The sequence below is a fragment of the Streptomyces sp. Ag109_O5-1 genome, from assembly GCF_003814875.1.
Lineage (GTDB): Bacteria > Actinomycetota > Actinomycetes > Streptomycetales > Streptomycetaceae > Streptomyces > Streptomyces sasae.
Map to the genome: position 1 here is coordinate 3998112 of NZ_RKQF01000001.1, position 227750 is coordinate 4225861.

The window sequence follows — 227750 nt, forward strand, 5'->3', positions numbered from 1 at the left end:
GCCAGGCGTCGGCGACGACGTCGTCCCAGCGGGGCGGGGCCTGGAAGGTGTGCCGTACGGTCTCCACGGCCTGGGCGGGCAGGGTGCGCAGGACGAGCCTGCGGTCCTCCCCCACATTGATGACGATCTTGTCGCCGTCGAAGACGTCGCCGCCGATGCGTCCCCAGGCCGAGCGCAGCAGCCCGGCCCGCAGGCTGCCGGCGCCGGCCCGGCCGGTGGCCTCACTGGCGCTGCCGCCGGCACCGACGCTGTTGTCGGGAGGCGCGGCGGCCCCCGGCTGGCCGGCACCCGGCGCCGCGTGCCCCGCCCCGCCGTCGCCGCCACCGGCCGGGGCCGAGGAGCCGGCCGGACCGGAACCGGCGGCACCGGCGGAGGCGGCGGACCCGGCAGGTGCGGGCCCGCCGCCCGCGGGAGCGCCTCCCCCTGCGCCCCCGGCGCCCGCGGGAGCCCCCGCGCCGCCCCCTCCTCCGGCCCCCGCCGCCGGAGGGGTGCTCATGCGCCGTCCTCGGGAGTGCCGTCGGCGCCGTACTCGACCTTACGACCGTTGACGTAGTCGCCCTTGATCTCGATGAAGTCCCCGCGTACGGCCATCGCACCGTCACCGACGGCTATCTGACTGTCCGTTATCTGGTACGGCACAGGCGACGGAACCGGGCTCCCCAGTTCGGTCCCGCCGCCTGCCGCCCCCGCGGACCCGCCCGTGCCGGGAGCGTCCCCCGGTCTCGCTCTCTCACGTGGCGGTTCCCCCGAGTCCGCGGGGAGTCCGGGCGGTGCCGGATAGCCGGGCACGGTGACCCAGCCCCGGCACGGTTCGCCGTGCTTGGTGACGAAGTCGGCCGGCAGGTAGGCCGCCGGGTCGATCCCCGGGTAGCGGCCCAGTACCACCCTGCGGTGGAGCTCGTCGGAGACGACCAGCACCATCCGGGCCCGCCCGGCGCGGGCGAGCACCTGCTTGACCGGTCCCGCGTCCACCAGCCGGGCCAGGTCGTTGATGCCGGCGCCGGTCCAGCGCTGGCCCCGGCGGATCACCAGCCCCTGGTTCAGGCCGACGCGCAGCCGCATCCGGTGTTCGTGGTTGAAGGTGTCGCGGTGCCGGAGCAGCGCGTCCTCCATGCCGCGCACCAGCTCGCGCAGCAGCCTGGTCGGCCGGGTGTCCGGCGGCAGTAACAGCAGCATGCCGTCCCCGCGGTCCTGCGTCAGCTCCTCGTCGAGCGGGAGCCCGGCGCCGGCCAGCGCGAACTCGACCACGTGGTACAGCTCTTCGTGCAGCGTGGCCTGGGTGGTCTCCGGGCGCAGGCTGAAGTCCTCGATGTCGAGGAGCACGATCCAATAGCTGAGCGGATCGTCCGGAACCACCATGAGCGACCTCCCGTGCCGACGCGGGACCCGTGGTGCGCCCCGCGCATATCTGGATAGAACCTGCTCCCGGCAGTGTCTACGCCATCTGGCGCACAGTGCCCTGATCTCAACGGCTTCGCCAAGGTTTCCGACATAACGTCACACAGACGCGTACGATGCCCCGTCCGTGTTCACGGAAACACCCGGGACGGAAAATGTCGTTCCGTCATATTCTGTGAGTGAGAGGGAATTTGACTGTCGAGCGCCGGAAGTGGTTCGAAGGGGGAGCCGGTTGCGACGGTTTCGCGTCCCACCGCAGTTGCTGGTGGGCTTCGTGCTCGGGCTGGTGGTCGTGCTGCTCACCCGCTCCTGCGGGGGCGGCGGCCCCGCCTCGTCGGAATCGGCGCCGGCACCGACTTTGACTCCGCCCTCGGCATCCGCCTCCGTGAAGAGCGACACCGGTGTGCCCGCCCTGTGGCCCGCGCCGAGGAGTGTGCGCCGGGAGAACGGCTCGGTGCCGATCGGGCGGAGCGTGGCGGTACGGGCCGACGCGGGTACGGACGCGTCGACGCTGGACGCGGTGACCCGGGCGTTGCGGGCGGGCGGCGCACGGGAGGTCCGGGTCGGGGACGCGCCGCGGCGGGGCGAACTGCTGGTGACGGTGGTCACCACCGCGGCCGGCCTGCCGCCGGAGGGCTACACGCTCACGGCGGCCACGACCTCGGCGGGCCCCCGCGTGACGCTGTCCTCCTCCGGCGCGGACGGCGCCTTCCACGCGGCCCAGACCCTGGCCCAGCTGATCCGCCCGGTCGGCTCGCCGTCCCCCCGCTCCGCCCTGCCCGCCGTCCGCATCCGCGACTGGCCGGCCACCGCGACCCGCGGCATCATCGAGGGCTTCTACGGCACACCGTGGACGCAACGCGAACGCCTCGGCCAGCTCGACTTCGCGGCCCGCTGGAAGCTCAACACGTACGTCTACACGCCCAAGGACGACCCCTACCTCCGCGACCGCTGGCGCGACGAGTACCCCACGGACACGCTCACCGGCATCCGCACCCTGGCCGCCCGGGCCGCGGCGGACCACGTGACCTTCGTCTACGCCCTCTCCCCCGGCAAGTCGGTCTGCTACTCCTCGGCGGGCGACCGGGCGGCCCTCGTCACCAAGCTCCGCCAGCTCTGGGACGAGGCCGGGGTACGGGCCTTCGCCATCCCCCTCGACGACATCGGGATCGACCGCTGGAACTGCGCGCGGGACGCGACGGTCTACGGCACGGGCCGCGCGGCGGTGGCCAGGGCGCAGGCGGCGCTGCTGAACGGGGTCCGCCGGGACTTCCTGTCCGCCCACCCGGACGCGGCTCCCCTGATCACCGTCCCCACGGAGTACGACGGCTCCCGCGCGAGCGCGTACAAGACCACCCTCGCGGCCGAGTTGGACAAGGACGTCACGGTGATGTGGACGGGCCCCCTGGTGGTCTCCCCCGCCCTCAGCACGGCCCAGGCCCAGGAGGCGGCCCGCCTCTACAACCACCGCATCCTGGTCTGGGACAACTACCCGGTGAACGACTACACGGCGCCGAACCTGCTGCTGGGCCCCTACACCGGCCGTGACACCACCCTCCCCGGCGCGGTGGCGGGCCTCCTGGCCAACCCGATGAACCAGGCGGCGGCCTCCGACCCGTCGCTCTTCTCGACGGCGGCGTACACCTGGAACCCCACGGCGTACCGCCCGGCGGAGGCCCTGGACGCGGGTCTGTCGGCACTGGCCGACGGCGACGGGACGGCCCTCGCCGCCCTGCGGGCCTTCGCCGACGTGAACCGGGCGTCGAGGCTGGACACGACCCAGGCCCCGGAACTGGCGGCGCTGATCACGGCGTACTGGAAGGGCGGGCCGAAGGCCGAGGACGCGTTGCGCACCCGCCTGACGATCCTCGCGAACGCCCGGACGACGGTCCCGTCCGCGCTCCGCACCTCAGCCTCCCCGTGGTTGTCGGCCACCCACGACTGGGCGGAGGCGGCTCTCTCCGCCCTCGACCTCCGCGCCGGCAGATCCACCCGCGCCGAGGTCGAATCCCACCGCACGGCAGCCCGCTCCCACACGGTCCTGGACTGGCAGGACCGAACACGGACGGTCGAGGTGGGAACGGGGGTACTGGACACGTTCGTGGCAAGGGTGCTGGGCGGGTAGACCCGTACCGCCGCGCACCCCCGTCCCGCCGCCACGGCGCTCAGCCACAGCGGCGGTTCCCGGCGGTGCCGGACCGGCCGGGCCATGCCCTCGGAACGAACCGTCGGCGCCCCGCTGTCGGTCGTTATCCCCGGAAGTTCTCCGGCCGTTCCGCGGACGCCTCCGCCAGGGCCTTGCGCACCTCCTCGACGTCACCCCGCAGGCCGTACACCGGCGTCCCCGGCTGCTGGCGCCAGGAGTCGTCGATGCCGCCGTTGTCGACCGTGTCGAAGCCGAGTTCGTCGATCAGGGCGCGGACGACTCGCTTGGCCGCCTCGTCGTCGCCGGAGACCGGGACGGCCTGGCGGTCGGGGTCGCCGGCGGGGTGGTGGCGGTCGAGGATGTCCTGGGCGTAGGTGCCGTTGAAGGCCTTGATCACGGCGTGGCCGATCTGGCGCTCGGTCCAGCGGCTCTCCGTGATGCCCTCGTCCTCGATCCCGGCGATCCGGCCGTCCCGCTCCCGCGGGTAGTAGTTGCCGGTGTCGATCACCGCGACGTCCGGCGCCGCGCCGTCCAGCAGGCCTGCCGGCAGGTTCGGGACCGCCTTCAGCGGGACGGTGACGACCACGACCTCCGCACCCCGCGCCGCCTCCTCGGCCCGTACCGCCGTCGCGCCCGTCTCCTCGGCCAGTGCGGCGAGCGTCTCGGGGCCCCGCGAGTTCGCCACGGACACGTCGTGGCCGAGGGCGGTGAGCCGCCGGGTGAGGTTGCCGCCGATGTTGCCCGCGCCGATGATGCCGATCTTCATGACACGCCTCTCGAAAGTCGTTGCACATGCATGCGCTGCTGTGCGGCAACAACCCCGGGTGCACGTGCCCTATTCCACATCCGCGGCAATCGGCTGACGTACCGGTTCGGGACCTCAGATCCGTACGACGATCTTGCCCGTGTGGGCGTTGGACTCCATCAGACGGTGCGCGTCCCGGATGCGGTCCAGGCCCTCCAGCACCTCGCCGACGACCGGACGGAAGCCGCCGTCGGACAGACCCGCGTTGAGGAAGGCGGTGGAGCGACGGCGACCCCCGGGCGTCGAGGTGAGGGTCCCGTTGGCGTATGTGTGGATCGTGAAGGGCCAGTTCCAGGGGATCTCGGCGGGCCGGCTGTCCAGCCAGCCGTAGACCACCACGGACCCGCCGGGAGCGAGCCCCTCCGCGAGCGGACGGAAGCCGGGGCCGCCGATCGCGTCGAACATCACCTCGGCGCCCGTGCCGCCGGTGAGCCGCCTGACCTCCTTTGCCACGGCCTCCGCCGTCGAGTCCCCGGTGACGATCACCTCCGCCGCGCCCAGCTCCAGCAGCTGCCGCCGCTTGGCCTCGGTACGGGTGGTGGCGAGCGGAATCGCGCCGATGCGGCGGGCCACCTGGATCGCGGCGGTGCCGACACCGCTGGACGCCCCGGTGATCAGGACATGGTCGCCGGGCCGCAGCCCCGCGGTCTCCAGCAGCCCGCCGTACGCCGTCGTGTACGTCAGCCAGGCCGCGGCGCCGGTGACCGCGTCCACTGAGGCGGGGCGGCGGACGACCGAGGTCTCGGGCAGCACCACCCGCTCCGCGTAGACGCCCCGCGCGCTCATCTCGATGCCGGGACCGGTCATCACGGGATCGCCGACAGCGACCTCGGTGACGCCCTCGCCGACCGCCTCGACGACCCCGGCGGCCTCGTAGCCGAGCCGGGAGCCGGGCAGGGACGGCTGGTAGTAGTAGGTGCCCGCGCGGAACAGGGCCTCCGCGCGGTTCAGACCCAGCGCCTCGACGCGTACGGCGACCTGACCGGGGCCGGGCTCCGGGACGGGCACGTCCTCGACGGTCAGGACGTCGGGTCCACCGATTTCATGAAAGAGCACAGTACGTGCGGTGTTCGGCATGCCATCGACGGTAGGCGGCGGCCACGAGACGATCCATGTCCTCCTGTCTCGCTTTCCTGTCCGTCCGTCTCGCCCGGTACACGTACCGCTACCGTACGAGCATGGACGTACTGAGCGACGCGGTCGCCGCGATGCGCACCGGGCGGCCGCACTCCTCCCGCCGGGACAAGCACGCGCCGTGGGGGATGCGGTTCGCGGCCTCGGAGGGCGCAGGCTTCCATGTGGTGCTGCGCGGGTCGGCCTGGCTGCTCCCGGCGACGGGCGAGCCGATCGCGCTGAGCCCTGGGGACGTGGTGTTCCTGGCCCACGGGCACGGCCACGCACTGGCCAGCGGACCGGACGTACCGCTGCAGGACGTACGCCCGGGACCGGACGGCCGCTGGCCCGAACCACCGCGCCCGCAGCGGGAGTCGGAGCCGGACACGGTACTGCTGTGCGGCGCGTACCAATTGGACCGCTCCCGCGCCCACCGGCTGCTGTCGGAGCTGCCGGAGGTCGTCCATCTGCCCGCCCGGGTGGGCGCCCACCGCTCGCTGCGGGCCGCGGTGGAGCTGCTCGGGATGGAGCTGGAGGACCGGCAGCCGGGCGCGGACGCGATCGTCACCTCGCTGCTCGACACCCTGCTGCTCTATCTCCTGCGGGCCTGGTGGCAGCGGGAGCGGGTCGCCGACGGCGCCCACGGCAGCGGCTGGGCGGCCGCGCTCGCCGACCCCGCGGTCTCGGCGGCGCTGCGCGCCATCCACGGCGACCCGGCACAGCCCTGGACGGTGGCGGAACTGGGCGCGCGGGGCGGCCTGTCCCGGGCGGCCTTCGCGCGCCGCTTCACCACGCTCGTGGGCGAGCCGCCGCTCGCGTATCTGACCTGGTGGCGGATGACCACGGCGGGGCGGCTGCTGCGCGAGGACACCCTCCCGCTCCGGCAGGTGGCCGAACGCACCGGCTACACCTCTGAGTTCGCCTTCGCCAAGGCCTTCAAGCGGGAGTACGGCGTGGCACCCGGCCAGTACCGCAGAGCTGTCGGCTAGCCCGCGAACGGATCCGTCAGCTCCGCCCGCAGTATGTCCGCCGCGGCCTCCGCGTCCCCGGCCGCCACCGCCCGTACGAGCGCTTCGTGGGCCCGGTCCCCGGTGTCGGGGTCGGTCGTGCGCAGGCCGGTCAGGGTCAGCAGTTCGATGAGGCCCTCGCGGAGCACCGGGGTGAACTCGGTGAACAGGTCGGCGAGGACGGGGTTGTGCGCCGCCGCGACCACCGCCGCGTGGAAGGCGATGTCGGCGTCGACGAAGGCGGGGTCGTCCGCGTCGCCCGCCGCGCGGCGGCCCGCCAGCGCCTCCTCGATCGCCGTCATGTCCTCCGCGGTACGACGCTCCGCGGCGAGCCGGGCCGCGTGCACCTCCACCGCCATCCGGACCTCGTAGACATCGGTGACCGCGGCCCGGCGCAGCCGCGTCGGCCAGTCCTGGGCGGCCTCGGTGGCGATGACGAAGACACCCGAGCCCTGCCGGGGCCGCACCAGCCCGGCGCCGGCGAGCGCGCGCAGTGCCTCGCGGACCGTGGAGCGGCCCACGCCGAGCTCCTTCGCCAGGGTCGTCTCGCCGGGCAGCCGGGTGCCGACGGTCCAGGCGCCGCCGGTGATCTGCGCGCGCAGCCGGGCGGCGGCCTGTTCGACCAGGGGGCTCGGGCGGACGGGACCGAGGGCCATGCGGTGTCACCAACTCCTCTGCGGACCGACGCGGTTCACAGCAATTGTCACTTGTCTGAGGACCTGAGGAGTGACTACCGTACCGGCCATGACGTTCCGCGGTCTTCTTCTCGGCTGCCGCGGCGGGGCCTGACGCGACCGGCACCCCCGCCGCGGGTCGCCGTGCTGCCGGTCACCGTCCGACCGACGAGCCGAGAGGCAGCAGCACCGATGACCTTCCTGTGGAACCCGCAGCGCCCCAGTCCGATGCCGTACCACCGTTACCGTCCCTTCCAGGACCGTGTGGACGTGACCGTGACGGACCGGGCCTGGCCAGCCGCCCGGATCGAGCGCGCCCCGCTGTGGGTGCCGGTCGACCTGCGCGACGGCAACCAGGCGCTAGCCGAGCCGATGGACACCCCGCGCAAGCGCCGCTTCTTCGATCTGCTGGTCCGGACGGGCTTCAAGGAGATCGAGGTCGGCTATCCGTCCGCCTCCCGGACGGACTTCGACTTCGTACGGCACCTGGTGACGGGCGGAGCCGTCCCGGACGACGTGACCCCGGTGGTCTTCACCCCGGCCCGCCCGGACCTGATCGACCGGACCTTCGATGCGATCGAGGGGCTGCCCCGGGCCGTCGTCCATCTCTACATCGCCACCTCGCCCGTGTGGCGGGACGTGGTGCTGCGCCGGGACCGGGCCGAGGTGTGGCGGACCGTGCGCGAGGCGGCCGAGCAGTTGGCGCGCCGGGCCGGGGACGCGCCCGGTGTCCGCTTCCAGTTCTCCCCGGAGACCTACAACCTCACCGAACCCGACTTCGTCCTCGAACTCTGCGACGGGCTGACCGAGTTGTGGGACGCGAGCCCGGACCGCCCGGTCACCCACAACCTCCCGGCGACCGTGGAGATCGCCACCCCGAACGTCTACGCCGACCAGATCGAGTACGCCCACCGCAATCTCGCCCGCCGCGACTCGGTGATCCTCTCCGTCCATCCGCACAACGACCGCGGCACCGGTGTCGCCTGCGCCGAACTCGCCGTCCTGGCCGGCGCACAGCGGGTGGAGGGCTGTCTCTTCGGCAACGGCGAGCGCACCGGCAACGTCGACCTGGTCACCCTTGCGCTCAACCTGTTCGCCCAAGGGGTGGACCCGATGGTCGACTTCGGCGATATCGACGCGGTCCGGGAGACGGTCGAGGTGTGCAACCGGCTGCCGGTGCACCCCCGCCACCCGTACGCCGGTGACCTCGTCCACACCGCGTTCTCCGGCACCCACCAGGACGCGATCAGCAAAGGTTTCGAAGAACACGCCCGCAACGCGGAGGAGTTGGGGGTTCCCGAGTCCCGGGCGCCCTGGTCCGTCCCCTACCTGCCGGTCGACCCGGCCGACCTGGGACGGACCTACGAAGCCGTGATCCGCGTCAACTCCCAGTCCGGCAAGGGCGGTTCGGCGTACCTCCTGCGCACCCACCATGGCATCGACCTGCCGGAGCGGATGCGTCCCGGATTCGCGCGCCTCGTCCAGGAGGTGACGGACGGGAGCGGCCGGGAGGCCACGCCGAAGGAGCTGTACGACCTCTTCCGCGCCGCCTACCTGGCCGACGGCGAGGTCCGGCTGGACTCCTGGGCGGTCCACGAGGAGGCGCCGGGCCGGCACCGCTTCGTCGGCACCCTGCGCACGGACGACCGTACTGGCGACCACGAGGGCACGGGCCCCGGCCCGCTGACCGCGTTCGCGGACGCACTGACCGGCGCCGGGTACGTCACGGAGATCCTGGAGGTCACCGCGAGCGGGGCGTATGCCTTCGCCGAGTGCCGGGTGGCGGGGACGACGGCGGTCTGGGGCGCAGCCGAGGGCTCCTCGTCGCTGGCCGCCTCGGTGGGCGCGGTGCTGTCCGCGGTGAACCGGGCGGCGGTGCGATGAGCGTCGTACTGTGCGTGGACGATGTGCACGTGGTGCGCGACGGACGGCCGATCCTCCAGGAAGTGTCGCTGACCGTCCGGGCCGGCGAGCACTGGGCGCTGCTCGGGGCCAACGGCGCCGGCAAGTCCACCCTGCTCGGTCTGCTCGGGGCCCTGTCCCATCCGACGCGGGGGACCGTGGAGGTCCTCGGCAGCCGGCTGGGCCGCGTCGACCTGCGCGAACTGCGGACCCGGGTGGGTCATGTCGACCCCCGCCACCCGCTGACCGAACCGCTGCGGGTCCGGGACGTCGTCCTGACCGGGGCATGGGAATCCGGGGCATGAGAGAGGGGGCGCCCGCGGCTCGACGGCCGGGCGCCCCCTCCCTCTCGGCTCACTTGGTCAGGTGGGCCCAGAACTCGTCGAACGACAGAACCTTGTCGCCGTTCAGGTCGCGGCTGTTGATGATCGCCTGGGCGACCGTCTCGGTGACGTTCCAGTCGCCCCCCTGCGCGAGAGCGGACTTGAACTCGGCGGCGGTGATGAAACCGTCACCGTCCGCGTCGATCCGCTGGAAATGCTCGCGTGCCTCGTCGATGTCCGCCACCGATCCGCCCCTTTTATCCGTGCTTCTACTGTCATGCAGACGTACTGTCGCAGGTCAGGTTAACGGTCCACGCGAAGCTCCAGTGCGGCGACCACCCAGGCGAACTCCTGCTCGTAGGTCGCCTGCGGGCCGAGGCCGCTCACCGCGGCCGACAGCTCGCGGTAACGGGCGACCCGCGCATTCGTCGCCGCGGTCAACCGCTCCAGTACGGCGGCCCGGTCGGCGTCGCCCAGCAGCTCGCGCAGAATCCGCTCGGCCTCGGGGTCCTCGGGAGCCAGCCCCCGGCGCAGGGCCTCGCCCCCGGTCTGCACCAGGCGGCTCATGAACCAGAGAGAAGTGCCCGCGGGGACATCGGGTCCCCGGTCCGCCGCGTTGAACTCGACCATCTTCCGCATCAGCGCCCGGAACTCCGGGTCCTGGATCATCTCGGCGAGCTCCACCCAGGCGTCCACCTGCTCGGGTGTGGGGTCGTCGGGCAACTCCGCGACCGCGAAGCGGAGGCGGGTGCGGATGTCGGGGTCGGCCGTGTCCAGCCCTTCGAAGATCTCCGTTGTGAAGTCCTCGACGATCCGCCTCCGCTCGGCCGCCGACAGCCGTGCCAGTCTGTTCATCAGGGTCGTCTCCTCCGCACTCGAACCGCGTCGTGCCACGGTCGACAGCACCGCCCGGGTCACCTTCAGGGAGCGGATCTGCGCGTCCAGCGCCGCCACATGCGCCGCCGCGACCTCCGCCACGGTCCGCTCGCCGGCCAGCACCTCGCGCACATGCCCCAGGCCGAGCCCCAGCTCGCGCAGGGTGCGGATCAGCTCAAGGCGCGCGAAGGACTCGGCGTCGTAGAGCCGGTAGCCGCCGGCGGAGCGGGTCACCGGGGTGAGCACGCCCTCGTCGGACCAGTAGCGGATGGTGCGCACGGTCAGCCCGGTGGCCTTCGCCAGCTCTCCGATGGTGAAAAGTCCGGTGCCGTCGTCGATCATGTCTGCGAGTGTGGGCCTTCCAGTGGGTGGAGACTCAAGGAGCACGGTGGCAGAGACACTGCGGGACATTCTCGACGCGGCGGCCCGTGGCGTCTTCCCGCCGCCCGACGGCCGTACGACCGTCGTACCGCAGCCGTCCCCCCGGGACGCCGGGGTCCTCTCCTTCACCGCGCACTCGGTGGTCTTCGTCGACGAGGACCCGGAGTGGGTGTACGACACCCTGCGCGCGACCCCGAGCGACCCGCTGGCCGCGTCGATGAACTCGCGCTTCCTCACCGCCCTGATGGACCGCACGGGCCGGGAGCAGGAGACGATCGACATGCTGCTGGTCGCCGGCCCGCTGCCCGGCCGCCCGGACCTGCCGCTGACGGAACTCACCGGCCCCGACCACTCCCGGGTCGCCTACGCCCGAAACCGCCGCGACGAGGTGCGCGCCTGGGCGGCGGACGGCGGGGTGGTGGTGCTCGGCCGGGGCGTCGCGGGACGTCTGGAGGTCTCGGTGGAGGTGGACGAGGGGGTACGGCAGCGGGGGCTGGGCCGGGCGCTGGTGACCGCCGCCCGGCACCTCGCCGGGGAACCCCTGTGGGCGCAGGTCGCCCCGGGGAACGCCCGCAGCGTACGGGCGTTCCAGGCGGCCGGCTATGTGGCGGTCGGCGCCGAGGCGCTGCTGCTGAAGTCTGAGACTCAGCGGAAGACGCCCGTGTGCCCCAGCGAATAGCGGCCCGGCTGCGGGTAGACGGCGAGTCCGTGCGGGCCGCTGCCGACGTGGATGCGGGCCAGTTCCCTGCCGGTGCCGGTGTCGATGGCGTACACCTCGGAGTTGTAGCGGCCGGACAGCCACAGCACCTTGCCGTCCGCCGAGACCCCGCCCATGTCCGGGCTGCCGCCGCCGGGCAGCCGCCACTTGTCCGTCAGCCGGTGCTGGGCGAAGTCGAAGACGGAGATCGTGCCCTCGCCGCGGTTGGAGATGTACATCACGCGTGAGTCCCGGCTGACGTAGAGCCCGTGGGCGCCCTTGCCGGTGTGCAGGAGGGTCGGCTTGGTGAAGCGGTCGCCGTCCAGGATCCACAGCCCGTCGGCCATCATGTCGGCGATGTAGAACAGCTTGCCGTCGGGCGACATCTTCACGTCCTGCGGCATCGCGCCGTGGAACGGCAGTTTCTCCTGCCGGAGCACCTCCATCTTCTCGGTGTCCACCTTGAGCACCTCACCGCTGAACTCGCAGGACACGATGAAGTACCGGCCGTCGAGCGAGAAGTCGGCGTGGTTGACGCCGTAGCAGGTGACCGGGAGGGACTTGACCGTCTTCATGGTGTGCGCGTCCCGGAACACCAGCGCGCGGTCCTGGGAGGCCATCACGATCGCGTACTTGCCGTCGGGGGTGAAGTACAGGTTGTACGGGTCGTGCACGGCGACCGGCTTGCCGACCCGGCCGGTCTTCGGGTCGATGGGGGTGAGGCTGTTGCCCAGGTCGTTGTTGACCCAGAGGGTCTTCATGTCCCAGGACGGCACCACGTGCTGCGGCTGCCGGCCGACCCGGACGGTCCTGATCACCCGGTAGGTCTTGGGGTCGATGACCGAGACGGTGTCGGAGTTGGTGTTGGGGACGTAGACCAGGGACGGGAAGCCCTTGACGACCGGTGACAGGTTGTTGGGCCGGTCAGCGGCGTACACGTCGTGCGGGTCGAGGACGGGGGGCATGCCCGGCAGCCCGTCGACGACCTGGTTCGCCTGCGCCTGCGCCTGCGGAGGAGCGCTGCTGTGCGCGGCCTGTTCGTCGGGCTGCCCGGATCCGCCGCTGCACGCGGAGAGCAGTGCCAGGGCGGCGAGGGCGGCAGCGGCGGCCGGCAGCCGGACGGCTTTCGTGGTTCGCATCAGCTCAGCAGCTCCGTGGTGGTGACCGCACGCAGTCCGCGGCGGTCGAGTTCTTGGAGTACGGCGGGGAGGGCGGCGACCGTGTCCGGGTATCCGAAGTGCATGCTCACCACCGAGCCGCCGGTGGCCTCCGCGAGCACCTTGCGGGTGATGGCCGTGGCGCCGGGCCGGGTGTAGTCGAGCGAGTCGACGTCGTACGACAGCACGTGCGGGTAGCCGACGTCGGCGGCGAGCCGGACGACGAGCGGCGTCGCGGTCGGGGCCCTGGACGGGCGGAACCACCGGCCGATCGAGCCGGTGAGGCGTCTGAGGCTCTTCGCGCAGTCGGCGATCTCCCTGCGGGCGTCGGTCTCCGACATGGCGTTGATGGAGATGTGCCGCTGGGTGTGGTTGCCGAGGTCGTGACCGCCGTCGAGGACACGGCGGGCCATGGCCGGGTACGTGTCGAGCCAGGTGCCCACGGCCAGGACGGTGAGACGGGCGCCGTGTTTCTCGGCCGTGGTGAGGAGTTGGGTGGCCAGGGCGGGGTCGCCCTGGCCGTGGAAGGTGAGGGCCACCTGGGGGCGGGTGCGGGGACCGTGTGTGATCTGTGCGGGGAGCGGCTTGGGGGCAGCTGAAGCCGACGCCGATGCGGGGGTTGTGGCGGGCGGTGCCGCAGTGGCCGTACCGGTGTTGCCGCAACCGGTGGTGAGTGCGCCTCCGGCAGCAAGGGCGGCGCCTGCGCGGAGGACGTCGCGTCGGTTGGTGGGGGTCACCTGCACCATTTAAAAGGGGGCAGGTAAGAAAATGGGCGATTGACCTGATAAGGGTTATTTTTGCACGGTGCGGGCCGACGAGGACCGGTCGCACGGTTCCTACCGGTCGGCGACCCGCATCTCGAACCATGTCGTCTTGCCTCGCGGGAGGAGGTCGACCCCCCACCGGTCCGACAGCTTGTCCACCAGGAACAGCCCCCGACCACTGATGTCCGTGTCCTGAACCGGCATCAGACAGGGCAGCCCCCGGGACGGGTCCCGGACCTCGATCCTGATCCAGCCGGGCCGGCGGCGCATCCGCAGACCGAACACCCGGGCCCCCGTGTGCCGCACCGCGTTCCCCACCAGTTCCGAGACGAGTAAGACCGCGTCCTCGGTCATCTTGGGGCCCAGTCTCCACTGGCGGAGGACGACAACCTGGGCGAGCCGGCGGGCCGTCGCCGCGGACTCGGGGCGGGACGGCAGCGGAACCTCCGCCTCCGTCGGGTTGCCGAACAGTTCGATCGCCTTGAGTGCCCGCTCGTCCTCGACCGCAGGCGACCAGCGCGCCGCGGCCGCACGGCTGTGTCCCCGCGGCTGTTCGATGCCCTCCAGCCCCGCCATGCCCCCATCATGGCCGCCCCGAGCGCCCTCCGGGGCCGTTCCGGAGGAATACTCCCCTCGAAAGCCTCCACCCGGCGACAGTCGGTCGGCATATGCCGAAGGCATTTCGGAGGCGCTCAAAGCCTGCCCGACCTGCGACGACACCCCGTCCCCGGGCAATCGCCAGACCCCCTCGACAAGGCGTACTTAAGGTTGCCTTAAGGCTCCCATAAACCGCCCCATCGAGGGACCCGGAATCAGACATCACGTCAACTGCAAGTGGTTCGGGGCATTCACAACAGGGGGAAGATCACAGGAACTTGGCCTTGCCCGGCCCTTCCTCGACGAAGCTGCGCATACCACGCTCACGGTCCTCGGTCGCGAACAGCCCGGCGAACCAGTTCCGTTCGACGGCGAGCCCGGTCTCCAGGTCGGTCTCGACGCCGGTGTCGATCGCCTCCTTGGCGGCCCGCAGCGCGATCGCGGGCCCCTGGGCGAGCCTGGCGGCCCAGGCGTGCGCCTCGGTGTGGACGTCGGCGGCGGGCACGACACGATCGACGAGGCCGATGGCGAGCGCCTCGTCCGCCTTGACCATACGCCCGGTGAAGATCAGGTCCTTGGCCTTGGAAGGGCCGACCAGGCGGGGCAACCGCTGGGTGCCGCCCGCCCCCGGGATGAGCCCGAGCAGGATCTCGGGCTGCCCGAGCTTGGCGTTGTCGGCGGCGATGCGGTAGTCGGCGCAGAGGGCCAGCTCGCAACCACCGCCAAGCGCATACCCGGTGATGGCGGCGACGACCGGCTTGGGGATCCGGGCGACGGCGGTGAAGGAGTCCTGGAGCGCGCGGGCCCGCAGAATCATGGCCGTGTGGTCCATGTTCTGCATTTCCTTGATGTCGGCCCCCGCCGCGAAGACCTTCTCACCGCCATAGATGACGACGGCTCGGACATCCTCACGGCGGCCGGCCTCTTCCGCCAGCTCCTTGATCCGATCCTGGGTGGCTACGTCGAGCGCGTTCATGGGCGGCCGGTCCAGCCTCAGCGTGCCCACGCCTTCGGCGACTTCGAGGGTTACAGTCATGCCCAGCAGGTTAACGCCGGTTCAGCAGCGCCCCGTAAGGGGCGCGGGGCGGTAGCGATGTGCGGCTACCGCCGCGTGGGCGCGAGCAGCCCCCACGCACCCGCAGCCGAGGAACTACGCAGTCCATTCCTTCCAGGACATGTTCCACCCGTTGAGCCCATTGTCAGGCGAAACGGTCCGGTCGTTCGAGTTCTTCACGACCACCACGTCCCCGATGATCGAGTGGTCGAAGACCCAGGCCGCCGGCAGACTCCGGTCGCCCCCGCCCCGGATGTCCCGCAGCCCCACGCAACCGTGGCTCGCGTTGTAGTTGCCGAACGCGTCCCCGCCCCAGTAGTTGCCGTGCAGGAACGTCCCGGACGTCGTCAGACGCATCGCGTCCGGCACGTCCTTGATGTCGTACTCGCCGCCGTAGCCGACCGTCTCGCCGTTCATCCGGGTCACCCGCAGCTTCTCGCTGATGACCATCTGGCCGTTCCACGTGTCATAGCCCGGCTTGCCGGTCGTGACCTTGAGGGTCTTCACGACCTTGCCGTCCTGCATGACCTTCATCGTGTGCTTCTTGGCGTCGACGATCGACACCTGGTTGCGGCCGATCGTGAACTTCACGGTCTTGGACTGCTTGCCGTACACCCCGCTGCGGCCCTCGACGCCGTCGAGGTTGAGGGTGACGGAGACCTTCGTACCGGACTTCCAGTAGTTCTCCGGGCGGAAGTCGAGCCGGTCGTTGCCGAACCAGTGGCCCTGGACGTCGACCGCCGGCTCGGTCTTGATGGTGATCGCCTTCTCGACGGCGGCCGGGTCGGTGATGCCCCGGCTGAAGTTGACGGAGAACGGCATGCCGACCCCGACCGTGGAACCGTCCTCCGGCGTGAAGTAGCCGAGGAACGTGTTCTTCGGGGTGAGGGTGGTGAACGTCGAGTCCTCGGCCGCCTCGCGGCCCGCCGCGTCCTTGGCCACCGCGTGGACCGTGTACTTCGTGGAGTTGGCCAGGTGCGTCGACGGCGTCCAGCCGGCGCCGTCCGCCGCGATCGCCCCGTCGACCTTGTTGCCCTTGGCGTCCTTGACCTCGACATCGGTCAGCTTGCCCTTGGCCGCGGTGACCTTGAGGGTCCCGCTGGTGTCCACCCCGGTCGCGCCCGACTTGGGGCTGATGCTGACCGTGGCGACGGACTGCTTGCTCGCCTGCGTCGTGGAGTCCTTCTCCTTGCCGTCCCCGGCCCCCTTGTCGGAGGAGCCGCCCCCGCACGCGGTGGCGGCCATGAGAAGGACGCCGGCTATGAGCGCCAGGCCGCCCTTCCCCCGAGTCCGAACCGACGCCCCCGATATCGGCCGCACGTTCAAGTCGTTCTCCCCTCCCAGGGCCTGGTCAGGCCCACCCCGGCGCGCCCCACCGCGCGCATTGGCGCATAGTAACCGCAGGGTTTTGAGCTTGGCGTTTGGCGAATGTCACCGTTGGGTCGCAACTTCCGCCCCGCCAAGCCGGTCCCCTACCTGACTACTTGACCGCGCTGCCCGCCTTCCACTCCTTCCACCCCATGTTCCACCCTCCGAGGCCATTGTCGGGAGCGACCATTTTGTCGTTGCTGTTGACGACCTCGACGACGTCGCCGACCAGGCTGCGGTCGTAGAACCAGCCCGCGGGCGTGTCCGAGCTGCCGCCCTTCACATCGCGCAGGCCCACGCAGCCGTGGCTGACGTTCTCGCGTCCGGGCGCGTCCGGCGCCCAGTAGTTGCCGTGCAGGAAGGTGCCGGAGTCGGTGAGTTTGAGGGCGTGCGGGACGTCGGGGATGTCGTACTCGCCTCCGAAGCCGACCGTCTGGCTGTTCATACGGGTGACCTCGTGCATCTCCATCACCACCATCTTGCCGTTGTAGGTGGTGTGCGCGGGCGCGCCCGCGGTGATCGGCACGGTGGCGAGCAGCGCGCCGTCGCGGCGGACCTCCATCGTGTGCTTGGCCGCGTCGACGAGCGAGACCTGGCTGCGGCCGATGGTGAAGGTGAACGTCTTGTACTGGAGGCCGTAGGCGCCGCGGGCGCCCTCGACGTCGCGGAGTCCGAGGTCGACGGTGACGACCGTGCCGGGCTGCCAGTAGTGCTCGGGGCGGAAGTCGAGGCGGTTCTTGCCGAACCAGTGCGGGCGGATGTCGACCGCGGGCTTGGCGGTGACGTGGACGGCGCTTTCGACGGCCGCGCGGTTCTCGATCTCGCGGCTGAAGGCGAGGGAGACGATCATCCCGGTGCCGACGGTGGCGCGGTTCTCCGGGGTGACGTACCCGATGAAGCGCTCCCCGGGGATGAGCGTGGTGAAGGTGGTGTGGCGGGCCGAGCGGCGGCCGTGGGCGTCGAGCGCGACCACGTCGACCGTGTACTTGGCGGCCAGCGCGAGTTTCGGGTCGTCGGGCCGCCAGGTCGTGCCGCCCGGGGCGATGTGCCCGGGCACCGCGGTGTCCTGGGCGTCCTGGGACCGGACGACGGTGACGGACTCCAGACGGCCGCTGGGCACCCGTACCGTCAGCGGTTGGTCCTGCCGTACGGCCTCGGCGCCGTCGTCCGGGGAGATGCGGATGACGTCCTCGGGGGCCGCACGGGGCGGGCCCCCGAGGACGTGGTCGATGCCGAACCCGTCCGTGCCGCCCGAGGAGCAGCCGGCGGCTCCCGCGAGCAGCGCCGCCCATGTCAGTACCGCCGCCAGTGCGGCCCCCGCGCGCCGTGCGCGCCCTTGTACATGCCTCACGTGCGGCTCAACGATCGTGCATGCCCCGGGGAAACGTGAGTGCGACGCCGACGCTGGGCAGAACAGAGGGAAGGACGACGAGCTGGGGAGCCGCCGCGCCCGTGGGAGAGCCGCCGCGGGCGTGTCCGTAGCGAGCCGCCGACCGTGCCCGGGACCGGGAGTCCGGGCTCGGTCGGCTGCTCGGACGCGGGTCGGGTGCGCCCCGGGGGCCGGCGAGCCGCGGAGCGAAAAAAGGGGCCGACAGGTGACGAGCGCAGCCGAGCAGCAGGGGGCACGGGCGCGGGCCCCGAGGGCGGGCGCCCCCGCGGTCAACGGGACGCCCCTTCCCGTCCCGTCGGCCTGGCCGGGGGCGTCGACCCCGCTCGGCGCCCGGTTCCGGGTGGGCCCGGACGGAGTGGCGGGGACGAACTTCGCGCTGTGGGCGGCCGGGGCGGAGGCGGTCCGGCTCTGCCTCTTCGACGAACAGGGCCGGGAGACCCGCATCCCGCTGACCGAACTCACGCACGAGATCTGGCACGGTTTCGTGCCGGGTGTGCTGCCCGGGCAGCGGTACGGCTACCGGGTCGACGGCCGCTGGGACCCGTGGACCGGCGCCCGCTGGAACCCGGCGAAGCTGCTCCTCGACCCCTACGCGCGTGCGGTGGACGGCGAGTTCGGCCTGCCGCCCGAGGTGTACGGGCACGTCCGGGACTGGCCGGACCAGCAGGTCGCCGACACCGTCCGGGACGACCGCGACTCGGCGCCGTACGTCCCGAAGGGCGTGGTCGTCCACGATGACGACGACTGGGCCGACGACCACCGCCCCAAGACGCCGTGGGCGGACTCCGTCATCTACGAGCTGCATGTACGCGGCTTCACCAGACTGCATCCGGGGATACCGGAGGAGCTCCGCGGCACCTACGCCGGACTGGCGCACCCGGCCGCGATCGAGCACCTCGTGAACCTGGGCGTGACGGCCGTGGAGCTCCTCCCCGTCCACCAGTTCGCCCACGAGGACCACCTGCTCAAGCGCGGTCTCAGGAACTACTGGGGCTACAACTCCATCGGCTACTTCGCCCCGCACGCCGCCTATGCCGCCTCCGGTACGACGGGACAGCAGGTCGGCGAGTTCAAGCGGATGGTGCGCGCGCTGCACGCGGCCGGCATCGAGGTCATCCTGGACGTGGTCTACAACCACACTGCGGAAGCGGGCGAGTTGGGCCCGACGCTCTCCCTCAAGGGCATCGACAACCGCGGCTACTACCGCCTCCAGGACGACGCCCGCCACTTCGCCGACTACACCGGCTGCGGCAACACCCTGCATGTGGTCCGCCCGCACGTCCTGCGCCTGATCACCGACTCGCTGCGCTACTGGGTGACCGAGATGGGCGTGGACGGCTTCCGCTTCGACCTCGCGGCCGCGCTGGCCCGCTCGATGCACGACGTCGACATGCTCTCCCCCTTCCTCGCCGTCATCGCCCAGGACCCAGTGCTGCGCCGGGTGAAGCTCATCGCCGAGCCGTGGGACGTGGGCTCCGGCGGCTACCAGGTCGGCGCCTTCCCGCCGCTGTGGACCGAGTGGAACGACCGCTACCGCGACGCCGTCCGCGACTTCTGGCGCGGCGCCCTCCCCGACGTCCACGACCTCGGCTACCGCCTCTCCGGCTCCAGCGACCTCTACGCCTGGGGCGGCCGCCGCCCCTACGCCTCCGTCAACTTCATCACCGCGCACGACGGTTACACGCTCCGCGACCTGGTGTCGTACGAGACGAAGCACAACGAGGCGAACGGGGAGAACAACCGGGACGGCTCGAACGACAACCGCTCCTGGAACTGCGGCGCCGAGGGCGAGACGGACGACGAGGGCGTACAGGCGCTGCGCAGGCGGCAGCTACGGAATCTCCTGACCACCCTGCTGCTGTCGACCGGTGTCCCGATGCTGGTCGCGGGCGACGAACTGGGCCGCACCCAGCGCGGCAACAACAACGCGTACTGCCAGGACAACGAAATCAGCTGGCTGGACTGGGAGTTGCTGGACGACCCGGCCTGGCGGCCGCTCCTCGGCCTCACCTCCCGCCTCATCGAACTGCGCCACCGCCACCCGGTCCTGCGCCGCCGCGCCTTCTTCTCGGGCCGCGCGCACTCGGCGGACGGACTGCGCGACCTGGCCTGGTTCACGGCACACGGCGCGGAGATGACCGCCGGCGACTGGTACGCGCCCGCCGCCACCCTCGGCATGTACCTCTCCGGGCGGGACATCCCCGGCCGCGACGAGCGCGGTGCCCCGATCCTGGACGACAGCTTCCTGACCGTCCTGCACGCGGGCGACCGCCCGACGGAGTTCCTGCTGCCCGGCCCGCCGTGGGCCGGGCGCTACGAGGTGCTCGTGGACACCTCACGGGAGGAGCAGGACGAGGCGCCGGGGGTGGTGCACGAAGCGGGGACGGCGATCACGGTGCCGGCGCGGGCGGTGCTGCTGCTCAAGGTGGCGGGCTGAGAGTCCTGGCTAGCCGAGGATCCCCCGCTGGTATGCCGTAGCGACCGCCGCCGCGCGGTCGTTGACGCCCAGCTTGGCGTACAGATGGGTGAGATGGGTCTTCACCGTGGCCTCGCTGATGAAGAGCTCGCGGGCTATCTCGCGGTTCGAGGTGCCCCTGGCGACCAAGGTCAGGACCTCGCGTTCGCGGGCGGAGAGCGGTTCGTTGCCGGGGGCTCCGGGCGCGCGGACGGCGGAGACCAGACGGGAGGCGACGGCCGGGGAGAGGACGGTACGGCCCTGGGCGGCGGCGCGGACGGCGGTGAAGAGTTCCTCGCGCGGCGCGTCCTTCAGCAGATACCCCGTGGCACCCGCCTCGATCGCGGGGAGGGTGTCGGAGTCGGTGTCGTACGTGGTGAGGACCAAGACCTTGGCGCGGGCGCCGCGGCCGGTCAGTTCCCGGATGGCGTCGACTCCGCCGCCGCCCGGCATGCGCAGGTCCATCAGGATCACGTCCGGGTCGAGGGAGGCGGTGAGGGCCACGGCCTCGACACCGCTCGACGCCTCGCCGAGGACCGTGAACCCGGGGGCGGATTCGAACATGCCGCGCAGGCCGTCGCGTACCACCGGGTGGTCGTCGACGATCAGCAGGGAGATCGGGGCGTCAGCTGTCATGACGGACCAACGGTACGCGTGCCGACAGGGCGGTGCCGAGCCCCGGTTCCGACTCCACCGTGAGCGAGCCCGCGATGCGTTCGGCGCGGGCCCGCATCCCGTCGAGGCCGAAGCCGCCGGCGCGGCTGCGGGCGGGCACGGCGAGCAGGTCGAAGCCGGTGCCGTCGTCGCGGATGTCGAGGATGACCTCCTCGCCGAGGTAGGAGAGGGTGACCCCGACCCGGGAGGCCTGCGCGTGCCGGGCCGCGTTGGACAGGGCCTCCTGGACGATGCGGAGGAGGGTGGCCGCGACCTCCTCGTGCAGCTGCTCCGCCGTCCCGGTGACGGTGAACTGGGCGCGTATGCCCGTCCGTTCGCCCCATTCTTCGACCGTCTTCGTCAGCGCCTCGGGCAGGCCGTCGTGCTCCAGGGCGATTGGGGCCAGGTTGTGCACGGAGCGGCGGGCCTCGCCCAGACTGTGCCGGGCCAGCGCCAGGGCGCGGCCCACATGGTCCTCGGCCAGCTCGGGATCGGGGGTGTTGAGGACGACCTGGAGCTGGGCGATGATCCCGGCCAGCCCCTGGGCGATGGTGTCGTGGATCTCGGCGGCGAGCCGCCGGCGCTCGTCGGCGACCCCGGCCTCCCGTGCCTGGACGAGGAGTTGGGCGTGAAGGGCCGCGTTCTCGTCGAGGGCCTGGCGCAGGGCGGCGATGGTTTCGGTGCGCTCGGCGGACCGCTGTTTCTCCTGCTCGGTGAGATGGGCGATCCCCATCTGGAGGGCGGAGTTGGCGACCAACAGTACGACGAAGACGAGCCACTGGAGCACGCTCCTCAACGGCATTCCGCCGGTCTGCGCGCCGGCCACGGTGACCGCGCTCGCGAGCAGTCCGAGCCGCCGCCACCGGCGCGGAAGCAACTCGTCGGCGTCCATGTAGCCGCTGGCGGCGTAGAACGCGAAGAACGGGCTGAGCCAGGTGAGGACGAAGCCGAGAGCCCAACGGACGACGTAGTACGCCGTCCCGGCCGGGGTCGGCGTACGGCCGCGGTCGGGACGGCGGAACCGGATCGCGTGCCACCACAGTTGGAGCGCGACCGCGGCCCCGATCAGGGCCCAGGCGGTGTACCACTTCGCCGGGCCGGTGTGCGGATCGGCAGTGGCGATCCCGAGGACGATGCTGATGCCGAGAAACCCGTACGGCACCCAGGTGTGCAGTTGCTCCCAGCGCCGGTCGATCTCGCTGTCCGCCTCGGTCCCGGTCATGTCCCCAGTCTGCACGGCCGGCCGCCTACTCCCAGCGGAACCAACGAGCCGCCCCGACCGTGAGCAGCACCGCCCAGGCCGTGAGCACGCCCAGGTGGTCCCAGCCGGGCCAGTGTCCGGCGGCTGCCTGGTCCAGGGCGCGGGCCGCCGCGCCGAACGGGGTCAGCTGGACCACGCGGGACATCGCGTGCGGCATCGACCGCACCGGGATCCACACGCCCGCGCAGAACATCATCGGGAAGAACACCGCGGAGCCGATCGCGCTCGCGATCTTCGTGGTGCGGGACAGCGCCGAGACGACGGAGCCGAGGGCAAGGGCGGCGGCGGCCGCGAGCAGCAGCGCCAGCAGGTACCCGCCCGGCTGCTTCGGCAGTCGTACGTCGAAGGCGAGCCGGCCCACCACGAGCGCGAGCAGCGCCGAGCCCAGCGCGACCGTGCCCTGCACGGCCATCTGCGCGGACAGCAGGGCGGAGGGCTGTACGGGGGTGAGCCGCATCCGGCGCAGGATGCCCCGCTCCCGGTAACCGGTCAGCGCCTGGGGCAGCGTCTGCACCCCGGACATGATCAGGGCGATCAGCACGGCGATGGGCACATAGGCGTCGACCGGCCGCAGCCCGCCCAGCGACTTGTCGGCGTCCCGGAACGACGGGATGGACCCGAGGATCACCAGGAGCAGGGTCGGGAACAGGAAGACCCAGAAGACGGCGCCGGGTTCGCGGCGGAACAGGCGGAACTCGGTACGCAGGACGGCGGTGTTCATACCGCTTCCCCCTTCGTGAGGTCCAGGAACGCGTCGTCGAGGGTCGCGTCCACGACCCGGAGCTGATGGGCGGTGATGCGGTGCCGGGCGAGCAGGGTGATGACGGCGTTCACGGTCTCGTCGGTGCCGGAGAGCGTGATCCGGCCGTCCTTGCTCTCGACCGAGGCGAGGGCCGGGAGGGCGGCGAGGGCCTGGTCGTCCAGCGGGGCCGACGGGGTGAAACTGATGACGGTGGCGCCGGCGCTGCGGCGGATCAGCCCGGCCGGGGTGTCCAGGGCGGCCACCCGCCCCTTGTCGATCACCGCGATCCGGTCGCAGAGCCGCTGCGCCTCCTCCATGAAGTGCGTGACGAGGAGGACGGTGACCCCGCGGTCCCGGACGTCCTCGATCAGTTCCCAGGTGTCCCGCCGCGCCCGTGGATCGAGCCCGGTGGTGAGCTCGTCGAGCACGACGACGCGCGGGTTCCCGATCAACGCGAGCGCGATGAACAGGCGTTGCTGCTGCCCACCCGACAGCTTGCCGAACCGGGTGGCGAGCTTGTCGGCGAGCCCGAGGCGCTCGGCGAGCGGTGCCCAGTCGAGCGGGCTGTCGTAGAAGGAGGCGTACAGCTCAAGCGCCTCGCGGACGGTGAGCTTGGGCTGCAGCTCGCTCTGCTGGAGCTGGGCGCCGAGGACCCGGGCGGTCTTCTCGTGCTCGGCGACGGGGTCGAGCCCGGTGACCCGGACCCGTCCCCCATCGGGCACCCGCAGCCCTTCCACACATTCGACGGTGGTGGTCTTGCCGGCGCCGTTCGGACCGAGGATCCCGAAGATCTCCCCCTCCTCGACGGCGAAACTCACCCCGTCCACGACGGCCCGGCCGCCGTACGACTTCCGCAGGTCTGTCACTTCGATGACGGATGGCATACGCCGAGGGTCCCGTCCGGGCCCGGTCCGCCACATCGCCCGGCCCGCTCGAAGCGGCATCAGCCGATCGGTTGATACGGCGGATCCGGTTGGCGGATCCAGTGGGTGGATCCGGTGGTACGACGGCTCGAACGGGCTGGTCGTAGCTCCGCAGGCCGATTCCGGTCCGGCCAAAACTCGGTGGGCGATGTCAGTGCCGATCCGTAGGCTCGGCCCTAATGCCTCCGACACGTGCAACCACCAAGGAACGGTCCGCCGTCCGTACCCTGCTGCGCCTGTGGCCGTATGTACGGCCGGTGCGGGTGCGGCTGTTCGCCGCCGCGTCCGTGGCGATAGTCGCCTCCTGCACGGGGCTCGTGATCCCGCTCGTCCTGAAGTGGATGGTGGACGGCCCGGTGGCCGACCGCGACCCCGGCGGGGTCTGGCTCGGCGCGCTGTATCTGCTGCTGCTCGGATTCGCGGAAGCGCTGCTCTTCGGGTTGCGGCGCTGGCTGGTGGCCAGACCCCTGTCCCATGTCGAGGCGTCGATGCGGGCGGGCCTCTACGCCCATCTGCAGCGCCTGCCGGTCGCCTTCCACGACCGCTGGGCCTCCGGCCAGCTGCTCTCCCGGGCCACCACCGACCTGATGCTGCTCCGTATGTTCCTCGCCTTTCCGCTGACCTTCCTGCTGGTCAACGGGGTGACGATCCTCGTCGGTGTGGTGATCATGCTGGCCCAGGACTGGACGCTGGGCCTGGTCATCCTCGGCCCCACGGTCCCCGTCATGTGGACGTGTGTGATCTTCGAGAAGCGGTACGCGAAGGTGGCCCGGCTCGCCCAGGACCAGGTCGGCGACCTGACGACGGTGGTCGAGGAGAGCGTGCTCGGCATCCGCATCATCAAGGGCTTCGGCAGGCACCGCAGCCAGGCACGCGCCTTCCGTGAACTGGTCCGCACCCTGCGGGGCACGGAGCTGCGCAAGGCGCGGATGCTGGCGACGATCTGGGGCGTCATCGTGACCCTCCCGGAAGTGGCCATCGGCGCGGCTCTGTTCTGGGGTTCGGTACAGGTCGCGGAGGGCGACCTGAGCGCGGGCACGCTGGTGGCGTTCCTGTCCACGGCACTGGCCCTGAGGTGGCCGGTGGAGTCGATCGGCTTCCTGCTGGCGATGAGCCAGGAGGCCGCCACTGCCACCGAGCGGTACTTCGAGGTACGGGACGCGTTGCAGGAGGACGCGGATTCGGCCGCGGCTGAGCGGGGGCCGAGCGCGCAGTTCCCCGCGCCCCTTCGGGGCACTGTTCATCCACCGGTCGGGGAGCGCCCCGATAGGGGCGCGGGGAACTGCGCGACCAGCCCCAACGCACCCGCACCCGCACCCGACAACGACGGCATCCGCTTCGACTCCGTCTCCTTCCGCTACCCCGACGCCGCCCCCGATTCCACCCCCACCCTCGCCCACGTCGACCTCCACATCCGCCCCGGCGAATCCATGGCCCTCGTCGGCGCCACCGGCAGCGGCAAGACCACCCTCACCGCCCTCATCCCCCGCCTGCACGAGACGACCTCCGGCCGGATCACCCTCGACGGCGCGGACATCACCGCCATGCCCCGCGAGGAACTCCGCGCCCTGGTCGCCATGGCCTTCGAGGAGCCCACCCTCTTCTCCGCGTCCGTGGGCGAGAACGTGCTCATGGGAGCCGACGACAACGCCGGCGAGCCCGAGCTGGCACGCGCCCTCGCCGTCGCGCAGGCCGACTTCGCCCACACCCTCCCGCAGGGCACCGGCACCCAGGTCGGCGAGCAGGGCCTCAGCCTCTCCGGCGGCCAGCGCCAGCGCCTCGCGCTGGCGCGGGCGGTCGTCGGCCGGCCCCGCTTCCTCGTCCTTGACGACCCCCTGTCCGCCCTGGACGTGCACACGGAGGCCGCCGTGGAGGCGGCCCTGCGCGACGTCCTCACCGACACCACCGCCCTGATCGTCGCCCACCGCCCCTCCACCGTGCTGCTCGCCGACCGGGTCGCCCTGCTCTCCGGCGGCCGTATCACCGCCGTCGGCACCCACCACGAACTGCTCCGCACCAACGCCGAGTACGCCCATCTGATGTCCGGGGAGGATCACCGCCGATGACCGCCGCCACCTCCCTGCCCGCCCCCGACGAGGACGACGAACTCCCCAGGCCGAAGTCCGCCGCCGCGACCGGCGACCCCTTCGACCAGGACGTCCTGCCGACCCCGCCCGGCGCCACGGCCGCCCTCCTGCGTTCGCTCCTCGCGCCCCTGACGGCGCGGGTCGCCGTCACCACGCTCCTCCTCCTGCTCCAGCAGGCGGCGGTGCAGGCGGGCCCGCTGCTGGTGGCGTACGCCATCGACCGGGCCGTACCGGCGTTCCGCCACCACGACCACGGTCCGCTGATCGCCGTGGCGGTCGGCTACGGCGGGTGCGCCCTGCTCTCCGGCGGCCTCCAGTACGCCTTCATCGAGGCCTCCGCCCGCGTCAACCAGGACGTGCTCCTCGATCTGCGCGGCCGCATCTTCCGCCATGCGCAGGCACTGAGCGTCGACTTCCACGAGCGCTACACGTCCGGCCGCCTGATCTCCCGGTCCACCACGGACGTCGAGTCGCTCCGCGAGCTCCTGAGCGAAGGCCTGCAGGAACTCGTCACCGTCATCCTCTCCTTCCTCTACATCTCGGCGATGCTGCTCTGGCTGGACCTCGGGCTCGGTGCGGTGGCGGTGGCCTCGTTCGTGCCGCTGTACCTGCTGGTGCGGCAGTACCAGCGGCGTGCGGTACGGGTGTACAAGGCGCGGTCCACGGCGATCGCGGCGGTGATCGTGAAGTTCGTGGAGACGATGAACGGCATCCGTCCGGTGCGCGCGTTCCGCCGGGAGGCCGCGAACGACGCCGAGTTCGCCGTGCTGAACCGCCGCCACGAGCTCACGAACGGCGACGCGCTCCTGGAGATGGCGCGGTATGTCGTCGGCTCCCGGCTGGTCGCCAACACATCGGTGGCGGTGATCGTGCTGTGGGGCGCCTACCGGGTGGCGTCCGGCTCCCTCGAACTCGGCGTCCTCGCGGCGGCCGTCCTCTATCTGCGACGGCTCTACGACCCGATCGACCGCCTCGGCATGTTCCTCAACTCCTACCAGTCGGCGGCCGCGTCACTGGAGAAGATCGCAGGCCTGCTGGCCCAGACCCCGTCCGTGCCGGAGCCCTCGGTCCCCAAGGAGCTGCCCCCGCTCGCGACCGAACTCCCCGGCCGCGAGGTCGTCTTCGAAGGCGTCCGCTTCGCCTATCGCACCGGCGGCGAGGTCCTCCCCCGCTTCGACCTCGCCCTCCCGGCCGGCCAGACGGTCGCGGTCGTCGGCTCCACGGGCGCCGGCAAGTCGACCCTCGCCAAACTCCTCGCCCGCTTCTACGACCCGTCCGACGGCCGGGTCCTCCTCGACGGCGTGGACCTGCGCGAGCTGACCGTGCCCGAGCTGCGGCGCGGGGTGGTCATGGTCACCCAGGAGGCGTTCCTGTTCTCCGGCACGGTCGCCGAGAACATCGCCATCGGCCGCCCGGACGCGACCCGTGCGGAGATCGAGCAGGCGGCGAAGGCGATCGGCGCGCACGAGTTCATCGCCGCGCTGCCCGACGGGTACGACACGGACGTCCGCAAGCGCGGTGGGCGCATTTCGGCGGGTCAGCGCCAACTGGTCGCGTTCGCACGTGCCTTGCTCGCCGACCCGGCGGTGCTGATCCTCGACGAGGCCACCAGCTCCCTGGACATCCCCGGCGAGCGGGCCGTGCAGCGGGCCATGACAACGGTGCTGAAGGGCCGTACGGCGGTGGTGATCGCACACCGTCTGTCGACCGTGGAGATCGCCGACCGGGTGCTGGTGATGGAACACGGCCGGATCGTCGAGGACGGCCGCCCGGCCGAACTCATCGCGGGCACCGGCCGGTTCGCGGACCTGCACCGGGCGTGGCGGGACAGTCTGGCCTAGCGGAGGGAACGAGGGTCGCAGGGTGATCGACGCGTACGAGGATCCGGGCACGCCCGACACACGCGGCGGCTGGTCCTATCTGTGGTGGCTGGTGCGCCGCCAGCCGGGCCGGTCGCTCGCCGGGGCGCTCCTGGGCAGCTCCTGGCTGACACTGATGGCCGGGACGCCGTACATGATGGCGCGGGCCGTGGACGACGGCCTGGTGCCGGGCCATATGGCGGTGCTGGCCGGATGGACGGCGGCGATCTTCGTCCTGGGGGCGTTCAACGCATGGCTCAGCATCATGCGTCACCGCACCATGACCCGGGTGCGGATGGACGCCTACTTCCGCACCATCAAGGCGGTCGTGGGGCACTCGGTACGCCTCGGCGCCGGACTGCCGCGCCGGGCCGGGGCCGGAGAGGTCGTCACGATCGGCGTCAGTGACGTGCACACCATCGCCCAGGCGCTGACCGTCGTCGGCCCCGGGGTGGGCGCGGTGGTCGTGTACGCGGTGGTGGCCGGACTCCTCCTGACCGTCTCGCCGCTGCTGACCGCCGTGGTGCTGCTCGGCGTCCCGGTGGTGGCCCTGGTGGCGGGCCCGCTGGCCCGGCGGCTGCAGGGCAGGGAGACCGAGTACCGGGAGGGCCAGGGCGTGCTCACGGCCCGCATCGGCGACCTCGCGGGCGGCCTCCGTGTCCTGAACGGCCTCGGCGGCAAAGGCCTGTTCGCGGACTCCTTCCGCGAGGACTCCCAGCACCTGCGCGCCCAGGGCTACCGGGTGGGCGCGGTCGCCAGCTGGGTCCAGGCCCTGGGCGTGGGCCTGCCCACGGTGTTCCTGGCGGTGGTGACCTGGATCGCGGCCCGGATGGCGGCCCGCGGGGACATCACGGTGGGCCAGCTGGTCTCGGTGTACGGCTATGTCGCGGTCCTGGTCAGCCCGGTGGCGTTCCTGCTGGACATGGGCTACCAGCTCAGCCGGGGCGTGGTGGCCGCCCGCAGGGTGGTACGCCTGCTGCGCCTGGAGCCGGAGCCGGACACCGGCACCGAACAGGCGCCGAACGAGCCCTCGGTGCTGCACGATCCGGAGTCCGGCGTGCGGGTGCGCCCGGGCCGGCTGGCGGCGCTGGTGGGCGCCGGCCCGGCGGAGACGACGGCGGTGATCGACCGCCTGGGCCGCTACACACGCTCGGACGCCACATGGGGAGGCGTACGACTGGACGCGGTACCGCTCCCCGAAGTACGCACCCGCATCCTCGTCGCCGACAACGATGCGGACCTCTTCGCAGGCTCCCTGACCGATGTCATCACCGGAGGCGCCGACGCGCCCGGAAGGGGCGCGGGGAACTGCGCGACAAGCCCCCACTCACCCGCACCAGCCGCTCAGCCATCCGCCGCACCCCCTGACGCGCGCATCACCGCAGCCCTCCACGCAGCCGCGGCAACGGACATCGTCCAGGCCCTCCCCGCCGGCCTCGACTCCCCCGTCGACGCCCAGGCCCGCAACCTCTCCGGAGGCCAACGCCAACGCATCCGGCTCGTAAGGGCATTACTCGCCGACCCCGAGATCCTCCTCGCCGTGGAACCCACCTCCGCCCTCGACGCCCACACCGAGTCCCTCGTCGCGGAGCGCCTCCGCGACGCCCGCGACGGCCGCACCACCCTCGTCACCACCACCTCTCCCCTGCTGCTGGCCCGCGTGGACGAGGTGATCTACCTGGTCGACGGCAAGGTCGCGGCGACGGGTACGCACGAGGAACTGCTGGAGTACGCACCCGGCTACCGCGCTCTCGTGGCCCGGGACACCGAGGAGGAGGTCGTAAGGTGACGACGAGTCAACTCCCGGTCGCCGGGCGGGCCGACGTACGGCGGGCCACCCTCCGCCTGGTGAAGGCCGACCGCAGGGCCTTCACCGCCGCCCTGCTCCTGAACGCGCTCGCCGCCGCGACCGGTCTTGTCGGCCCCTGGCTGGTCGGCCGGATCGTGGACGCGGTACGGGCCGGCCGCGGGGTCGGGTCGGTGGACCGTCTCGCCCTGTGGATCCTGCTCTGCTCACTCGCCCAGTTGCTGTTCGCGCGGGCCGCCCGCTACGTCGGCCACCGCTTCGGCGAGCGGACGCTGGCCCGGGTCCGCGAGGAGTTCGTGGAGCGGGCGCTGGCGCTGCCCGCGTCGGTGGTGGAGCGGGCCGGCACCGGCGACCTGACCGCGCGCGGCACCGCCGATGTGAGCACCGTCGGCACCACGCTCCGGGACGCCGGGCCCGAGATGCTGGTCTGCGCGGTGCAGGCGCTGTTCGTGATGGGCGCGGTGTTCGCGCTGAATCCGCTGCTCGGTGTGTTCGGGGTGCTGGGGCTGACCCCGATCTGGTGCGCGCTGCGCTGGTATCTGCGCCGGGCGAGGGACGGCTACCTCACGGAGGGCGCGACCACCTCCGGGGTCGCGGAGATCGTCACGGCGACGGTGACCGGGGCCCGTACCGTGGAGGCGTTGCGGCTGCAGGAGCAGCGGATCGCGGCGAGCCGGGACGCGCTGGAGGCCAACCGGAAGGCCCGGTTCTACACGCTGTATCTGCGGACCGTGTTCTTCCCGGCGGTCGAGGTGTCGTATTCCATTCCGGTCGCGGGGGTGCTGCTGCTCGGCGGGATGCTGCATGTGGGCATCGGGGTGGTGGTGTCGGCGGCGCTGTATCTGAGGCAGTTCTCGGAGCCGCTGGACCAGATCCTGATGCGGGTGGAGCAGCTCCAGTCCAGCAGTGCCTCGTTCGCCCGGGTGGAGGGGCTGGCACAGGCACCGCGGGCGGCTGCCGACCGGGCGGCACCGGCTCCGGCGGACGACCGGATCGATGTGCGCGGGGTGCGGTACGCGTACGAGCGCGGTGGCGAGGTGCTGCGCGGGGTGGACCTGACGGTGCGGCCCGGGGAGCGGCTCGCGGTGGTAGGGCCGTCCGGCGCCGGGAAGACGACGCTGAGCCGGCTGCTCGCGGGCGTCGAGGCGCCCGGGGCCGGCACGGTGACCGTGGGCGGGGTGCCGATCGCCGGCCTGGAGCCGGAGCGGCTGCGCCGTCAGGTCGTCCTCGTCACCCAGGAGCACCATGTCTTCCTGGGTACAGTCCGGGACAACCTCCTGATCGCCGAACCGGCCGCGCCGGACGAGGACCTGTGGGCGGCGCTGACGGCCGTCGGCGCCGACGCATGGGTGCGCGGCCTCCCCGAGGGCCTCGACACCCGCCTCGGCAGCGGCGGTTGCGCCACGGACGGCTCCCAGGCCCAGCAACTCGCCCTGGCGCGGGTGGTGCTGGCGGATCCGCACACCCTGATCCTGGACGAGGCGACCGCGCTGCTGGACCCGACGACCGCCCGGCACACCGAGCGCGCCCTGGCCGCCGTACTGGAGGGCCGTACGGTCATCGCCATCGCCCACCGTCTGCACACCGCGCACGACGCCGACCGGGTGGCCGTGATGGAGAACGGCCTCCTCACCGAACTCGGCACGCACGAGGACCTGGTGGCGGCGGGCGGGGCGTACGCGGCGCTGTGGTCGACCTGGCACGGCGACAAGGCCCCCTGAACCCCGGCCTCTCCGCGATGCGGCCCCAGCCCCTCCCCAACGCTCCGCATATCGAACATGAACATCCGGACAACGAACGATTTCCGGCCAAGTTCCTGACGCGGTCCTGACAGACGACGTTTTCTGCTGCCACTCTTCCCACGGTCGACTCACAGCAACCCCACAGAATCACCCCACCGCTGCCGAGTCCGGCACTGCACGCGCACGTGGTTCCGCGTTCCGCCTGTTCTGCCCGGACCGCCCACCCGCGGCCCGGATCTCCCCTGGCCGTGTGACCCGCGGCCATGCAGAAGGAGTCAGTGTTGAGTAGCACTTCCTCTCGCAGACGCACCCCCCACCGCACCGCAGTAGTGGCCCTCGCGGGCGTCACCGCCCTGATCGCCGCCGCCGTCCAGTCCGGCGCCGCCAGCGCCACCCCCGCCAAGCCGCAGACCGGCAAGGTGAACAGCGCCCACCGGGCCGTCAGCCTCTCGGCCTCGCAGCGCGCCGAACTGCTCCGCGACGCGAGCACCGAACGGGCCGCCACCGCCAGGGCGATAGGCCTCGGCGCCCAGGAGAAGCTGGTCGTCAAGGACATCGTCAAGGACGCCGACGGCACGCTGCACACCCGCTACGAGCGCACCTACGCGGGCCTGCCCGTCCTCGGCGGCGACCTGATCGTCGACACCGCCAAGTCGGGCGCCACCGAGCGTGTCATCAAGGCGAACAACGCCACGCTGAAGGTCCCCTCGCTCACGCCCCGGGTCACCGCGGGCAAGGCCGAGAAGACGGCGCTGTCGGCCGCCAGGGCGCTGGGTTCCACCAAGTCGGCCGCCGACGGCGCCCGCAAGGTGATCTGGGCCGGCTCCGGCACCCCCGTCCTCGCCTACGAGACGATCGTCGGCGGTTTCCAGGACGACGGCACGCCCAACCAGCTGCACGTCGTCACCGACGCGGCCACCGGCAAGAGGCTCTTCGAGTACCAGGGCATCGACACCGCGACCGGTACCGGCAACACCCAGTACAGCGGCTCGGTCTCGCTGACCACGACCCAGTCGGGCTCGACGTACAACCTGACCGACGGCGACCGCGGCGGCCACAAGACGTACAACCTGAACCACGGCACCTCGGGCACCGGCACGCTGTTCTCGCAGTCGAGCAACACCTGGGGCAACAGCACCACGTCGAACGCCGCCACCGCGGGCGCCGACGCGCACTACGGGGCCGCCGAGACCTGGGACTTCTACAAGAACACCTTCGGCCGCAGCGGCATCAAGAACAACGGTGTCGGCGCCTACTCCCGCGTCCACTACGGCAACTCGTACGTGAACGCGTTCTGGGACGACAGCTGCTTCTGCATGACCTACGGCGACGGTTCCGGCAACGCGGACCCGCTGACCGCGCTCGACGTGGCGGGCCACGAGATGAGCCACGGCGTCACCTCGAACACGGCCGGCCTCAACTACAGCGGTGAGTCCGGCGGGTTGAACGAGGCGACCTCCGACATCATGGGCACCGGCGTGGAGTTCTACGCCAACAACTCCACCGACGTCGGCGACTACCTCATCGGCGAGAAGATCAACATCAACGGCGACGGCACGCCGCTGCGCTACATGGACAAGCCCAGCAAGGACGGCAGCTCCGCCGACTACTGGTCCTCGTCCGTCGGCGGCCTCGACGTGCACTACTCGTCCGGCGTGGCGAACCACTTCTTCTACCTGCTGAGCGAGGGCAGCGGCGCCAAGGTCATCAACGGCGTCAGCTACAACTCGCCCACGAAGGACGGCCTTCCGGTCACCGGCATCGGCCGGGACAAGGCGCTGCAGATCTGGTACCGCGCCCTCACCACCAAGTTCACCTCGACCACCAACTACGCGAGTGCCCGCACCGGCACCCTCGCGGCGGCGGGCGAGCTGTACGGCACCACGAGCACCGAGTACAAGACCGTGCAGGACGCCTGGGCGGCCGTCGCGGTCGGCTCGCGTTCAGGCGGTGGTGGCGGCGGTACGGGCACGTCGTTCGAGAACACCACTCCGGTGTCGATTCCGGACAACGGGCCGGCCGTCACCTCGTCGATCACGGTCTCCGGCCGCACCGGCAACGCGCCGAGCAACTTGCAGGTAACGCCGAATATCAGCCACACCTGGCGTGGCGACCTGGTGATCGATCTCGTCGGTCCGTCCGGGACGTCGTACCGGCTGAAGAACTTCAGCTCGTCCGACTCGGCGGACGACGTGACGGACACCTACACGGTGAACGCCTCGTCGGAATCGGCCAATGGGACCTGGACATTGAAGGTTCAGGACCAGGCCGCACAGGACGTCGGCACGATCAACAGCTGGAAGCTGACGTTCCCGTAAACCGCAGGGCAGCGGCATGAACGGCGGGCGCCGTCCGGGGGTCCGACTCCCCCGGACGGCGCCCGTTTTACATGGCCGCAACGTTCACCCAACACCTGCTTTTCGGCCAACATCACTTCAGGGTCCTGACATGTACGCGACCTTGATGTCACTCTTCCTTCACCCGCCGCACAGCACAGCAACTTCACATCACCACAGCCGGGCAGGTAACCCCACTCCGCCCGGACTCCCCACACCATGAAGGAGCTTGAGTGAGCCCCCTCTACGCGCGTCACAAGCGCACCACTCTCGCCATTGCCACCGCTGTCGCCGCCGGCGCCCTGCTCACCACGGGTCTGACCTCCAACGCCTCCGCTGCCGACAAGCAGCCGCTGGCCGCAGCCCCCGCCGCGCTCTCCAACTCCGCCCACATCGCCCTGATCCACAAGGCACAGGCGGACGTAGCCGAGACCGCGCAGCAGATAGGCCTCGGCGCCAAGGAGAAGCTGATCGTCAAGGACGTCGTCAAGGACGCCGACGGCACGGTCCACACGCGCTACGAGCGCACCTACGCGGGCCTGCCGGTGCTCGGCGGCGACATCGTTGTGCACACCTCCAAGGCCGGCAAGACCGAGGGCATCACCAAGGCGACCAAGGCGACCATCAAGGTGGCCTCGCTCAAGCCGCAGCTCACCGCCGCCAAGGCTGAGAAGACGGCGCTCACCGCCGCCCGGACCCTGGGCTCCACCAAGTCGGCCGCCGACGGCGCCCGCAAGGTGATCTGGGCCGGCTCCGGCAAGCCCGTCCTCGCCTACGAGACCATCGTCGGCGGCTTCCAGGACGACGGCACCCCGAACCAGCTGCACGTCATCACCGACGCGGCCACCGGCAAGAAGCTCTTCGAGTACCAGGGCATCGAGAACGCGACCGGCACCGGCAAGACGCTGTACTCCGGCACGGTCAGCCTCACCACCTCGCTGTCGGGTTCGACGTACTCCCTGACCGACGCCTCCCGCGGCGGCCACAAGACGTACAACCTGAAGCACGGCACCAGCTCCGGCACCGGCACCCTGTTCACCAACACCACCAACACGTGGGGCACCGGTACCGCTTCCAGCTCCTCCACCGACGTGACCGCGGCGGCCGACGCCGCCTACGGCGCGCAGGAGACCTGGGACTTCTACAAGAACACCTTCGGCCGCAGCGGCATCAAGAACGACGGTGTCGGCGCCTACTCCCGCGTCCACTACGGCAGCTCGTACGTGAACGCGTTCTGGGACGACAGCTGCTTCTGCATGACCTACGGCGACGGTGACAGCAACACCCACCCGCTCACCTCGCTGGACGTGGCCGGCCACGAGATGAGCCACGGCGTCACCGCCAACACCGCGGGCCTCGACTACAGCGGCGAGTCCGGCGGCCTGAACGAGGCGACCTCCGACATCTTCGGCACGGGCGTCGAGTTCTACGCCAACAACTCCTCCGACCCGGGTGACTACCTGATCGGCGAGAAGATCAACATCAACGGCGACGGCACCCCGCTGCGCTACATGGACAAGCCCAGCAAGGACGGCGGCTCCGCCGACTACTGGTCCTCGTCCGTCGGCAACCTCGACGTGCACTACTCCTCGGGCGTGGCCAACCACTTCTTCTACCTGCTGTCCGAGGGCAGCGGCGCGAAGACGATCAACGGGGTCAGCTACAACTCCCCGACGAAGAACGGCTCGACCGTCACCGGCATCGGCCGGGACAAGGCGCTGCAGATCTGGTACAAGGCGCTGACCGAGTACTTCACCTCCAGCACCAACTACTCGGGCGCCCGCGCCGGCACCCTCTCGGCGGCTGCCGCGCTGTACGGCTCCAGCAGCACCGAGTACGCGACGGTGAAGGCGGCCTGGACCGCGGTCAACGTCACCTCGTGACGCGCTAGCACAGTGTGCGGGCGGGCCCCCGGGAGCGCGACCTCCCGGGGGCCCGCCCTACCCTTGTCTCCCATGTCCTTCACGTACGACGCGGTGGGCGCGACCCGCGAGAACCTCGCCGCCTGCCCGCCGGGCTTCCACCCCCTGCATGTGCGCACGCGCATAGGCGAGGGCCGGGAGGTCTTCCGCCGGGCCGCCGAGGCGGTCCTCACCTGGGAACTGCACCGCGCCCTGGGCGTGGGCATCGACGCCGGCGCCGACCGCGCGGCCCCCGACGTCGATGTCACGGTCACCCTGGCCGGCCTCGTCAAGGCCCCCTGCCGCATCGTCTGGGCCGTCGAGGAACCCCGCCGCGCGGGCTGGGCCTACGGCACTCTCACCGGCCACCCCGAATCCGGCGAGGAGGCCTTCGTGGTCGACCGCACGGGCGACGGCACGGTATGGCTGACGGTCGCGGCGTTCAGCAGGCCCGCCAAGTGGTACGCCCGAGCGGCCGGCCCGGCCACCCGCGGCCTCCAGCACGCGTACGCCCGCCGCTGCGGAGCGGTACTGCGACGCCTGTGCGCGGACGCGGACCCGGAGTTCTGACGGTCCGCGCTCACTCCGGCTCCATGCTGTGGGTTTCCCGCCGGCAGGGCGACGTCACCATGGCCAGCCGCCGAGGCCGCCAGAGGTCGTCCCGTTCGTTCAGGCTGAGCTCACCGTTCCTGCGCAGCAGCCAGATGTCCTCGTACTGGAAGTGGAGGACGGCGTCGCCGTCGACCTTCTCCAGCAGGGGAGCGACCAGACGGATCATGTCGTCCTGTTGGTCCGAGACATCGACGCCCTTGGCCATACGGAAGCCGACGCCGACCGTAGGCGTGAAGCCGAGGCCCTCGACGACGGGGTGCCACGGGTGCGGTGTCGACTGCGGGAGGACCGTGACGCTGGTTCCCAGCCTGCTGAACGCGAACACCCCCCGCTCCGTCAACCGTTCGACAGTGACCGACGCGTCGAACACGCCGTTCCCCCTGCCGGTCTCAGCGAGCCGGGCGGCCACCTCGACCGCGGATGCCGACGTCGCGATGTCGAGGTCGTAGTCGATTGCCATGTGGTCCGACGCCTATCACGAAGTCAGGGGTGAGCAGGCCGCGTGCCGGGGACAGGCAAAGGAACCTGCCCTCGGCACGTCGGATCGTATGCGGTCAGCGCATCAGTACCCCGGCCCCCTCCGCCGCTCCCGCCGAAGGGGCTGTCACCAGGCCCAGCTCGGCGCCTGAGGCGAGGAGTCGGTGGGAGGGGAGGATGCGGACCGTGTAGCCGTAGGGGCCGGTACGGTCCAGGGAGAGGGGGCCCTCGTAGGTCCAGTGGCCCTCCAGGTCGGGGCCTCCGGTCGGCTTCAGCGGGACCGTCGCCGCGTCCGTGATGCGGTCCTCCGGGTCGACGCGGCCGGAGACGGCCTGGACCTCCACGTCGTCGGGGCCGAGGTCGCCCAGGCGGACGCGGACGCGCAGGGCGAGGGTGCTGCCCAGTTCGGCGGTGGCCGTCGCGGCCGTGGTCGCCACGTGGTCGACGGTCACGCCGTGCCAGGCCGCCCGCACCCTGCTCTTCCAGGCGGACAGTTCACGGGCCGCGTCGGAGGTCATCACCCGGTGGGCGTGGGCCGCGGGGGTGTAGAGGCGCTCCACGTACTCCCGGACCATACGGCCCGCCAGCACCTTGGGACCGAGGAGGGTGAGGGTCTGGCGGACCATCTCGATCCAGCGGTCGGGCAGGCCGGTCCGGCCGCGCTCGTAGAAGCGGGGGGTGACGCGTTGTTCGAGGAGGTCGTAGAGGGCGGCCGCCTCGATGTCGTCGCGGCGGTCGGGGTCGGTGCCGGCGCCGTCCGCCGTGGGGATCGCCCAGCCGAAGTCCGGCTGGAACCATTCGTCCCACCAGCCGTCCAGGACCGAGAGGTTGAGGCCGCCGTTCAGCGCCGCCTTCATCCCGCTCGTCCCGCACGCCTCCAGCGGGCGAAGGGGGTTGTTCAGCCAGATGTCGCAACCCGGCAGCAGCTTCTGGGCCATCGCCATGCCGTAGTCGGGCAGGAAGACGATGCGCCGGCGTACCCGCGGGTCGTCGGTGAACCGGACCAGTTCCTGCACCAGCCGCTTGCCGCCGTCGTCCGCCGGATGCGCCTTTCCGGCCACCACGATCTGGATCGGGCGCTCGGGGTGGAGGAGCAGGTCCATCAGCCGGTCGCGGTCGCGCAGCATCAGCGTGAGGCGCTTGTACGAGGGGACCCGGCGGGCGAACCCGATGGTGAGGACGTCCGGGTCGAGGGCCTGGTCGATCCAGCCCAACTCGGCCGTCCCCGCGCCCCGTTGCCGCCAGGATGCGCGCAGCCGCTCCCGCACCTCCAGCACCAGCTGCTCGCGCAGATCGCGGCGCAGATCCCAGATCTCCTGGTCGGCGACGTCGGCGACCGCGTCCCAGCGCTCGGCCCCGCCGACGGTCAGCGCGTCCTCGGTACGGCGGTCGCCCAGCTGCCGGGCGCCCAGCCGCACCACCTCCGGGGCCACCCAGGTCGGGGCGTGCACCCCGTTCGTCACGGAGGTGATCGGCACCTCGTCGGGGTCGAATCCCGGCCACAGCCCGGCGAACATCTCCCGGCTGACGTTGCCGTGCAGCAGCGAGACCCCGTTGGCGCGCTGGGCGAGCCGCAGCCCCATCACGGCCATGTTGAAGAGGTTGGGCTCGCCGCCGGGGTAGGTCTCCATGCCGAGCCGCAGGATGTGTTCGACGTCGATGCCGGGGAGTTCGGCGTCGGCACCGAAGTGGCGGGCGACCAGCTCGCGGTCGAAGCGGTCGATGCCGGCCGGGACGGGGGTGTGGGTGGTGAAGACGGTGCCCGCCCGGACCGCTTCCAGGGCCGCGTCGAAGTCCAGCCCGGTGGCGGCGAGTTCGGCGATCCGCTCCAGGCCGAGGAAGCCGGCGTGCCCCTCGTTGGTGTGGAAGACCTCCGGCTCGGGGTGGCCGGTGAGACGGCAGTACGTCCGTACGGCGCGCACCCCTCCTATCCCCAGCAGCATCTCCTGGAGCAGCCGGTGTTCGCTGCCGCCGCCGTAGAGCCGGTCGGTGACCCCGCGTTCGCCGAGGTCGTTCTCCTCCACGTCGGAGTCCAGCATCAGCAGGGGCACCCGGCCCACCTGGGCCAGCCAGATCCGGGCGCGCAGCAGCCGGCCGCCGGGCAGCGCGAGGGAGACGTGCGCCGGGGTGCCGTCGGCCTCCTTCAGCAGCGCCACGGGGAGTTCGTTGGGGTCGAGGACGGGATAGTGCTCCTGCTGCCAGCCGTCCCGGGACAGGGTCTGCCGGAAGTAGCCGTGCCGGTACAGCAGGCCGACCCCGATCAGCGGGACGCCGAGGTCGCTGGCCGACTTGAGATGGTCGCCGGCCAGGATGCCGAGACCGCCGGAGTACTGGGGCAGGGCGGCCGTGATGCCGAACTCGGGCGAGAAGTAGGCGACGGCGGCCGGGAGTCCGGCGGACTCGGGCCGCAACTGGTACCAGCGGTCGCCGGTCACATAGTCGCCGAGGTCGTCGGCGACCGCGGTCAGACGGCGCAGGAAACGACGGTCGCCGGCCAGTTCGGCGAGCCGTGCCGGGGGCACGCTGCCGAGCAGCCGCACCGGGTCGCCCTCGCAGGCGGCCCAGCGCTCGGGGTCGACGGCCTGGAAGAGGTCACGTGTCTCGGTGTGCCAGGACCAGCGCAGGTTGCGGGCCAGGTCGCTGAGCGGGCGCAGGGGTTCGGGGAGAACGGGACGGACGGTGAACCGACGGATCGCCTTCACATTCCACCTCGGGCGTTTCGCGTTCGCGTGGGAGCCGTACGGCGGTGTGCGGCTCACGTCTGTCACGACGGTACCGGTGTCGGGGGTGCCTACGGGGGCTGCCGCCCCGGACGGACCGGTTGACGTCACGCCTCCTTGTGGGACCCGGCCGCGCACGAGACGCTGCCCTTCTGAGCTGAGGAGGGGGACTCACAGCCATGTCACGGACGCGTACCCGGCGTCTGCGTCTGGCAGGGGGCTTGACCGCGGTCGTCACGGCCGCGGTGCTGTCGTCGGCCACCCTGCCCGCGCACGCCGTACCAGAGGGGCCCGTACTCGGTGCCGGCCGGCCCGGCTCGGTCGGCGGAAGTTATCTGGTGACGCTCAAGGAAGGCATCAAGGGGCCGTCGGCGGCCGGGAAGGGGATCATCACCCGCTATGGGGCGAAAATCAGCCATACTTACGACAGTGTGCTTAACGGCTACGCCGTCAGAGCAAGCGCTGCACAGGCCAGACGCCTTGCCGCCGACTCCCGGGTCGACTCCGTCGTCCAAGACAGCCGCGTCCGCCTGGAACGCACCCAGAAGAACCCGCCGTCCTGGGGCCTGGACCGCGTCGACCAGGCGGCTCTGCCGCTCGACAAGGCCTACACCTGGCCGCAGTCGGCGGGCGCGGGCGTCACCGTCTACGTGATCGACACCGGCGTCCGCATCAGCCACCGCGACTTCGGCGGCCGGGCGAGCTACGGCTGGAACTTCGTCGACGGCGACCGGAACGCGGACGACGGCAACGGCCACGGCACCCATGTCGCCGGCATCATCGCGGGCACGAAGTACGGCGTCGCCAAACGGGCCAGGATCGTCTCCGTACGGGTCCTGGACAACTCCGGGGCGGGGACCACCACCCAGGTCATCGCCGGTATCGACTGGGTCACCGCGCACGCGCGCGGACCGGCGGTCGCCAACCTCAGCCTGGGCGGCTACCACAGCGTCCAACTCGACACCGCCGTACGGAACTCGATCAGGTCCGGGGTGACCTACACGGTCGCGGCCGGCAACGACGACCGACCCGCCGCCGGCTACTCACCGGCGGACGTACCGCAGGCCCTCACCGTCGGCGCCACGGACCGCACCGACACCCGCGCGGCCTTCTCCGACTTCGGTTCCGCGGTCGACCTGTTCGCCCCGGGCGTGGCGATCACCTCGGACTGGAACGCGAGCGACACCGCCAAGGCGACCTGTTCGGGTACATCGATGGCGGCACCGCACGTGGCGGGCGCCGCCGCGCTCTATCTCGCCGGCCACCCGAAGGCCGGCCCGGCCCAGGTCGCCAAGGCGCTGATTGCGGGCGCGGCGAGCGGGAAGGTGTCCGATGCGGGGCCCGGCTCGCCCGACAGACTCCTGCGGGTGCCAGAGTCGTAAAGCGGTTTCTGGTATGCGATCACGCCACCGGCCCCGTTCGCGCGGAACGGGGCCGGTCTTGTGCGTAGACATACGGCTGAGTAGTTAACAAAGTGCCGGATTGCCCACCCGAATAGGGTGGGAAGGCTCCTCCGGTACACCCCACGGACACACCACAGATGCATCCTTGGACCCATCCGCAGGATCACCCGCAGGAATCCCCCGCAGGACACCTCCCCACCACCCATCCGCCCACACCCTCGTTGCCGCGGACAGGAGCGGTCATGCCCGCCACGCACCACACGTCAGCACCCACGACACGGCGCAGCACGTCGCCCGGCGCCACACCCCCCGCGGACGAGGCCACCGCCGTCGGCCGCATACCAGTCCTCGATGTCCGCCCTCTGATCCAGCAGGGGCGCCGGCCCGCCAAAGCGGTGACCGGGGAGTCGTTCGAGGTCACCGCCACCGTCTTCCGCGAGGGCCATGACGCCGTCGCCGCCAACGTCGTACTGAAGGACCCGAAGGGCCGCCCTGGCCCCTGGACCCCGATGCGGGAGCTCGCCCCGGGCACCGACCGCTGGGGCGCCACCGTCACCGTCGACGGGAAACCGGGCCGTTGGACCTACCAGGTCGAGGCCTGGGGGGATCCGGTCGCCACCTGGCGCCATCACGCACAGATCAAGATCCCGGCGGGCATCGACACGGATCTGGTCCTGGAGGAGGGCGCACGGCTCTACGAGCGGGCAGCCGCCGCCATACCCAAGCGCGGGAAGCGGGAGGTCCTCCTGGCCGCCGTGGAAGCCCTCCGTGACGAGGACCGGCCCGCCCCCTGGCGCCTCGCCGCCGCCCTCACCCCCGCGGTCGACAAGGTCCTGGCCCGCTACCCGCTGCGGGAACTGGTCACCGCCTCCGAGCCGCTGCCGCTCCTCGTCGAGCGCGAACGGGCCCTGTACGGCTCCTGGTACGAGTTCTTCCCGCGCTCCGAGGGCACGCCCGAGCGGCCGCACGGCACTTTCCGGACAGCCGCCCGGCGGCTGAAGCCGATCGCCGACATGGGCTTCGACGTCGTCTACCTCCCGCCGATCCATCCGATCGGGACCACGTTCCGCAAGGGCCGCAACAACACCCTGACCCCGGGGCCGGACGACGTGGGCGTGCCCTGGGCGATCGGCTCCCCCGAGGGCGGGCACGACGCGGTCCATCCGGACCTGGGCACCGTCGAGGACTTCCAGTGGTTCGTGGAGCAGGCGAAGGGGCACGGCCTCGAAGTCGCCCTGGACTTCGCGTTGCAGTGCTCGCCGGACCATCCGTGGGTGGAGAAGTACCCCGAGTGGTTCCACCACCGGTCCGACGGGACCATCGCCTACGCCGAGAACCCGCCGAAGAAGTACCAGGACATCTACCCGATCGCCTTCGACGCCGACATGGACGGCCTGGTCGCCGAGACCGTCCGCGTGCTGCGGCACTGGATGTCCTGCGGGGTGCGGATCTTCCGCGTCGACAACCCGCACACCAAACCGGTCGTCTTCTGGGAGCGGGTGATCGGGGAGATCAACGCGGCCGACCCGGACGTCATCTTCCTCGCCGAGGCCTTCACCCGCCCCGCGATGATGCGCACCCTCGCCCAGATCGGCTTCCAGCAGTCGTACACGTACTTCACCTGGCGCAACACCAAGCAGGAACTCACCGAGTACCTCACGGAGCTGTCGGGCGAGTCCGCCGCCTGGATGCGGCCGAACTTCTTCGCCAACACCCCCGACATCCTGCACGAGTACCTGCAGCACGGCGGCCGCCCCGCCTTCGAGACCCGCGCCGTGCTCGCCGCCACCCTCTCCCCCACCTGGGGCATCTACAGCGGCTACGAACTCTGCGAGAACACCCCGCTCAGGGAAGGCAGCGAGGAGTACCTCGACTCCGAGAAGTACCAGCTCAAGCCCCGCGACTGGGCACGCGCCGAAACGGACGGCATCGCACCGCTCATCACCCGCCTCAACACCGTCCGCCGCAACAGCCCGGCCCTGCGGCAACTGCGCGATATCCACTTCCACCACGCCGACAAGGAAGAGGTGATCGTCTACAGCAAGCGGAGCGGATCGAACACGGTTCTGGTTGTCGTCAACCTCGACCCCCACCACACCCAGGAGGCGACGGTCTCGTTGGACATGCCGCAACTCGGCCTGAACTGGCATGAGTCGGTGCCGGTGCGCGACGAGCTCACCGGCGAAACCTACAACTGGGGCAGGGCCAACTACGTGCGCCTGGCACCGGGTCACCGGGCCGCGCACATCCTCACCGTCCTGCGACCGTCCCCGCAGATCGGAGGGTCACCCACAATATGATCGTCAACGAACCCGTCCCGGACACCTTCGAGGACACACCCGCGAAGGACCGGGACCCGGACTGGTTCAAACGGGCCGTCTTCTACGAGGTCCTGGTCCGCTCCTTCCAGGACAGCAACGGCGACGGCATCGGCGACCTCAAGGGCCTGACCGCGAAACTCGACTATCTGCAGTGGCTCGGCGTCGACTGCCTCTGGCTGCCGCCTTTCTTCAAGTCCCCACTACGGGACGGCGGTTACGACGTATCCGACTACACCGCCGTCCTCCCCGAGTTCGGCGACCTCGCCGACTTCGTGGAGTTCGTGGACGCCGCCCACCAGCGCGGCATGCGCGTCATCATCGACTTCGTCATGAACCACACCAGCGACCAGCACCCGTGGTTCCAGGAGTCGAGGAAGGACCCCGACGGGCCGTACGGCGACTACTACGTCTGGGCCGACGACGACAAGCAGTACCAGGACGCGCGGATCATCTTCGTCGACACCGAGGTCTCCAACTGGACCTACGACCCGGTCCGCAAGCAGTACTACTGGCACCGCTTCTTCTCCCACCAGCCGGATCTCAACTACGAGAACCCGGCCGTCCAGGAGGAGATCCTCTCCGCGCTCCGCTTCTGGCTGGACCTGGGCATCGACGGCTTCCGGCTGGACGCGGTGCCGTACCTCTACCAGAGCGAGGGCACCAACTGCGAGAACCTGCCCGCCACCCACGACTTCCTGAAGCGGGTGCGGAAGGAGATCGACGCCCAGTACCCCGACGTGGTGCTGCTGGCCGAGGCGAACCAGTGGCCCGAGGACGTCGTCGACTACTTCGGCGACTACCGCAGCGGTGGCGACGAGTGCCATATGGCGTTCCATTTCCCGGTCATGCCGCGGATCTTCATGGCGGTGCGGCGGGAGTCCCGCTATCCCGTGTCGGAGATCCTCGCCAAGACCCCGGCCATCCCGTCCGGCTGCCAGTGGGGCATCTTCCTGCGCAACCACGACGAGCTGACCCTGGAGATGGTCACCGACGAGGAACGCGACTACATGTGGGCCGAGTACGCGAAGGACCCGCGGATGCGCGCCAACATCGGGATCAGGCGACGGCTGGCCACGCTGCTGGACAACGACCGCAACCAGATCGAGCTGTTCACCGCGCTCCTGCTGTCCCTCCCCGGCTCGCCGATCCTCTACTACGGCGACGAGATCGGCATGGGCGACAACATCTGGCTCGGTGACCGGGACGCCGTCCGCACGCCGATGCAGTGGACGCCGGACCGCAACGCGGGATTCTCGTCCTGCGACCCGGGACGCCTCTACCTGCCGACCATCATGGACCCGGTCTACGGCTACCAGGTCACCAACGTCGAGGCGTCCATGTCCTCCCCGTCCTCCCTGCTCCACTGGACCCGGCGGATGATCGAGATCCGCAAGCAGAATCCCGCCTTCGGACTGGGGTCCTACACCGAACTGCAGTCCTCCAACCCGGCGGTGATCGCGTTCCTGCGGGAGTACGAGGACGACCTCGTCCTCTGCGTGCACAACTTCTCCCGCTTCGCCCAGCCCACCGAGCTGGACCTGCGGCGCTTCACCGGCCGGCATCCGGTGGAGCTGTTCGGCGGGGTCCGGTTCCCGGCGGTCGGCGAACTGCCGTATCTGCTGACCCTGGCTGGGCACGGCTTCTACTGGTTCCGGCTGCGCGCGGACGCGGCTCAATAGACGAGAGCCCGGGCGGGTGCGGTTTCCCCCGGCCCGCCCGGGGAACGCATCACCAACACCCCCGACGACCCGGGGAAAGGACGTACCGCCATGGCGGAAACGGTCACTCCCTCAACGCCCGCCCTCCTCGCCTCGCTCGATCCCCTGCTGCGCGACTGGCTGCCCCGGCAGCGCTGGTTCGCGGGCAAGGGCAGCCCGGTCACCGGCTTCTCCCCGGTGGCCGAGACCGAACTCCTCCCGTCGGACGGCAGGCTGGGCCTGCACCATCTGCTGGTCCGCGCCGAGCAGCCACCCGCCCCCGCCGAGGCCGGCGACTGCTACCAGCTGCTCATAGGGGTGCGCGAGACGCTGCCACCCCGGCTGGCGCCCGCACTGATCGGACACGTGACCGACGGCCCGCTGGCCGGACGCACGGTGTACGACGCCCTGTACGACCCCCGGCCCGCCGAGGTGCTCCTGGAGGCGCTGCGCACCCGGGCCCGCATCGGCGGGCTGCGCTTCGAGCGCGCCCCGGGCCAGGAGATACGCGACGGGCTGGTGGCCCGCCTGCTGACCGGCGAGCAGTCCAATTCGTCGGTGGTCTACGGAGATACGTTCATTCTGAAGCTGCTGCGCCGGGTCGTGCCCGGCGTCAACCCCGATCTGGAGATACCGCTCGCGCTGGCCCGCGAGGGCTGCGCCCGGGTGCCCGCACCGACCGCCTGGCTGCGGGCCGAGCTGGACGGGGACGCGTACGTCCTGGCCGTCCTCCAGCCCTTCGTACGCGGTGCGACCGACGGCTGGGAACTGGCCCTGCGCGAACTGGCCAAGGGCGAGGACTTCACGGCCGAGGCGCGGGCGCTGGGGCGGGCCACCGCCGAGGTGCACACGGCACTGGCCCGCGCCCTGCCCACCGCCACCCTCGGGCACAGCCGGCTGGAGGCAGAGGTCGCGGGCATGACCGAGCGGCTGGCGGCGGCCGCACAGGCGGTACCGGCGCTGCGGCCGTACGAGGACGGACTGCGGTCCGCCTACCAGGCGCTGGCCCAGCTCGCCGCCGAGGGCCGCACCTGGACCGCCCAGCGGGTTCACGGCGACCTGCACCTGGGCCAGTGTCTGCGCTCGCCGTCCGGTGACTGGTCGCTGATCGACTTCGAGGGCGAGCCGGCCCGTCCGCTGGCCGAGCGCCGGATGCCACAGCCGCCGGTGCGGGACATCGCCGGCATGCTGCGCTCCTTCGACTACGCGGCCCACTCGGTGACCCCGCCCGCCCCCGGCTGGGCGAGCCGGTGCCGGGCCGCCTACTGCTCCGGATACGCCGAGATCACCGGCGCCGACCCGCGCACCGATCCCGTCCTGCTGCGGGCCTACGAGACCGACAAGGCCGTCTACGAGGTCGTCTACGAGGCCCGGCACCGCCCCGACTGGCTCCCCGTACCCCTGTCGGCCGTACACCGCCTCGCCACCACCGACCTGATCTGACCCCGGGAGACACGTCCGTGACCTCGAAGAAGCCCGAGTCCACAGCCGCCGGCGACCGCGAGCGGCTGCTGCACGGCACCCATCACGACCCGCACTCCGTCCTGGGCGCGCATCCGGTCCCGGGCGGGATCGCCGTCCGCGCGTTCCGCCCGTACGCCCGCGCGGTGACGGTCGTCGCCGGCAAGGACCTGCGGGCCGAACTGCACGACGACGGCGACGGCTTCTTCTCCGCCCTGCTCCCCCTCTCCGAGGTGCCGGTCTACCGGCTGCTGGTGGCGTACGACGGGACGGTCCAGGAGGCCGAGGACCCGTACCGTTTCCTGCCCACCCTGGGCGATCTGGACCTGCACCTGATCGGCGAGGGGCGGCACGAGCGGCTGTGGGAGGTGCTCGGCGCGCACCCGACGGCCCACCAGGGCGTGGCCGGCACCCGTTTCTCGGTGTGGGCGCCGAACGCGCGGGGCGTACGGCTGGCCGGCGGCTTCAACTTCTGGGACGGCACCGGGTATCCGATGCGCTCGCTGGGCTCCTCCGGGGTCTGGGAGCTGTTCGTGCCGGGAATCGGCGAGGGCGAGCTGTACAAGTTCGACATCACCCGCCCCGACGGCTCCCGCACCCTGCGCGCGGACCCACTGGCCCGCCGGACCCAGGCCCCGCCGGAGACGTCGTCGATCGTGCACGCGTCCCGCCACGAGTGGGCCGACGAGGAGTGGATGGCGCACCGGGCCGACATCCCCGTCCACGAGGCGCCGTTCTCGGTCTACGAGGTGCATCTGCCGTCCTGGCGCCCCGGCCTGACCTACCGCGAACTGGCCGAGCAACTGCCTTCGTACGTGTCCGATCTGGGCTTCACGCATGTCGAGCTGATGCCGATCGCCGAGCATCCCTTCGGCGGCTCCTGGGGCTACCAGGTCACCGGCTTCTACGCGCCGACGGCCCGCCTCGGCACCCCCGACGACTTCAAGTACCTGGTCGACGCCCTGCACCGGGCCGGGATCGGTGTGCTGATGGACTGGGTGCCGGCGCACTTTCCGCGCGACGACTGGGCGCTGGCCGAGTTCGACGGGCGTCCGCTGTACGAGCACGAGGACCCGCAGCGGGCCGCGCACCCGGACTGGGGCACCCTGGAGTTCGACTTCGGCCGCCGCGAGGTCCGCAACTTCCTCGTCGCCAACGCCGTGTACTGGTGCGAGGAGTTCCACATCGACGGACTGCGGGTGGACGCGGTCGCCTCGATGCTCTACCTGGACTACTCGCGCGAACCGGGCCAGTGGACGCCGAACGAGCACGGCGGCCGGGAGAACCTGGACGCGGTGGCGTTCCTCCAGGAGATGAACGCGACGGTCTACCGCCGGGTCCCGGGCGTGGTGACCATCGCCGAGGAGTCGACGGCCTGGGAGGGCGTCACCCGCCCCACCGACAGCGGCGGCCTCGGCTTCGGCCTGAAATGGAACATGGGCTGGATGCACGACTCCCTCGCATACATGGCCCATGAGCCGGTCCACCGCCGCTACCACCACCATGAGATGACCTTCTCGATGGTGTACGCGTACAGCGAGAACTACGTGCTGCCCATCTCCCACGACGAGGTCGTCCACGGCAAGCGCTCGCTCGTCTCGAAGATGCCGGGCGACTGGTGGCAGCAGCGCGCCAACCTCCGCGGCTACCTGGGCTTCATGTGGGCCCATCCCGGCAAGCAACTCCTCTTCATGGGCCAGGAGTTCGCACAGGGCGCGGAGTGGTCGGAGGTGCACGGCCCGGACTGGTGGCTCCTCGACCCGGAGTACGGCGCCGAGGCCGACCACCGGGGCGTACGCGACCTGGTGCGCGACCTCAACACCACCTACCGCGCCACCCCGGCTCTGTGGCAGCGGGACACCGATCCGAGCGGCTTCCAGTGGGTGGCCGGCGACGCGGCCGAGGACAATGTCTTCGCCTTCCTGAGGCTCGACGCCGACGACTCCCCGCTCCTCGTGGTCGCCAACCTCTCCCCCGCGGTCCGCCAGGACTACCGCCTGGGCGTCCCGGAGGAGATCCCCGCCTGGCACGAGAGCCTCAACACGGACGCGGCCGGGTACGGCGGCAGCGGTGTCACCAACCCCGACCCGGTGAAACCGGAACACCACCCGTCCCACGGCCGCCCCACCAGCATCCGCCTGACCCTGCCCCCACTGGCCACGGTGTGGCTGCGGCCTGCCTAGCTCGTACAGTGATCGGGTCAACAGTCGTGCGACACGGGGAGATTGAGGCACGTGAGACCTGGCAGACCATGGGCCGCCCTGCTGTGTGCCGTCGCCGTCCTGTTACTGGGCGGCTGCGGCACAGTGGTGGCGGGACAGGGCGGAGGAGCCACACCCACGGAGACCGGACCGGTACCGTGGACCGACGTGGCGCCCTCGGCGGTCACCGGCGCCCGGCTCGCCGCCGACCACCGCACGCTGAGCCTCGACGCCAAGGTGCCCATCGGCCCACGCCCGTGTTATCGGGACCTCAAGGCGGTGGACACCGATGCCAAGTACGGTGCCGTGCCGGGCGCCGTGCATGTGCAGATCACCTACAGCACCGCCTATGGTGACCCGAGTTCCGGGTGCACCAAGGAGAAGACGGCCACCACACGGGTACGGCTGCCCGAGCCGCTGGGCGGGCGGAAGCTGGTGATCGACAACTCCACGGTCTTCACCGCCGAGGGCGCGAAGCCGCCCGCGCTGCGGCTGTGCGGGGAGCTCGGCTGCAACCCGCCGGCCACCGGCTGCACCACCGCCTCCTACGACCAGGCGATGATCGCCGTCGGCGCGCCCATGCACTCCTACCCCGACGCCGAGCACTGCGACGGCAAGTGGCTGGTGCTGGACTTCTCCTGGCGCACCGGACCGGCGTGCGGCGACGACACCAAGGACTCCGCCTGCACGTCCCGCCTCGGCGACCGCTTCTTCCTGCGCGCCGAGCGCTCCGGCTGGCAGCCGTTCTTCGAGAGCGCAACCGGGGGCTGCACGGCGGTGCAGCACAGGCAACCGGACTTCCCGACCGCGCTGTGCGCGTCGCTGGCGCCCCTGTCCGCCGCGCTGCACCCCAGCTATCCGCCGCCGTCGCCCAGCGGGAGTCCCGCTACGGCCCGGTGACACGGGTGGCCAGCGCCTTTGGCAGCTCGTCCGTGTACAGCACGCCGAGCCGCTGGGTGGCCCGGGTCAGCGCCACGTACAGATCGCTGGTGCCGTACCGCCCCGGTTCCACCACCAGGACCGAGTCGAACTCCAGCCCCTTGGCCTGGCGCGGGTCGAGCAGGACGACCGTGTGCGTCAGGTCGGGCTCGGCGCCGGCCGTGATGCCGTCCAGGCGGGTGGCCAGGGCGCGGTGCAGATCGCGCGGGGCGATCACCGCGAGGCGGCCCTCGGTGGGGGTGAGTTCGGCCACCGCCTTCTCGACGGCGCCGGGGAGGTCGTCGTGGGCGTGCCGGATCCATGGCGGTACGCCCGTCGAGCGGACCGAGCTCGGCGGCTCGAAGTCCGGGTTCTCGGCGCGGACCACGGCCGCGGCGAGGTCCATGATCTCGGACGGGGTGCGGTAGTTGACGCCGAGGCGGGTGTGGTCCCAGCGGTCCTCGACGTACGGTTCGAGGATCTCCGACCAGGAACCCACGCCCGCCGCCTCCGCCGTCTGGGCCGGGTCGCCGACCAGGGTCATCGAGCGGGTCGGGCTGCGGCGCATCAGCAACCGCCAGGCCATCGGGGAGAGTTCCTGCGCCTCGTCGACGATGATGTGCCCGAACGCCCAGGTGCGGTCGGCCGCCGCCCGCTCGGCCGCGCTGCGGTGGTCGTCCTCCTCCTGGCGCTCGGCGAACCGCTCGGCGTCGATGATGTCGTGCGCGGAGAGGACCTCGGAGTCCTCGTCCTCCTTGTCGTCGAACTCGTAGGTACGGGAGGCGTAGGAGACGTCCAGCACGCCCTGGGCGTACGCGATCTGCGTCTCGCGCTCGCGTTCCGCCCGGGCCCGGGCGACGCGCTCGTCGACGCCCAGCAGCTCGGCCGCCTCGTCGAGGAGCGGGACGTCCGAGACCGTCCAGGCCCGCGTCACCGGGCGGCGGATCGCGGCCGCGTCCTCGGCGTCGACGTATCCCTCGGGTGCGGCGAGGAAGTCGGCGACCAGGCGCTGCGGGGTGAGCAGCGGCCACAGCTGGTCGACGGCGGTCCAGACCTCGGGATTCTCGGCGAGTTCGTCGCGGATCTGGGTGATGTCGGAGGCGTCGAGAAGGCTGCTGCCGTCGAAGGGGTCGGTGCCGACCCGCTCGGCGTACAGCTCGGTGAGCGTGTTGAGGATATGGCCCTCGAAGTACTCGCGGGCCGCGTTGTGCGGGAGCCGCGCGGCGCGGGTGCGTTCCCGGGCCATGTTCACCAGGCCGTCGTCGAGCATCAGCACCTCGCGGTCGTGCTCGATGGCAAGGACGGGGTCGGGCAGCGTCTGCCGGTCCCGTACGACGGCGGCGAGGACGTCGGCCATGTCCGCGCGGCCCTTCACGGCGGCCGCCTCGGGGGTGTCGGCGGCCCTCGCCTTCACCCCGGGGAACAGCTCGCCGACGGTCGCCAGCAGCACGCCCGTCTCGCCGAGCGAAGGCAGCACCTCGCCGATGTAGCCGAGGAAGGCGGGGTTGGGACCGACGATCAGGACCGCCCGCTTCGCGAGCAACTCCCGGTATTCGTAGAGGAGATAGGCGGCCCGGTGCAGCGCGACCGCGGTCTTGCCCGTCCCCGGTCCGCCCTCGACCACCAGAACCCCCCGGTGGGGTGCGCGGATGATCTCGTCCTGCTCGGCCTGGATGGTCTGCACGATGTCGTTCATCCGGCCGGTGCGGGCCGAGTTGAGCGCGGCGAGCAGCACCGCGTCACCGGTGGGGTCCTCGTGCCCGGTGCGCTCCTGGTCGCCGAGGTCGAGGATCTCGTCGTGCAGGGAGCTGACCCGGCGGCCGTCGGTGGCGATGTGCCGGCGGCGGCGCAGGCCCATCGGGGTGTGGCCGGTGGCCAGGTAGAAGGGGCGGGCGACCTCGGCGCGCCAGTCGACGAGGACCGGGGTGCGCTCGGCGTCGTCCAGGCGCAGCCCGATCCGGCCGATGTGGTGCCTGGTCCCCGAGGTCAGGTCGATGCGCCCGAAGCAGAGCGAGCCGTCCACGGCGTTCAGTGCGGCGAGCAGCCCGGAGCGCTCGGCGACCAGGATGTCCCGCTCCAGGCGGGCCTGCATCGGCTTGTCGCCGAGGGCGAGGGCGTCCGCGACCGAGCCCTCGGTGTCGCCGCGCAGCGCGTCCACCCGTGCGTACAGTCCGTCGATGAATTCCTGCTCGTGACGCAATTCATCGTCTGGAAATTCGGTGTTTGACAATTCCGCTCCCGCCCGGATATACTGTGCCCACTGAACTTCTTCGCGACTCGTCCGACTTTGCCATCGACTTGAAGTCGCGAACTCTTGAATATACGCAAAGAAATCCCCCGAGCGCAATTGCCCGGGGGATTCTTCATATAAGCGACCGGTTCAGCTCAGCACGTCGGACAGCTCCTCCAGCAGCCGCCGCTTGGGCCTGGCACCCACCATCGACCTCACCGGCTCACCGCCCTGGAAGACCAGCAGGGTCGGCGTCGACAGCACGCCGTACGCCACGGTCGTCTCCGGGTTGCGGTCCACGTCCAGCTGGACGATCTTCAGCCGGTCGCCCTCCTCGAAGGCGATGTCCTTCAGCACCGGCGCCAGCTGCCGGCACGGCCCGCACCAGTCGGCCGTGAACTGCACCAGCACCGGCAGCTCGGCGCCGATCACCTCCGCCGCGAAAGTCTCGTCCGTCACCTCGGTCAGCGCGTCCACCATGGTCATCGCTCGTGCCCTCCCAGTTCGCACGTCGGTTCCGGACCCCCCGGAACCAGCGCCTCGGCGGCCAGCTCGTCCCGCGCCCGCTCGGCCCGCTCCAGCTGGGCCCCGACCGTCTCCCGCACGGCCTGCAGCTCGCCGATCAGCGAGTCCAGCTCCGCCAGCTTGCGCCGGTAGACCGCGAGCGAGGCCGGGCAGGTGTCGCCCTCCGGATGCCCGGCCCGCAGACACTCCACGAACGGCCGGGTCTCCTCCAGCTCGAACCCGAAGTCCTGCAGCGTCCGGATCTGTGTGAGCAGCTTCAGATCGCTCTCGTCGTACGTCCGGTAACCGTTCCCGGAGCGCCGCGCGGGCAGCAGCCCGCGCGCCTCGTAGTACCGCAGGGTGCGCGTGGTGGTCCCGGCCCGTGCGGCCAGCTCGCCGATTCGCATGGATACGACCGTAGGCGTTGACGTCGGCGTCAACGCTAGGCCGACCGGACCCCGGCCGACTCCTCGACCTCCATCAGGGAGGCGCTGTGCCGCTCCTCGTCGAAGGCCCTGCGCCCGCCGCGCAGCCCGAACAGCCGCTTGGCGAGGGCGATATAGAGGACGGCGAGGATGTTCAGCACAAGAGTCGCGATCTTGAGATAGCTGACTTTCTCGGTGAGTTCGTAGATCTCCAGCGGCAGGAAGGCGGCGGTGGCCACCACCGTCAGATATTCCGCCCAGCGCTTGGCGTACCAGAGACCGACCGCCTCGACGAGTTCGATCAGCGCGTACGCCAGCAGCAGTCCGGCCACCAGCAGCAGTGTGGAGTGCTTGTAGCCGAAGGCCTTCTGGATGGAACCGACGACCGGTGAATGGTCGAGGTCGTAGTGGAAGTGCTTGAAGACCGGCCGGAAGACATCCAGGTTCTCGTTGAAGAGCCTGCGCACCGCGTCCTGGCTGTTGCTGAACCTCCACACCGCGACCGCGACCAGCACGATGAACACCCCGCGCACGGCGCGCTCGATCGCCAGGAAGCGCAGGATGAACAGGTCCCGCAGCACCTTCCCGCGCGGCACCAGCGGGGCGTCCGCGGCCGGCCCGGAGCCGTGCGGCTCGCCGAGCACGAAGTCACCGCAGCGCAGACAGCGCCAGGCCTCCCCGACCGCGGTCTGGGCGTGCAGCCGCACCCGCAGCCGCGGGTCGTCCGGGGCATAGGTCACATGCCCCTTGCGCGCGCAGTGCCGACGATCCCAGTCGATCTTCATCCCCCGTGCCTTCCATGCAGACATGCCGACGTGCCGTTCCGGTTGAACAGAAACGGCACGTTAGTGGATGTGGGTGACAAGCGGGGGTGAGGGGTCACTGCACCGCGGCGTCCACCGGCTCCCGCTCCTCGGCCTCGGCCTCCGCTGCTGCCTCCGCCTCCGCCTTCTCACGGCCCGGCAGCAACACCGCGACCAGCACGGTCCCCACGCCCAGGATCACCGCGCCGACCAGGCTGGTGTGCGCCACGGCATGGGCGAAGGAGGAGCCGACGGCGTCGGCCATCTGCCGTGCGCCCTGCGCCAGTTGCTGGGCCTGCACCTTCAACTGGGCAGCCTGCTGTGGGTCGGTGGCCTGCGCCGCCTGGGCCGCGACCTGCTTCGCCTTCTCGCCGATGCCCTGGGCGACCGCGTAACCGGCGCCGACCGAGTCCTGGGCGGTGGCGAGCGTGCCCGCGGGCAGCTTGCTGCCGCCGGTGGCGTCGGCGAGGTGGTCGCCGTACGACGTCGACAGGAGCGAACCGAGGATGGCGATGCCGAGGGAGCCGCCGAGCTCCAGCGAGGTGTCGTTCACGGCGCCGCCGACGCCCAGTTCGGACTCCGGGAAGGCGCCCATGATCGCGTCGGTGCAGGGCGAGAGCGCCAGCCCGATGGCGAGGCCCAGGACGATCAGCGGGGCGACGAAGTCGCCGTAGGCCGAGGATCCGTCCACACGGGTCAGCAGCGCGAGCGCGGTCGTGCCGCCGACCATGCCCGCCGTGACCGTCCACTTCATGCCGACGCGCGGGGTGAGCCAGCCGGTGAGGGCCGAGCCCACGAAGACCGCGCCGGCCAACGGCAGCATCCGCACACCGGTGCCCAGGGCGTCGTAGCCGAGGACGAACTGGAGGTGCTGGGTGAGGTAGTAGAAGGCACCGAAGACGGCGAGGAAGAAGAGGGCGACGGCGAGGTTGGAACCGGCGAAGCGGCGGTGGGCGAAGCGGCGGACGTCCAGGACCGGGCGCGGGTGGCGCAGCTCCCACAGGACGAAGGCGACGAGACCGACGCCCGCGACGACCGCCGCCGTGACGGCCCTGACGCCCCAGCCGAAGTGCGGCCCCTCGATGATCATGTAGACCAGCGAGCCGATCCAGAGCACGGAGAGCAGCCCGCCGACGTAGTCGATCCGGTCGTGGTGACCGGCCTTGGACGGCGGTACGAGGACGAGCGCGCCGACGATGGCGACGGCCGCGATCGGCACGTTGATGAGGAAGGTCGAGGACCAGCCGTGGTCGCGCAGCAGGGCGCCGGCGACCACCGGTCCGGCGGCGATGGCGAGCCCGGCGGTGGCGGTCCAGAGCGTGATCGCCTTGGCCCGCTCGGCACGCGGGAAGGTCGCGGCCAGCAGGGAGAGGGTGGCGGGCATGATCAGGGCGGCACCGGTGCCCATCACGGCACGGGCCGCGATCACGGTCGTGGCGCTGTCGGCGAGGTACCCGAAGACGGCCCCACCGCCGAACACGACCAGGCCCAGGATGAGCGCTCCCCGGCGGCTGTACTTGTCGCCGATCGCGCCGAGCAGCAGCATCAGGGCCGCGTACGGGACGGTGTAGCCGTCGATGACCCACTGCAGGTCGGAACTGCTGAGCCCCAGGTCGGTGGTCATGTCGGGCGCGGCGACCGTGAGGGCGGTGTTGGCCATCACGATGATCAGCAGGCTCAGACAGAGGACGAGCAGCGCCCACCAGCGGCGCGGGTACGGCCGCTGCGTCCTCTCGACCGGTTCGTTGACGACGAGTCGCATGGCAGGGATCGCCTTCCTCACGCACGACAGAACTTGCACAGTGGCGTGCAATTGCACAACCATGTGCAATGTAAGCCAACTGCACAGGAGTGTGCAAATGAAGGAGGTGAAGCACTTGCGGAGGGAACGTGAGCGCGCTCGCCGGGCAGGCACAATGGCAGCCATGACCACGGGTAACACCGGCGCAGGCTCCCGCGCCGACGCGAACCGGCGCCGCATCCTCGACGTCGCCCTCGCCGAGCTGCTGCGCGACCCCGACGCCTCGATGGACCAGATCGCGCGTGCGGCAGGAGTCGTACGGCGGACCGTGTACGGCCACTTCCCCAGCCGCGAGGCGCTGATCGGCACGCTCGTCGACGAGGCGGTGGAAGCGCTGGCGGCCGCGGACGCGGGGGCTCGCAGGGAGACGGCGGGCCCGGCGGAGGCGGTGGCCCGGTCGGTGCTCGCGGTCTGGGAGATCGCCGACCGCTACCGGCTGCTGGTGGGCCTCGCCCAGCGCACGGTCACCGTGCAGGGCATCCGCGACCGGCTGGCGCCACTGCGCGAGAACAAGACGGCGGCCCTGCGACGCGGCCTCGACGAGGGCGTGTTCAGCTCACCGCTGCCGGCGCCGGCACTGGCGTATGTGCACGAACAGCTGCTGTTCGCGGTGATGGAGGCGGTGAACGACGGCCTGCTGGACGCGAAGGAGGCGGGCCGCTCCGCCGCGGTCAGCGCACTGACGGCGGCGGGCGTGCCCGCCTCCAAGGCCACCGAGCTGGTGGCCGAGTTGAGCGAGTAGCGGTTTTCTGCCGGCGGACATGCATCCGGGCGGCTGAGCAACGGGGGGAGTTCTCAGCCGCCCGGAGAGCGGTGACCGGACGGCCGGCCCGGGTTCAGGCCGGGCCGGACGTCCGGTGTCTTTCGGGAGGCGGCGGCTAGGCCTTGGCCAACTCCTCGCGCTGCTCGGGCAGTTCGGGCTTCACGTCCGCGCCCTCGTCCAGCAGTGTCGTCTCGTCGAACGGCAGCTCACCGGCGAGCACCTGCTGCATCCGGGCCTTGTCGATGTCCTTGGTCCAGGTGCCGATCAGGACGGTGGCGACGGAGTTGCCCGCGAAGTTCGTCAGGGCGCGGGCCTCGCTCATGAAGCGGTCGATACCGACGATCAGGCCGACACCGTCGACCAGCGCGGGCTTGTGCGACTGCAGACCACCGGCCAGCGTGGCCAGACCGGCGCCGCTGACGCCCGCCGCACCCTTGGAGGCCAGCAGCAGGAAGAGCAGCAGCGGGATCTGCTCACCGACCGACATCGGCGTACCGAGGGCGTCGGCGATGTAGAGGGACGCCATGGTCATGTAGATCATGGTGCCGTCGAGGTTGAAGGAGTAGCCGGTCGGGACGGTGATACCGACCACGGCCTTGCTGACACCCAGGTGCTCCATCTTCGCGATGAGCCGCGGCAGCGCGGACTCGGAGGAGGAGGTGGACAGGATCAGCAGGAACTCACGGGCGAGGTACTTGAACAGCGTGAAGATGTTCAGTCCGGCGACGATCCGCAGTATCGCGCCGAGCACCACGAAGACGAAGAGCACACAGGTCACGTAGAAGCCGAGCATCAGCACGGCGAGGCTCTTGAGCGCGTCGATCCCGGCGGACCCGACGACGGCCGCGATGGCGCCGAACGCACCGATCGGCGCGGCCCACATGATCATGCCCAGAATGCGGAAGACGAGCCGCTGGATGTGCTCGACACCGCGCAGCACCGGCTGCCCGACCGACCCCATGGCCTGCAGCGCGAACCCGGCGAGCAGCGCGATGAGCAGCGTCTGCAGCACCTGCCCCTCCGTGAAGGCGGAGACGAAGGTGGTCGGAATGATCGACAGCACGAAGTCGACCGGGCCGAGCGCCTCGGAGTCCACCTGGCTGTGCCCGGAGGCCTTGATGGCGTTGGTGAGGTGCAGCCCGTCACCGGGGTGCAGGATGTTGCCGACGACGAGCCCGATGCTCAGCGCGACCAGCGACATCACCAGGAAGTAGCCGAGCGCGATACCGCCGACGGCACCGACCTTGGCGGCCTTCCGTACGGAGCCGATACCGAGCACGATCGTGCAGAAGATGATCGGCGAGATCATCATCTTGATGAGGTTGACGAAGCCGGTGCCGAGGGGCTTGAGCTGGACACCGGCGTCGGGCCAGACGAGGCCCACGACGATACCCAGCGCCACCGCGGCGATCACCGCGATGTAGAGGTAATGGGTGCGGTCTCTCTTAACGGCGGGTGCGGCTGGTGCCGTAGGCGTCGTCGTCACGGCTCGCCTCCTTGACGTCTTCGTCGGTACGACCGGCGTGCGGCTCACGTCCGGGGGATGGGGCTGGGGATGCGGCTTTCGAGGGGCGGGAAGCGATGGCCGGAACCGAGTGTCCGACTTCCGTTCATTCCTCGTTGCGGTGACTATCTCCTGCTCTGTGAGGCCGGTCACCCTTGTGTTCATTGAGTACATCGGCGCGTACATCGGTGAGTACCGGGTCTCTGAACGGAAGCGGCGTCAGCCCGGCGAGGCACACTGACTCCATGCACTTCCCCCGTGTCCCGAGACCTCGCAGCCTGGCCGGGCAGCTCTTCGCCATGCAGGCCGTGCTCATAGCGGTGGTCGTGGCCGGGTACGCGCTGTTCACCTACGTCAGCGACCGCCACCAGGCCGAGGACGCGGCGACCCGCCAGGCGACGGCGGTGGCCCGCTCGGTCGCCGACGCGCCTTCCGTCCGTACGGCGATCCACACGAAGAACCCCTCGGCTCTGCTCCAGCCGTACGCCCTCCAGGTCATGCGGGACACCGGGGTCGACTTCATCACGATCATGACCCCGGACGGCATCCGCTGGACGCACCCCGACCCGACCCAGATCGGCAGGCGGTACCTCGGCCACATCGACGCGGCCCAGCACGGCCACACCTTCAGCGAGACCTACAAGGGCACCCTGGGCGCGTCGGTGCGCACGGTGACCCCCGTGGAGGAGAACGGCCGGGTGATCGGCCTGGTGAGCGCCGGCATCAAGGTGGAGGCGATCAGCCAGCGGGTCCAGGAGCAGGTCACGGCGCTGCTCGGGGTGGCGGCGGGCGCCCTGCTGCTGGGCGCACTGGGCACGTACGTCGTCAACGCCCGCCTGCGCCGCCACACCCACGGCATGAACGCGGCGGAACTGAGCCGGATGCACGACTACCACGAGGCGGCGCTGCACGCGGTGCGCGAGGGATTGCTGATGCTGGACGGGCAGTTCCGGGTGGCGCTGATCAACGACGGGGGTCGGGAGCTGCTGGGAGTGGGCTCGGAAGGGGACGTGATCGGACACTCGGTCGCCGAACTGGGCCTGCCGGCCCCGCTGACCGGAGCGCTGCTGGCCTCCGAGCCGCGGGTGGACGAGGTGCATCTGACGGCGGACCGGGTCCTGGTGGTGAACACCTCGCCGGTGTCGGGCGGCGAGCGCCGCGGAACGGTGGTCACCCTCCGCGACGTAACCGAACTCCAGTCCCTGATGGGCGAGTTGGACTCGGAGCGGGGCTTCACGCAGGCGCTGCGCTCGCAGGCCCACGAGGCGGCGAACCGGCTGCACACGGTCGTCTCGCTGATCGAGCTGGGGAGGGCTTCGGAGGCGGTCGACTTCGCGACGGCGGAGCTGGAACTGGCCCAGGCGCTGACCGACCAGGTGGTGGCGGCGGTCAGCGAACCGGTCCTGGCCGCCCTCCTCCTGGGCAAGACGGCCCAGGCGAACGAGCGGGGCGTCGAGCTGGTGGTCTCGGACGAGAGCCGGCTGGATGACGGTTTGCTACCGGAGAGCCTGTCGGCGCGCGATCTGGTGACGATTCTCGGCAACCTGATCGACAACGCGGTGGACGCGGCTCAGGGGTCGGTGGGGGCGCGTGTGACAGTGACCGCTTACGCGGAGGATGCCGAACTGGTGATGAGGGTGACGGACACGGGGACGGGCGTGGACCCCGCCCATGCGGAGCTGGTCTTCCAACGCGGCTTCTCGACAAAGCCGGCGGGGCCGGGCGGCCGGGGGCTGGGCCTGGCACTCGTACGCCAGGCGGTGACCCGCCTGGAGGGCACGCTGACCGTGACGGAGGCACCCGGGGGCGGGGCGGTGTTCGAAGTACGGCTGCCGTTGCGGGCGTCGGTGGCGGGGGGTGAGGAGTGATGACCGGTGAACCGATCCGGGTGCTGGTGGTGGAGGACGATCCGGTCGCCGCGGACGCGCACGTGATGTACGTGGACCGGGTGCCGGGGTTCGTGGCGGTGGGCAAGGCGCACACAGGAGCGGAGGCCCGGCGGATCCTCGACCGCACCCCGGTGGACCTGCTGCTCCTGGACCTGCACCTGCCGGACGTGCACGGCCTGCAGTTCGCCCGGTCGCTACGCGCGGCGGGCCATCAGGCGGACGTCATAGCGGTGACATCGGCGCGGGACCTGGCGGTGGTACGGGAGGGCGTCTCGCTGGGCGTAGTCCAGTACGTCCTGAAGCCGTTCACCTTCGCGACCCTCCGCGACCGCCTGACCCGGTACTCGGAATTCCGCGCGGCGGTGGGCGAGGCAAGCGGCCAGGACGAGGTGGACCGGGCGCTGGCTGCACTGCGGGCACCTTCGCCGGCGGCGCTTCCGAAGGGGTTGAGTGCGCCGACTTTGGAGCGGGTCACTGTGGCCTTGCGGGAGGCGGAGGAGGGGCTGACCGCGGCGGCGCTGGCGGAGAGCGTGGGGATCTCTCGGATCACGGCCCGGCGCTATCTGGAGCATTTGGTTGAGGCGGGGCGGGCTGGGCGGAGTCCGTTGTACGGGCAGGTGGGGAGGCCGGAGTTGGTTTACCGGTGGGGGCGGGGGCGGTAGGGACGGAGGTGTCGAGCTCGGCGGCGTAAGCACGGACTTCGGCTGCTTCGACGGGGGCGTTTGCGCGGGCATAGGCTTCGGCGGCCTGGAGAAAGGCGGTGCGGGCCGCAGCGAGACGATGTGCGCTCTTCTGAGTGAAGGCCAGGTTGTACAAGGCCACTCCCTCGCCGTACCAGTCCTCGAACTCCCTGCGGATCTCAATCGACTTGGTAAACGCCTCGATCGCCTCGTCGGTCCGTCCTAGCACCTGTAGGGCATTGCCAAGGTTGTTCACCGCGATGGCCACGCGGTGACGGTCTCCAGCGGCCGCGTGCAGATCGCGGGCCCGGATGAGGGCCTCGATCGCCCCTTCTGTTCGGCCCGCCTCGTACAACGCCCAACCGAGGCTGTTCCAGGCCATGGCCTCACGGTGTCGGTTCCCAGCGGCCGCATGCAGGTCGCGAGATCGACTCAGGGTCTCGATCGCTTCTTCGACCCGACCTGCCTCTCTCAAAGCGCTGCCGAGGTTGTTCCACGCGTTGGCCTCGCCTTCGCGGTATTCACCGGCCTTGAACAACTCACGGGCCCGGGCGTGTGCCTCGATGGCCTCGTCTGCCCGGCCCACTTCTCTCATGGCACTGCCAAGGTTGTTCCACGCAATGCCCTCACGAACGTGGTCCCCGGTCTGGTTGCAGGCATCGCGCGCAAGCCGCGCTGTAGCGATCATGTCGTCGAAATACCGTCGCCAGTGCAGGTACTCCGCCAGGCTCAGGGCGAGGCGCACCGCATTGCCGGAGAACCTCGCCTCCCGCGCCCACCCCACCGCCGCCACCAGACCCACACGCTCAGCGTCCAGCCACGCCAAGGCCTCCTCCCGCAGCACGAACCACTCCGGCATTGGCATCCCAGGCAGCCACCGCAATCGGATGTCAGCGGCGTTGGTCCGCCGTAGGTAGAGCCCCAGGACCCGATCCCGGGCCGCCTCCCCCTCCTCCCGCAACCCCACATCCCCCGCCGCCACACCCACCCCATAGACCCGCACCAAGTCATGCAACCGCCACCATGCCCGGCCGCTCCCCCGCTCGACGAGGTGCGCACGAGCCAGTGCCCTCAGGTTCCGCAGCGGAGGAGCATCAGTCCCCATCAGCACGGCGGCAACCTCGTCACTCACCTCGGGCCCAGGCGCAAGGGCGAGCAGGCGCAGCAGCCGGGCCTGCTCGGGCGACAGCCGGCGGTACGACAGCTCGAAGGCGGCGCGGACACTGCGCTCGCCGTCATCGAGATGGACGAGCCGGTCGTGCGAAGCCTCCAGCTCGCCGACGAGTTCCGCGACCGGCATACCCGGGTCCTCGGCCAACAGCGCGACCGCGATCTGAAGAGCCAGGGGCAGATGTCCGCACAGGTCGGCGAGTTGTCCGGCGGCCTCGGTGTCATCCGCCACGCGCCTGTCCTCCGGATCGGCGATCCTCAGGGCCAGGTCGAGAAGTCGCCGTGCCTCCTCGGGTGTGAGCTGATCCAACGGCACAAGCCGCGCTCCGAGTTGGGGAAGCCGGTCGCGTGACGTCACCAGCACCCGATGCCTCCCCTCCCCCGGCAGCAATGGCCGCACCTGATCCGGCGACGAAGCATTGTCGGCCAGCACCAGCACCGCACCCCGTTCTCGCGCCCGCTCGGCGAGCACCGACCGATAGAGAACCGCCCGGTCATCGGCCGTAGCCGGGATGTGCTGCGGCAGAACTCCGAGCGCCCTCAGCAGCGACTGGAGAGCCTGGTCGGCGCTGACCGGCTGCTCGTCGTACCCGTGCAGGTCGACGAAGAGCACCCCGCCCGGGAACCACCCTTTCCCACACGCCAGATGCGCGGTCTCGACAGCGAGCGCCGTCTTGCCGATGCCGCCGAGCCCCGACAAGGCAGTGACGAGGACCGCGGCGGAATCGTCGAGCGCACGCAGCAGCTCGGACGTCTCGTCCTTCCGCCCGGTGAACCCACCGGGCCGCGGCGGCAGCGAGGCCAACGCCTCCGGCGCAGCGGGGCCCCCGCTCTGCTGGATCACGACCTGAACCCCGACCACCTCACGCAGAAAGACCCCACCACGGAAGTCGGAGTGATCACCGCCGTACCAGGTAGCAGCACTACCCGGCACATACCGCTCCATGGCAGCCGCAACGGCACCCGCAACCCTCGGATCCCCGCCGAGCAACTCCGCAACCCGGTCACCCCAGGCCTGTAACGCCTCCGGCCTGCGCGAATCGTTCGCCGCTTCGGCCAGCACCCGTCCGGCATCGCCACCCGCGCCCTCGGCCAGGGCCGCCAGCAAAGCCGACAAAGCCGCTCTCATGCGCCGTTCCGTTCCCCGATGCCCTCTGATGCGTGAGCATCAACGGTACGGCGTCAGGCCGGGGTCCGTGCCGGTCTCGCTGGCCTCATGTACAACAGGACCTGCGCCCCGAGCCCCACCACCGCGAGCGCCTCCAGCACCGACAGCCCGACCAGCAACCCACCACCGTCCCCGCCCGCCCAGAACACCACCAGCGCCGCCAGCGGCACTGCACAGAACGCCGTCAGATCGATCACGGCCTGGATCGTCTTGCGGGTCCGCCGCCGGACGTCGGTCCGGTGATAGGCCTCCCAGCCGAAGGTGCTGAAATCCCCTTCCTCGGAAGCCAGTTGGGCGAGCCGGGGCCCCAACTCATCCCGCACGTAGTGCCCGATCGCCGAGATCTTCTCGTCGTTGACCAGGTACGTCCACCCGAGCACGACACACACCGGCGGCAGCGCAAGCAGCATCGACGCCTGCTTCGCCTGGCCCGCCGCGGCGATGACGGCGGCCACGATCGCGAGCGCCACGTACAGCAGGTTGTCCCGGAACCCGATGCGCGCCTTCTGCTCGTCCTTGATCGTCTGGTACTCGGCGAGCAGCAACTGCCCGACGGTGACTGCTTGCTCCGGCATACGGCTCTCCCCCGCCCGACGGGCCGACTCCCGCCGGGCGACCCTACCCTTGCCGATCTGGTCTTATTACGGCAGTCGCCAACAGGCCTGTGGGCCGGGCAGCTTGGCGCTACCGTTGACAAATGCCCCCGAAGCGACCGCGTCCCACCGCCGCAGCCGTCATCCTCACCGCTCTGCCGGAGGAGTACGACGCCGTGCGCGCCCATCTCGTCGACGCCGAGGAGATCGTCCACCCCAAGAACGGCACCCGGGCCGAACTCGGCCGGCTCGCGGACACCGCCTGGACCGTGGCGCTCGCCGAGCTGGGCGTGGGTGCCCTGACCGCCGCCTCGCTCACCACACAGATCGTCGACTGGCTCGACCCCGAGGCGGTGCTCTTCGTCGGCGTCGCGGGCGGACTGAAGGACGACATCGAGATCGGTGACGTCGTGGTCGGGACGAAGGTGTACGCGATCCACGGCGGCAAGCAGACCCCGGAGGGCTTCCAGGCGCGCCCCGAGATGTGGGTCGGCTCGCACCGGCTGGTGCAGGCGGCGCGCTCCGCGCTGCGGGACATGCCGGACGTACGAGGGCACCGCAAGCCGATCGCCGTCGGCGATGTCGTCCTGGCCGACGACAGATCGGCCTTCGCCGCCCACATCCGCCACCACTACAACGACGCCTGCGCGATCGAGATGGAGGGCTCCGGTGCCGCGCACGCAGCCCACCTGAACGGCCAGTTGGACACCCTGGTGATCCGGGGCATCAGCGACCTCGCCAACGCCGACAAGCACACGGCCGACGCCTCCGGCTCGCAGATCCTCGCCGCCGAACGGGCCGCGTCGGTGGCGGTGGGGGTCCTGCGCAAGCACCAGCCCCGGGAGTCCTCCGACTCCGAGGAGGATCCCCAAGAACGGTACGGGGGCGACCACATGGACTTCAGGGGCGGCACCTTCCACGGCCCCGTCATCGGCAAGCGGACCGGACGGTAGCGGCAAGGGCACGACCCACGGCCCAGTCCCCCACGCGACGGCCACCCTGCCGCCACGCCCGCTGGGCTTCACCGGCCGGACGACGGAACTGGAGCGCCTGCTCCCGCACCTCGCCCCGGACAAGGCCGACGGGGACGCCCTCCCCCTTCTCATCTTCGCCGTCACCGGCATGGGAGGCATCGGCAAGACCGCGCTGGCGGTGGAGGCGGCGCATCGGTCGCGGGCGGAGGGGTGGTTCCCGGGCGGCACGCTCTTCGTGGACCTGCGCGGCTACGACGCCGACCCGGTCACCGCGGACCAGGCGGTCCTGGCCCTCCTCGACGCCCTCGGCGTCCGAGCGCAGGATCTGCCGCCGACCACGGAACGCCAGTACGACGCCTACGGCGCACTCCTCGCCGAACAGCAGAAGCGGATGCTGCTGATCCTGGACAACGCATCGGATCCGTCCCAGTACCTCCCGCTACTGCCGGGCACGGACCACCACCGCGTGCTGATCACTTCCCGGGACCGCCCCGACGCCCTGCCGGTACGCCTCATCGACCTTGAGACCCTCGCCCCGGACGACTCTGTCGCCCTGGTCAGCCGCGCCCTGCACGACACCGACGAGCGCGACGACCGCCCCGCCCGCGAACCGGACGCCCTACGCGAGTTGACGCACCTCTGCGGCCACTTGCCTCTGGCCCTCCAGATCGGGGCCGCGATGCTGCGCCGACGCCGACACCGGAGCATCGCCTCGCTGGTCGCCGAGATCAAGGAGACCGGGGACCCGGCCACCGTCCTCGACAACGGCAGTCGCGGTACGGATCAGTACGGCCGTTCGCTCGTCCTCCGGCCTGTGCTGGAGACCTCGTATCGTCGGCTGCCCCCTGATCAGGCGCGGTTGTTGCGGCTGCTTGCCCTCGCACCGGGTACGGAGACCAGCACGGACGCCGTGGCCGCACTTGCCGACCTCGGCGAGGAGACCGCGCTGTCCCTGCTGGAGGACTTGGCCGCCACACATCTCGTCACACCGGTCCGGGAAAGCGAAGGGGCGGCTTCGGTGGAGGTGCGGTGGCGGTTGCATGACCTGGTGCGAGCCTATGGGGTGGGTGTGGTGGCGGGGGATGTGGGGTTGCGGGAGGAGGGTGAGGCAGCCCGGGAACGGGTGTTGGAGTTCTACTGCCGATGGGCCATTGCGGCTGACGACCGGTTGCAGTGGCTGCCGGGGAGGGTGGAGCCGGAGCGATTCGGGGACCGAGCAGAGGCGTTGGCGTGGCTGGACGAGGAGCGGGCGGGTCTGGTGGCGGCGGTGGGGTGGGCGCGCGAGGAGCGGTACGCGGACACTGCAGTGCGGCTGGCCGGGAACCTGGCGGTGTACCTGGGCTGGCGACGGTATTTCGACGACTGGATCGCCGTTGCGGGGACCGCCGGAGAGGCCGCCCACCAAGCCGGGCATAGTCACCGCGAGGCTATGGCGAGGAACGACCTCGCCATAGCCCTACGGCAGACGGGCCGGACAGGGGAGGCGATCGACGCCCACACCCGCGCCCGTGACCTGTGCCAGCACGTCGGAGACCGCCACAGCGAGGCCATCGTGTGGGACTGCCTTGGCAACGCCCTGCGGGAGGCGGGCCGGGCAGGGGAGGCGATCGACGCACACCGCCGCGCCGGCGACCTGTTCCAGGCCACGGGAGACCGCCATAGCGAGGCCAGGGTGTGGAACAACCTCGGCGGCGCCCTGATGGCGGCGGGCAGAGCGGAGGAGGCGATCGACGCTCACACCCGCGCCCGCGACCTGTTTCAGACCATGGGAGACCGCCATCGCGAAGCCAGGACATGGAACAACCTCGGCAGCGCCCTACTGGCCGCAGGCCGTGCGGAGGAGGCGATCACGGCATACGGCAAGTCCCTTGAGGACCGCCGGGACTTCGAGGACTGGTACGGCGAGGGACACACCCTCGACAACCTGGCTCGCGCTCACGTGGCCGCCCGCAGCCCCGCCGAAGCCCGCACCTCCTACCTCCAGGCCGCCGCCGCCTACACCCGAGCAAACGCTCTCACCGAAGCAGCCCGAGCCCGCACCCGGGCCGCCGAACTCGACTAGTCTCCCTCACCACCCCCGAGCCCCCCACCCCGGCAACACCGCCCACATCCGCGTCCCACCCCCAGGCTCCCGCCCCTCCCCGAACCCCCACTCCCCCTCACACGCCCGCACCACGCACCCCAGCACCCGCAGCGCGGCCCGCCTCCGTACCTCGCAAGCCGCAGCGACCCGAGGGTGACGGTGCCGAGGATGCCCGTCGTAGAGGATCACCCTCAGCGCGTCCTCCCGGTACCGCAGCGACAGATAGACCTCCTCCGTCGGCGTGAACCGACAGGCACACGCGGCCAGTTCGCGTCACGCAACGCATACTCGCGCTGGCTGCCGCCATCTGGCACAACGACCACACCGGACAATCCACCCTCCGCTCGCTCACCTCCTACGATCACTAACCCCTTGGAATTGATCATCTAGCGGCCCCAGCCTCTCACTCGCCCATCTCCCCCTCCAGCACCCCCGGCCGGAACGGCTCCACCCCGACCACCCGTCGCACCTTCACCGGCTCGATCAGCAGCATCACCCGCCGTTCCCCCGGCAGCAGCCACGGATACCGGTCCTCCCCGATGTACTTCCGGGTCAAGCGGTCCATGGACCGCTCCGCCGCCTCCCCCTCCACGAACCGCACCACCCGCCCCCGGATCTCCACCCGGTCGTAGGGATTGTCCGGGTCGTGGTGCGAGAGCGAGACGCCGGGGTTGCGGCGCAGGTTCTCCTCCTTCACGCGGCCGATCGCCGTGTTGACCATGACGTGGTCGCCTTCGAGGTCCACCCACATGGGCGACACCTGCGGCGCCCCGTCCGGCCCGACGGTCGCAAGGTGCCAGAAGTTCGGCGCCAGCAGCCGCTCGCGAACGTGCTCGTCCAACTTGCCTGTGCGGTCGACGGAATACATGGGGGCATCCTCACCCGTCCCTCACACAGCAAACCCCCGCAGACGCATTGACCTGACTAGACCACTCCACTTACCTTCACACGGCAAGCAGAGACGAACCCCCAGGCCACAGCGCAGTGCGCCCCGAGGAGGTCGTGCCCGTGCGCCCCACCGCCGTCAGCATCCTTGCCCTCGCCCTCGTCACCTCAGCCGCCTCCCTGACCGCTTGCAGCAGCGGATCCGGGAGCAGTCCCGACACCGTCAAGGTCTCCTTCAAGGAGTCCATGGACAACACCGTCAAGGTGACGGACAACTACCTCGCGGACATCAAGAAGCAGTTCGAGAAGGAGTACCCGGGGAAGAAGGTCGAGCTCGTCCCCATCAAGGCCTCGGACGCCGACTACTACACCAAGCTGGAGCAGATGCTCCGGTCGCCGAGAACCGCACCCGACCTCGTCTACGAGGACACCTTCCTCATCAACTCCGACATCACCAGCGGGTACTTGAAGCCCCTCGACTCCTACCTCGCCAAGTGGCAGGACTGGGGACAGTTCATCGACACCGCCAAGTCCGCGGCGAGAGGGGAGGACGGGAAGACGTACGGGGTGCCGGACGGGACCGACACCCGCGGGCTCTGGTTCGACAAGCGCGTGTTCGAGAAGGCCGGGCTGCCGGCCGACTGGCAGCCCAAGAGCTGGGACGACGTGCTCGCCGCCGCCCGGACCATCAAGCAGAAGGTCCCCGGCGTCACGCCCCTCAACGTCTACACCGGCAAACCCGCCGGCGAGACCGCCACCATGCAGGGCTTCGAGATGCTGCTGTACGGCACCAACGACGGGGCCGGCGACCCGCTGTACGACAAGAGCAGCAAGAAGTGGATCGCCGGGAGTCAGGGGTTCAAGGACGCGCTGTCGTTCGTCGAGACCGTGTACAAGGACAAGCTGGGGCCGGACGTCTCCGACGCGCTCGATCCCAACTACCGGAACACCGTCTGGGGTGAGCTCATGCCCCAGGGCAAGCTGGGCATCAACCTCGACGGGTCCTGGCTGCCGCAGTCGTGGGGCAAGAACAGCGGGCACGAGTGGCCCGACTGGTCCAAGGATCTCGGGCTGGCGTACATGCCGACCCAGCACGGCCAGGCCCCCGGCAAGGTGAGCATGTCCGGCGGCTGGACCTGGTCCGTCCCGGCCAAGGCCGGCAACCCCGATCTCGCCTTCGACTTCATCAAGACCATGCAGACCAAGGCGAACGCAGAGAAGTGGTACATCGCCAACTCGGGGATCGCGGTGCGCAAGGACGTCGCGGGCGATCCGTCGTACGCGTCCGCCCAGCCCGGCATCAAGTTCTTCACCGATCTCGTCGCGAGCACCCACTACCGGCCCGCCTACCCGGCGTATCCGAAGGTCTCCACCGCCATCCAGGAGGCCATGGAAGGGGTGACCACCGGGGACGCGTCCGTGGAGAAGGCCGCGAGCACCTACGATTCGACGCTCAAGGACGTCACCGACGACCAAGTGGTCACCCAGTGATCGCCAGGCGAATCGGCCGCGCCCTCCCCCTCACTCCCGCACTCGTCCTGCTGCTCCTCTTCCTCGCCGGGCCCATCGTCTACTGCGCCTACATCGCCTTCACCGACCTCCAGCTCACCGGCCAGGCGCACGCCTCCTTCGTCGGGTTCGCCAACTTCCGTAGGGCGTTCCACGACGACGCCTTCCTGAACGCCGTCTGGCTGACCCTCGTCTTCACCGTGCTGTCCTCGCTGCTCGGGCAGAACACGCTGGGGCTGGCGCTCGCCGCGCTGATGCGGCGGGCGTCGAAGCCGGTGCGGACGCTCACCGGCGGGATCGTGATCACGGCGTGGGTGCTGCCGGAGGTCGTCGCCGGGTTCCTGCTGTACGCGTTCTTCCGGAGGGAGGGGACCCTCAACGCCATCCTCGGCTTCCTCCATCTGCCGTCCCAGAACTGGCTGTTCACCCTGCCCATCCTGGCCGTGTCGTTCGCCAACGTGTGGCGGGGCGCCGCCTTCTCGATGCTCGTCTACTCCGCCGCCCTCGACGAGATACCGGACGAGATCGAGGAGTCGGCGGAGGTCGACGGCGCCGGCGGCTGGCGGCGGATGTGGCACATCACGCTGCCGATGATCCGGCGGTCCATCGGAACGAACCTGATGCTCAACACGCTGCAGACGCTGTCCGTGTTCGGGCTGATCTGGGTGATGACCCGGGGCGGGCCGGGCGACAGGAGCCAGACACTGCCCCTCTTCATGTACGAACAGGCCTTCCAGAACAGCATGATCGGGTACGGCACTGCCGTCGCACTGCTGCTGCTTCTCGTCGGCTCGCTCTTCTCCGTCGTCTACATGCGGCTGCTGCGTACGGAGGTGTGAGACAAACAGATGCCCCGCTCCAGACGCGGTTCCGGACACCGCTCCAGACGCCGGTCCCGGCGCCTCGCCGCCGACCTGGGCCTGCTCGTCGTGGCCGCCGCCTTCGTGCTCCCGCTCGCCTGGGTGGTGCTCTCCGCCGTCGACCCGCACGCCGGTCTCCGGGTGAAGATCCCGGACGGGTTCACCTTCGGCAACTTCGACGCGATCCTCACCCCCGACATCACCTACACCCCGCTCCTCAACAGCCTGATCCTGTGCGGGGGCGCCACCGCGCTGACGGTCGTCTGCGCCGCCCTCGCCGCCTATCCGCTCTCCCGCTACCGGTCCCGGCTCAACCGGCCGTTCCTGCTCTCCATCCTGTTCGCGACGAGCCTGCCGATCACCGCGATCATGGTGCCGGTGTACGCGCTGTTCGTACGGATCAATCTCATCGACACCATGCAGGGCACGATCCTGTTCTTCGCCGCCTCCCAACTCCCGTTCGCCATCTGGCTGATGAAGAACTTCATGGACGGCGTGCCGAAGGAGCTGGAGGAGGCCGCCTGGACGGACGGGGCCAACTCCGCCCAGTCGCTGGTGCGGATCGTGCTTCCGCTCATGGGACCCGGTCTCGCCGTCGTCACCGTCTTCGCCTTCGTGATGATGTGGGGCAACTTCTTCGTCCCGTTCATGCTGCTGCTCTCGCCGGACCAGATGCCCGCCTCGGTCAGCATCAACGACTTCTTCGGCAACCGTGGCATGGTCGCCTACGGCCAGCTCGCCGCGTTCTCCGTCATCTACTCGACGCCCGTGATCCTGCTGTACGTGCTGGTCGCACGCCGGCTGGGCGGTGGGTTCGCACTGGGGGGCGCCGTCAAGGGATGAACAGGTAAGCACCACCCGTGAATCCGTACGTTCCCACCATCCGTGTTCCTGGCCGAACGGACCGTAGTCAGCGCCCTCGCGCACCCTTACCTTGTCGGCTGTGCGCCGACCCCCAGCTCTGCCGAACCAGCCAGGTCCCCCCTTCAACGCCCCCGCCGCCCGCAGGCTCCGCGCCGCTCTCGGCATGGGGCCCGAGCATGTGGCCCACGATCTACGGGCGTCGTACGGACTGCCGTACGCCAGCCCCGATCTCGTGCGCGCCTGGGAGCAGGGGGCAGCGACCCCGACCAGCCCCGAACTCACCGCGCTGGCGGGGGTGTTGTGGTGTCTTCCGGGTGACCTGATCGGCCGGCCGCGGACCCTGCGCGAACACCGGATCGCGCAGGGCATCGCCCCGGAGGAGGTGGCGTCGGCCGTCGGCCTCGATCTCCTCGGCTACCTGGAGATGGAGGAGGACGAGAACTGGCGGGGCACGGAACGCCAGTCCGCCGCCCTGGCCGAGCTGCTCCGGCTCTCCCTGGCGGACTTCATCACCGTCACGGGAAGGGAGGAGAAGCTGGCCGAGCTGCTCCGCAGCGCGGTCACCACCCGCTGGCAGGGCCAGGTCCGGCCGGTGGGCAAACTGCTCCCGCTGGACAAGCGCCTGATCGAGGACAGCCTGCGCGACCTGCACGAGGCCTACCAGGGCCAGATGACGGCAACGCTGTCATGGGGCGACTCGCCCGCATCGGCGGAGGCCGAAAGAAGGGGCCAGGAGTTCCTGGCCCAGGTGGTGGCCCACTTCTGGAGGCGGGTCGAGTACCCGGCCCCCTGATGTGGGGCGCCCCTTAGAAAACGGACTCGGCCTCGTCCATCCGGTCCTTCGGCACCGTCTTCAGTTCGGTCACCGCCTCGGCGAGCGGCACCATCACGACGTCCGTCCCCCGCAGCGCCGTCATCTTGCCGAACTCCCCCCGGTGCGCCGCCTCCACCGCGTGCCAACCGAACCGCGTCGCGAGGACGCGGTCGTACGCGGTGGGCGTGCCGCCCCGCTGGACGTGCCCGAGGATGACCGGCTTGGCCTCCTTGCCGAGCCGCCGCTCCAGCTCGTACGCGAGTGCCGTGCCGATGCCCTGGAAGCGCTCGTGGCCGTACTGGTCGATCTCGCCCTTGCCGTAGTCCATCGTGCCCTCGGCGGGGTGGGCGCCCTCCGCCACGCACACGACGGCGAACTTCTTGCCGCGGGAGAAGCGCTCCTCGACCATCTTGACCAGGTCGGCGGGGTCGAAGGGGCGTTCGGGGAGGCAGATGCCGTGCGCGCCCGCGGCCATCCCGGACTCCAGCGCGATCCAGCCCGCGTGCCGGCCCATGACCTCGACGACCATCACCCGCTGGTGGGACTCGGCAGTGGTCTTGAGCCGGTCCATCGCCTCCGTGGCGACGCCCACCGCGGTGTCGAAGCCGAAGGTGCGGTCCGTGGAGGAGATGTCGTTGTCGATGGTCTTCGGGACGCCGACGACCGGGAGGCCGGCGTCGGACAGCATCCGCGCCGCCGTCAGCGTGCCCTCGCCGCCGATCGGGATCAGCGCGTCGATGCCGAACTGTTCCACCATGTCGGTGGCCAGCTCGCAGGCTTCGCGCAGGCGGTCCCGCTCCAGCCGCGAGGAGCCCAGGATCGTGCCGCCGCGGGCCAGGATGCCGCCGACGTCGTCCAGGTCGAGGGTGCGGTAGTGGCCGTCGAGCAGGCCCCGGAAGCCGTCCTCGAAACCGATGACCTCGTCGTCGTACTGGGCGACAGCCCGGTGCACCACCGATCGGATGACGGCGTTCAGGCCGGGGCAGTCGCCGCCTGCGGTGAGAACTCCGATGCGCATGGGGGTGTGTCTCCTGCTCGCTTTTGTGACCGGTGAGCCGATCCGATTGTTTCATGCCGCGCGGGGGCACTGAAATCCTGACGGGCGCCTTATCCGGCGTCGGGGGTATTGTCAAGAGGGTTCCGCTCACCCCGGTGGGCGGTTTTTATGCGGCCGCACCAGTACGACACAGGGATGGAGTGCACACGTGACGCGCAGCGTGTACGTGACCGGGATCGACCGCGGCGACGGCCGCCAGGTGGTCGAGCTGGGCGTGATGGAGCTGCTGACCCGGCAGGTGGACCGGGTCGGTGTGTTCCGCCCCCTTGTCCATGACCGTCCCGACCGTCTGTTCGAGTTGCTCCGTGCGCGGTACCGCCTCTCCCAGGATCCGGCGACGGTCTACGGCATGGACTACCACGAGGCGTCCGCCCTCCAGGCCGAGCGGGGCGCCGACGAACTGGTCTCCACCCTCGTCGACCGCTTCCACCTGGTAGCGCGTGACTACGAGGTCGTCCTCGTGCTCGGCACCGACTTCGCCGACACCCTGGTCCCGGACGAGCTGTCCCTGAACGCCCGGCTCGCCAACGAGTTCGGCGCCTCGGTGATCCCGGTGGTGGGCGGCCGTGACCAGAGCGCGGAGTCGGTGCTCGCGGAGACCCGGAACGCCTTCCGGGCGTACGACGGTCTGGGCTGCGACGTGCTGGCGATGGTCGCGAACCGGGTGGCCCGCGAGGACCGCGACGAGATCGCCGAGCGGATCGACGGGCGGCTGCCGGTGCCGGTGTACGTGCTGCCGGACGAGCCCGCGCTGTCCGCGCCGACGGTCGCCCAGATCACCCACGCGCTCGGTGCGAAGGTGCTGCTCGGCGACGACTCGGGGCTGGCGCGGGACGCACTGGACTTCGTGTTCGGCGGAGCGATGCTGCCGAACTTCCTGGGCGCCCTGACCCCGGGCTGTCTGGTCGTCACCCCGGGCGACCGCGCCGACCTGGTCATCGGCTCGCTGGCCGCGCACAGCGCCGGCACCCCGCCCATAGCCGGCGTGCTGCTCACCCTGAACGAGCGGCCCACCGACGAGATCCTCACCCTGGCCGCCCGGCTCGCCCCGGGCACCCCGGTGATATCCGTGCCCGGCAACAGCTTCCCGACCGCCGCCCAGCTGTTCTCGATGGAGGGCAAGCTGAACGCGGCCACCCCGCGCAAGGCGGAGACCGCGCTCGGTCTGTTCGAGCGGTACGTCGACACCGCCGGCCTCAACAAGCGGGTCTCGGCGCCGAGCACCGGCCGGCTCACCCCGATGATGTTCGAGCACAAGCTGCTCGAACAGGCCCGTTCCGACAAGCGAAGGGTCGTGCTGCCGGAGGGCACCGAGACGCGGGTGCTGCACGCGGCGGAGGTGCTGCTGCGCCGGGGGGTATGTGACATCACACTGCTCGGACCGGTGGACCAGATCCGCAAGAAGGCCGCCGACCTGGGCATCGACCTCGCCGACGCCCAGCTGATCGACCCGGCCACCTCCGAACTGCGCGACGGCTTCGCCGAGCAGTACGCCTTGTTCCGCGCGCACAAGGGCGTGACGGTGGAGCTGGCGTACGACGTGGTCTCCGACGTCAACTACTTCGGCACGCTGATGGTGCAGGAGGGGCTGGCGGACGGGATGGTGTCGGGGTCCGTGCATTCCACGGCCGCGACCATCCGGCCCGCCTTCGAGATCATCAAGACCACGCCGGGGTCGTCGATCGTGTCGTCCGTGTTCTTCATGTGCCTGGCCGACAAGGTGCTGGTCTACGGCGACTGTGCGGTCAACCCGGACCCGAACGCCGAGCAGCTCGCCGACATCGCCATCCAGTCCGCCGCGACCGCCGCCCAGTTCGGTGTGGAGCCGCGGATCGCGATGCTGTCGTACTCGACGGGTACGTCGGGTTCGGGGGCGGACGTGGACAAGGTGCGGGAGGCGACCGAGCTGGCGCGCTCGCGCCGGCCCGATCTGATGATCGAGGGGCCGATCCAGTACGACGCGGCCGTGGAGCCGTCCGTCGCTGCGACCAAGCTGCCGGGCTCCGCGGTCGCCGGACAGGCCAGCGTGCTGATCTTCCCGGACCTGAACACCGGCAACAACACCTACAAGGCCGTGCAGCGGTCGGCCGGCGCGATCGCGGTGGGGCCGGTGCTGCAGGGGCTGCGCAAGCCCGTCAACGACCTGTCCCGGGGCGCCCTCGTCCAGGACATCGTCAACACCGTCGCCATCACGGCGATCCAGGCCCAGAACGCGGCCGGGTCCCCGGCCGCGTCCCCGAGCGAGAAGGCAACCGTCCAGTGAGCCCCAGTCCGACCCGTGTCCTCGTCCTCAACTCCGGCTCCTCGTCGGTGAAGTACCAGCTGCTGGACATGCGGGACAGCAGCCGGCTGGCGGTGGGCCTCGTCGAGCGGATCGGCGAGCAGACCTCGCGGTTCAAGCACACCTGTCTCGGCAGCGGAGACACCCGTGAGCAGAACGGGCCGATCGCCGATCACGAGGCCGCCCTGAAGGCGGTGGCGGAGGAGCTCACGAGGGACGGGCTGGGGCTCGACTCGCCGGAGCTGGCCGCGATCGGGCACCGGGTGGTGCACGGCGGGATGTTCTTCACCGAGCCGACCGTGATCGACGATGCGGTGCTCGCCGAGATCGAGCGGCTGATCCCGGTCGCCCCGCTGCACAACCCGGCGAACCTGACCGGCATCCGCACGGCGCAGGCGCTGCGCCCGGACCTGCCGCAGGTCGCCGTCTTCGACACGGCGTTCCACACCACGATGCCGGAGTCCGCGGCCCGCTACGCGCTCGATCCGAAGATCGCCGACCGGCACCGGATCCGCCGCTACGGCTTCCACGGCACCTCGCACGCGTATGTCTCCCGGGAGACGGCCCGGCTGCTGGGCAGGGCGCCGGAGGACGTCAACGTCATCGTGCTGCACCTCGGCAACGGGGCGTCCGCCTCCGCCGTCCGGGGCGGCCGGTGCGTGGACACCTCCATGGGGCTGACGCCTTTGGAGGGGCTCGTGATGGGAACCCGTTCCGGCGATCTGGACCCGGCCGTCATTTTTCATTTGGCCCGAGTTGGCGGAATGTCCATGGATGAGATCGACACTCTTCTCAACAAGAGGAGTGGTTTGCTCGGGCTGTGCGGTGACAACGACATGCGGGAGATCCGGCGCCGGATCGACGAGGGCGACGAGGACGCGAAGCTCGCCTTCGACATCTACATTCACCGTCTGAAGAAGTACATAGGCGCCTACTACGCCGTGCTCGGCCGGGTGGACGCGGTGGCGTTCACGGCGGGGGTCGGGGAGAACGCGGCGCCCGTGCGGGAGGCGGCCGTCGCCGGGCTGGAGGGGCTGGGGCTGGCCGTGGACCCGGAGCTGAACGCCGTACGGGCGGACGGGCCGCGGCTGATATCGCCGGCGGCCGCGCGGGTCGCGGTCGCCGTGGTGCCGACCGACGAGGAACTCGAGATCGCGACGCAGACGTACGCACTGGTCGACGCCGGTCGGAATTAACAGCTGAGCACATTAGCGCCCATTTGTATCTTCCACCAGACGGTATATTCCGCATCGAAACAAACCGATAGGATCGCCCCATGCGCCGTTCGAAAATCGTCTGTACTCTCGGCCCCGCGGTCGACACCCACGAGATGCTGGTCTCCATGATCGAGGCCGGCATGAACGTGGCCCGGTTCAATTTCAGCCACGGCTCGCACGCCGAGCACCAGGGACGCTACGACCGCGTCCGGGCCGCCTCCAAGGAGACCGGCCGGCCCATCGGCGTCCTCGCCGACCTGCAGGGCCCGAAGATCCGTCTGGAGACCTTCGCCGAGGGACCGGTGGAGCTGGAGCGCGGTGACGAGTTCGTCATCACGACCGAGGACGTCCCGGGCGACAAGCACATCTGCGGTACGACCTACAAGGGCCTGCCGGGCGATGTCTCGCGCGGCGACCAGATCCTGATCAACGACGGCAACGTCGAGCTGAAGGTCCTGGACGTCGAGGGCCCGCGGGTGAAGTCGATCGTCATCGAGGGCGGTGTCGTCTCCGACCACAAGGGCATCAACCTGCCCGGTGCGGCCGTCAACGTGCCCGCGCTGAGCGACAAGGACATCGAGGACCTGCGGTTCGCTCTGCGCATGGGCTGCGACATGGTCGCGCTGTCCTTCGTGCGGGACGCCAAGGACGTCAACGACGTCCACCGGGTGATGGACGAGGAGGGCCGCCGGGTCCCCGTCATCGCCAAGGTGGAGAAGCCGCAGGCGGTCGAGAACATGGAGGGCGTCGTGCTGGCGTTCGACGCCGTGATGGTCGCCCGTGGCGACCTCGCCGTCGAGTACCCGCTCGAGAAGGTCCCCATGGTGCAGAAGCGGCTCATCGAGCTGTGCCGCCGCAACGCCAAGCCGGTGATCGTGGCGACCCAGATGATGGAGTCGATGATCACCAACTCCCGCCCGACCCGCGCCGAGGCCTCCGACGTGGCCAACGCGATCCTGGACGGCGCCGACGCGGTCATGCTGTCCGCCGAGTCCAGCGTGGGCGCGTACCCGGTCGAGACCGTCAAGACGATGTCGAAGATCGTCTCCGCGGCCGAGCAGGAGCTGCTGAGCAAGGGCCTGCAGCCGCTCGTCCCCGGCAAGAAGCCGCGTACGCAGGGCGGTTCGGTGGCCCGTGCCGCCTGCGAGATCGCCGACTTCCTCGGCGGCCGCGGCCTGGTCGCCTTCACGCAGTCCGGTGACACGGCCCGCCGCCTCTCCCGCTACCGCGCCCAGCAGCCGATCATCGCCTTCACCACCGACGAGAACACCCGCAACCAGCTCACCCTCAGCTGGGGCGTGGAGTCGCACGTGGTGCCGTTCGTGAACACCACGGACGAGATGGTCGACATGGTCGACATGGAGATCGCCAAGATCAACCGCTTCAACCCGGGCGACACCGTCATCATCACGGCCGGTTCGCCCCCCGGCGTCTCCGGCACCACCAACATGCTCCGCGTCCACCACATCGGCGGCAGCAAGTGACACACCCGTAAAGGGTCTTGCACGACCGAGGGCGCTCCCTGCGACAGGGGGCGCCCTCGGTTCTTCGCCGTGGGATCACGCGGTCGGCGGTGCTCCGACCGTTTCCCGCAGCCACGCGTTGTCGCGCAGCTCCGGATGGGCGGTGGTGATCAGCCGGAACGCTTCGGCCTTCGCCCGGTCGGTGAGCTGCCACAGCTCGGCCCAGGTCAGCTCGGCCGCACCCGGCGCGTAGTTCGTCGTCAGGGTGACGGCGTCCGATCCACGGCTGAGCGAGAACACATGCTGGGTCACGCTTGTCTCCACCGCGATGTCACTCCGGGTCTCCAGCTCTGTTCTCGCGTACTCCAGCATCAGAGCGAAGTCGGCCACGGGCAGTCCCGGCGTGCGCAGGCTGAGATCCACGCCGTGGACGCCGAGCCGGACGTCTGCCAGGAAGCAGCTCATGGAGAAGTCCGCGCCGGTCAGCTCCGGGTGCTCCGGGCGGTCCGGGTTGACCGGTCGCCACTCCGGGGACCAGAAGACGTCCTCGGCGCGGGGCTCGAAGGCGAAAGTGATCATCTTTGCTCTCCGCTCCGCCGGAGAGTGCCGGTCAGAGCTGTGCCCCGCCGAGTCGGTACTCGGCGGGGCACAGCCTTCTCGCGGCTCCCGAACGGGTCTGTGGACGGAGCTCAGCTGGTTCCGTCGGTCGTGTAGACGTGCATCCCGGGTACGTGCAGGGTGCCGCCGAACTGCGCTGCCTGGACGACCTTCACGTTGGTGAAGTAGATCAGGGGGATGTTCAGCGGCGGCGGGTTGTCCGGGCTGAACGTGATCGGGATCAGGCCGAAGAGGTTCCCGGAGATGGACTCCGTGTACATCGTCGTGGCGCCACCGGTGATCGTCGACGTCGAACCGTTGGCCGCCTGCACGTGGTAGGTCTTGCCGATGGTCGTGTCCTTGACCGTCTGGTGCAGGTTGCCGATGTCGGTGCCACCCGAGATGACGTACTTCAGCACCTTCTTCTTCGCACCGCTGGCCGTCTTCACCTCGACCACACCCTGGTAGTCGGCACTCTTCAGCGTGAGTGAGCTGGCGCTGAGGTACCAGGGGTTGTCCGCCACCGCCTCCTTGTTGTCGACGCCGCTCACGTCGTCGGTGGCGGCCTCACAGCCGTCGGCCGAGGTGGTGGAACTAGCGGACGGGCTCGGCGAGGCGCTGGAGGTGGCGTCGGCAGCCGCCTTGGTCGCCGTGCCGGTGGTGTCCTTCACGGTGTCCGTGACCGCCTTGGTGGCCTTGGAGACCGTGTCCTTGACGGTGTCGGAGGCGGTGCTGCCGTCATCCTTGCTCGACGACTTGTCCGAAGTGGACGAAGTGGACGAAGAGGAAGAAGAGGACGACGACGAGTCCGACGACGCGGAGGCCGACGGCGACGGCGTCGCGCTCGCCGTGGAGTCCGACGAGCCGCTCGTCGTACCGCCGCTGAGGATGCCGGTGATCGCGTCCCCGATCGTCTCCAGCAGGTTGCCGCCGCTGCTCGCGGAGGCGGACGGCGACGGGGTCGCCGTGCTGCCGGAGCCGGACGAGCCCGACGAACCGGATGAACCCGACGAGTCCGAGGACGACGACTTGGACGCGGACGGCGTCGGCGTGGCCGTGTCGCCGGAACCTGAATCCGACGAGGACGACTTGCCCGACGACGTCGAGTGCTTCGTCGCGTCGGCCGACGCCGTGGCGGACGGCGTGGCCGAGGACGTGGAGTCGTCGCTCGCGCTCGCGGAGGGCGAGGCGGAGTCCAGGGCGGAGACGCAGTTCTTGTACTCGTCGGCCTTCTGGCTGTTCGACGTCGACGACGTGTTGTTGGTGTCGGCGATCGCGAGCGTCGAAGTGAACCCGAAGCCCACGAGCACGGCCGTCGGCATCGCCACGGAGGCGATCGCCTTGCCCGCCGGCATGTGGAACCTGGTGAACAGCGGCCTCTTGGGTGCCGCATGGCGCGGCCCGGTTCTCACACGGGACTCGTCCACATCAGTCCCGTGGGTCACCTCGTCAGCCGGCACTGTGCCTCCCGTTCGCCCCGTTCACCGGGCTTGTTCCTGACAGGTCGTTCGAGTCGGCCACGCCGTCCGAACCCGCGAAGTACGTGTCCTCGTCCGGGGTGTCGTCCCCCGCGGGCGGCACATCGCCCTCCGGCTGCGGCTGCTTGGGCGCACCCGGCCCCCAGGCCACGGCCATCGCTCCGCCGATCAGGGCGAGCAGGAAGCCCAGGACGAAGCCCCCGAAGTTGGACACGGGCAGGGACACCAGCGCGAGCAGGATCGCGGCGACACCCGCGAAGGTGCGGATGTGCTTCTGGAACCAGAGGCTGATGCCCAGGACGACGAGCAGCACGCCGATGATCAGGGACCCGGCACCGGCGGTGGTGGCCATGGCCACCGTGAGGTTGCCGATCTGGAGGTGCGCGTACGGGAAGTACATGATCGGAAAACCGGCGAGCAGGATGTACAGACCGGCCCAGAACGGCCGCGTGCCCCGCCAGGAGCGGAACTGCAGCCTCCGGCGGGTGAACTGACCGGGTGCGGCAGGAGTCTCGGCGCTCATGGAAAACAGCTCCCTGGTGCGGCGTTGCTGTGGTGGTGATGCTGTGTGGTGCGGTGATGGTGCGTTGTACCGCGTGTGAAGACCGTGGGAAGAAGGTGGACGGGCGGGGGTGCCGTCGGCTCCCCCGCCCCGCCCGTCACGGAGTGCTTAGTAGCACTCCGCACCCTTCGTCGAGATCGACATGTGCAGACCGCTCAGCTTGAAGGTTCCGGCGGTGGTCGCCCACGCCGTCTGCTTCACGCCGGACAGGGAGGCGTGGTCGGCCTCCTGCGCGAACCCGTTCGGGTTCGTCTGCTTGTTGGCGACCTCGTCCGACTTGATGCCCGGACCCTTGGTCGAGCTGCCGGCCGCGACACCGATGTTGATGTTGGTGAACGTCGCGTCGGCGCTCAGGTCGTCGAGGTCGATGTACAGCTTGCTGGCCTCGACCGGCTTGCTGCTGTCGGTGCCCGCGTGCAGGATCAGGCTGACGTTGCCGAAGATCGGAACGTTCGGGGTGACCACGGACTGGCACAGGTTGGTGATCTTCGCCGTGTTGAACGCCGAGACCGCCACCGGGTGGATCGTCTTGTCACCGGCGAGGGTGACGCCCGAGTCGACGGCACCGTACTGGACGAAGCCGTCACCCTCGAGCTGGTCGGCCGTGACCTTGAACTGCTGGCCCGACACGCTGAACGACGCGGCGAGAGCGCCCTGCGCGAGGGCGACACCTATCGCGGCCGTAGCGGCGACGCTGGGCACCATGACCACAGCGAAGCGCTTCCATCTGGTCCCGCCACGCACCTGGGACTCCATATTTCCTCCTTCTCGGACGTACATCTCCTGGCCCGGTATCGCCACCGGCGGCGGCTCGGCCGGGCAGGGATGGGAGAAGTGCTACGTCCTCGGAAGGGGAGCGCCGAGCTCGGAGGCACGAACGGCACCTCGATCACCGGCGATCACCCCCGAGCGACAACCACTGGTCGCGCCTGACACGCATCACGCACAACCTTGCTGGACAGGCTTCGCCACAGGGCGAAGACCCCCCTGCCCAAGAGTCGGCGCCACTGCCGCCGACTCTGCTCGGTGGGGACCCAGATGAACCCACCGCACCCGATTGGCTGTCGGGGTAGGGGAATGGACCGAGCGTCGCCGATCGTGGTGCATTCTCGCCGCCCGCACAAGGGGCTTCGTTACTGGGTAGTAACGGGCGGATAACCGAAGGACGACCCGCTGGTCTCGGAGAGCGACTCTGGGTGGCATCCAGGGGCAGAGCAAAACCGTTTATCCCTGGACGGAATCAGACAGATCAACGCCCCTGATTTACTCCGAGTAACAGCGGCCGCGATTACCAAGATTTGGTAAAGAGCGACCGCTGTGACATCACCTCGGCCAATCTTTCACTCGGGCATCACAGGACGTGACGTTTAGCGACTGGTCAGAACAACGCCCGCGCCAGCGCCCTGCGCGCGCCCACGACCCGCGGATCGTCGGTGCCGACGACCTCGAAGAGCTCAAGAAGCCGCCGCCGTACGGCGTCCCGGTCGTCCCCCGCCGTCCGCTGCACGGTCTCGATCAGCCGCCCGAAGGCGTCCTCGACATGCCCGCCCACCAGATCCAGGTCGGCGGCGGCGATCTGCGCCTCGGCGTCGGCCGGCTTCTCGGCCGCCTCCTTGCGCACCTGCTGCGGATCCGAGCCCTGTACGCGCTGGAGCAACTCGGCCTGCGCGAGTCCCAGTTTGGCCTCGCTGTTGGCCGGGTCGTCGCTCAGCACGTTCCGGTAGGCCTGGATCGCACCGCCCAGGTCTCCCGCGTCCAGCGCCTGGACCGCGGCTTCGAGGAGGGCGTCGTAAGGGCCGGCCGGCACCGCTGGCCCGGCCGGGACGGCACCCGGCTGCGCGTCGGGGTCGACGACCAGTCCGGTCAGCCCGAAGCGCTCCTCGGCGACCTGCACCAACTGGTCCAGCGTCCCCCGGATCTGCTCCTCGCTCGCCGTGCCCTGGAAGAGCGGCAGCGCCTGCCCGGCGACGACGGCGAACACCGCCGGGATGCCCTGGATCCCGAACTGCTGCATCAGCATCTGGTTGGCGTCGACATCGATCTTGGCCAGCAGGATGCGGCCGTCGTACTCGACGGCGAGGCGCTCCAGGACCGGGCTCAGCTGCTTGCAGGGCTGACACCACTCGGCCCAGAAGTCGATGACGACGGGGACTTCGGCGGACCGCTGCAGGACATCGCGCTCGAAGCCGGCTTCGTCGACGTCGATGACCAGGTCAGCGGGGGATACGGCGCCGGCCCCACCCTGCCGGACCGCTTCGGCGCGCGCCTGCTCGGCCTTGGCCTTGGCCTCCTGGGCCGCCTTCACCGCGGCGAGGTCGACGACGCCGCTCATGGACATGTTCCGTGGCTGCATGCGTCTATCCTCCCCCGTTCCCGCGTGTGTGTGAAAAACGTTGTGAAAGCCGGGTCCGGCGAACCGCCCCAGCTTTCGCTACGACCCGTAGCGTAATACCCCCGGGAACCCCCGCGACACCACATTCCGGTGATCTCCCTCACGGCATCACATGAACCGCCGGTTATGGTCGTGGCATGCAGAGCCCTACCCCCGCCGGCCGTACCGGACGCCCGCGCAGCGCCGCCGCCGACGCGGCGATCCTGGCGGCGACGCGCGAGGCGCTGGTCGAACTGGGCTGGTCCAAGCTCACCTTGGGAGACGTGGCGACAAGGGCCGGGGTTGCAAAAACGACGCTCTACCGCCGCTGGGCCGGCAAGAACGAACTCGTCGTCGACGCGGTGGCGGAACTCTTCGACGAACTCGAACTCCCCGACCGCGGCAGCCTGGCCAACGACATCGAGGGCGTGGTGCTCCAGTTCGCGGCGATCCTGGACCGCCCGGAGGCCAAGAGCGGGCTGATGGCGGCGGTGGCCGAGTCGACCCGGGACGAAGCGCTGCGGGAACGTATCCGTGCCTCCATCGTGGACCGCCAGAAGCGGCTGGTCGTGGCGGGCCGGTCCCGGGCCCAGTGCCGCGGCGAACTCCCCGCGGAGCCGGATCCGGAGGAGGCCGCCCGCACGGTGGACCTGATCTTCGACATGGTGGCGGGCGCGGTGGTCCACCGCACCCTGATGAGCGGCAAACCGGCGAACGAGGAGTGGGTACGCGATTTCACCCGCGTACTACTACAGGGCCTCGGCTCAGAGCCCCCCGAACCAACCACCCCATAACCAACCGCCCAAGCGACCGACGGCCACTCCTCCACCGGCCGAACCGACCGCGACAGCCACTCTCCCCACCCACCGAACCAGGCGCGACCGCCACTCCCCAACCGGCCGAGCCAGACACGACGACCGCTACCCAACCGGCCGAACCGACCGAGACCGCCACTCCCCCACCCACCGAGCCGGCCACGACGGCCACTTCTCGTTTCGACCGAGTCGGCCGCGGCGGCCACTTCTCGATCGACCGAGTCGGGTGGTGGGTGGGCAAAGGGACGGGGGTCCAGGGGGCGGAGCCCCCTGGGACGTCGGTCAGAAGCCCGCCGGCTCCGTGTACACCCCCCACTCGTCCCGCAGCACCCCGCAGATCTCGCCCAGGGTCGCCTCGGCCCGTACCGCGTCCAGCATCGGCCCGATCATGTTGGCGCCGGACCGGGCGGCGGCCAGCATGGCCTCCAGGGCGGCGCGCACCGCGGCGTCGTCCCGTTCGGCCTTCCGCTCGCCGAGCGTCCGCACCTGCTCCCGCTCCACCTCGTGCGAGACCCGCAGGATCTCCAGGTCGCCGGTGACGGACCCGGTGTGGACGTTGACGCCCACCACCCGCTTGTCGCCCTTCTCCAGCGCCCGCTGGTACTGGAACGCGGACTCGGCGATCTCGCCGGTGAACCAGCCGTCCTCGATGCCCCGCAGGATCCCGGAGGTGACCGGCCCGATCGGGTGCCGCCCGTCCGGATGGGCGCGCAGCCCCCGCTCCTTGATCTGGTCGAAGATCTTCTCCGCGTCGGCCTCGATCCGGTCGGTGAGCTGCTCGACGTACCAGGAACCGCCCAGCGGATCCGCCACGTTGGCGACCCCGGTCTCCTCCATGAGCACCTGCTGGGTGCGCAGCGCGATCTCGGCGGCCTGCTCGCTCGGCAGGGCGAGGGTCTCGTCGAGGGCGTTGGTGTGCAGCGAGTTGGTCCCGCCGAGCACCGCCGCGAGCGCCTCCACGGCCGTACGCACCACGTTGTTGTACGGCTGCTGGGCGGTCAGCGAGACACCCGCGGTCTGGGTGTGGAAGCGCAGCCACTGGGACTTGTCGGACCGGGAGCCGTAGACGTCCCGCATCCACCGGGCCCAGATCCGGCGCGCGGCACGGAACTTGGCGATCTCCTCGAAGAAATCGACGTGCGCGTCGAAGAAGAAGGAGAGGCCGGGTGCGAAGACGTCGACGTCGAGGCCGCGGCTGAGGCCCAGTTCGACGTATCCGAAGCCGTCCGCGAGGGTGTACGCCAGCTCCTGCGCGGCCGTGGCCCCCGCCTCGCGGATGTGGTAGCCGGACACGGACAGCGGCTTGTACGCGGGGATGCCGGCCGCGCAGTACTCCATGAGGTCGCCGATGAGCCGCAGGTGCGGCTCGGGCTGGAAGAGCCACTCCTTCTGGGCGATGTACTCCTTGAAGATGTCGGTCTGGAGCGTGCCGTTGAGGACCGCCGGGTCGACGCCCTGCCGTTCGGCGGCGACCAGGTACATGCAGAAGACCGGGACGGCCGGACCGCTGATCGTCATCGACGTAGTGACGTCGCCCAGCGGGATGTCCTTGAAGAGGACCTCCATGTCGGCGGCGGAGTCGATGGCGACCCCGCAGTGCCCGACCTCGCCGAGCGAGCGCGGGTCGTCGGAGTCGCGCCCCATGAGCGTCGGCATGTCGAAGGCGACGGACAGACCGCCGCCGCCGTTGCCGAGGATCATCTTGTAGCGCTCGTTGGTCTGCTCGGCGTTGCCGAACCCGGCGAACTGGCGGATGGTCCAGGTCCGCCCGCGGTAGCCGGTCGGATACAGCCCGCGGGTGAAGGGGTACTCACCCGGCCAGCCGATCCGCTCGAATCCCTCGTACGTGTCACCCGGCCGGGGCCCGTACACCGGCTCCACGGGGTCGCCGGAGAGCGTGGTGAAGTCGGCGTCCCGCTTGCGGGCCGCGTCGTAGCGGGCCTGCCAGCGTCGGCGGCCCTCCTCGATGGCGTCAGCGTCCATACCCTCGAATTTACTAGGACGTCCAAGTAAATGTCGATGGAGAACCGCCGCACGGGTGTCCGTACGGCGGTGAAGCCCGGTGTTTGGGCCGGTCAGGCCTTGGCGGGCACCGGAGTGCCGTCCGTCACCTTGGCGTCGAGCTCACGGGTGACCTTGCGCTCCACGAAGAAGGCGGCCGTCGGGACCGTGCCCGCCAGCAGCACCCACAGCTGCTTACCGACCGGCCACTTCGCCTTGGAGCCCAGGTCGAAGGCGAAGACCAGGTAGACGACGTAGAGCCAGCCGTGCGCGATGGCGACGACCCGGGTGACGTCGGCCGCACCGGAGATGTCCAGCCCGTACTTGGCGATCATGCTCAGGCACAGCAGCACCAGCAGCACACCGGTGACATAGGCCAGGACGCGGTAGCGGGTCAGCACGCTCTTTTTCATGGGGACGAGCGTAACCACCCGTTCCGGGAGATCTTGTCCCGGGTCACCGCTTGCCGGCGACCTTTTCCACTCCTCTTCTACTCCTCGGCTGCTCCTCGGCTACTCCTCGTCGAAGTCGTGCGCCGAGACCCGCAGCGGCCGCAGCATCGCGAAGATCTCCGCGCACTCCTCGGCGTCGTACGCCCCGAGCCCGAAGTCCATCGCCATCAGGTCGCGGGTGGCCGCCTCGACGACCTCGCGGCCCTTCTCGGTGATGGTGGCGAGCGTGCCGCGCCCGTCGTTGGGGTTGGGCCGCTTGTCGACCAGACCGGACTTCACCAGCCGGTCCACGGTGTTCGTCACCGAGGTCGGGTGCACCATCAGCCGCTCACCGATCTTCGACATCGGCAGCTCGCCGGCCTTGGAGAAGGTGAGCAGCACCAGCGCCTCGTAGCGCGCGAACGTCAGCCCGTACGGCTTGACCACCGCGTCGACCTCGGACAGCAGGATCTGCTGGGCCCGCATGATCGAGGTGATCGCGGCCATCGACGGTACGTTTCCCCAGCGCTGCTTCCAGAGGTCGTCGGCACGTGCGATGGGGTCGAAGGGAAGACTGAGAGGCTTGGGCACGGCACCGACCCTACCGGCCGGTCATATAACGGTCAGCTGTGTCTCGGCTTTCGGTCGGGTCCGCTACACCGCCGGGCGCGCCGCGCGCCGGGCCGTGACCGCGAGCGCACAGCAGCACACCACCCCGACGGCCCCCGCCCCGGCGACGGCGGCCCGCACCCCCACCAGCTCCGCCGCCATCCCGGCCAGCGTCATGCCGACCCCCTGGATGGTCATCAGCCCCGCGCTGAGCACCGTCATCGCCCGTCCGCGCAGCTCCTCGGGCACGGCCCGCACGAACCACTGGTCCAGTCCCAGCGTGTACGCCGACCCCGCCCCCGCCACCAGCAGGAGCAGCAGCGAGACCGCGAGGGACGGGTGCAGGGCGTAGCCCAGGTACGGCACCAGGGTGAGGCAGACCAGCGGGAGGGCGATCCGCTCCCGGGCGGCCGGGCCGAGCCGGGCCCCCGCGAACAGTTCCCCGGCGACCGTGCCGACCGGCAGCGCGCACATCAGCAGGCCGAGCCCGGGGGAACCGGCGCCGAGCGCGTCGGCGTAGGGGGCCGCGAGGGCCTCGGGGACGACGGCGAACATCGCCGGGATCCAGAAGAGGAGGAGCAGACGGCGGACGCGGGGGTCGGAGAGGAGGTGGCGGGTGCTGGTGCGCTCCCGGTCCGGGCCGCCGCGCGCGGGGCGGTGCCGGGTGCCCAGACGCAGCAGCGCGGCCGAGGCGAGGAAGGTGACGACGGTGATCAGCAGGGCGTGGCGCGGGCTGAGGACGGCGAGGAGGAGTCCGCCGAGGCCGTAGCCGACGAGCAGCGCGCTCTGTGCGACGATCCGCAGCAGGGAGCGGCCAAGGACGAACAGGTCGCCGCCGCCGAGGATGTCGGAGAGGGTCGCCATCCGGGTGCCGGCGAACACCGGCGACACGACGGCGAGCGCACAGCGCAGCGCGAGCAGCACACCGATCCCGGTCCCCGGCACCGCCATCACGGCCACGCACCCCGCGCACACCAGGTCGCAGACCACCAGCACCCGCCGGGCCGGGTGGCGGTCGCCGACCCCGGCCAGCAGCGTCCCGCCGACCAGGTACGGCAGAAAGCCCAGCGCGAAGGTCAGCGCGCTGAGCAGCGGCGACCCGGTGAGGTCGTACACCAGCACGGACAGCGCGATCTCGCTGACGATCACACCGAGCATGGACAGGACGTGGGCGGCGAAGACGGCACGGAACTCGGGAATGGCGAGGACACGGCCGTAGCCGGCGGGCTGCTGCAGAGCGGGGGCAGACATGAACGGCAGCGTGCCCGCACCGCGCCGCACGGCTTAGAGTTTCGGCACCAGCCGAATCTTCCGTCCAGGATCCGTGATGCCCTCCCACCTCCACTTCGACGAGGACGACTTCCTCCGGTGCCGGTTCGCCGTGTCGCCGCTGTGGGAGACACAGGAGGCGGTGCGCACGCTGCGGCGGCCGGACCGGCACGGGTATCACGCGCCCTGGCTGCGGCGGATCCGGGCGGTGGCCGCCGGTCTCGACCTGACCCCGCTGTGGCTGCTGATGCCCCGGCGCGGCCACACCCCCGACTGGCTGATGCCGCCGCCGACCGGCCCGGCGGCCTCCGTCGAGGAGGAACTGGCGGCGCTGCGGGCGGTGGACCCGGGGACGGCCCGCGCCGACACCGCCCGCTCGCTCGCGGACACCCCGGGCGCGCGGGAGTCGGCGACGGCCCGCGCCTGGCTGGTCGATCCGCCGCGCATGGTGCGGGAGTTGACGGACGCGCTGGAGGAGGCCTGGGAGGTTCTGATGGCCCCGGACTGGCCCCGGCTGCGCGGCCTGCTGGAGGCGGACATCGCCTTCCACTCCCGGCGGCTCGCGGAGGTCGGCCTGGGCGGGCTGCTGCCCGAGCTGCACCCGCGGCTCGGCTGGCGGGCCGGGACGCTGACCGTGGAGTCGGCCGGTGTGTACGAGCGGCGGCTCGGCGGGCAGGGCCTGGTGCTGATGCCGAGCGTGTTCACCTGGCCGGACGTGATCAGCACCTTCGACCCGCCCGCGCGGCCGACGCTGGTCTACCCCGCCCGGGGCATCGGCGGCCTGTGGACCGACCCGGCCGAGGACACACCCGGCTCCCTGGTACGGCTGCTGGGCCGCGGCCGGGCCACCGTCCTCACGGCACTCTCCGAACCCGCCACCACCACCGCCCTGGCCCACCGGCTGGGGCTGGCCCCCTCCTCGGTGTCGGCGCATCTCACTGTGCTGCGCGACACCGGCCTGCTCACCTCGCGCCGCTACGGCCACCAGGTGCTCTACGAACGCACCCCGCTCGGCATCGCACTGGCATCGGGGACACCGGCCGGCTGACCCGCGCCACGACAAGACCATGCCCGAAGCCCCCGCCCCGGCCACCGCCACCGCCTGACAGCGACCGGTCGAACGACACCCACGGGAATGCGTGCCGGGCCCCGCGTCGCCGAGTCGATCCGCCGGCTTCCTACCCGCGGCCGGCGCGGCGCAGATGGTGTCGGACCGCGCGTTGGGCGACCGGGCCCAGTTCGTCCAACGCGGCCACCAGCGCGCCCAGTTGTTCCAGGGCGTCCAGGGCCGCCTGGGCGCCGGACGCGTCGACGCCCTCGTACAGCTCGATGCCGACGAACGACGCGGCCACCGCACGGGCGAGCCCGGCCGGGTCGGTGAACTCGCCGAACGGGGTGGCCGCGAGGACCCGGACGAGCACCGTCTCGACCTCGGCGATCCACAGGTCGAGCCCGGCCGCCGTGGCGGGACGGAGCACCTCGTGGGTCTGGGCGCCGGCGAGCAGCTGGCCGAGCAGGGCGACATGGCCGCCCGCGCGCGCCTCCTGGTGGACCTGCCGCCCCACGGTGAGGAGTTCGGAGAGCGAGCCGACCGCGGCGAGGCGGGGACGGAACCGGGCGACGGCCTGTTCGGCGCCGTACCGGCAGGCGGCGGCGAGGAGTTCGTCCATGGATCCGAAGTGGTAGAAGACGAGCGCCTGGTTGACTCCGGCGGCCGCCGCCACCGTACGGGCCGACGTCTTGGCGATCCCCTGCTCGGTGAGCGTCCGCAGCGCGCCCTCCAGCAGTTTGTGCTTGGTCTCCTGGGACTTGGCGGTCTCCGGACTCACGCGCGCGACTCCTCCCGGACGGGCCGCAGCCCGGCCCGCACTCCTCGACCGCGGATGTCGGTGTACGACGCCTCGAAGGAACCCTGGTAGCCGAAGAGCGGCCCGAAGTGCCGGTTCACGACCCGCACCTGGATGCGGAAGCGGCCGGTGCGGTCGTCGTATGACTCGCGAACCTCCGCGGTGGCGCCGATGAGTTCGGGGACCCGGACGTCCACCGGGCCCTCCCTGAACCGGTGTTCGCCGGAGCGGATCAGCAGGGAGCCGTCCGGCTCCGTGTGGAAGTGCAGTTCGCTGGCGAGGTGCTGATGGGTGCCGAGGTAGTCGAGGATGCGGTCGCCCTTGGGACTGAGCACCATCTGGGCGTCGAAGCGGCGGGCACGGCCGGGCAGGTCGAAGGTGCGCACGAAGGTCACCGTCTCACGGCCGAAGGTGTCCAGGTAGGGGACATTCTCGATCTTGAAGGGGATGTTCCTGCCCTCGCGCGGGACCAGGATGTTGCGGGTGGTGCCGAGCGACAGGAACGGCTTCACGAAGGCCCCGCCGTGCCAGATCCGGTCCATCACCCCCCGGCCGGTACAGGCCTCGCCGCTCGCCAGACCGACCGAGAAGCGCCGCTGCAGCTGCGGGTGCAGACGCTCGAAGTCGGCGCCCAGCACGGCCCGGAACATCGAGGTCACGCCTGCTCCTCCAGGGTGCGCAGGATCCGGGGCGCGGTCACCCGGACGGGCGGGGTGCGCAGACAGCGGCGGGCCGCGGGGGTGGTGGCGAGGGGCGACTTGAACAGGGCCAGGAAGAGGGTGACGACGAGGAGGAGCGGGAGCGGGAAGGCGACGGTCGGGGAGAGCGCGCCGAGCACCGGGCCCTGGCCCAGGCCGACTCCGCAGCCGACGATCACCAGCGCCCGTACCGCCAGCTCGGCCAGCCAGTTCCGGCGCGCCCGTTCCGGGGTGATCCCGTGCTCCAGCCAGAGCCGCAGCCGGTCGAAGGACCAGGCGGTCGCCCAGCCCATCAGAGGGCGGAAGAGCAGCCGGTCGGCGAGCGCCCCGAAGGCGCCCCAGCGGGGCCGGTAGTCGTAGCCGGTGAGGAAGCGGACGCCGTCGGCGACGGGGACGTAACGCCAGTAGCCGCTGCCCTCGGCGAGCAGCGAGAGCGGGTGCGGGGAGGCGAAGCGCAGGGCGGAGGTGCGGGTGCCGTCCGGGCGCTCCTTGTCCCCCGCCGAGACACCGGTGCCCGTGATGGTCAGGAACGGCAGCACACGCGTGGCGTAACGGAAGCGCTGTGGTTCGCCCTCCGCGCGCGGGAGGCACTCGATCTCGGTGAACCTCAGGTCCCAGCGCTGGTGCCGGGCCGGGTCCTGGCTGCGGTTCCACAGTTCGTCGAGGTCGGCGCGGATGTGCGCCTCTATGTAGAGCCCCATTGGTGTCGTAACCCCCGTCACCTGGTCTTCTGAGTGTCCGTCAAGCGCTTTTTGAGCGAGTGCTCAAACCCTCTGGTGATGACGGTAGCTCTTTTTGAGCGATCGCTCAATCGGGCGGCAGAAGAAAACCCCGGCCCTGAAGGGCCGGGGTTCCGGGGGGAGTTGGCTAGCCGGCGAGGTACCGCTCGACCGTCTCCACCTTGCTGGTGAGCCCGTCGGTGACACTGGGCCGGATGTCCGCCTTGAGGACCAGGGAGACCCGCGGGGCACGATCCTCGACGGCGGCGACGGCACGCTTGACGACGTCCATGACCTCGTCCCACTCGCCCTCGATCGAGGTGAACATCGCGTCGGTGCGGTTGGGCAGCCCGGACTCGCGGACCACCCGGACGGCGTCGGCGACGTACTCCCCCACGTCCTCGCCCACGCCCAGCGGCGTCACGGAGAAGGCGACGATCATGCGTTCACGACCCCTTCATTGCGGGCGCGGGCCGCGATGAGCGCGTCCTCGGCCTCCCGGCGCAGCTTGCGCTCGGCGAAGAAGCCGCCGGTCGGCAGGACGGAGAGGACGAAGTAGAGGAGGCCGGTCTTCAGAGGCCACTTGGTGCGGTTCCAGGCGTCGACCCAGAAGATCACGTAGAGGATGAACAGGACACCGTGGATCGCGCCCATCACGGGCACCGCGTTGAAGTCCGTGGTCCGCTTGAGCACCGAGCAGACGAGGAGGATCAGGAAGGACACGGCCTCCGGGGCGGAGACCAGGCGGAGGCGGCGGATGGCGGTGGCGGTCTTGATGTCCACGGGTCACCTTCGGTGGGAGAGACGTCCACTCTTTGTGAACGCGAGCACAAACGTTCCACCATTGTGGCAAAGGAGCCTCGCGGGTCCGGCGCGGGGGTGGCAGGCTGGGGCCCCGAGACGGAGGGGACGCCCAGGGATGCAGTTCGTCTTCTTCATGACCCTGCCGGGACTGGTGGTGCTGCTCACCGTCCTGGCCTTCGTGGACCAGCTGCTGATGCGGGCCGGGCGGGCCGGGGCGCTGCCCTGGCGCAATGCCGGGCGCCGGGGCCAGATCTCCGCGACCGGCTTCGAGCAGCTGCACGCGGCGCTCTCCGCGGGCAAGCAGAACGAGCTCAAGCAACGGCAGAGCGCGCTGGTGCTGCGCGACGACGAGGAGGACGGGGCGCCGCCGAGGTCGACCGTCGACCTCACGGCCGGGACGGCCGTCATACGGATCCCGGGCGACCGGAAGACGCACCGCAGGACGCACCCCTAAGGGGTGGATCCGGGTCCGGGTCCACCCACGGGACCTGTCGCCGCCATCGGCCTGCGGCTACCTTCGCTGCGTGGCGATGTTCCGACTTCAAGGAAGCAAGGTGCTCGCCGTCGAGATGACCGGGGACGCCGTGAAGGCGAAGAACGGCTCGATGGTCGCGTACGACGGGCAGATGGCGTTCAAGAAGCTGACCGGCGGGGGCGAGGGGCTGCGGGGAATGGTGACCCGGCGGCTCACCGGTGAGCAGATGACCGTGATGGAGGTGAAGGGGCACGGGACCTGCTGGTTCGCGGACCGGGCGTCCGAGATCAACCTGGTCGGCCTGCAGGGCGACAAGCTGTACGTCGAGTCGAGCAACCTGCTCGCGACCGACGCGGGGCTGCGCACCGGCACGACCTTCACCGGCCTGCGCGGCGCCTCCCAGGGCAACGGCCTGTTCACCACCACGGTCGAGGGCCACGGCCAGGCGGCGATCATGTCCGACGGCCCCGCGGTGGTGCTCCGGGTCAGCCCGCAGTACCCGCTCACCGTCGACCCGGGCGCCTACATCGCCCACCAGGGCAACCTCCGCCAGTCCTTCCAGTCAGGTGTGACATTCCGCACCTTCCTGGGCGAGGGCGGCGGCGAGGCCTTCCAGATCCGGTTCGAGGGGGACGGGCTGGTGTACGTACAGCCGAGCGAGCGGAACACGATCGCGGGGGATGTGTGAGATGGCCCTGCGCGAGGTGAACTCCAAGATGGTCGAGGCGACCGTCGTCCCGGGGCAGCGGCTGTACAGCCAGCGCGGGGCGATGCTCGCATACAAGGGCGAGGTGTCCTTCACGCCCAACATCCAGGGCGGCCAGGGCGGGGTGATGTCGATGCTCGGCCGCCGGGTCGCCGGCGAGGCGACCCCCCTGATGACGGTCGAGGGCAGCGGCACGGTCTTCTTCGGGCACGGCGGCCACCACGTCCACGTGATCAACCTCTCCGGCGACACCCTCTACGTCGAGGCGGACCGGCTGCTCGCCTTCGAGGGCACCCTCCAGCAGGGCACGATGTTCATGGGCTCCCAGGGCGGGGTGATGGGCATGGTGCGCGGCCAGGTCACCGGCCAGGGCCTGTTCACGACCACCCTCAAGGGCCGGGGCGCGGTCGCCGTGATGGCGCACGGCGGGGTCTTCGAGATCCCGATCACCCCGCAGCGCCCGGTCCATGTCGACCCGCAGGCCTACGTCGCCCACCACGGCGACGTCCGCAACAAGCTGTCGGCCGCGCTCGGCTGGCGGGACATGGTGGGCCGCGGCTCCGGCGAGGCGTTCCAGCTGGAGCTCAGCGGCAACGGCACGGTGTACGTCCAGGCCTCGGAGGAGAAGCTTTGAACGGATACGGCGCCGCCGGCCCGGTCGTGTACGACCCCATGACCCTCCCGGCCGACGACAACGTCAACAAGTACACCTTCTGCGTGGAGCTCAAGAGCGGCCAGTGGTTCCTGCAGAAGGGGAAGATGATCGCCTACTACGGCTCGATCGACTTCAACGGCGTCGGGCACGGCCGCCTCGACCGTCTGGTCCGCACTTCCTTCCATTCGCCTCTGCACGCGAGCGACTGGGTGGTGGCGGAGGGCTCGGGCAAGATGCTCCTCGCCGACCGGGCCTTCGACGTGAATTCGTACGACCTGGAGGACGGCAACCTGACCATTCGCTCCGGCAACCTGCTCGCTTTTCAGCCAAGTCTCGCTCTGAAGCAATCAATCGTTCCGGGTTTTCTGACCCTTATCGGAACCGGAAAGTTTGTGGCGGCGTCTAACGGTGCGGTGGTGTTCATGGAACCCCCGATCCGGGTGGACCCGCAGGCGCTGGTGGGATGGGCCGACTGCCCCTCCCCGTGCCACCACTACGACCACGGTTACCTGACCGGCGTATGGGGCGGTCTACGTGCGATGACGGGCCTCGGCGGGGCCTCCGGGGAGGAGCACCAGTTCGAGTTCGTGGGGGCGGGCACGGTCCTGCTCCAGTCCACCGAGACCCTGATGGCCGAGCAGGCCACGGGAGCGGTTCCGCACGAGCCCGGAGTGCCCGGCGGAGGGGGGCCTTTCACAGGCCATCCACAGCAATCGGGCGCACCGCGCCTTCCCGGACAGCTGGGGGACCTCCAGCGTCGCTTCGGGCTGTGAGCGGTAGTCTGCGGAGTGTGACATCGAACGCGTGCGCACAGTCACACCACCCTCACTAGTTCGCCTTTCAACATTTTAGGTAGACTTCATACATGGAGACCGAGACGGCCACGCGCTGGCTGACCGATGCGGAGCAGTGCGCCTGGCGCACCCACCTGGAGGTCAACAGGCTGTTGACGTACCAGCTCGAAAAGGATCTGCAGCCGTTCGGCCTGACAATGAACGACTACGAGATCCTGGTGAACCTGTCCGAGTCGGAGGACTATCGGATGCGGATGAGCGACCTCGCGTCCGCGACCCTCCAGTCCAAGAGCCGGCTCTCGCACCAGATCACCCGTATGGAGAACGCGAACCTGGTCCGCCGCGAGAACTGCGAGTCCGACCGCCGGGGGCTGTTCGCCGTCCTCACCGAGCACGGCATGGAGACGATGAAGAAGGTGGCGCCACATCATGTCGCCTCCGTGCGACGGCATTTCATCGATCTGCTGTCGCCGGAGGCACTCATAGAGCTGGACAAGGGCCTGAAGCCGATCGCCGAGCACCTGCGGGGGCAGCGCGGGCGCCCGTGACGACAGACGGCATCTGAAGGCGGCGGACAAGGGTTCAGGTCTTGTCCGCCGCTTGCCGTGGTGCCCCTCAGAGGCGCGGGGCCGTATCCGATGTGCGGCTACCGCCGCGTGGGCGCGACCAGCCCCCACCCAGCCGCAGCCGGGAGACGGTCCGCACCCCTACGGCGGCCACGACCGCGACGCCACCCGACAGCGCGAAGCACACCCACAGCGGTACCGACCCCACCAGCACCCCCGCCACCACCGACCCACCCGAAGTCCCGGCGTTCACCGCCGCGTTCACCCACGCCCCGGCCCGTGTCCGCTCCTCCTCCGCCGCCGTCTCGTCGGCCAGCAGATACGCCGTGGTCAGGGTCGGTGCCACGAACGCCCCCGCCAGCGCCATGGCACCGGCGAGCGTCCACAGCCCGGGTGCGAACCCGGCGGCCACCAGGACCGCCCCCAGCCCCACCGACAGCCACGCCAGCCGCTCCCCCGCCGGACGGCGCCACTCCACCGCCCCGTTCAGCAGCCCTCCCACCGCGCTGCCCGCGGAGAGCGCGGCCAGCACCCAGGGGACGACCCCGTCGCCGTACGACCGCTGCTCCGCGAACGCCATCACCAGCAGGTCCGCCGCGCTCAGCGCCAGGCCGAGACCGGCGGCCGCGACCACCGGGGCCGCCGGGAAGCGACCGGACGCGCGGCCCTTCTCCCGCTTCGGCGGCACCACCCCCCGCACCGCCGGCGACATCACGAACACACACGTGCCGGCCAGCATCAGCACCGCGCTCAGCAGCAGCCCCGCCGGGGGCGGGCCGAACCGCAGCAGCAGGCCCACCAGGGCCGGGCCCGACACGAACAGCAGTTCCTCGGCGACGCCGTCCAGGCTGTACGCCCGTCGCAGCAGCGCGGGGTCGTCGACCAGCCGGCCCCACACGGCCCGCATCGTGGGGCCGAGCGGCGGCGCGACGCAGCCGGTGAGCGCGGCGGCCGCGGCGAGGACCGCCGGTGGTGCGCCGGGTCGCCAGGTCAGGGCGGCCAGGAGGCAGAGCAGCACGCTGTAGACCGCCGCCAGCGGCGGCAGTGCGCGCCGTGGGCCGTAGCGGTCCACCAGGGTCGCCCGGACGGGCAGCAGGACGACCATCGTGCCGCCGAAGAGGGCCATCACCAGACCGGAGACGGCGTAGGAGCCGGTCGCCCTGGTGACGGACAGCAGCACGGCCAGCGAGACCGTGCCGTAGGAGAGCCGGGCCGCGAGGGCGGCCAGGAAGGTGCGGCGCGCGTGCGGGACGCGCAGGACGGCGGCGTAGGAGGGCCGCTGGGCAGGCGAAGGGCGCGATGAGGTCAGCGCGGACATGAGGGTTCCTCGGGCAGAGGCGGAAGAGGGGACACCTGAGCGCGCCACGGCACGGGGTCTTCACGTGCCGGTGGCGGCGCCGGGTGCGCTCTTACGCCAAGGAGAGGAACATGCCGGTCAAGTTAGCAGCGGCAAGGGAGGGTTGGCCATCGTCAGGGCCTGCGACGGGGCCGCCGTCAGGCCTCCGTCAGGCTCGCCACCAGTTCGTCCGCCGCGCGGTAGGGGTCGAGCTCGCCGGCCACGATGCGTTCCGCGAGGGCGCCCAGGTGGCGGTCCCCGTGCAGGTCGCCGATGCGTTCGCGCAGGGCCGTGACCGCGATCGTCTCGACCTCGCGGGAGGCGCGGGACAGGCGGCGTTCCGCCAGGACGCCGTGCTCCTCCATCCACGCGCGGTGTTTCTCCAGGGCCTCCACGAGCTCGTCGATGCCCTCGGCGCGGGCCGCGACCGTCTTGACGATCGGGGGACGCCAGTCGCCGGGGCCCCGGGACTCGCCCAGGCCCAGCATGTGGTTCAGTTCGCGGGCCGTGGCGTCCGCGCCGTCCCGGTCCGCCTTGTTGACGACGTAGACGTCGCCGATCTCCAGGATTCCGGCCTTGGCCGCCTGGATGCCGTCGCCCATTCCGGGGGCGAGCAGGACGACCGAGGTGTCCGCCTGGGAGGCGATCTCGACCTCCGACTGGCCCACGCCGACCGTTTCCACGAGGATCACGTCGCAGCCCGCCGCGTCCAGGACGCGGATGGCCTGGGGGGCCGACCAGGCGAGGCCGCCCAGGTGGCCCCGGGTCGCCATCGAGCGGATGTAGACGCCGGGGTCCGAGGCGTGGTCGGACATACGGACCCGGTCGCCGAGGAGGGCGCCTCCGGAGAAGGGCGAGGACGGGTCGACGGCCAGGACGCCGACCCGTTTGCCTTGTTTGCGATACGCCGTCACGAGGGCGGAGGTGGAGGTCGACTTGCCGACACCCGGCGAGCCTGTCAGGCCCACCACATACGCGTTGCCGGTCAGCGGCGCCAGTGCCGCCATGACCTCCCTGAGCTGCGGGGACGCCCCCTCCACCAGTGAGATCAGCCGGGCCACCGCGCGCGGTCGGCCCTCCCTGGCCTGGGCCACCAGCGTGGCGACGTCCTGCATCACAGCTCCGTTCGCTCAGGAAAACGTGTTCAGGCCTTCGGTACCCGCACGATCAGCGCGTCACCCTGGCCGCCGCCACCGCACAGCGCGGCCGCGCCGACCCCGCCGCCCCGGCGCTTGAGCTCCAGGGCCAGGTGCAGGACGACACGCGCGCCGGACATGCCGATGGGGTGGCCGAGGGCGATGGCGCCGCCGTTGACGTTCACCCTTTCCGTGGACACGCCGAGGTCCTTCATTGACTGCACGGCGACCGCGGCGAAGGCCTCGTTGATCTCGATGAGGTCGAGGTCGGAGACCTCCAGGCCGTCCTTCTTCAGGGCGTGCTGGATGGCGTTGGACGGCTGGGACTGGAGCGAGTTGTCCGGGCCGGCCACGTTGCCGTGCGCGCCGATCTCGGCGAGCCACTGAAGGCCCAGCTCCTCGGCCTTGGCCTTGCTCATCACGACCACGGCCGCCGCACCGTCCGAGATCTGCGAGGAGGTGCCGGCGGTGATCGTGCCGTCGCGGGTGAACGCGGGCCGCAGCTTGCCGAGCGACTCCACCGTGGTGTCGCCGCGGATGCCCTCGTCCTTGCTGAAGACGACCGGCTCGCCCTTGCGCTGCGGGATCTCGACCGGGGTGATCTCGGCCTCGAAGATCCCGTTCTTCTGCGCGGCCGCGGCCCGCTGGTGGGACAGGGCGGCGATCTCGTCCTGCTCGGGGCGCTTGATACCGAGGCGGGTGTTGTGCTTCTCCGTGGACTCGCCCATGGCGATGCCCTCGAAGGAGTCGGTGAGGCCGTCGTACGCCATCGCGTCGAGCATCTCGATGGCGCCGTACTTGAAGCCCTCGCGGGACTTCGGGAGCAGGTGCGGGGCGTTGGTCATGGACTCCTGGCCGCCCGCGACCACGATGTCGAACTCGCCCGCGCGGATCAGCTGGTCGGCGAGCGCGATGGCGTCGAGGCCGGACAGGCACACCTTGTTGATCGTGAGCGCCGGGACGTTCATCGGGATGCCGGCCTTGACGGCGGCCTGGCGGGCCGGGATCTGGCCGGCGCCGGCCTGGAGCACCTGGCCCATGATCACGTACTGCACCTGGTCGCCCCCGATCCCCGCACGGTCGAGGGCGGCCTTGATCGCGAAGCCGCCGAGGTCGGCTCCGGAGAAGGACTTCAGCGAGCCCAGCAGCCGTCCCATGGGCGTCCGCGCGCCCGCGACGATCACTGAGGTTGTTCCAGCGGTTCCAGAAGTCATGAGCTGCGAATCCCCTTACCGGCTGCACTGCCGAGGAGTGAACGAGGGTTTACTTCGAATGTATTGCGTGGCACTCCGTGCCGTCATCGGGCCGTCAGTGTGATCGCTGGCACGTTGCGTAACCATCTCGGTGGCGCTGCACTGAATCCATGCTGACGCGAATCGACCACATCGGGATCGCCTGTCACGACCTCGACGCGACCGTCGAGTTCTACCGGGCCACGTACGGCTTCGAGGTGTTCCACACCGAGGTCAACGAGGAACAGGGCGTGCGCGAGGCCATGCTCAAGATCAACGAGACATCCGACGGAGGCGCCTCCTACCTGCAGCTTCTGGAGCCGACCCGGGAGGACTCGGCGGTCGGGAAGTGGCTCGCGAAGAACGGGGAAGGTGTGCATCACATCGCCTTCGGTACGGCGGATGTGGACGGCGACGCGGCGGACATCCGCTCCAAGGGCGTACGCGTTCTGTACGACGAGCCACGGATCGGCTCCATGGGGTCGCGGATCACCTTCCTGCACCCGAAGGATTGCCACGGTGTACTGACAGAACTGGTCACTTCGGCGGCTGTTGAGTCACCTGAGCACTGACCCTCGTACATATGGGCCGGTAGGGTTGGGGGCGGTCGTCCCTTCGCGTGTTCGCAGGACCGGGGCGGCCGCATGCCGGGGTCCGGGTTTCGGGGGACGAGCGTCGGGGCAGCAGCCCATGCTCCGCCGTTGATCTGACACCATTCCCCGGGGGCCCCGTTCGGCGGATGGACGGTGCTCGTACGGAGAAGGTTGCGACCAGGGGACGGATGGGACCGCGCAGTGCGGGGCTACGAGAGCCAGGAGCGAGAGCCGGCGGCTGACGTCGACCACCTCACTCGGTTCGAAGCCGAGATGAAACGGCTGAAGACCGAGCGGGAAAAGGCGATCCAGCATGCCGAGGACCTCGGCTACCAGGTCGAGGTGCTGCGCGCCAAGCTGCATGAGGCGCGGCGCACCATCATGTCCCGGCCCGCGTTCGACGGCGGTGACATCGGCTACCAGGCCGAGCAGTTGCTCCGTAACGCCCAGATGCAGGCCGACCAGATCCGCCAGGAGGCGGAGCGGGTGGCCGCGGAGGCCCGGGCGCAGACCCAGCGGATCCTTCAGGAGCACGCCGAGCAGGCGGCGCGGCTCCAGTCCGAGCTGCACCAGGAGGCGGTGACCCGCCGCCAGCAGCTGGACCAGGAGCTGGCCGAGCGCCGGCAGACCGTCGAGTCGCACGTCAACGAGAACGTGGCCTGGGCCGAGCAGCTGCGGGCCCGCACGGAGTCGCAGGCACGGCGGCTGCTCGACGAGTCGCGGGCCGAGGCCGAGCAGGCCATGACGGCCGCCCGTGCCGAGGCCGAGCGGCTGACCGGCGAGGCCCGGCAGCGGCTGACCAACGACGCCGAGGCGGCCCGTGCGGAGGCCGAGCAGATCCTGCTGCGTGCCCGCCGGGATGCCGAGCGGCTGCTGAACGCCGCCTCCACCCAGGCCCAGGAGGCCACCGACCACGCGGAGCAGCTCCGCAATTCCACCGCGACGGAGTCGGACTCGGCCCGCCGGCAGGCCGGAGAGCTGAGCCGGGCCGCCGAGCAGCGGATGGCGGAGGCCGAGGAGGCGCTGCGCAAGGCGCAGTCCGAGGCCGAGAAGCTGGTCACCGAGGCCGAGGCGAACGCCTCCAAGGCGCTGTCCAGTGCCGAGGCCACCAACGAGCAGCGCACCCGTACCGCCAAGGAGCAGGTCGCCCGGCTGGTCAGCGAGGCCACCAAGGAGGCCGAGGCCACCAAGGCGGACGCCGAGCAGGTCGTCGCGGATGCCAAGGCCGAGGCCGAGAAGATCATCGCGGAGGCCTCCGAGAAGGCCCGCACCCTCACCGCCGAGGAGAGCGCCTCCCAGCTGTCCAAGGCCGCGAAGACCGCCGAGGACGTCCTGAACAAGGCGTCCGACGAGGCCAAGCAGACCACGCGGGCCGCCGCCGAGGAGGCCGAGCGGATCCGCACCGAGGCGGAGACCGAGGCCGACCGGCTGCGCGCCGAGGCGCACGACATCGCCGAGCAGCTCAAGGGCACGGCGAAGGACGACACCAAGGAGTACCGCGCCAAGACGGTCGAGCTGCAGGAGGAGGCCCGCCGGCTGCGCGGCGAGGCCGAGCAGCTGCGGTCCGACGCGGTCGCCGAGGGCGAGTCGATCCGTGCCGAGGCCCGGCGCGAGGCCGTGCAGCAGATCGAGGAGGCGGCCAGGTCCGCCGAGGAGCTGCTCGCCAAGGCCAAGGCCGACGCCGACGAGCTGCGGCAGACCGCCACCACGGACAGCGAGAAGGTCCGCACCGAGGCCATCGAGCGCGCGACCGCGCTGCGCCGGCAGGCCGAGGAGACCCTGGAGCGCACCCGCCAGGAGGCCGACCGGCTCCGCGCGGAGTCGGAGGAGCAGTCCGAGGGTCTCAAGGCGGACGCCGAGCGGGCCGCGGCCGAGCTGCGCGAGGAGACCGAGCGGGGCGTCGAGGCCCGGCGCGCGGAGGCCGCCGCGGAGCTGACCCGGCTGCACGCCGAGGCCGAGGACCGGCTGACGGGTGCCGAGCAGGCGCTGACCGAGGCCCGCGAGGAGGCCGGCCGGATCCGCCGGGAGGCCGGCGAGGAGACCGACCGGCTGCGCGCCGAGGCCGCCGAGCGCATCCGTACGCTCCAGCAGCAGGCCGAGACCGAGGCCGAGCGGCTGCGCGACGAGGCCGCCGGTGACGCGTCCGCGTCCCGTGCGGAGGGCGAGGCCATCGCCGTACGGCTGCGGTCCGAGGCCGCGGCCGAGGCGGAGCGGCTCAAGCAGGAGGCCCAGGACACCGCCGACCGGGTGCGTGCCGAGGCGCAGGCGGCCGCCGAGCGGCTGTCCACGGAGGCGTCCGAGACGCTGGCTGCCGCCCAGGAGGAGGCCGCCCGCCGGCGCCGCGAGGCCGAGGAACTCCTCGGTTCCGCCCGTCAGGAGGCCGACCAGGAGCGCGAGCGGGCCCGCGAGCAGAGCGAGGAGCTCCTCGCGTCCGCACGCAACCGTGTCGAGGAGGCGCAGGCCGAGGCGCTGCGGCTGGTCGAGGAGGCGGACCGGCGGGCCACCGAGATGGTGTCGGCCGCCGAGCAGCATGCCCAGCAGGTACGGGACTCGGTCTCCGGGCTGCACGAGCAGGCACAGGACGAGATCACGGGGCTGCGTTCGGCCGCCGAGCACGCGGCGGACCGGACCCGCCGGGAGGCGGAGGAGGAGTCGGACCGGGTCCGCGCCGACGCCTACGCGGAGCGGGAGCGGGCCAGCGAGGACGCCACCCGCATCCGGCGCGAGGCGAACGAGGCGTCCGAGGCCGCGAAGGCGCTGGCCGAGCGGACGGTCGCCGACGCCATGGCGGAGTCGGAGCGGCTGCGTTCGGAGGCGTCCGCGCACGCCCAGCGGGTGCGGACGGAGGCCTCCGACACCATCGCCCAGGCCGAGCAGGACGCCTCGCGTGCGCGCGGCGAGGCCCGGGAGGACGCCAACCGGATCCGTTCGGACGCGGCGACCCAGGCCGACACCCTCATCACGGAAGCCCGCAACGAGGCCGAGCTCCTCCAGAACGAGACCATCGCCGAGGCCGACCGGGTTCGCGCCGACGCCATCGCCAAGGCGGAGAAGCTGATCGCGGACGCCACCGGGGACGCGGAGCGGCTGCGTGCCGAGGCCGCGGAGACGGTCGGTTCCGCCCAGCTGCACGCCGACCGGACCCGTGCCGACGCCGAGCGGCTCAAGGGGGACGCGGAGGCGACGGTGGAGCGCTTGCTGAACTCCGCGCGCCAGGAGGCCGAGCGGACCCTCGACGAGGCCCGCAAGGACGCCAACAAGCGGCGCCAGGACGTGGCCGAGCAGGTCGACACGCTGATCACGGAGACCACCGCCGAGGCCGACAAGCTGCTCACCGAGGCCCAGCAGCAGGCCCACAAGACCACCGCCGACGCCGAGTCGCAGGCCGACACCATGGTGGGCGCGGCCCGCAACGAGGCCGAGCGGCTGGTGTCCGAGGCCACGGTCGAGGGCAACTCGCTGGTGGAGAAGTCCCGTACCGACGCGGACGAGCTGCTCGTCGGCGCCCGCCGGGACGCCACGGCCATAAGGGAGCGCGCGGAGGAGCTGCGCGACCGCATCACCAGCGAGATCGAGGAGCTCCACGAGCGGGCCCGCCGCGAGGCCGCCGAGACCATGAAGTCCACCGGCGACCGCTGCGACGCGCTGATCAAGGCGGCCGAGGAGCAGCTCGCCAAGGCCCAGGCCAAGGCCAAGGACCTGGTCTCGGAGGCCAGCTCCGAGGCGGGCAAGGTCCGGATCGCCGCCGTGAAGAAGGCGGAGGGGCTGCTCAAGGAGGCCGAGCAGAAGAAGGCCACGCTTGTGCGGGAGGCCGAGGAGCTCAAGGCCGAGGCCATCCGCGAGGCCCGGCGCACGGTCGAGGAGGGCAAGCGCGAGCTGGAGATCCTGGAGCGCCGGCGGGAGAACATCAACGGCGAGATCTCCCGTGTCCAGGACGTCCTGGAGGCGTTGGAGTCCTTCGAGGCCCCGTCGTCCGGCAAGGACGGCGGAGTCAAGGCGGGCAGCACGGTGGGGGCCCCTCGATCGGGTGGCAAACCCTCAGAAGGCTAGAGACCGGAGAGGGTTCTGTAGTCTTCTGGGGTATTTGACCGAATCTGGGGCAGAGGCTTTGGCAAGCGTTCTCACAGCGAGCCACCCAAAAGGGGTGTCATTCTCCAGATCAAACACGCATCCGCTCGATGACACACCGCTTTCGCCCCTAGGATTCCACCTATCACCTCACCGGTCTCACTCGACAGGAAACCCATGAGCGACACTTCCCCCTACGGCTTCGAGCTTGTGCGGCGTGGGTACGACCGCGCGCAGGTGGACGAACGCATCTCCAAGCTCGTCTCCGACCGTGACAGTGCTCTCGCCCGCATCACCGCTCTGGAAAAGCGCATCGAGGAGCTCCACCTCGAGACGCAGAACGCCCAGGCCGCCGTCACCGACGCGGAGCCGTCGTACGCCGGTCTCGGCGCGCGTGTCGAGAAGATCCTCCGCCTCGCCGAGGAGGAGGCGAAGGACCTGCGCGAGGAGGCCCGTCGCGCGGCCGAGCAGCACCGCGAGCTCGCCGAGTCGGCGGCCCAGCAGGTGCGCAACGACGCAGAATCGTTCGCTGCGGAGCGCAAGGCCAAGGCCGAGGACGAGGGCGTCCGGATCGTCGAGAAGGCCAAGAGCGACGCGTCGCAGCTGCGCTCCGAGGCCCAGAAGGACGCGCAGTCGAAGCGCGAGGAGGCCGACGCTCTCTTCGAGGAGACCCGTGCGAAGGCCGCGCAGGCCGCCGCCGACTTCGAGACGAACCTCGCGAAGCGCCGCGAGCAGTCCGAGCGTGACCTGGCCTCCCGCCAGCAGAAGGCCGAGAAGCGCCTCGCGGAGATCGAGCACCGCGCGGAGCAGCTTCGCCTGGAGGCGGAGAAGCTGCGCACCGACGCGGAGCGCCGCGCCCGCCAGACCGTCGAGACGGCTCAGCGCCAGGCCGAGGACATCGTCGCCGACGCGAACGCCAAGGCCGACCGGATCCGCTCGGAATCCGAGCGGGAGCTGGCCGCGCTGACCAACCGCCGCGACAGCATCAACGCCCAGCTGACCAACGTCCGCGAGATGCTGGCCACGCTGACCGGTGCCGCGGTGGCTGCCGCCAGCTCGCCGGCGGAGGACGAGCCGATCTCCCGCGGGGTTCCGGCTCAGCAGTCCCGGTAAGCAGTAGCGACGACGAAGGCCCGCATTCCCTCCGGGAGTGCGGGCCTTCGTCGTGGGATACGGGTGCGACGGAGGGGATGCGGGCCTCCGTCATCGGGTGCGGGTTAGTTGGTTTTCGGCGTGGTGGGGCTTCGGTGTCGGGTGCGGGCCGGTGGGGGCTGTCGCGCAGTTCCCCGCGCCCCTGAAGGCAGGGCGCTGCAGCCCGCGCCCCATAGGGGCGCGGGGAACTGCGCGAGCAACCACGACGGAGCCGCACCCGGCTACGGTGCTCACCCCCCTCGGCGCTCCCCCACCCCCACCCACCCGGCAGCACGAACCGGCGCTCGCCCGAGTGGCAGCCCTCCAAACCCGGTCATAGCGTGGCCGCATGATCGAGCTGGAGGGACTGACCAAGCGGTACGGCGACAAGACGGCGGTCGACGATCTCACCTTCACCGTGCGGCCCGGCATCGTGACCGGGTTCCTCGGGCCCAACGGGGCCGGGAAGTCCACGACCATGCGGATGATCCTCGGGCTCGACCACCCCACGGCCGGCCAGGTGCGGATCGACGGCAAGCGGTACCAGCAGCTGAAGGACCCCCTGACGTACATCGGGGCGCTGCTCGACGCGAAGGCCATGCACGGTGGGCGGAGTGCCTTCAACCATCTGCTGTGTCTCGCGCAGAGCAACGGGATTCCGCGGCGGCGCGTGGGCGAGGTGCTGGACACCGTGGGGCTCTCGGCCGTGGCGCGGAAGAAGGCCAAGGGGTTCTCGCTGGGGATGGGGCAGCGGCTCGGGATCGCCGGGGCGCTGCTGGGTGATCCGCGGATCCTGATGTTCGACGAGCCGGTGAACGGGCTCGACCCGGAAGGGATCCACTGGATCCGGACCCTGATGAAATCGCTTGCCGCGCAGGGGCGGACCGTGTTCGTCTCGTCCCACCTGATGAGCGAGATGGCGCTGACCGCCGAGCACCTCGTCGTCATCGGACAGGGGCGGCTGCTCGCCGACACCTCCATGGCGGACTTCATCCGGGCGAACTCACGGTCGTACGTCCGGGTCCGCTCCCCCCAGCGCGAGCGGCTGCTCGACGTGCTGCACGGGGCCGGGATCACCGTCGTCGAGACGGGGACCGGGGCGCTGGAGGTGGAGGGCGGGAAGGCCGAACCGATCGGGGAGCTGGCCGCGCAGAACGGGGTCGTGCTGCACGAGCTGAGCATCCAGCAGGCCTCGCTGGAGGAGGCGTTCATGCAACTGACGGCGGAGTCCGTGGAGTACCACGCGCATTCCGACTCGCCCCCGGTGCCGCAGGAGTGGGGCGCCGGCTGGGACAAGGGGGCTTGAGATGGCGGTCGTCGCGCAGGCCGTGCGATCCGAGTGGACCAAGATCCGGTCCGTCGCGTCCACGGTGTGGACGCTGTCCCTGTCCGTGGTGCTCACCGTGGCTCTCGGGACGCTGCTCTCCTGGCTGGCGAACCACCAGTTCGCGAACATGCCCGCGCGGGAGAGGCTCTCCTTCGACCCGACCAACATCAGCTTCGCCGGGATGACCCTCGGCCAGCTGGCGATGATCGTGTTCGGGGTGCTGGTCGTGTCGAACGAGTACAGCACCGGGATGATCAGGACCTCGCTGGCCGCGGTGCCGCAGCGGGCCACCTTCCTGTTCAGCAAGATCGGGGTAGCGACGGGGCTCGCACTGGCCGTCGGCATGGTGACCAGCTTCACCGCCTTCTTCCTCGGGCAGGCGATGCTCGGCTCCCACCGGGCCCACCTGGGCGACACCGGGGTGCTGCGCGCGGTCATCGGCGGCGGGCTGTACATGACGCTCATCGCGATGTTCTCCATGGGCGTGGCCGCGATGCTGCGCTCGCCGATGCTGTCGATGGGCATCCTGATGCCGTTCTTCTTCCTGATCTCCAACATCCTCGGCAACGTCGACGCGACGAAGAAGATCGGCCGGTTCCTGCCCGACCAGGCGGGCGGCCACATCATGCAGGTGGTGCCGAGAGCCGGCGACGACGTCCCCTACGGGCCCTGGGGCGGGCTCGGGATCATGGGGCTGTGGGTGGTCGCCGCACTGGCCGGCGGGTACGTCCTGCTGAAGAAAAGGGACGCCCAATGACTTGATCGGTACCGACCGTCTTTGCCAGCTCTTGATGGGAACCGTCAGCGCCCGGATATCCTCCTAACCCTTACGGGGGCGTCTGCCCTGCTGTCCTGATCCTTTCGATGGGTGCGGAGCATGATCGAGGCTGTCGGCCTGACCAAGCGCTACGGCGACAAGACCGCCGTGTACAACCTTTCCTTCCAGGTGCGTCCCGGGGCCGTCACCGGCTTCCTCGGGCCCAACGGCTCGGGCAAGTCGACGACCATGCGGATGATCCTGGGTCTGGACAACCCCACCGCCGGCTCGGTCACCATCGGCGGCTATCCGTACCGCAAGCTGCCCAACGCCGCCCGCCAAGTCGGCGCGCTGCTCGACGCCAAGGCGGTGCACGGCGGCCGCAGCGCCCGCAACCACCTGCTCAGCCTGGCCCAGCTGTCCGCCATCCCGGCCCGACGGGTGGACGAGGTGCTCGGGGTCGTGGGGCTGCAGGACGTGGCCGGCAAGCGCTCCAAGGGCTTCTCGCTCGGCATGGGCCAGCGCCTCGGCATCGCCGCCGCGCTCCTCGGCGACCCCCAGGTGCTGCTCTTCGACGAGCCGGTCAACGGCCTCGACCCCGAGGGCATCCTCTGGGTGCGCAACCTGATGAAGTCGCTCGCGGCCGAGGGCCGTACCGTCTTCGTCTCCTCCCATCTGATGAGCGAGATGGCGTTGACCGCCGACCACCTCATCGTCATCGGGCGGGGCCAGCTGCTCTCCGACATGAGTGTGACGGACTTCATCTCGGCCAACTCCGCCGACTTCGCGAGAGTCCGCACCCCGGACACCGAGCCCCAGCAGCGCGAGAAGCTCAGCTCGGCGCTGACCGAGGCGGGCGGCCATGTGCTGCCCGAGCAGGACGGCGCGCTGCGGGTGACCGGCCTGCCGCTGCCGCGGATCAGCGACCTCGCGCACGAGGCGGACGTACGGCTGTGGGAGCTGTCGCCGCACCAGGCCTCCCTCGAAGAGGCGTACATGCGGATGACGCAGGGCGCCGTGGACTACCGGTCCACCACCGACCAGAAGGCCGGGCTCCAGCAGCCGCTGCCGCCCGGGGCGCAGCCGCCGATGCCGGTGCCCGGACAGGGCCAGCCGGGCTGGTACGCCCCGCCGCCACCCCAGCAGGGCGGCGCCCCGTTCGCGAACCCGTACGGGGCACAGGGGGCGCCCGCGAGGCCGTACGGCGCTCCGCAGGGGCCGTACAACCCCTACGCGGCCCCGGCGCCCGCGCCCGCCCCGGCGCCCGCTGCCGAATCGTCACAGCCGGCCTCCGCGCCCGCCGCCGCCCCTGCCGCGCCCGCCTCCGCCCCCGCCGACCTGACCAAGCCCGAGGACGCCCGATGAGCACCCACCAGCCCCCGATGCCGCAGGCACCCCAGGCCGCGCCCGACTGGCAGGCGGCGCCCGGCGGTCCGTACCCCGGTTACACCTCGCCGATCCCGGTGGTGCGCACGAACCTCAGGCACGCGATCACCTCCGAGTGGACGAAGATCCGGTCAGTGCGCTCGACGATGTGGACGCTCGGCGTGTTCGTGCTGCTCGTCGTCGGCATCGGCCTGCTCGCCGCCGCGGTGGTCAGCGGCTCCTCCTCCGAGGACCTCGGCGGCCAGAACGCCCTGTCCCTGGGCTTCTTCGGACTGCTGCTCGGCTGCATCTGCATCATCACGCTGGGCGTGCTGACCACGGCCTCCGAGTACGGCACCGGCATGATCCGTACCACGATGGTGGCCTGCCCGTCCCGGGTGCGGGTGCTCGCCGCGAAGTCGATCGTCTTCTTCGCGGTCGCCTTCGTGATCACGCTCGCGACCAGCTCGTTCGTCGCCATGACCCAGGTGTCGATGCTGGGCCACAGCGCCCGGACGCCCACCGGCGGGGAATGGCTGAAGGCGACCGTCGGCGTCAGCCTCTACATCGCGCTGCTCGGGCTGCTCTCCCTGCTCGTCGGTTCCGTCATCCGGCACTCGGCGGGCGCCATCACCATCATGATCGGCGCGGTGCTCGCCCCGCTGGTGATCGCGCTGTTCATGTTCTCCTCGCAGCTGGAGAAGGTGCGCACGGCCCTGTTCGAGTACTCGATCCCGAACCAGATGAGCATCTTCTACTCCAACTCGCTCGGCGACGGCGGCCCTTCGGGCTGGGACCCGCTGTGGATCGTCCTGGGTGTGACGGCCGTCGCGTTCGCGGGCGCCTGCGCGCTGCTGGAGAAGCGGGACGTGTAGCCGTACGGCTCGTACGGCTCCCGGACAGCCGTACTGCTCTCAGAACTTCGGCGCGTTACGGGACCGCTGCACCCGCGTGGTGCGGCGGTCCTTCGCGTTCCAGCAGGCCTTGTGCCAGTGCCGGCGCTCGTCGACGCCCGAGTGCTCGGGCCAGGCCACCACATGCGGGACACCGGAGGCGATCACCTGGTCGCAGCCCGGGCAGCGGTACGTCTTGCCGACCGCGCTGGCGCCGGCCACATGCCGTACGCTCCACTCCTCGCCCTGCCAGCTCTCCGTGGACTGCCAGCCGCCGTAGCGATCCGCGCGGTCGTCCTCGGCGCTCCGGCCGGAGGAGGCCGCCGGGTTCGGGCCCTTGGGTCGGTTGCGACGCGGGGACACGGGACACCTCTCGGGGCTATACAGGAAGCACGGGCTGTGACCAGCCTACGACGCGCGTACGGGGGTACGCGTAGGGCACCAACCCGCACAAGTCCCCCTGCAGGGCGACCCATTCTCCAGACAATCCGCAAATCTCTTCGCCAGGCCGTGTCCTCGGCACGTGTCAGACGGTTATGCCGCGTGGGGGAGCTCCGGGTAGGAGCCAGGAAAGCAGGAAATGCGATGCACGTTGGAAGTTTTGTGCTGGCCGCCCAGTTCCCGGGCCAGGGCCAGGGGGAGGCCCTGCACCGGGCGGTGCGCACAGCGGAAGTGGCCGAGGAGGCCGGTCTGGACGCGGTCTGGCTGGCCGAGCACCACTTCGTGCCGTACGGCACGTGCCCGTCCGCGGTCACCCTGGCGGCGCTGCTGCTGGGCCGCACCAGCCGCCTCAGGGTCGGTACGGCGGTGAGCGTACTGCCCACGGTCCACCCGGTGGCGCTCGGCGAACAGGCCGCGCTGCTGCATGTGACCAGCGGCGGCCGCTTCACGCTCGGCGTGGGGCGGGGCGGGCCGTGGGTGGATCTGGAGGTGTTCGGGGCCGGACTGGAGGCATACGAACGGGGCTTCCCGGAATCACTCGATCTGCTGGTCCGCTGGCTGCGCGAACCGCGCGTGTCGGCCAGGGGTCCGCGCTTCTCGTTCCGTGAAGTGCCGGTCGTACCGCGCCCGTCGGAGGCGCTGACCGAGGTGCCGGGACCGGAGGTCGTGGTCGCGTGCACCTCACCGGCGAGCGTCCGGCTGGCCGCCGAGCGAGGGCTGCCGATGCTGCTCGGCATGCATGTCGGGGACGAGGAGAAGGCCGAGATGGTCGCCCTGTGGCGACAGCACGCGCGGGCGGCCGGGCGGCCCACGGAGGAGATCACGGGCGCCGCCCATGTCTCGGCCGGGGTCTGCCAGATCGCCGACCGGCGCACCGACGCCGTGGAGACCCTGACGAAGGCGATGCCCGGCTGGCTGAAGCAGGGGCTGGAGGCCCATGTGACGGTGGACGGCCGGATCCGCTCGATGCGCGACCCGCTCGCGTACACGGAACTGCTCTGCGGACTGCACCCGGTGGGTACCCCGCGGCTGTGTGTCGACCGGCTCGCCGCGACCTCCGAGCGGACCGGTATCTCCCGTTTCGCCCTGTTGACCGAGGGATCCGGAGACCTTGCGGCCACGGAGGAGAACGTACGACGGCTGGGTGCCGAGGTACTGCCGCACCTCCGGTGACCTCACACCTCCGCGGGGAGCTTGCCGCCCCAGTGACTGTGCACCTCCCGCGTGTGGAGCGGCAAGCAAGCGGCTCACTGCGTCAGCAGTACCGGAGCTCCGCGTCAGCAGTCCCGGAGCTCCGGGGACTGGTTCAGCAGCTGACTGCGCACCGAGGTGAAGCGGGCCAGCGTCTCGTCGACCGAGACGTCCAGCGGGAACACCGCAACCCGGTGGCAGTTCTGGAAGGCAAGCCGCACACCGAAGTGCCGCTGCAGGGCGCCGCGTATGGCGTCACTCGCGAGCGCACGCAGCAGCTGACCGCGTGCCTGCTCGTCCGGCGGGGGCGTCTGGTTGTCGGCGAAGTCTCCGCCGTCCACCTTCAGCTGGGCCACCAGGGAGCTGATCATCTCCCATGCGTAGGGCAGGGAGGTCCGGACGCAGTCGACGAATTCTGCTTCGTCGACCTCGCCTCGCTCGGCCTGTTCGAGTAGGGCCGGTGAGACGTCGAGCGACATGGGTACTCCTCTCGCACCCCCGAACAGCAGGGGTTGGCGGACAGATAAGGGAGTTCGCGATACCGAACACTCTGAGTACACACTTCGCGACCTCCCGTTTACTACGGTAGGCAACGGACGGTGACCCCACCAGGAGATTGCGTATATGCGCCGGTCCCTTTAGGCACACAATCGGCCAGTGTTGAACAGGGGTGTCCGGGAGACCCGCCAGAACCGGTCGCGGGGGCCGGGTAGCCGCGGGGTGATCAAGAAGTGTGGCCCGCAGGGCCTCGTTCGCGGGTGGTGGCGGGAGACAGGTGGGCGAATCGCGTGCAGGGCGGGGCGTCGAGTAGCGTTGCCGACCATGCGTCTCGTCATCGCCCGGTGCTCCGTCGACTACGCCGGCCGGCTCACCGCCCACCTTCCCTCCGCTCCCCGTCTGATCCTGGTCAAGGCGGACGGCAGCGTCTCCATCCACGCGGACGACCGGGCCTACAAGCCCCTCAACTGGATGTCGCCGCCGTGCACCCTCAAGGAGGGGGCCGGTGACGAGGAAGGCGTCTGGACCGTCATCAACAAGGCGGGCGAGAAGCTCATCATCACGATGGAGGAGATCCTCCACGACTCCTCGCACGAGCTGGGCGTCGACCCCGGCCTGATCAAGGACGGCGTGGAAGCGCATCTGCAGGAGCTGCTGGCCGACCGCATCGAGACCCTCGGCGACGGCTACACCCTCATCCGCCGCGAGTACATGACGGCGATCGGCCCGGTGGACATCCTCTGCCGCGACGCGGACGGCCAGACCGTCGCGGTCGAGATCAAGCGCCGGGGCGAGATCGACGGCGTGGAACAGCTCACCCGCTACCTGGAGTTGCTGAACCGCGACCCCCATCTGGCGCCGGTCCGCGGCATCTTCGCGGCCCAGGAGATCAAGCCGCAGGCTCGCGTCCTCGCCACGGACCGGGGCATCGGCTGCACGGTGCTGGACTACGACGCGCTGCGGGGCGTCGAGGACGACAAACTGCGGTTGTTCTGACCGCCGGTGGCCGGCGCGGCCACCGGCAGCCGGGGAAGCCGGTTGAGCGGTGCCGAGCAGGTGCCGGTGACCACGACGCCTCCCACCGGGCGGGAGGCGGACAAAACGGTCACGCCTTCCGGTCGGCCGGCAGACCGAGGGTGATCAACGCCGCGACCGCGGCGCCCGCCGCCATGGCCGGCGAGGTCGTCATGGCGGCACCGGAAGGACCGTCGCCGCCGGAGGCCAGGGCCAGGTAGCCGCTGCCGTAGGCGGCGACACCGATCACCTGGCCGAGCCGGTTGACGGTGGTCCAGCACACCGCTGGCGCCCACGGCGTGGGCGGCCGGCGCATGAGCCACGGCGAAGGCGAACAGCGTGCTGAACGCCAGGCCCACCCCGGCGCCGAACGGCCCGATCGACACCTCCATGCCGACGTTGATGCCACCGGAGCGGGTGCTGAGCGCGAGCCGCCCCGCCCCGCCCCTGCCGGGCTCCGACGGGCGCTGGGGCGGCTGACACCGGGCATGAGGTGAGGGCCGGTCTCCGCGGTGGGAGACCGGCCCTCGGCCGTGGCTCAGATGATCGTGCCCGAGCCGGCCGACGCGCTCTCGCTGCTGCCCTCCGAGGCCGCTGCCGAGCTGCTCGACGCAGCCGGGGCGCTGGATGCGGGGCCGCTGGCCGAGTTGGTCGTGCTGGGGGTGTCGGTCGGGGCCGATGACGAGGGCGACACGGAGTCGCTCGGCGACGGTGAGGACGACTTCGAAGGGCTCGCCGATGCCGACTTCGAATGCGACGGTGTCGGTGTCGGCGACTTCGACGGCGAGTGTGTCGTGCCGCCGCTCGACGACCCCTTCGTCCCGGTCGGCGTGTCCGAAGGCGTCGCGCCGCCCGTCGGAGATGTCGGGTCGTCCGAGGTGCCGAGCGTGCCGTCGGCGCCCGGGTCCGTCGGCCTGCTCGTCGCCGTGCCCGTGTCCGACGTGCCCGAGGACTGCTTGGGGTCCGCGCCCAGGCTGCCGTCGCCCGTGCCCTCGCTCGCCGAAGGGTTGACGCTCACGTTGTTGGACGGGTCGTCGGCGTTGTCGTGGGACGTCATGCCCAGCCCGACCACGGTGCCCAGGACGGCGGTGAGGAGGACGCCCGCGCCCACCGCCACCAGGTTGCGGCGGGCCATGCGGACCAGGCCGCCGCCGCTCTCGACCGGCGCCGGCTCCTCCGGGACCCGGCGGGTGACCACCGTGTCCGAGAACGGGGAGTGCACGGCCGGGAAGGGTGTCGTGACCCCTCCCGCCGGGGATACGGACTCCTCGTGGCGGGCGTCGGGTATCTCGTCGCCCGCCGTCGCGGCGATGGCGGGGAGCGCCTCGCCCGAGAGGTCGGCGACCAGCGCCAGCGCACGCCGGCCGGCCGTCGTACCCCGCTTGTCGGAGAGCGCCCCGCGCAGGCCGATCGAGGCCTCCAGCTCGGCCCGGGCCCGGTCCAGCTGGCCGCCGCAGAGCGCGAGTATCCCCAACTCGTGGTGGAAGTAGGCCTGTTCGCGGACCTCGGCGGCGAGCCGGGAGGCTTCGGCGCCGGCTCGCAGCGCGGCTTCCCAGGCGCCCCAGTGCAGCCCGGCCGCGAACGCGGGCGCGGCCGTACGGGCCAGTCGTACCGGTGTGGACTCCTCGTCCTCGGCCGGTGCCACGGTGGCGGGGACGAGGACGGCCAGCGCGGCGAGGAGCGCGTCGGCCTCGGCACAGACCCGCTCCGGGGTGACGGAGGGGTGGCCGGCCCACCAGGCGTAGTGCTGGGCGGCGGTGAGCGCCTGGGCCGCGGTGTCGTCGGCGTAGCCGGCGGCCTCCAGCTGCTGCAGGACGCCCGCGGCGAGCCGGTAGCGGGAGCCCACCGGGGAGACCAGTCCGCAGGCCGCCAGTTCGCCGAGGGCCGCGTCCGCGTGGGTGTCGCCGACGAGGGCGGGCAGATGGGCCTGGTGCGGGACCTCGCCGGCGAGGGCGACCGCGAAGCGCAGGGTGGCCCGGGCGGAGGCGCTGAGCCGGGCGGCGAGCAGCGGGGCGGGCGCGGCCGCCTCACCGAGGGACGGGAGCGGGACCTCGTCGGTGGCCTCGGCGTCGAAGGGCACGTCGAGCGGTGCATCGACCGGCAGCTCGGAGGCGAAGACGCCGAACTCGTCGACCGCGTCCGTGCTGGCGCGCAACTGGTCGCGCTGGCGGAGCAGTGCGCCCGCCTGCACGAACCGCAGCGGCAGGCCTTCGGACTCGAACCAGAGGTCGCCGGCCCAGTTGGCCTCCTCCTCGGTGAGCACCCGGCCGACCGCGCGCTCCAGGATGTCCACTCCCCCGGCCCGCTCCAGTCCGCTGAGGGGGACCTCCTCGACGGCGGAGTCGGCGGAGGGGGCCGGCACGTCCGGGGTGGCGCCGATGAGGAAGGCGCACTCGGGGGTGGCGTCGATCAGCTCGTCGAGCCCGGCGCCGCCGAACTCGATGTCGTCGAGGACGACGACCGCGCCGATGTCACGGATCAGTTCGAGGAGTTCGTCGTGTCCGGGCCGGTGGGCGGGCGCCTTGTAGACGGCGTGGAAGAGGTCGTGGAGCAGGTCTTCGGGGGTGCGGTGGAAGCCGTTGAGGCGGACCACACCGTCGGGGGCGAGGTCGGAGCAGTCGTCGGCGACCAGGTCGAGGAGTGCGGTGCGGCCGGAGCCCGAGGGGCCGGTGAGACGTACGGAGCGGCCGCGGGCGAGGAGTCGTACGAGATGCTCGCGGTCGTCCTGGCGCTCCAGGAGGTGCAGTTCGGGCTGGGCGGGGCCGGGCGGTACCGGCGGCCGGGCGGCGCGCTCGTGGTCGGTGCGCTCGGCGGCGGTGCGCTTCTCGGGTCTGGCGGGGCGTTCGGCCGGCGGGCAGGGTTCTATCTCGCTGCCGTCGACGGGGTTGACGGTCAGCAGGAAGTCACCGGTGACCAGCCGTGCCGTGCGAGCCGGTGCGCTCTGGCCGAAGTCGTTGGTGAGGGATTCCCTGGGCGGGCGCTGGCGCGGCGTGCTGCCGTCGCCGTCCTGGCCGTACCCCTCGGGTCCCGGGTTGATCGGGTCCATAGGTTCCTAGCCCCCCAAAAGCGTGGTGTGCCGTGAATTCGGGCCCCTCCCGGCCTGTTGCACACTGCGCTGTCGCTTCTGGTCCGGGCCCGCGCTCGAAGGGTGGTAAGGGCGGCGGGCGACCGAACCTTAAACCTTGGCACAGTATCTACGACAGTCCGGGGTGCCGCGCCGTCCGAGACATCACAGTCTCGTGAGGATTGCGCCTGACATGCGCATGTGCGCCGTCCGCCCGGGGCACCCCCTGCGTCACACCCTGGGCAGCGACTCCACCCCGATGCCCCCCTCGATCGCCAGGATCCGGTGCAGCCGGGTGGCCACCAGCAGGCGCTGCATCTGCGGCGGTACGTCGCGCAGCACCAGGCGGCGGCCGCAGCGGCCGGCCCGCCGGTGGGCCCCCATGATCACCCCGAGTCCGGTGGCATCCCAGGAGTCCAGCTCGGACAGGTCCAGCACCAGATCGCCGACTCCGTCGTCGACGGCCGTGTGCAGGACCGTACGGGCGTCCGCCGCGCTGCGGACGTCGAGGCGGCCCCCGACGACCAGCTCGGCGTGGTCGCCCCTGATGTACATATGCGCTCCCCGAGAGTGCGTGTCCTACTCCATGAAAGTGATGTCCGGTGATGCAACTTCTGACTGCATTCGACGGTCCGAGGTTGCCATCTGTAAGCGAACCGATACCGAATTCACCCCCAGGAGGGACACTCCTGGGGTTTGTACGTTTTCAGAGGTGGTTCAGTTCTGGTTCCGATGTGATTCGGAAGCGGTCAGAGGTGGTACGCACTGGTGTTTCAGTACGTGTAGAACCCCTGCCCGCTCTTGCGTCCGATGTCACCGGCGTCAACCATCCGGCGCATCAGCTCCGGTGGTGCGAACTTCTCGTCCTGCGACTCGGTGTAGATGTTGCTGGTGGCGTGCAGCAGGATGTCGACGCCGGTGAGGTCGGCCGTGGCCAGCGGGCCCATGGCGTGACCGAAGCCCAGCTTGCAGGCCAGGTCGATGTCCTCGGCGGTGGCGACGCCCGACTCGTACAGCTTGGTGGCCTCGACGACGAGCGCCGAGATCAGCCGGGTCGTCACGAAGCCGGCGACGTCCCGGTTGACGACGATGCAGGTCTTGCCGGTGGACTCGGCGAACTCCCGCGCGGTGGCGAGGGCTTCGTCGCTGGTCTTGTAGCCGCGGACGAGCTCGACGAGCTGCATCATCGGCACCGGCGAGAAGAAGTGGACGCCGACGACCCGCTCGGGGTGCTCGGTGGCCGCCGCGATCTTGGTGATCGGGATGGCGGAGGTGTTGGAGGCGAGCACGGCGTCCGGGCGCACGATCTTGTCGAGCGCGCGGAAGATCTCGTGCTTGACCTCCAGCTTCTCGAAGACCGCCTCGACCACGATGTCCGCGTCGGCGACGGCGTCCAGGTCGGTGGTCGTGGTGATGCGGGCCAGGGCGGTGTCGGCGTCGTGCGCCTCCAGCTTCCCCTTGCTCACGAACTTGTCGTACGAGGCATGGATACCGCCGATCGCACGGTCCAGTGCCTCGTCGGTGACGTCACGCAGGACCACGTCCCAGCCGGCCTGTGCGGCGACCTGGGCGATGCCGGAACCCATCAGGCCGGCACCGATGACGGCAAGCTTCCGTGCCACTCCGCTCCCCTTACACGCTGTTTAGGTATGGCTCTTGGGCGGACCCTAGCGCTCGTGAGGGGCCGGGAAACCCGGTAAGTAATGCGTGTCACGGTCTCAGGGGGTGAGACAACCGTCACGTCCCGTCAGACGGTCGCGGCGGCACCGGCCATTCCGCGTCTCGCACCGCGTAGTTGAGGACCTTCTCGCTCAACAGGTCCTCGATGTCGTCGAGAAGCACCAGTACCTCACGTGATACTTCGCGAGGATCGCCCCCCTTGACCATTTCGCGACCGATGACCGACATGACCGTACTGTGCACCCAGCCGAGCTGACCGGCGATCAGGTGCGGCATGGGGTCGTCGGCCGGGGCGCCGGTGTCCTCGCGCAGCGCGTCCTCCAGCTTGGCCTGAACCTCCTGCCCGATCGCCCACAGCCGGGAGCGCAGCGCGGGCGCGTTCTCGATGACGCGCATGAAGGCGGCGTATCCGGACATCAGGCCGACCCGGGGCGACACCGCCTCGACCTCCTCGCGCAGCTCCCGCAGGACGGCGGCGGCGGCCGACTCCCCCGCGTTCCGCCCGCGCACCCAGCGGGCCATCCGGTCGACCAGCCCGGCGGAACGGTCGAAGAAGAGGTCCTCCTTCGCCGGGAAGTAGTTGTAGACGGTGTTGACGGAGACGTCGGCGGCGTCGGCGATCTCCGCGACCGTCACGGCGTCGAAGCCACGCTCGACGAACAGGCCCGTGGCGACATCGGAGATGTACTGCCGGGTCTGCCGCTTCTTCCGCTCCCTGAGCCCTTCCGCCATGTGCGCATCCTAGCCTTCGCTGGGGTCGGATAAATTTTGGAGGCATTGCAAAATTTCAGGGACTCTGTTTTTCTGAGGGGCATGGCAGCAGCAGTCATCAGCGCGGCCGGACTGGCCCGTACCTTCCAGACCAAGCGCGGCCCGGTGGAGGCCGTGCGCGGGATCGACCTCACCGTCCGCGAGCGCGAGATCCTCGGCTTCCTCGGCCCGAACGGCGCCGGCAAGACGACCACCCTGCGGATGCTCACCACCCTGCTCGCGCCGACCGGGGGCACGGCCTCGGTCGCCGGCCACGACCTGGCGGCCGATCAGGTCGGGGTACGGCGCGCGTGCGGCTACGTGGCCCAGTCGGGCGGGGTCGACCCGAGCATCGGTGTGCGCGAGGAACTCGTCACCCAGGGCCGCCTCTACCGCCTGACCAGGGACCAGGCGGCCGCCCGGGCCCGGGAGCTGGCGCACGACCTGGGCTTCGCCGGGCTCCTCGACCGCAAGTGCGGCACGCTCTCCGGCGGCCAGCGCCGGCGCCTCGACATCGCGATGGCCCTCACCCACCGCCCGAAGGTGCTGTTCCTCGACGAGCCGACGACCGGCCTGGACCCCGGCAGCCGGGCCGACCTGTGGGATCTGGTCCGCCGGCTGCGCGACGAGCACGGCACGACCGTCTTCCTGACCACCCACTACCTGGACGAGGCCGACGCCCTCGCCGAGCGCCTGGTCGTCGTCGACCAGGGTGTGGTCGCGGCCGAGGGCACACCGAGCGCCCTGAAGCTCCGATACGGCGGCTCGATCGACGCGAGCCTCCAGGACACCTTCCTCGCCATCACCGGCCGCGGTCCCTCCCCGGCCGACGTGACACCCGTAGCCGTATAGGAATCCGGAAGAGATGCTGCTCCACGACACCGGCCTGATCTACGGCCGCTACCTCCGCCAGTCCCTGCGCTCCCGCTTCGCCCTGCTCTTCGGTGTGCTGATGCCGTTGCTGTACCTGCTGTTCTTCGGGCCACTGCTGACGCGCCTGCCGCTGGGCCCCCGCGGCTCCAGCTGGCAGGTCCTCGTCCCCGGGCTGCTGCTCCAGCTGTCCCTGTTCGGCGCCTCGTTCGCCGGATTCGCCATCATCCTCGAGAACGGCCAGGGCGTGGTGGAGCGGATGCGCGTGACGCCCGTCAGCCGTCTCGCACTGCTGCTGGGCCGGGTCCTGCGGGACGCCACCGTCTTCGTCTTCCAGGCCGTGCTGCTGGTGCTGGCCGCGGTGGCGATGGGGCTGCGCGCCCCGGCGCCCGGCATCCTGATCGGCTTCGCCTTCGTGGCCCTGCTGACCGTCGCGCTGGGTTCGCTGTCGTACGCGCTGGCCTTCAAGGTCCGCACGCCGCAGGAGTTCGGCCCGCTGATCAATGCCCTGACCATGCCGTCCATGCTCCTGTCCGGCCTGATGCTCCCGATGACCCTGGCCCCCGCCTGGCTGGACGTCCTCTCCCACCTCGTCCCGTTCCGCTACCTGGTGGACGCCGTCCGGGACGCCTACGCAGGCTCGTACACGAGCACGCACATGCTGTACGGCGTCCTCGTCGCCGTCGGCTTCGCGACACTCGCCGTGACAGTGGGCACACGCGTCTTCCGTACCGCCGGAGCGTAACTACGCTGGCCACATGGTCAATCTGACACGCATCTACACCAGGACCGGCGACCAGGGCAGCACCGCCCTCGGGGACATGAGCCGGGTCGCCAAGACCGATCTGCGGATCTCGGCGTACGCGGACGCCAACGAGGCGAACGCCGTGATCGGGACCGCGATCGCACTGGGCGGGCTGGACGAGGAGATCGTCAAGGTCCTCACCCGGGTGCAGAACGACCTCTTCGACGTCGGCGCGGACCTGTCCACACCCGTGGTGGAGAACCCGGAGTTCCCGCCCCTGCGTGTCGAGCAGTTCTACGTCGACAAGCTGGAGGCGGACTGCGACCGCTTCAACGAGCGGCTGGAGAAACTGCGTTCCTTCATCCTGCCGGGCGGTACCCCGGGCGCGGCCCTGCTCCACCAGGCCTGCACGGTCGTACGGCGGGCCGAGCGGTCGACCTGGGCCGCGCTGGAGGTGCACGGCGAGGTGATGAACCCGCTGACGGCGACCTATCTGAACCGGCTGTCGGATCTGCTCTTCATCCTCGCCCGCACCGCCAACAAGGACATCGGGGACGTGCTCTGGGTGCCGGGCGGGGAGCGCTGAGGCGCGGCGCTCCCCGCCCCGCCCCCTGCTCAGCGGTCCGTGTCGTCCTTGGCCGTGTCCTTGTCCGCCTGCGCGAGCGCGGATTCGGCGGCGGCCACTTTCTGCTGCATCTGCGAGTAGCCGGAGGGGGTGGCCGCGGCCTTGTCCGGCGACCCGGCGGTGTGGGCGCAGCCCGCGGTGAGTCCCGCGAGGACGGCGAGCGCGGCGGCCGCGAGCTTCGGGCGCATCAGCTCGCGCCCCCGTGGTTGCTCCGGCACCAGGTCTGCACATCGGCCAGATCCTGCTTCCGCTGCTCCAGCATCGGCACCAGGGACTTGCGGAAGGTGAGCCGGTCCTGGAGGTAGGTGGCGACCTCGGCATGGCCCGCCGCCTTCGCGTTGTCCAGCCGCTTCTGCAGCCGGGCGATCGAACCCCGGCGGTCCGCCCCGGCGTTCAGCCGCTGCAGCGCGCGGTCGATGCGCTGGTCGATCCTGGGCGCCCGCTTGCACAGGGCCTGCGCCCCGTCCCCGGTCGGGGGCGCCGTCGGCCCGGGCGTGCCGCCGGCCTCGGCCGCGCCGGTACCCGCGGCCAGCAGGGCCGCGGTGGCGAGCCCCACGAGCAGGGCGCGCCGCTGGTGTCGTGCGTACATCGCGTTCTCCGTTCCGCGGACGGCCCCGTCGTCCGTCCGACGCGACGGAGGCTAGGAACTGTCTTTGGGGAAACTCTGTGACCGGTTTGTCCGGGCTGTGGCGATCAACCAGTCCCGGTGCTCGGGCAGTTCGCCGCCGGCCCGGGGCAGCCGTACCTCGAAGCGGGCTCCGCCGCCGTCCGGACCGTCCGTGACCGTGACCCGTCCCTGGTGCAGCGCGGTCTGCTGGGCGACCAGCGTCAGACCGAGCCCCGAGCCCGAGCTGCCGGGTCCACGCCGGAACCGCTCGAAGATGCGGTCCCGTTCGGCGGCCGGCACTCCTGCTCCGCGGTCGTCGACGGTGATCACGGCCTGTCCGTCCGCGCTCCGCAGCCCGACCGTCACATCGGCCCGGCCGTCCGGGTCCCGGCCGTGGGCCAGCGCGTTGGCGAGCAGGTTGTCCAGGAGCAGCCGCAGTCCTGGTTCCCAGCCGTGGACCGTGAGCCCGGGCGCCGCGTCCACGGTGATCCGGTCGTCCGGGGCGCGCCGCCGGGCCTCGGCCGCCGCCGCGTCGGCGACGTCCGCCAGGTCCACGGTGCCCAGGGCTTCCACCTCGACCAGGTCGCCCCGTCCCAGCTCGCGCAGCATCACCAACAGGCCGAGCAGCCGGGCGTGTTCGTGGCGCAGGTCGGTGAGGACCTCCGTGCGGTCGGGCTCCGGGAGGTGGGGGTGTGCGGCGAGGATGTCGACGTTGGTGCCCATGCTCATCAGCGGGGTGCGCAGCTCGTGGGCGGCCGCCACCGAGAAGGAACGGGCGGTGTCCAGCGCCTCGGCGGTGCGGGCGGCCTGTTCGTCGTAGCGGGCGAGGGCCTTCTGGAGTGTGGCCGCCAGGTCGTCGACCTCGGTCACCCCGGTCGGCTCGTGGTGCAGTCGGGCGGTGCTGGTGCGCGGGTCGAGCCCCGCGGTGCGGCTGCGGAGCCGGCGCAGCGGACCGGTGGCGCCGGTGGCGATGCCCCAGGCGAGCAGGCCGGACAGGGGAGCGGCGAGCAGGGCGGTCACCAGGACCCGGCGTCGGACGAGCCGCAGCTGTGCCTGGTCCGCGGCGTTCGGTGCGAAGACCCACAGGGTGCCGGAGCCGCGGACGGTTGTGAGGGGCTCGGCCAGCGCGCGCCAGCTGGTCCCGCCGTCCCGGACCGTGACCGGGACGGCCGCCCGCCGGGCGGGCAGCGGGACCGAGACGTCCGGCTGGGGGCCGCCGCTGAAGGTGGCGTCCGGTCCGACGACCCGTACACCGACGTCCAGGGCCGCGCTGAACAGCTGACGCTCGCGAGTGTCGGCCGCCTTGGCCCGGCCGCCCGCGCTGGCCCGCAGCAGGGCGCGGGCGGCCGGGGCCACGGCCGTGGCGCGGGCGCGGAGATGGTCGTCCTCGGCCCGGTGCAGATCGTTGCCGACGAGGCGGAGCAGCAGCCAGCCGGAGGCGAGCACGAGCAGCGGCACGGTCACCCCGACCGCGAGCCCGATGCGGGTGGAGAGCCTCACGACGACGAGTCCCTCAGCACGAAGCCGACCCCGCGCACCGTGTGCACGAGCCGGGACCGCCCGTCCGCCTCCAGTTTGCGGCGCAGATAGCTGACGAACGTGTCGACGGCGTCGCTGCGGACGTCGAAGTCGTAGCCCCACACCCGGTCCAGCAGCTGGTCCCGGGTGAGGACGATCCCGGTGTTACGGGCGAGCACCGCCAGGAGTTCGAACTCACGCCGGGTCAGGTCGAGCGGCCGGCCGTCCCGTTCCGCGGTGCGGGCCGCCGGGTCGATCACCAGGCCGGCCACCCGCAGCACCTCCCGGCCGGTGGGCGGCCTACGGCGCAGCAGCGCCCGTAGCCGCAGCACCAGCTCCTGGAGGGCGAAGGGTTTGACGAGGTAGTCGTCGCCGCCCGCCTGGAGCCCGGCGATCCGGTCCGCGGTCTCGTCCAGCGCGGAGAGCATCAGCACGGGCAGGTCGAGGCCGTCGTCGCGGAGCCGGGTGCACACCTCGATGCCGCTCATGCCGGGCATCGACACATCGAGCACCAGCACGTCGGGCGGGGTGTCCCGGATCTCGGCGAGGGCCGCGGCCCCGCTGTCGGCCACCCGGACGGCGAAGCCGCTCAGCCTCAGTCCACGCTCCAGCGAGCGCCGGATGGCCGCGTCGTCGTCCACCACCAGCACGCCTCCGGGGCGTTCCCCCTCGCTCATGCCCGCCTCCCTCTCTCAGTGCCTGGTCAGCGTACGGCCCTCCGCCGGGCGGAGGGCAGCGGTCGTGGTCGGCCGCTCGGGCCGCCGTCGGCCCGCGCGGCGCGGCTGAGCACAAGCGGGCGGACCGGCAAGGGAGTTGGGGATCCGACACCACGTATACAGAGTGGTCCAGACCTATTGACCGGTGGTCCAGACCTTTCTATCCTCACGGCACTGTGGGTATGAGGCTCAGTCATGCCCACGTCACCCCCGATCGAGAGGGAGGCGCAGCATGCGCTTCAGACACAGAGCCGCGGCGGGGTTCGCGACCCTGTTGCTCCCCCTGGCCGGTCTGGTCGGCCTCGCGAGCCCGGCCCAGGCCGCGACGTCCGCCACCGCCACCTACACCAAGTCCTCGGACTGGGGTACCGGCTTCGGCGGCCAGTGGACCGTCAAGAACACCGGTACCACGTCGATCAGTTCATGGACCGTCGAGTGGGACTTCCCCTCCGGGACGTCGGTCACCTCCGCGTGGGACGCGGACGTCACCTCCTTGGGCACCCACTGGACCGCCAAGAACAAGTCCTACAACGGCACCATCGCCCCCGGCGCCTCCGTCTCCTTCGGCTTCAACGGCGCCGGCTCCGGATCACCGAGCAACTGCCTGATCAACGGCGCCAGTTGTGACGGCGGTACCACCGTCCCCGGCGACTCGGCCCCCTCCGCGCCCGGCACCCCGACCGCGTCCGGCATCACCGACACCTCGGTGAAGCTGAGCTGGGCCGCCGCCACCGACGACAACGGCGTCAAGAACTACGACGTCCTGCGCGACGGCAAGGTGGTCTCCACGGTGACCACCACCTCGTACACCGACACGGGTCTCACCGCCGGCACCGACTACTCGTACACCGTCCAGGCCCGCGACACCGCCAACCAGACGGGCCCGGTCAGCGGCGCGGTCGCGGTGCACACCACCGGCGGTACGACCACTCCCCCGACCACCGGCTCCAAGGTCAAGCTCGGCTACTTCACCGAGTGGGGCATCTACGGCCGTAACTACCAGGTCAAGAACCTGGTGACATCCGGCTCCGCGGCCAAGATCACGCACATCAACTACGCCTTCGGCAACGTGACCAACGGCCAGTGCGCGATCGGCGACGCCTACGCCGACTACCAGAAGACGTTCACCGCCGACCAGTCGGTCAGCGGGGTCGCGGACACCTGGGACCAGCCGCTGGCCGGCAACTTCAACCAGCTGCGCGAGCTGAAGGCCAAGTACCCGAACATCAAGATCCTGTGGTCCTTCGGCGGCTGGACCTGGTCCGGCGGCTTCGCCCAGGCGGCGGCCAACCCGACCGCGTTCGCCGACTCCTGCTACAACCTCGTCAAGGACTCCCGCTGGGCCGATGTCTTCGACGGCATCGACATCGACTGGGAGTACCCGAACGCCTGCGGGCTGAGCTGTGACACCAGCGGCTCGGCAGCCTTCAAGAACGTGATGGCCGCACTGCGCGCCAAGTTCGGCTCCTCCGCCCTGGTCACCGCCGCCACCACGGCGGACGGCTCCGCGGGCGGCAAGATCGACGCCACCGACTACGCGGGCGCCTCCCAGTACGTCAACTGGTACAACGTGATGTCGTACGACTTCTTCGGCGCCTGGGCCGGCACCGGGCCGACGGCACCGCACTCCCCGCTCACCTCGTACACGGGCATCCCGACCGCGGGCTTCGACACCGCCGACGCGATGGCCAAGTTCAAGGCGCAGGGCGTACCGGCGAGCAAGCTGCTGATCGGGATCGGGTTCTACGGCCGCGGCTGGACCGGGGTCACCCAGGACGCGCCCGGCGGGACGGCCACCGGACCGGCGGCGGGCACCTACGAGCAGGGCATCGAGGACTACAAGGTCCTCAAGACGTCCTGCCCGGCCACCGGCACGATCGCGGGCACGGCGTACGCACACTGCGGCAGCAACTGGTGGTCCTACGACACCCCGTCGACCATCGCCGGGAAGATGAGCTGGGCCAAGGCCCAGGGGCTCGGCGGTGCTTTCTTCTGGGAGTTCAGCGGCGACACGAGTGACGGCGAACTGGTGAGCGCCATCAACTCCGGGATGTCGTAAGCCCGACGGAAAAAAGCGTCCTAAGCGACGTTGACGCTCCCCCGGACTTCGTCCGGGGGGACCCCCACCCAGCGAGTGAATGCGGCTACGCCACATTCACTCGCTGTCCGGGCGGGGCTGCTTCCAGCCACGCGAGGAATCCGGTCAGCGCGTCTTCGCTCATCGCGAGTTCGAGGCGGGTGCCCCGATGGGTACAGGCGAGGATCACGGCGTCGGAGAGCAGCGCCAGTTCCTCCTCGCCGTCGGGCAGCCGGCGGCCGGCCACCTCGATCTGGGCCCGCTCCAGGACCCGGCGGGGACGGTAGGCATAGGAGAAGACGCGGTACCACTCGACGCTGTCGCCGTTGTAGCGGGCGACGCCGTAGCTCCAGCCTTTTCCGCTGGCGTCCGGTTTCTCGGGGACGTCCCAGCGCAGCGAACAGTCGAAGGTGCCGCCGGAGCGCTGGATCAGTCTGCGGCGCAGGCCGAACAGGAACAGCCCCACCACCACGAGCGCGACCACGATTCCACACACAGTCAGAGCGAGGACCATCGGCACCGACCTCCTCGTCTCCTAGGTAATGGAACGTAAAAAAGACCCGGATCTACTTCAGCCGCGGCTGGGACCCAAGGTCCCAGCCGCGGCTGAATGACGTCATCGCACAGCGTGCAGTGTCAGCGTGCTGTCGCCGCCCGCAGGCGGACGTCGGCGCGCCGCTCGGCGGTGGCGTCGCCCTCCGCCTTCGCACGCTCCAGCTCCCGCTCCACGCGCTGGACGTCGATCTCGTCCGACAGCTCGGCGATCTCGGCCAGCAGCGACAGCTTGTTGTCCGCGAACGAGATGAAACCGCCGTGCACCGCGGCGACGACCGTTCCACCTTCACTCGTACGGATGGTCACCGGGCCCGACTCCAGCACACCGAGCAGCGGCTGGTGACCGGGCATGACGCCGATGTCGCCGGACGTGGTGCGCGCGACGACCAGGGTGGCCTCGCCGGACCAGACCTCTCGGTCGGCCGCGACCAGCGCGACGTGCAGCTCAGCAGCCAAGGTGGCTCCTCGGGTCACCACCCGGCAGTGGCGCCGGGTGTTGGGGTCAATTCTAGTAGGCGTGAGTGAGGGGGCGGGACGCGCCCGCCCCCTCACCCGAACTCGTACCGGGTCATGAAGTCATGACCGGGTTCAGGAGACGCCCAGCTCCTTGGCGTTGGCCTTCAGGTCCTCGATGCCACCGCACAGGAAGAACGCCTGCTCCGGGAAGTGGTCGTACTCGCCGTCGATGATCGCGTTGAAGGCCGCGATCGACTCGTCCAGCGGGACGTCCGAACCGTCGACGCCGGTGAACTGCTTGGCGACGTGGGTGTTCTGGGACAGGAAGCGCTCCACGCGACGGGCACGGTGGACGGTGAGCTTGTCCTCCTCGCCCAGCTCGTCGATACCGAGGATCGCGATGATGTCCTGGAGGTCCTTGTACTTCTGGAGGACCGTCTTCACGCGCATAGCGGTGTTGTAGTGGTCCGCCGCGATGTAGCGCGGGTCCAGGATCCGGGACGTGGAGTCCAGCGGGTCCACGGCCGGGTAGATGCCCTTCTCGGAGATCGGACGGGACAGCACCGTCGTCGCGTCGAGGTGGGCGAAGGTGGTGGCCGGGGCCGGGTCGGTCAGGTCGTCCGCGGGGACGTAGATCGCCTGCATCGAGGTGATCGAGTGACCACGGGTCGAGGTGATGCGCTCCTGGAGGAGACCCATCTCGTCGGCCAGGTTCGGCTGGTAGCCCACCGCGGAGGGCATGCGGCCGAGCAGGGTCGAGACCTCGGAACCGGCCTGCGTGAAGCGGAAGATGTTGTCGATGAAGAACAGCACGTCCTGCTTCTGGACGTCACGGAAGTACTCGGCCATGGTGAGGCCGGCCAGCGCGACGCGCAGACGGGTGCCCGGGGGCTCGTCCATCTGGCCGAAGACCAGGGCGGTCTTGTCGATGACGCCCGAGTCGGCCATTTCCTCGATGAGGTCGTTGCCCTCACGGGTGCGCTCACCGACACCGGCGAACACGGAGACACCGTCGTGGTTGTTGGCGACGCGGTAGATCATCTCCTGGATGAGCACCGTCTTGCCGACGCCGGCACCGCCGAACAGACCGATCTTTCCACCCTTGACGTACGGGGTGAGAAGGTCGATGACCTTGACGCCGGTCTCGAACATCTCGGTCTTCGACTCGAGCTCGTCGAAGTTCGGGGCCTTGCGGTGGATGGACCAGCGCTCGCCCTCGTACTGCTCGTCGACGTTCAGCACGTCACCGAGGGTGTTGAACACCTTGCCCTTGGTGAAGTCGCCGACCGGGACGGTGATGCCGTCGCCGGTGTCGGTGACCGGGGCCTGGCGGACCAGACCGTCGGTGGGCTGCATGGAGATGGTGCGGACCAGGCCGTCACCCAGATGCTGGGCGACCTCCAGGGTCAGCGTCTTCTTCTCGCCGGCGTTGGCCGGGTCGGCCACCTCGACGTGAAGGGCGTTGTAGATCTCCGGCATCGCGTCGACGGGGAACTCCACGTCGACGACCGGGCCGATGACCCGGGCGACGCGGCCCGTGGCCGTCGCGGTCTCAACAGTGGTCATTTATCGGTCACTCCCCGCGGTCGCGTCGGCCAGGGCGCTGGCGCCACCGACGATCTCGCTGATTTCCTGGGTGATTTCGGCCTGGCGGGCCGCGTTGGCAAGACGGGAGAGCGTGTTGATCAGCTCGCCCGCGTTGTCGGTGGCCGACTTCATCGCGCGCCGCGTGGCGGCGTGCTTCGAAGCCGCCGACTGGAGCAGCGCGTTGTAGATGCGGCTCTCCACGTAGCGCGGCAGCAGGGCGTCGAGGACGTCCTCCGCCGAGGGCTCGAAGTCGTACAGCGGGAGGATCTCGCCCTTGGGGGCGCTCTCCTCCGCGACCTCTTCGAGGCGCAGCGGCAGCAGCCGGGCGTCGAGCGCCGTCTGCGTCATCATCGACACGAACTCGGTGTAGACGATGTGGAGTTCATCCACGCCGCCGTTCGCCGTCTCCGTCTCGATGGCCTCGATCAGCGGCGCCGCGACCTTCTTGGCGTCCGCGTACGAGGGCTCGTCGGTGAAGCCCGACCACGACTCCACGACCTTGCGCTCGCGGAAGTTGTAGTGGGCCAGACCGCGGCGGCCGACGATGTAGGTGTCGACCTCCTTGCCCTCCGCCTCGAGGCGCGCCGTCAGCTGCTCGGCGGCCTTGATCGCGTTGGAGTTGAAGGCGCCGGCCAGACCGCGGTCGCTCGTGAGGAGCAGCACCGCGGAACGGGTCGGCGTCTCCGCCTCGGTGGTCAGCGGGTGCTTGGTGTTCGAGCCGGTACCGACCGCCGTGACCGCGCGGGTGAGCTCGGTCGCGTACGGCGCGGAGGCCCGCACCTTGCGGTGCGCCTTGACGACACGCGAGGCGGCGATCATCTCCATCGCCTTGGTGATCTTCTTGGTCGCGGTGACGGATCGGATGCGACGCTTGTAGACCCGGAGCTGGGCTCCCATGAGTCAGGTCCCTTCCTTACGTCACTTGGCCGCGGCCGGAACGTCCTCGCCGAGAAGCTTGCCGTCCGAGGTCTCGAACTGCTTCTTGAAGTCGGCGATCGCGTCGGCAACAGCGGTGAGGGTGTCGTCCGACATCTTGCCGCCCTCCTTGATGGAGGTCATGAGGCCCTGCTCCTTGCGGTGCAGGTACTCAAGCAGCTCCTTCTCGAAGCGGCGGATGTCGACGACCGGGACGTCGTCCATCTTGCCGGTGGTGCCGGCCCACACGGAGACGACCTGGTCCTCGGTGGACATCGGCTGGTACTGAGCCTGCTTGAGCAGCTCGACCAGGCGCTGACCACGCTCCAGCTGCGACTTCGACGCGGCGTCCAGGTCGGAACCGAAGGCGGCGAACGCCTCCAGCTCGCGGTACTGGGCGAGGTCCAGACGCAGACGGCCGGAGACCTGCTTCATCGCCTTGTGCTGCGCGGAACCACCGACTCGGGAGACGGAGATACCGACGTTCAGCGCGGGGCGCTGACCAGCGTTGAACAGGTCCGACTCCAGGAAGCACTGGCCGTCGGTGATGGAGATGACGTTGGTCGGGATGAACGCCGAGACGTCGTTGGCCTTGGTCTCGACGATCGGCAGACCGGTCATCGAACCGGCACCCATGTCGTCGGAGAGCTTGGCGCAGCGCTCCAGCAGACGGGAGTGCAGGTAGAAGACGTCACCCGGGTAGGCCTCACGGCCCGGCGGGCGGCGCAGCAGCAGGGAGACGGCGCGGTAGGCGTCGGCCTGCTTCGAGAGGTCGTCGAAGATGATGAGGACGTGCTTGCCCTCGTACATCCAGTGCTGGCCGATGGCCGAGCCGGTGTACGGCGCCAGGTACTTGAAGCCGGCCGGGTCGGACGCCGGGGCGGCGACGATGGTCGTGTACTCCAGCGCGCCGGCCTCTTCCAGGGCGCCACGCACGGAGGCGATGGTCGAGCCCTTCTGGCCGATGGCGACGTAGACGCAGCGGACCTGCTTCTTCGGGTCGCCCGAGCGCCAGTTGTCGCGCTGGTTGATGATCGTGTCGACGGCCAGGGCGGTCTTGCCGGTCTGGCGGTCACCGATGATCAGCTGACGCTGGCCGCGGCCGACCGGGGTCATCGCGTCGACGGCCTTGTAGCCGGTCTCCATCGGCTCGTGCACCGACTTGCGCTGCATGACGCCGGGAGCCTGCAGCTCCAGGGCGCGGCGGCCGGACGTCTCGATCTCGCCGAGGCCGTCGATCGGGTTGCCGAGCGGGTCGACGACGCGGCCGAGGTAGCCCTCGCCGACCGCGACGGAGAGGACCTCACCGGTGCGCTGCACCGGCTGACCCTCCTCGATGCCGCTGAACTCACCGAGGACGATGGCGCCGATCTCGCGCTCTTCCAGGTTCAGCGCGAGGCCGAGGGTGCCGTCCTCGAACTTCAGCAGTTCGTTGGCCATGGCCGAGGGAAGACCCTCGACCTTCGCGATGCCGTCGCCGGCAAGGGTGACCGTACCGACCTCCTCGCGCGAGGCCGCGTCCGGCTTGTACGACTGGACGAAGTTCTCCAGCGCGTCCCGGATCTCCTCCGGCCGGATCGTGAGCTCCGCCATCTGGGTTCCCTGCTCTCCTTGTTGGGCCCGAAGTTTCACTTGGGGGGTCTGGGGGCGACCCCCAGGATTCTTCTTGCACGGCCCAACCCGGGCCGTCGTAAGTACGTACTGCTCTTGAGTTGGGTCAGCTCGCCATGCGGCGGGCCGCGTCCTCGAGCCGGTCCGCGATGGAACCGTTGATGACCTCGTCACCGACCTGCACCCGGATCCCGCCGACGACCGCGGGGTCGACGTCGAGGTTGAGGTGCATCGTGCGGCCGTAGAGCTTCGCGAGGGCGGCGCCCAGGCGCTGCTTCTGCGGCTCGCTCAGCGGCACCGCCGAGGTGACGACGGCGACGACACGGCTGCGGCGCTCCGCGGCGAGCTTGGACAGGGCCTCCAGGCCCGCTTCCAGGCTACGTCCCCGCGGCACGGTCACAAGGCGCGTGACCAGACGCTCGGTGACCGGCTTGGCGCGGCCGCCGAGCAGCCGGTGCAGCAGCTCGGTCTTCGCGGCGACGGTGGCCTTGCGGTCGGTCAGCGCGGCGCGCAGCTCGGTGCTGGAGGAGACGATCCGGCCGAACCGGAACAGCTCGTCCTCGGCGTCGTCCAGCGCGCCGGACTTCTCCGCGGCCGTGAGGTCGGCGGTGTTCGCCAGCTCCTCCAGCGCGTCCACCAGGTCGCGGGGCTGCGACCAGCGGGAGCGGACCAGGCCGGACACCAGGTCGGCGGTGGTCTCGGAGACCTGGCCGCCGATCAGGCGCCGGACCAGCTCGGCCTTCGCCTCGCCGGCCTGTGCCGGGTCGGTGAGGACCCGGCGCAGGCCTCCCTCGCGGTCGAGCAGCGCGGTGACGGCCGCCAGCTCGTCGGCGAGCCGCGTCGCGTCCACGGACGTCGAGTCCGTCAGCGCGTCGAGACGCTCACGTGCGGCTGCCAGGGCCTCGCGGCTCGCTCCGTTCATCGCGCGGCCTCGGCCTTCTCCTCGAGCTCGTCGAGGAAGCGGTCGATCACGCGGCTCTGACGGGCGTGGTCCTCAAGGGACTCACCGACGAGCTTGCCGGCCAGGTCGGTGGCCAGCTGGCCCACGTCCTGACGCAGCGCCTGCGCGGCGGACTTGCGGTCGGCCTCGATCTGCGCGTGACCGGCGGCGACGATCTCCTCACGCTGCCGCTGGCCCTCGGCGCGCATCTCGGCGATGAGCGTGGCGCCCTGCTCCTGAGCCTCCTGGCGCAGGCGCGCGGCCTCGTGCCGGGCCTCGGCCAGCTGCGCCTTGTACTGCTCGAGGACGCTCTGGGCCTCGGTCTGGGCGGCCTCGGCCTTCTCGATACCGCCCTCGATCGCCTCGCGGCGCTGCTCCAGAACCTTGTTGATGTTCGGAAGGAGCTTCTTGGCGAGGAAGCCGAAGACGATGACGAAGGCGATCAGGCCGATGACGAGCTCTGGGACCGGCGGGATGAGAGGGTTTTCGGGCTTCTCCGCCGCCAGCTGAACCAAGAGGCTCATATCAGTGCCTTTCGTCTAATGGTGCGCGACGGTCGGGTCAGGAGGTCGGGTAGACGAACGGCATGACCAGACCGATCAGGGCGAGCGCCTCACAGAAGGCGAAGCCGAGGATCTGGTTGGCGCGGATCAGGCCGGCCGCCTCGGGCTGGCGGGCGAGGGCCTGGGTGCCGTTACCGAAGATGATGCCGACGCCGACGCCCGGGCCGATCGCCGCGAGGCCGTAACCGATGGAACCGAGGTTGCCGATGACCGTGGCGCCGGCGGCAAGGGTCTGGAGAGCGGACATGCCGGTTCTTCCTTCTCTTTCAATGACCGGTGGGGGTTGGCCACCGGATGTCATGGGTGGTGGGACGGGTTGGCGCTCAGTGGGACTCGGCGAGCGCGCCCTGAATGAAGCTGCAGGTCAGCAGTACGAAGACATAGGCCTGGACAGCCTGGATGAAGAGCTCGAAGGCCGTCATCACGAGAACCATCACGAACGACACGGCGGAGTAGGCGATACCGATGCCGTTCAGCATGTACCAGCTGGCGATCGTGAAGAGCAGCAGCAGGGTGTGGCCGGCGAACATGTTCGCGAAGAGTCGGACGGCGTGGGTGAAGGGCCGCACGAGCAGGTTCGAGAAGAGCTCGATCGTCATCGACAGCGGGAGGACCGCGCCGAGCGACTTGTCATAGCCGGTGAAGTTCTTGAAGGCGCCGACGAAGCCGTGGCGCTTGAAGGTCAGCGAGACCCACAGGATGTAGACGATGGCGGCCAGGGCGACGGGGTACGAGATGATCGCGGTGACCGGGAACTGAGCGACCGGGATGATCGACCAGAGGTTCATCATCCAGACGAAGAAGAACAGCGAGACGACGAGCGGGACGTACTTCTCGCCTTCCTTCTTGCCGATGGTCTCGTAGACGACACCGCGCCGGACGAAGTCGTAGCCGGCCTCGGCGACCATCTGGAGCTTGCCCGGGACGACCTTCGGACGGGCGAAGGCGGCCCAGAAGACGGCCACGATGATGATCGACCCGAGCAGCGCCAGCAGCATCGTCTTGTTGAAGTACACGTTGCTGTTCGCGTCGCCGAAGATCGGCTCGAACAGGAACGAGTGCAGGCCCGGAGCCGGGAAGCCGCACCCGCTGAACAGGTGACAGCTCGTGTCGAAAGCGAGCGTCTGCGTCGGGTCAGCACTCACCGCGGGCTCCTTCATCGTGGCGCATGGATACGGCAACCTCGTTGTGTCGGCGCGGCGCATGGCCGCGGTTCGGCACGGGACTGGTGTTACGGATGTGGGGGCGGCTGAGGGGCATCTCGCCTCGCGATTGAACAGGCGTCAGCTCAGATGCCCGCGCCCGCGATGCCGCAGTTGGCACCGGACGATAGCAGGATCTCTCGTACGCCTTTATCCCGCCCCTACCCCTCACGACGAATGCCCGGACTTCTCGGCCTTGTCGGTCTTGTCGGGTTCGACATAGAGGATCTTGGCCTTCATGTGGGCACGGGTCTGCGCGGCGATCCACGTGAGCGTGGCGACCACGAGCGCGATGGCGAAGGCCCGGGGGTTGAACAGCGTCGTGTTCTTGAACAGGGCCATGAAGATGAACAGCAGCAGAAGCTGGGCCGCGTAGAGCATCAGGCCCATCATCTGGAAGAGCTGCGGCATGGATTTGGCCGTGCGCTGCAGAACGTAGAGACCGATCCCCATGAAGAGGATCACGATCACCGTCCCGACGACCGCCCCGATCGCCCCCTTGCCGCCCGCGACCACCCCGCTGATGACAGCGGCGAGTACGCCGACGGCGGCCGTGGGTACGGCGGCCTGGGCCAGGATCCGGGCGTCATTGGACGGCATGGCGGCAACTCCGCTTTCGCAGGGGGCAGGGTGTCGTCATGGACGAGCGTAGTCCCGGTCGGAGGGGCGAAAAGCTCACGCCGACCTCACGCCGATGGACCATCGCACTGGGGTCCTTCGACTCTCTCCCGGGTTCTCGTGAACCGTATCACAAACTATTTGATGAGGTCTTTACCTGGTAGGTGTGCCAGCTGTCACACATGAGAGTGAACCTGCCCGTCCGAGCAAAAACCGAGCCGTTGTGTCTGGTATTGGGGGGCTTTGCTCCCCCACGAGTTGGCAATGCTCTAGTCAGATTCTTACCTTGGCGGGTCAGCGTGAGGACCCGGAAGTGCGCCGGTCCAGGAAGCGCGAACGGGGGCCGATGGCGGTCGCGCCATTGACCGGGGGCGCTCCCGCGGTGATCGGAGAGCGGTGCCCGACGGGCTCCTCCTCGCACTCCGGCTCCTCGCCGGCCACAGGCGTCTGCGGGGTTGCGGCGCCCGGCGCCTCGGCGGCCCGGGCGGCCCGGCGGCGCCGGTAGCGGGGCGGCACGAAGGCCTCCGCCCAGCGCGGGGTACGCGGTGTGAACCGCGGCAGCAGAAGCAGGACCAGGCCGATCGCACTGAGGAACACCACACCGAGCACGATCCACATGGACGCGGAGTTCACCGAGTAGGCCAGCGCGCCGAAGGCGATCAGCGCCGACCAGAAGTACATGATCAGCACGGCCCGGCTGTGCGAGTGGCCGATCTCCAGGAGCCGGTGGTGCAGATGCCCCCGGTCCGCCGCGAACGGCGACTGGCCGCGCCAGGTGCGCCGGACGATGGCCAGGACCAGGTCGGCGGCCGGCACCGCGATGATCGTCAGGGGCAGCAGCAGCGGGATGTAGACCGGCACCGTCTGGTGGACCGCCGCCTTCTCGGAGCCGGCGTACAGGTTCAGCGCGTCCGGGTCGACCTGACCGGTGATGGAGATCGCGCCCGCGGCCAGCACCAGCCCGATCAGCATCGAGCCCGAGTCGCCCATGAAGATCCGCGCCGGATGCATGTTGTGCGGCAGGAAGCCCAGGCACATGCCCATCAGGATCGCCGCGAACAGCGTGGCCGGGGCGGCGGCCTCGATGCCGTACGAGTACCAGATGCGGTAGGCGTACAGGAAGAACGCGGTCGCCGCGATGCACACCATGCCGGAGGCCAGGCCGTCGAGGCCGTCGACGAAGTTCACCGCGTTGATCGTGATGACGACCAGGGCGACCGTCAGCAATGTGCCCTGCCACGGGGTCAGGGCCACATTGCCGACGCCCGGGATGGGCAGCCACAGGATCGTCAGACCCTGCATGACCATGACGCCCGCGGCGATCATCTGACCGCCCAGCTTGATCAGCGCGTCGATCTCGAACTTGTCGTCGAGCACACCGATCAGCCAGATCAGCGCGGCGCCGGAGAGCAGCGCCCGCGGCTCGTTCGACTTCTCGAAGACCTCGTTGAGGTTGGTCAGGTGGTCGGCGACCAGCAGACCCGCGCACAGGCCGAAGAACATCGCGATCCCGCCGAGCCGCGGAGTCGGTTCCCGGTGCACGTCACGGGCCCTGATCTCCGGCATGGCCCCGGCCACGATCGCGAACTTCCGTACCGGCCCTGTCAGCAGGTACGTCACCGCGGCCGTGATGCAGAGCGTCAGCAGGTATTCACGCACAGGCTTCCCCACAGGTCTCGCTGGCCATCACAGCCCCACACCCTAGCGAGGGACGCATATGTATGGGGACTTCCGGGTAGCGACGATGGTTGCACGTGTGGCTGTGAACCGTGCGCACAACGGGTGTACGACGCTGCGCCTACCCCGTCTCACCCGGGATACGGCGGAAATCTACCTGTGAGCTCACGCACCTCGTCACGCACCCTCCCCGCTTCCGTGTCACCGCGCACCGCGCCCCCCAGCAGGGCCGCGATCCGGGGCATCTCCTCCTGCCCCATGCCCTGCGTGGTCACGGCGGCGGTGCCCAGGCGCAGCCCCCGCGCGTCCGCGTGCGGCAGGGCGCAGCAGTCGAGGACGATGCCGGCCGCCGCCAGCCGCCCACGGGCGGAGCGGCCGTCGACGCCGAGCGGGGCGGTGTCCACGGTGATCAGGTGCGTGTCCGTGCCGCCGGTGGTGACCACCAGCCCCTCGTCGGCCAGCGCCGCCGCGAGCACCTTGGCATTGGCGACCACCTGATGGGCGTACGCGGTGAACGCCGGTGTTGCCGCCTCCCCGAACGCGACCGCCTTGGCGGCGATGCTGTGCATCTGTGCGCCGCCCTGGGTGAACGGGAACACGGCCCGGTCGAGCCGCTCGGCCAGCTCCGGCGACCCGCACAGGAGCATCCCGCCGCGCGGCCCGCGCAGCACCTTGTGCGTGGTCGCGCACACGACATCGGCGTACGGCACGGGGTTCGGCGCCGCTCCCCCGGCGACCAGCCCGATGGGATGCGCCGCGTCGGCGATCAGATAGGCGCCGACCTCGTCGGCGACCTCGCGGAAGTACGCGTAGTCGATGTGGCGCGGATAGGCGATGGAGCCGCACACGATCGCCTTGGGCCGGTGGCTGCGGGCCAGCGCCCGCACCTGGTCGTAGTCGATGAGCCCGCTCTCCGCGTCGACGCCGTACCCGACGAAGTCGAACCAGCGGCCGGAGAAGTTGGCCGGCGAACCGTGCGTGAGATGGCCGCCGTAGGGCAGCCCCAGAGCGAGAACGGTGTCTCCGGGGCGCAGCAGGGCGGCATAGGCGGCCAGAACGGCGGACGACCCGGAATGGGACTGCACATTGGCGTGCGCGGCGCCGAACAGGGCCTTGGCGCGGTCGACGGCGAGCCGCTCGGCGACGTCGACGATCTCGCAGCCGCCGTGGTGCCGGGCGCCCGGGTAGCCCTCGGCGTACTTGTTGGCGAGCGGCGAGCCGAGGGCGGCCAGCACGGCCCGGGAGGTGAAGTTCTCGGCGGCGATGAGCTGGAGCGAGTTCGACTGCCGGGCCAGCTCGCCAAGGAGGATCTCGGCCAGCTCCGGATCCTGCCGCCGCAGCAGATCGGTCTCATCGAGGGTAGGGATGACCGACATGGCGGGCTCCGGGCGGTCGACGGTGACGTACGACCAATGTAGGCCGGGTATGGGGTGGACGCGCGGTTTGTGCGTATGACCGTGGTGCCGGTGGTTTCGCTACCGGAGGGGTGATTGCGAAGAGTCGCGCGGCTTCGGGTGCGTGGGGGTTGCTCGCGCCCACGCGGCGGTAGCCGCACATCGGCACAGCCCCGCGCCCCTTACGGGGCTGCCTGCGCCTACGGGGCTACATCCGCGCCGGGACCCCGGTCAGCGCCGTGACCACCGGGTCCAGGGCCTCGTGTATCTCGTCCCCGATCGACCGGAAGAACGGCAGCGGGGCCCCGTACGGGTCGTACACCTCGTCCGCCTCCGCCGTCGGGGCCAGCAGCCACCCGCGTAGCGCGGCGGCCGCACGGACCAGCGCGCGCGCCCGGACAACCACGCCGTCCGTCACCGGCGGCAGCGTCGCCGGGTCGATCGCACGGACCAGGCGGGTGAACTCCTTCAGCGTGAAGGTGCGCAGGCCGGCCGAGTGGCCCATGGAGATGACCTGGGCGCGGTGGTCACGGGTGGCCGTCAGGACCAGGTCGGCGCGGATGACGTGCTCGTCGAGCAGTTCGCGGCCCACGAAGCCGGAGGCGTCCGCGCCGAAGTCGGCCAGCACGGCCTCCGCGTTGGCCTCCATGGGCGCGCCCTCATGGCCCCAGGTCCCCGCGCTCTCCACGATCAGCCCGCCGCCCAGGAACGTACCGAGCCGGTCCGTCACGAGATGGCGGTTCAGCCGCTCGGTGATCGGCGAGCGGCACACGTTGCCAGTGCTGACGTGGAGGATGCGGAAACTGTCGCGCGGCAGCCCCACGAAGGTCGTCGTGATCTCCGCCGCGCGCTCCCCGTTGCCTATGCCACGCCCCGCGTCAGGGGCTGTCAATTCGCCACCTCGAGGTCGGGTACGACCTTCCGCAGCTCCTCCGCCGAGAGCGCGCCGGCGCGCAGCAGCAGCGGCACCTCACGGGTGACGTCGACGATCGACGAGGGGATGTTGCCCGGGGTCGGACCGCCGTCGAGGTACACGGAGACGGAGTCGCCGAGCATCTGCTGGGCGGCGTCGCAGTCCTCGGGCGCCGGGTGGCCGGTCAGGTTGGCGGAGGAGACGGCCATCGGGCCGACCTCGGTGAGCAGTTCGATGGCGACCGGGTGCAGTGGCATGCGCACGGCGACCGTGCCCCGGGTGTCGCCCAGGTCCCACTGCAGGGACGGCTGGTGCTTGGCGACCAGCGTGAGCGCGCCCGGCCAGAACGCGTCGACCAGCTCCCAGGCCAGCTCGGAGAAGTCGGTGACGAGACCGTGGAGCGTGTTCGGGGACCCGATCAGCACGGGGGTGGGCATGTTGCGGCCCCGGCCCTTGGCGTCGAGCAGGTCGGAGACCGCCTCCGAGGTGAACGCGTCGGCGCCGATGCCGTACACCGTGTCGGTCGGCAGCACCACCAGTTCGCCCCGGCGGACGGCCGACGCGGCCTCGCGCAGACCCGTCGCGCGGTCGGTCGCGTCATTGGTGTCGTATCGCCGTGCCATGTCTAGCGGGCCTCCTCGTACACGAAGTACACGTACTTCCGGGACTCCCGGAGCTTCCGGGACTGAGTCTGGGGGGTGCTCACGGCAGCGCCTTGCGGGCGGTCGCGAAGCGGGGTCGCCTGTTGAGGTCCGGGTGGTCGGCCGCGTCGGCCCAGCCCCGCTCCTCGGTGAAGATCCACGGCACCTGGCCGCCCTGGGTGTCGGCGTGCTCGATGACGACGACGCCGCCGGGACGCAGCAGCCGGTGCGCGGTGCGTTCGATGCCCCGGATCAGGTCGAGGCCGTCCTCGCCGGAGAACAGGGCCAGCTCCGGGTCGTAGTCGCGGGCCTCGGGGGCGACGTACTCCCACTCGGTGAGCGGGATGTAGGGCGGGTTGGAGATGACCAGGTCGACATGGCCGTCGAGGTCGTGGAAGGCGTCCAGGGCGTCTCCCTGGCGCAGGTCGACCCTGGAGCCCGCCATGTTCTTGCGGGTCCACTGGAGCGCCTCCTCGGACAGCTCCACGGCGTGCACACGCGAACGCGGGACCTCCTGGGCGAGGGCCAGCGCGATGGCGCCGGAGCCGGTGCACAGGTCGACGATGCACGGCTCGACGACGTCCATGGCGCGCACGGCGTCTATGGCCCAGCCGACCACCGACTCGGTCTCCGGCCGGGGCACGAACACGCCGGGCCCCACCTGGAGTTCGAGGTAGCGGAAGTACGCCCGCCCGGTGATGTGCTGGAGCGGCTCGCGCTGCTCCCGCCGGGCGATGACCTCCCAGTAGCGGGCGTCGAAGTCGGAGTCCTTCACGGAGTGCAGCGCGCCCCGCTTCACGCCGTGCACGAACGCGGCGAGCTCCTCCGCGTCGTTGCGCGGCGAGGGCACGCCGGCGTCGGCCAGCCGCTGGGCGGCCTGGGCCACCTCGGCGAGCAGCAGGTTCACGCTGGTCCTCCGTGTAGTAACTCGTACCTCTTATGCAGCTGCCAGCTTCGCGGCCGAGTCCGCGTCGACACAGGCCTGGATCACCGCGTCGAGGTCGCCGTCCAGGACCTGGTCCAAGTTGTACGCCTTGAAGCCGACGCGGTGGTCCGAGAGACGATTCTCCGGGAAGTTGTACGTACGGATCTTCTCGGAGCGGTCGACGGTGCGGACCTGGCTGCGGCGGGCGTCGGCGGCTTCCTTCTCCGCCTCCTCCTGCGCCGCGGCGAGCAGCCTGGAGCGCAGGATACGCAAGGCCTGCTCCTTGTTCTGCAGCTGGCTCTTCTCGTTCTGGCAGGAGGCGACGACTCCGGTGGGCAGGTGCGTGATGCGCACCGCGGAGTCGGTGGTGTTGACGGACTGCCCGCCGGGCCCGGAGGACCGGTAGACGTCGATGCGGAGGTCGTTGGGGTTGATCTCGACGTCGACCTCCTCGGCCTCGGGCGTGACCAGCACACCGGCGGCAGAGGTGTGGATACGGCCCTGCGACTCGGTCGCCGGCACGCGCTGCACGCGGTGCACACCGCCCTCGTACTTCAGCCGCGCCCAGACGCCCTGACCGGGCTCCGTCGCGCCGTTGCCGCCCTTGGTCTTCACGGCGACCTGGACGTCCTTGTAGCCACCCAGCTCCGACTCGGTGGAGTCGATGATCTCGGTCTTCCAGCCGACACGCTCGGCGTACCGCAGGTACATGCGCAGCAGATCGCCCGCGAACAGCGCCGACTCGTCACCACCCGCCCCGGCCTTGATCTCCAGGATCACGTCCTTGTCGTCGGACGGGTCCCGGGGCACCAGCAGCAGCCGCAGCTTCTCGGTGAGCTCGTCGCGCTGCTTGTCCAGCTCCTTGACCTCGGCGGCGAAGTCGGGGTCGTCGGCGGCCAGTTCACGCGCGGTCTCGATGTCGTCGCCGGTCTGCTTCCAGGAGCGGAACGTGGCGACGATCGGGGTGAGCTCGGCGTAGCGCTTGTTCAGCTTGCGCGCGTTGGCCTGGTCGGCGTGGACCGACGGGTCGGCGAGCTTCTTCTCCAGGTCGGCGTGCTCGACGACGAGTTCCTCGACGGCCTCGAACATTTTTGGCTCCTGATACTGCTACTGCGTACGGAAGGGAAGGCGGGCGACCAAAAACGCCGGTCCCGGGCACACCCCTCGCGGGGGCGTGGCCGTGGACCGGCGAAATGGGGCTCGCTACTTCTTGGAGCCGGCGGCAGCCTTGCCGAAGCGGGCCTCGAAGCGGGCCACACGGCCACCGGTGTCGAGGATCTTCTGCTTGCCCGTGTAGAACGGGTGGCACTCGGAGCAGACCTCAGCGCGGATGGTGCCGGACTGGATGGTGCTACGAGTCGTGAACGACGCGCCACAGGTGCAGCTGACCTGCGTCTCGACGTACTCGGGGTGGATGTCGCGCTTCAAGGGTGTCTCCTAGATATCGGGAGGGCACCGGGTCGCTGCCGCGGGCTGCGGGAACGTGAACCGGGGCCGACGTACCAGTCTGCCAGGGCTGGCCGCATAGCCCAAAACCGGGGGGAGCGGCCGGGTATTCCCAAGGGCTCGGGGGGACGGTCGCGCCCAGGGGGGTGCCACGGTTTCGCCGTGCGCGAGTGGCGGTCGTCGTGGGTTGTTCGCGCAGTTCCCCGCGCCCCTTCAGGGGCGCTGGGGGTACCCCCGGCCGAAGGCTGGGGGAGGAACTGCGCGACAAGCCCCCACCGGGCCGCGCCCTCACGACGACGTCACGACCCCCTTGGCCTGCCCTGTCGCCGTGCCCTCGGTCGCCGACGCCGGGATCGGCCGGTCGTTCTCCAGCGCCTTCCAGACCTGCTTCGCCTTCGCCTTCGCCACTATCACCCGGTTCGGGTTCGACGGGTCGTACTCCACCGGCATCGTCACCATGCGCATGTTCTTCGAGTCGATGGACTTCAGCCCGTTCGCGAAGTCGATCAGGGAGTTCACCGAGCCCAGGTCGGAGTCGGTGGTGACCGTCTTCGTCGCGGTGTCGGCCAGGTCGTACAGCTTCGTGGGGCTGGTGAAGACGCCCACCTGCTTGATCTGGGCGATCAGCGCCTTGACGAACGCCTGCTGCAGCTGGATGCGGCCCAGGTCGGAGCCGTCGCCGACGCCGTGCCGGGTGCGGACCAGGCCGAGTGCCTGTGCGCCGTCGAGCGTGTGGGTGCCGGCCTTGAGGTCGAGGTGGCTCTCCCGGTCGTCGATGGCCTTCGTCGTGGTGACCTCGACCCCGCCGAGCTCGTCGATCAGCTTCTGGAAGCCGGAGAAGTCGATCTCCAGATAGTGGTCCATGCGGATGCCGGTCATCGACTCGACCGTCTTGACCGCGCAGGTCGCGCCGCCCGTGGAGTACGCGCTGTTGAACATCACGCCGGTCGCGGCGGAGTGCGTGACGCCCTTCGCGTCCTTGCAGGACGGGCGGTCGATCAGGGTGTCCCGGGGGATGGAGACCACGCTGGCCTTCTTGTGCCCCTGGTAGACGTGGATGATCATCGCCGTGTCGGAGCGCGCGCTGCCGTCGTCCGTACCGCCGCCGAGCTTCTTGTTGGCACCGGAACGCGTGTCCGAGCCGAGGACCAGGATGTTCTCGGAGCCGTTGTCGACCTTGGCGGGCCGCTCGCCGCCGAGGGCCTGGTTGATGTCGACGGTCCTGAGGTTGCCGTTGAGCTTGAAGTACAGGTAGCCGACGCCGGTACCGCCCAGGACGAGGATGCCCGCCGCCGTCCAGGCCGTGACGAGCAGCGCCCTGCGGCCCCTGCCCCGGGGCTTGCGGTGGCTCATGGCCTTCGTCCCGGTCCCGGGTATGCCCGGCTCCGGCGTGCTCTCCGCGGACATGGGCTCCTCTGCTCTCGTACGGCTGCTCGTCTACCCCCTGCGTTCAGGGTCGGGTCCGGCGGGTGCATACCGGACCATCGTCACTCCGCCTGGTCAGACAGCGAAACTCGGGAAAGGGTTGCACAACGCAGTGTGCCCACCGCGTAGGGCGATGGGCACACCGGGTGATCGGGTTTCATCGGGCAAGTGGGGTGAACCCCCGCTCACCAGCCATGTCAGCCGAAGATGTCGTACTGCTGGAAACCGGTACCGAGCGACCTCCTTGTGGCAAAGATCTCGCTTGTCCCCTTTCCGGTGCCCGGGTAGAGGTACAGCGTGCCGCCGGTCGTACGGGCCAGCAGGTCGGCCTTGCCGTCACCGTTGAAGTCGCCGACCGCGGCGAGGGTGTTGAAGCCGGTCCAGGCGGAGCGGACCTTCACCCGGGCCGAGAAGAGACCGGTGCCGGACTTGCCGGTGCCCTTGTACAGGTACAGGTCGCCGCCGCTGCTCTTGCGGGCCAGCAGGTCGGCCTTGCCGTCGCCGTTGAAGTCGCCGAAGCCGCGCAGCTGGTTGTACTGGCTCCAGCCGCTGCCGATCCGGACCGCGGAGCCGAAGGTGCCGTTGCCCTTGCCCGGGTACAGCCACAGCACGCCGCCGGAGTCCTCGGAGAGGACGTCGGGCAGGTAGTCGCCGGTGAGGTCACCGGGGATGACGATGGCCTTGCGGGTCCTCCAGCCGGAGAAGATCTTCGTGGTGACCCAGGAGCCGCCGTCCTGGGCGCTGTTCAGCACGAAGTGGTACCAGTAGACGTCGCCGGTGGAGGACACCCGGAAGACGAGATCCTGGTAGCCGTCGCGGTTGAGGTCGGCCTGCAGGACGACGTTGACGCCGCTGAAGTCGCCCGCGGAGATGCGCGAGGCGAACGAGGTGCCCTTGGAGACCAGCTCGTAACCGGCCTTGGTCGACGACTTGCGGACGAACAGGTCGGCCTTGCCGTCGGAGCTCAGGCTGGTGTCGGTGATCTGCGGGTAGGCGGCACCGACGTAGGTGCTGACCTTCGAGAAAACGGCGTAGGAGCCGCTGGCGACACAGTTCTTGGCGCCCCAGGAGACCACGCCGACGATCCTGCCGCCGACGACCAGCGGACCGCCGGAGTCGCCGTTGCAGGTGGTCGTCGTGCCGGTGTCGCTGCCGGTGGCGCGCGCGCCCGCGCAGACCATGTGGCCCTTGACGAAGTCGGTGCTGCCGTAGGCGGCGGTGCAGGTGGCGTCCGAGTCGATCGGCAGCTTGGCCGTCTTCAGCGTGTCGGAGATGTCCTGCGTGGTGGAGGTGGTCCGGCCCCAGCCGTAGACCGTGGCGGTCTGGGCGGCCGTGCCCGTGTACGACGCGGTGTCGGTGTTCGTCGTCATGCGGATCGGCGTCGCCTTGACGGGGGCCGCCAGGGTGAGCACCGCGATGTCGTTGTTGGGGGCGCCGTTCCTCGACACGGTGTACGAGGGGTGGTTCCACTGACGCAGGACGGCGGAGACGGTGCCGCCGTGCAGGTTGTCACTTCCGTCGCTGTTGGTGGTGGGCAGCGAGGCCGTGCCGGTGATGACCACGGAGTCGGTGGTGCTCCACTTGAAGCCCTTGACGCAGTGTGCGGCGGTGAGGATCTTCGTGGGCGAGATGACCGAGCCGCCGCAGAAGAAGCCGGTGCCGGTGCTCTTGTCGTAGTACCAGAGCTGAGCCATCCAGGGCGCCGTGGAGATGGTGGTCGTACCGCCGCCGATGATCTTCGGTGAGACGGCGGCACCGCTGCTCGGCGTCTTCGTCGTGGTGGTCTTGCCGTTGACGGCGGCGACCGCGTCGGCGACGCGCTGCTTCAGCGTGGCCTGCGACGTCGTGTTGACGGCCGGCTTGACCGCGGGCGCCGGCAGCGTGGCCGCGTTGGCGGAGGTCGAGATCAGTGCGGCCGTGACGGCGGCGGCGATTCCGGCCGCGGCGACGGGCAGCGCAAAACGTATCCGACGTCTGTGCCGACCGCTCCCGGACGTGGGTGTACCCACCTAAGTCCCCCCTCGGGATCAGGAGTTCGAGATTCGGCCACATGACCGAAGGCGCGATGCTACACCGAGGAGGGGAACGCAAAGGTAAACGCAAAGGGCCGCACCCTGCGCCGTGCAGGGTGCGGCCCTTTTGCCCGCTTTTCTTGCCTTACAGCAAGGGTCAGTCGCCGTTGCCGGGCGTCGGCGTCGTCTTCTGAATCTGCATCAGGAACTCGATGTTCGACTTCGTCTGCTTCATCTTGTCGAGCAGCAGCTCGATCGCCTGCTGCTGGTCGAGCGCGTGCAGCACCCGGCGCAGCTTCCAGACGACGGCCAGCTCCTCGTTGCCGAGCAGGATCTCTTCCTTACGGGTACCGGACGCGTCGACGTCCACCGCCGGGAAGATGCGCTTGTCGGCGAGCTTCCGGTCGAGCTTGAGCTCCATGTTGCCGGTGCCCTTGAACTCCTCGAAGATCACCTCGTCCATGCGGGACCCGGTGTCCACCAGGGCGGTGGCGAGGATGGTCAGCGACCCGCCGTCCTCGATGTTGCGGGCCGCACCGAAGAAGCGCTTCGGCGGGTACAGGGCGGTCGAGTCGACACCACCGGACAGGATGCGGCCGGAGGCCGGGGCGGCGAGGTTGTACGCACGGCCCAGACGCGTGATCGAGTCGAGCAGCACGACGACGTCGTGACCCAGCTCCACCAGACGCTTGGCGCGCTCGATGGCGAGCTCGGCGACCGTGGTGTGGTCCTCGGCCGGGCGGTCGAAGGTCGAGGAGATGACCTCGCCCTTGACCGACCGCTGCATGTCGGTGACCTCTTCCGGACGCTCGTCGACCAGGACGACCATCAGGTGGCACTCGGGGTTGTTGTGCGTGATCGCGTTGGCGATCGCCTGCATGATCATGGTCTTGCCGGTCTTCGGCGGGGCCACGATCAGACCGCGCTGGCCCTTACCGATCGGCGACACGAGGTCGATGATGCGGGTGGTCAGCACGCCCGGGTCCGTCTCCAGGCGGAGGCGGTCCTGCGGGTAGAGCGGGGTCAGCTTGGTGAACTCCGGGCGGCCGCGGCCGTGTTCGGGCGCCATACCGTTGACGGAGTCCAGACGGACCAGCGCGTTGAACTTCTCGCGCCGCTCGCCTTCCTTGGGCTGGCGGACCGCGCCGGTGATGTGGTCGCCCTTGCGCAGGCCGTTCTTGCGGACCTGGGCGAGGGAGACGTACACGTCGTTCGGGCCGGGCAGGTAGCCGGAGGTCCGGATGAACGCGTAGTTGTCGAGGATGTCCAGGATGCCCGCGACGGGGATCAGGACGTCGTCGTCGGCCAGCTGCGGCTCGGCGCCGCCGATCTCGTCACGGCCACGGCGGCCACGGCGGTCCCGGTAACGGCCACGGCGGCCACGGCGGCCGTCGAACTCGTCGTCGTCCTGCGGGCCGGCGTTGCGGTCCTGACGGCCGCCGCCCTGCTGCTGGCCCTGGCCGCCCTGCTGCTGACGGTCCTGCCGGTCCTGGCGGTCCTGACGACCGCCCTGACCGCCCTGGCCGCCCTGCTGCTCGTCGCCCTTGCCGCGGCGGTCACGGTCGCGGCCGCGGTCACGGCGGTCGCGGCGGCCACGGCCCTCTCCGTCACCGGCGTCGCCCTGCTGCGGCTGCCCGGCGGGGGCCTCGGTCTTCGTCTCGGTCTTCGCCTCGGCGACGATCGTCTCGGTGCCGGTCGCGGCCGGGCTGCCCGCCTCGGCGGTGGCGCGGCGCCGGCGGCGCTCGGCCGGGGCGTCGTCGCTGGCCGGCTGGCCGGGGATCTCGATCTGCTGCTGGGCCACGGCCTTCTCGGCGGGGGCCTCGGCGGGCTGCTCCGCCTTCTTCTCGGCGGCGTCGTCGCCCGTACGGGCCTTGGAGGTGGCCCGGCGCTTCGGCTTGGTCTCGGCGGCCGGCTCGGCCTTGGCGGGGGAGCCCCCGCCGGCCTGCGCCTCCTTGATGACCTCGATCAGCTGGCTCTTGCGCATACGCGCCGTGCCCCTGATGCCGAGGCCGGATGCGACCTGCTGAAGCTCGGCCAGCACCATGCCCTCGAGGCCGGTACCGCGGCGCCGCCGGGAGCCGGCACCGGCGGCAGGCGCGGAGGCGTCCGTGGCGGGCGCGGCAGCGGTCTCCTCGACACGTGCGCCCATCAGATCGGTGGTGTCGCTCACGAAGGGTCCTTCCCTGGAGCGGACGTCGGCCTGTCTGGCTCGGCGACCGGTTGTGCTGTCCGGCTTCGGTCCTTGCTGTGTGGACCGTGCCGGGGCGGTGGTCCGCCAAAGGCGGCGGAGAGAATTTCTGATGACGGCGCTTCCCCAGCCGTGGCACCCGGTGTCACGAGGCGTGGTCGCACCAATTCCGGAGCGTGCCCAGCGGCCCGCTCAATGCCCGCATACGGCGTACTGCCCAGGTACGACGTACCGAACGCTGAGTGGCTTGGGAGACTCCCGGAAGAATGTCTGTCCCGGACGGGGACACGAAGCACCTCGCCATGGTGGGGTCGGGTGCAGACTTGAGATTAACACTACCGGATCCAACAAACATTCCCCCTCTCCAAATCCGGCAACCGTGTGTCAGGTCGCAAGCGGCAGCACGCTCGCTCCCTGGACATCCAGGTCCAGCCGGTTGGCTGCCCAGTCGGCGCCGGCCAGGGCCTGCACCTTGTCGGCGCTCTCCGCGTCGGCCAGCGCCATGACGGTGGGTCCGGCGCCGGAGATCACGGCCGGGATCCCGTCGGCGCGCAGCCGCTCCACCAGCGCGGCGCTCTCCGGCATCGCCGGGGCGCGGTACTCCTGGTGCAGACGGTCCTCGGTGGCGGGCAGCAGCAGCTCGGGGCGCCGGGTGAGGGCCTCGACGAGCAGGGCGGCACGGCCCGCGTTGGCGGCGGCATCGACGTGCGGCACGGTGCGCGGGAGCAGTCCGCGCGCGGTCTCGGTCAGGACCGGCTTTCCGGGCACGAAAACCACCGGAACGATGGAATCGGCAGGCTCCATCCTGATCGCCCGGGCGGCGCCGGACTCCATCCAGGAGAGCGTGAAGCCGCCGAGCAGACAGGCCGCGACATTGTCGGGGTGTCCCTCGATCTCGGTGGCCAGTTCGAGGAGCGCGGCGTCGTCGAGCCTGGCCTCGCCGCCTATGGTCACGGCGCGGGCGGCGACGATCCCGGCGCAGATCGCGGCGGAGGAGGAGCCGAGGCCACGGCCGTGCGGGATGCGGTTGGCGCACACGATCTCCAGGCCGCGGGGCTGTCCGCCCAGCAGGTCGAAGGCGGTGCGCAGGGAGCGTACGAGAAGGTGGCTCTCGTCACGCGGCAGCGTCTCGCTGCCCTCACCCGCGATGTCGATGTGCAGCCCTGAGTCGGCCACCCGGACGACGACGTCGTCGTAGAGCCCCAGCGCGAGGCCCAGGGCGTCGAAGCCCGGGCCGAGGTTGGCGCTGGTGGCGGGGACGCGCACCCGGACGGCGGCGGCGCGGAACGCTGGACCGGCCATCGCTCGATGACTCTCCTTGAGCTGCGTGATTGGTCGAATGACATTCGATAGGTGACATCCGATAGGTATGTGAAGACCCTCGGGCCGTGGAGACGGCGCGGCACCGCGCCATATGCGGAGGCATATGCAGCGGGCGGGTTCACTACAGCCTATCGAAGGAAGGTTCTGTGGCGACATAGGGCGCACAGGAGGCGCACGATGCGTGTCGTAAGCCCCTTGTGCTCCCATTTCAGGGAGTCCCCTCGTCAAGACGCCACAGAGTGGTCACCGGTTGCCCGGCCGGGGCGGTCGAGTGGTCTGCCGAGTCTTCCTCGACCACCTCTCGACCGCCTCTCGAGCACACCCTGAGCGGTTCTCTAGGCGAGGCCCAGCCGCTCGGCCGCGGCGGCCGCGTCGACGGGCACGGTGACCGGCTGCGGGGCGCCGGCGACGGCCCAGTCGGGGTCCTTCAGGCCGTTGCCGGTGACCGTGCAGACGATGCGCTGGCCCGGGTCCACCTTGCCCTGCTCGGCGGCCTTGAGCAGACCGGCCACGGAGGCGGCGGAGGCGGGCTCCACGAAGACGCCCTCCTGGGCGGCCAACAGCCGGTAGGCGCGCAGGATCTCACGGTCCGTCACCTCGTCGATGAGGCCGCCGGACTCGTCCCGGGCCGCGAGCGCGAACTGCCAGGAGGCGGGGTTGCCGATGCGGATCGCGGTGGCGATGGTCGACGGGTCCTTGACGACCTCGCCGCGCACGATGGGGGCGCTGCCCGAGGCCTGGAAACCCCACATCCGGGGGGTCATGGTGGAGATGCCGTCACCGGCGTACTCCTTGTACCCCTTCCAGTACGCGGTGATGTTGCCCGCGTTGCCGACCGGCAGGACGTGGATGTCGGGCGCGTCGCCGAGCATGTCCACGATCTCGAAGGCGGCCGTCTTCTGGCCCTCGATACGCACCGGGTTGACCGAATTGACCAGCGCCACCGGGTAGTTCTCGCTCAGGTTGCGGGCGAGGGTGAGGCAGTCGTCGAAGTTGCCGTCGACCTGGAGGATCTTCGCGCCGTGCACGAGGGCCTGGCCCATCTTGCCGAGCGCGATCTTGCCGCGGGGCACCAGCACGGCGGAGACCATCCCGGCGCGCACGGCGTAGGCGGCTGCGGAGGCGGACGTGTTGCCCGTGGAGGCGCAGATGACGGCCTGCGCGCCCTCCTCCTTGGCCTTGCTGATGGCCATGGTCATACCGCGGTCCTTGAAGGACCCGGTCGGGTTCGCACCCTCCACCTTCAGGTGGACCTCGCAGCCCGTGCGCTCGGAGAGCACCTGCGCGGGCACGAGGGGCGTGCCGCCCTCGCGGAGCGTCACGACCGGCGTGGTGTCGGAGACGGGCAGCCGGTCCCGGTACTCCTCGATGATTCCGCGCCACTGGTGGGTCATTGCTGGTTACTCTCCTTCAACCCGCATGATGCTGGCGACACCCCGCACGGTGTCGAGCTTGCGCAGCGCCTCGACGGTCCCGGAGAGGGAGGCGTCGGAGGCCCGGTGGGTGACGACGACGAGGGAGGCCTCACCGTCCTTGCCCTGCTGGCGAACCGTATCGATGGAAACCCCGTGCTCGGCGAACACGGTGGCGACCTGGGCGAGAACACCCGGTTTGTCGGCGACGTCGAGGCTGATGTGGTAGCGCGTGACGACATCGCCCATCGGGGACACGGGCAGGGCGGCGTACGCCGACTCGCCGGGCCCCGTTGCCCCGCTGAGCCGGTTGCGGCAGACGGCGACCAGGTCGCCGAGGACCGCGGAGGCGGTCGGGGCGCCGCCGGCGCCGGGACCGTAGAACATCAGCTGGCCGGACGCGTCCGACTCCACGAAGACGGCGTTGTACGCGCCGCGCACCGAGGCGAGCGGGTGGGTCAGCGGAATCATCGCGGGGTGCACACGGGCCGTCACCGATCCCCCGTCCCCGGCCCGCTCACAGATGGCGAGCAGCTTGATGGTGCAGCCCATGTTCTTGGCGGAGGCGAAGTCGGAGGCGGTGACCTCGGTCATGCCCTCGCGGTAGACGTCGTCGAGACGCACCCGCGAGTGGAAGGCGATCCCGGCGAGGATGGCGGCCTTGGCGGCGGCGTCGAACCCCTCGACGTCGGCGGTCGGGTCGGCTTCCGCGTAGCCGAGTGCGGTGGCCTCGTCAAGGGCTTCCTGGTACCCCGCCCCCGTGCTGTCCATCTTGTCGAGGATGAAGTTGGTGGTCCCGTTGACGATGCCGAGCACCCGGTTGACCTTGTCGCCGGCGAGGGACTCGCGCAGCGGGCGGATCAGCGGGATGGCGCCGGCGACAGCGGCCTCGTAGTAGAGGTCCTTGTCGTGCTGCTCGGCGGCCGCGTGCAGGGCGGCACCGTCCTGGGCGAGCAGCGCCTTGTTGGCGGAGACCACGGAGGCGCCGTGCTCGAAGGCGGTGGTGATGAGGGTACGGGCGGGCTCGATGCCCCCGATGACCTCGACGACGACGTCGATGTCCCCGCGTTTCACGAGGGCCGTGGCATCGGTGGTGACCAGAGCGGGGTCGATGCCCTCACGGACTCTGGAGGGCCGTCGTACGGCGACACCGGCCAGCTCGATCGGGGCGCCGATCCGCTGTGCGAGGTCGTCGGCGTGCGTCGTCATGATGCGCGCCACCTCTGAGCCGACAACCCCACAGCCCAGCAGCGCCACCTTCAGCGGACGCGTACGCATCATCCGACCTCGTTTCTTCATACCGTCTACGGTTGGACCAGTCTCACTCACCGGACGGGAGTTTCTACCCTTGGTCCGGATTGTGAGACATCTATTTCATTCTGTGAGGACCGGAAGACAGGAGATCTTCCGGGCCCCTTCCGTCACTTTCCGGCTATCCGACGTCGAGACGCAGGAGGTCCTCCTCCGTCTCCCGGCGGACGATCACCCGGGACTCGCCGTCGTTCACCGCGACGACGGGCGGCCGGAGCACATGGTTGTAATTGCTCGCCATGGAACGGCAGTAGGCGCCGGTGGCCGGTACGGCGATGAGGTCACCGGGTGCCAGGTCGCCCGGCAGGAACGCGTCCTTCACGACGATGTCCCCGCTCTCGCAGTGCTTGCCGACGACGCGGGCGAGCATCGGTTCGGCGTCGCTCGTACGGGACACGAGAGCGACGCTGTACTCGGCGTCGTACAGCGCGGTCCGGATGTTGTCGGACATGCCGCCGTCGACGGAGACATAGGTGCGCAGCCCGTCGAGGGGCTTGATGGTGCCGACCTCGTAGAGGGTGAAGGCGGTCGGCCCGACGATGGCCCGTCCGGGTTCCACGGAGATCCGGGGCGTACGCAGCCTGGCGGCGTCGCACTCCCGCGTCACGATCTCGGTGAGCGCCTTGGCGATCTCGTGCGGCTCGCGCGGGTCGTCGTCACTGGTGTACGCGATCCCGAGCCCGCCGCCGAGGTCGATCTCGGGCAGCTCCACCCCGTGCTCGTCCCTGACGTCCTTGAGCAGCCCCACCACCCGGTGCGCGGCGACCTCGAACCCCGACATGTCGAAGATCTGCGACCCGATGTGCGAGTGGATGCCGATGAGCTCCAGCCCGTCGAGCTGCAGTGCCCGCCGCACGGCCTCGGCGGCCTGCCCGCCCGCCAGCGGAATCCCGAACTTCTGGTCCTCATGGGCGGTGGCGATGAACTCGTGCGTATGCGCTTCGACACCGACGGTGACACGGATCTGCACGCGCTGCCGCTTGCCCAGGGACTGCGCGATGTGCGCGACCCGCACGATCTCCTGGAACGAGTCGAGCACGATCCGCCCCACACCGGCCCCGACCGCCCGTTCGATCTCGTCCCCGGACTTGTTGTTGCCGTGGAAGGCGATCCGCTCGGCGGGCATCCCGGCGGAGAGCGCGGTGGCCAGCTCCCCACCGGAGCACACGTCCAGATTGAGCCCCTCCTCGTCCAGCCACCGCACGACGGCCCGGGACAGGAACGCCTTGCCGGCGTAGAAGACGTCGGCGTCGTGCCCGAAGGCGGTGCGCCAGGCCCGCGCCCGGGCCCTGAAGTCGGCCTCGTCGAGGATGTAGGCCGGGGTGCCGTGCTGCTCGGCGAGGGTCTTCACATCGATACCGCCGACGGTGACGACCCCGTCCGCGTCACGCGTGACGGTCTGGGCCCACACCTTGGAGTCGAGCGCGTTGAGGTCGGTGGGCGGAGCGGCGTAGTGGCCCTCGGGCAGGACATCGGCGTGCCGGGGCCCGGCGGGGTGTGCGGAACGGCTCATGACTCTTCTGGCGCTCTCTTCAGAGGTGATCGGGTGCGTCGATGCCGAGCAGGGACAGGCCGCCGGCCAGCACCGTCCCGGTGGCTTCGGCGAGGGCGAGCCGGGCACGGTGGGCGACCGAGGGTTTCTCGTCGCCACGGGGCAGCACGGTCGGCAGGTACGGCAGGGCGGCATCGGCGACGGTGACCAGGTGCCGGGCGAGCCGGTCGGGGGCGCGGTGGGTGGCCGCGGCGGTGAGGATGCGGGGGTAGTCGGCGAGGGCGGCGACGAGGGCACTCGGAGCGTCCGCGACATCGCCGGGTACGGCACCGAACCCCAGCCGCCCGGCCCCGCGCTCGACGGCGCGTGTCCGGGCGTAGGCGTACCGCACCCGGAACAGCGGGTTGCTCTCCCGCTGCACCAGATGGTCGGCGGTGATCCGGGGCCGGTCGTGGGCGGCGGGATGCAGCAGCGCCCACTGGGCGGCGTCGGGCCCGAGCGGCGCGGGGTCCTCCGGCGCGGGCACGGGCCGCAGATTCACGGGCTCACCGTGATCGACCTCACCACGCCCGCCCTGGGTCGCGACGATACGCACGACGGCATCGGCGACGACCTCGGCCCGGACGTCGTACGGCACCCGCAGCGCGACCACCTGCCCGGCGAGGGCGTCGCCGTGGCCGTAGCCGGGCCCGAGGGCGCGGATCTCGCCGACCAGCCGGGCCGTCGGTGACGCGGCGGAGCTGAGGCTGATGTTGAGGAACCCGGGTCCGGTGACGACGACGTCACCGACGCCGGCGCAGCTCGCGAGATGGGGCAGCAGGATCTCGGCCACCCGCAGCGGCGGCTGCCCGGCCGGGCGTGCGAGCTGCAGCGCGATGTTCGTGGCGTAGTCCCCGCACCCGCCGGGCCCCGGCGGTGTCACCACGACCCGCTCCGGCACGGTCACGCTGAGCTCACCCTCGTCAACAGCACGACGCACCGCGCGCAGCACGGTACGGGAGAGCTCGACGGGGGTCACGGGACAAGCGTAGGGGAGGAGGGGGGTGGGTAGGCGAGCCGGTTTGGGGACAGTTCCGGGATGTGGACGGCGGACTTACCGGGCAGCCCCGCGTCAGGGACAGGCGGGATTACCGGGCGTCCCCGCGTCACGGGTAGGCGGGGTTGCCACCGGCCCGCTCCCCCGAGAGCTCTACCGCCTCGGCCACTCCCCCGCCGGCGCGCTGCTCGCCGACGCGCCGCCGCGCCATCAACTCCCGTACCAGTCGGACGAGTTCGGCGGGCTCGAAGGGCTTGGCGAGAAAAGCGTCGACGCCGACGTCGAGCCCGGCCTCCACCTCGTACTGCGTGCAGGCACTGACGATGGCGAGGGGAAGATCACGGGTCCGGGGATCGGCCCGCAGCTGGGCAGCGGTCCGCAGCCCGTCGAGCCGGGGCATGACGACATCAAGGGTGATCACGTCGGGCCGCACCCGATGAACGACATCCAGACACTCGGCACCGTCGGCCGCGGTCACGACCTCGAGACCCTCCAGTTCGAGATTGACCCTGATCAGCTGCCGGATGACCTTGTTGTCGTCCACAACAAGCACCCGACCCGACGCCCCTGGCACAACTCGAGAGTAGGTCGGGACCGGCCACCGCGTCCGGGTTTTCCGGACTTCCGCCTCCTCGACGGAGCGACCTCCGGGAAACCCGTTCCTGATCACCCCGACCGAGCTGGTAGTGTTCTGTCCGTCGCCGCGAGCAACAGCTCAACGCCAGACGCCCCCGTAGCTCAGGGGATAGAGCAACGGCCTCCGGAGCCGTGTGCGCAGGTTCGAATCCTGCCGGGGGCACTCCGGGAAAAGCTCCTGACCTGCAGAAATACAGGTCGGGAGCTTTTGCGTGCATGCCAAAACGCACACGGTCTTTTGACTGTGGCTCTTTGCAGTTCCGTGACGTTCCGAACAAGGCGGCCAGCCTTGCCCCTTGACGGTTTTTCGCAGGTCAAAGCCATCTCGCGAGACGTTCGACAGCGGCTCTCGGCAAAAATCCGATACTTCTGCCAATCCGAAGAGAAGCGTCGCCTTCTCGCCGAGAACCGGGTCTGACCTGCCTATATGTGGCTGATGCCACACAGAAGCGCAAACGGTCTGGTGGGTCGTTGCTCCTTCTACCTGCCCGCGATCATCCTGCCCGTCCCTCTGCCGGTGACGATGCCTGTAGCTACAACGTGCGGCCGACAGGCCATGTTCAGGCCCAGCCGTGGCCGGGCTCGGCATCGGTGTCGATGGGGCTGGCCCCTCGGTCGGGCGCGGTTGAGGGAGCGTTGTCGGTGCCCAGGAAAGCGGCGGCGCTGGCTCTGGTCTGTACCGCACAACGTCGCCGACGTGTGCGCTGGAGTGCGAGCCGGTGTCGACCCTTTCGCGCCCCTGGGTGCCCTTTCATCCTCGCCACTGCTGTCATCACGTCTTGAACGGGAAGTCCGGCAGCGGCAAGACCCCTGGTGCGGTTGTTCAGTGGCGGGCTCAGGCCACGCGATGGTCGGCTGACCATCGAGGGGTGCAGGCAGTGACGTACGACCGCAAGGGTGGCTGAGCAACTCGGGTGAAGTTCACCCATCCGCCTGGAGGACTACGAGGAGACCGGCCGGCGCCGTGCGTCCACCCTCGCGGTGTCCGGCGAGCCAGGGGATCCGGTGCGGGCGGCCGCGGCCTTCGCCGCGGCGGTGACCGCCGACGAGGCGCCGCTGCGTCAGCTGCTGGGCTCCGATGCCTCGCCGGGGCGCGAGCGCGCCGTGAGCGCCTGCGTGCCGAAATCGACGCCAACGAAACGCTCACCAAGAGCGCGGACCTGACGGCGAGTTGAACCGCGCCCAGGCCAAGGGCGGGCACGCGGGGCCGCGCCGCACGGCTTGTCTCAGTCTCCCGGCGCGGCGTCGTACCGCAGGTTCATCTCTTCGATCTGCGCCATGTGCTGCTCGGCCCACGCGCGCAGCGCGGCCAGAGGCTCCTCCAGAGAGAGGCCGAGATCGGTGAGCCGGTAGTACACGCGGGGAGGGACGGAACCCTCCACGCGGCGGGCGACCAGACCGTCGCGCACCAGACTGCGCAGGGTGGCGGAGAGCATCTTCTGTGAAATGCCCGGCATGCGGCGCCGCAGGTCGGCGAAGCGGACCTCGCCGGGCGCCTCCTGCGCGAGCACCCTGACCGCCATCGAGGTCCACTTGGTGCCTATCCGGTCCAGGAGCTGCCGGGTCGGACACAGCGGATCGAAGAGGTCACCGCGCCGCGACATGGTCACGCCGGACTCACCACCTGAGGGAAAAGTGCCGTCTGGGCACGCCCATCCTAGTTTCCTACGGTTGCCTTGTCGCCATTGGTTACCACTCGGGACCACCCCCCTGGAGGCAGGCATGCCTGAACTGCGCCGAGTTGCCGTGAACGGTGTGGAGTTGAATGTGGCACTGGACGGGCAGGGGCCGCCGGTCCTGCTGCTGCACGGCTTCCCCCACACCTGGCAGCTGTGGCAGGACGTCATGGCCGGGCTGTCCGACCGGCACACGGTTATCGCGCCGGATCTGCGCGGCTTGGGGGCCAGCAGCCGGGCCGAGTCCGGCTACGACGCCGCGACCCTGGCGGACGACGCCGCGGCCCTGCTGGAGCAACTCGGCGTCCACGACGCCGCGGTGGCAGGCATCGATGCGGGCACCCCGCCCGCGTTCCTGCTGGCCATGCGCCGCCCGGACCTGGTGCAACGGCTCGTCGTCATGGAGTCACTGCTCGGTCGGCTGCCCGGCGCGGAGGACTTCCTCTCCGACGGCGCCCCCTGGTGGTTCGGCTTCCATTCCGTGCCACATCTCGCGGAGGAGGTCCTCCGCGGCAACGAGGCCCGCTACGTCGACTGGTTCCTGACCACCGGCACCCTGGGCGAGGGCGTCCCGCCGCACATCCGGGACGCCTTCGTCCACGCCTACTCCGGCACCGAGGCGCTGCGCTGCGCCTTCTCGTACTACAGGGCCCTGCCGCAGAGCGCGGCGCAGGTGGAACGGACCGTCGCCCAAGGGCGGCTGACCGTACCGACGATGACGGTCGGCTCCCATCCCGTCGGCGCCGCGCTCGAGTACCAACTCCGCCCCGTCGCAGACGATCTGACGGGCCGCACCATCGAGGACTGCGGCCACATCATCCCGTTGCACCGCCCGCAGGCCCTTCTCGATCTGCTACAGCCCTTCCTCGCCGGTGAACGGGTGACATAAGCCACCATGCGATGAGCGGGGCAGGGGGAACAAGGAGACGTGGGGCTCGATCAACGGTCTGGAGAAACCTGGCCTTCCACACCAGCGGTTTGTGGGCTCGTAAGGGGCGCGCGGGTGGCGATGAGAGGGCCGATCAGGGCCAGGACCACGTGACGGCTCCCTCAGCACGACCGCCGACCTGACCGCCTCTACCAGGCGCTCCGGGGCGGCCGACTCCTGCACCCCGCCCAACTGGCGGAGATGAACACGACCGTGCGCGCCACGGAACTGGATCCCGTATGGCCCGGCGCGCTATGGCCTCGGCCTGATGAGCTTCTCGCTGACCTGCGGCGGCTCGTACTACAGCCACGTCGGCGACCTCCCCGGCTACACCACTCGGAACGGCATCAGCGCCGACGACCGCCGGGTCGTGGTCCTGGAAACGAGGGCGACGGCGCTTCCGGCCGCTCCACCGAGCAGGCCCGGAACGTCCTGATCGACGGGCAGTTCTGCGGGACGTAACGCCACCCGCGGTGGCTACGACCTCTCCCGCACGGCGGCCTCCGTGAGCCTCCGCGCCGTCCGTACGGCGCTGGCGACCGCCTCGTCCGGCCCGAGCCCGCACAGATCGGTGAGCGTGAACAGCGCCTCCGCGCCGACGACCACGGCGAGGTCGCGCTTGAGCTGGGCGAACGCCTCGGGATCGGCCGCTGCGAGCGTGTCCTCCAGGGGGAGGAGTGCGTGGTCGATGAGCCCGAAACGGACCCCGGGGCGGTTGGTCACCGTCTCGGGCCGGGTGATGGTCGCCGAGATCATGGCGCGCACCGCTCCCTGGCGGGCGAGGATGCCGCGGAGCAGGAACTCGCAGGCGAAGGCGATGCGTTCGACGGGGTCGGCCGAGTCCGCGACCGGCGCGAGCGCCTCGGCGGGGGGTGGCCAGACGCCCGCCAGGGCCTCGCTGACCAGCGAGGGAAGATCGGGGAAGTAGCGGTAGGCGGTGGCCTCCGACACCAGGGCAGCCCGCGCGATCGCGGGCATGGTCACTTCGCCGCCGGTGCCGATGAGTTCGCGGGCGGCATCGACGATCGCGGTGCGCGTGCGCATCTTCTGGTTGCTGCGGCCGGTGCTCACGCCCGCACTGGTCCCGGTCTGTGTCGCCATCGATGTGTCCCCGATCCTGCCCGTAAGTCCCGGGTCAGCTTATCACTGCCAACCCTCTTTATGAGAGTTCACTTGCACGTTGAGGGTCAACCCTCTATTGTCCTCTTTCGTGAGAGCTCGCTCTCACGAGCGTTGAGCAACAAGGACCGAAGGAGAAAGCGATGAACGACGTCTCCCTGGTAGGCCCGGACGACGGCGAGACCATCCACCTGGGACCGACACGGATCCGCATCCTCGAAGACGGGAGCACCACCGGACACCGCCTCGGAATCGGCGAGATCACCATCGCCCCGCACACCGAGGGGCCACCGCAGCACCGGCACGCCCAGCACGACGAGGGCTTCTACGTCGTCTCCGGCACCGTCCACTTCACCATCGGCCAGACCACCCACACCGCCCCGGCCGGCACCCTCGCGATGATCCCGCCCGGCGCCCCGCACACCTTCGCCAACCTCGGCGACGAACCGGCGGTGATGCTCAACACCTTCACACCGGACCTGTACGTGCAGTACTTCCGCGACCTGCGCGACATGGTCGCCGGCGGCCGCGAGATGACCCCGGAGTCGACGATCGAGGTGATGAGCCGGTACGCCACAGTCCCGGCCACCGACTTCGCGTAACGCCCACCCACCCCCCGTACAGAACCGCCTACTCGAGGAGTACCTCCATGACCGTCACCACCACCCACACCCTCTCCCTCGCCCAGGGCGACGTCGACCTCACCGTCGAAATCCAGGGCAGGTCACAGGGCGAGGGACACCCCTTCCTGCTCCTGCACGGCGGCGGCGGCCCCCAGACGGTCGCCCCCTTCGCCGGGCTCCTCGCCGAGCAGCGGCCTGCCAGCATCATCACCCCGCTCCACCCCGGCTTCGGCGGCACCGTCCGCCCCGCCTGGCTGACGGACGTCCCCGCCCTCGCCCAGCTCTACGCACAACTGCTCGACACCCTCGGCCTGGAGGACGTCACCGTCGTCGGCAACTCGATCGGCGGCTGGATCGCCGCCGAACTGGCCGTACTCGGCAGCGACCGGATCAGCAGCGTCGTCCTCGTCAACGCCGTGGGCATCCAGGTCCCCGGCCACCCCGTCGCGGACACCTTCCCCCTTTCCCCCGTCGAACTGGCCCAGCTCTCCTTCCACGACCCCTCGAAGTTCCGCTTCGACCCCAGCGCGCTCTCCGACGCCCAGCGCGCGGTCATGGCCGCCAACCGGGCCGCGCTGGAGGTCTACTCCGGCCCGCACGCCATGGCCGACCCGACCCTGCTCGAGCGTCTGGCCAAGGTCACCCACCCGACGCTTGTCGCCTGGGGCGAGAGTGACCAGGTCGTCGACGCCGACTACGGCCGGGCCTGGGCGGCCGCCATCCCGGGCGCCCGGTTCGAGCTGCTGCCCGGCACCGGTCACATGCCGCAGGTCGAGACGCCGGCCGAATTCCTGCCCGTGCTCTGGGACTTCGCGGACGCGCACGCCACCAACCGCCCGACCCGCTGAACGGGAGCAGGTCATGTCCGAACCCGGGGGCAGACGGCAGAAGTTGCTCGTCCTGACCATCTGCTGCATGAGCGTCCTGCTGGTCAGCCTCGACGCCACCATCCTCAACGTCGCGCTGCCCTCGATGCAGGACGACCTCGACTCCCCGGTCTCCGGCCTGCAATGGACCCTCGACGCCTACACCATCGTGCTCGCCTCGTTCCTGACGCTGGCCGGCTCCACGGCCGACCGCGTCGGACGGCGGCGCATCTTCCAGCTCGGCCTGGCGTTGTTCACCGCCGGGTCCGCGCTGTGCAGCCTGGCTCCGACACTCGAGTGGCTGGTGGCCTTCCGGACGGTGCAGGCGCTCGGCGGCTGCATGCTCACCCCGGTCGCGATGGCCATCCTCGCCAACACCTTCACCGAGCCGCGGGAGCGGGCACGGGCCATCGGCGTGTGGGGCGGGGTGGTCGGGATCAGCATGGCGGCGGGACCGATCCTCGGCGGCCTCCTGGTCCAGACGGCGGGCTGGCGCTCGGTCTTCTGGCTGAACATCCCGATCGGCCTGGCGGCCCTCGCGCTCACCGTGCGATACGTCCCCGAGTCCCGCGCCCCCCGGGCCCGCCGGCCCGACCCGGTGGGACAGCTCCTCGTCATCACCCTGCTCGCCACCCTGACGTACGCCATCATCGAGGCCCCCGACGAGGGCTGGACCTCACCGCCCATCGCGGCCTGCCTGGTCGCGGCGGCGGGCGCGCTGGCCTGGTTCATCCCGTACGAGAACCGGCGCACCGAACCCCTCATCGACCCGCGTCTCTTCCGCAGCGCACCCTTCAGCGCGGCCACGGCGACGGCGGTCTTCGCCTTCGCGGCACTGGGCGGTTTCCTGTTCGCCAACACCCTCTATCTGCAGCGGCAGTTGGGCCTCAGCGCGCTGTCCACCGGGCTGCACCTGCTCCCGATGGCGGTGCTCTCCCTGATCTGCCCGCCGCTGTCCGGGCGGATCGTGGCCAGCCGAGGCCCGCGCATCCCGCTCCTCCTCGCGGGCACGGGCATCACGGCGAGCGGGCTGCTGGCCGTCCTGACCACCCGCTCCACCCACCCCTCGTACGCCCTGCTGTCCCTCACCTACGCCCTGTTCGGGCTCGGCTTCGGCTTCGTCAACGCACCCATCACGAACACAGCCGTCTCCGGCCTGCCGCGCGCCCAGGCCGGGGTGGCCGCAGCGGTCGCCGCGACCAGCCGCCAGATCGGTTCCTCCCTCGGCATCGCGGTCATCGGCGCCGCGATCGCCGCCGGCGTCCGCCCCGCACCCTGGTGGATCATCACCGGCTGCGGACTGGCCGTCCTGATCCTGAGCACGTTCACCGTGCACGCTTCCGACATCGCCGGGGACCACGGCTCGTTGCGCGCGCGCAACGGACGATGGATCACTCCAGTATCAAGTCGTCGGCCTCGGCGGAACTCTTGACTGGAGCCCTCCGAAGATTCCCAACATCGAAGAAGCGCCAAGAGGCGATCTTGATGTAATTGACGATGTCCTGGGGAAGTGGAGCGAAGACCCTGTGCGTGGGTTCGTTCGTCCAGGCGATCAATGAGCTCTTTCAGCGGTGCCGCTCCAGGGTGAGGACGGCCTTGGCGATTGACGTCATGCGGTTGGGGCTGCATCGGGCTCTGCGGAAGATTCGCCAGGATTCAAGGCAGGCGATTCCGCGTTCGACGGGTGCGCGGGCCGCGGACAAGGCCCGGTTGGCCGTCTGCTCGGTCGGGGTGAGTTCGCCCTGGGGCGGCCGGCGTTTGGGAGTGGTGACCCACTCGCCCGCGCCGATGTAGGCCATGTCGGCGAGGATGGGGACGCCCTGGCGCTCGCAGATCCTGATGATCTTGTGGGTGCGGGCGGCGGTCAGGTCGTGCGTTCGGCCGGGCAGGGCGGGTGAGAGCCACAGCGTACGCCGGCCGGATCCATGATGACCTGCACGTTCACGCCGGCCGTTTGTGCTTCGTCGAGTAGTCCGCGCGCCCGTCGCCGACCCGGTCGCACTCGGCGAGTGTGCCGTCCACGAGAACATAGTCGGGGTCTGTCTCGCGCAGGACCTTCAGCAGGCCCGGCGCCTTGTCGGCCAGGTGCTCGACGACGGTGTTGACGTATGCGTGGGCGGTGCCGACGGAGATACGGAAACCGGCGGCGAGTTGAGCCAGGGGGTCGTGTCGGCGCAGGTACGCGAGAGCGATCACCGCACGCTCGGACGGCCGGAGTTTGCAGCGTCGGTCACCCTCACGGGTGACGATCAGCATCGTCACCCACTCCACCAGTGCGTGCGGCAGGTCGAGTACGGCAGGATACGGGACCAACAGGGCTCCTGAGCTGGAGAGTTGAGACCTAGACACCTCTCTCAACGGCACGGGAGCCCTGTCCGTTGCCTACGGTCCCGCCGTCACCCTTCCGGGGGCCACCCTGAAAACCCTCAATGGCAGGGTCGTTGCCGGCGCGAAGGGCTGCTGGTGTCCCCGTCGACAGTCTGGCAATCAGGGTGTGGGAGGTGGTGGTTGTCGCCATGAGGGCGGCAGAGAAGTCGCCGGCTGCTTCGGTGACGATGTCTCCGGCGGTCGGCAGGCTCGCGATCCTGCGGCCGTGGGAACGTCCCAGAGGCTGTCGGCCTGGCTGCCCTCGATGATCAGGTGGTTGCCGTCTTTACTGAACCAGGCCGGTTCGATGTTGGCCTTGCCCTCACCGACGAGGAGGTTCACGCGGGTGCGTTTGACGGCGTCCTATATTTCGACAGCATGGGAACAAAGGGACGGAATGGCGACTTGTGCGGTGCTTCCTGGGCGGCACACCGCTGCCGTGACGATGGATCCCTGGGTGTAGTCACGGGCGGGGGCGGCGCTGAAAGCCAGGGGCGAGCCGACGAGGCTTGCCTTCTTTGTGTTCCACACGGTGATGGTGTCGGCATTCAGTACGGCGACCGTCCGGTTGGAGCAGAAGCTGACGCTGCGCAGCGCGGCAGCTGCCGGGCGAGCGGGGCCGAACACTCCTTCCCACCGGCAGGGCGACCGCCCGGAGGCGGCGCGCCGGTGCTCGCGTTCATCGCCAACCAGTCAGCGGCGCTACGACTCGGGCCAGGTGACTGCTTGAGTGAATCCCGCGCTCAAACCGCCAGACCGGAAGGCATGCAGGCTGGTTCCCGCACAGTTGCGCGCCATGGAGAAGGCCCTCTTACGCGTGAGCTGCACTGGGCCTTCGAAGAACAACGGCCCGCTCGCCAGATCACCGATCAACCGGCCCAGCAGCGAGGCCGTCAGCTCACTCACCGGGACCCACCGGCGTGTCCGGTCTCACTGGCTCCCGCACTCGCACCCGCCGGCCGGGGAGGTCCACGTCCTCGACGTCCGCCCGCAGCCAATCCGCCACCCGCGCCTCGCCGTCCCACAGCGCCGACCACAGCGCACGGTGAACCAACGAGATCCCCTCGTCGGCAACCAGTTCGTCGAGCCGCTCCCGGGTCACCTTCTCAACTTCCGCCACACGCCTATGTCTTGCCACTGCCGAGATCCCCTGTTCCCATTCCCCCAACCACGGTGCCGAACTCGTCACGCCACATCCGGTTCGGGCGGCCGGTCGTAGGCGCTCAGCAGGCCCTCGATGCGCTGGTTGTTGATCGACTGCCGGTCGTACAGGCACTTCGCGTACCGGGACAGCAATACCTCGACACTGGTGCCCGCCCGCTGGGCGACCTCGGCCGGGTCCGCCCCCGCGCACAGCCAAGCAGACAGGGCCGAGTGCCGCAGGTCGTACGGGCGTTTCGCGAGCGGCGTGCTGGTGATGGCGGGCGGCAGACCGAGGCCGCGGGCTTCGTTCCAGACCCGGTGGTAGGTGGTGTAGGTGAGGACGCGGCCGCGTTCGCTGAAGAAGAGCCGGCCGTCGTCGGCGGTCCCGAAGGTGTCGACGTGCTCGCGCCACAGGGCCACCAGGTACGGCGGAAGCGGCACCACCCTGATATCGCCCGGCGGTCGGTTCTTCAGCCCGCGATCGTCGTGGAACTCGCCGGAGTCGGTCCACCGTTTACCCGCCTGCGGCCGGGTGCGGTGCACGATCAGCCGACCCCAGCCGGCGCCGGGCAGCCGACAGTCCGGCAGCGCCGCCGCGACCGCCTCCTCCGGACGCAGGCCCGGGTAGTACATGCCGGCGAAGAGCCCGACCAGCCGACGGCCACGAGCCCGCCGGTAGCCGCCCACGTAGGAGACAGCGGTCAGCAAATCCCGCGCCTGGTACGGGTTGGCCACCACCCGAGGATCCACCGCAACCGCCGGCTTGGGCACCCGCCACCGGATCTTCGCCAGCGGATGACTGCCCAACTCGCCCCGCTCCACGGCGTAGTGGAGGGCGTGCACCAGCACTTTGCGCTTGCGGCGCATCGTCTCCACCGCCGCTTCACCCCCGTCCAGCTTGCGCCGCAGCGACTCCAGCACGTCACGCGCCAGAACCGGATCATGCAGATCCACCAGCGGACGGGACGCCTTCGCCACCCACTGCAGCACCAGCCGGTCCTGCGCTGGCATCTCCCCCTGTCCCGGCCGGAGCGTGACGAACGCCCAGTGCCGCAGGGCACGGCGCAGCAGCTGCCCGCTCGGCCGACCCGGAAGGTCCCCCAGCATCGCCATCGTGACGGCCGTCAGCGCATCGCTGACCTCGTCCCGGGTCTTCGCCGCCCGGCCTGGGCAGTGAGCTCGCGCGTACTGGGCCGCGAAGGCGTACCAGCTCAGTTGCGACGGCCCCCGTGGCCGGAGCTGCTCACCTCAGCCAGTCCCACCCGAATGGCCCGCACCAGCTCCGCACCGAACTCTCCCGCCAAGCCCGCGACCACGCTGCCGCCGTCCGGACGTCCACCACCATGCTGCCGCGCCAGGGATCCGTCCGCAGGCTGCTCGGGCTCAGGTGCGGCGCCGTGCTGTCCGTTCAGGTCCATACCCGCCTCCTTCTGATCGGCGGGAGCATGGCTGCCCGGCACATCCACTCCAATATCCCCCTGCAAGAGGGCACCCGGGCAGCGTCCGGTTGACGAGCGCGGATTGTCGGACGTTCTGTCCCACTTCCGGCACCACTGGTCATAACCGGTCCCGGCGTGGCCAGTGTTCTGTGTGCCCGCACAGGTCTTCACGAACCGCTTTCCCGAGGCGGTGGACTCCCGGCCCGGGGTACCGCAGGAACGCTGCCACTGTTTCAGCCGGTCCGGGTGAGTTCGCGCGGCGCAGCGACGTCCTTCCACGGCCGAATCCAGGACACCAGCGCCCCGGGCTGGCTCGCGCTGCTGGAACTGATCGAAGTAGCGGTGGCCGACGGGCGGGAGGAGTTCCGCCCGCTGCCGGAGCTGAGTCCTGAGGAGCGGCGGCAGATCGTGACACTGCCGACGTCGATCGGGCGGCTGACGGCGGTACGGACCTTGTGCTGTACGGAAGCAACCTGGTGCGGATACCTCAGGAGATCGGCGACATGACGAGCCTTGAGGAGTTCAGCCCCTGCACGTCGCGACGGCTGCACCGGATCTCACAGAGAGCCGACGCGACCACGCGAGCCCTTGTGCAGGCCGACCCCCAAGCTGCGGTCGCGGCGGCTACCGTCTGCGGGTCCGGATACACGCTGTTCCGAGCCGAGCCGCTTCCTGATGGTGTGGACCCCAGCCAGCGGCTGGCCACGCTGTACTCCTATGTGGACGCTGGCAAGGGGTGCGCGATCCTCGACAACAATGTTGGGAAGTCGCAGTACATGTACCTGCACGTGTGCAAGGTGGACGGGACCGGTTGCGACACAGACTCCGGGAACTTCAGCGAGTACGCCGGCCCCGTCAACGTCTCCAGTTCCGTCTGCGTGCCCGTGACAGCGAAAATGGGCCAGAGCTCCAGCAGCTTGTACATCAACTTCTCGTCCGAGTATATGTGTGACTGACCACCTGCCCGGCAAGAACCGGGTCTCCGCGCAATTCCTGTTAATTGCCTTGGCAGCGGCACCACTTGCTCTGACCGCCTGCGGCACCCAGACGAGCCAGCAGCCCGACGCCTCCTCCTCGCTGCGATCTTCGGTAGCCGCCGGGGCGGCACCCAAGCCGTCGGACACGGCCGACAGCCTCAGCAGGGCAGCACAGAAGGCAGCTGCCCAGCGCGCGGCCGCCGCTCCCAGCGGAGATCCCGTCAGCCCGAGGAACGTCGCTGTCCCGAGCCCCGGTGACTACGGGTTCGGCAAGGCCGCGGCCACGGCAGCGGGTGGCGAGGTCATCGCGTACACACCGCGCCTGGAGTCGGGACGGGTCTTCGTACCGCTGACCATTCAGAACACCGGTGACAAACGGATGACTTACACAGTCACCGTGACAGTCTTGGGCGGCCGACGGATATCTCCCTTCTCTGTGACCGAGAAAGCCGACGGTGTTTGGCCGGGACTCACGTGGCCGACCAAGACGGACATCACGGCCTCCGGTGTCAAGGAGGCGGCGGAGGGTTCGAAGATCAGCTTGAAGGTCGTCAAGTACGACCCTTTCGGCAACGCCCAATGACCTGTCAAGTGCGCCCCGCACCTCGTGCGGGCTGCCACCGGCATTCCACCCTTTTGGAGTTCCACGCCCGGTAACGCAATCCGTGCAGCCGAGTGCCTCCTTGCCCTCGGCTGCACCCAGTGAACCATCTCACGCGTCGGAGCCGACAGCCTCGTTCTCGCAGAACGGCGAGACCAAGATCCTGTCCTACGGCAGCGCAGAAGTGGACGCCACAGCCGACGACCGCGTGTTCACTACCGTCACGGTTCACAACAACACCGACGAGCCCGCCCATTACGACATCGATGTCAGCGTCGCCAACGATATCCACTGGGGCGCCTCAAACAGGTTTCGCATCGAAGGCGTTCCCGCCCCGACGTCAAGAGCCAGGCAGCCCGATAGGCGACCAGCCCTCGGACCCAGTCCGCAGCAACCAAAGATCTACATCGATGCACGCGGAAGGTATGGGCGAGGTTTCGTCAAGTCCGGATGCGAACAGCAGGGTCGCTTGGCTCGCACGCCGGACAGACGGCAGCGGACGCAAGGCGCCGTGGCTACTGGCCCTTCCGCCGAAGCCAACAACTGCATTAGCAGGCTGACCACTTACTGGAAGGACAAGCCAGCAGATCATGCGCTACCCATCACGGAGAAGAAGAAGGAGCCAGTCATCCGTACTGGCTATCACTGCAGCAACCGCGTTGATCGCCTCCGCCTTCACCACGAGCGCTGCACAAGCAGCGATGCCGAGCCTGTCGAAGAAGTCTGCGCAGAAGCAGACCGTCGCACCGGAGAAGGAGTCCGCGTCGGCGGTCCCGCTGAAGGATCGAGACACCGTTCTCGGAAAGGGCTGGAAAGCCTCCGCCGACCGGGCTGTGACCGCCGTCGCCGACAGCGACGGCCTGCATCTCCTGGTCGCCGACAGCAGGAACGGCTACAGCTGGAAGACGGCAGCAGTCCTCAGTGAACCCCAGCTGCCGGCCGACACCTGGATCGGCAACAGCTGCGTCATGGACGACCACCACGCAGCCGTCGTCTACGCTCCCCGCACCTTCACCAACAAGCCCGACCTGATGATGGGCGGCGCGTTCACCGCGATCGTCAACCTCGACAACGGCAGCGTCACCAAGCAGCCGTTCACCGCGTCCCTGGCCTACTTCGACCCCACGTGCAGCCCGGCCACGCACACCGCCGTCTTCACCGCGCTCCGCGACACCAAGACGCGTCTGGTCACGGTGAACACGAAGGGCACCACGGTCGCGGACACCACCGCGAAGGGCGAGATAACCTCCGCCGTCCCCACCAAGGACGGTGTGATCGCCGCCGCCGGGAACCGGCTCGTCCACATCGACCACAAGGGCAGGACTGCCGAGCTCGCCGCCACGACACACGCTCCGTACGGCATCCATGTGACCAGTGACGGCACGGTCAGCTATGTCGACCGCACCGGCGACACCGACGCCAACGTACAGACCTACGCGCACGGCAAGAAGACGACCGTCGCCAGCGGCAAGCTCACCGCGATGAACCTGCGCCAGGGCACGGACGGCACGGTCTACCTCACCGGGAAGGCCAGCCACGGCAAGGGCTTCGGGGCCAGCGGCATCAAGGCGCTGAATGTCTCACCCGACGCGGAACTCTCCACCCGTGGACGACTCGCCGTCGACCCGGTGGTCTCCCCGGCCGTGCAGGCGGGCGTCGACAACATCAAGGATGCCGGCCGCGACTTCACCAGCACCGCGGCCAAGGAACCCGCGGCCGAGACGACGACGGGCCACACCAGCCATGTCCTGACCGTCACCGGCACAGTTGCGGGCACCGGACGGCATACGAAAGAGCAGACCGCCGAGCCCGGCTCCACCGCGGGCGGCAGGCCGTCGCCGGCGCTGACCGGCTCCTCGAAACCGCAGCTGTCCACGATGAGCATGCTGACCACGGCCGACGACGACGCCAGGGCACACGACCCCATCGACACCGACGCCTGGTGCTCCGTGCCCCGCAACGACGTCAAGTCCCAGGCCCTCCAGCCCACCCCGAACCAGGTCGAATGGGCTGTGGACATGGCCGTCCGGAACGATCTGCGCTCCGGCTACCTCACCCAGGGCGGCTGGCGCGCGCAGACCGGGCTCTCCACCATCGACCCCCAGGGCCTGTTTCCTTACCCGCCGCTGAACACCGGCACCGGACAACGCATACCCGCCCAGGTCGAACTGGGCATCCTCGCCCAGGAGTCCAACCTGTGGCAGGCCGAGTCCGGCGCCATCCCCGGCCAGATGGGCAGCCCGCTCGCGGCCGTCGACGGCTACTACGGCCACCAGACCGGCGGCAGCCTCGACGACTTCTGGACCATCCACTGGGACAAGTCCGACTGCGGCTACGGCGTCGGCCAGGTCACCGACGGCATGCGCAAGGCCGGATACGAGAAGCCGGGTGAGAAGTCCAAGGACGTCACCACGCAGCGCGCGATCGCCCTCGACTACACCACCAACATCGCCGCTTCCCTCTACATCCTCGCCGACAAGTGGAACGAGGTGCACCAGTCCGGCCAGACGATCACCGTCAACAACGACGACCCGGCCAAGCCCGAGAACTGGTTCACCGCCGTGTGGAACTACAACCTCGGCTTCAACAAGAAGGCCGACGCGGGAACCAACGGCAACTGGGGCCTGGGCTGGTACAACAACCCCGCCAACCCCGTCTACCCCGCCTCCCGGCTGGCCTTCCTGAACACCGACCTCGACCCGCTGGCCGCCAAGGACGCCGCACATCCCCAGAACTGGCCCTACGAGGAGAAGGTGATGGGCTGGGCCGCCTGGTCCCAGGACACCGGCCACTCCTACGCCACCTCCGGCCGCCAAGACTGGCCCGGAGAATCCGGCTTCTCCTCCGCCGGCTTCTACCCCGCCACCTGGAACGGCACCACCGGAACCGTCATCGACCCGGCCAGCGGGAAATACCGCCGGGCACACATATCACCGCCCCTCGACGCGTTCTGCAACACCAAGAACAACTGCGACACGGCCAACCCGCCCAACTGCCCCGACGCCGCCTGCTACGCCCAGTACTGGTGGCACGAAACCAACGTCACCTGGAAATCCGACTGCGCCACCAGCTGCGGCAACGAGCACATCAAATACCTGACCCTGGTCAATGAACCCGGCCGCGGTTACCGTCTCCAGTACGGCACACCCGTATGCTCCGGCGCCCCCTCGGGCGCGAAGATCGTCGAGTCCGTACCGCAAGGAACCGACACCTGGAGCAACTGCGGCACCACCACGACCGACGGCTCATTCCAGTTCACCTTCTACGCGGACCCCAACGCCACCGGACCGGGCCTCGGACAGTACGACGCGAAAGCCGACCTGCACCAGATCGGCGGCGGCTACAACGGCCACTTCTGGTTCACCCACGCGCGCGACGCCGCCCATCTCGGCGGCGACGGCGGACGCATGACCATCCTGGGCGACTGGAAGCTGAGCTCGGCCGTCTCTGGTGGTCAGGCAAAGGTCTACGTGCACATCCCGGATACCGGCGCGCAGGTCACCAACGCCATCTACAAGGTCATCACCCCCTTCGGCACGGTGACCAAAACCATCGATCAGAACTCCCAGAACAACAGCTGGGTCTCCCTCGGCGCCTACAACTTCAAGAACCGGGCCCCCGAGGTTCAGCTGACCAACTCCACATCGGACGGTGCCGCCGACAAGGATGTCGCTTATGACGCCGTCGCATTCGTGCCCGGCGACTACAGCAACATGCCGAGCATCACCTTCCCCAACCCCGATGACAGCGCGCCGATGCCCAGTTGGGAAGGCGACGTCGAGGAAGCCCACCGCAACAGCGGGCTGCCCTCTGCGGCAACCGCCCTGAGCAGCACGTCGGCCATCACAGACAATACGACGTGCTCGCCCGCAGAGACGGGCGGCGGCAAGATCTGCGTGAACGGCAAGGCACAACCGAGAACATCCCAACTCGGTAAGCAGATGGCAAAGGCCCTGACCGCTGCCAACGCCAACTCGATCGTCCCCTGGTGCGACACCCAAAGCGCCGGCCATGACTGGTACACACGCACGGATGCCTGCCTGAAAGCCTTGTCCCCGCTCAATGTGACCTTCCTCGTGGATGAGAAAGTGGTCGGCACCGCGCACTTTGCGATGCAACAGGAGATCAAGCTCTACAACAACCTCGGAGAGTTCGACCAGACCCTTTCCCTCGTGCCTACCGAGATCGACCCCACCCTGGGTGCGGTGACACTACGCTGGAACGCGGCATCGGACTGTTCCGACTGCACGCAGTCCCAGCAACGGACGGACGGAGCTCTGACATGGGCCGGCCCGGAGGACGGCCACGTCGGAAGCGTCTCCTTCCAGACCCTGTGGAACGGGACCGGCAAGGAAAGGATCACTCTCGGGTGGAGTATCACGGGGAGCATCTCCGAACTCCCGGACGTATCGGACGAGGCCGACCTCGGAAACACCATCGGGGATCTGGACGTCCGCTGTGATGACATGACCAAAGGCGCCGCGAACGCGGGATGCGTCTTCCCCGCCTATACCCCGACCTTCACGGTGAACACCGATCGCTACCCAGCAGCCGGCGCCTATTACTGGCTCATGAAAGAAAAGAACAGCAATCATTTCGGCAGTAGGGCGCACAACACGCCTCTGCATTACCTGACGGACGGGCAAAGCGACAACCGGGAGGTGGTGTGCCCCGACAGCTGGCAGGGGCGTACCGAGACTCCAGACGCCAGTTGTGACGAGTACGCCTTCGCCACCACGAACGAGAGTGGTGGTGTACCGGCCAACGGAGTCACCTCCGGCGACCAGTGTGCGCAGTACTACGCAACACCGCTGAACGACACCACCTGGACGCTGTACTACGACGACAACTACCCCCTGCCCACCTGGTCGGAGAAGTGCGGCCGCGCCAGCATCCCGTTGGCTCAGAACACCGGCGCCCTGGCGCCATTCGGTCGCACCGGGGGCTTCGTCTGGTACAACCGGATGCTCGGAGATGACCCGTTCTGGCTAGCCACGCCGGGGTTCGACCACTGCACATCGGCAGACACCACGTGCACCTTCCAGCGCACAAACCCGTAGCCGTATTCGCCGGGCCGGAAGGTCACTGAGAGATCTTCCGGAGCTGGTGGACAAGAATTGCCCCGGTTGAGAATTTGGGGCGGCAGCTCGTGACACATGAGGGGGTGGCGTCCGCCCGGACTCCACCCCCTCACTCATGTATTCAAAACGTCGTCGCTCAGCGCGTCGAGGGAAGGGCTTCCGCTGACTACTACCAGCGGAAGCCTGCCGTCCTCCAGCAGATCGCGTGGCAATGAGATACCGAAATGCTTCTCGATCACACCTAGCGACATGGCGATCCGCAGACTGTGCCGCGCGCCGCTCACCTGAAGGTAATCGCCCGTCGGAAGAATGATGCCCGCCGCTTCCAGCTCCTCCTGGAGAAGATCCGGCTGGGATCCCCAGCGCCTCCGTTCCTCGCCAAGACCGAACGAGCACAGCAACTCGCTGTCGGCGGCGTAGGAGAAGAAGGAAGGCGGGTGGAATGCCTGGGGATCAAGATTCACCGCCTCGACACCGTTGCGCGAAATCCTCTTGAGGACGTCGTGCCTGGCCCCGGGGGCTTCCCCGTATTCGGCGGCGAACACCCACCCCTGCGCTTCCCCCACCCGTGCGACGCCTACATCTGCATCGGTAAGAAGCCCGACGGCTTCCCAGGCGGTCGCCAGGGGCTTCACACCTGCCGGTGAAGCGCCGAGCCGCACAGCCAACTCGTCCGGCGTGATCCCGCGGGCGAAGGTGACGCTGTAGTGCCACTCGGACTCCGCCAGCCAGCGCACACCGCGATTCGTCATGTCCTCATCTTGCCGCATGGCCTCGTCACCCTGGTGGGTCGTTACCGTTTCCGGCCGGAGACCGCTGTTCCAGACCTGCCGAGATCGTTGAGACTCCAAGATCGCCAGATCCTCGTGATCGCAAAGGGACCGGCGCGCCTGGCGGCGGCTGATTTTCGGGGCAACTTCAGAAGGCGGCCCGAGACGGCCAGCCATCACTCAGAGCGACTGCCGTACGGAAGCGGAAGCTGAGCCAGAACCGAATCTCCGCGAACAGAACCAGGCGCGCCCCCATACCCACCGGGTCCCCCGTTGCTGAGCCACTCATGCAGGGCCCCTCACCCGGGGCGACCGCTGGGAATGGCGAGTTCACGGCCACGGTAAAAGCCTTCCCGCTCCTCCACGACGTACGGGGCCATGGCGGCACGCCGCTGCGTCTCCGGCTCGGAGGCTCGCCAGGAGTCGCAGGCCTCGCTGGAGTCCCAGAAGGACACCCCGGTGATCTCCTGTCCGTCCTCGGACCAGTACGCGAAGGCGCGGTGCATACCCTCTGGATGGGTGGCCGGCCGCCACGCCTTCTCGAAGTCATCGAGGGTGCCCGGCCGAATGCGGCGCGTCGACACCCAGACGAAGTGTTCATCCATCCCATCCTCCTGCGCTACGTCAGCCCGGCTTGTCGGCGCCCATGCGACCACCGTAGGTCCGCAGCACCGATTGCGCCTGAGCGGCGATCGCGGTGCTACGGAGAATCCCCCTTGTGGTGTCGGCAGGGGCTGAATCGCGACCCGGTGTGCCCTGTACTGCGCCGTGCGCGGCAGACGTCCCCGGCACGGAAGGCGGAACATGATGGACATAAATCAGTGTTCCAGGAGGAGGAGTATGAAATGGCCGAATCCGGTCCCGGCGGTACCGGCGGTGTAGCGGGCGGCAAGTCGCGGTTCGATGACATCTACGACCGTCCGGACCCTCGCGCATACTTCCAACGGCTGGCCCCGCTTGAGTACGAGATCCCGCACCATGCCCAGCCGGTCTTCCGGCAGGTGGCAACCGACCGGGCCGAGCTCGACGACGGCCACCCCGGCAGGCTGGCGATGCTGGACGTGTGCTGCTCGTACGGGACCAATGCCGCGCTGCTCAACCACGACGTCACCCTGGCGGAGATGTACGAGCGGTACACCTCCCCTGCTTGCCGGACGATGTCGACGGCAGAGCTCGCCGCATGGGACAAGGAGTTCTATGCCGAGCGACGCCGACCGGACGCAGTACCTGTCTTCGGCCTGGACGTCGCGGCACCCGCCGTGCAGTACGCACTCGAGGTGGGACTGCTGGACGCCGCCTTCACCGACGACCTGGAACAGAGCCCACCCAGCCCCGGTCTGAGGCGCGCGCTCGCCGAGGTCGGCCTCATCACGCTGACAGGCGGCGGCAGCTATATCACCGCTCGCACATTCAGGGCACTGCTGGACAGTGCCAGAAGGCCGGTGTGGGTCAGCGCGTTCGTTCTGCGGACCGTGTCGTACCACCCGATCGTCCGGGCACTGGCCGTGCACGGTCTGAGCACCACCGTCGATGTCTCCCACACCTATCCGCAGCGTCTCTTCACCGACGAGCGGGAACAGCGGTATGCGATCGAGGCGGTACGGGCGCTGGGAGGCGACCCCGCAGGGCGCGAGGAGGACGGCCGCTTCCACAGCCTGCACTACGAGTCCCGGCCCGATACGCGGTGGCAGTCAGGCGACCGAGTAGAGGCTCACTGCGCGCAGCCGACGTCCAGTACTTCGATCACCTCTCCGTGGACCGTGTAAACGAGCCAGCACCACTCACCGAACGCTGCCGCCAGGTCCGGCGCCCTGATCTCCGCGTCCTCGGTGACCGCGTCGATGAGCGCCATGATCTCCTCGTGCATCTCGTCCGGCACCTCGAAGAGCACGCTGGCGGCGGGTTGGACCAGTTCGACTCGCATGACGTCCCCGCAGACGGACAAGCAGGACACCAGGTGAAGCGGCGTCCACCGCTCGGCTCGATGACCGAATAAAATCCCTCACGACCACCATAAATCCACTGCTCCCGCGCGAGGCGGCGCCCGCGGGTACGGCCTGGGTGCCGACGGAACGAGCGGTCGGCCGCGGTGCGGCATCGGCGTCAGCGGATGGCGGCGCGCGCGTGCCCGCCCCGGCGCCTGCCGTGCTCGGTCGAGGCCCGGGCGAGGACGCTCTCTGCCTGTGCCACGGCGTCTGCGGCGTTGCGTTGTCCCATGAGGACGCAGAGTGTGTAGGCGGCGCCGTCGAGCCAGCGGTAACTGAGCGAGCTCAGCGGATCCCGCAGCAGACCGTTGCGCGCGAAGCGCAGCGGCAGCGGTCCTGACGTGGGGCATCAGCAGGCGGTCGCACCTCGGTGCGGGGTCGCACTGACCTCCTCCGCCTTGACATCGGTGGGCACAGGGTCTGGCGACGCGACCCCGTTCACACCGTCCTCATCACCGGCAACGCCCAGGCGCCCCATGAACGCGGGCTCGCTGCGCGCCAGGACGCGCGCTGGAGCTGCACCCGCAACTCCGTGTACTGCACACCCGTGCCATATCGCCGTGCTGCCACGGCAGAACCAACGAATTGCGCCTGGGAGCGAAGTGCGCCGGACAGGTGGAGCCGCGAACTCGCCGCAACAGACATGCAGGACCAGAACTCTGGTCAGACACTGGGGGCAGAGCAGTGGCTGACGGCGTACGAACCCAGGGCGCGATGGCTATGAACCACGGCACCGCAGACTCCTCCGGTGCGACGGATGCCGTCTCCACGCGTTCCGTGTTCGGCGCGCCGTGCTGGGTGAGTCTGAGCAGCCGCGACCTCGACGCCACGCAGGACTTCTACGGGGCCGTACTGGGCTGGCAGTGGCGCACCGCCAGACTCGGCGACCGTTTCCGGACCGCACTGGCGGACGGGGTACCCGTCGCAGGGATCGCGGAGATGGCTACCACGTGGCAGATGGCCGTGGCCTGGACGCCGTACTTCGCCGTGGCGAACGCGGACGAGGCGGTCGCCCACTTCCGGGAGCGCGGCGGGACCGTGGCAGTGGGACCGATCTCTTTCCCTCCCGGGAGGGCGGCGCTGCTCGCGGACCGCGACGGGGCCCGCTTCGGGGTGTGGCAGGGAAAACTCGTCACCGAGTGGGAGGCGTGGCGGCAGGCAGCGCCAACGTTCATCACCCTGCACACCCGTGACGCCTTCGACGCGGCCATCTTCTACGGCGAGGCCCTCGACTGGGCCTCGGACCTGCCCGGCTGCTGCGAGGTCGAGTACGCGGGAGGCGAAGTACTGCTGCGCAGCCGGGGCGACGTCGTGGCCCGCATCGAGTCAGGCTCGCTGGAGACGCCACCCGACCCTTCGGTCCGGCCGCACTGGCAGGTCCACTTCACCGTTGCCGACGTGGGACCGTGCGTCCGAGCCGCGGAGAAGTACGGCGGCAGTGTCTTGGCAGAGGGCCGGCGGGAGGCCACGCTGCGCGACCCCGACGGCGCCCAGTTCACCGTGACCTCGCGTCGGCAGTACTGACAAGGCGGAGCCACCGGATCAAGGGCCTCCCAGTGACCCAGGACGAGGTCGTGATCGGCATGACCAGCGAAGCGGACATGGCCCGTAACATCACCGCCGACCAGCTCGCCGAGTTCGTCCAGCGGGTATGACCGTCATCCGACCCGCACCGAGCTCCCCACCCGCCACCTGCACGGTCGCATCGCCCACCAGGGCGAGAAGGCACACCGATCCAGGCCAGTCGGCAGTGGCACGTCGAGCGCACGCACGACACCGGGCTATGGATTCTCGAGCGCAGCATCCGGGCCGACTCCGGCTCCCCGGCACGCAGTTCACTGTCTCGTCGGGACGTCGTCCGCCCGCTCGCCCTCCGCTTGAGATGGTTCGGTCCTGGGCACGTCCGGGTGCTGTTCCATGGCGCTGCGCTCGCCCGGCTCGTCGCGCTCCCCCTCGGCCTGCGACGGGGTATGCGCGTATAGCCAGCGGTCGTAGTCCGAGGCTCCGGATTGCATGATGGGCCTCCTTCGCTCGCTAACCCCATGGTCCACCCTCGGCCGTGACGCGGCGAGAGAATTTGTGAGCAACGGGGTAATCACGTGCCCACCGTCATCGCCGCTCGCCACGTGGGTGGCGACGAGGAGGCGTGCAGAGCGGGCGTGGACATGGATTCTGGTCACGTCGTTGGTCCGGGGACCGTCAGCTGTCTCTGCAACGTTGCATTGAGCTGCTTGACCAGCGCGTTCGGCGCACAGCTTCAGTGTGCCCCGGAGACACTGCTCGTCGGGTGATCCGGCCCGGCCGCGCCCAACCCTGCGGGGGCCAAGAAAGACAACGCCCGCGCGCCATACAGCAGCCTCCCGAACGAAGATGGGAAGGAGGAGCGGAGCGATGGCGCGGATGTTCGCCGACGGTGATGACTTGGTCGTGCACCTGGCATGGCGGGAAAAGACAGCCGCGCGCCGCGGCGACGTGTGCGTGCCGCTGACGGCGGTGTGCCGGGTGGCGGTCGAACCCGACTGGTGGCGCGCCCTGCGCGGAGTCCCGCAGCGCGGCGTCTGGATTCCAGGGGTCCGGTGCATCGGCACGCGCAGCCACCACGCCGGGCTGGACTTCGTGGCCATCCGGTCCGGCAGACCCGTCGTGTGCGTCGAGCTCCGGCCCTCCGCTCCTTTCCGCCTCCTTGCTGTGTCCCTTCCAACCAGTGCGGAGGCGAGGACCACGGCTCAATGGCTCGGCCGAACCGCACCGAAGATCGACACGTCCACGCCTTGGCGGCAGCCGCTTCCGGTACCCGAGGAGAACTCCGCCCCGGCGACGTCGGGCAACTCGCCAACACCCCCTCTCACATCTCCTCCGTGCGTGCACGATGCCTGCGTGTGACGAGTGGCCGGCCACTGGCGACCACGCCCATGCTGGTAACCCCGGCTATTGGAAGTCAGGGAATGCTCCCGCGTCCCGTGGCCGGAGTTGGGGCGGCCTGCGTGTGCGGTCGTGCTCAGTAGGTGGGCAGGAGCCGGGGGATGTTCCCGTGGTTTTGGAGGTCCCGCCGTGTGGTCGGGGGTGTGGCCGAATGCGGCTTTGGCACACCAGGCGTGCTGGTGTGCCAAAGCCGCATTCGGCGGTAGGGGGCGATGTCACTGTGCGGGTGCTGGGGCGGTCTTTCTGAGGGCGGCAGGGAGGGTGAGCAGGAGGACGGCGGTTACGGCAATCAGGGGTACGAGGAGGCCGGCGTGGTAACCGCGGAGTGCGCCTGCGGGTGACCCCGGGGTGGTGGCGGCCTGGCTGACGGCGGTGGTGACGGCGACCAGGAGGGCTGTGCCGAATTGGGCGGACGTCTGGAACAGTCCGCTGGCCACACCCTGTTGGTCGGGTGCGATGCCGGTCGTGGCGGTGATGCTGAGGGTGCTGAAGCACAGGGCGAAGGCGATGCCGATGAGGGCGAAGGTGGGGAACAGGGCGGTCCAGTAGCCCGAGTGCATGCCGATGGGCAGGATGAGAAGGTAGGCGGCCACGGTCAGCAGCAGGCCGAGGACGAGGACCCGCTGGACTCCGTGGCGGCCGATCATTTTCTCGATGCGAGGGGCGACGAAGAGTCCGAGGACGCCGCAGGGCCAGAACGCGGCCGCGGTGGCCAGGGCGGACCAGCCGCGGGTTTCCTGCATGTACAGGGTGGCCATGAACTGCGCGCTCGCCCACCCGCCGACGAAGGCCATCGCGCCGAGGTTGGCGCGCACCCGCGGCCAGGAGGCCAGCAGGCTCAGCGGCAGGTGCGGGGAGTGGTGCCGTCGTTCGATCAGGACGAAGGCGGTGAGCAGGAGGGCGACGCCGGCCAGTGATCCGATGGTGCGGGCGGAAGCCCAGCCGGCCGCGGGGGCCTCGGTGAGGGTGTAGACGAGCAGCAGCATGGCGATGGTGACGGTGGCGGCACCGGGTATGTCCATTTTCTGGCGTCGTCCTTCACCGCGCCGGTCCGCTGGGATCAGGCGCGGCGCGGCGAGCAGGATGAGTCCGGCGACGATGGCCGGCATGATGAACACCCAGCGCCATCCGGCTTCGCTGAGCAGGCCGCCGGAGATCAGCCCGAAGGTGAAGCCCGCCGATCCGGTGGAGGAGTAGATCGCCAGCGCCCGGTTGCGGACCGGCCCCTCGGGAAAGCTGGTGAGGATGATGGCCAGGCCGGCGGGGGCGGTGAAGCCCGCGGCGATGCCCTTCAGGAAGCGGCTCGCGATGAGGATCTCGCCGCTGCCGGCGATGCCGCCCAGTCCCGACATCAGGAAGAACGCGACGAGCGCGACGAGGAAGACCCTGCGGCGCCCCAGCAGGTCCGCCGCGCGTCCGCCGAGCAGCAGGAATCCGCCGAAGCCCAGAACGTAGCCCGAGACCACCCACTGCAACTGGCTGAGCGACATGTCGAGCGCGTGCTGAATGGTGGGCAGCGCCACGGCCACCATCGAGGTGTCCAGCGCGTCGAGGAAGAACGCGGCGCACAAGACGGCCAGGAGACCCGCCGCACGGCCGCCCAGCTTCGCGGCCTGGGGACTTGCGCCCGTGTCCGCTGCTTGATCTGTCATAGTCATGAAGCGAATATAGCATCGCTACGTTCACACACAATGGCGCGCTACAACAAAATATATCGACGCTATACAGATGGGTGCCCCATCGTGACGATGGTTGGCGAGCTGCTCTGATCGTCACAGGTCACATGCCTGAATGAGATCGTCGGAGGGGTTGGTGAGAGGTGGCGGACTCGTCGCGGGGAGGGACGGAAGACGGTGGTGTGAGCGACGTTGATGTGAGCATCATTACTAGTCTGACGCCGCTATAGCGAGTAATGTAGCTGTATGCCAACCACGCCTGTACGCGACCGACTGCTCCTCGCCGGTGCCAAGCTCCTGGAGGACTCCGGCGGCGAGGACGTCTCCACTCGTGCCATCTGCGAGCTGGCGGGCGTTCAGGCGCCGACGCTCTACCACCACTTCGGCAACAAGCAGGGCCTGCTCGACGCGGTGGTCAGTCATGGCTTCCGCGACTTCCTGGCGGCGCAGCGCGAGCACGGAGCCGACGGCGGCAACCCGGTCCAGGAGATCCGTGAGGGCTGGGACAGGCATGTCCAGTTCGGCCTGGAGCATCCGATGTTCTACGCGTACATCTACGCCCGCGTGGGACGCGGCACCCGCTGTGGCGTGGTGTCGGACGTCGAGGCGATGCTGCTGGAGGCGCTTGAACCCGCGGCGAAGCAGGGGCTCTTGGCGATCGCTCCGTCAGATGCTGCGGCGGAGATCATGGCGGCCAGCAGCGGCGTGATCATGTCCCTCATCACGGACCCCGACGACGAACCCGACCTGCGTATGTCCGCCCATGTACGGGACGCGGTCCTCGACGCGGTCACCACCAGCGAGCGTGCCGAGGACCGGCAGGAGGGCGCCGCCTCGACGGTGGCGTCCGCCGCCGTCACGCTCGCCTCGGTGCTCGACGACGCTCCCGATGTCCTCAGCGCGACGGAGACCGCGCTGCTGCGGGACTGGCTGGGCCGCCTCTCTGCACGGTGATACCCGGCCGGGCGCAGCGCCCCCGCCGAAGGGCTGCCGGCGGCGGGGTGGCGGTCCGGCAGGCGGCCGGGCAGGGTTTGTCGAGCCGGGCTGCGGTGTCAGGGTGGTGGGTCACGCACCCCTCGGGTCGCGTCAGGTGTCCGGCGTTGTGTCTTCCGTGAGCAGACGCAGGCCCTGTTCGGAAGGCGAGCCTGGTTCGGCGGTGTAGAGGGTGAGGACCAGCCCTGGGTCGGCGGTGGGGGTGAAGGTCTCGCGGTAGAGCGTCAGGTCTCCGGCCAGCGGATGTTTGTAGAGCGTGGCACCGGTGTGCGGCACCACGTCGTGGTCGGCCCACCAGCGGCGGAAGTCGGCGTCCTGGTCGGCCAGGTCGCTCACCAAGTGGGCGAGTTTGGGGTCGTGCAGGTGGCGGCCGGCGTGGAGGTGAAGGGCGGCGATGGTCTCGCGGGCCACCGTTTCCCAGTCGGTGTGCAGGGTGCGGGCTGCTGGATCGAGGAAGAGATACCGGGCCATGTTCCGCTCGCGCTGCGGCCGGGCGTCGAAGTCGGTGTAGAGCGCGCGGGCCGCGCGGTTGCCGGCCAGGACGTCGCCGCGGTGGCCGAGAACCATTGCGGGGGTGTCACGGAGGGAATCCAGCAACCGGTACAGGCCCTCACGCACGCGCTGCGGCGGACAGGCGGGAGGGCCGGGCGCATGCGGCTGCTTGGCCAGGACCATCAGATGATCGCGTTCCGTGGGATGCAGGCGCAGGGCCTTGGCTACGGCGTCGAGGACGGCCGCGGAGACGTGGGGGATGCGGCCCCGCTCCAGACGTACGTAGTAGTCCACGCTAACGCCGGCCAGCTCGGCGACTTCCTCGCGGCGAAGGCCGGGAACACGGCGAGGCCCCGGCTGCCGGATGAGACCAGCTGTCTCGGGGGTGACGCGGGCTCGGCGCGCACGGAGGAAATCACGGAGTTCACAGTTGCCCCCGGTGCCGGAGCGTGCGCGCGTCATGCTCTCCAGCGTAGGACCGGACGCGCCCTCACGATGCCCCCAAGGGGGGCCTGGCACGCCCCCTGTCCGGCAGATCCCGGGTCGATACGGACCCCTCTGCGGCCTCTTCGGCCGCTGCCGCAGTGGTTGGCTTGAGCCATAGCCCCTACGCAGAGCGCCGAGACTGATGCAGTTCGTGCGCTGCGACGACCAGGCATCCCCACCACAGCTCTCGAAGGGACATCCATGCCCACAGCCATCAGCGTCGGCAACGTCAGGGTCACTGCTCTGACGGCCGGGTCGAGCCATCTGCCGCCCATGTTCTACCCGGGCTGGGACGCCTCCGCCCACCCCGAGTTGATCCAGGACGACGGGACCTATCACATCCCCACGGGGTGCTTCCTCATCCAGGGCGACAGCTTCACGATCCTCCTGGACGCGGGCAGCGGTCCGGACAACCTGGATTTCCCGCCGGAGATGGCCCGGCTCGCCCAGCTGAGCGCCCCTCCGAAGTACCTGTCGGTGGGCGGTCTCCTGCCTGCGGCATTGGCCGCGGCAGGCGTCACGCCGGCCGAGATCACCACGGTGTTCCTCACCCATCTCCACTACGACCACATCGGCTGGGTGGCACCCGGCGGCACGCTGTTCTTCCCCGCTGCCGAGGTCGTCTACGGGGCCGCGGACTGGGACGCCCTGATAGCCCCCGCGCCCGCTGACGACCAGGGCCGTGTGGGCATGGAGGCCGCGAAGGCAGCGGGCAGCCTCCGCCCCGTCGATGCTCCCACCGTGCAGATCGCGCCGGGCATCACCGCCCACCACGCGCCGGGGCACACCCCGGGCCACTACATCCTCAAGATCGCCTCCGAAGGCCAGGAAGCGTACCTGCTGGGAGACGCCGTCCAGCATCCGCTGCAGCTGACCGACCCGGGCATCACCTTCCTGTCCGACGCGGACGCCCAGCGCGCGTCCCAGACCCGTCAGAAGATCTTCACCGAGCTTGAGGGACGGGACGTGGCCATCGGCATGGACCACTTCCCCGGTCTGGAATTCCAGCACATCACCGCAGGCACTCCACGCAGCTGGACCACCTGCACCGGCCCGTCACGCACGCGGACAATCCCGCGGCGGCCTGGCAGCCCAGGCTCACCGGGGTGTTGAGCGGGGGCAGAACCGATGCCCGGCCGCCGTCACGGACGGGCTTCATGGGGGGATTCCGGAATTCGGGGCACTGCTACCCGCAGGGGCCGCGCACGCGCACTACCCGGGACGCGCCGCTGAGCCGTACTCCTCCCGCAAGATGACCGGCCGTGGCCACTGCCAGGGGCCACGGCCGGTCCGGCGGTTCGCCGTCCGCGGCGAACTGACGGTCCTGGTGCGGCTGTCGACAAGTGACTGTGACCGGCATGGCGCCGGCCGTCTCAGGCGGACCGTCGCGCGAGTTCCTCCAGCACGGCCACCGCCTCAGCGACACGCTCGTACGGCACGAACAGGTGGTCGTGGTGGAAACCGGCCACCACATTGCAGCTCAGACCGACATCGGCGAGTTCCCGGGCGACGGCGGCGGTCAGACCGACCGCCTCCAGCGCCGAGTGGACGCGCAGCGTGATCCAGCCCGCGACGTACTCGTACGCCAGCCCGGCCGCGTCAGCCTCCTCCTGCCGCACGACCAGGGTGAGGCCCTCCTGCTCGGCGACCGTGACGACGGGGGTGGCACCGGGTGGGATGCCACCGCCGACGGCGGTGAACACATACCGGCCCGGGTTCAGTTGCGGGCGCATACCGGTCAGCAGCTTTCGCAGGTCACTCTCACCAGCCACGATCAACACCCTCCACACACGTTCTTGACCCGACTTCGCCGCCCTGACTCGGGCGGCACCCCCTGGATATGTGTCTCATGGTTCGATCACCAGGTGCTCGATGAGGTCGCCGCGCAGGGTGAACTGGTAGCGCAGGTCGACTTCTCCGCCGGGGAAGTTGCCTTCGAGGTGATGCGTGGCGATGTAGTGGGTCGCGTCGGTCTTCTGGGCGCCGGTGAGTTCGGTGGTGTAGGTGTACTCGCTGGCGGAGCGGTTCAGCCACTTCTCGATTGCCGAGGTTCCCTCGTGGGTGTTGCCTTCGTCGGTCACGGTGGCATCGCCGCTGAACGCGGTGAGAGCGGTGGCGGTGTCGTGGGCGCGATGTGCCTTCAGGTAGCGGGTGACCACGGCGGGCAGTGCGGCCGGGTCGATGCTCTCGTGCTGGTTTGCGGGCACGGCTGTCCTGTCTGAGGGGAGGGAGGGTCAGAGGGTGGGAGTGGTGCCGCCGTCGATGACATGCTCGGCGCCGACGATGGACGAAGCGCGGTCGGACACGAGGAAGGCGACCAGTTCGGCGACTTCCTCGGGCCGGTTGGGGCGCCCCAGGGGGATGCCGCCCAGCGATGCCATGAGCCGCTCCAGGGCCGCCTCGTGGCTGACGCCGGCATTGTCGGCGATCCGGGCGACCAGGTGGTCGGCGGCGGTGGTCTGCACAAAGCCCGGCGAGACCGTGTTGACGCGTACGCCGTGCGGGGCGACCTCGTTGGCCAGCCCCTTGCTGTAGGTCGCCAGCGCGGCCTTGGCCGCGGCATAGGCGAGCGTGCCGTCCCACAAGGGCATGCGCCGCTGGATCGAGGTGACGTGCACGATGACCCCTTTGCCAGCCTGGATCATGCCGGGCAGCAGACCGCGGTCCACGCGAACCGCGGCCAGCAGATTGGTGTTCAGTTCGGTCACCCAGTCGTCCTCGCTCAGCGCCGCGAATCCCCCCGCCGGCGCGGCGGAGCCACCGAGGTTGCTGACCACGATGTCGATGCCCCCCAGGCGGTCGAGCACCTCGGCGACCACCGTGGAGGCCCCTTCGGGGGTACGGAGGTCGGCGGCGATGAACGTCTCGGGGGCGACGTCGTCCGGCCGGTTGCGGGAAGTCACCAGCACGGTGGCGTCGGCCTGGGCCAGGCGCCGGGCGATGGCCGCGCCCACCCCCTTGGTGCCGCCGGTGACCAGCGCGCGCCGGCCCTTGAGGGAGTCGCTGACAGGCGTCGTCATGTTGGGTTGCCTTCCTGGGAGCGCGGCCGTGCGGGTCGCAACCTCCCGCATTACTGCTAAAATAGAAGCAAGTAACTTCGACTTTAGCACCAACTAGTGGGGGTCGCCATGGCAGGCCGGATCAGACTGGAGGACCGGGAGTGCCCGCTGTCCACGACCGTGCAGCACGTCGGCGAGTGGTGGACGCTGCTACTTCTCCATGACGCCTTCGACGGCTACACGCGCTTCGATGAGTTCCAGGAGAACCTGGGTATCTCCTCCAGCATGCTCACCGCACGGCTGAAGACGCTCGTCGCGGACGGACTGCTGGAGCGCCGGCCCTACCAGACCAACCCCGTACGCCACGAATACGTGCTGACCGAACTCGGCCGCTCCCTGCGACCGGTCATCGTCGCCCTGGCCGCGTGGGGCAACAACCGCCTCGCGCCACCGCAGCGCAGCATGATCCTCATCGACGCAGCAAGCGGCGAAGAAGTCGAACCCGTGGTCGTCGACGCCAAGACCGGCCGCCGCCTCGATGACAGCCAGACCTACGTCTTCACCGCAGGGCCCGCAGCCAGCGCCGCAATGCGCTCCCGATACCCCCACACCGGCCTGACCCGCAGCCAGCCGGCTGAAGGTGTGGAGGTAGGTGAAGGATAGTGCCTCCCGCCTCGTCGTCGAACCGGTCACGGAACCCAGATCTGTCAGTGTCGGACACAAAGGCGCTGGTCAGCAGGTGCGACGGTAGCCGGCGAGCAGCGCGGCTCGCATGCGAACGATCTGATCGAGGCCCCGGTCCATACAGGGGATGAGGAGGTCGCGATAACCGGCCCCCTCCAGCGGTGAGGTGACCGCAGTGGCCCGCCATGTGCCCGTGAAGCTCCAGCCTGTCCGGGCGAGCCGATCAAGGTGATCTGCCTCAAAGACCATGATCTCGTGAATGGACGTGTGGTGCACCAGCGCCGATCCGTTGTGGGTGCGGATGACGATCGTGGTGGACCCTGGCCGCGCTGCCAGCGCTCCGGCACAGCACCGGCAATGGGCCTCCCTCCCCCGCGCCGGGAGCCGGAACCTCCACGCGGATACACGCCCACGCACGTTCGCCCAAGGCGCCGCGCTGTCGCCCGCGGGGAGCCAGGGGCGCACTTCACTCATCCACGCGCCCCGGGGAACGCCTCTCCGTACGATTGAAGGCGGCACCCTATACCCCTACGTTTATCCAAGGAAGTCACGACCTCCGCCACAGGAGGCGACCGACGAGTACCGACTGCCGATCAGAAAGAAGCGCCCAAACGGAACATTTCATTTTCGCGGGACATGCGCGGGACGACGGACCTAACGGCCCGCCAGACACTCCCCCGACCTGCGGAATCATGTGATCATCCGACGGCCTCCGGAGCCGTGTGCGCAGGTTCGAATCCTGCCGAGGGCACCCACTACGAGGTGCCCAAAGATCCCCTCACCAGCGGAAACGCTGAGGCCGGGGATTCGTGTCTGTGCAGGCGTATGCGGCCCGGAGCGGCTGCAAGTCGGGGGCTGAGACGAGGCGTGGACGGGATCTTGAAGCATTGCCACAGGTCGCTCCCCTCTTTATGCCGCTGGGCCTGGCTTGTCCTCGAGCGGGGCGAGTGGCACGGCCCCATCCGTGAAGTCCACCGCACCCGACTGCTTAGATCATCGGCATGACGGACTGGTCCCAGCTCCACCACGCCTATGGCACGGCAGAAGACATTCCCGGCCTGCTCGATGCAGTGAGCGCGGTTCCAAAGGATTCGGACTGGACGGAACTTTGGTCCCGGCTGTGCCATCAGGGCACCGTCTACTCAGCAAGTTACGCGGCCCTGCCTGCCCTGCGGGACATGGCACGCGAGTGGTCACCCTCGGACCGGCTGATGCCGCTCTGCCTGGCCGGCGCCATTGTGGCCAGCGTTGATCAGCCATACGGCGATCAAGATCCCCACGTCGCCTACGCCTCCGAGATGTCCGACCTGACGCGACTGACCGAGGAAGCTCTTCGGGATCCCACCCTCGCCGACGACCCTGACGCTTACGTCTACTTGCTCGCCGCGCTCCTCGGCTTCGAAGGAGTCGAGGTATGGGGCGAACAGCTCGACGGACTGAACGACGAGGAATTCGAAGTCCCCTGTCCCGCATGCAGTACGGAGAACTTCATAGCCTTCGGCGAGTACGGCTTCTTCTCGACCACAGACAGCATGTACATGAACGAGACCGCGGCAAGAAAGGTCCCGTTGCAGCCTGCGAACCCATCAGCCTTGGAGGGGCTGGCCCATAGACTTCACAGTCGCGCACTCGAAGACGCCCAGGCCGATGTCGCGCATAGGTTGACTTACGTGTTCGGCAAAGCACAGTGCGCCGAGTGCGATGCGATCTTCAGCGTCGCGGAAGCCATCACCACCCGTTGGGAGGCATGAACCACATCGCCGTCCCGGTCTCAGACCATGCCGAGGCTGAGACACATGAGCATGGCTGAGACCGCTGTCGCACTGTCTTCGGTCGCCGCCCGTCAGTGGGCCGGTGGACGAGTTGGGGGATCTTGTGCACGCCGACCGGGCCGAAGCAGCGGAGCAGAACCGGCGTGCCGAGCTTGAGCGGGAACAGGAGCGCAATGAGCAAGCGCTGCAAGCCAAGCGCGATCCCTATGCCCGTCTGAACACCACGGCTCGCGCTTGTCGGGCCGCCGCCCGCGACGCTGTCCCGTCAGCCGAACGCGGCGAAAGCGTAGACCCTGCTCTCCTCGATGCCGCAAAAGGAGGCCTGGGCCGACCAGTACTCCCAGGCTCGGATGGCGCTCGCGAAGGATGTCCTGCAGGTAGCCCCGGCACTCAACAGGTCACTCGGAAATGGGTACTCAGTCGTCAAGCAGTTGCCGAGCAGCCCCAACCCGGTCGGGGCATACCAGCGGGCGAAGCCATGGTTCAACGGCCCTCTGTCCGATGGCGTTTATCTTCTACGGCTAGCTCTGAGACACGATCTCCGTGTCGTAATCGCCACGGAGCGCATGACGGGCCGGGCCCCTCGGCCTTGTCCGCCCATCCGTCTCGTTCAGCCTCGCTCACGACCTCGTTCTTCTTGCTCCTCGGCCATCCCGATCGCGGAGGGGAACGACTCCAGGAACTCGCGTCGCGCAGGTTCCTGCTCCGCTTCGGCCAAGTCCGCGAGCACCTGCACGAATCGTCGGCGTTGATCCGGAGGCAGTTGCAGAAGCACCCAGCCGACGCTCTCCATCATCTTCACCGCGGAGTCGGGATCCACTTCCTCGTCTCCGCAACTCTCCAGCCACCACACGACATCAACGAGCAGACCAGTGAGTGCCGGCACAAGCGGATCCGTGTAAGCCATGTGGGCAACTTAGCTTTTCTCCACCGCACTTCCTCATCGTCGACCGGAACCAGCGGGAGATCCGGAGTCGAAGTGGTCAGGCAGCGGGCCGGGAGCTCCGGAAGCTGAGGGGGCCTCAGCCCTTCGGCATGGAGTTGATGACGCGCTCCAGCTCTTCGGGTGTCAGCGGTCGGCCCCACAAGGCGAGGGTCCACTGCCAGGTGCTGTCCTTCCAGTGGTGCACGAACGCTTCCGGGTCCGCGACCCAGCCGGGTTCGAAGAACGGGGTGTCCGGACGCTGCCGGATGAGCACCGCCATGGTCGGCGTGTCAGCCGGTGCGTTGTCGTTGTACAAGTCCATCGCGAGCAGGCCGGTGGCAGGGTCGCCGTCGAACGCTTTGGGCTCGAAGTGGTCCAGGCCGCCGGGCCAGAACGCCGGGAGGGGCAAGGTCCGTTCACCATGGGACGCGACGATCTGGTCGCGCCGGATCTGATGGGCTTTCTCGGCCGCTTCCAGGACGTCGTTCCACTCGAAACGGCTGTCCGGCAGCCGTGCGGGGAAGTCCAGTTCGGACAGTTCCTCGCGGTAGCCGGCCTCTTCCACCTCGGCCGACAGAAGGATGCCGGCCGTAGGGTCGACGACCACGTGCAGCGGGTACGGCAGGGACGGGGTCCGCAACGTGACCGCCCAGGCGTCGCGACCGTGATGGCGTACGTTCGTCGGCTCCGCCAGGGCGGTGGCTTCCGCCAGCGCCGGGCTGTCGGCGCAACTGATCAGGCGTTCCGGTGACGGGGCGAGATCCCAGGGGAACTGCGGGCCGAAGTCGAGGCCACTCGGCGAGTCGTCGGCATGGGGCCCGTCGGCAGGATCGTACGCCTCGATGGTGATGTCCCCGTTGCCGTGATCGAGGAACCAGTCGCCGGGGGGCCGGTAGGCGAAGCGCGCGGACAGGCGGACGGGGCTGGCGGGCGGCCAGCCCTGTCCGTTGTCGCGGCGGGGCTGGACGGAGACATGCCGTCCCTCCACAGCGGGTTTGGGCGTGCGGTGGAGGAGTTCCCGCAGCTCGGTCCAGCCCGCCATGGTCTCCTCCACCGTCATCCGCTCAACTGCCGTCGCCGGTACTGTGGCACAGCTTCGTGGTCGTCTTGGTGACACAGACATCCCAGCCACGGAACTTCTCGCCGGGTTTCCCGTCGTCGCCGATCGCCTCGGACCCGTCGTTGAAGGTCACCAGAAGATTGATCATGGGAAACTTGGTGACCACGGGCGTCTTGCCGAAGTTCTTCACGATGTACTGCTTGTTGACGGCGGTGGCCGGTCCGGCGTGGCCCTGTGCACCGTCATGCTTCCAGGTCGAGCATGTTTTGTCTTTTGCGTTGGGGATGTTGACGCCGCACTCGTAGTAGTACTCCATGTGGAAGTGCGACGGGCCCGAATAGCGGCTCGCGTAGAAGGTGATCTCCCAGTTCTTCGACGTCCGCCCTCGCACGTACTCCTTGATCGCGAGTTTGACCTGCTGCACGGGACGGCAGCCGTCCGAGTCGCAGTCGGCCTCGATGGCATACACGTCGGCGGACTTGTAGATGTAGTTCGTGGGGGTGTTTCCCTTGCGGAGCTTGTATCCGCGGGGGGTATCCGTCTGCGGGGTCACCGCGCTCCGGCCCGCAAGCAGTTCTCGCGCGGAGGACGGGAGACCGGAAACCGGCGTGACCACGTTCTCGGGCAGCGGCCGGTCGGAGAGGAACCCGACCATCCTGTTCTGCTTGGCCAGCGGCTGGTACGCGAAGTAGCCGACATCCTTGCCGTCGGAGTACTGGGTGGTGTGAGCGTGGACCGGTACGGCCCCCGTGACACCGGCTACGGCCGCCACCACAGCCGATGCGGCGACAGCAGTGCTTCGTACATGGCTTCGTGACATGGCATCCCCCTCGTCTGCAGCCGGCCACCACGCACCGCGCCGGTCGTGACACACGGTCAGGTGGGCCGCGCTGATCAGATATGCCCTGGCATACGCCCATGTTGTCGTAGACATGTCGGACCCGTCACGTGAATACCGGGGCGTGTCGGATGAAAGTGACACCGCCGCCGAGCCGTTGGCACCGGCCGTGCCCTGCCGCCCGGCACCGAGTCGACTCGGCCGGGCGGCATGATGTTCTCCGTGACGAACAGCGCAGACCTTCATCCTGCCCGGATACCGGGGTACGAAGGTGGCCCCCTCACGCACCGGGCCGGGCTCCTGGACGAACCCCTGTTCTGGCTGGGGCACCTCCACTCGTGCGCCCACAGCGAGGAGGTGGAGGAACTGCTGTTCGGCGCGGACTACGAGGTGGCCGGCGAATTCCACCAGGCCCTGTGGGAGCGGCCCGAGTGGCCGACGTTCGCCGTCCCCCTCGCCGGCGATCATCGCGTCCACATCGTCTGCCGCACGCTCGCGGACGATGCCGGCACCGACTACCTCCTCCACCACCCCGACTGGGAGCGGGCCGAGCCCCTCGCCCGCGACGACGGTCACTTCATGGGACCGGGCCTGTCCTGGCCCGAGCTGGTGGCGGCCGCGGACAATGCGCTGCCCGGCGGCAGCACCACCGATCCCCACGCCCGCCTGCTGCTCCTGCTGCCCGCGTTCGGCGACGACGAGCTACCGGGCGACGCCGTCGACCCCCTGGCGGCCGCACTCCGCGCCCTAACCGGCGTGGCAGCACCCGAGCTACTGGCCTCCGCCCTCCTGGAGGGCCAAGGGGCTCCCGGCCCAGCGCGCTGGACGACAGCCGGGCGCGGTTTCCCCGTCAACGACGGCGCGTACTCCTTCCGCAACCCCGCCAACCATTTCGCGCCGTCAGCCGAGCGCCTGGCCCGAGTGGCCGCCGCGCTGGCACCGTGACCGCTCAGGGGTGACGGCGTACATCACGCCCTGCCCGGCATCGCACGCCTGCGCAATGTCCCACTTCTCAGGAATACGCACCGTGGGAAGGATCCGGATCATCGGCTGGCGTCAGTGTGACTGCCCCGGGGAGAGCGGCCTTTCGGAGCGCCTCGTCCTTCTTGCCGGAACGGCTCCGCCTGGACGGTGTGCCGGACCAGTGGCTGGAAATGCGGTGCCACGGGTCAGGCAGGGGGCAAGTTCCCCGGCCTCTGGGGACCGGAGCAGGTGTACGACTGGGGTGGGGCGGCGGCCTGCGGGGCGGGCTACTACGGAACGCGGGCCAGGGCATTGGTCTGGGACGGCTCCCAGTGGCAGGGAGGCCGCGTCTGGTCGGGGTACGCATACGTCCCGTCCTCCCGATCCGCCTCCGGGCAGCAGCCCGCGCCCGGTGTCACACCCGGCGGACACACCTGGGCGCCCGCGAGCGAGGGCTGTGACACCCCGGGTGTCACAGCCCTCACCGGGGTGTCAGGAGGGCGGGCATCCGAACCAGTTCACCGACTTGTCGTCGGCGATATGGCCCATGCACCTGACGGTTCTGTTGTGCAGGGTCTCGGTCCGGGTGACCCCTCCGCCCGCGGTGTCCCCCTTGTAGTACTTCCGTACGAGGGTGTCGATCTCGACGATGAACCAGCGGTTCCGCTCCGTCGCGATGCTGCAGCCGTGACCGGTCAGGTTGCGGCTGGGGTCGCCGCTCCACATGTCCTGCTCGGCGCGGTCGCAGTGCGCGCCGGAGTGCGCCTTGCCGGAGTGCGCGCTGCCGGCAGCAGCAACAGCACCAGTGGCTCCCGTAGCACCAGTGGTTCGAGCGGCACGAGTGGCTCCAGCGGCACTTGTGGCACTTGTGGCACTTGTGGCGCCAGCAGCACCCGCGCCGGTGCCGAGCAGGCCCGCCGTGCCTATGACCATCGCTGCGGTGACGCCGATCAGACACTTGGGAGTGCGGTTCATCGATTGGCCCTCCTGCCAGGTGCGGTGACGGGCCGGAGTCGCCTTGTCACCTTTGTGTGATCGTCACACCCGTAAAGGGGTCCGGCTCGACAGGCGGCGGCCCAGTCCCCCGCCCCGGTGACACCGGTCATGCCAATGCAGCAGTTCGCGGATGCCCGGCGCGGGCCTCGGCAGCGCGTAGACGTTCTCCGGGTGGAAACTCGAAAGCAAGGCCGGAAGCGTGAGAAGAGGCAGTCATGGCCGAGCAGTCCGGCGAGCCTGCGCCTACCGGGTCCGGGCCCGAGTCGTCCACCGTGGGGATTCACAGCATCACCGAATCCGCGCGGTACTCGTTGGCGGAGATGGGGCCCGGCCGGAGTGTCCGGACGCTGTTGACCTTGAACCAGGCCGACGGGTTCGACTGCCCCAGCTGTGCCTGGGGGGATCCCGAGCCCGGGCATCGGAAGACCGCGGAGTTCTGCGAGAACGGGGTGAAGGCCGTCGCCTGGGAGGCCACCCGTAAGCGGGTCGACGCCGCCTTCTTCGCCGCGCACTCCATGAGCGAGCTGCGGGAGCGGGACGGGCACTGGCTGGAGGCGCAGGGGCGGCTGACCCAGCCGATGTACCTCGCACCGGGCTCCGCCCACTACACGCCCATCACCTGGAAGGACGCCCTCGCGATCGTCGCCGAGCGGCTGCGCGGGCTGGCCGATCCGAACCGGGCCGTGTTCTACACCAGCGGTCGTACGAGCAATGAGGCCGCGTTCCTGTACCAGCTGCTGGCGCGGCGGCTCGGGATGAACAATCTGCCGGACTGTTCGAACATGTGCCACGAGTCGAGCGGAGCCGCGCTCACCGAGACGCTCGGCGTCGGCAAGGGGCTCATCTCGTACGACGACATCACCGAGCACGCCGATCTGATCATGATCGTCGGGCAGAACCCCGGGACCTGCCATCCCCGGATGCTCACCGCGTTGGAGGAGGCCAAGCAGCGGGGTGCGCGGATCATCGCCGCGAATCCGCTGCCGGAGGCCGCGTTCGGGCGGTTCCACAATCCCCAGACCGTGAAGGGGCTGGTCGGGCGGGGTACCCGGCTCGCCGACCGGTATCTGCCGGTGCGCATCAACGGCGACCTGGCGCTGTTCGCGGGGCTCAACCGGGTGCTCGTCGAGCGGGAGGACGCCCGGCCCGGGACCGTGCTCGACCGCGACTTCATCGAGCGGTACTGCGACGGGTTCGAGGAGGCCGCGGCCGCCTGGCGGAGCCTGGACTGGTCGCGGATCGAGGCGCTGAGCGGGCTGTCCCGGCGCCGGATCGAGAAGTGCGCGGACGATGTGCTCGCTGCCGACCGGGTCGTCGTCTGCTGGGCCATGGGGCTCACCCAGCACCGCAACGCGGTCGCCACCATCCGGGAGATCGTCGACTTTCTGCTGTTGCGCGGGAACGTCGGACGCCCGGGGACCGGGCCGGCCCCGATCCGGGGACACAGCAACGTCCAGGGCGACCGCACCATGGGCATCTGGGAGCGGATGCCCGACGCGTTCCTGGACAGGCTGCGCGACGAGTTCGGGTTCGAGCCGCCGCGCGCCCACGGGCTGGCCACCGTCGACTCGATCCGGGCCATGCGCGACGGCAGGATCGACGTCTTCGTCGGCCTCGGCGGCAACTTCGCCGCGGCCACGCCCGACACGAACGTCACCGAGGCGGCGCTGGCCAACTGCGCCCTCACCGTCCACATCGCCACCAAGCTCAACCGGTCCCACCTGTGTCACGGCAGGGAGGCGCTGCTCCTGCCCTGCCTCGGCCGCACGGAGCGCGACCGGCAGGCGAGCGGCGAGCAGTTCGTCACCGTCGAGGACACGATGGCGATGGTGCACGCCTCCCGCGGCCGGCTCGCCCCCGGTTCACCGCAGCTGCGCAGCGAGGTCGCGATCATCGCCGACCTGGGGCACGAACTCTTCGGCGACGGCCTCGGCTGGCACGCCATGCGCGACGACTACGCCCTGATCCGCCGTCATATCGAGCATGTCGTCCCGGGCTTCCACGCCTTCGAGGAACGGGTGCGGCAGCCGGGCGGCTTCATGCTGCCCCGACCGCCCCGCGACTCCCGCACCTTCCCGACGGCGACCGGCAGAGCCCACTTCACCGTCAACCCGCCGACCGGGGTGGACGTACCGCCGGGGCATCTGCTGCTCACGACCGTGCGCTCGCACGACCAGTTCAACACCACGGTCTACGGCCTCGACGACCGGTACCGGGGGATCAGGGGCGGGCGGCGCGTGGTCTTCCTGAGCCGGGAGGACATCCGGGAACTGGGGCTGCGCAACGGCGACCTGGTCGACCTCGTCAGTGTCCATCCGGACGGTGAGCGGCGGGCGTCCGGGTTCCGGGTGGTGCGGTATCCGACACCGCGCGGCTGTGCGGCCGCGTACTACCATGAGACCAACGTGCTGGCCGCGCTGGACGCCACGGCCGAGACGAGCATGACGCCGGTCACGAAGTCCATCGTCGTGCGGGTCGAGCCGGCGAACCCACCACGTGAGCGGTAGCCGGGATGTCGTCACGTCTTTCATGGTCGGCGGGTCGGGAGTGGTGTGCATCCGCAGGTTGTCGGTCGTCTGCGGGCGGGTGGGGGCTGGTCGCGCAGTTCCCCGCGCCCCCGTAGGGGCGCGCTGTCATGCGGGGCGTTTGCGGGGTGCTGTCTTTTTTGCTGTCGTCTTCTTCGTCGTCGTCTTCTTGGCTGCCGTCTTCTTCGAAGTGGCCGTCTTGCTCGCCGTCTTCTTCGCCGCCGGCTTCTTCGGGGTCGCCGTCTTCTTCGCCGTCGCCTTCTTGCTCGGCAGCGGAGTCACCTCCGCCTCCTCGCCCCTCGACTCCTTCGCCGCGCGGACGCTCTTCTCCAGGGCAGCCATCAGGTCGAGGACCTTGCCGCCCGGCGCCGGGGACGGGGCCTCCGGTGGGGTCTCGCCGGCCGCCTTGGCCGCGATGACCTCCTCCAGTGCCTCCCGGTACTCGTCGTGCAGGTCCTTCAGGTCGACCTCGCCCAGGGTGTCCATCAGGGCGTCCGCGAGGTCGAGCTCCTTGTCGCGGACCGTGACGTCGACGTCGGGGGCGACGCCCTCGGGGGCGCGGACCTCGTCCGGCCAGAGCAGGCCGTGCATGGCGATGGCGTCGCCTACCACCCGGAGCATGCCGAGGCGTTCGCGGCCGCGCAGCGCGTACTTGGCGATGGCCACCTTGTTGCTGCGCTTCAGGGCCTCCCTGAGGAGGGTGTACGGCTTCGCCGCGGGCGCGCCGCTCGCGGCCAGGTAGTACGCCGATTCCATCTGGAGCGGGTCGATCCGGTCGGCCGGGACGAAGGCGACGATCTCGATCGTGCGGGCGGTGGGGATGGGCAGGTGGGACAGGTCCTCGTCGGTGATCGGGACGATCGTGCCGTCGGCGTCCTCGTACCCCTTGCCGATCTCCGACTGGGTGACCTCGCGGTCCTCCAGCTCGCAGAACTTGCGGTAGCGGATGCGGCCGTTGTCCTCCGCGTGGACCTGGCGGAAGGAGATCGAGTGGCTCTCCGTGGCGTTCACCAGCTTGATCGGGATGCTGACGAGACCGAAGGAGATCGCGCCGTTCCAGATGGATCGCACGTGCGGTTCCCCTCCGTCCGGACCGTATGGGTATGTATGAGATTGTCATCGTATGACGCCGATCACAGAGGTGGACGGGCGAAGGGTGGCGCTCAGCAACCTGGAGAAGGTGCTGTATCCGGCGACCGGGTTCACCAAGGGCGAGCTGCTGCACTACTACGCGACGACGGCCGACGTCCTGCTGCCGCATCTGCGGGACCGGCCGGTGTCCTTCCTGCGGTATCCGGACGGGCCGGAGGGCCAGGTGTTCTTCACCAAGAACGTGCCGCCGGGTACGCCCGAGTGGGTCACGACCGCCGAGGTGCGCCGGTCGGAGGGGCCGGCGCGGATGGTGCTCGTGCAGGACCTCGCGAGCCTGATGTGGGCGGCGAATCTGGTCGCCGAGTTCCATACGCACCAGTGGCTGGTGGGGGCGCCCGACGAGGCCGACCGGATCGTCTTCGACCTGGATCCGGGGGCGCCGGCGACGGTGGTGCAGTGCTGCGAGGTCGCGCTGTGGCTGCGGGAGCGGCTGGCCGCGGACGGGATCGAGGCGTATGCCAAGACGTCGGGGTCGAAGGGGCTGCATCTGCTGGCGGCGGTGCGGGGGGCGACCGGTGAGCGGGTGAGCGAGTACGCGAAGGAGCTGGCCGTGGCGGCGGAGCGGGCGATGCCGCGGCTGGTGGTGCACCGGATGACGCGGAGTCTGCGGCCGGGGAAGGTGTTCGTGGACTGGAGCCAGAACGCGGCACGGAAGACGACGGCCACGCCCTACACGCTCCGGGCGCGGCGGGAGCCGCTGGTGTCGGCGCCGGTGACCTGGGAGGAGGTCACGCAGTGCCGGGCGGCGGCGCGGCTGGCGTTCCGGGCGGGGGACATCGCGCCGCGCGTCCAGGACCACGGGGATCTGCTGGCGCCGCTGCTGGACGCGGGGCGGGCCGCGCCGCTGCCGTGAGGGCGGGCCACGCGGCTGCCGTGAGGGCCGGGCCGCGGACTGCTCACACCCTCGTCCCGGTCACACCCTCCCCCACGTGTTGCGGTCCCGTGCCATCGCGTGCAGCGCCTCCACGTCCGCCGGCTTGAGGACCCCGCCCAGCCGGGACAGGGTGCCCAGGTCCCGGTCGCGGAGGACACGGACCTCCCGCGGCGCGGTCCGTACCGTGATGTCCGCCGGATCGGTCAGGGTCAGCACCGGGTGGACCTCGGCCGTGAGGGCGTACGCGGCCCGGTCGGCGTCCGCGCGCAGGCGGCGCAGGACCGGCTGGGGGTCGCGGCGGCCCAGGGTGACCATCGGGTCGGCGACCAGGACCTTCTGCTTGCGGGCGTAGAGCGAGTGGAAGCAGAAGATGCCGCCGGGGCCGATCAGCAGGTGGTGGAGACGGTCGCCGCCGGGGAGCGGGACGGAGTGCAGCGCGTGCCAGCCCACGCCGTCCAGGCGGTCCAGCGCCTCGCCGACGGTCTGTTCGGCGGTCAGGGCGCGGCGGCGCGGGTCGGGGCGCAGCCGGTGGGCCGGGCCGGGGTCCCGGTCGAGGGCGATCAGCAGGGCCTCGCCGGGGCGGTTGGGTGCCAGGTCGTCGTCGGGGTGCAGGGTCAGCCGCGCCAGTTCGGCGGGCGTGGGCACCGGCGGCGGGCCGACCGTGACCGGGCCGGTCAGGAACGGCCGCAGGGTTTCGAGTACGTCGTCCAGCCGCTCCTCGCTGAGCAGGTTGACCCGGCCCGCCTCACGGTCGTACCAGGCGATGTTCCTTCCGTCCGTGAGACAGACGTACAGCCGCTCCTGGCCGTGGCGCCAGGTCGGCACGACGCGCAGTCCGCTCATAGCGTCATCACCCCTCGACCATGGGAACAGGCGGGGTGCTCCAGGGGCAAGAACCCGGCTACCTTTGACAGGGGTTGGCGCGCGCAACGGGGAGGCGCCGGTGCGGATCCGTGGGAAGCAGTACGAGGTGCCGCCGCCGGACAGTCCGTGGAGCGAGGTGCTGCCCGGGCTGTGGATGGGCGGCCATGAGTTCCGGGGGCTCTCGGGGCGGCTGGAGGCCGCCGTGGTGCGGGACGAGTTCGATCTGGTGCAGAGTCTGCTGCGGCTGCCCGGGCACGGGCCCGATCCGGATGTCGAGCACCATGTGTGGCCGATTCCCGACGGGCCGCTGGACGGTACGCAGCTGGCCGGGGTGATGCGGCTGGCCAGAGCGGCGAGCGAGGCCCTGGACGCCGGACGGTCGGTGCTGGTGCGCTGCTACAGCGGGTACAACCGGTCGGGGCTGGTGGTCGCGCAGGCGCTCGTCCATCAGGGGCGTACGGCCGAGGAGGCGATCCGGCTGGTGCGGGCCCGGCGCTCGCCCTGGGCGCTGCACAACGAGCTGTTCGTCGCCTATCTGCGGGCCGGTCTGTCCACCGCCCGTCTCCTCGAGGAACTGGCCGAGTAGCCTCTCCCCTGCACCGTCCGTCCTCAGGTGCAAAAAGGACTTCCTTACGAATCCACGAATAAGGTGTACGGGTCCGTCCGAGGTCCCGGGTCCGTCCGAGGTCCCGTACACCCGAGCCAGGAGCAGCGTGCCAGCCCGTCATCCCTTCCGCACCACCCTCGTCGCGGGTGCCGTCGCCCTGCTGGCGACAGTGGTGGCGGGCTGTGGCGACTCCGGCGGGCTGCGCGCGGCCGGGGCGACCCCGACCGCGGTCAGCCCCATGAAGCTCTGGCCCGATCTGCGGCCGGCGGCCAGCCCGGCCTGGCCCTACGACGAGGGCAGCTCGCAGACCGTCAAGGGCATCACCGTTCCCGGCGACGACATCCGGAAGGTGGACCCGGTGGCCGTCGTACGGGCGGAGATCGCCGCGGACCCGGCGGACTACGGGTCCAAGGGGGCGTACCACGAGACCACGACCCGGATGGCTGAGTGCGGGGCGGGCGGCGGCGGGGCCGGGTGTCCGCTGCTGAAGCCGTACTACCGGGATCTGACCGGGGACGGACGGGACGAGCTGACACTCGGCTTCCGGCTGTATCCGACGAACCAGACCGCGCTGCGGGTGTACACCGTCGAGAGGCACAGGCTGGTGCAGGTGCTGGACGACAACGACGCGATCATCGGCGTGGAGCTGGCCGGACGGGCCGTGATCGTGCGCTCGCCGGCCGGGATCACCGGGTACGAGTACCGGACGACCTGGGCGTGGGACCCGGACCAGAAGGCGATGGTGTTCACCCGGGACGAGTTCCTGCGCACCGGCAGGGCGCGCCACTCCCGTACCCCGGCACCCGTTGCGGGCAAGCGATGAGGCTCCCCCACTGGGCCGGGACACTCGCGGCGAAGTCGGCCGCGTTCATCACGGTGATGTGCTGTGCGCTGGCCGCGCTGCTCGGTGTGCTGGTACATGTGTCGGTGACCGACCAGACCGTCGCGCAGGCCCGCGACCAGGCGCTGTCCCGGCTCGCGGAGGCGACGAGCGACTTCGAGGCCGGGGACACGCTGCTGCCGGAGGCCAGGATCGATCCGCAGGGGCTGCCGTCGGCGCTGCGGGCGCTGGCGCTGGCCGGGGAGCGCGGCACGATGGTCTCCGACGACTACGGCCGCCCCACGATGTGGGCGGCCGGCCCGGCCGACCGCGACCGGGTGCTGGCGGTGGCCGTCGACTACTCCCAGCAGGCCCGCACCATCTCCGCGCTCGACCACTCCATCCTCTGGTCGTCGGCGCTGGCGATCGGGACGACGCTGCTGGTCGGCGCGTTCGCGGTGACCCGGGTGACCCGGCGGCTGCAGGGCACCGCGCAGGTGGCCCGGCGGATCAGCGCCGGGGACCTGGACGCGCGGGTCGAGGACCCCCGTACGAAGGATCCGACCCGGCCGCAGGACGAGGTGGCCGCGGTCGCCGCGGCGCTGGACGGGATGGCCGCGTCGCTGCAGGGCAAGCTGCTGAGCGAGCAGCGGTTCACGGCGGATGTGGCGCACGAGCTGCGGACGCCGCTGACGGGGCTGCACGCGGCGGCGGAGCTGCTGCCTCCCGGACGGCCGACGGAACTGGTGCGGGACCGGGTCGCCGCGCTGCGCACGCTCACCGAGGACCTGCTGGAGATCTCCCGTCTGGACACGGGCCGGGAGCGGCTGGAGACCGACGCGGAGGCGCTGGGCGCGCTGGCCGAACGGGTGGTGCGGGCGTCCGGGACGGAGACCGAGGTGAAGGTCGTCCGGGACGTGTGGGTGGAGACCGACCGGCGGCGGCTGGAACGGGTGCTGGGGAATCTGGTGGCCAACGCGCACCGGCACGGGCGCGCGCCGGTGGTGCTGACGGTGGAGGGGAAAGAGGTCACCGTGCGGGATCACGGGGGCGGGTTCCCCGAGTATCTGGTCACCCACGGCCCGCAGCGGTTCCGGACGGAGGGCGGGACCAAGGGGCACGGGCTGGGGCTGACGATCGCGGTGGGGCAGGCGGAGGTGCTGGGCGCGCGGCTGTCGTTCGCGAATGCGGTGGATGGGGGCGCCGTGGCGATTCTGACGCTCCCATAGGGGTGGCGCGGGTGCGTCGCGCGGCTGCGGGTGCACTGTGGCTGATCGCACAGTTCCTCCCCCAGCCTTCGGCCGGGGGTACCCCCAGCGCCCCTGAAAGCAACTCAGCCGGTCCCACCCGTAAGGGCGCCACGCTGGCGCCGGGCAACAAGACACGCAACTCCCTCTATTTTAGGTAAGTTCCGGACATGACCAAGGCCGGAACCACCCTGGCGGCGCCCGAGTCCCCCACCTCCGCCGTACGCCTCCCCCGGCGCCGTGGCATCGAACTCGCCCTGATCGTGCTGGCCGTCCTGCTCTCCGTGTACGGCTACTGCGCGGTGGGCCTGGCAAGGACCGGTACCGTTCCGCCCGGTGCCGTCGGTTACGGCGCCGGCCTCGGCGTCCTCGCGCTCGTCGCCCATCTCGCCGTACGCCTGCGCGCGCCGTACGCCGATCCGCTGCTGCTCCCGATCGGCGTGCTGCTCAACGGACTCGGCCTGGTCCTGATCTACCGGCTGGACCTGGCGACCCCCGGCGACCACGCGGCCCCCGCCCAACTCGTCTGGTCCACGCTGGGCGTCGGCCTGTTCATCATGGTCGTGCTGATACTGCGCGACCACCGGGTCCTGCAGCGCTACGCCTACGTCTGCGTGGCCGTCGCGCTTGTCCTGCTGCTCCTCCCGATCCTCTTCCCGGCCGTCAACGGCGCGCGGATCTGGATCCGGATCGCCGGATTCTCCATCCAGCCCAGCGAGTTCGCGAAGGTGCTGCTGGCGGTGTTCTTCGCCGCGTATCTCGCGGCGAACCGCAACGCGCTGGCGTACGCGGGCCGCCGGCTGTGGTTCATGCAGTTCCCGACGGGCCGGGTGCTCGGTCCGATCGTCACGATCTGGCTGGTGAGCGTCGGGGTGCTGATCCTGGAGCGCGACCTGGGCACGTCCCTGCTCTTCTTCGGGCTCTTCGTCGTCATGCTGTACGTCGCCACCGGGCGCACCGGCTGGATCGCCGTCGGCCTGGTGCTCGCCGTGTTCGGGGCCGTCGCCGTCGGCCCTCTCGAACCGCATGTGCACGGCCGTATCGAGGACTGGCTGCATCCGTTCGCGTCGATCGACTCCGGCCAGGGTCCCAACCAACTCGCCCAGTCGCTCTTCGCGTTCGCGGCCGGCGGCATCCTCGGCTCCGGGCTCGGCCTGGGCCACTCCGTCCTCATCGGCTTCGCGGCGAAGTCGGACTTCATCCTGGCCACGGCGGGCGAGGAGCTGGGCCTCGCCGGGCTGTCCGCGATCTTCCTCCTCTACGGCCTGCTCGTCGAGCGCGGCTACCGGGCCGGCCTCGCCCTGCGCGACCCCTTCGGCCGGCTGCTCGCCATCGGGCTGGCCTCGATCGTCGCCCTCCAGGTGTTCGTGATCGCGGGCGGGGTGACCGGGCTGATCCCGCTGACCGGCATGGCGATGCCGTTCCTCGCCCAGGGCGGCTCCTCGGTCGTCACCAACTGGGCGATCGTGGCCCTGCTGATCCGGGTGAGCGACTCGGCCCGCAGCCAGTACGACGGGCAGGTGGCCCCATGAGCCGGCGCCAGGGGACCGCCGCGTACATCAGGCGGGCCCGCGCCTTCTGCGCCCTGCTGCTGTTCGCCCTCCTCGTCAACGCGGCCCGCGTCCAGGTCGTCCGGGCCCACGCCTACGACGGCAATCCCGCCAACCGCCGTACCGCCATCGCCCGTTACAGCCTCCCCCGCGGCGACATCCTGGTCGGCGGCGTACCGGTCACCGGCTCCCGGGACACCGGGGAGCAGCTGCGCTACGAACGCACGTATCCGCAGGGGCCGTTGTACGCCCCGGTGACCGGGTTCGCCTCCCAGCAGTACGGCACGGCCTTCCTGGAGCACGCCGAGGACGGCCTGCTCTCCGGCACCGACCCGCTGCTGTCGCCGTTCCCGCTGTGGAACGACGTCAGCCGGGCACGGAACCCCGGCGGTGACGTGGTGACGACACTGAACCGGGAGGCCCAGGAGGCCGCCTACCGTGGCCTCGACGGGCGCAAGGGCGCGGTCGCCGCGATCGAACCGGAGACCGGCCGGATCCTCGCCCTGGTCTCCACCCCGTCGTACGACCCCTCCGAACTGTCCGGCAACAGCGAGGCGGTGACCTCGGCCTGGGCACGTCTCAACGACGACCCGGAGAAACCGATGCTCAACCGCGCGGTACGGCAGACGTATCCGCCGGGCTCCACCTTCAAGGTGGTCACCGCGGCGGCCGCGCTGGACGCGGGGGTGGTCACCGACCTGGACGCGCCGACCGACTCCCCCGACCCCTACCGGCTGCCGGGCACCAGGACCCGGCTGACCAACGAGGGGGACGGCTGCGGGGACGCCTCGCTGCGGGCGGCCTTCGAGTGGTCCTGCAACACGGTCTTCGCGAAGCTGGGCGTGGATGTGGGGGTGGCGGACATGACGTCGACGGCCCAGGCGTTCGGCTTCAACGACACGCAGCAGCGGATCCCCTTCGCCACCGCGCCGAGCACCTTCGACACGCACGTGGACAAGGCACAGCTGGCGCTGTCGTCGATCGGGCAGTACAACACCCGCGCCACCCCGCTGCAGATGGCGATGGTCGCGGCGGCGGTGGCGAACGGGGGGCTGGCCCGGCCCCCGTATCTCGTGGACCGGACCGTGCGGCGGACCGGCGAGACGGTCGACACGGGCGGTGCGGGGCCGGTGCGGCAGGTGATGAGTCCCTCGACGGCCGTCCGTATGAAGGAGCTCATGGTCGACGTGGTCCGGGAGGGCACCGGCGCCAACGCGGCGATCCGCGGCGCCACGGTCGGCGGCAAGACCGGCACCGCGCAGCACGGCATCGGCAACGCCGGGGTGCCGTACGCCTGGTTCGTGTCCTGGGCGCAGGCGGACACCGACATGGAGCCGAAGGTCGCGGTGGCGGTCGTGGTGGAGGACGCGGCTGCCGAGCGGTCCGACATCAGCGGCGGCGGGGACGCGGCGCCGATCGCCAAGGCGGTGATGCGGGCGGTGCTCGGACTCTGAGCGGTCCGGTGCGGTCCGGTGTCGGGGTGGCCGCGGGGTCAACAAGTCGTGTGCGGGGGATTGACCGCCTTGCTGACAAGCAGTCTCATAAGAGCGGACGACGATGTACCCCCCGGTAACGAGGTGAGGGAGCCATGACGACCCTGACGGAAGCGGACGCGGTCGACGGACTGCGGGACGCGCTCGGCCTGCTCAAGGACCGCGAGCAGGTGGCCGAACGGCTGCTCGTCTCGTCCGCGAAGCACTCCTTCGACCCGGACAAGGAGCTGGACTGGGACGCGCCCTTCGAGGAGGGCAAGTGGTTCTGGCCGCCGGAGCTGGTGTCGCTCTACGACACGCCGATGTGGAAGCGGATGAGCGAGGAGCAGCGGATCCTGCTGTCGCAGCACGAGGCCGCGGCACTGGCCTCGCTGGGCATCTGGTTCGAGCTGATCCTGATGCAGCTGCTGGTCAGGCACGTCTACGACAAGCCGACGACGACCGCGCACGTGCGCTACGCGCTGACCGAGATCGAGGACGAGTGCCGGCACTCGAAGATGTTCGCCCGGCTGATCGAGCGCGGTGACGCGCCCTGGTATCCGGTGAGCCGGGCGCACCAGAACCTGGGGCGCCTGTTCAAGACGATCTCGACCACGCCCGGTTCCTTCACGGCGACCCTGCTGGGCGAGGAGGTCCTGGACTGGATGCAGCGGCTGACGTTCCCGGACGAGCGGGTGCAGCCGCTGATCCGCGGGGTCACCCGGATCCATGTGGTCGAGGAGGCCCGGCATGTGCGGTACGCCCGCGAGGAGCTGCGGCGGCAGATGGTGACCGCTCCGCGGTGGTCGCAGGAGTTCACCCGGGTGACGTCGGGGGAGTTCGCGCGGGTGTTCTCCGTGGCGTTCGTCAATCCCGAGGTGTACACGAACGTGGGGCTGGACCGGCGGGAGGCCGTGGCCCAGGTGCGGGCGAGCGGGCACCGGCGGGAGGTCATGCAGTCGGGCGCGAAGAAGCTGACGGACTTCCTGGACGACATCGGGGTGCTTCGGGGGGCCGGGCGACGGTTGTGGAAGAGCTCGGGGCTGCTGGCCTGAGGGTCGGGTGCGGGTTGTGTCGTGGCTGGTCGCGCACACGCGGCGAAGCCGCACATTGATACAGCCCCGCGCCCCTGGGCGGGTGTCGGTCCCGCATCTCGAAGCCCCACCCGCGCTTGTTCAGGTAGGTGTCGGTGCCGTTGGCTGTGAAGGATTGAAGCCTTCGTCCGGACCTTCCGTCGCTTCCTTCGGCACCGTCGGCGGTGTGTAGCGGGTCAGCGGCCGGGCCTTCGGGTCCGGGCGTACCGCGCCCAGGATGGGGTTCGCCGCGATCGGGGAGACCTTGATCTTCGCGCCCGGGCGGGGGGCCTGGACCACTCTGCCCCCGCCCAGGTAGAGGGCCACGTGCGTGGCCTCGGGGAAGTAGACGACCAGGTCACCGGGGCGCAGCTGGTTCAGGGGGACGTGCGGGAGGGCGGCCCACTGCTCCTGGCTGGTTCTCGGGATGGGGGTGCCGGCGTGGTCCCAGGCCTGTGAGGTCAGGCCCGAGCAGTCGTACGTCTTCGGGCCCGCCGCGCCCCACTCGTACGGCTTCCCCAGCTGCTGCACCGCGTAGCGCACCGCGCGGTCGCCCTCCTGGGAGGGGGGTGGCGTGGTGGCGCTCAGGGAGCCGGAGGTCGTGAGTCTGCGCTGGGCGTCCGCCGTCCGGTTCTGCTCCAGGGCGGCCAGGGCGGTGAGCTGGTCGGGGGTGAGGGCGGCCAGCATCCGTTCCACCTCGGAGAGACGGGCCCGGACCTCGTCGCGTTGCTTCTTCTCGGCGTCGGCGAGGGCGAGCCGGGTGTCGAACGCCTTGCGGGCCTTCCGGGCCAGGTCCGCCTGTTTCCGCTCGTCCCCCGCCAGCCGGCCCACCGTCCTGGCCCGCTCGCGCGCCAGCTCGCCGATGACATGGCCCTCGTCGAGCGCGTGCTGCGGGTCACGGGCGAGGAGCAGACGGATGTACGGGGAGATCCCGCTGGTGCTCTGGTACTGCTGCCGGGCCAGCCGGCCCGCCTCGGCCCTGCTGCTGTGCAGGGAGCGCCGAGCGAGGGCCAGCTCGTCGTCCAGCCGGGTCACCTCGGCGCGCTGCCGCTGCAGCCGCTCCTCGGTCGCGTTGTAGGTCTCGGTGGCCTGTTCGGCCTGCCGGTACAGCTGCTGAAGGTCCGTCAGCAGCTCGGCGACGGGCCGTTGCGGCTCGGGCACGGCGAGCGCGGGTACGGGCGCGAGGACCGCCTGGGCCGCCACGGCGGCCGTACAGGCCAGACGCAGAAACCTCGCTGACACGTCATCACCTCCGATGCGGAACGGTCTCTCCGTTCGGCATCGAATAATCAGACGTGATAATCAGACATGTCCGCTCGGTTCGCGCGGCGAGTGTGGGCGGTTCGGCGTACGTCTGTCACCCGTCGGTGGCATCCGGCTTCGACCACGGCCACTTCGGCCGACCGCCGCCGCTGCCGCCCCTGCCCGTCGGGTCGTACTCGTACTTCCAGCCCTGGGGCACGCCCAGACGCCTGCTGTGCCCCCGGGGCACACGGCGGTAGACCAGGACCGTGGGCTTGCCGCCGGCCGGATCGGGGACGGGGATGCGGTACGTCTTCGGGGGGTGGCCGGTCATGCCGAGCAGCACGGGGAGCACACGGCCGTCCATGGGGCCGCCCTCGAAGGGGGTGTCCTGACTCTTCACGGCACCAGTCTCAGCCATCCGCCGCGAGGGCGTCGACGAGGGCGGCCGTCTGCGGGTCGCGGCGCGCGGTCACGCTCAGTGCGGCGGCGAACTGTTCCACCAGCCAGTCCCGCAGTTCGTCGACGGGCGGCTGTTTGTCCTCGTCGAGCCAGATGAGGGAGGCCGCCTCGACGGCCGTGATCCACATACGGACGGTCATCCGCAGCCGGGGCCCGGGGTCGGCGATGTCGAGGTGGCTGAGAATGTGCTGCGCGGCGGCCCGGCGTACGCCGTCCACGATCGCCGTCGTCCGCGAGGTCTCCACCACGCTGCCGCCCTGCAGCAGGGCGCTGAAGCCGGCGTCGTGCTGATCGACGAAGGCGAGGTAGCGGTCGAGGGCACGGGAGAGCCGGGGCAGCAGGGAGCCCTCGCGGGGCTCGTCGAAGCAGTGCTCCAGCTCCTCGGCGGCGGACCGGAGCGCGGCCTCGTAGAGCTGCTGCTTGCCGCCCGGGAAGTACCGGTAGACCAGGGGCCGGGAGACCCCGGCCGCCTCCGCCACGTCGTCGAGGGAGACGTCCTCGGGCGCGCGGTGCGCGAAGAGGGACAGGGCCGCGTCGAGCAGCTGGCTGCGCCGCTCCTCGACGGACAGCCTGCGGTAGGCGGGGGTGGCGGCCTGGGGGGTCATGGGCTCAGCGTATGCGCTCCGCCGGGGGCCGGGCGATGGCCGTCGGCCGGGTGCGGCGCCGTCGGGGCTGGTCGCGCAGTTCCCCGCGCCCCTGACGGCAACGCGCCCCCGAAGGGGCGCTGGGGGTACCCCCGGCCGAAGGCCGGGGGAGGAACTGCGCGAGCAACCACCACGAACCCGCGGCCGAAAACCGGCCTGCTCAGGCAGCGCCTGCCACCGAGGCCAGGTACGCCGCCGTCTTCTCCGGCTCAGAGAAGCAAGACGACGGCCCCGTAAGGCCTCTACCAGCGGTTTCTACCGAACTGGTCGGGCCGTACAGGGCCGTGGGCCGTCTGTGGGCCGTCAGACAGAACGTGGGGCCTTGGCGTAGACCGTCGCGATGGCCGTGCGGGTCCGCTCCTGGCTACTCGGCATGAGGTGAGCGTAGATCCGCAGCGTCAAGGCAGCGTTGCTGTGGCCGAGGTACTCACTGACAGCCTTGATGCTCTCCCCGCCGTCCAGGAGCGCGGACGCGTAGAAGTGGCGCAGCGCGTGCATGCCGTGCTCGCGAGCCGCCGCGTAACCGGCCGCCTTGGTCTCCGGCTCCGGGATGACGCCAGCCGCGACGAGCGCCGGCTTCCACGACTCCTCGTTCAGGGAGGTGCGCCATACGTGGTTGCCGCCGACCGCCATGAAAACGAGCCGCCGGGTGACCTTCGGTCCATCGGGCGTCTTCCAGGGCAGCGTGATCTCAACCGGCGGGAACTGCTTCATATGGGCCCTGAGTGCATCGGCCACGGGGCCGGGAAGCGGTACGTCCCTGGTCTTGCCGCCCTTGGGCAGCGCGAACACGGGCTTACTACGGCTGAGTTTGAGCTGCTGAACCACGTGCAGCGTGTCGGATTCGAAGTCGATCGCATCCGCGGCGATCCCAAGGATCTCCCCATGGCGCATGCCGCAGCCGGCGCCCAGGTCGACCATGGCTCGGTACCGTTCCGGCATAGCAGTCTGCACGGCGAACACCCGCTCAACCGACCAGGGCACCACGCGCTTCGGATCCAGCGTCGGGGGCTTCACTGATCGCGCGGAGACCGGATTCCGGGGCAGGTTCCATCGTCAACGGCGGCGCTCAGGGCCGCCCGTACGTTGGCGTAGATGATCCGGCCGTACGAGCCGGGCACGCTGCCTTCGAGCACCGCCACCCACTCCCGGATGTGCTCCGGCTTGAACGACCCGAGCGGGCGGGAACCGATGTGTGGGAAAGCGTGCAGCCGGAGTTGGGAGTTCATGGACTCGATCGTGTTCGGGTCAGCCCCGAGGGTCGTGAGCCACTTCTCCGTGTACTCCTGGAACGTCACCTTGGCCGCAGTCGGGTCCACGTAGTGACCGGTCGCCATGTCCGCCTCGATACGGCTCAGCCACTGCTCAGCCTCCCGCTTCTTGCGATCGGGGAAGCTCTTGGACTTCTCGGTGCCATCGGGGCCGACGTACCGGGCCCGGTAGCGCATGCCGGTGCCGTAGCGCTCGGTCTTGACCTTGGCCGGCTTGCCGCTCGGTCCCGCTTCGGTCTTGTACCAGCGGTCTTGGATGTGTCCGGCCATCAGGCGGCCCCTTCCATGAGGGACGCGACCCAGGCCCGTACGTCGTCGGGGTCGAACCGCAGGTACCGGCCGACGCGGAAGCCTCGCGGTCCGATGCCCTTACGGCGCCACTGGTAGACCGTCTCGACACTGGGCAGGCGCAGCAGCGTCACGAGGTCTTCCGGAGTCAGGTACTGCGGCGGCAGAGCAAGCTTCATGCGCGCACCTCCCAGCCGTCCGGGTCGGGCAAGTCGGCGAGCGCTTCACGTGCGGTCTCGCGGTTCAGTCGGATCTCCTTCGCGATCGATGCGGCAAGCCAAGATTCGCCGGGGGTGTGGCCGTGGCCGGCGTAGGCCCAGTGGGCGAGGGTGAGCGTGGTCGCCTCGGTCTCGTCGTCCGGGTCGGGCAGGCCGAGGGAGCGGCGTTGCTGCTGTGCGCGGTAGTCGGCGCGGACCTGGCGCAGGGCGCCCAGGGTGGTGGAGTAGCGCCGGGACTTCGTGGAGAAGTGGCCGCGGAAGCCGAGCATGTGAGCCCAGTCCCGGAGCTTTCGGTCCGGGTAGAGCGCGTGCAGGTCGAGGCAGGCTTCGATCAGCCGGCGCGGGTGGTCCGGGACGCCGAGCAGGGTCAGGGCTTCCTTGTTGCCGATCCGGCGGTCGACGGTGCCGGTGGTCTCGGCAGCCTTGGTTGCGTACTTGGCCACGTAGGAGGCCACGGCAGCTTCGGTGATGTCCTCGCTGTCGCCGAAGGCGCGGATCGGGCGGACGTCGACCTGGGTGCCCCACGTAAGGGTGCGGGCGGGTTGGGTGCGGGCCGGTTGACCGGGGTCGGGCTGGTGGCGGGCGGGCTTGACGTCGACCTGTGCGCGGCCGGCAGCGGCATGGATGGCGTCGGTGAGCAGGTCGAGGGTGGCCCACAGCGGGGGTGGGCTGTCGGGTCCGTCGGGGCCGTCGAAGCGGATCACGGCGTGGAAGTGGACGGCCCCGCGCTTCTGGTACTCGGCGACCTTGCCGAAGGCCACCCGTGACTGTTCGTGCGCTTCTTTCTGTGTGAGGCCGGCGCGGCGGGCGATCTCGCGGCGCAGGTAGATCGTGAAGTACCGCCACAGGTCGGAGGCGTGGTTGTTCCACAGCACGGCGCCCGCGTAGTCGTACGTTTCGGGGTCGAGCGGGGTGCCGAGTTCGGGCGCGTCCTCACCGTGGCGGGTGCCGCAGCGGCAAGGCCGGTTGCCGGGACGGTTGTGGACCGGGCCGAACGAGGGCGCGGTAAGGGTGGCGAAGACCCGCGGGTGGTCTCGGATCGTCTCGGAGGTGCCCTTGGCAGGGTCGCCGACGAGGCCGGCGCGGATGAGGTGGTAGGTGTCCCCGGCGTAGGTCCAGGCGCAGGCGGGGCAGCGGGACGCGCGACGGTTGCCGCACGCGATCCGCAGCCGTCCGCCGGGTTCGTTGTCGGTGTCGTACCGGTGGAGGATCTGACCGGTTACGCGGTCGCGGGTGACGGTGGAGCCTTGCAGGTGGATCGGGTCGGAGCAGCCGCCGGTACGGCGGATCTGGTCTTGGATGCGGTCGAAGCCGGGGGACCCGGCCAGCCTCAGCACGTCGGTGAGGGTGGCCGGGTCCTCCAGGCCCGCCATCGTGGCGGTGCCGGTCACGCGCTCACCGGCCCTTCCGGTGGGCGACGCCGTGGTTGGCGGTCCAGTCGTTGACCAGGGCCTTGACGTCGTCGTCGCCGTTGGCGTGGTCCTCGGCACCGCAGCCGCCGCACAGGTAGTCGCCCTGCGAGCGGCTGTAGCGGGTACCGCCCTTCACACGCAGGCCGGGAAAGTCTTCGGTCGGGCGTAGGTCACTGGGGAGCTTGGGAGGCATGCCGATCACCTCCCGGTCCGGATCAGCGCGGCGGCGGGGGCGGTGGTGCCGGTGCCGTGGCAGGCTCGGCAGTCGACGGCGAGGGTGGTGCGGGTGCCGTCCGGGTTGCGGGTGCCGGTGGTGATGGCGGCGCTGGCGAAGCCGTCGCAGTCGTGGCAGACGCGCGGGCTCGGGGTGTTCCGGGGCATGATGGGGCTTCCCTTTCGGGTCCGTTGGATCAGGAAGTGGGTTGAGGCGCCCGGAGCGGCGGAAGTTTGGCGACCGAGGCCGCTCCGGGGGCCGTTAGCGCTGGTTGAGGTCCTTCAGCAGCGACTTGAGGACGACCGCCACCAGCGCCACCGAGACGGCGGTGATGGCAACGGCGAGGAGCATGGAGACCAAGACCGCGCCGACGACCAGGACCACGGCGCCACCGCCAGCGGCGAGAGCGAGCGCAGAGCCCGGGGTGAGCTGAACCGTCGGCCGGGCCGGAGCCGCGGGCGCGACCGGAGCCGGGGCAGGCGCGGCCGAGACGACGGGCGCCGGGGCGGAGGTCTGGGGCGCGGTGGGCGCCGGGGCCGTGTCCGGGGTGGGGTACTTCGGGGTGAACATCAGCGGATCTCCCTTCAGGTTCGGGTGCAGGTGTGGGTCCGGGCGGCGAGTTCGGCGGCCGCTCGGTCGAAGTACTCGTTCGAGACACCGCACTTGGGGGCGGTGCAGGCGGCGATGTGCTTGGTCTGGCCACGGCCGTTGTTGAACGTGGCGACCCTGACCGGCCCGATACGGATCACGTCGTAAAAGCGGTTCGGGCGCACGGTGGAACCCCCTTTCCTGTCAGGCGAGTTGGGCGACGATGGCGAGTGCGAGATCTTCCGGCAGACCGAGGCGGGCGCGCAGGGTGGCCGCGTCGATGTCGGCTCCGGTGCGGGCGCGGTGGTCGGTAGCGACCTTGCGGGCGTGGTCGATCAGCGCCGGGGGCACGCTGGCAGCGGCTTTCGGCAGGGCCGGGGCAGGCCCCGGCTCGGGAATCTCCGAAACGGCTTCGGGTGTCTCGGGGCGGTCGACCGCGACCACCGGACGCGGCTCCGGGGCCGGTACGGAAGAGGGCTCCGGGGTGTGGTCGGTGTGCTGGTGGGCGAGGAGAGTGCCGCCGAGGAACGCCAGGGCAGGCCAGCCAGCGACACCGAGGCGGAGCAGGGCGGGCGGGTGGTTCATGTCGAGGAAACCGGCCGTGGCGATGTTCGCGCCAAGCGAGGCGACCAGGGCGACCACGAACCAGCACCAGGCCAGCCGGGACCGCTGAGCCCGCAGCCGTCGCCACGCGGCGGCCAGCAGCAGGTCAACACTGACCGGGTAGGCCCAGGCCTTCCATCCGGTCTGTCCGGCGGCTTGGGCAAGGTCGTGCAGGTGGGCGAAGGACAACGCCCCCGCGATCACAGCCTGAACCAGCACGGCGTCCGGACGGATCGAGAGCTTCATGTCTTCACCTCCTTCAGGGCGTTGGAGCAGGTCAGAGGACTAGTCGGCGGGGGCTTCGCCTGAGCCGAGGCAGTTCAGGCAGAACCCGGTCTGCCGGCCGACCGTGCGGCGCTTGCGGCCGACCTGGACCGTGCGCGAGACCTCACCCGAGCCCTTACAGACCGGGCATGGGGCGGGCTTCGGCTCCGGGGACGGGGTGGTCTTCGGCGCGGCCACGTCAGCCGTCCAGGCGGGGGTAGGCGTGACCGGGCGGCGGGTAGGCGCCGGCATCGGTCAGGGAGAACTCAGCGGCCAGCGCTCCGGCCATCAGCCACGAAGGCGTCCCGCTCGGGGTGGCCGTTCACGTGGTCGACGAAGGCCTTGTACAGGAAGCCCAGCCGGTTGACGTCGTCGGCGATGACAGCCGGGTCGTGCTCGTGTTCCTGATCGGGGTTCATCGGTGTTCCCTTCCGGTTTTCGGCATGGCGCGGGTAGGGACCTGGCGCGAAGCGGTCGCACCGACCGGAGAAAAGAGGGGGATTACTCGCCGACCGGCAGGACTTCCACCAGCGGCGGATCCGTCGGCATCGGCGAGATCACGGTCTGGCCGACGGGGCGGAACGGGGCCAGGAACGGCAGGTCGGGGGTCAGGTGCGCGAACTGGCGGCAGACCGCCGCCGCCGCCTCGGCCGGGGTGACCTCGGGGGTGCGGATGCGGGACCAGTAGCCGGAGGCGTCGCCGGCCACCGCGACCCCGGGACGGTCCGCGCGGATCCCGGTCACCGAGGCCACCGCGTCCGGGGCGACGTCGCCCAGGCCCATCTCAGCGGTCTGCTTGTCGTTGACGCGGTGCACCACGCGGCCGGTGAGCTGGGCGCGCAGGGCGGTTGCGCCCCTGCCTAGGTCGGAGCCGAAGCGCTGCCCGCAGACCTCCAGGTAGATCCCGATCGCGCGGGCCATCTGCCCCAGCCGTACCAGTTGCATGACCGTGTGATCCCGGTCGGCTTCCTCCTTCTTGGAGGTCACCCAGAACAGCTCCGCCACCTCGTCTATAAGCACGACCAGCGGGACCGGCCGGACGTCGTCCGGGAGTTCCCACAGGTCGGAGACGCCGTAGAGGGCGAGCAGGTCGAAGCGGTCTTCCATCTCCTGCACCAGCGCGTCCACCAGGCGACCGGCAGTCTGCCGGTCGGTGGCCAAACCGGAGAGCCGCGGGGCATAGCGGGACTGCTCCACACCGCGCTTGCAGTCGATCCCCACCAGCCCGACCGGGAGCTGCGCCAGCCCCTTGATCAGGTTGCGCTGGAACATGGACTTACCGGACTGGTTCGCCCCCAGGGTCAAGGCCATGGGCTGCTGCCGGTAGTTCCGCTCGAAGACCCTGCCGTCCTCCCGCAGCGCCACCGGAACGACCAGGTCACGAGGCTTCGCCGCACGCGGCATCCGCACCCGACGGAGCACGTCGTAGCCCGTCATGCGCAGCTCTACGTATCCGGGCTTGGTCTCCGACACGGTCACCGAGTGCACGCCCCACGCGTGACGCAGACGCTCGGTCGCGGCGGCGATATCGGCGGGCTCCAGGCCGGCCGGGAGCCGGAGCGTGACCAGGAGACCGGTCGACGTCCCACGGACCCGACGAACCTTCGGCGGAGCCGGACGCACCTCGGCACGGGCCAGGTTGCGCTTGACGAAGGCGCGGAAGCCGGACGGCTGCACCGTCAGCCCGCACACCTCCATCGTGTCCCGGTAGGTCCAGGTGAACCGGCCCCAGGTGACCGGCAGACCGACCAGCGACCAGTACACGCGAGGAGCGCGGACCTTCGCGTAGCCGAGCCCGCCAGCACCCGCAGCGACCGAGCCCAGCTCCAGCCAGGGCGTGACGTCGGTCATGGTCAGACCGCCGAGGTGATCGCGACCGCGCGGAACGAGATCCCGTGCCGCTTCTGGCCGTTGAACTCGTTCTCCCAGTCACGAGCCTTCAGGCCGACGACCCGCACCGGCATGCCCGGCGCGAGACCCTCCGGGTAGCCCGTCTCCGGGATGGTCACCTGGTACAGGTTGCCCTCACCCTCGTCCGAGACCAGCAGGCCCACCGTCGACAGGCCCGCACCGGTCTCCCGGTCCATGGCTCGCTCACCGGTCTTCGCATTGGCCAGCTTCGGCGTCGGCGCGGTCGCCACGAACACCACAGCGGACGACAGGTCGATCTTGAAAGACGGCATCAGCACATCCCTCGTTCTGGGAGGCCGCCCTACGCGACCTCTCTAGACATCTCCCTGGGAGCACATCTCTAGAGATGTCATCAAAGGAGATGTCTAGAGAGGTTGAGAGCGAAGGATTGCGGTTACACGCACCGAGCGGGTGACCTGCCCATGCCCTAGGCTGTCTAGAGAAGAGAGGAGGGCTTCCGAATGGCCACCACCGACGACGACCGTCGGCCGAAGTACCAGCGGATCGCAGACTCCCTGCGCGAGGCGATCCAGTGGGGCGAATACGGTCCCGGTGATCGGCTTCCGGGAGAGAACGAGCTGATGGCCGCGCATGGCGTGGCCCGTATGACTGCCCGTCAGGCACTGGGCGTACTCAAGGATGAAGGCGTTGCCGAGGCCCGCAAGGGCGCCGGCGTTTTCGTCCGGTCCTTCCGACCGCTGAGGCGCCGGGGTATCCAGCGGCTTTCTGAGGAACAGTGGGGCAGCGGTCGATCCATCTGGGCGGCCGACACCGAGAACCGGACGCTCGAAGTGGACCAGGTGGCAGTGTCGGAGGAAGCCGCCCCGGAGGACATCGGGCGCGTGCTTGACCTTGCCGATGAGGAGACGGTGTGCGTCCGCCGGCGGCGGTACGTCCTGGACGGGAAGCCCGTGCTGCTGGCGACCAGTTACCTCCCCACATCAGTGGTGGGGGGTTCCGCCATCACGCACGAGGATCCAGGGGCAGGTGGGATTTATGCCCGCCTTGCCGAACTCGGCTACAAGCCCGTGCACTTCCGCGAAGAGATCCGCTCCCGCATGCCCGCGAAGGATGAAGCGTCGCAGTTGGGCATCTCCTCCGGTACGCCCGTCATCCTGATCTGCCGGACCGCATTCGCGGACGAAGGACGCCCGGTCGAGATCAACGAGATGACCTTGGACGCGGCCTCTTACATCCTGGAGTACGACTTCGACGCGTAGGCCGTCGCGGATCTTGTTACAGGTTTCTCTACCTCATCAAGCCGGCTGCGCTCCGCTCCGCCGGGCGCGCTTCCCGGCTCCGCTGCGGGCGACGCTCCTGCCTTCGGCCCGCTCCGCCCGCGCTGCGCCGACGCGCGCCCACGTGGCCAGAGCCGCGTCATGAGTCCGTCACCGTAGAGAGCGGCCACCGGTCACAGCCAGCCTCCGGCGGGGGCGCTCAGGCTCCGAGATGGCGGGGGCGCCGTTCGCGAGTGCCGGCGAGTCAGTGGCGTGCGCGGGGTGCTCCCATCCCGCCTGCCATCGACCCAGGCAGAGCCGAGCAGACGCGGCCCATGGCGTCCAGGTCGTTCGTACAGTGGCGCGCTCCACCTGGACGCCATGAACCACGCCCGCTCCACGGTGTGTGGGCCGACGGCAGACGGGATGGGAGCCGGGGTGAGTGGTGGACCGGGGTGGGCGCGGAGCGTCTGTCGACGTTCGGCCGTGACCTCCCGTCCTTGTGTCTCCAGGCCGCCGGTGGCAGGGTCCTGGCGCAGGCAAACCGGCCCATCCCTGGGAGAGGGACGCACGATGACTTATGGCTACATCGCCTCGATGAAAACCCAGCCCGGTTCCCGGGACGAAGTCGTCTCCATTTTGCTGAGTGGGGTGGAGGGTCTCCGCGAGGCGGGATGCCACCTCTACGTTGTCAGCGTGTCCGACGACGATGACGTGACGATCTGGGTGACCGAGGTCTGGGAGAGCAAGGAACATCACGATGCTTCGCTAGAGCTGCCGGAGACAAAGGCTGCCATCGGGAAGGCCATGCCGATGCTGACGGGAGAGTTCACCAGGCAGGAGTTGTCTGTTATGGGCGGGCTGGGACTTCAGCCGTTGTCAAGAGGTCGCTCGATCGCTGACACCAGCGGCTGACACCAACAGCCGCGAACGTAGCCGGATTCCGGCGTACTCCAGCGGCCGGCGTCGAGCCGCTTTCCCAGCGAAGTGCAGGGTGCGGAAGGCGGCGTGATCGACCTGATAAGGATGAGGCTAGATCTCAAAGCCCGTGCCAGCGTGAGTGTTGTGATCGGCCGATGGATGGCACCCCGTTAGGACGTGGGCGAGCGTCTGATGACCAGCACGGCCACGTCATCGAGGTGGTCCACCGCGACCGCGGTGTCGAGGATGCGGTCGGCGATCTCCTCGGCGTTGAGCCCGTTGTGGACGGCCTGGGCGGCCAGTGTTCCGGCTTCCTCCAGTCCGGCGTCCAGCGGGAGACCCGGTCCTTCGACCACGCCGTCGGTGACCATGACCAGCGCGGTGTCCTCGTCCAGGGTGAAGGTCTCCTCGGGGTAGTCGGTGCCGGGCACGATTCCCAGGACCGGCCCGCCGGGCAGCTCACGGACCTCGTGGCTGCCGTCCCTGTGCGCGCACAGCAGCGGCACATGGCCGGCGCTGGTGCCCGTGACCCGTCCGTCGCGCGAGTCGACATGCAGGATGGTGCAGCTGGCGAATCGTTCGGGGGCCATCGTCACGAGCAACTCGTTGGTACGCGTCAGCACGGTTCCCGGATCCGGTTCTTGGGCGGCGATCGCGCGCATGGACAAGCGAACCTGTCCCATGAAAGCGGCGGCGTCCACGTCGTGTCCTTGAACGTCGCCGATCTCCAATGCGATAGCGCCGTCGGGCACCAGGAAGGCGTCGTACCAGTCTCCGCCGATATCCAGCCCGTCGCGGCTGGGTCGGTATCGGGCGGCGACCTCCAGGCCCGGGAGATGCTCGGGCAGCGTGGGGAGCATGGTCTGCTGCAGCGCCGAGGCCAGCTCGACTCGTACCTGCTGCAATCTGATGCGCCGCAGTGCCTGGCCTGCCAGGTCGGCCAGCGTGCCCATGAGGGTCCGCTCCTCCAGGGAGGGCCGGTATCCGGTGCCGTAGGTCACCAGCCACGCCCCGAGCGGTTGATTGCCGACCTCGCTGAGGGGGGTGATCGAGGAAGCGTGGTCGGCGCCGAGTCGGGCTAGGTGGGGAAATTCGGCCCCGTGTGGCCAGCGGCGGATGTAGTCCTTCCGGTCGGAGATGAATTGCGGCCGGCCGGTGCGGATCGCCTCGGGCAGCGGGGTGGGATGCTTCAGCGGCATGCCGTGGAAGGCCTCGGCCTCCCACATGGTTATCCCGGCATCGGTGAAGACGCGCAGGCGGCCTTCGTCGACGAGTGCGATCAGTGCGCCGGTGGCGCCGAAGGTCGCGGCGAGCCGGGTCAGAACGACCTGCACAAGCTCCTGCTCGGTGGCTGCGGTGATCAAGGCGGAGGAGAAGTCAGCGGTGTCCTTGGCGCGCTGCCGCTCGGCAGCCAGTGCGACCTGCGCCTTCTTCTTGCGCTTCTCCCGCTCGGTGTCGTCGCGGACCACCCCGAAGATCCGTTCGGGGCCCTCATAGCCCAGCTGCATGCGACGGGTCCGAACGGCCAAGTGATGCCAGCCGTCGGGCGGGGCAAGGTACCGCAACTTCACCCAGGGGGACTGGGCGGGGGCCGAGCGCAGGAGCTGCCGGAAGGCCTGCCGGTCGTCGGGGTGCACTGCCGAGATCACTCGGGAAACCGGCACAGTGGGATCCGGGAAACGCGGGTCCAGGGCGGGTGGGCCACCGAGCCACTCCATCTGGTCCCCCTGGGGTGAATACATCCACAGGCCGAGATCGGCGGCCTCGGTGGCCAGCCGGAACGGGATCAGCAGGCTGGCCAGGTCGTTTCGCGCATCCAGGGAGTGCACCCATACAAGCTGCTCGTCACCGGCGGGATCCTTCAGTTGCCGCGCCTCGAGCAAACAGGCAACGGGTACTCCGCTTCGCCCGGGAAATTCCAGCACTCGCATCGCGACCGTCTTCGTCCCGGCGGCGCAGACCACAAGCCTCTCGGCCGACACCTGCTGGCTTGCGGGCCACAGATCACCGAAGCTATGTCCCAGGCACTGTTCTGCCGGCTTCCCCAGTGCCGTGGCCATCGCGGCGTTGAGACCGCTGATGACACCGTCCAGAGTCAGCAGAGCCGACGGGCCAGCCCTTCGAAGAAGTTCGTCCGAGGCACCCATCTGCGGCTCCCTAGCGCGTACCAGAACAGCCTCTCCATTGATATTTCCGTATTGTCATGCTATGCCTCGGTAGCCGAGGCTTCGATGAACGAGCCTGGCCACTGCTGCTACATACCCCGAGTGCGGACAGGGCAGTGACGTGCCCTGCGCGTGCCCGATCAGGCAGTGAGGAGCGGGGAATCACAGGGCACCGCGGTAGTGCGGCCGCTCCTCCGCAGGTCAGCGACTTCGCAGCTCAGCGGACATCCGCATACGATGTCTTCCAAACTAGGGCTCAGTGCGATACTGCCCAGGCCAGACGAACCTTCAGCCGAGCTTGACCCTCTCCATCAAATCGATCACGTAGTGAACCACATCGTCTGGAACCTCGGTGACTGCAAAGGCTCGGCGCGGTGTACCGGTTGCGTCGTCGAACCAAGCCGTGTAGAGCACTACCGGAGTATCGATGCCAAGTTGATCCAACTCTTCCAGGAGGGTGATCCCAGCCTGAGGATCTCCCGTGCGCCCGATGTCGCTCAAGATGATGTCGTACGAGTGGCGACGGAGATCCACGAGAGCCCCATCCGTCGACAGCGCAGTATCTACCTCCATGCCAGTGGCGCGGAAAAGTTCGATTAGCGCAGTGTTGTACTCCGGGTGATCATCAACCCAAAGGATCTTCCCGCCATCCAGGATGTCAGCTGCATGCTCCAAGCGCCGCAGCGCGCCACGCCGTGTACTAGCCGGAACGGTCACGTTGGTCACGGCTGCGGCTTGATCCAACAAGGCTCGGGCTTCCTCGGCGAACTCGACACTTCCTGCAGGTGTCGAGAGGCTCTTGATGCGTGGGATCAGATCGGCGATGTGACTCCGGTACCGCAACACGACAAACAACATGACAGCAGGCCAGACTAAGGCTTTGATGTAGTTCAAGATCAGATTGGCGGTTTCCACGCTGTCATCATTGCTTCCGGAGCCGTTGCAGTACAGCACGGAGGTACAGCAACCGTGGCAATCACAGGTGACCGGCAGGAGCCGTTAGCATCCCCTTGACCAGGGCGGAAGGCGTCAGCGACCTATGTGCCTTTAGTTCGCATCGCGGGAGCTGAACGCCGGCGAACCCCCGACGGCCCCGGTACATCCGGGGCCGTCTGTGGGCCGTCCGGGGCCAACCAACGTCGACCAACAACGACAGAGAACGACAGCCGGATCCCAGGTCAGGGACCCGTCAGGCTCCAGCGACCGAGGCCAGATAGGCGGCTGTCTTCTCCGGCTCATAGAAGAAGTTCTCGAAGTCGGAGGGGTCGTTGAAGCCGTTGGCGAAGCGGTCGGCGACCGGCTGGAGCTGGCCGGCCGCGCCGATGAGGTTGAGGATGTGCTCCGGCGGCGGCGCCAGCATCGCGTTCGTCCACTTGGTGACGTGCTGGGCCGTGTTCCAGTAGCGGTCGAACGTCTCCTGCATCCAGGTCTCGTCGAACTCCTTCTCGCCGTGTTCGAGAATCGAGGCGAGGTAGGAGGCGGCGCACTTGGCGGCCGAGTTGGAGCCCTGGCCGGTGATCGGGTCGTTGGCGACGACGACGTCCGCGACGCCCAGCACCAGGCCGCCGCCGGGGAGGCGGCCGATCGGGTTACGGACGGTGGGGGCGTAGCGGCCGGCCAGCGTGCCGCCCGCGTCGGTCAGTTCGGCCTTGGTGGCCCGCGCGTGTTCCCAGGGCGTGTACCGCTCCATGAGTTCCAGGGTCAGGGAGAGGTGCTCCGAGGGGTCCTTGACGCCGTTGAAGACGTCCAGCGGGCCGCCGGGTATGCCCTCCCAGAACAGGATGTCGGCCGGCCCCGAGGTGGTGAGGGTCGGCATGACGAAGAGCTCGCCGACGCCGGGGACCAGGTTGCAGCGGACCGCGTGGTGGTCCGGGTGCTCCGGGCGGGGGCCCAGGCCGTGGACGTAGGCGACGGCCAGGGCGCGCTGCGGCTCGGTGTAGGGGGAGCGGGAGGCGTCGCGGCCGAACATGGACACCAGCTCGCCCTTGCCCGCCGAGACCATCACCAGGTCGTACGTGCGGGCGAAGTAGTCGAGGTCGCCGACGGCCGCGCCGTGGATGACCAGCTGGCCGCCGCGCTGCGCGAACGTCTCCATCCAGCCGGCCATCTTCACCCGCTGGTCGACCGACTGCGCGTACCCGTCGAGATTGCCCACCCAGTCGATCGCACGGGCCGCGGGGCCCTCGGCCCAGGAGCCGGGGGCGGCGACCGAGACGCCGAGTCCTTCGATCTTCGGGGCCTGGGACTCCCAGAAGTTCAGCTGGAGATCGCGCTCGTGCTGCAGTGCCGTGTCGAACATGCACTGCGTCGACATGACCCGGCCGGAGCGGATCTCGTCCGCGGTCCGGTTCGACATCAGGGTGACCTCGTAGCCGTTGGACTGGAGGCCGAGGGCGAGCTGGAGACCGGACTGGCCGGCCCCCACGACGAGTATCTTCCGCATACCGGGACTGTTCTCCTACTCGGGGGTTTCGTCCAAAGCGTGGGCGACGAGGGACAGGAGGGTCTCGATGGCCGAGACCCTGCGCCGCGCATCCATGATCATTACAGGTATGTGCGCGGGGATCGTCAACGCCTCTCGCACGTCTTCGGGTTCGAAGTGCTCGCTGCCGTCGAAGTGGTTGACCGCCACGACGTACGGCAGCCCGCAGCTCTCGAAGTAGTCCAGCGCGGGGAAGCAGTCCTTGAGCCGCCTGGTGTCCGCGAGGACGACCGCGCCGATCGCACCGCGCACCAGGTCGTCCCACATGAACCAGAACCGCTGCTGGCCCGGTGTACCGAACAGGTAGAGCACCAGGTCGTCGTCGAGCGTGATGCGGCCGAAGTCCATGGCCACGGTGGTGGTGAGCTTGCCGGGCGTGGCGGTGAGGTCGTCGGTCTCCTCGCTCGCCTCGGTCATCAACGCCTCCGTCTGCAGGGGCGTGATCTCCGAGACGGCGGTGACCAGCGTGGTCTTGCCGACGCCGAAACCGCCCGCCACGACTATCTTCGTCGCGATGGGGGCCCGGCTGCGGTCCGTCTGCCAGGACCGCAGATGCTCCTGCTCTTCGTCAACAGCGAGGAGCGGGGCGACGCCGGTGGCGTCAGAGACGGCGTAGTCCACTCAGCACCCTTTCCAGCAGAGCGCGGTCCGGGCGGCCGACGCCGTGTCCGGTACCGGTTCCGTACACACGGATCTTTCCCTGGTCCGCGAGGTCGCTGAGCAGGACCCGGACCACACCGAGCGGCATCTTCAGCAGCGCGGCGATCTCGGCCACCGTGCGCATACGGCGGCAGAGTTCGACGATGGCCCGCATCTCCGGCATCACCCGGGTGTTGAGGGAACCATTCGTCAGTTCCTTGCGCTCCTCCGGGGCCTCCAGGGCCGCCACGAAGGTCTCCACGAGGAGGACATGGCCGAAGCGGGTACGGCCGCCGGTGAGCGAGTAAGGGCGGACGCGGGCGGGTTTGCGGGCGCCGCCGCGCACCGGGAGGTTCTGCCTGCTGTTCTTCGGCGCGCTGCTCATCGGCCGCTCCTCGTCGGGTCTTCCTCCAGGGATTTCCTCAACTCGCTGCGGAGTTCGGGGGTCAGGACGTGTCCGGCGCGGCCGACGAAGAGTGCCATGTGATAGGCCACCACGCTCATGTCGCACTCCGCGCTGCCGTGCACACCGAGCAGCGAACCGTCGCTGATCGACATCACGAACAGGCTGCCCTCGTCCATCGCGACCATCGTGTGCTTGACCGGGCCGAAGTCCATCAGCCGGGCGGCGCCGAGGGTGAGGCTGCCGATGCCGGAGACGATGGTGGCGAGGTCGGCGGAGGAGCCGCGCGGGCCCCGGCGTTTCTCGGTCCTGGCCTCGCGGGCCGCCTCGTTGTAGCCGGAGTCGGAGGACAGCAGGAGCAGTCCGTCGGAGGAGACCACGGCGACCGACTGGATGCCTGGCACCTCCTCGACGAGGTTGCTCAGCAGCCAGTGCAGGTTGCGAGCCTCACTGCTCAGTCCGAAGGTACTGGGCGCGGTCAACTGCTTGCCTCCTCGACTGTGCCCCCCGTGGCTTCTTCGGATACGGCTGTTCCTGATCCGGCCCGTGCGGTGCTGGGCACCTGGTTCTGGCCGGTCTGTTCGGCGATCTCCGCCTCCACGTCGCGCCGTCCTGCGTCGGCTCCGCGGCGGAAGCCGCCGAGCCTGCGCCGGAGGGCCTCGGCGTCGACGCCTGAGCCGCGCTGGCGGGGCGGCGGAGCGGGTGTGGTGATCTTGGGGGTGCGTTTGGGGAGACCCTTGCTGGTGACCGGGTCCTCGGCGTCGGCGAGGGCGTCGCCGCCGTCGCCGGGTGCGGGCAGGGGGCGGGAGTGCTCCTCGGTTTCGCCGAAGTCGTTCCCACCCGCACCGGCCGTGCGGGTATCGAGCTCAGGTGCGGGTGGCCCCAGTGGGGCGTACCCGGCATCGGCGGCCGCGGGCTGCGGTCGGGGCCAGTCGTCGTCCTCGGCCCGCTGTCGTCGGGACCTGATCTCGCCGTCGGCAGGGTGCGTCCGCCTCTCGCGCACACCGGGCCGCGCCTGCTCCTCGGCCGTGGCGGCTCGCGGCCGCTCCTCCGCGGGAACGGCTCGCGGCCGCTCCCCCGTCGGCTCGGCCTCCGGGGCCAGCTCCGGGAGCAGCAGGGCCATCGTCGTCTCGGCGAACGTCTCCGGCGGGGCTTTCGGGCGGTACGTCGGCTCGGGAACCGCAGCCTTCGGCGGGGCCGCCTGCTCGTGCACGGCGTCCTCGTGGGCCGGCCGTACCGGCAGGGCCTCCTCGTCGGCGCGCCGTACGGCCACGGCCTCCGCGTCGGCCCCGGCCGTGACCGCCCCGTGCTCGTCGGCCTCCCGTACGGCCTTCTCCGCCAGCGTCACCAGCGGGTCGCCGGACGCCGAGCGGCCGTACAGGACGTTGGAGTTGACCTCCGCGGCCGCGCCGGGGAGGGAGTAGGCGTGGGCGCCGCCGGGAGCCGTCGCGGCCGGCGGGACCGAGGCCGCGGGGGCCGCGGCCAGCAGGGACTGCGGGAGGACGACGACCGCCGCCACCCCGCCCTGCTTCTGCTCGCGCAGCTGGACCCGGACACCGTGCCGGTGGGCCAGCCGGGCCACGACGTAGAGGCCGAGACCGAGGCCGCCCTCGCCCTCCTGGTCGTACGGCGACTCGGGGTCGAACTCGGCGAGGCGGCCGTTGAGGCGAGCCAGGCGGTCGGCGGTCATGCCGATGCCCTCGTCCTGGACGGAGAGCATGACCTCGCCGCTCTCCAGCAGCCAGCCGGAGATCTCGACGGGCAGGTCGGGCGGGGAGGACGCGGTGGCGTTCTCCATGAGTTCGGCGAGGAGGTGGCTGAGGTCGTCGGCGGCGAAACCGGCCACGTGCGCGTGCGGGGGTAGGGCCGCGATACGGACGCGCTCGTAGCGCTCGATCTCGCTGACGGCCGCCCGGACCACGTCGACCAGTGGGATCGGGCCGGCGTGCTGCTGGACGTGCTCGGTGCCGGCCAGCACGAGGAGGTTCTCGCTGTGGCGGCGCATGACCGTGGCGAAGTGGTCGAGCTTGAAGAGGGTCGACAGGCGGTCGGGGTCCTGCTCGCGCTCCTCCAGGCCCTCGATCACCGCCAGCTGGCGTTCCACCAGGCCCAGGGTGCGCAGCGCCAGGTTGACGAAGGTGCCGCCGATGCTGGTGCGCAGCCGCTCCAGCTGGACGGCGGAGTCGGTCAGCTCGGCGCGCAGCTCCTCGCGGGCGTCGGCCATCTTCTGGCGCTGGCCGACCAGGTGCTTGCGGTCGGTCTCCAGGGTGGCGATGCGGTCGTAGAGCTCGACGGCGTGCGCGTGCAGGGCGTTGACCGAGCGGACGACCTGCGCGAACTCGTCGTTGCGGCCGGTGAAGGTGACCGGCTCCTGGGTCCGCGGGTCCTCGGCCTCGGCGAGGCGCGCCGAGCCCCGGCGGAGCACCGAGAGGGGGCGGGTCAGGCTGCGGGCCATGGCCGTGGCGACACCGACCGCGACCAGCATCAGGGCGCCGAGCACCGCGACACGGATCTCCAGCGCGGTGACGTCGTCGTCGCGGAGCTGCGCGAGGTCCTTGGTGCGGTGGTCGTAGAGCGCGGACTCCACGCCCCGCATCAGCTCGACCCGGGCCGACAGGGCCGCGTCCAGCTTCTTGACGCTGGTGCCCAGGTCGTCGTCGGAGAGGGTCGGCTGGTCGGTGAGGGCGGCCAGGTACTTGTCGGCGTCGTTGACGTCGTTGCCGGTGACCGTGGAGTCGTAGGACTCGACCGCCGCCTTGGGCGCGCCGTCCCGGAAGTCGGCGACGGCCGCGTCCGCGCGCAGCCGGGCCTGCTGGGCGGCGGCGGTGAGCGCGTCACGCTGCTTCTTGTCGGCGGTGGAGGTGGTGGTGCTGGTGACGGGCAGACCGGTGATCGGGCTGATCGTGGTCTGGGTGGTGCTGGGGATGTTCAGCGCGGCCAGCAGCAGGCCGCGGGCGGCGGCGGACTGCTGGACGGCGGAGTCCAGCTCGGCGAGCGCGTAGGCGCCGGAGCCGGCCCTGGGGGGCATCTGCTCGGCCAGTTCCTCGGCGAGCCGGTGGAGCTCGGTGATGGTCTGCGAGTAGGCCTCGTGCGCTTCGAGGGCCGTGCTCTTGCCGGTGAGCGCGGACCGGCGGACGGCCGCGATGCCGTCCAGGTCGGTGCGCAGCCAGCCGGGGGCGTCGGTGTCCGCGCGCAGGTCCTCGACCTGGCGGTCGACACGGGCGCTGCGGTCCTCCGAGGGCGCCTTGGACTTGGGGCGGCCCGCCGCGATGTAGGAGGTGACCTCGTCCCGCTCGTCGGCGAGCGAGCCGGCCAGCGCCAGCGCGTCCTGGGTGCGGCCCGCGAGGGTCACCAGATCCTGGGAGTCGCTCAGCTGCCCGGAGGCGGTGAGCAGGGCGGGCGCTCCCGCTCCGGCGATCGCGGCGGCCACCACAGCCACGGCCACGATCAGCCGGGTCCGGACATGCTTGGCGCGGCCGGTGCCGACGGGAGCGGCGGCGCCCGTTTCGGAGGCCGTCTTCTTGTCTGTGCGCCGAGGCCGCGTCTTCTGCACCGGTGCTCGCATTCCTGAACTCGTGTACCCAAGGGGTTGGGTGGCACCCCGTCATGATCTCCGGCATTCGGTGCCAAGTGGTGCACGCACCCGATGCGTGCACCGATATGTCGGTCCCCGACCCTCCCAGCGCCGGTGGGCGGTGGTCTCGCATCACCTGACCCGCCACCCGAAGGAGTGAACATCGGAGGGGAGTTGGCGGGCAAGTTCCCACGGACCGCGCAGGGCCCTTTTCCGGCGGGCCGGTTGGACGCGGACGGCGGGCTTTGACAGGATTCGCCACCACGCCTTCCCGGAGTGCGCCATTCCACCCCAAAACAGGCGGCTGACCTGCGAGACAGCGTGAATTCCCAGGCGGTTGCCAGCCTTTGGCGAAGATCGTGAAGACGTCGTGCAGACTGGCCGAATGCGTACTGAAGTCGTTTCGGAAGCCGGTACCCCCGACCGCCCCAACGAGGACTTCGCCGTTGTCGGACTTCCCGCCTCGGGGCAGGGGGGTTGTGCGATCGTCCTGGACGGGGTCACCCCGCCCGAGGACGGCACCGGGTGTCTGCATTCCGTCCCCTGGTTCACCGCGCGGCTGGGCGGCGCCCTGACCGAACTGACCGTTTCCGCACCAGATCTGACGCTGCCGGAAATCCTGGCGCGGGCGATCCGGCGCACAGCGGACGCACACTCCGGCACCTGTGACCTTTCTCACCCGCGCACTCCCCAGGCCACGGTCGTTCTGACCCGCTGGTCCGACGACACCGTGGAGTACCTCGTCCTGTCCGACTCCGCACTGCTCCTGCAGTCCCCCGACGGCACGGTCACCGCGGTCCTGGACGACCGGCTCGACCGGATCCCCCGCGACCGGCTGGCGTCGGACGCGATCGCCGACGCCACCGTCCGCAACAAGGAGGGCGGCTTCTTCACCGCCGCCGCCGATCCGTCGGTCGCCGCCCGCGCGGTCACCGGGAGCGTGCCCCGGCACCGGGTGCGCGCCCTCGCCGCTCTCACGGACGGGGCGACCCGCTGGACGGAGAAGTTCCGCGAGGGCGACTGGACCGCCCTCTTCGACGTCGTACGCAAAGAGGGCGCGCGGGCGCTGGTGGACCGGGTGCGCGAGCTGGAGGCGGCCGACCGGGAGGAGCGGGCGTTCCTGCGGCGGAGCAAGACGCACGACGACGCGACGGTGGTGTACGCCGAGCTGTAGCGGCCACTTCGAGCGGTAGTGGCTACTTCTCCATGACGCCGTTCAACTGGTTCAGCAGGCGGGCGAGTTCCGCGACCTCCTGGCGGGGCCAGTGGGCGAGCTGGCGGACGTACCGGCCCCGGCGCGCCTCACGGACCCTGCCCACCCGGCGCCGGCCCTCCTCGGTGAGGGCGATCAGCCAGGCCCGTCCGTCGGCCGGGTCGGGCTCGCGGGCGACCAGGCCGAGCTCCTCCAGGGCGCGCAGCTGGCGGGACATGGTGGCCTTGCCGACGCCGATGTAGGCGGCCAGTTCGGTGGCGCGCCGGCCGCCGCACTCGTCGAGCCGGACGAGCAGGCCGTAAGCGGCGGACTCCAGGTCGGGGTGGACCTCCCGGGCCATCTCGCCCTGGCTGGCCCGGGCGCGCCGCAACAGCACCGTCAACTCGCGTTCCAGAGCCAGGAACTCCTGGTCCGCGCCGTTCGGCGTCAACCCGGTGGCGGCGGGCTGTTCAGAGCCCTTTTCGTCCTCGTGCACGTCACTACCCCTGATCGGTTTCACAGTCCTGAAAGTTTCCGTCAAACTCCGTCGTCGCCCGGCTCGCCAAGTATTTCGCAGGCCTGGACCGACGGCTGCCTCCGGATGCCCTTCCCCGGCGTCCGCCGCGTGCGCGGTCTCCGTGCAATCGATGGCATGTGCACGTCGGCGATGGTCGTGCCGTGTGACCCCGCGTCGTGTCGCGCCTGTCACAGCGGCCGCCTCTGGCATATGTGGGTCCCCCACCTCACCCCACGGAGGCATGTCATGCCGGTACACAGACCCACCCCCACGCTCCTGACCGCGATGGTCGCGCTGCTGCTCACGGCCGCTCCCCTGGCCCCGGCCCACGCCGACGGGGCCACCCCCGCCCGCGGCTCGGCCTACATGGGCATGGGCGTCCTGGCCCACGACGGCCAGAGCGGCACGCCCAAGTCCGCCGACGCCAACCAGACCGAGGGCGTCGACGTCGCCAGCTACCAGGGCGACGTCGCCTGGTCGACCCTGCTCGGCAGCGGGGTCAGATGGGCGTACACGAAGGCGACGGAAGGCACGTCCTACACGAACCCCTACTTCACCCAGCAGTACAACGGCCCCTACGACCTCGGCATGGTCCGCGGCGCCTACCACTTCGCGACCCCGGACACCACGGGCGGCGCGGCCCAGGCCGACTACTTCGTCGACCACGGCGGCGGCTGGTCGAAGGACGGCCAGACCCTGCCCGGGGTCCTCGACATCGAGTGGAACCCGTACGGCTCCGCGTGCTACGGCAAGTCCGCGAGCGGGATGGTCGGCTGGATCACCGACTTCCTGAAGCGGTACAAGGCGCGGACGGGCCGGAACGCCGTCATCTACACGGCCACCAGCTGGTGGAACGACTGCACCGGCAACTACGGCGGTTTCGGGTCCGTCAACCCGCTGTGGGTGGCCCGGTACGCCTCGGAGGTCGGAACACTGCCGGCCGGCTGGTCGAAGTACACGATGTGGCAGTACACGTCGACCGGACCGACGGTCGGTGACCACGACAAGTTCAACGGGGCCCTCGACAAGGTCGTCGAGTTCGCCAACGGCTGACCGGCGGCGGACCGGCCGACAGGCCGGCGGTCGTCTTCGTCGGCGGCCGGCCGGCATTCGCCATCGCCGGCCAGCCGACGGGAAGGCTTTGCCGACTGTCGTTTGGCCGGTGGGCTTTCGTCTTCACCGAAGGCCGACCGGCCTGCGGTCGTCTTGTCGTCCGCCGACCGGCTGGCGGCCGTCTCCATCACGGCCGGCCGGCCGGTGGTCGTCTTCGTCGCGGTCACCAGCCCGCGGTCGTCTTCGTCGGTGGCCGGTCCTGCCGTGCAGGGCGGAGGCCCGGGTCTCCTCGCGGGGACCCGGGCCTCCTGTCATCCGGCAGCGTCCGTCACGCCGCTGCCGGAACCTCCGGCGCCGCGCCGTTCGTGGCGGGCGCGAGCGCCAGCTCCAGGACCTGGCGGACGTCGGTCACGGCGTGGACGTCGAGCTTGTCCAGCACCTCGGCCGGGACGTCGTCCAGGTCGGCCTCGTTGCGCTTCGGGATGATGACGGTCGTCACCCCGGCGCGCTGGGCGGCGAGCAGCTTCTGCTTCACACCGCCGATCGGCAGGACACGGCCGGTCAGCGAGACCTCGCCGGTCATCGCCACGTCCGTGCGGACCAGCCGGCCGGAGAGCAGCGACGCGAGGGCCGTCGTCATCGTGACGCCGGCGCTCGGGCCGTCCTTCGGGACCGCACCCGCCGGGAAGTGGATGTGGACACCGCGGTCCTTCAGGTCGCCGACCGGGAGTTCCAGTTCGGCGCCGTGGGAGCGCAGGAAGGAGAGCGCGATCTGCGCCGACTCCTTCATCACGTCACCCAGCTGACCGGTGAGGGTCAGACCCGCCGCGCCCGTCTCCGGGTCGGCGAGGGACGCCTCGACGAAGAGCACGTCGCCGCCCGCTCCGGTGACCGCGAGGCCCGTCGCCACGCCCGGCACCGACGTGCGGCGCTCGGCCGGGTCCTGGGCGGACTCGGGCACGTGGTGCGGCCGGCCGATCAGAGCGCGCAGGTCCTCGTCCCTGATCGTGAACGGCAGCTCCCGCTGACCGAGTTCGTGCTGGGCCGCGACCTTGCGCAGCAGCCTGGCGATCGACCGCTCCAGGGTGCGGACGCCCGCCTCACGCGTGTACTCGCCGGCGAGCTTGCGCAGCGCGCTCTCGTCGAGGACGACCTCGCCCTTGTCGATGCCGGCCCGCTCCAGCTGGCGCGGGAGCAGGTGGTCACGGGCGATGACGACCTTCTCGTCCTCGGTGTAGCCGTCGAGGCGGACGAGCTCCATACGGTCGAGCAGGGCTTCCGGGATGGCTTCGAGCACGTTGGCCGTGGCGAGGAACACCACGTCGCTCAGGTCGAGTTCGACCTCCAGGTAGTGGTCGCGGAAGGTGTGGTTCTGCGCCGGGTCAAGGACTTCGAGGAGGGCCGCGGCCGGGTCGCCCCGGTAGTCGGAGCCCACCTTGTCGATCTCGTCGAGCAGGACGACCGGGTTCATCGAACCGGCTTCCTTGATGGCCCGGACGATCCGGCCGGGCAGCGCACCCACGTACGTACGCCGGTGACCGCGGATCTCCGCCTCGTCCCGCACACCGCCGAGGGCGACCCGGACGAACTTCCGGCCCATCGCGTGGGCGACCGACTCGCCGAGCGAGGTCTTGCCGACACCGGGCGGGCCGACCAGGGCCAGCACGGCACCGCCGCGCCGCCCGCCGATGACCCCGAGCCCCCGGTCGCTACGGCGCTTGCGCACCGCCAGGTACTCGGTGATCCGCTCCTTCACGTCCTCCAGGCCGGCGTGCTCGGCGTCCAGGACCGCCTTGGCGCCCTGGATGTCGTACTGGTCCTCGGTCCGCTCGTTCCACGGCAGTTCGAGGACGGTGTCCAGCCAGGTGCGGATCCACGAGCCCTCCGGGGACTGGTCGCTGGACCGCTCCAGCTTCTCGACCTCCTTGAGGGCGGCCTCGCGGACCTTCTCGGGCAGGTCGGCGGCCTCGACGCGGGCGCGGTAGTCGTCGGACTCCTCGCCGTCCTTCTCGCCGTTCAGCTCGCGCAGTTCCTTGCGGACGGCTTCGAGCTGGCGGCGGAGCAGGAACTCGCGCTGCTGCTTGTCGACGCCCTCCTGGACGTCCTTGGCGATGGTCTCGGCGACGTCCTGCTCGGCAAGGTGGTCGCGCAGCTGCTGGGTGGCCAGCTTGAGCCGGGCGACCGCGTCGACGGTCTCCAGCAGTTCGATCTTCTGCTCGGTGGTCAGGAAGGGCGAGTAGCCGGAGTTGTCGGCGAGCTGGGACACGTCGTCGATGGCCTGCACCCGGTCCACGACCTGCCAGGCGCCGCGCTTGCGCAGCCAGGCGGTGGCGAGGGCCTTGTACTCCGTGACAAGTTCGGTGACATGACCGGGCACCGGGTCCGGGACGTTCTCGTCGATACGGGTGCCCTCCACCCACAGGGCGGCACCCGGGCCGGTCGTACCGGCGCCGATGCGCACCCGGTAGCGGCCGCGGATCAGCGCGCCCGGGTCGCCGTCGGCGAGGCGGCCGACCTGCTCCACGGTGCCGAGCACACCGGTGCTCGGGTAGGTCCCGTCGACCCGCGGCACCAGCAGCACCTTGGGCTTGCCGGGCTCGGTACGGGCGGCGGCCTGCGCAGCCTCCACGGCGGCGCGTACATCAGCGTCCTTCAGGTCCAGCGGGACCACCATCCCGGGCAGCACGACCTCGCCGTCGAGAGGCAGCACAGGGAGGGTGAGTGATGCGGACGTCGAAGCCATGATCTCCCCTTCGGCAGTCAACTTGAGCTATGCCGACTCAATGCTTGGGGGTCGAGAAATGTTCCCATGCATATGTTCGCCCTGAGCGATCGAGTGGTGACCTGGCCGAACACGGTCCCGCGCCCGGAAAAACAGTTGATCCGCGCGGGCGCATTCCCCATACGGTCGGCCGGTGACCGACACAGAGCTCGCGGCGACCCTGCTCGCCGCCTACGACGCCCAGATGCGCGCCGTCCAGCCCGTCCCGGCGTCCGGGGTCGGCTACGAGCACGACGGCCCCCTGCTCCGGGTCGTCGGCCAGCACCGCGGCTTCGTGACCGGCCCGCACGACTGGGGCGGCCTGTGCGACGCCGAACTGGACGCGGTGATCGCCCGGCAGCGGGACTTCTTCGCGGCGCGCGGGGAGGCGGTGGATTGTGAGCTGTGGGCAGTTCAGCTTGCGCCCGTCCGAGAGAGCTGCGGTGATCTTCACGCCCCGATCAATGCCGATGACCCCGCCCGTGCCAGGTGCGTCGACCGGGCCGGGGATGACCGCAAACGCGATGTGCCACTGGCCGTGCTTCAGCCTGACGCGGACCCTCTTCGCCGAGGGGAGTTCGGCGCGGGTCAGGCGGAACTTCACCCAGCCGCAGCCAGGTACCTTCACCTGAGCCCAGCGCCGGTTGAGTCACTGCACCACCACGGATCGGCCCATAACCTGTTTGCCCGTCTTCGCGTTCACCCTCGGCGAGCCATCGTCGCTGAACTCTGCGACGCGGTCGGTGCCGATGACACGGAAGCCCTCGTGACGGAATTTCCTGCGCCAGGGTCGGCTCGCCGAACCCGGAGGTGAACTTGGCGTTCTCGGCCCCGGCGAAGTCCTTCAGGGCCTGCTGCTGCACGTCCGCGTTCCCAGCGCCGAGCCACTCGTTGTCCCGCCTGGCCTGAGTGAGCTGACGGCACTGCTCGGCGAAACCGGGTGCGGACGTGCGGCCCGGCTTCCAGTGCGTGTGCTGCTCAACGGCGAGGTTCCACACGTACCGGGCGTGCGCGCAATGCAGCAGCATCTGCTGCTCCTGCTCACCCGTGGGGTACATCCGGAACCGTG

General features: G+C 70.1%; 209 protein-coding genes, 2 tRNA genes and 4 pseudogenes (2 of these 215 cut by a window edge). 83 read left to right on the forward strand and 132 right to left on the reverse strand.

Features of this window, described 5'->3' with window-relative positions; translation table 11 throughout:
- Positions 1-496, reverse strand: the beginning of a protein-coding gene (locus tag EDD90_RS18065; RefSeq protein ID WP_185149135.1) for a hypothetical protein. Its footprint begins 1841 nt before the window's first position; only the first 496 of its 2337 coding nucleotides appear in the window; the start codon lies at positions 494-496; the stop codon falls past the left edge of the window.
- Positions 493-1359, reverse strand: a complete 867-nt coding sequence (locus tag EDD90_RS18075) for a hypothetical protein (RefSeq protein ID WP_123974009.1) — start codon at positions 1357-1359, stop codon at positions 493-495. Before EDD90_RS18075 ends, EDD90_RS18065 begins: the two co-directional genes overlap by 4 nt.
- A 271-nt stretch (positions 1360-1630) precedes the next feature.
- Here EDD90_RS18075 and EDD90_RS18080 point away from each other — a divergent pair, with 271 nt between their 5' ends.
- Positions 1631-3523, forward strand: a complete 1893-nt coding sequence (locus EDD90_RS18080) for a beta-N-acetylglucosaminidase domain-containing protein (RefSeq protein WP_185149136.1) — start codon at positions 1631-1633, stop codon at positions 3521-3523.
- A gap of 124 nt (positions 3524-3647) precedes the next feature.
- On the opposite strand, the gene EDD90_RS18085 is transcribed toward EDD90_RS18080, so the two are convergent.
- Positions 3648-4310, reverse strand: a complete 663-nt coding sequence (locus EDD90_RS18085; protein WP_123974011.1) for an NADPH-dependent F420 reductase — start codon at positions 4308-4310, stop codon at positions 3648-3650.
- A gap of 114 nt (positions 4311-4424) precedes the next feature.
- Entirely contained in the window at positions 4425-5426 is a 1002-nt protein-coding gene (locus EDD90_RS18090) for a zinc-dependent alcohol dehydrogenase family protein (RefSeq protein ID WP_123974012.1), read from the reverse strand.
- A gap of 101 nt (positions 5427-5527) precedes the next feature.
- Between EDD90_RS18090 and EDD90_RS18095 the strand changes: the two genes are divergently transcribed.
- Entirely contained in the window at positions 5528-6451 is a 924-nt protein-coding gene (locus tag EDD90_RS18095) for an AraC family transcriptional regulator (protein ID WP_123974013.1), read from the forward strand.
- Here EDD90_RS18095 and EDD90_RS18100 read toward each other — a convergent pair.
- Positions 6448-7125 carry a FadR/GntR family transcriptional regulator gene (locus EDD90_RS18100; protein ID WP_123974014.1) on the reverse strand — a complete coding sequence of 226 codons (678 nt, stop codon included), beginning with the start codon at positions 7123-7125 and terminating at the stop codon, positions 6448-6450. The genes EDD90_RS18095 and EDD90_RS18100 overlap by 4 nt on opposite strands.
- A gap of 210 nt (positions 7126-7335) precedes the next feature.
- Between EDD90_RS18100 and EDD90_RS18105 the strand changes: the two genes are divergently transcribed.
- Positions 7336-9027, forward strand: a complete 1692-nt coding sequence (locus EDD90_RS18105; protein ID WP_123974015.1) for a 2-isopropylmalate synthase — start codon at positions 7336-7338, stop codon at positions 9025-9027.
- A pseudogene (locus EDD90_RS18110) lies at positions 9024-9341 on the forward strand (ATP-binding cassette domain-containing protein); the annotation flags it as partial. The gene EDD90_RS18105 and the pseudogene EDD90_RS18110, both read left to right, overlap by 4 nt.
- A gap of 58 nt (positions 9342-9399) precedes the next feature.
- Here the strand turns inward: EDD90_RS18110 and EDD90_RS18115 are convergent.
- Both EDD90_RS18115 and EDD90_RS18120 read right to left on the reverse strand, forming a co-directional pair.
- Entirely contained in the window at positions 9400-9612 is a 213-nt protein-coding gene (locus EDD90_RS18115; RefSeq protein ID WP_123974016.1) for an EF-hand domain-containing protein, read from the reverse strand.
- 59 nt (positions 9613-9671) lie between these two features.
- On the reverse strand, positions 9672-10586 hold the full coding sequence (locus EDD90_RS18120) for a MerR family transcriptional regulator (protein ID WP_123974017.1): 915 nt from the start codon (positions 10584-10586) through the stop codon (positions 9672-9674).
- Between EDD90_RS18120 and EDD90_RS18125 the strand changes: the two genes are divergently transcribed.
- Positions 10585-11304, forward strand: a complete 720-nt coding sequence (locus EDD90_RS18125; protein ID WP_123974018.1) for a GNAT family N-acetyltransferase — start codon at positions 10585-10587, stop codon at positions 11302-11304. The two genes, EDD90_RS18120 and EDD90_RS18125, sit on opposite strands and share 2 nt — an antisense overlap.
- Here the strand turns inward: EDD90_RS18125 and EDD90_RS18130 are convergent.
- From EDD90_RS18130 to EDD90_RS18155, 6 genes are all read right to left on the reverse strand, one after another.
- The gene (locus EDD90_RS18130; protein ID WP_123974019.1) at positions 11271-12461 is read right to left on the reverse strand and encodes a YncE family protein; all 1191 of its coding nucleotides are present in this window, start codon (positions 12459-12461) and stop codon (positions 11271-11273) included. The two genes, EDD90_RS18125 and EDD90_RS18130, sit on opposite strands and share 34 nt — an antisense overlap.
- Entirely contained in the window at positions 12461-13225 is a 765-nt protein-coding gene (locus EDD90_RS18135; protein ID WP_123974020.1) for a polysaccharide deacetylase family protein, read from the reverse strand. Before EDD90_RS18135 ends, EDD90_RS18130 begins: the two co-directional genes overlap by 1 nt.
- Before the next feature lie 90 nt (positions 13226-13315).
- Positions 13316-13819, reverse strand: a complete 504-nt coding sequence (locus EDD90_RS18140; protein WP_123974021.1) for an ATP-binding protein — start codon at positions 13817-13819, stop codon at positions 13316-13318.
- Between the two features lie 289 nt (positions 13820-14108).
- Complete coding sequence (locus tag EDD90_RS18145) at positions 14109-14876, reverse strand: enoyl-CoA hydratase/isomerase family protein (RefSeq protein ID WP_123974022.1); 768 nt, start codon at positions 14874-14876, stop codon at positions 14109-14111.
- Between the two features lie 114 nt (positions 14877-14990).
- Positions 14991-16220 (reverse strand): Ig-like domain-containing protein, encoded by a 1230-nt coding sequence (locus EDD90_RS18150; RefSeq protein ID WP_260327917.1) that lies wholly within the window; start codon positions 16218-16220, stop codon positions 14991-14993.
- 154 nt (positions 16221-16374) lie between these two features.
- The gene (locus EDD90_RS18155) at positions 16375-17613 is read right to left on the reverse strand and encodes an Ig-like domain-containing protein (RefSeq protein ID WP_123974024.1); all 1239 of its coding nucleotides are present in this window, start codon (positions 17611-17613) and stop codon (positions 16375-16377) included.
- A 244-nt stretch (positions 17614-17857) separates the two neighbouring features.
- Between EDD90_RS18155 and glgX the strand changes: the two genes are divergently transcribed.
- Positions 17858-20089: a glycogen debranching protein GlgX gene (gene glgX, locus EDD90_RS18160; RefSeq protein WP_123974025.1), complete on the forward strand. Its 2232-nt coding sequence runs from the start codon at positions 17858-17860 to the stop codon at positions 20087-20089.
- Between the two features lie 9 nt (positions 20090-20098).
- Here glgX and EDD90_RS18165 read toward each other — a convergent pair whose 3' ends face one another.
- The 4 genes from EDD90_RS18165 to EDD90_RS18180 are packed head-to-tail and all read right to left on the reverse strand — an operon-like array spanning position 20099 to position 23648.
- Positions 20099-20743, reverse strand: a complete 645-nt coding sequence (locus EDD90_RS18165) for a response regulator transcription factor (RefSeq protein WP_123974026.1) — start codon at positions 20741-20743, stop codon at positions 20099-20101.
- Complete coding sequence (locus EDD90_RS18170; RefSeq protein WP_123974027.1) at positions 20733-21983, reverse strand: sensor histidine kinase; 1251 nt, start codon at positions 21981-21983, stop codon at positions 20733-20735. Before EDD90_RS18170 ends, EDD90_RS18165 begins: the two co-directional genes overlap by 11 nt.
- Before the next feature lie 25 nt (positions 21984-22008).
- Positions 22009-22743, reverse strand: coding sequence for an ABC transporter permease (locus EDD90_RS18175; RefSeq protein WP_123974028.1), 735 nt, complete (start codon positions 22741-22743; stop codon positions 22009-22011).
- On the reverse strand, positions 22740-23648 hold the full coding sequence (locus tag EDD90_RS18180) for an ABC transporter ATP-binding protein (protein ID WP_185149137.1): 909 nt from the start codon (positions 23646-23648) through the stop codon (positions 22740-22742). The genes EDD90_RS18175 and EDD90_RS18180 overlap by 4 nt, the downstream gene beginning before the upstream one ends.
- 218 nt (positions 23649-23866) lie before the next feature.
- On the opposite strand from EDD90_RS18180, the gene EDD90_RS18185 reads away from it, so the two are divergent.
- The 7 genes from EDD90_RS18185 to EDD90_RS18215 all read left to right on the forward strand — a co-directional run bounded on the left by EDD90_RS18185 (position 23867) and on the right by EDD90_RS18215 (position 35989).
- Positions 23867-25753 (forward strand): ABC transporter ATP-binding protein, encoded by a 1887-nt coding sequence (locus EDD90_RS18185; protein ID WP_123974029.1) that lies wholly within the window; start codon positions 23867-23869, stop codon positions 25751-25753.
- The gene (locus EDD90_RS18190; RefSeq protein WP_123974030.1) at positions 25750-27615 is read left to right on the forward strand and encodes an ABC transporter ATP-binding protein; all 1866 of its coding nucleotides are present in this window, start codon (positions 25750-25752) and stop codon (positions 27613-27615) included. Before EDD90_RS18185 ends, EDD90_RS18190 begins: the two co-directional genes overlap by 4 nt.
- Before the next feature lie 22 nt (positions 27616-27637).
- A complete protein-coding gene (locus EDD90_RS18195) occupies positions 27638-29422 on the forward strand; it encodes an ABC transporter ATP-binding protein (RefSeq protein ID WP_123974031.1) in 1785 nt (594 codons plus the stop codon).
- Positions 29419-31161, forward strand: a complete 1743-nt coding sequence (locus EDD90_RS18200; protein ID WP_123974032.1) for an ABC transporter ATP-binding protein — start codon at positions 29419-29421, stop codon at positions 31159-31161. The genes EDD90_RS18195 and EDD90_RS18200 overlap by 4 nt, the downstream gene beginning before the upstream one ends.
- 284 nt (positions 31162-31445) lie before the next feature.
- Positions 31446-33500 (forward strand): M4 family metallopeptidase, encoded by a 2055-nt coding sequence (locus EDD90_RS18205; protein WP_123974033.1) that lies wholly within the window; start codon positions 31446-31448, stop codon positions 33498-33500.
- Between the two features lie 251 nt (positions 33501-33751).
- On the forward strand, positions 33752-35401 hold the full coding sequence (locus EDD90_RS18210; RefSeq protein WP_123974034.1) for a M4 family metallopeptidase: 1650 nt from the start codon (positions 33752-33754) through the stop codon (positions 35399-35401).
- 72 nt (positions 35402-35473) lie between these two features.
- On the forward strand, positions 35474-35989 hold the full coding sequence (locus EDD90_RS18215; protein ID WP_123974035.1) for a DUF1990 family protein: 516 nt from the start codon (positions 35474-35476) through the stop codon (positions 35987-35989).
- 10 nt (positions 35990-35999) lie between these two features.
- On the opposite strand, the gene EDD90_RS18220 is transcribed toward EDD90_RS18215, so the two are convergent.
- A complete protein-coding gene (locus EDD90_RS18220; protein ID WP_123974036.1) occupies positions 36000-36491 on the reverse strand; it encodes a SitI3 family protein in 492 nt (163 codons plus the stop codon).
- 94 nt (positions 36492-36585) lie between these two features.
- Positions 36586-39210, reverse strand: coding sequence for a glycosyltransferase family 1 protein (locus EDD90_RS18225; RefSeq protein ID WP_123974037.1), 2625 nt, complete (start codon positions 39208-39210; stop codon positions 36586-36588).
- Between the two features lie 197 nt (positions 39211-39407).
- On the opposite strand from EDD90_RS18225, the gene EDD90_RS18230 reads away from it, so the two are divergent.
- From EDD90_RS18230 to EDD90_RS18255, 6 genes are all read left to right on the forward strand, one after another.
- The gene (locus EDD90_RS18230) at positions 39408-40610 is read left to right on the forward strand and encodes a S8 family peptidase (RefSeq protein ID WP_123974038.1); all 1203 of its coding nucleotides are present in this window, start codon (positions 39408-39410) and stop codon (positions 40608-40610) included.
- A gap of 263 nt (positions 40611-40873) precedes the next feature.
- Positions 40874-42931, forward strand: a complete 2058-nt coding sequence (locus tag EDD90_RS18235) for an alpha-1,4-glucan--maltose-1-phosphate maltosyltransferase (protein ID WP_123974039.1) — start codon at positions 40874-40876, stop codon at positions 42929-42931.
- A complete protein-coding gene (treS, locus tag EDD90_RS18240) occupies positions 42928-44631 on the forward strand; it encodes a maltose alpha-D-glucosyltransferase (RefSeq protein WP_123974040.1) in 1704 nt (567 codons plus the stop codon). Before EDD90_RS18235 ends, treS begins: the two co-directional genes overlap by 4 nt.
- A gap of 90 nt (positions 44632-44721) precedes the next feature.
- Positions 44722-46092, forward strand: a complete 1371-nt coding sequence (locus tag EDD90_RS18245; protein ID WP_123974041.1) for a maltokinase N-terminal cap-like domain-containing protein — start codon at positions 44722-44724, stop codon at positions 46090-46092.
- Positions 46089-48293: a 1,4-alpha-glucan branching enzyme gene (glgB, locus tag EDD90_RS18250; RefSeq protein ID WP_123981346.1), complete on the forward strand. Its 2205-nt coding sequence runs from the start codon at positions 46089-46091 to the stop codon at positions 48291-48293. The genes EDD90_RS18245 and glgB overlap by 4 nt, the downstream gene beginning before the upstream one ends.
- A 51-nt stretch (positions 48294-48344) precedes the next feature.
- Positions 48345-49211 carry a hypothetical protein gene (locus EDD90_RS18255; protein WP_185149138.1) on the forward strand — a complete coding sequence of 289 codons (867 nt, stop codon included), beginning with the start codon at positions 48345-48347 and terminating at the stop codon, positions 49209-49211.
- On the opposite strand, the gene EDD90_RS18260 is transcribed toward EDD90_RS18255, so the two are convergent.
- The 5 genes from EDD90_RS18260 to EDD90_RS18280 all read right to left on the reverse strand — a co-directional run bounded on the left by EDD90_RS18260 (position 49198) and on the right by EDD90_RS18280 (position 54953).
- Positions 49198-51429, reverse strand: coding sequence for an AAA family ATPase (locus EDD90_RS18260; RefSeq protein ID WP_260327920.1), 2232 nt, complete (start codon positions 51427-51429; stop codon positions 49198-49200). The genes EDD90_RS18255 and EDD90_RS18260 overlap by 14 nt on opposite strands.
- A 180-nt stretch (positions 51430-51609) precedes the next feature.
- Positions 51610-51945 carry a co-chaperone YbbN gene (locus tag EDD90_RS18265; RefSeq protein WP_123974042.1) on the reverse strand — a complete coding sequence of 112 codons (336 nt, stop codon included), beginning with the start codon at positions 51943-51945 and terminating at the stop codon, positions 51610-51612.
- Positions 51942-52370, reverse strand: coding sequence for a MerR family transcriptional regulator (locus EDD90_RS18270; RefSeq protein ID WP_123974043.1), 429 nt, complete (start codon positions 52368-52370; stop codon positions 51942-51944). The genes EDD90_RS18265 and EDD90_RS18270 overlap by 4 nt, the downstream gene beginning before the upstream one ends.
- Positions 52371-52405: 35 nt before the next feature.
- A complete protein-coding gene (locus EDD90_RS18275) occupies positions 52406-53173 on the reverse strand; it encodes a DUF2127 domain-containing protein (protein ID WP_123974044.1) in 768 nt (255 codons plus the stop codon).
- 94 nt (positions 53174-53267) lie between these two features.
- Positions 53268-54953, reverse strand: coding sequence for an MFS transporter (locus EDD90_RS18280; protein ID WP_123974045.1), 1686 nt, complete (start codon positions 54951-54953; stop codon positions 53268-53270).
- Positions 54954-55107: 154 nt separating this feature from the next.
- Between EDD90_RS18280 and EDD90_RS18285 the strand changes: the two genes are divergently transcribed.
- A complete protein-coding gene (locus tag EDD90_RS18285; protein ID WP_123974046.1) occupies positions 55108-55734 on the forward strand; it encodes a TetR/AcrR family transcriptional regulator in 627 nt (208 codons plus the stop codon).
- Between the two features lie 136 nt (positions 55735-55870).
- Here EDD90_RS18285 and EDD90_RS18290 read toward each other — a convergent pair whose 3' ends face one another.
- Positions 55871-57241 carry a cation:dicarboxylate symporter family transporter gene (locus EDD90_RS18290; protein WP_123974047.1) on the reverse strand — a complete coding sequence of 457 codons (1371 nt, stop codon included), beginning with the start codon at positions 57239-57241 and terminating at the stop codon, positions 55871-55873.
- Between the two features lie 263 nt (positions 57242-57504).
- Between EDD90_RS18290 and EDD90_RS18295 the strand changes: the two genes are divergently transcribed.
- A complete protein-coding gene (locus tag EDD90_RS18295) occupies positions 57505-59127 on the forward strand; it encodes a sensor histidine kinase (protein WP_123974048.1) in 1623 nt (540 codons plus the stop codon).
- Complete coding sequence (locus EDD90_RS18300) at positions 59127-59810, forward strand: response regulator (RefSeq protein WP_123974049.1); 684 nt, start codon at positions 59127-59129, stop codon at positions 59808-59810. Before EDD90_RS18295 ends, EDD90_RS18300 begins: the two co-directional genes overlap by 1 nt.
- Here EDD90_RS18300 and EDD90_RS18305 read toward each other — a convergent pair.
- The gene (locus EDD90_RS18305) at positions 59695-62127 is read right to left on the reverse strand and encodes a tetratricopeptide repeat protein (protein WP_123974050.1); all 2433 of its coding nucleotides are present in this window, start codon (positions 62125-62127) and stop codon (positions 59695-59697) included. The genes EDD90_RS18300 and EDD90_RS18305 overlap by 116 nt on opposite strands.
- A 53-nt stretch (positions 62128-62180) precedes the next feature.
- Positions 62181-62741 carry a hypothetical protein gene (locus EDD90_RS18310; protein WP_123974051.1) on the reverse strand — a complete coding sequence of 187 codons (561 nt, stop codon included), beginning with the start codon at positions 62739-62741 and terminating at the stop codon, positions 62181-62183.
- A 122-nt stretch (positions 62742-62863) separates the two neighbouring features.
- Here EDD90_RS18310 and EDD90_RS18315 point away from each other — a divergent pair, with 122 nt between their 5' ends.
- A complete protein-coding gene (locus tag EDD90_RS18315; RefSeq protein ID WP_123974052.1) occupies positions 62864-63712 on the forward strand; it encodes a 5'-methylthioadenosine/S-adenosylhomocysteine nucleosidase in 849 nt (282 codons plus the stop codon).
- A 97-nt stretch (positions 63713-63809) separates the two neighbouring features.
- Positions 63810-65795: a tetratricopeptide repeat protein gene (locus EDD90_RS18320; protein ID WP_123974053.1), complete on the forward strand. Its 1986-nt coding sequence runs from the start codon at positions 63810-63812 to the stop codon at positions 65793-65795.
- A gap of 6 nt (positions 65796-65801) precedes the next feature.
- Here EDD90_RS18320 and EDD90_RS57380 read toward each other — a convergent pair.
- Together EDD90_RS57380 and EDD90_RS18335 are read right to left on the reverse strand one after the other, a co-directional pair.
- Positions 65802-66086, reverse strand: a pseudogene (locus EDD90_RS57380) (ATP-binding protein); the annotation flags it as partial.
- 133 nt (positions 66087-66219) lie between these two features.
- On the reverse strand, positions 66220-66684 hold the full coding sequence (locus tag EDD90_RS18335; RefSeq protein WP_123974054.1) for a PPOX class F420-dependent oxidoreductase: 465 nt from the start codon (positions 66682-66684) through the stop codon (positions 66220-66222).
- Positions 66685-66818: 134 nt separating this feature from the next.
- Here EDD90_RS18335 and EDD90_RS18340 point away from each other — a divergent pair, with 134 nt between their 5' ends.
- The 4 genes from EDD90_RS18340 (at position 66819) to EDD90_RS18355 (ending at position 70727) form a co-directional block, all read left to right on the forward strand.
- A complete protein-coding gene (locus EDD90_RS18340; protein ID WP_123974055.1) occupies positions 66819-68192 on the forward strand; it encodes an extracellular solute-binding protein in 1374 nt (457 codons plus the stop codon).
- Complete coding sequence (locus tag EDD90_RS18345; protein ID WP_123974056.1) at positions 68189-69049, forward strand: carbohydrate ABC transporter permease; 861 nt, start codon at positions 68189-68191, stop codon at positions 69047-69049. The genes EDD90_RS18340 and EDD90_RS18345 overlap by 4 nt, the downstream gene beginning before the upstream one ends.
- Positions 69050-69058: 9 nt before the next feature.
- Positions 69059-69913: a carbohydrate ABC transporter permease gene (locus EDD90_RS18350; protein WP_123974057.1), complete on the forward strand. Its 855-nt coding sequence runs from the start codon at positions 69059-69061 to the stop codon at positions 69911-69913.
- Between the two features lie 100 nt (positions 69914-70013).
- On the forward strand, positions 70014-70727 hold the full coding sequence (locus tag EDD90_RS18355; protein WP_185149141.1) for an XRE family transcriptional regulator: 714 nt from the start codon (positions 70014-70016) through the stop codon (positions 70725-70727).
- Positions 70728-70740: 13 nt separating this feature from the next.
- Here EDD90_RS18355 and EDD90_RS18360 read toward each other — a convergent pair whose 3' ends face one another.
- Positions 70741-71766, reverse strand: coding sequence for an ATP-dependent 6-phosphofructokinase (locus EDD90_RS18360; RefSeq protein ID WP_123974059.1), 1026 nt, complete (start codon positions 71764-71766; stop codon positions 70741-70743).
- A gap of 187 nt (positions 71767-71953) precedes the next feature.
- On the opposite strand from EDD90_RS18360, the gene pta reads away from it, so the two are divergent.
- The 3 genes from pta to pyk all read left to right on the forward strand — a co-directional run bounded on the left by pta (position 71954) and on the right by pyk (position 76787).
- The gene (gene pta / locus EDD90_RS18365) at positions 71954-74068 is read left to right on the forward strand and encodes a phosphate acetyltransferase (RefSeq protein WP_123974060.1); all 2115 of its coding nucleotides are present in this window, start codon (positions 71954-71956) and stop codon (positions 74066-74068) included.
- Positions 74065-75282 carry an acetate kinase gene (locus tag EDD90_RS18370; protein ID WP_123974061.1) on the forward strand — a complete coding sequence of 406 codons (1218 nt, stop codon included), beginning with the start codon at positions 74065-74067 and terminating at the stop codon, positions 75280-75282. The genes pta and EDD90_RS18370 overlap by 4 nt, the downstream gene beginning before the upstream one ends.
- A gap of 80 nt (positions 75283-75362) precedes the next feature.
- Complete coding sequence (pyk, locus tag EDD90_RS18375; protein WP_123974062.1) at positions 75363-76787, forward strand: pyruvate kinase; 1425 nt, start codon at positions 75363-75365, stop codon at positions 76785-76787.
- A 75-nt stretch (positions 76788-76862) separates the two neighbouring features.
- Here pyk and EDD90_RS18380 read toward each other — a convergent pair whose 3' ends face one another.
- The 5 genes from EDD90_RS18380 to EDD90_RS18405 all read right to left on the reverse strand — a co-directional run bounded on the left by EDD90_RS18380 (position 76863) and on the right by EDD90_RS18405 (position 81756).
- A complete protein-coding gene (locus EDD90_RS18380; RefSeq protein ID WP_123974063.1) occupies positions 76863-77345 on the reverse strand; it encodes a hypothetical protein in 483 nt (160 codons plus the stop codon).
- A gap of 110 nt (positions 77346-77455) precedes the next feature.
- On the reverse strand, positions 77456-78823 hold the full coding sequence (locus EDD90_RS18385) for a hypothetical protein (RefSeq protein WP_185149142.1): 1368 nt from the start codon (positions 78821-78823) through the stop codon (positions 77456-77458).
- Positions 78813-79364, reverse strand: a complete 552-nt coding sequence (locus EDD90_RS18390) for a DUF6114 domain-containing protein (RefSeq protein WP_123974065.1) — start codon at positions 79362-79364, stop codon at positions 78813-78815. Before EDD90_RS18390 ends, EDD90_RS18385 begins: the two co-directional genes overlap by 11 nt.
- 147 nt (positions 79365-79511) lie before the next feature.
- Positions 79512-80159: a DUF6230 family protein gene (locus EDD90_RS18395; protein WP_123974066.1), complete on the reverse strand. Its 648-nt coding sequence runs from the start codon at positions 80157-80159 to the stop codon at positions 79512-79514.
- A gap of 622 nt (positions 80160-80781) precedes the next feature.
- Positions 80782-81756, reverse strand: coding sequence for a tetratricopeptide repeat protein (locus tag EDD90_RS18405; RefSeq protein WP_123974067.1), 975 nt, complete (start codon positions 81754-81756; stop codon positions 80782-80784).
- Positions 81757-81932: 176 nt separating this feature from the next.
- Between EDD90_RS18405 and EDD90_RS18410 the strand changes: the two genes are divergently transcribed.
- Positions 81933-82568, forward strand: a complete 636-nt coding sequence (locus tag EDD90_RS18410) for a TetR/AcrR family transcriptional regulator (protein ID WP_123974068.1) — start codon at positions 81933-81935, stop codon at positions 82566-82568.
- 303 nt (positions 82569-82871) lie between these two features.
- Here the strand turns inward: EDD90_RS18410 and EDD90_RS18415 are convergent, their stop codons facing one another.
- The 4 genes from EDD90_RS18415 to EDD90_RS18430 all read right to left on the reverse strand — a co-directional run bounded on the left by EDD90_RS18415 (position 82872) and on the right by EDD90_RS18430 (position 86881).
- Entirely contained in the window at positions 82872-84572 is a 1701-nt protein-coding gene (locus tag EDD90_RS18415; RefSeq protein WP_123974069.1) for a methylmalonyl-CoA mutase, read from the reverse strand.
- 92 nt (positions 84573-84664) lie between these two features.
- Positions 84665-85003 carry a DUF3817 domain-containing protein gene (locus EDD90_RS18420; protein ID WP_123974070.1) on the reverse strand — a complete coding sequence of 113 codons (339 nt, stop codon included), beginning with the start codon at positions 85001-85003 and terminating at the stop codon, positions 84665-84667.
- Positions 85004-85102: 99 nt separating this feature from the next.
- Positions 85103-85612 (reverse strand): MarR family winged helix-turn-helix transcriptional regulator, encoded by a 510-nt coding sequence (locus EDD90_RS18425; RefSeq protein ID WP_123974071.1) that lies wholly within the window; start codon positions 85610-85612, stop codon positions 85103-85105.
- Positions 85613-85675: 63 nt separating this feature from the next.
- On the reverse strand, positions 85676-86881 hold the full coding sequence (locus EDD90_RS18430; protein ID WP_123974072.1) for an MFS transporter: 1206 nt from the start codon (positions 86879-86881) through the stop codon (positions 85676-85678).
- Between the two features lie 76 nt (positions 86882-86957).
- Between EDD90_RS18430 and EDD90_RS18435 the strand changes: the two genes are divergently transcribed.
- Positions 86958-87947, forward strand: coding sequence for a DUF5937 family protein (locus EDD90_RS18435; protein ID WP_123974073.1), 990 nt, complete (start codon positions 86958-86960; stop codon positions 87945-87947).
- Between the two features lie 130 nt (positions 87948-88077).
- Here the strand turns inward: EDD90_RS18435 and EDD90_RS18440 are convergent, their stop codons facing one another.
- The 5 genes from EDD90_RS18440 to EDD90_RS18460 form a co-directional block, all read right to left on the reverse strand.
- Positions 88078-88728, reverse strand: a complete 651-nt coding sequence (locus tag EDD90_RS18440; protein WP_123974074.1) for a TetR/AcrR family transcriptional regulator — start codon at positions 88726-88728, stop codon at positions 88078-88080.
- Entirely contained in the window at positions 88725-89405 is a 681-nt protein-coding gene (locus EDD90_RS18445; protein ID WP_123974075.1) for a DUF4166 domain-containing protein, read from the reverse strand. The genes EDD90_RS18440 and EDD90_RS18445 overlap by 4 nt, the downstream gene beginning before the upstream one ends.
- The gene (locus EDD90_RS18450) at positions 89402-90145 is read right to left on the reverse strand and encodes a hypothetical protein (protein WP_123974076.1); all 744 of its coding nucleotides are present in this window, start codon (positions 90143-90145) and stop codon (positions 89402-89404) included. The genes EDD90_RS18445 and EDD90_RS18450 overlap by 4 nt, the downstream gene beginning before the upstream one ends.
- Positions 90146-90311: 166 nt before the next feature.
- Positions 90312-90605, reverse strand: coding sequence for an MTH1187 family thiamine-binding protein (locus EDD90_RS18455; protein ID WP_123974077.1), 294 nt, complete (start codon positions 90603-90605; stop codon positions 90312-90314).
- A complete protein-coding gene (locus tag EDD90_RS18460) occupies positions 90602-90946 on the reverse strand; it encodes a DUF3817 domain-containing protein (protein WP_123974078.1) in 345 nt (114 codons plus the stop codon). Before EDD90_RS18460 ends, EDD90_RS18455 begins: the two co-directional genes overlap by 4 nt.
- 136 nt (positions 90947-91082) lie before the next feature.
- On the opposite strand from EDD90_RS18460, the gene EDD90_RS18465 reads away from it, so the two are divergent.
- The 5 genes from EDD90_RS18465 (at position 91083) to EDD90_RS18485 (ending at position 94145) form a co-directional block, all read left to right on the forward strand.
- Entirely contained in the window at positions 91083-91421 is a 339-nt protein-coding gene (locus tag EDD90_RS18465; protein WP_123974079.1) for a DUF6191 domain-containing protein, read from the forward strand.
- Between the two features lie 76 nt (positions 91422-91497).
- The gene (locus EDD90_RS18470; protein WP_123981352.1) at positions 91498-92130 is read left to right on the forward strand and encodes an AIM24 family protein; all 633 of its coding nucleotides are present in this window, start codon (positions 91498-91500) and stop codon (positions 92128-92130) included.
- A gap of 1 nt (position 92131) precedes the next feature.
- Entirely contained in the window at positions 92132-92782 is a 651-nt protein-coding gene (locus EDD90_RS18475) for an AIM24 family protein (RefSeq protein WP_123981354.1), read from the forward strand.
- Positions 92779-93576, forward strand: coding sequence for an AIM24 family protein (locus EDD90_RS18480; protein WP_123974080.1), 798 nt, complete (start codon positions 92779-92781; stop codon positions 93574-93576). Before EDD90_RS18475 ends, EDD90_RS18480 begins: the two co-directional genes overlap by 4 nt.
- 92 nt (positions 93577-93668) lie before the next feature.
- Positions 93669-94145 (forward strand): MarR family winged helix-turn-helix transcriptional regulator, encoded by a 477-nt coding sequence (locus EDD90_RS18485; RefSeq protein WP_089098733.1) that lies wholly within the window; start codon positions 93669-93671, stop codon positions 94143-94145.
- Between the two features lie 67 nt (positions 94146-94212).
- Here EDD90_RS18485 and EDD90_RS18490 read toward each other — a convergent pair whose 3' ends face one another.
- From EDD90_RS18490 to EDD90_RS18500, 3 genes are all read right to left on the reverse strand, one after another.
- Complete coding sequence (locus tag EDD90_RS18490) at positions 94213-95481, reverse strand: MFS transporter (RefSeq protein ID WP_123974081.1); 1269 nt, start codon at positions 95479-95481, stop codon at positions 94213-94215.
- 176 nt (positions 95482-95657) lie between these two features.
- Positions 95658-96614, reverse strand: coding sequence for a methylmalonyl Co-A mutase-associated GTPase MeaB (meaB, locus tag EDD90_RS18495; RefSeq protein WP_123974082.1), 957 nt, complete (start codon positions 96612-96614; stop codon positions 95658-95660).
- Positions 96615-96643: 29 nt separating this feature from the next.
- Complete coding sequence (locus tag EDD90_RS18500; protein WP_123974083.1) at positions 96644-97849, reverse strand: acetyl-CoA C-acetyltransferase; 1206 nt, start codon at positions 97847-97849, stop codon at positions 96644-96646.
- Between the two features lie 149 nt (positions 97850-97998).
- Here EDD90_RS18500 and mce point away from each other — a divergent pair, with 149 nt between their 5' ends.
- The 7 genes from mce to EDD90_RS18535 all read left to right on the forward strand — a co-directional run bounded on the left by mce (position 97999) and on the right by EDD90_RS18535 (position 107983).
- Positions 97999-98439 carry a methylmalonyl-CoA epimerase gene (gene mce, locus EDD90_RS18505; RefSeq protein WP_123974084.1) on the forward strand — a complete coding sequence of 147 codons (441 nt, stop codon included), beginning with the start codon at positions 97999-98001 and terminating at the stop codon, positions 98437-98439.
- Positions 98440-98661: 222 nt separating this feature from the next.
- Positions 98662-102510 (forward strand): polarized growth protein Scy, encoded by a 3849-nt coding sequence (scy, locus tag EDD90_RS18510; protein WP_123974085.1) that lies wholly within the window; start codon positions 98662-98664, stop codon positions 102508-102510.
- A 195-nt stretch (positions 102511-102705) separates the two neighbouring features.
- Entirely contained in the window at positions 102706-103641 is a 936-nt protein-coding gene (locus tag EDD90_RS18515; RefSeq protein ID WP_123974086.1) for a cellulose-binding protein, read from the forward strand.
- A 367-nt stretch (positions 103642-104008) separates the two neighbouring features.
- Positions 104009-104965, forward strand: coding sequence for an ABC transporter ATP-binding protein (locus EDD90_RS18520; protein ID WP_123974087.1), 957 nt, complete (start codon positions 104009-104011; stop codon positions 104963-104965).
- A gap of 1 nt (position 104966) precedes the next feature.
- Entirely contained in the window at positions 104967-105743 is a 777-nt protein-coding gene (locus EDD90_RS18525) for an ABC transporter permease (RefSeq protein ID WP_123974088.1), read from the forward strand.
- A 120-nt stretch (positions 105744-105863) separates the two neighbouring features.
- Positions 105864-107108, forward strand: coding sequence for an ABC transporter ATP-binding protein (locus tag EDD90_RS18530; protein WP_123974089.1), 1245 nt, complete (start codon positions 105864-105866; stop codon positions 107106-107108).
- A complete protein-coding gene (locus EDD90_RS18535) occupies positions 107105-107983 on the forward strand; it encodes an ABC transporter permease (protein ID WP_123974090.1) in 879 nt (292 codons plus the stop codon). Before EDD90_RS18530 ends, EDD90_RS18535 begins: the two co-directional genes overlap by 4 nt.
- A gap of 39 nt (positions 107984-108022) precedes the next feature.
- Here the strand turns inward: EDD90_RS18535 and EDD90_RS18540 are convergent, their stop codons facing one another.
- Positions 108023-108364, reverse strand: a complete 342-nt coding sequence (locus EDD90_RS18540; protein WP_123974091.1) for an ATP/GTP-binding protein — start codon at positions 108362-108364, stop codon at positions 108023-108025.
- Positions 108365-108586: 222 nt separating this feature from the next.
- On the opposite strand from EDD90_RS18540, the gene EDD90_RS18545 reads away from it, so the two are divergent.
- Positions 108587-109615 carry an LLM class flavin-dependent oxidoreductase gene (locus EDD90_RS18545; RefSeq protein WP_123974092.1) on the forward strand — a complete coding sequence of 343 codons (1029 nt, stop codon included), beginning with the start codon at positions 108587-108589 and terminating at the stop codon, positions 109613-109615.
- Between the two features lie 104 nt (positions 109616-109719).
- Here the strand turns inward: EDD90_RS18545 and EDD90_RS18550 are convergent, their stop codons facing one another.
- Positions 109720-110112, reverse strand: a complete 393-nt coding sequence (locus EDD90_RS18550; protein ID WP_123974093.1) for an SCO5389 family protein — start codon at positions 110110-110112, stop codon at positions 109720-109722.
- Positions 110113-110455: 343 nt separating this feature from the next.
- Here EDD90_RS18550 and nucS point away from each other — a divergent pair, with 343 nt between their 5' ends.
- Positions 110456-111127, forward strand: coding sequence for an endonuclease NucS (nucS, locus tag EDD90_RS18555; protein WP_123974094.1), 672 nt, complete (start codon positions 110456-110458; stop codon positions 111125-111127).
- Between the two features lie 109 nt (positions 111128-111236).
- Here the strand turns inward: nucS and EDD90_RS18560 are convergent, their stop codons facing one another.
- Positions 111237-111461 (reverse strand): hypothetical protein, encoded by a 225-nt coding sequence (locus EDD90_RS18560; protein WP_123974095.1) that lies wholly within the window; start codon positions 111459-111461, stop codon positions 111237-111239.
- Positions 111462-111484: 23 nt separating this feature from the next.
- Here EDD90_RS18560 and EDD90_RS55510 point away from each other — a divergent pair, with 23 nt between their 5' ends.
- Entirely contained in the window at positions 111485-111625 is a 141-nt protein-coding gene (locus EDD90_RS55510) for a hypothetical protein (protein ID WP_185149143.1), read from the forward strand.
- 58 nt (positions 111626-111683) lie between these two features.
- Here EDD90_RS55510 and EDD90_RS18565 read toward each other — a convergent pair whose 3' ends face one another.
- The 4 genes from EDD90_RS18565 to EDD90_RS18580 all read right to left on the reverse strand — a co-directional run bounded on the left by EDD90_RS18565 (position 111684) and on the right by EDD90_RS18580 (position 116621).
- Positions 111684-114191, reverse strand: a complete 2508-nt coding sequence (locus EDD90_RS18565; RefSeq protein ID WP_123974096.1) for an ATP-binding protein — start codon at positions 114189-114191, stop codon at positions 111684-111686.
- Positions 114192-114440: 249 nt separating this feature from the next.
- Positions 114441-114764 (reverse strand): STAS domain-containing protein, encoded by a 324-nt coding sequence (locus EDD90_RS18570; protein WP_123974097.1) that lies wholly within the window; start codon positions 114762-114764, stop codon positions 114441-114443.
- Between the two features lie 218 nt (positions 114765-114982).
- Entirely contained in the window at positions 114983-115831 is an 849-nt protein-coding gene (locus tag EDD90_RS18575; protein ID WP_123974098.1) for a 3-hydroxyacyl-CoA dehydrogenase family protein, read from the reverse strand.
- Between the two features lie 115 nt (positions 115832-115946).
- The gene (locus tag EDD90_RS18580; RefSeq protein WP_123974099.1) at positions 115947-116621 is read right to left on the reverse strand and encodes a TetR/AcrR family transcriptional regulator; all 675 of its coding nucleotides are present in this window, start codon (positions 116619-116621) and stop codon (positions 115947-115949) included.
- Positions 116622-116702: 81 nt separating this feature from the next.
- On the opposite strand from EDD90_RS18580, the gene EDD90_RS18585 reads away from it, so the two are divergent.
- Genes EDD90_RS18585 through EDD90_RS18595 form a run of 3 tightly spaced genes read left to right on the forward strand, consistent with a single transcriptional unit; the run spans position 116703 to position 118840 of the window.
- A complete protein-coding gene (locus EDD90_RS18585; protein ID WP_123974100.1) occupies positions 116703-117491 on the forward strand; it encodes an ABC transporter ATP-binding protein in 789 nt (262 codons plus the stop codon).
- Positions 117492-117504: 13 nt separating this feature from the next.
- A complete protein-coding gene (locus EDD90_RS18590; RefSeq protein ID WP_123974101.1) occupies positions 117505-118254 on the forward strand; it encodes an ABC transporter permease in 750 nt (249 codons plus the stop codon).
- 13 nt (positions 118255-118267) lie between these two features.
- Positions 118268-118840, forward strand: coding sequence for a cob(I)yrinic acid a,c-diamide adenosyltransferase (locus tag EDD90_RS18595; protein WP_123974102.1), 573 nt, complete (start codon positions 118268-118270; stop codon positions 118838-118840).
- Between the two features lie 29 nt (positions 118841-118869).
- On the opposite strand, the gene EDD90_RS18600 is transcribed toward EDD90_RS18595, so the two are convergent.
- The 4 genes from EDD90_RS18600 to EDD90_RS18615 are packed head-to-tail and all read right to left on the reverse strand — an operon-like array spanning position 118870 to position 121681.
- On the reverse strand, positions 118870-119067 hold the full coding sequence (locus tag EDD90_RS18600; protein ID WP_123974103.1) for a hypothetical protein: 198 nt from the start codon (positions 119065-119067) through the stop codon (positions 118870-118872).
- Positions 119067-119468, reverse strand: a complete 402-nt coding sequence (locus EDD90_RS18605) for a hypothetical protein (protein WP_123974104.1) — start codon at positions 119466-119468, stop codon at positions 119067-119069. Before EDD90_RS18605 ends, EDD90_RS18600 begins: the two co-directional genes overlap by 1 nt.
- Before the next feature lie 51 nt (positions 119469-119519).
- The gene (locus EDD90_RS18610; protein ID WP_123974105.1) at positions 119520-120986 is read right to left on the reverse strand and encodes a HAMP domain-containing sensor histidine kinase; all 1467 of its coding nucleotides are present in this window, start codon (positions 120984-120986) and stop codon (positions 119520-119522) included.
- The gene (locus EDD90_RS18615) at positions 120983-121681 is read right to left on the reverse strand and encodes a response regulator transcription factor (protein WP_123974106.1); all 699 of its coding nucleotides are present in this window, start codon (positions 121679-121681) and stop codon (positions 120983-120985) included. Before EDD90_RS18615 ends, EDD90_RS18610 begins: the two co-directional genes overlap by 4 nt.
- Positions 121682-121952: 271 nt before the next feature.
- Between EDD90_RS18615 and EDD90_RS18620 the strand changes: the two genes are divergently transcribed.
- Positions 121953-123779 (forward strand): glycoside hydrolase family 18 chitinase, encoded by a 1827-nt coding sequence (locus EDD90_RS18620; RefSeq protein ID WP_123974107.1) that lies wholly within the window; start codon positions 121953-121955, stop codon positions 123777-123779.
- An 85-nt stretch (positions 123780-123864) separates the two neighbouring features.
- Here EDD90_RS18620 and EDD90_RS18625 read toward each other — a convergent pair whose 3' ends face one another.
- From EDD90_RS18625 to EDD90_RS18750, 26 genes are all read right to left on the reverse strand, one after another.
- Positions 123865-124311 (reverse strand): DUF2550 domain-containing protein, encoded by a 447-nt coding sequence (locus EDD90_RS18625; protein WP_123974108.1) that lies wholly within the window; start codon positions 124309-124311, stop codon positions 123865-123867.
- Positions 124312-124433: 122 nt separating this feature from the next.
- Positions 124434-124808, reverse strand: a complete 375-nt coding sequence (locus EDD90_RS18630; protein ID WP_123974109.1) for a F0F1 ATP synthase subunit epsilon — start codon at positions 124806-124808, stop codon at positions 124434-124436.
- Positions 124809-124940: 132 nt separating this feature from the next.
- Complete coding sequence (gene atpD / locus EDD90_RS18635) at positions 124941-126374, reverse strand: F0F1 ATP synthase subunit beta (RefSeq protein WP_123974110.1); 1434 nt, start codon at positions 126372-126374, stop codon at positions 124941-124943.
- Complete coding sequence (locus EDD90_RS18640) at positions 126375-127292, reverse strand: F0F1 ATP synthase subunit gamma (RefSeq protein ID WP_123974111.1); 918 nt, start codon at positions 127290-127292, stop codon at positions 126375-126377.
- Positions 127293-127313: 21 nt separating this feature from the next.
- Positions 127314-128903 carry a F0F1 ATP synthase subunit alpha gene (atpA, locus tag EDD90_RS18645; protein ID WP_123974112.1) on the reverse strand — a complete coding sequence of 530 codons (1590 nt, stop codon included), beginning with the start codon at positions 128901-128903 and terminating at the stop codon, positions 127314-127316.
- A gap of 124 nt (positions 128904-129027) precedes the next feature.
- Positions 129028-129843, reverse strand: coding sequence for a F0F1 ATP synthase subunit delta (locus EDD90_RS18650; RefSeq protein WP_123974113.1), 816 nt, complete (start codon positions 129841-129843; stop codon positions 129028-129030).
- Entirely contained in the window at positions 129840-130385 is a 546-nt protein-coding gene (locus EDD90_RS18655) for a F0F1 ATP synthase subunit B (protein ID WP_123974114.1), read from the reverse strand. Before EDD90_RS18655 ends, EDD90_RS18650 begins: the two co-directional genes overlap by 4 nt.
- A 37-nt stretch (positions 130386-130422) precedes the next feature.
- The gene (locus EDD90_RS18660; RefSeq protein ID WP_123974115.1) at positions 130423-130671 is read right to left on the reverse strand and encodes a F0F1 ATP synthase subunit C; all 249 of its coding nucleotides are present in this window, start codon (positions 130669-130671) and stop codon (positions 130423-130425) included.
- Between the two features lie 76 nt (positions 130672-130747).
- Positions 130748-131584, reverse strand: a complete 837-nt coding sequence (gene atpB, locus EDD90_RS18665) for a F0F1 ATP synthase subunit A (RefSeq protein ID WP_123974116.1) — start codon at positions 131582-131584, stop codon at positions 130748-130750.
- A gap of 210 nt (positions 131585-131794) precedes the next feature.
- Positions 131795-132226 carry a TspO/MBR family protein gene (locus EDD90_RS18670; protein ID WP_123974117.1) on the reverse strand — a complete coding sequence of 144 codons (432 nt, stop codon included), beginning with the start codon at positions 132224-132226 and terminating at the stop codon, positions 131795-131797.
- 312 nt (positions 132227-132538) lie between these two features.
- Positions 132539-133903: an MraY family glycosyltransferase gene (locus EDD90_RS18675; RefSeq protein WP_123974118.1), complete on the reverse strand. Its 1365-nt coding sequence runs from the start codon at positions 133901-133903 to the stop codon at positions 132539-132541.
- Positions 133904-134052: 149 nt separating this feature from the next.
- Positions 134053-135297, reverse strand: coding sequence for a serine hydroxymethyltransferase (gene glyA / locus EDD90_RS18680; protein WP_123974119.1), 1245 nt, complete (start codon positions 135295-135297; stop codon positions 134053-134055).
- Positions 135298-135523: 226 nt separating this feature from the next.
- Positions 135524-136207: a protein-tyrosine-phosphatase gene (locus EDD90_RS18685; protein WP_123974120.1), complete on the reverse strand. Its 684-nt coding sequence runs from the start codon at positions 136205-136207 to the stop codon at positions 135524-135526.
- Complete coding sequence (locus EDD90_RS18690; protein ID WP_123974121.1) at positions 136204-136851, reverse strand: L-threonylcarbamoyladenylate synthase; 648 nt, start codon at positions 136849-136851, stop codon at positions 136204-136206. The genes EDD90_RS18685 and EDD90_RS18690 overlap by 4 nt, the downstream gene beginning before the upstream one ends.
- Before the next feature lie 79 nt (positions 136852-136930).
- Positions 136931-137776 carry a peptide chain release factor N(5)-glutamine methyltransferase gene (gene prmC, locus EDD90_RS18695; protein ID WP_123974122.1) on the reverse strand — a complete coding sequence of 282 codons (846 nt, stop codon included), beginning with the start codon at positions 137774-137776 and terminating at the stop codon, positions 136931-136933.
- Positions 137777-137806: 30 nt separating this feature from the next.
- Positions 137807-138883 (reverse strand): peptide chain release factor 1, encoded by a 1077-nt coding sequence (gene prfA / locus EDD90_RS18700; RefSeq protein WP_123974123.1) that lies wholly within the window; start codon positions 138881-138883, stop codon positions 137807-137809.
- A 114-nt stretch (positions 138884-138997) separates the two neighbouring features.
- Entirely contained in the window at positions 138998-139222 is a 225-nt protein-coding gene (rpmE, locus tag EDD90_RS18705; RefSeq protein ID WP_030672379.1) for a 50S ribosomal protein L31, read from the reverse strand.
- Between the two features lie 306 nt (positions 139223-139528).
- Positions 139529-140647 (reverse strand): LCP family protein, encoded by a 1119-nt coding sequence (locus EDD90_RS18710; RefSeq protein ID WP_123974124.1) that lies wholly within the window; start codon positions 140645-140647, stop codon positions 139529-139531.
- A gap of 215 nt (positions 140648-140862) precedes the next feature.
- Positions 140863-142674 (reverse strand): trypsin-like serine protease, encoded by a 1812-nt coding sequence (locus EDD90_RS18715; protein ID WP_260327923.1) that lies wholly within the window; start codon positions 142672-142674, stop codon positions 140863-140865.
- 160 nt (positions 142675-142834) lie between these two features.
- On the reverse strand, positions 142835-144847 hold the full coding sequence (gene rho / locus EDD90_RS18720; RefSeq protein WP_123974125.1) for a transcription termination factor Rho: 2013 nt from the start codon (positions 144845-144847) through the stop codon (positions 142835-142837).
- Positions 144848-145249: 402 nt separating this feature from the next.
- Positions 145250-146167 (reverse strand): homoserine kinase, encoded by a 918-nt coding sequence (gene thrB / locus EDD90_RS18725; RefSeq protein WP_123974126.1) that lies wholly within the window; start codon positions 146165-146167, stop codon positions 145250-145252.
- A 356-nt stretch (positions 146168-146523) separates the two neighbouring features.
- Positions 146524-147582 carry a threonine synthase gene (thrC, locus tag EDD90_RS18730; RefSeq protein ID WP_123974127.1) on the reverse strand — a complete coding sequence of 353 codons (1059 nt, stop codon included), beginning with the start codon at positions 147580-147582 and terminating at the stop codon, positions 146524-146526.
- Positions 147583-147588: 6 nt separating this feature from the next.
- Positions 147589-148881, reverse strand: a complete 1293-nt coding sequence (locus EDD90_RS18735) for a homoserine dehydrogenase (protein WP_185149609.1) — start codon at positions 148879-148881, stop codon at positions 147589-147591.
- Between the two features lie 151 nt (positions 148882-149032).
- Entirely contained in the window at positions 149033-150424 is a 1392-nt protein-coding gene (gene lysA, locus EDD90_RS18740; protein ID WP_123974128.1) for a diaminopimelate decarboxylase, read from the reverse strand.
- Positions 150425-150443: 19 nt separating this feature from the next.
- Positions 150444-151421, reverse strand: a complete 978-nt coding sequence (nrtL, locus tag EDD90_RS18745; protein WP_123974129.1) for an ArgS-related anticodon-binding protein NrtL — start codon at positions 151419-151421, stop codon at positions 150444-150446.
- Positions 151422-151548: 127 nt separating this feature from the next.
- Positions 151549-152106 carry a response regulator gene (locus tag EDD90_RS18750; protein ID WP_123981360.1) on the reverse strand — a complete coding sequence of 186 codons (558 nt, stop codon included), beginning with the start codon at positions 152104-152106 and terminating at the stop codon, positions 151549-151551.
- 60 nt (positions 152107-152166) lie between these two features.
- Between EDD90_RS18750 and EDD90_RS18755 the strand changes: the two genes are divergently transcribed.
- Positions 152167-152238: transfer RNA gene (locus EDD90_RS18755), tRNA-Arg, on the forward strand.
- A 1063-nt stretch (positions 152239-153301) separates the two neighbouring features.
- Here EDD90_RS18755 and EDD90_RS18765 read toward each other — a convergent pair.
- Positions 153302-153679 (reverse strand): helix-turn-helix domain-containing protein, encoded by a 378-nt coding sequence (locus tag EDD90_RS18765; protein WP_123981362.1) that lies wholly within the window; start codon positions 153677-153679, stop codon positions 153302-153304.
- 118 nt (positions 153680-153797) lie between these two features.
- On the opposite strand from EDD90_RS18765, the gene EDD90_RS18770 reads away from it, so the two are divergent.
- Complete coding sequence (locus EDD90_RS18770) at positions 153798-154640, forward strand: alpha/beta fold hydrolase (RefSeq protein WP_123974130.1); 843 nt, start codon at positions 153798-153800, stop codon at positions 154638-154640.
- Positions 154641-154947: 307 nt separating this feature from the next.
- Positions 154948-155115, forward strand: coding sequence for a hypothetical protein (locus EDD90_RS55515; protein WP_185149144.1), 168 nt, complete (start codon positions 154948-154950; stop codon positions 155113-155115).
- A gap of 41 nt (positions 155116-155156) precedes the next feature.
- Here the strand turns inward: EDD90_RS55515 and EDD90_RS18775 are convergent, their stop codons facing one another.
- Positions 155157-155780: a TetR/AcrR family transcriptional regulator gene (locus EDD90_RS18775; RefSeq protein WP_123974131.1), complete on the reverse strand. Its 624-nt coding sequence runs from the start codon at positions 155778-155780 to the stop codon at positions 155157-155159.
- Positions 155781-155941: 161 nt separating this feature from the next.
- Here EDD90_RS18775 and EDD90_RS18780 point away from each other — a divergent pair, with 161 nt between their 5' ends.
- Genes EDD90_RS18780 through EDD90_RS18790 form a run of 3 tightly spaced genes read left to right on the forward strand, consistent with a single transcriptional unit; the run spans position 155942 to position 158719 of the window.
- Complete coding sequence (locus tag EDD90_RS18780) at positions 155942-156400, forward strand: cupin domain-containing protein (RefSeq protein ID WP_030928739.1); 459 nt, start codon at positions 155942-155944, stop codon at positions 156398-156400.
- A 47-nt stretch (positions 156401-156447) separates the two neighbouring features.
- Positions 156448-157269 (forward strand): alpha/beta fold hydrolase, encoded by an 822-nt coding sequence (locus tag EDD90_RS18785; RefSeq protein ID WP_123974132.1) that lies wholly within the window; start codon positions 156448-156450, stop codon positions 157267-157269.
- Between the two features lie 13 nt (positions 157270-157282).
- Positions 157283-158719, forward strand: a complete 1437-nt coding sequence (locus EDD90_RS18790) for an MFS transporter (protein ID WP_123974133.1) — start codon at positions 157283-157285, stop codon at positions 158717-158719.
- Positions 158720-158852: 133 nt separating this feature from the next.
- Here EDD90_RS18790 and EDD90_RS59030 read toward each other — a convergent pair whose 3' ends face one another.
- From EDD90_RS59030 to EDD90_RS57390, 5 genes are all read right to left on the reverse strand, one after another.
- The gene (locus tag EDD90_RS59030) at positions 158853-159317 is read right to left on the reverse strand and encodes a transposase family protein (protein ID WP_398924756.1); all 465 of its coding nucleotides are present in this window, start codon (positions 159315-159317) and stop codon (positions 158853-158855) included.
- Positions 159229-159600: a transposase family protein gene (locus EDD90_RS59035; RefSeq protein WP_398924758.1), complete on the reverse strand. Its 372-nt coding sequence runs from the start codon at positions 159598-159600 to the stop codon at positions 159229-159231. The genes EDD90_RS59030 and EDD90_RS59035 overlap by 89 nt, the downstream gene beginning before the upstream one ends.
- 952 nt (positions 159601-160552) lie before the next feature.
- The gene (locus EDD90_RS18800) at positions 160553-160774 is read right to left on the reverse strand and encodes a hypothetical protein (protein WP_123974134.1); all 222 of its coding nucleotides are present in this window, start codon (positions 160772-160774) and stop codon (positions 160553-160555) included.
- 65 nt (positions 160775-160839) lie between these two features.
- Complete coding sequence (locus EDD90_RS18805) at positions 160840-161910, reverse strand: site-specific integrase (RefSeq protein WP_260327925.1); 1071 nt, start codon at positions 161908-161910, stop codon at positions 160840-160842.
- A 98-nt stretch (positions 161911-162008) separates the two neighbouring features.
- Positions 162009-162215: a hypothetical protein gene (locus EDD90_RS57390; protein ID WP_260327926.1), complete on the reverse strand. Its 207-nt coding sequence runs from the start codon at positions 162213-162215 to the stop codon at positions 162009-162011.
- A gap of 267 nt (positions 162216-162482) precedes the next feature.
- Here EDD90_RS57390 and EDD90_RS55520 point away from each other — a divergent pair, with 267 nt between their 5' ends.
- From EDD90_RS55520 to EDD90_RS18820, 4 genes are all read left to right on the forward strand, one after another.
- Positions 162483-162743: a hypothetical protein gene (locus tag EDD90_RS55520; protein WP_185149702.1), complete on the forward strand. Its 261-nt coding sequence runs from the start codon at positions 162483-162485 to the stop codon at positions 162741-162743.
- Positions 162740-163192: a hypothetical protein gene (locus EDD90_RS57395; RefSeq protein ID WP_260327927.1), complete on the forward strand. Its 453-nt coding sequence runs from the start codon at positions 162740-162742 to the stop codon at positions 163190-163192. Before EDD90_RS55520 ends, EDD90_RS57395 begins: the two co-directional genes overlap by 4 nt.
- The gene (locus EDD90_RS18815) at positions 163185-163796 is read left to right on the forward strand and encodes a hypothetical protein (protein ID WP_123974135.1); all 612 of its coding nucleotides are present in this window, start codon (positions 163185-163187) and stop codon (positions 163794-163796) included. The genes EDD90_RS57395 and EDD90_RS18815 overlap by 8 nt, the downstream gene beginning before the upstream one ends.
- A 719-nt stretch (positions 163797-164515) precedes the next feature.
- Positions 164516-168874: a Tat pathway signal protein gene (locus EDD90_RS18820; RefSeq protein WP_260327928.1), complete on the forward strand. Its 4359-nt coding sequence runs from the start codon at positions 164516-164518 to the stop codon at positions 168872-168874.
- 134 nt (positions 168875-169008) lie between these two features.
- Here EDD90_RS18820 and EDD90_RS18825 read toward each other — a convergent pair whose 3' ends face one another.
- On the reverse strand, positions 169009-169665 hold the full coding sequence (locus tag EDD90_RS18825) for a DUF6461 domain-containing protein (RefSeq protein WP_260327929.1): 657 nt from the start codon (positions 169663-169665) through the stop codon (positions 169009-169011).
- A 299-nt stretch (positions 169666-169964) separates the two neighbouring features.
- Complete coding sequence (locus EDD90_RS18830; RefSeq protein ID WP_123974136.1) at positions 169965-170270, reverse strand: hypothetical protein; 306 nt, start codon at positions 170268-170270, stop codon at positions 169965-169967.
- A 240-nt stretch (positions 170271-170510) separates the two neighbouring features.
- Here EDD90_RS18830 and EDD90_RS18835 point away from each other — a divergent pair, with 240 nt between their 5' ends.
- Positions 170511-171431 (forward strand): hypothetical protein, encoded by a 921-nt coding sequence (locus EDD90_RS18835; RefSeq protein WP_260327930.1) that lies wholly within the window; start codon positions 170511-170513, stop codon positions 171429-171431.
- Here the strand turns inward: EDD90_RS18835 and EDD90_RS18840 are convergent.
- Both EDD90_RS18840 and EDD90_RS18845 read right to left on the reverse strand, forming a co-directional pair.
- The gene (locus EDD90_RS18840; RefSeq protein ID WP_123974137.1) at positions 171377-171589 is read right to left on the reverse strand and encodes a hypothetical protein; all 213 of its coding nucleotides are present in this window, start codon (positions 171587-171589) and stop codon (positions 171377-171379) included. The genes EDD90_RS18835 and EDD90_RS18840 overlap by 55 nt on opposite strands.
- A gap of 179 nt (positions 171590-171768) precedes the next feature.
- Positions 171769-171981 carry a DUF5133 domain-containing protein gene (locus EDD90_RS18845; RefSeq protein WP_123974138.1) on the reverse strand — a complete coding sequence of 71 codons (213 nt, stop codon included), beginning with the start codon at positions 171979-171981 and terminating at the stop codon, positions 171769-171771.
- A gap of 389 nt (positions 171982-172370) precedes the next feature.
- Here EDD90_RS18845 and EDD90_RS18850 point away from each other — a divergent pair, with 389 nt between their 5' ends.
- Entirely contained in the window at positions 172371-173174 is an 804-nt protein-coding gene (locus EDD90_RS18850) for a VOC family protein (protein ID WP_185149610.1), read from the forward strand.
- Positions 173175-173485: 311 nt separating this feature from the next.
- On the opposite strand, the gene EDD90_RS18855 is transcribed toward EDD90_RS18850, so the two are convergent.
- On the reverse strand, positions 173486-173665 hold the full coding sequence (locus EDD90_RS18855) for a hypothetical protein (RefSeq protein WP_123974140.1): 180 nt from the start codon (positions 173663-173665) through the stop codon (positions 173486-173488).
- A 1122-nt stretch (positions 173666-174787) separates the two neighbouring features.
- Positions 174788-176230, reverse strand: coding sequence for an MFS transporter (locus tag EDD90_RS18860; RefSeq protein ID WP_123974141.1), 1443 nt, complete (start codon positions 176228-176230; stop codon positions 174788-174790).
- A 264-nt stretch (positions 176231-176494) separates the two neighbouring features.
- On the opposite strand from EDD90_RS18860, the gene EDD90_RS18865 reads away from it, so the two are divergent.
- Positions 176495-177202, forward strand: coding sequence for a TetR/AcrR family transcriptional regulator (locus EDD90_RS18865; RefSeq protein WP_123974142.1), 708 nt, complete (start codon positions 176495-176497; stop codon positions 177200-177202).
- Positions 177203-177334: 132 nt separating this feature from the next.
- Here the strand turns inward: EDD90_RS18865 and EDD90_RS18870 are convergent, their stop codons facing one another.
- Positions 177335-178195, reverse strand: a complete 861-nt coding sequence (locus tag EDD90_RS18870; RefSeq protein WP_123974143.1) for a helix-turn-helix transcriptional regulator — start codon at positions 178193-178195, stop codon at positions 177335-177337.
- A gap of 225 nt (positions 178196-178420) precedes the next feature.
- Between EDD90_RS18870 and EDD90_RS18875 the strand changes: the two genes are divergently transcribed.
- Positions 178421-179332, forward strand: coding sequence for an MBL fold metallo-hydrolase (locus EDD90_RS18875; RefSeq protein WP_123974144.1), 912 nt, complete (start codon positions 178421-178423; stop codon positions 179330-179332).
- A gap of 260 nt (positions 179333-179592) precedes the next feature.
- On the opposite strand, the gene EDD90_RS18880 is transcribed toward EDD90_RS18875, so the two are convergent.
- From EDD90_RS18880 to EDD90_RS18890, 3 genes are all read right to left on the reverse strand, one after another.
- Entirely contained in the window at positions 179593-179991 is a 399-nt protein-coding gene (locus tag EDD90_RS18880; RefSeq protein WP_123974145.1) for an ACT domain-containing protein, read from the reverse strand.
- A gap of 75 nt (positions 179992-180066) precedes the next feature.
- Positions 180067-180426, reverse strand: coding sequence for a nuclear transport factor 2 family protein (locus EDD90_RS18885; RefSeq protein WP_123974146.1), 360 nt, complete (start codon positions 180424-180426; stop codon positions 180067-180069).
- A gap of 27 nt (positions 180427-180453) precedes the next feature.
- Positions 180454-181239, reverse strand: coding sequence for an SDR family oxidoreductase (locus EDD90_RS18890; protein WP_123974147.1), 786 nt, complete (start codon positions 181237-181239; stop codon positions 180454-180456).
- A gap of 108 nt (positions 181240-181347) precedes the next feature.
- Here EDD90_RS18890 and EDD90_RS18895 point away from each other — a divergent pair, with 108 nt between their 5' ends.
- Positions 181348-181881 carry a helix-turn-helix domain-containing protein gene (locus EDD90_RS18895; protein ID WP_185149145.1) on the forward strand — a complete coding sequence of 178 codons (534 nt, stop codon included), beginning with the start codon at positions 181348-181350 and terminating at the stop codon, positions 181879-181881.
- Positions 181882-181950: 69 nt separating this feature from the next.
- Here the strand turns inward: EDD90_RS18895 and EDD90_RS18900 are convergent, their stop codons facing one another.
- Positions 181951-182178, reverse strand: a complete 228-nt coding sequence (locus tag EDD90_RS18900; RefSeq protein WP_123974148.1) for a hypothetical protein — start codon at positions 182176-182178, stop codon at positions 181951-181953.
- Between the two features lie 402 nt (positions 182179-182580).
- On the opposite strand from EDD90_RS18900, the gene EDD90_RS55530 reads away from it, so the two are divergent.
- Together EDD90_RS55530 and EDD90_RS18905 are read left to right on the forward strand one after the other, a co-directional pair.
- A tRNA-Arg gene (locus tag EDD90_RS55530) sits at positions 182581-182657 on the forward strand.
- Positions 182658-182903: 246 nt separating this feature from the next.
- Positions 182904-183653: a hypothetical protein gene (locus EDD90_RS18905; RefSeq protein ID WP_123974149.1), complete on the forward strand. Its 750-nt coding sequence runs from the start codon at positions 182904-182906 to the stop codon at positions 183651-183653.
- A 631-nt stretch (positions 183654-184284) separates the two neighbouring features.
- Here EDD90_RS18905 and EDD90_RS18910 read toward each other — a convergent pair.
- From EDD90_RS18910 to EDD90_RS18920, 3 genes are all read right to left on the reverse strand, one after another.
- On the reverse strand, positions 184285-184581 hold the full coding sequence (locus EDD90_RS18910; RefSeq protein WP_123974150.1) for a hypothetical protein: 297 nt from the start codon (positions 184579-184581) through the stop codon (positions 184285-184287).
- A gap of 115 nt (positions 184582-184696) precedes the next feature.
- Entirely contained in the window at positions 184697-185659 is a 963-nt protein-coding gene (locus EDD90_RS18915) for a hypothetical protein (RefSeq protein WP_123974151.1), read from the reverse strand.
- Positions 185660-185663: 4 nt separating this feature from the next.
- Positions 185664-186479, reverse strand: coding sequence for a hypothetical protein (locus EDD90_RS18920; RefSeq protein ID WP_123974152.1), 816 nt, complete (start codon positions 186477-186479; stop codon positions 185664-185666).
- A 240-nt stretch (positions 186480-186719) separates the two neighbouring features.
- Between EDD90_RS18920 and EDD90_RS18925 the strand changes: the two genes are divergently transcribed.
- Positions 186720-187442: a hypothetical protein gene (locus tag EDD90_RS18925; RefSeq protein WP_260327931.1), complete on the forward strand. Its 723-nt coding sequence runs from the start codon at positions 186720-186722 to the stop codon at positions 187440-187442.
- Between the two features lie 510 nt (positions 187443-187952).
- Here the strand turns inward: EDD90_RS18925 and EDD90_RS55535 are convergent.
- Positions 187953-188435 (reverse strand): hypothetical protein, encoded by a 483-nt coding sequence (locus EDD90_RS55535; RefSeq protein WP_185149146.1) that lies wholly within the window; start codon positions 188433-188435, stop codon positions 187953-187955.
- Between the two features lie 236 nt (positions 188436-188671).
- Here EDD90_RS55535 and EDD90_RS18940 point away from each other — a divergent pair, with 236 nt between their 5' ends.
- A complete protein-coding gene (locus EDD90_RS18940) occupies positions 188672-190963 on the forward strand; it encodes an FdhF/YdeP family oxidoreductase (RefSeq protein WP_123974156.1) in 2292 nt (763 codons plus the stop codon).
- Between the two features lie 126 nt (positions 190964-191089).
- Here the strand turns inward: EDD90_RS18940 and EDD90_RS18945 are convergent, their stop codons facing one another.
- Positions 191090-192052, reverse strand: coding sequence for a Ku protein (locus tag EDD90_RS18945; protein ID WP_123974157.1), 963 nt, complete (start codon positions 192050-192052; stop codon positions 191090-191092).
- Positions 192053-192104: 52 nt separating this feature from the next.
- On the opposite strand from EDD90_RS18945, the gene ligD reads away from it, so the two are divergent.
- Positions 192105-192986, forward strand: coding sequence for a non-homologous end-joining DNA ligase (gene ligD / locus EDD90_RS18950; RefSeq protein ID WP_123974158.1), 882 nt, complete (start codon positions 192105-192107; stop codon positions 192984-192986).
- A gap of 60 nt (positions 192987-193046) precedes the next feature.
- Here the strand turns inward: ligD and EDD90_RS18955 are convergent, their stop codons facing one another.
- A complete protein-coding gene (locus EDD90_RS18955) occupies positions 193047-193850 on the reverse strand; it encodes a nuclease-related domain-containing protein (RefSeq protein WP_123974159.1) in 804 nt (267 codons plus the stop codon).
- A gap of 100 nt (positions 193851-193950) precedes the next feature.
- Between EDD90_RS18955 and EDD90_RS18960 the strand changes: the two genes are divergently transcribed.
- The 6 genes from EDD90_RS18960 to EDD90_RS18985 all read left to right on the forward strand — a co-directional run bounded on the left by EDD90_RS18960 (position 193951) and on the right by EDD90_RS18985 (position 200622).
- On the forward strand, positions 193951-194457 hold the full coding sequence (locus tag EDD90_RS18960; protein ID WP_185149147.1) for a dual specificity protein phosphatase family protein: 507 nt from the start codon (positions 193951-193953) through the stop codon (positions 194455-194457).
- 127 nt (positions 194458-194584) lie between these two features.
- Complete coding sequence (locus tag EDD90_RS18965; protein ID WP_123974160.1) at positions 194585-195301, forward strand: hypothetical protein; 717 nt, start codon at positions 194585-194587, stop codon at positions 195299-195301.
- Positions 195298-196527 (forward strand): ATP-binding protein, encoded by a 1230-nt coding sequence (locus tag EDD90_RS18970; protein ID WP_123974161.1) that lies wholly within the window; start codon positions 195298-195300, stop codon positions 196525-196527. The genes EDD90_RS18965 and EDD90_RS18970 overlap by 4 nt, the downstream gene beginning before the upstream one ends.
- 188 nt (positions 196528-196715) lie before the next feature.
- On the forward strand, positions 196716-198077 hold the full coding sequence (locus tag EDD90_RS18975) for an FtsW/RodA/SpoVE family cell cycle protein (RefSeq protein ID WP_123974162.1): 1362 nt from the start codon (positions 196716-196718) through the stop codon (positions 198075-198077).
- Complete coding sequence (locus tag EDD90_RS18980; protein WP_123974163.1) at positions 198074-199549, forward strand: penicillin-binding transpeptidase domain-containing protein; 1476 nt, start codon at positions 198074-198076, stop codon at positions 199547-199549. The genes EDD90_RS18975 and EDD90_RS18980 overlap by 4 nt, the downstream gene beginning before the upstream one ends.
- Before the next feature lie 134 nt (positions 199550-199683).
- Positions 199684-200622 carry a diiron oxygenase gene (locus tag EDD90_RS18985; protein WP_123974164.1) on the forward strand — a complete coding sequence of 313 codons (939 nt, stop codon included), beginning with the start codon at positions 199684-199686 and terminating at the stop codon, positions 200620-200622.
- 120 nt (positions 200623-200742) lie between these two features.
- Here the strand turns inward: EDD90_RS18985 and EDD90_RS18990 are convergent, their stop codons facing one another.
- The 14 genes and pseudogenes from EDD90_RS18990 to EDD90_RS19050 all read right to left on the reverse strand — a co-directional run bounded on the left by EDD90_RS18990 (position 200743) and on the right by EDD90_RS19050 (position 210029).
- On the reverse strand, positions 200743-201882 hold the full coding sequence (locus tag EDD90_RS18990; protein ID WP_123974165.1) for a C40 family peptidase: 1140 nt from the start codon (positions 201880-201882) through the stop codon (positions 200743-200745).
- A gap of 115 nt (positions 201883-201997) precedes the next feature.
- Positions 201998-202303, reverse strand: a complete 306-nt coding sequence (locus EDD90_RS18995) for a hypothetical protein (protein WP_185149148.1) — start codon at positions 202301-202303, stop codon at positions 201998-202000.
- On the reverse strand, positions 202296-202949 hold the full coding sequence (locus tag EDD90_RS19000; RefSeq protein ID WP_123974167.1) for a TetR/AcrR family transcriptional regulator: 654 nt from the start codon (positions 202947-202949) through the stop codon (positions 202296-202298). Before EDD90_RS19000 ends, EDD90_RS18995 begins: the two co-directional genes overlap by 8 nt.
- Positions 202950-203291: 342 nt before the next feature.
- Positions 203292-204529, reverse strand: a pseudogene (locus EDD90_RS19005) (tyrosine-type recombinase/integrase).
- Positions 204529-204726: an AlpA family transcriptional regulator gene (locus EDD90_RS19010; RefSeq protein WP_123974168.1), complete on the reverse strand. Its 198-nt coding sequence runs from the start codon at positions 204724-204726 to the stop codon at positions 204529-204531. The pseudogene EDD90_RS19005 and the gene EDD90_RS19010 overlap by 1 nt, the downstream one beginning before the upstream one ends.
- Positions 204723-206156 (reverse strand): replication initiator protein RepSA, encoded by a 1434-nt coding sequence (repSA, locus tag EDD90_RS19015; RefSeq protein ID WP_123974169.1) that lies wholly within the window; start codon positions 206154-206156, stop codon positions 204723-204725. Before repSA ends, EDD90_RS19010 begins: the two co-directional genes overlap by 4 nt.
- Positions 206157-206160: 4 nt before the next feature.
- Positions 206161-206370 (reverse strand): hypothetical protein, encoded by a 210-nt coding sequence (locus EDD90_RS19020; protein WP_123974170.1) that lies wholly within the window; start codon positions 206368-206370, stop codon positions 206161-206163.
- 5 nt (positions 206371-206375) lie between these two features.
- Positions 206376-206558, reverse strand: coding sequence for a hypothetical protein (locus EDD90_RS19025; RefSeq protein WP_123974171.1), 183 nt, complete (start codon positions 206556-206558; stop codon positions 206376-206378).
- A 94-nt stretch (positions 206559-206652) separates the two neighbouring features.
- Positions 206653-206961, reverse strand: a complete 309-nt coding sequence (locus EDD90_RS19030) for a SpdD protein (protein ID WP_123974172.1) — start codon at positions 206959-206961, stop codon at positions 206653-206655.
- A gap of 14 nt (positions 206962-206975) precedes the next feature.
- On the reverse strand, positions 206976-207164 hold the full coding sequence (locus EDD90_RS19035) for a mobile element transfer protein (RefSeq protein ID WP_123974173.1): 189 nt from the start codon (positions 207162-207164) through the stop codon (positions 206976-206978).
- A gap of 19 nt (positions 207165-207183) precedes the next feature.
- Positions 207184-207828 (reverse strand): DUF2637 domain-containing protein, encoded by a 645-nt coding sequence (locus EDD90_RS19040; RefSeq protein ID WP_123974174.1) that lies wholly within the window; start codon positions 207826-207828, stop codon positions 207184-207186.
- Positions 207829-208112: 284 nt separating this feature from the next.
- Positions 208113-208265 (reverse strand): hypothetical protein, encoded by a 153-nt coding sequence (locus EDD90_RS55540; RefSeq protein WP_185149149.1) that lies wholly within the window; start codon positions 208263-208265, stop codon positions 208113-208115.
- An 82-nt stretch (positions 208266-208347) separates the two neighbouring features.
- Entirely contained in the window at positions 208348-209697 is a 1350-nt protein-coding gene (locus EDD90_RS19045; RefSeq protein WP_123974175.1) for an FtsK/SpoIIIE domain-containing protein, read from the reverse strand.
- Between the two features lie 2 nt (positions 209698-209699).
- Entirely contained in the window at positions 209700-210029 is a 330-nt protein-coding gene (locus EDD90_RS19050) for a hypothetical protein (RefSeq protein WP_123974176.1), read from the reverse strand.
- A gap of 189 nt (positions 210030-210218) precedes the next feature.
- On the opposite strand from EDD90_RS19050, the gene EDD90_RS19055 reads away from it, so the two are divergent.
- Both EDD90_RS19055 and EDD90_RS19060 read left to right on the forward strand, forming a co-directional pair.
- Entirely contained in the window at positions 210219-210977 is a 759-nt protein-coding gene (locus EDD90_RS19055; RefSeq protein WP_123974177.1) for a GntR family transcriptional regulator, read from the forward strand.
- A gap of 570 nt (positions 210978-211547) precedes the next feature.
- Positions 211548-211889, forward strand: coding sequence for a putative quinol monooxygenase (locus tag EDD90_RS19060; protein WP_123974178.1), 342 nt, complete (start codon positions 211548-211550; stop codon positions 211887-211889).
- Between the two features lie 176 nt (positions 211890-212065).
- Here EDD90_RS19060 and EDD90_RS19065 read toward each other — a convergent pair whose 3' ends face one another.
- The 7 genes from EDD90_RS19065 to EDD90_RS19095 all read right to left on the reverse strand — a co-directional run bounded on the left by EDD90_RS19065 (position 212066) and on the right by EDD90_RS19095 (position 221137).
- Complete coding sequence (locus tag EDD90_RS19065) at positions 212066-214042, reverse strand: SpoIIE family protein phosphatase (RefSeq protein WP_123974179.1); 1977 nt, start codon at positions 214040-214042, stop codon at positions 212066-212068.
- Between the two features lie 306 nt (positions 214043-214348).
- Positions 214349-215014 (reverse strand): response regulator, encoded by a 666-nt coding sequence (locus EDD90_RS19070; protein WP_123974180.1) that lies wholly within the window; start codon positions 215012-215014, stop codon positions 214349-214351.
- Between the two features lie 235 nt (positions 215015-215249).
- Positions 215250-216503: a styrene monooxygenase/indole monooxygenase family protein gene (locus EDD90_RS19075; protein ID WP_123974181.1), complete on the reverse strand. Its 1254-nt coding sequence runs from the start codon at positions 216501-216503 to the stop codon at positions 215250-215252.
- Between the two features lie 15 nt (positions 216504-216518).
- Complete coding sequence (locus EDD90_RS19080) at positions 216519-217163, reverse strand: ATP/GTP-binding protein (RefSeq protein WP_185149150.1); 645 nt, start codon at positions 217161-217163, stop codon at positions 216519-216521.
- Entirely contained in the window at positions 217144-217566 is a 423-nt protein-coding gene (locus EDD90_RS19085; RefSeq protein ID WP_123974182.1) for a DUF742 domain-containing protein, read from the reverse strand. Before EDD90_RS19085 ends, EDD90_RS19080 begins: the two co-directional genes overlap by 20 nt.
- Positions 217563-218066 (reverse strand): roadblock/LC7 domain-containing protein, encoded by a 504-nt coding sequence (locus EDD90_RS19090; RefSeq protein WP_123974183.1) that lies wholly within the window; start codon positions 218064-218066, stop codon positions 217563-217565. The genes EDD90_RS19085 and EDD90_RS19090 overlap by 4 nt, the downstream gene beginning before the upstream one ends.
- Positions 218063-221137, reverse strand: coding sequence for a nitrate- and nitrite sensing domain-containing protein (locus tag EDD90_RS19095; RefSeq protein WP_185149151.1), 3075 nt, complete (start codon positions 221135-221137; stop codon positions 218063-218065). The genes EDD90_RS19090 and EDD90_RS19095 overlap by 4 nt, the downstream gene beginning before the upstream one ends.
- 406 nt (positions 221138-221543) lie before the next feature.
- Between EDD90_RS19095 and EDD90_RS19100 the strand changes: the two genes are divergently transcribed.
- Entirely contained in the window at positions 221544-222332 is a 789-nt protein-coding gene (locus tag EDD90_RS19100) for a protein phosphatase 2C domain-containing protein (RefSeq protein ID WP_123974185.1), read from the forward strand.
- A gap of 22 nt (positions 222333-222354) precedes the next feature.
- Here the strand turns inward: EDD90_RS19100 and EDD90_RS19105 are convergent, their stop codons facing one another.
- Entirely contained in the window at positions 222355-222846 is a 492-nt protein-coding gene (locus EDD90_RS19105; protein ID WP_123974186.1) for a MarR family winged helix-turn-helix transcriptional regulator, read from the reverse strand.
- 267 nt (positions 222847-223113) lie between these two features.
- On the opposite strand from EDD90_RS19105, the gene EDD90_RS19110 reads away from it, so the two are divergent.
- Positions 223114-223920 carry a lysozyme gene (locus EDD90_RS19110; protein ID WP_123974187.1) on the forward strand — a complete coding sequence of 269 codons (807 nt, stop codon included), beginning with the start codon at positions 223114-223116 and terminating at the stop codon, positions 223918-223920.
- 328 nt (positions 223921-224248) lie between these two features.
- Here the strand turns inward: EDD90_RS19110 and lon are convergent, their stop codons facing one another.
- Positions 224249-226663 (reverse strand): endopeptidase La, encoded by a 2415-nt coding sequence (lon, locus tag EDD90_RS19115; protein ID WP_123974188.1) that lies wholly within the window; start codon positions 226661-226663, stop codon positions 224249-224251.
- A gap of 172 nt (positions 226664-226835) precedes the next feature.
- Here lon and EDD90_RS57400 point away from each other — a divergent pair, with 172 nt between their 5' ends.
- Positions 226836-227495 (forward strand): hypothetical protein, encoded by a 660-nt coding sequence (locus EDD90_RS57400; RefSeq protein ID WP_260327933.1) that lies wholly within the window; start codon positions 226836-226838, stop codon positions 227493-227495.
- A gap of 196 nt (positions 227496-227691) precedes the next feature.
- Here EDD90_RS57400 and EDD90_RS59040 read toward each other — a convergent pair.
- A pseudogene (locus EDD90_RS59040) lies at positions 227692-227750 on the reverse strand (hypothetical protein) (its annotated part continues 199 nt past the right edge of the window); the annotation flags it as partial.

What these genes read in the sequence shown, in the direction of transcription:
- EDD90_RS18075 (WP_123974009.1), bottom strand. Translation starts at nt 1,359, where the DNA reads ATGGTGGTTCCGGACGATCCGCTCAGCTATTGGATCGTGCTCCTCGAC.
- EDD90_RS18085 (WP_123974011.1), bottom strand. Translation starts at nt 4,310, where the DNA reads ATGAAGATCGGCATCATCGGCGCGGGCAACATCGGCGGCAACCTCACC.
- EDD90_RS18090 (WP_123974012.1), bottom strand. Translation starts at nt 5,426, where the DNA reads ATGCCGAACACCGCACGTACTGTGCTCTTTCATGAAATCGGTGGACCC.
- EDD90_RS18095 (WP_123974013.1), top strand. Translation starts at nt 5,528, where the DNA reads ATGGACGTACTGAGCGACGCGGTCGCCGCGATGCGCACCGGGCGGCCG.
- EDD90_RS18100 (WP_123974014.1), bottom strand. Translation starts at nt 7,125, where the DNA reads ATGGCCCTCGGTCCCGTCCGCCCGAGCCCCCTGGTCGAACAGGCCGCC.
- EDD90_RS18105 (WP_123974015.1), top strand. Translation starts at nt 7,336, where the DNA reads ATGACCTTCCTGTGGAACCCGCAGCGCCCCAGTCCGATGCCGTACCAC.
- EDD90_RS18125 (WP_123974018.1), top strand. Translation starts at nt 10,585, where the DNA reads ATGTCTGCGAGTGTGGGCCTTCCAGTGGGTGGAGACTCAAGGAGCACG.
- EDD90_RS18120 (WP_123974017.1), bottom strand. Translation starts at nt 10,586, where the DNA reads ATGATCGACGACGGCACCGGACTTTTCACCATCGGAGAGCTGGCGAAG.
- EDD90_RS18130 (WP_123974019.1), bottom strand. Translation starts at nt 12,461, where the DNA reads ATGCGAACCACGAAAGCCGTCCGGCTGCCGGCCGCCGCTGCCGCCCTC.
- EDD90_RS18135 (WP_123974020.1), bottom strand. Translation starts at nt 13,225, where the DNA reads ATGGTGCAGGTGACCCCCACCAACCGACGCGACGTCCTCCGCGCAGGC.
- EDD90_RS18140 (WP_123974021.1), bottom strand. Translation starts at nt 13,819, where the DNA reads ATGGCGGGGCTGGAGGGCATCGAACAGCCGCGGGGACACAGCCGTGCG.
- EDD90_RS18145 (WP_123974022.1), bottom strand. Translation starts at nt 14,876, where the DNA reads ATGACTGTAACCCTCGAAGTCGCCGAAGGCGTGGGCACGCTGAGGCTG.
- EDD90_RS18165 (WP_123974026.1), bottom strand. Translation starts at nt 20,743, where the DNA reads ATGACAGCTGACGCCCCGATCTCCCTGCTGATCGTCGACGACCACCCG.
- EDD90_RS18170 (WP_123974027.1), bottom strand. Translation starts at nt 21,983, where the DNA reads ATGACCGGGACCGAGGCGGACAGCGAGATCGACCGGCGCTGGGAGCAA.
- EDD90_RS18175 (WP_123974028.1), bottom strand. Translation starts at nt 22,743, where the DNA reads ATGAACACCGCCGTCCTGCGTACCGAGTTCCGCCTGTTCCGCCGCGAA.
- EDD90_RS18180 (WP_185149137.1), bottom strand. Translation starts at nt 23,648, where the DNA reads ATGCCATCCGTCATCGAAGTGACAGACCTGCGGAAGTCGTACGGCGGC.
- EDD90_RS18185 (WP_123974029.1), top strand. Translation starts at nt 23,867, where the DNA reads ATGCCTCCGACACGTGCAACCACCAAGGAACGGTCCGCCGTCCGTACC.
- EDD90_RS18190 (WP_123974030.1), top strand. Translation starts at nt 25,750, where the DNA reads ATGACCGCCGCCACCTCCCTGCCCGCCCCCGACGAGGACGACGAACTC.
- EDD90_RS18205 (WP_123974033.1), top strand. Translation starts at nt 31,446, where the DNA reads ATGCAGAAGGAGTCAGTGTTGAGTAGCACTTCCTCTCGCAGACGCACC.
- EDD90_RS18215 (WP_123974035.1), top strand. Translation starts at nt 35,474, where the DNA reads ATGTCCTTCACGTACGACGCGGTGGGCGCGACCCGCGAGAACCTCGCC.
- EDD90_RS18220 (WP_123974036.1), bottom strand. Translation starts at nt 36,491, where the DNA reads ATGGCAATCGACTACGACCTCGACATCGCGACGTCGGCATCCGCGGTC.
- EDD90_RS18230 (WP_123974038.1), top strand. Translation starts at nt 39,408, where the DNA reads ATGTCACGGACGCGTACCCGGCGTCTGCGTCTGGCAGGGGGCTTGACC.
- EDD90_RS18235 (WP_123974039.1), top strand. Translation starts at nt 40,874, where the DNA reads ATGCCCGCCACGCACCACACGTCAGCACCCACGACACGGCGCAGCACG.
- treS (WP_123974040.1), top strand. Translation starts at nt 42,928, where the DNA reads ATGATCGTCAACGAACCCGTCCCGGACACCTTCGAGGACACACCCGCG.
- EDD90_RS18245 (WP_123974041.1), top strand. Translation starts at nt 44,722, where the DNA reads ATGGCGGAAACGGTCACTCCCTCAACGCCCGCCCTCCTCGCCTCGCTC.
- EDD90_RS18265 (WP_123974042.1), bottom strand. Translation starts at nt 51,945, where the DNA reads ATGACCATGGTGGACGCGCTGACCGAGGTGACGGACGAGACTTTCGCG.
- EDD90_RS18270 (WP_123974043.1), bottom strand. Translation starts at nt 52,370, where the DNA reads ATGCGAATCGGCGAGCTGGCCGCACGGGCCGGGACCACCACGCGCACC.
- EDD90_RS18275 (WP_123974044.1), bottom strand. Translation starts at nt 53,173, where the DNA reads ATGAAGATCGACTGGGATCGTCGGCACTGCGCGCGCAAGGGGCATGTG.
- EDD90_RS18280 (WP_123974045.1), bottom strand. Translation starts at nt 54,953, where the DNA reads ATGCGACTCGTCGTCAACGAACCGGTCGAGAGGACGCAGCGGCCGTAC.
- EDD90_RS18285 (WP_123974046.1), top strand. Translation starts at nt 55,108, where the DNA reads ATGGCAGCCATGACCACGGGTAACACCGGCGCAGGCTCCCGCGCCGAC.
- EDD90_RS18295 (WP_123974048.1), top strand. Translation starts at nt 57,505, where the DNA reads ATGCACTTCCCCCGTGTCCCGAGACCTCGCAGCCTGGCCGGGCAGCTC.
- EDD90_RS18300 (WP_123974049.1), top strand. Translation starts at nt 59,127, where the DNA reads ATGACCGGTGAACCGATCCGGGTGCTGGTGGTGGAGGACGATCCGGTC.
- EDD90_RS18305 (WP_123974050.1), bottom strand. Translation starts at nt 62,127, where the DNA reads ATGAGAGCGGCTTTGTCGGCTTTGCTGGCGGCCCTGGCCGAGGGCGCG.
- EDD90_RS18310 (WP_123974051.1), bottom strand. Translation starts at nt 62,741, where the DNA reads ATGCCGGAGCAAGCAGTCACCGTCGGGCAGTTGCTGCTCGCCGAGTAC.
- EDD90_RS18315 (WP_123974052.1), top strand. Translation starts at nt 62,864, where the DNA reads ATGCCCCCGAAGCGACCGCGTCCCACCGCCGCAGCCGTCATCCTCACC.
- EDD90_RS18335 (WP_123974054.1), bottom strand. Translation starts at nt 66,684, where the DNA reads ATGTATTCCGTCGACCGCACAGGCAAGTTGGACGAGCACGTTCGCGAG.
- EDD90_RS18350 (WP_123974057.1), top strand. Translation starts at nt 69,059, where the DNA reads ATGCCCCGCTCCAGACGCGGTTCCGGACACCGCTCCAGACGCCGGTCC.
- EDD90_RS18360 (WP_123974059.1), bottom strand. Translation starts at nt 71,766, where the DNA reads ATGCGCATCGGAGTTCTCACCGCAGGCGGCGACTGCCCCGGCCTGAAC.
- pyk (WP_123974062.1), top strand. Translation starts at nt 75,363, where the DNA reads ATGCGCCGTTCGAAAATCGTCTGTACTCTCGGCCCCGCGGTCGACACC.
- EDD90_RS18380 (WP_123974063.1), bottom strand. Translation starts at nt 77,345, where the DNA reads ATGATCACTTTCGCCTTCGAGCCCCGCGCCGAGGACGTCTTCTGGTCC.
- EDD90_RS18390 (WP_123974065.1), bottom strand. Translation starts at nt 79,364, where the DNA reads ATGAGCGCCGAGACTCCTGCCGCACCCGGTCAGTTCACCCGCCGGAGG.
- EDD90_RS18395 (WP_123974066.1), bottom strand. Translation starts at nt 80,159, where the DNA reads ATGGAGTCCCAGGTGCGTGGCGGGACCAGATGGAAGCGCTTCGCTGTG.
- EDD90_RS18405 (WP_123974067.1), bottom strand. Translation starts at nt 81,756, where the DNA reads ATGCAGCCACGGAACATGTCCATGAGCGGCGTCGTCGACCTCGCCGCG.
- EDD90_RS18410 (WP_123974068.1), top strand. Translation starts at nt 81,933, where the DNA reads ATGCAGAGCCCTACCCCCGCCGGCCGTACCGGACGCCCGCGCAGCGCC.
- EDD90_RS18415 (WP_123974069.1), bottom strand. Translation starts at nt 84,572, where the DNA reads ATGGACGCTGACGCCATCGAGGAGGGCCGCCGACGCTGGCAGGCCCGC.
- EDD90_RS18420 (WP_123974070.1), bottom strand. Translation starts at nt 85,003, where the DNA reads ATGAAAAAGAGCGTGCTGACCCGCTACCGCGTCCTGGCCTATGTCACC.
- EDD90_RS18430 (WP_123974072.1), bottom strand. Translation starts at nt 86,881, where the DNA reads ATGTCTGCCCCCGCTCTGCAGCAGCCCGCCGGCTACGGCCGTGTCCTC.
- EDD90_RS18435 (WP_123974073.1), top strand. Translation starts at nt 86,958, where the DNA reads ATGCCCTCCCACCTCCACTTCGACGAGGACGACTTCCTCCGGTGCCGG.
- EDD90_RS18450 (WP_123974076.1), bottom strand. Translation starts at nt 90,145, where the DNA reads ATGGGGCTCTACATAGAGGCGCACATCCGCGCCGACCTCGACGAACTG.
- EDD90_RS18455 (WP_123974077.1), bottom strand. Translation starts at nt 90,605, where the DNA reads ATGATCGTCGCCTTCTCCGTGACGCCGCTGGGCGTGGGCGAGGACGTG.
- EDD90_RS18465 (WP_123974079.1), top strand. Translation starts at nt 91,083, where the DNA reads ATGCAGTTCGTCTTCTTCATGACCCTGCCGGGACTGGTGGTGCTGCTC.
- EDD90_RS18470 (WP_123981352.1), top strand. Translation starts at nt 91,498, where the DNA reads ATGTTCCGACTTCAAGGAAGCAAGGTGCTCGCCGTCGAGATGACCGGG.
- EDD90_RS18475 (WP_123981354.1), top strand. Translation starts at nt 92,132, where the DNA reads ATGGCCCTGCGCGAGGTGAACTCCAAGATGGTCGAGGCGACCGTCGTC.
- EDD90_RS18485 (WP_089098733.1), top strand. Translation starts at nt 93,669, where the DNA reads ATGGAGACCGAGACGGCCACGCGCTGGCTGACCGATGCGGAGCAGTGC.
- EDD90_RS18490 (WP_123974081.1), bottom strand. Translation starts at nt 95,481, where the DNA reads ATGTCCGCGCTGACCTCATCGCGCCCTTCGCCTGCCCAGCGGCCCTCC.
- meaB (WP_123974082.1), bottom strand. Translation starts at nt 96,614, where the DNA reads ATGCAGGACGTCGCCACGCTGGTGGCCCAGGCCAGGGAGGGCCGACCG.
- EDD90_RS18500 (WP_123974083.1), bottom strand. Translation starts at nt 97,849, where the DNA reads ATGACTTCTGGAACCGCTGGAACAACCTCAGTGATCGTCGCGGGCGCG.
- mce (WP_123974084.1), top strand. Translation starts at nt 97,999, where the DNA reads ATGCTGACGCGAATCGACCACATCGGGATCGCCTGTCACGACCTCGAC.
- EDD90_RS18515 (WP_123974086.1), top strand. Translation starts at nt 102,706, where the DNA reads ATGAGCGACACTTCCCCCTACGGCTTCGAGCTTGTGCGGCGTGGGTAC.
- EDD90_RS18520 (WP_123974087.1), top strand. Translation starts at nt 104,009, where the DNA reads ATGATCGAGCTGGAGGGACTGACCAAGCGGTACGGCGACAAGACGGCG.
- EDD90_RS18525 (WP_123974088.1), top strand. Translation starts at nt 104,967, where the DNA reads ATGGCGGTCGTCGCGCAGGCCGTGCGATCCGAGTGGACCAAGATCCGG.
- EDD90_RS18530 (WP_123974089.1), top strand. Translation starts at nt 105,864, where the DNA reads ATGATCGAGGCTGTCGGCCTGACCAAGCGCTACGGCGACAAGACCGCC.
- EDD90_RS18535 (WP_123974090.1), top strand. Translation starts at nt 107,105, where the DNA reads ATGAGCACCCACCAGCCCCCGATGCCGCAGGCACCCCAGGCCGCGCCC.
- EDD90_RS18545 (WP_123974092.1), top strand. Translation starts at nt 108,587, where the DNA reads ATGCACGTTGGAAGTTTTGTGCTGGCCGCCCAGTTCCCGGGCCAGGGC.
- EDD90_RS18550 (WP_123974093.1), bottom strand. Translation starts at nt 110,112, where the DNA reads ATGTCGCTCGACGTCTCACCGGCCCTACTCGAACAGGCCGAGCGAGGC.
- nucS (WP_123974094.1), top strand. Translation starts at nt 110,456, where the DNA reads ATGCGTCTCGTCATCGCCCGGTGCTCCGTCGACTACGCCGGCCGGCTC.
- EDD90_RS18560 (WP_123974095.1), bottom strand. Translation starts at nt 111,461, where the DNA reads ATGCGCCGGCCGCCCACGCCGTGGGCGCCAGCGGTGTGCTGGACCACC.
- EDD90_RS18565 (WP_123974096.1), bottom strand. Translation starts at nt 114,191, where the DNA reads ATGGACCCGATCAACCCGGGACCCGAGGGGTACGGCCAGGACGGCGAC.
- EDD90_RS18570 (WP_123974097.1), bottom strand. Translation starts at nt 114,764, where the DNA reads ATGTACATCAGGGGCGACCACGCCGAGCTGGTCGTCGGGGGCCGCCTC.
- EDD90_RS18580 (WP_123974099.1), bottom strand. Translation starts at nt 116,621, where the DNA reads ATGGCGGAAGGGCTCAGGGAGCGGAAGAAGCGGCAGACCCGGCAGTAC.
- EDD90_RS18585 (WP_123974100.1), top strand. Translation starts at nt 116,703, where the DNA reads ATGGCAGCAGCAGTCATCAGCGCGGCCGGACTGGCCCGTACCTTCCAG.
- EDD90_RS18590 (WP_123974101.1), top strand. Translation starts at nt 117,505, where the DNA reads ATGCTGCTCCACGACACCGGCCTGATCTACGGCCGCTACCTCCGCCAG.
- EDD90_RS18595 (WP_123974102.1), top strand. Translation starts at nt 118,268, where the DNA reads ATGGTCAATCTGACACGCATCTACACCAGGACCGGCGACCAGGGCAGC.
- EDD90_RS18600 (WP_123974103.1), bottom strand. Translation starts at nt 119,067, where the DNA reads ATGCGCCCGAAGCTCGCGGCCGCCGCGCTCGCCGTCCTCGCGGGACTC.
- EDD90_RS18605 (WP_123974104.1), bottom strand. Translation starts at nt 119,468, where the DNA reads ATGTACGCACGACACCAGCGGCGCGCCCTGCTCGTGGGGCTCGCCACC.
- EDD90_RS18615 (WP_123974106.1), bottom strand. Translation starts at nt 121,681, where the DNA reads ATGAGCGAGGGGGAACGCCCCGGAGGCGTGCTGGTGGTGGACGACGAC.
- EDD90_RS18620 (WP_123974107.1), top strand. Translation starts at nt 121,953, where the DNA reads ATGCGCTTCAGACACAGAGCCGCGGCGGGGTTCGCGACCCTGTTGCTC.
- EDD90_RS18625 (WP_123974108.1), bottom strand. Translation starts at nt 124,311, where the DNA reads ATGGTCCTCGCTCTGACTGTGTGTGGAATCGTGGTCGCGCTCGTGGTG.
- atpD (WP_123974110.1), bottom strand. Translation starts at nt 126,374, where the DNA reads ATGACCACTGTTGAGACCGCGACGGCCACGGGCCGCGTCGCCCGGGTC.
- EDD90_RS18640 (WP_123974111.1), bottom strand. Translation starts at nt 127,292, where the DNA reads ATGGGAGCCCAGCTCCGGGTCTACAAGCGTCGCATCCGATCCGTCACC.
- atpA (WP_123974112.1), bottom strand. Translation starts at nt 128,903, where the DNA reads ATGGCGGAGCTCACGATCCGGCCGGAGGAGATCCGGGACGCGCTGGAG.
- EDD90_RS18650 (WP_123974113.1), bottom strand. Translation starts at nt 129,843, where the DNA reads ATGAACGGAGCGAGCCGCGAGGCCCTGGCAGCCGCACGTGAGCGTCTC.
- EDD90_RS18655 (WP_123974114.1), bottom strand. Translation starts at nt 130,385, where the DNA reads ATGAGCCTCTTGGTTCAGCTGGCGGCGGAGAAGCCCGAAAACCCTCTC.
- EDD90_RS18660 (WP_123974115.1), bottom strand. Translation starts at nt 130,671, where the DNA reads ATGTCCGCTCTCCAGACCCTTGCCGCCGGCGCCACGGTCATCGGCAAC.
- atpB (WP_123974116.1), bottom strand. Translation starts at nt 131,584, where the DNA reads ATGAAGGAGCCCGCGGTGAGTGCTGACCCGACGCAGACGCTCGCTTTC.
- EDD90_RS18670 (WP_123974117.1), bottom strand. Translation starts at nt 132,226, where the DNA reads ATGCCGTCCAATGACGCCCGGATCCTGGCCCAGGCCGCCGTACCCACG.
- glyA (WP_123974119.1), bottom strand. Translation starts at nt 135,297, where the DNA reads ATGTCGGTCATCCCTACCCTCGATGAGACCGATCTGCTGCGGCGGCAG.
- EDD90_RS18690 (WP_123974121.1), bottom strand. Translation starts at nt 136,851, where the DNA reads ATGGCACGGCGATACGACACCAATGACGCGACCGACCGCGCGACGGGT.
- prfA (WP_123974123.1), bottom strand. Translation starts at nt 138,883, where the DNA reads ATGTTCGAGGCCGTCGAGGAACTCGTCGTCGAGCACGCCGACCTGGAG.
- EDD90_RS18710 (WP_123974124.1), bottom strand. Translation starts at nt 140,647, where the DNA reads ATGTCCGCGGAGAGCACGCCGGAGCCGGGCATACCCGGGACCGGGACG.
- thrB (WP_123974126.1), bottom strand. Translation starts at nt 146,167, where the DNA reads ATGGCCGGTCCAGCGTTCCGCGCCGCCGCCGTCCGGGTGCGCGTCCCC.
- thrC (WP_123974127.1), bottom strand. Translation starts at nt 147,582, where the DNA reads ATGACCCACCAGTGGCGCGGAATCATCGAGGAGTACCGGGACCGGCTG.
- EDD90_RS18735 (WP_185149609.1), bottom strand. Translation starts at nt 148,881, where the DNA reads ATGATGCGTACGCGTCCGCTGAAGGTGGCGCTGCTGGGCTGTGGGGTT.
- lysA (WP_123974128.1), bottom strand. Translation starts at nt 150,424, where the DNA reads ATGAGCCGTTCCGCACACCCCGCCGGGCCCCGGCACGCCGATGTCCTG.
- EDD90_RS18765 (WP_123981362.1), bottom strand. Translation starts at nt 153,679, where the DNA reads ATGTCGCGGCGCGGTGACCTCTTCGATCCGCTGTGTCCGACCCGGCAG.
- EDD90_RS18770 (WP_123974130.1), top strand. Translation starts at nt 153,798, where the DNA reads ATGCCTGAACTGCGCCGAGTTGCCGTGAACGGTGTGGAGTTGAATGTG.
- EDD90_RS55515 (WP_185149144.1), top strand. Translation starts at nt 154,948, where the DNA reads ATGAGCTTCTCGCTGACCTGCGGCGGCTCGTACTACAGCCACGTCGGC.
- EDD90_RS18775 (WP_123974131.1), bottom strand. Translation starts at nt 155,780, where the DNA reads ATGGCGACACAGACCGGGACCAGTGCGGGCGTGAGCACCGGCCGCAGC.
- EDD90_RS18780 (WP_030928739.1), top strand. Translation starts at nt 155,942, where the DNA reads ATGAACGACGTCTCCCTGGTAGGCCCGGACGACGGCGAGACCATCCAC.
- EDD90_RS18785 (WP_123974132.1), top strand. Translation starts at nt 156,448, where the DNA reads ATGACCGTCACCACCACCCACACCCTCTCCCTCGCCCAGGGCGACGTC.
- EDD90_RS18790 (WP_123974133.1), top strand. Translation starts at nt 157,283, where the DNA reads ATGTCCGAACCCGGGGGCAGACGGCAGAAGTTGCTCGTCCTGACCATC.
- EDD90_RS59030 (WP_398924756.1), bottom strand. Translation starts at nt 159,317, where the DNA reads ATGTTCTCGTGGACGGCACACTCGCCGAGTGCGACCGGGTCGGCGACG.
- EDD90_RS18805 (WP_260327925.1), bottom strand. Translation starts at nt 161,910, where the DNA reads ATGGCGATGCTGGGGGACCTTCCGGGTCGGCCGAGCGGGCAGCTGCTG.
- EDD90_RS57390 (WP_260327926.1), bottom strand. Translation starts at nt 162,215, where the DNA reads ATGGACCTGAACGGACAGCACGGCGCCGCACCTGAGCCCGAGCAGCCT.
- EDD90_RS57395 (WP_260327927.1), top strand. Translation starts at nt 162,740, where the DNA reads ATGACGAGCCTTGAGGAGTTCAGCCCCTGCACGTCGCGACGGCTGCAC.
- EDD90_RS18820 (WP_260327928.1), top strand. Translation starts at nt 164,516, where the DNA reads ATGCCGAGCCTGTCGAAGAAGTCTGCGCAGAAGCAGACCGTCGCACCG.
- EDD90_RS18825 (WP_260327929.1), bottom strand. Translation starts at nt 169,665, where the DNA reads ATGCGGCAAGATGAGGACATGACGAATCGCGGTGTGCGCTGGCTGGCG.
- EDD90_RS18830 (WP_123974136.1), bottom strand. Translation starts at nt 170,270, where the DNA reads ATGGATGAACACTTCGTCTGGGTGTCGACGCGCCGCATTCGGCCGGGC.
- EDD90_RS18835 (WP_260327930.1), top strand. Translation starts at nt 170,511, where the DNA reads ATGGCCGAATCCGGTCCCGGCGGTACCGGCGGTGTAGCGGGCGGCAAG.
- EDD90_RS18840 (WP_123974137.1), bottom strand. Translation starts at nt 171,589, where the DNA reads ATGCGAGTCGAACTGGTCCAACCCGCCGCCAGCGTGCTCTTCGAGGTG.
- EDD90_RS18850 (WP_185149610.1), top strand. Translation starts at nt 172,371, where the DNA reads ATGAACCACGGCACCGCAGACTCCTCCGGTGCGACGGATGCCGTCTCC.
- EDD90_RS18855 (WP_123974140.1), bottom strand. Translation starts at nt 173,665, where the DNA reads ATGCAATCCGGAGCCTCGGACTACGACCGCTGGCTATACGCGCATACC.
- EDD90_RS18860 (WP_123974141.1), bottom strand. Translation starts at nt 176,230, where the DNA reads ATGACTATGACAGATCAAGCAGCGGACACGGGCGCAAGTCCCCAGGCC.
- EDD90_RS18865 (WP_123974142.1), top strand. Translation starts at nt 176,495, where the DNA reads ATGCCAACCACGCCTGTACGCGACCGACTGCTCCTCGCCGGTGCCAAG.
- EDD90_RS18870 (WP_123974143.1), bottom strand. Translation starts at nt 178,195, where the DNA reads ATGACGCGCGCACGCTCCGGCACCGGGGGCAACTGTGAACTCCGTGAT.
- EDD90_RS18875 (WP_123974144.1), top strand. Translation starts at nt 178,421, where the DNA reads ATGCCCACAGCCATCAGCGTCGGCAACGTCAGGGTCACTGCTCTGACG.
- EDD90_RS18890 (WP_123974147.1), bottom strand. Translation starts at nt 181,239, where the DNA reads ATGACGACGCCTGTCAGCGACTCCCTCAAGGGCCGGCGCGCGCTGGTC.
- EDD90_RS18895 (WP_185149145.1), top strand. Translation starts at nt 181,348, where the DNA reads ATGGCAGGCCGGATCAGACTGGAGGACCGGGAGTGCCCGCTGTCCACG.
- EDD90_RS18905 (WP_123974149.1), top strand. Translation starts at nt 182,904, where the DNA reads ATGACGGACTGGTCCCAGCTCCACCACGCCTATGGCACGGCAGAAGAC.
- EDD90_RS18910 (WP_123974150.1), bottom strand. Translation starts at nt 184,581, where the DNA reads ATGGCTTACACGGATCCGCTTGTGCCGGCACTCACTGGTCTGCTCGTT.
- EDD90_RS18915 (WP_123974151.1), bottom strand. Translation starts at nt 185,659, where the DNA reads ATGACGGTGGAGGAGACCATGGCGGGCTGGACCGAGCTGCGGGAACTC.
- EDD90_RS18920 (WP_123974152.1), bottom strand. Translation starts at nt 186,479, where the DNA reads ATGTCACGAAGCCATGTACGAAGCACTGCTGTCGCCGCATCGGCTGTG.
- EDD90_RS55535 (WP_185149146.1), bottom strand. Translation starts at nt 188,435, where the DNA reads ATGAACCGCACTCCCAAGTGTCTGATCGGCGTCACCGCAGCGATGGTC.
- EDD90_RS18940 (WP_123974156.1), top strand. Translation starts at nt 188,672, where the DNA reads ATGGCCGAGCAGTCCGGCGAGCCTGCGCCTACCGGGTCCGGGCCCGAG.
- ligD (WP_123974158.1), top strand. Translation starts at nt 192,105, where the DNA reads ATGACGCCGATCACAGAGGTGGACGGGCGAAGGGTGGCGCTCAGCAAC.
- EDD90_RS18955 (WP_123974159.1), bottom strand. Translation starts at nt 193,850, where the DNA reads ATGAGCGGACTGCGCGTCGTGCCGACCTGGCGCCACGGCCAGGAGCGG.
- EDD90_RS18970 (WP_123974161.1), top strand. Translation starts at nt 195,298, where the DNA reads ATGAGGCTCCCCCACTGGGCCGGGACACTCGCGGCGAAGTCGGCCGCG.
- EDD90_RS18975 (WP_123974162.1), top strand. Translation starts at nt 196,716, where the DNA reads ATGACCAAGGCCGGAACCACCCTGGCGGCGCCCGAGTCCCCCACCTCC.
- EDD90_RS18980 (WP_123974163.1), top strand. Translation starts at nt 198,074, where the DNA reads ATGAGCCGGCGCCAGGGGACCGCCGCGTACATCAGGCGGGCCCGCGCC.
- EDD90_RS18985 (WP_123974164.1), top strand. Translation starts at nt 199,684, where the DNA reads ATGACGACCCTGACGGAAGCGGACGCGGTCGACGGACTGCGGGACGCG.
- EDD90_RS18995 (WP_185149148.1), bottom strand. Translation starts at nt 202,303, where the DNA reads ATGGCTGAGACTGGTGCCGTGAAGAGTCAGGACACCCCCTTCGAGGGC.
- EDD90_RS19000 (WP_123974167.1), bottom strand. Translation starts at nt 202,949, where the DNA reads ATGACCCCCCAGGCCGCCACCCCCGCCTACCGCAGGCTGTCCGTCGAG.
- EDD90_RS19010 (WP_123974168.1), bottom strand. Translation starts at nt 204,726, where the DNA reads ATGAAGCTTGCTCTGCCGCCGCAGTACCTGACTCCGGAAGACCTCGTG.
- EDD90_RS19020 (WP_123974170.1), bottom strand. Translation starts at nt 206,370, where the DNA reads ATGCCTCCCAAGCTCCCCAGTGACCTACGCCCGACCGAAGACTTTCCC.
- EDD90_RS19025 (WP_123974171.1), bottom strand. Translation starts at nt 206,558, where the DNA reads ATGCCCCGGAACACCCCGAGCCCGCGCGTCTGCCACGACTGCGACGGC.
- EDD90_RS19030 (WP_123974172.1), bottom strand. Translation starts at nt 206,961, where the DNA reads ATGTTCACCCCGAAGTACCCCACCCCGGACACGGCCCCGGCGCCCACC.
- EDD90_RS19040 (WP_123974174.1), bottom strand. Translation starts at nt 207,828, where the DNA reads ATGAAGCTCTCGATCCGTCCGGACGCCGTGCTGGTTCAGGCTGTGATC.
- EDD90_RS55540 (WP_185149149.1), bottom strand. Translation starts at nt 208,265, where the DNA reads ATGAACCCCGATCAGGAACACGAGCACGACCCGGCTGTCATCGCCGAC.
- EDD90_RS19045 (WP_123974175.1), bottom strand. Translation starts at nt 209,697, where the DNA reads ATGACCGACGTCACGCCCTGGCTGGAGCTGGGCTCGGTCGCTGCGGGT.
- EDD90_RS19050 (WP_123974176.1), bottom strand. Translation starts at nt 210,029, where the DNA reads ATGCCGTCTTTCAAGATCGACCTGTCGTCCGCTGTGGTGTTCGTGGCG.
- EDD90_RS19055 (WP_123974177.1), top strand. Translation starts at nt 210,219, where the DNA reads ATGGCCACCACCGACGACGACCGTCGGCCGAAGTACCAGCGGATCGCA.
- EDD90_RS19060 (WP_123974178.1), top strand. Translation starts at nt 211,548, where the DNA reads ATGACTTATGGCTACATCGCCTCGATGAAAACCCAGCCCGGTTCCCGG.
- EDD90_RS19065 (WP_123974179.1), bottom strand. Translation starts at nt 214,042, where the DNA reads ATGGGTGCCTCGGACGAACTTCTTCGAAGGGCTGGCCCGTCGGCTCTG.
- EDD90_RS19075 (WP_123974181.1), bottom strand. Translation starts at nt 216,503, where the DNA reads ATGCGGAAGATACTCGTCGTGGGGGCCGGCCAGTCCGGTCTCCAGCTC.
- EDD90_RS19085 (WP_123974182.1), bottom strand. Translation starts at nt 217,566, where the DNA reads ATGAGCAGCGCGCCGAAGAACAGCAGGCAGAACCTCCCGGTGCGCGGC.
- EDD90_RS19100 (WP_123974185.1), top strand. Translation starts at nt 221,544, where the DNA reads ATGCGTACTGAAGTCGTTTCGGAAGCCGGTACCCCCGACCGCCCCAAC.
- EDD90_RS19110 (WP_123974187.1), top strand. Translation starts at nt 223,114, where the DNA reads ATGCCGGTACACAGACCCACCCCCACGCTCCTGACCGCGATGGTCGCG.
- lon (WP_123974188.1), bottom strand. Translation starts at nt 226,663, where the DNA reads ATGGCTTCGACGTCCGCATCACTCACCCTCCCTGTGCTGCCTCTCGAC.